Below are 230,686 nucleotides of genomic sequence, written 5' to 3'. Positions count from 1 at the left end.
TGCTTGCGACGCGCCGCAATTTCTGATCTCAACCCTGACCTCAATCTCCCAAAAAACCGTAAAAAGTGAACTAATTAAATGTTTCAATTAATCCCAATCACATGGATTCTCCAATTAAAAATGTTAACGATCTTCTTCAGCAGTTCACCGAAACTGCATGCTACTCAACATCCTCTATTGGGATACCGGTACACCGAAGGGGGTACAATATCTGGCACAAAACTACAAATGCTACTGGCTGCTGACGACAATTGCCTTGCACAGTCAGCTGGCAATTAAAAAGCTCGATAAAAGTTTTCAGGTTTGGAAGCTACGTCGTGTTGATCATCCGGAACACCAATTCGTATTAACTTATGAAGACAATTCCAAGCCTTTCTATGTGCTAATATGATAAGGCTAGCTAAAGTCCTAGTTATAATCTTCGTCCTATGAGTGTAAAAGAAGTATGCTAGTTGTCTTTAGTCGGATTTCAACTGATCATTGCTAAACAATTAGTCTAAGCCACAAAAGCAAATGTTATTTATCGTAATCTCTAAGATTAAATGTTCTTGACTCCGATGGGGAATCCGATGTATTCATTTTATCAATGAGTTCTTAAAATCTATGGTCTGCGTAATAATATCTCAAGATTTTATTGGCCTGGCCTCTATCTATTCCTACTTCAGAGAATTTATGCTCTAAGTCATAGAACCCTTTGAAATTTGCCATTTTCGATTCGTCTAAAAAAAACCTCGTCTAATATTTTTCCAACATTATTAAGTTCGTCTTGTGAGACAAATCCAATCATTTCTAATTCATGATCAATAGCGTCTTCAAAACCATTTAATAAGCCATATCTTTGTCCAAATGACGCAGAAAATGCCATTTCAGATGTATTTTTTTGCAGTCTATAGATTTCACCAAGTAGCTTTCCTAAAAGAATTTTGTTGTCTTTTTCCATTTTAGAAAAAAAACTTATTTAATTCATGTGGCCAATCAAAAAGACAGATTTATTAGTAGGTGTTGCTTACTTCAAAGGGCAATCATTTTGGTTTAAATAGGATACGTAATGTTACTTATTTGTTACTCGGACGTTCTAATGTATTGATAATTAGTCAATCATTCTATTCCGGACATTTGGCAAAGGTAACTGCAATTCGGAATTGTTTTATCGTATTTTCGTAAGATGAAGAAAAGTGTTTTTGCTTTTGCGTGTTTATTGCTGTGTCTGATGTCTGTTTTAACGCTGAACGCGCAGTCTAAATTAAAGATCGTGATTATCCGCCACGGTGAGAAGCTGGATAAGTATGAAAATCTGGACTGCAGGGGGCTCAACCGCTCGCTCAAACTGGTAGATGTACTGTATAAAAAAATAGGCATTCCGGATCAAATCTATATACCCTCAGTAGGCAATGGTAACAAAACAACCCATGCAAGAATGTTCCAGACCATCAGCCCTTTCGCTTCTGCCCACAATCTGAGCATAAACAGTAAGTACAGCGGTACCAATTTCGATGGTATCCTTAAAGACCTGGACAAAAAACAAGGCACCGTACTTTTTGTATGGGACCATGAGAATATCGCGGCCCTTGCAAATGCACTGGGCGTAAAGGGAAAATTAAACTGGAGCGATGCCGACTTTGATTCGATCTGGATCATTACCGGCAAGAAGAAGAACAGGGTACTGCAAAAAGATAAAGAAGGAATTGTTCCTGCCGGGAACTGCGGGCCATGGTAAACCATTTTACCCTGAAGATGATAATGTAAATAATAATATCATAAATTTGCAGCAAAGCAATCCTATCAGTGTTATCAGTTCCAGGTATAAAAACTCTTCTTGTCACCATTCTTCTGTTTTTTGGACTGGGATTTAATCAGGCTGAGGCGCAGAATGTCACTGTTGCGGGAGATTCTGCTGTAACACAAAAATTTTACAAACCGCGTGTACCAAGGGATTCTGCATTTCTGGCCAGGCAGAAGTTTGTTACGGACTCTATCATGACACATACCTGGATCCTGCCAGATTCACTGATCAACCGGCACATACTAATAGATAGTATTGTAAAAGCCAATGTTTTTGAGAAGCTGGATATAGAAGCCTGGTTTAAGAAATACGGGAAATTTAAAAAACTGAATAAATTCAGGACCGGCAACCCGCTTCCGAAGGGAAAGACCTGGGTGCTGGGCTTTATCTGTTTATTACTTGTCGTTTTTGCGGTTTTAAGGATCTCTTTTGCCAAGCAGCTGCAGAATATCATACAGTCGTTTTACAGCAACAGGGGCTTAAATAATCTCAACAAAGAAGATAACGTGTTTAGCTCCTGGCCTTTTCTTTTCCTGTTTATTCAGTTTGGCTTTACCATCGGGATGTTTTTCTACCTGGTAGCCCAGTATTACCAGCTGGCCTATGTCCACCAGGGCTTCCGCTTTTTTGCGGGCGTATCCGTGCTGATCGTGGTGCTGTATGCGCTTAAAATTGTGCTGCTCCGTTTACTGGGGCACCTGTTTAACATTCAGAAAGCCGTCAGCGAATACATATCTATATTATATTTAAGTTATTTTAACATCTCATTAATTTTCATCCCGCTGGTGGTGGCTTTTGCCTTGTCGCCATTGAAATATGGTATCTATTACATAGTTATCTCTTTCGTATTGCTGGCGGTGATATTCACGTTTCAATTGATAAGGGCGGGAGTAAACATTTTATCTCATTATCGTTTTTCAAAGTTCTATTTATTTATGTACTTTTGTGCCCTCGAAATATGCCCTATTTTGATATTAATCAAGGCAATAGGTTTACAGCTGTAAAAGTTAAAATGCAAGAAATGACAGAAGATAGGTTGCGTAAAGTAAAAAGTATACTGATAACTTTGCCAAAACCCGAAACAGAAAAATCGCCTTATTTTGATTTGGCAAAGAAATACAACTTAAGAGTTGATTTCAGATCCTTTATTCACGTAGAAGGCATTCCTGCACGGGATTTCAGAAAAGATAAGATCACGCTGAGTGAATATACTGCTGTAGTTTTTACCAGCAGAAATGCCGTGGACCATTTTTTCAGGATTTGCGAGGAAATGCGGTATGAAGTACCTGCAGATTTGAAATACTTTTGTATTTCAGAATCTACGGCACTTTATCTTCAGAAGTACATTCAGTACCGGAAGCGCAAGATCTTCTTTGGCAAGCAGACCGCTGCGGATCTGGCAGAAGTACTGAAGAAACATTCCGGTGAAAAATTCCTGTACCCATGTTCTGATGTGGCTACAGAAGACACCATGAACTTCCTGATGAAGAACGGATATGATCTCACCCCGGCAGTATTGTTCAAAACTGTAGTGAGCGATCTGTCTGATCTGGCAGATGTGACTTATGATGTGATCGCCTTCTTTAGCCCTTCCAGCATTCAGTCGCTTTATACAAATTTCCCTGATTTCCAACAGAATAACACCAGGCTTGCTGCATTTGGGGTAAATACACACAAGGCTGTAAGGGACAAGGATCTGATCGTTGATATCGCCGCACCCTCACCTGAATCCCCTTCTATGATTATGGCCATAGAGAATTATATTAAAAAGTCTAATAAATAAGGCGCAGTTGTTGCCTCAATTCCCCAGAGTGGGGAATGTAAAATATTTGCATTTTCTTGAATAATCATCATAGGCAAGTTGTTAACAAATAGGTAACGGCTTGCCTATTTTGCGTTTAAGAGAGATTTTTATGTTGAAATAGTTGTTTATGTCAATCATAATCTATAAAATTGTGTAAAATTGCTCAACGGCTTATGAGGAAAATTTACACGCTAGGTTTTATAATGATTGCAATTCTTGCTTCCAGTTGCGGAAAAGGTGGGCAGGGAGAGCTTGTGGGCGTATATAACCGGAAATTCAACAATAAAAAAATGCCCCGCGGAATGGTTTACATTCCTCAGGGTAAAACGCTGATCGGGATGTCTGACGAGGATATTAACAATTCTCAGACTGCCCCAAGCAAAATGACCTCTTTTAGTGCATTCTACATGGATGAAACTGAGATCACTAACGCCGAATACAGGCAGTTTGTGAACTGGGTCAGAGATTCTGTAGCACTGACCACATTAGGCCCCGGCGCAGCAGCGGCATATTTCAACAATGCAAAAACTACCCCGGGTGGCGCAAGTCTCTCCTCACAAAAAAATATCAACTGGAAAAAGGTAGGCAATGGCTCCAGCTTATGGAGCAATAAAAGCGGTGGCCTGAACGCAAAGCTGCAGGATATGTATTACAGCGGCGATGATGCTCTGCCCGGACGTCCTGAACTGGATGTAAGGAAATTCAGATATTCTTACAGCTTCGTGAATCTTGACCTTGCAGAAAAAGGCAGAAAAGACCCTACAAAAAAACGTAAGGATTTTATCGAAAGCTATGTAGACTCTCCTGATCCGAATAACCCTAACCAGTTTCCATCGGTAAGTGTTTATCCTGACACAATGGTTTGGAAAATCGATTATTCTTATTCACAGAATGATCCGATGGTAAAATCATATTTCAATCACCCCTCATATGATAATTACCCTGTAGTGGGCGTTTCATGGGAACAGGCAAATGCTTTCTGTGTTTGGCGTACCCGTTTGTATGAGCCGGTTGCTGCACAAAGAAAACTTCCGATCAGTTCGCGCCCTGAATACAGGCTGCCTACTGAAGCTGAATTTGAATATGCGGCCAGAGGAGGTAACTCAAAAACGAAATATCCATGGGGCGGCCCATATATCAGAAATACCAAGGGGTGTATGCAGGCCAACTTTAAAGTGGGAAGAGGAAACTATGCCGACGACGGTGGTTTGTACACTGTAAATGTAAGGTCGTATTTCCCGAATGACTACGGACTGTACAATATGGCCGGTAATGTTTCAGAATGGACAGTTACTGCTTACAATAACTCTGCTTCACCATTATTGCTCGATTTCAACCCAAACTTCACCTATGTGGCAAAGGGATCTGACAGCAAATACATGAAACGCAAGGTTGTTCGCGGAGGTTCATGGAAAGACATCGGTTTCTTCCTTCAGAATTCTGTAGGTACTTACGAGTACCAGGACCAGGCCAGATCTTACATCGGTTTCAGATGTGTTTCTTCATTCGCCGGTACAGATATCAATTTCAAAAACTAAACGTTAAAAATTCTCGTAAAAACTAATACATCAACATTTATCTTATCTAAAACATGGCAACAAAAAAGAAGTTTGATTGGTTACACGTAGCCATATCATGGGGTGCAAGTATCGTTATTATCGGAGCATTATTCAAAATCCTTCACCTTGGTGGAATCTGGGGAAACTATATGATCGGTATCGGTTTGGGAGTAGAAGCATTTCTATTCTTCTTAACAGGATTTTTCCCGCCTGCACCAGAACCAGCATGGGACAGGGTATATCCTGAACTGAGCGATGATTTCAGTGGTGAATTACCTAAAGTTTCTGCAAGACCGGTAGCCGTTGCGCAAACAGGTTTCTCTTCAACTGCAGCACTGGATAAGATGCTTGGAGATGCTAAAATAGGCCCTGAACTGATCGAAAGCTTAGGCACTGGCCTGCGTACTTTTGGCGACAAAGTTGCGGCGATCACTTCTGTTGCGGATGCCTCAACGGCAACTACAGAATATACCGGCAAAATTAAACTTGCTTCGGCAAGCTTTGATACACTGAATGGTGCTTTCACAAAAGCTACTGCCCATTTAGCTGAACTGGGCGAAACCAGTACAGATGCCAAGGCATACCATGAGCAGGTAACTAACCTCGCAAAGAACCTTTCTTCTTTAAATGCTGTATATGAACTGGAATTGCAGGATTCAAGTGCACATTTAAAATCAATGAATAAATTTTATCAGAACTTGTCCCTTACCATGAACAACTTTAATGAATCTATGGAAGATTCTAAACAGTTCAAGGAAGAGGTTGGTAAACTGGCTAAAAACCTGTCATCACTTAATGCGATTTACGGCAATATGCTGACAGCGATGAACTCGCCGCGTACCTAGTCAGATAATTAATTATTTACTTAACCAGAGAGAGCTAATATAATGGCCGGAGGAAAAGAATCAGCAAGGCAGAAGATGATCAATATCATGTATTTGGTATTGTTAGCTATGCTTGCGCTAAACGTATCTGATACAATATTGAATGCATTTAAGAATATCAATGATAGTCTTGAATCATCAAGGACAAATGTGAATACCAGCATTGACCAGCTCTTTACCGCTTTTCAAAATACAAAGCTGAAAGAAGAGCCGGCAAGGGCACAGCCTATTTGGGATAAAGCCAACCAGGCAAAAAAATATGCTGATGAGCTGAATGCGTACGTACAGCAGTTAAAACAACAGTTTAATACCGCCGGTGGCGGATTGAGCGAAGAAACAGGCGACCTTGTTGAAAGAGGGAACCTTGATATCGCCCAGGGGATCATGATCAACCAGAAAGAAGGCGAAAAGCTGAAAGCCAAGATCAACGATACCAGGGAAAAGCTGATTGCCTTGCTTGAGCCGCAGGACCGCAAAAGTGTTTCCTTTTCACTGGAAGCAAAAGACGCGGATAAAAACGTTTCTGGCAAAAAATTATGGGAAGACATTAACTTTGGTGAAGGAACTCCTTTAACGGCTGCAAATACGGTGCTGACCAAGATCCAGGCGGATACTAAAAATGCTGAAGCTGAGATCGTAAAGAAATTGTTCGGAAATATGGATAAATCACTGGTGAACCTGGATCAGTTTGCTGCGGTAGCAGTAGCACCAAGTTCGTATGTGATACAGGGACAGCCTTATGCTGCTCAGGTATTCCTTACCGCGAGTGATTCAAAATCAAGCCCTGAAATTACAGTTAACGGCAGCAGGCTGAATACCAAAGACGGTAAAGGTACATATACCGGTGGTACAGGATCTGTTGGGGTCTTCAAATGGTCCGGCGTGATCCGTGTAAAACAAACTGACGGCCAGGTAAAAGAATACAGGACACCGGAACAGACTTACCAGGTGGCCAAGCCATCGGCTACGGTTTCTCCTGATAAGATGAACGTAATTTATGCAGGTATACCAAACCCATTCTCAGTATCTGCTGCAGGTTTTCCACTGGAAAGCGTAAGAGCGAGCATGCCGGGCGGATCTATTACAGGTTCAAATGGTAAGTTCTCGGTGAAAGTTGGTGCAGATCAGGTTGGTAAAACACTTAACATTTCCGTTTCTGCAAGCAATGCAGGCAAAACACTTAATTTAGGTTCCCAGGCATTCAGGGTAAAAGCCCTGCCTACACCTAAAGCCTTTATTAAAGGTAAATCAGGAGGTAACGTAGATCTGGAATGGCTGTCGAGAGCCAACATGATCGAAACACAGCTTGATGATTTCGTATTTGATATTACTTATAAAGTGATCAGGTTTAATACTACATTCATTAATCCAAGATCAGATGCTGTTACGATGGCAAACCCTGGTGGTTCTTTTGGCGGACAGGTGAAAGGTGCGCTGAACTCTATCAAACCGGGTGCTACTGTTATCTTTAAAGATATCGTTGTGGAAGGTCCTGATGGCAGACAAAAAAGCCTGGATGCAATAACATTTATAGCTAAATAGATTCAAGATGAAAAAAGTTCTATATACTATTATCCTGCTGTTATTTGGAACAGCATCTTTTGCGCAAACACCGGCTGCTCCGGTAAGTGGCCCTGTTCTTAAAAAAACCAAGATCAAGACTCCACCTAAAGACGGTTTCTATGCCAGAAAAGATGTGGATAGTAGTGTTATGGTGCCTTTTGCAGACGTAAGGGAGGAGGATGTTTTCTATTCTAAACGTGTTTGGCGCGAAATCGACCTGCGTGATACCATCAACTCGGTATTGAAATCAGAAAGTTCCAAACTGATTGAGATCCTGATGGATGCTGTTGCAAATGAAGAATTAACAGTTTATTCTCCAAAGGATACTACTTCAGGTAAATTACTGGAAGACAACGACTCTTTTAAGATTGCGTTAACTGCCAATGAGGCCCTGACAAGCGCCAGGGGAACTTCAGAAGGAGATCCTGATGCTAATGGCAAAGTAGGTGCCCCAATCATGAAAAGACTGAGGCCGGACGAGTTCCTGAAATACAGGATCAAGGAAGACTGGATCCTGGATGTGAAAAGATCTGTTTTTGAGCCGCGCATCATCGGTATCGCACCAATGAAGATGGTTGAAGGTAACTGGCAGCCGGTATTCTGGATCTACTATGACGAGGCAAGGCCGTTGTTAAGTAAATCAAAACTGGTAAATCCGGCCAACGACGCCTCTGTGCTCACTTATGATGATTTCTTCGTCAGACGTTTATTCTCCAGTAACATCGTGAAAGAGACTAACCCTGCAAATAAAACGATTATCGAGATCCTCAACCAGACAGATCCGAAAGATCCGAGAAAGTTATATGAATCTGACCGTATCAAAAAAGGAATGTCAGACTACGAACAGAGTCTCTGGGAGTACTAATCCAGACTGCTGGACCCTGCATTCCACATGATAAACAAAACCCCGGTGCTGATAGTACCGGGGTTTTTTGCTTCAATACTTTTCCAAAGGCTTTTAAATCCCCGATGATGCTGTCTGGCCGCTATATATTTTTGGCTGCAAAAAAGGCCAGCAGTGTTGTGACCTGCGACTTATTCAGTACCTTTTCCAGCTCTGCGATCGGCGCTTCTTTGATCTTCTTTACCGATTTAAACTGGCGCAGCAACTTGTCTGCCGTCGTTTTTCCAATCCCCGGAATAGATTCCAGTTCGGTCTTCAGTGTGCCCTGGTCGCGTTTCTTCCTGTGGAAAGTGATACCAAAACGGTGGGCCTCATCCCGAAGCTGCTGGATCACCTTCAACGTTTCCGATTTCTTGTCCAGGTGCAGCGGATAGCTGTCACCGGGATAATACAATTCTTCCAGGCGCTTGGCAATACCAATCACAGTAACCTTCTTATCAATACCCAGCTTCTTCAGGCTGCTTACCGCAGAGGATAGCTGCCCTTTACCACCGTCAATAATGATCAGCTGGGGCAAACTCTCTTCTTCCTCCAGCATGCGTTTATATCGCCTGTATACGGCTTCTTCCATGGTGGCAAAATCGTTTGGCCCTTCCACGGTCTTCACATTAAAATGCCTGTAATCCTTTTTTGAAGGTTTCGCATCTTTAAAAACTACAATAGCCGACACCGGGTAGGCACCCTGGAAGTTGGAGTTATCAAAACATTCAATATGCACAGGCAGCTGCGTAAGCATCAGGTCCTTCTGCATCTGTGTTAAAATGCGCTCGGAACGCAGGTCGGGATTCAGTTTTTCATACTGGTTGAGCTTTTCGCGTCTGAAGAACAACACGTTTTTATGAGAAAGTTCCAGCAGGTTCTTCTTTTCTCCAAGCTTTGGAACCGTGAATTTCAGGTTCTCGTCAGACAGGGTGATGTCAAAAGGGACAATCACTTCCTTGGAAGTACTGTTAAACTTTGTCCTGAATTCGGTAATCGCGATTGTCAGCAATTCCTCGTCAGACTCGTCCAGGCGTTTTTTGATCTCTATGGTCTGGGTCTGGATGATGCTGCCGTTCATGATCTTCAGGTAGTTCACAAAAGCATACCTTTCATCAGAAGCAATGTTTACAACATCCACATTGGTGATCGAGCTGTTCACCACGGTAGATTTGCTCTGGTATTTTTCCAGTACCAGCAGTTTTTTCTGGTACTGATGGGCATATTCAAAGTTAAGGTCGGCCACCGCATTTTTGATAATCTGCTTTACCTCCCTGATCACATTGCTGATCTTCCCGTTTAATATCTCTTTAATTTCTTCAATATTCTGATCATAGTCAATGTGCGACTGGTACGCCTGGCAGGGGCCTTTGCAGTTACCGATCTGATATTCAAGGCATACCTTAAACTTGCCGCTGTCGATATTCTCATCTGTCAGGGGCAGGTTGCAGGTACGCAAAGGATAGGTCTCCTTGATCAGGTCAAGGATCGTATGCATCATCCCTACTGAGGCATATGGGCCAAAATAAGTTGATCCGTCCTTGATCTTATTTCTCGTCCAGTAAATACGCGGGAAAGCTTCCTTTTTGATGATAATCCATGGATAGGTCTTATCATCCTTCAGCATGATATTGTACCTGGGCTGATGCTTTTTGATCAGGCTGTTCTCCAGCAGCCAGGCATCGATTTCACTGTCTACAATCGTAAAGGTGATCTTCCTGATCTTGGAAACCAGTACCCTGGTCTTGCCATTCATCTGGGTATCCTGATTAAAATAAGAGCCCACCCGGTTTCTCAGGTCTTTGGCCTTACCGATATAGATCAGGGTATCCTCCTGGTCCCAGTACTGATAAACACCAGGATTATGCGGAATATCGGCTAATGCCTTTTTGTAATCAAAACTGCTCATTTAAAACCCTAACTTCTGATCCAGTGCTGTAGTGTCTGTCTGCTGCTGCTGATACTGGTTGCAATCATAAGTGATAGATACACCGTTTTTCGGCATTTCAAAATCACCCTTGCTGATCTTTAATTTTGAATTTGCGTACACCTTTTTGAAGAAGCCTCCAAAAACAGGCATTGCCGTTTTCGCACCTTCACCCTGGTTTGTATTGATAAAGTGGAAAGCACGGTCTTCGCAGCCCGTCCAAACCCCGGCAACCAGGTCCGGCGTGATACCAACAAACCACCCGTCAGAGTTGTTTTGTGTAGTACCCGTTTTTCCGCCAACCGGAGTGGTAATTCCATATTTACTGATCAGCGGGTAGCCAAAGCCGGTTTTAACTACGCCGATCAGCATACGCGTCATCACATAGGCTACCTCTTCGTTCATCGCCGGATGTTTCTGAGGTGTCTGCGAGAACAGTACCACACCGTTCTTATCTTCAATCCTTAAAATATAGGTAGGCTGTGTCCATACCCCTTTATTGGCAAATACGCTGTAGGCACCCACCATATCAAAAACTGAAGCATCAAAAGTACCCAGTGCTATCGAAGGATAGGCAGGTACGTTTGAGGTGATCCCCATTTTCTTTGCCAGTGTGGCTACGGCTGTAGGGCCAACCTGTTTCATCAGGTAAGCAGCAATAAAGTTCTGAGAATAGGCCAGTGCTTTCTGCAGCGTCAGGTAACCCGGGAGTGTACCTCCGGATTTTGGTGTCCAGGGCGCACTGCCCGGCACTTCTATCGTCACCGGCTCATTCAACACCTGGTAACATGGCGAATAACCATTCTCGATGGCTACAGAATATGTAAAAGGTTTGGCTGTAGAGCCTACCTGCCTGGTTCCCATTTTCACCTGGTCATATTTAAAATGCTGATAGTTGATACCGCCTACCCAGGCTTTTACATAACCTGTTTTAGGGTCCATCGCCATCATGGCATTTCTCAGCAATAATTTATAATATTTTACCGAATCGATCGGTTTCATCAGTGTATCAATATCGCCCTTCCAGGTAAAGATGCTCATCTCCGCAGGAGTATTAAAATCAGATTTGATCTCTTCATCAGATTTCCCTTCCAGCTGCAAAGCCTTGTAGCGGTCTGACCTTTTCATGCCCTGTTCAATCTGCAGTTCCTTGTCCTTAAAAGGATCTTTGCCCTTCCAGCTTTTCAGAAATTGTGCCTGCAGCAGTTTCATCGCATCTCTCTGCGCATCTTCGGCATACACCTGCATGTCATAGTTGATCGTTGTGATCACACGGAGGCCGTCCCTGTCCAGGTCGTATGGTGATCCATCTGCCTTAACGATCGAACGTTCCTGGAAAATCCTTCTGATATCGTTTTTCAGCACGGCCCTGAAATAGGGAGCAATGCCGTCATTTACCGTAGCTGCACTGAAGTGTAAAGCCAGGGGCTTCTCTTTTTCTGCATCAAATTCCTGCTGGGTAAGCATTTCTTCCTTTACCATGTTGGCCATTACCGTATTACGGCGGGCTAAAGAGCGTTCCGGGTTGCGGGTAGGAGAGTACCGCGTAATCCCTTTCTGCAGCCCTACCAGCGTAGCGGCCTGTGGTACGGTAAGCTGATCAGGAGTAGTATTAAAATATACCCTGGCGGCCGACTTAATCCCGTATGCCTGGTTACCAAAATCTACGGTATTCAGGTACATCGTGATGATTTCTTCTTTGGTATAGTTACGTTCCAGTTTAACCGCTACAATCCATTCCTGGAATTTCTGCATCAGCCTTTTAAAGAAATTGCGCTGGCGGCCTTCTTCTGAGAAAAGGTTAAGGGCAAGCTGCTGGGTAATCGTACTGGCACCCTGCTTCTTGCCGATCATATTATAAAAGATGATCGTGAAAGTACGTTTAAAGTCGATTCCCGAGTGTTCCTTAAAACGGGTATCCTCAGTTGAGATCAGCGCGTTGATCACATTGGGAGAGATCTGCGAGTAATTTACATTGGATCGGTTCTGCACAAAGTAAGTGCCCAGAACCCTTTTATCCTCTGTAAGAATTTCTGTGGCCTGGTTACTTTTTGGGTGTTCAATATCCCTGAACGAGGGCAGCGCGCCAAATAATCCGAATCCAATGGCAACGATGAATAAAGAAAATATAACAAGTGCTCCGATTAAAAACTTCCAGAGGGTAAGGTTGTATGATTTTATCTCTGCAGCTGATATATTTTTGGTCATTTTTGATAGGTGTTTTTGTAGAACTCTAAGTATTTAGTTACAAGATCCTTACTCTGGAGTTTCTCGAAGTTTTCCTTACTAATAATAAAGCTGGAATATATTCCGGCCGGAACTTTCATGATCTGACTCAACTGGGGAGTTATTCCATCAGCGTAACTTTTTGCTTCTGCAAAACTACTAAAGTTCCCAACATATATCAGTTGGTCATTGTCAAATTCTGTTAATTGATGCCTAAGGCCCGCTCCGGCGTAATTGCCCCGGTTAAACTGGCCGATACCGAAGCGGGAAGAGCTAAGGCGAATGCTGGCGTCTTCCACGTCAATAACAAAGTAATATAATGTTGATACAGCGGTGCTAAAGATCTGGCTTGCAGGAACCAGTGGTACTGGTGGTACAGCTTCTTTTGGTATTTCTTTCACAGGCACTTCTGCGGTTTTAACCTCCGGTTTCGGTGCTTCGGCGGTCTGCACGGCCTGTTGCGGCAACGGCTGCGATGGCAATGGCTCTGATGCGAAGAAACGCGGCTCATTGGTGTCAAAATCAGGTAATGCTACCTTCCTTTTGCTGAATTCATCTTTATGCGCAGCAATATAGGCCAGGTGGTTTTTTACCAGCGGCACGATTATTTTATCCAGCGGATAATCGGTCGTGATCAGGGTAAAAGCAGCTACCAGGCTGTCAATTGGCTGTGTCCTGCCGATGGCGATGGCCTTTAGGTAACTCAGCTGCGGATTTACCATACTGTTTGGATATTGCGCAATCGTAGCATTAGCTGAAGTGATCACCTGCGGAAAAGCTTTTCTTTCATACTGGTCGAACACCTGATTATACACAGCCAGTACTTTGGCTTCCAGTTCTGACTGTTTCACGGAATACTGCGGATCGAGTATTGTTTTCGCGTAAACGCTTGCAGGGAACTGATCAAGCACAAGTTTCCTGTATTTACTTGCCAGGGCTGCGTTGGTCTCCTTATAGCCCAGGTATAAACTGTAATAAATCGAAGACAGCCTGTTGTTTTCCGGAAAACGGCTCAGGATCAGTTGGTAGATGCGCAGTGCCTCTGCCTGATCTCCAAGCTCCTGCTGATAGAAGTTAGCCATTTCATAATAAGCATCGATAATCTGCTGGTTTGATGCTGCCAGCTGCGGCGCCGTCAGCGGGATGGCAGAGATATACCTGCCGGCGGACGTATCAGCAGCGCTGCCAGTCCCATCCATTTTTACGGTTGGCTTGCCACCATTCTCCACTTTGGCAATACTTTCCGTAGTTGCCTGTGATGATGATTTCAGGCTCTGGCGCCAGTCGTCCTCCAGCTTCCTGTTGCCCCATCTCGTCGTAAAATCAGAACTGCCCCTGCTCATCGCCGCGGTATTGCTGAAATAAAAGGTAGAAGCGCTGTTCAGGGCAGTGCTGCCAATGGCAGTTGCTGGCTGGTTGGCCCCTGCAAAAGGATCTTCTTTGAAAGTGCCGTTATCAGCCGCAGCCTTACTTGCCTGCTGCGTAATCTGTTTGATCCTGCTCAGGCGTTCTGCCTCCGGCAATTTTGCCAGCAGCTGCAGGGTATCCTGAAAAGCAATGATCTCATAGCGCCTACTGATGTATTCCAGGTTGTCACTTTTTTTAAGGATCTGTTCGTAACCCGGATAATTTTTTGGCAGGGTAGTGACAGTGCTGTCATAATAATCCTTTGCCTTCAGGAAATTCCTGAACTCCTTAAAGTTCAGATCGGCCAGCCGCAGATAGGAAATGCCTTTCTGATAGCTGTTTTTGCTGCTGTTGCGTACAGACAGCTTATAATATTTTTCGGCACCGCTAAAGTCGCTCTCATCTGCATAGCTTTCTGCAATCTGATAATAGATCTGATCAATATAGTCCAGGTTTTTATCGTCCCTCAGCAAGGCTGTTAACTGTTTTTTGCGGTTGATGCGCTCTCCGTTCAGCAGGCCTGTCAGCCTGATCCTGTTCAGGTTTGCATTAAAGTAGAGCTCAAAGGCTGCATTGCTTTTCTGCACGCGGAGGTAATGCGCCAGCGCTTCCTTATAATCCTTTTGCTGTTCATAGAGCTGGGCAAGAATATAGGTCCAGCGGATGCGGTTACGTTTTAGCGGCGTTGCTTTTACAGCATTGTTCAGCAGTAATATCGCATCACTGTACCGGCCCTGGTAAATATACATTTGTGCGATGGTGGCCAGGGGCTCGGCTTTATGACCTTTAATATCCGGCAGGTCACGGTATACTGTATCCAGGATCAGTGCGGCATCCTTCAGGTTATCCAGCTGCATCAGGCTCCTGGCTTTCCAGTTGAGCGCACTCAGCCTGATATTGGGATTTGCAATGTATGTTTTTGCGGTGTAATCGAAATATTCTTCAGAAACAAAGTAATTGGTCTTGTAGTACTGTGCCCTTCCCAGCAGGATGTAGGCGTCATCAATGTAATTGCTGAATGATTTATCGGCAATGATGGCCTGTGCCTTGGTAATGATCTTATCCAGGTCGCGCTCATTTACCGGAACATTGGCCACGGTACTGAAACTGAATTTCTCCGGCACGGTATATACCGGCAGGATCTCATTGTAATTGTCCTTATAAGTTTCGTACAGCTGTTCCTCATAGTTATCCAGGATCAGGTTGGAGTTGTAGATATAGTTATATCTTGCAGTGAGGTTTTGCATGCCCCTGCTCATCGCGGTATCTTTGGGAGTACCACATGCTGCCAGAAGACACAGCCCTATAAGAGAAGACATTAATCTGATGTTGCTATACGCTGTATTCTTCAAAAGATAGAATTGGTTCAGTACAAATGTAACAGAATATGACAAAAGTATTTTATTCACCACTATTTTCTAAGTAAATTAATTTAAATTTTATGTTTGCATAATCTATGGATAATAAACGCAAAGGAAAAAACACCACAAATTTTGTAAGGTATACCGGCATGGGCTTCCAGATGCTGGCTGTAATTGGTTTGTTTGCCTTTGCAGGATATAAAATAGATACGTACCGGCATAGCGATAAGTTTATTTTTATGGCGATTTTAGGATTAACCGGTGTGATTATCTCACTTTACCAGGTTGTGAGACAACTGAATAGTAAAGAATAAGAGATGGATTCATCCGCTAATTTTATACTTTTGTAAAAAAAAGAGATTTGAGTTTAGCCAAATTTACCCTGTATTATGTGATCTATGCGCTGGTTCTTGCCGGAATCGCCTATGCACTGCCCCTCGTATTTCCCGGGACCCCACTGCTCGTTAAAAAGTTCTGGCTGGTATTCTGTTTTCTCGGTGTGCTCACCTACATCGCTTACCTGACTGCTTTTTTCGGGATGAAAATTGATCCGCAGGCCGGTGTAATGGCCATTATGGGCTCTATTGTTTTGAAAATGATCTTTTCTCTGGCTTTCGTGCTGATTTACAGCCTGAATAGCTCAGAAAAGGGGATAGTTTTCGCGCTCAACTTTTTTTCTTTATATTTATTGTTCAGCTTCTTTGAAATATACTCCCTGTTATGTAACTTGCGCCACCAAAATAAATAGTAAAAATCTGCCAGTAAATGGATTGTAGCCACGTTTTTGATTTTAAAGTTAGTAGGTTAATTGTTGTTTTCACGCTTTTTTTAGCGTTTTTCTTTGTAACACCCCTGTTATATGCACAGGAAGACACATTGAAGACAACTGAAGCCGCTCATGCCGAACCAGAGGCAGAGAAGAAGTTTAATCTGGGTAAGTTTGCTTTGCATCATGTTGCTGATTCGCACAGCTGGCATGTATTCGGTGACTATACAATTGGTCTGCCGGTTATCCTTTATACCCCTGCAGGATTAGTAACATTTAACGCCAGTGATTTTCATGGTGATGATGACGCTAAGGTTGTAGTTGAAAGGGCCGGTCAGCGTTTTGTAAGTGTGCACGATAAAATCTATTATGCATCAGCACAGGCAAACGAACATGGCGCTTATGCAGAACATGATGCTGCAGGCAAAGTGAAAAACGCCCGCCCATTGGATTTCTCTATCACCAAGAATGTTTGTACCCTGTTGCTTTCTGTAGTGCTGCTGCTTGCAGTGTTCCTTAAAGTTGCCAACGGATATAAAGTAAGAAAAGGCAAATCCCCACGCGGAATACAGTCCTGGTTTGAGCCCCTGATCATGTTTGTACGTGATGATATTGCTATTCCTAACCTGGGTCATAAGTATGAGCGTTTCATGCCGTACCTGCTTACCGTGTTTTTCTTTATCTGGTTTAACAATATGCTGGGGCTGATCCCTTTCCTTCCGGGAGGAGCCAACCTGACAGGAAATATCTCTATTACCGTAGTTCTGGCAACGATCACCTTCCTGCTGGTAAACTTCAACGGTAACAAATACTACTGGAAACACATCTTTACTCCTGATGTGCCATGGTGGTTATACATCGTACTGGTACCGGTAGAGATCATTGGTATATTTACCAAGCCAATCGCACTGGCCATTCGTTTATTTGCCAACATCACTGCAGGCCACATCCTGGTACTTGCACTGATCGGGCTGATCTTCGTTTTCAACTCTGTTTTTGTTTCGTTTGTATCTGTTCCCTTCGCTCTATTCATTTACGGAATTGAGCTGCTGGTAGCATTTATACAGGCTTTTATATTTACCATTTTATCTGCACTGTTCATTGGAATGGCCGTAGAAGATCACCACTAATTAGAATTTTTAACAACAATTAATATATAGAATCATGATTACAGGAAGTATTGCTGCAATTGGTGCTGGATTAGCTGCTATCGGCGCTGGTATGGGTATCGGAAAAATCGGTAGTTCAGCTATGGAAGGTATTGCCCGTCAACCGGAAGCAGCCTCTAAAATTCAAACTGCGATGTTGATCGCTGCTGCATTCGTTGAAGCAGTTGCTCTTTTCGCGGTAGTAGTTGCATTAGTGTAACTAAAAATGGTATTGTACTTTGTAGGATTGCTACAAAGTACAATCTATTGTTTAAGAAAGAAGATTTACATATATATACTTAGATGGAATTATTATTACCGGAAATTGGTTTAGTTGTTTTTCAGACAATAGCATTTCTATTGTTGATGTTTGTTTTGGCGAAATTTGCCTGGAAGCCTATTTTAGCTTCGATCAAAGAACGTGAACATACCATTGATGAGGCCTTAAACCAGGCTGAACTGGCTAAACAGGAAATGGTACGTCTGGCTGCCCAGAATGAGGAAACGATGAAACAGGCACGTGCCGAAAGAGATCTGATCCTGAAGGAAGCAAAAACATTAAAAGATTCTATCGTTAATGAGGCAAAACAACAGGCTCATGCTGAAGGCGCCAAATTAATCGAAAAAGCAAGGATAGAAATCGAAAACCAAAAGAAAGCTGCTTTGGCTGAATTGAAAAATCAGGTTTCAACATTATCAATTGATATCGCTGAGCGCGTATTGCGTGGTCAGTTAGCTGATAAAGCTAAGCAACAGGAATTGGTTGCCGGTCTGTTGAAAGATGTTGAATTGAATTAATTCCAGCTCACTAATAAAATATAACATGTCAGAAAATAAAGCAGCATCAAGATACGCCAAGTCTTTAATCGACCTTTCAACAGAGCAGAACTCTTTTGAGGAAATGAAAAATGATATGGCCCTTATTGAGCAGGTCATCGGCCAAAACAATGAGCTTGAGGCAATTCTTCAGAACCCTGTTATCCCTCTGGACAAAAAGTATTCAATTCTTGATGGGATCTTCGGTAAAAGTATTTCTGCGATTACCAAAGCATATCTGAAACTGATTGTCAGTAAAGGCCGTTCTGCTATTTTATTTGATACTACCAAAGCATTCATCAGACAATACAATGTGATCAAGGGAATTGTAACCGCTGAGGTTACTTCTGCAGTTGCATTAACTGATGCCAATAAAGAAGAGATCGTTGCGGTAGTTAGAAAGGAAATTGGGGCAAAAGAAGTCATCATCAAAGAAAAAGTAAACGAAAAGCTGATTGGCGGTTTTATTCTTAAGGTTGGTGATAAACAATTTGATGCCAGTATTGCTGGTAGCTTAAATAAACTAAAAAAGGAACTTTCCCACGGCGTGGTTTAGGTCCCGGAATCATTTATAGAATTACAAAAGAAATAATATAAAATTATGGTAGAGGTAAGACCAGACGAAGTATCGGCAATTATCAGACAACAATTGTCGGGCTTTAAATCAGAAGCCGAACTTGAAGAAGTTGGTACCGTATTACAAGTGGGTGATGGTATTGCCCGTGTTTATGGTTTAACTAAAGTTCAATCAGGTGAGCTCGTTGAATTTGAAAATGGCCTGCAAGGTATTGTTTTGAACCTTGAAGAAGATAACGTTGGTGTGGTTTTATTAGGCCCCTCAGCTGAGATCAAAGAAGGTGACACAATTAAACGTACCAAGAAAATTGCCTCTATCCAGGTTGGTGAAGGTATGTTGGGCCGTGTTGTAAACACACTTGGCGAACCTATCGATGGTAAAGGCCCGATCATCGGCCAGACATATGAGATGCCGATCGAGCGTAAAGCTCCGGGTGTAATCTATCGTCAGCCGGTTGCTGAGCCACTTCAGACAGGTATCAAAGCGATTGACGCGATGATCCCGATTGGCCGTGGTCAGCGTGAGCTTGTTATTGGTGACCGTCAGACAGGTAAAAGTGCCGTTTGTATCGATACCATTATCAATCAAAAAGAATTTTATGAAGCAGGTAACCCTGTTTTATGTATATATGTTGCCTGTGGTCAGAAAGCAAGTACTGTAGCAAACGTTGTCCGTACTTTAGAAGAGAACGGTGCAATGGCTTACACAGTTGTTGTTTCGGCTTCTGCAGCAGATCCTGCTCCATTGCAGTTTTACGCGCCTTTCTCTGGTGCTGCAATTGGTGAGTACTTCCGTGATACAGGTCGCCCTGCACTGATCGTTTATGATGATTTGTCTAAACAGGCTGTGGCTTACCGTGAGGTTTCACTGTTGTTGCGTCGCCCACCGGGCCGTGAGGCTTATCCTGGTGACGTGTTTTACCTGCACAGCCGTTTACTGGAGCGTGCGGCAAAGATCAACGCCAACGACGAGATCGCAAGACAAATGAACGATCTTCCTGAGTCTATCAAAGGTATCGTTAAAGGTGGTGGTTCATTAACTGCCCTTCCGATTATCGAAACTCAGGCAGGTGACGTTTCTGCATATATCCCTACCAACGTAATTTCAATTACTGACGGACAGATTTTCCTGGAATCAAACCTGTTCAACGCAGGTGTACGTCCGGCTATTAACGTAGGTATCTCGGTATCACGTGTAGGTGGTAACGCACAGATCAAATCAATGAAAAAAGTTGCTGGTACATTGAAACTGGATCAGGCACAGTACCGTGAGCTGGAGGCGTTCTCTAAATTCGGATCTGACCTTGATGCGGCTACAAAATCTGTACTGGACAAAGGTTCAAGGAACGTTGAGATCTTAAAACAAGGTCAGTTCTCTCCAATGTCTGTAGAAAAACAGGTTGCTATCATTTATATCGGTACCAAAAACCTGATGCGTTCAGTTCCTGTAAACAAAATCAGGGCATTTGAAGCTGAATATTTACAACAACTGGAATTGCGTTACCCACAAACACTGGCTGCTTTAAAAGCTGGTAAACTGGATGATGAGATTACTTCAGTGTTAGAAACTGTAGCTAAAGAACTTTCAGCGAACTACTAATTATACAGGAAGAAGATTAAAAAAGAATGGCAAATTTAAAAGAAGTAAGAATTCGTATATCATCGGTGCAATCTACGCAGCAGATTACCAAAGCCATGAAAATGGTTTCGGCAGCAAAGCTGAAGCGCGCAACGAATGCTATTATACAGTTACGTCCGTATGCTACGAAGCTTAAAGAGATCTTAGGGAATCTTTCTGCCAACCTGGAAGGATCTTCATCGCCTTTTATTGAAGAACGTGAGCCAAACAAAGTTTTAATTGTAGTGGTATCTTCTAACCGTGGTCTTGCTGGTGCTTTTAACATGAACGTGATTAAAGCAACGAACAACCTCATCGCAGATAAATACAGTACGCAATATAAAAATGGTAATGTAAGTATCGTATCGATCGGTAAAAAGTCGCAGGACTTTTACGAGAAGAGAGACTACAAGGTGATCGGAAACAATAACGATGTATATACCGCATTAACCTTTGAGAACGTAACCAAAATTACAGAGGCGATCATGACCGGCTTTAAAGCAGGTGAGTTTGATAAAGTAGAACTGGTATACAATCAGTTCAAAAACGCAGCTGTACAGATTGTGACTACAGAGCAACTGCTTCCTTTGCCAAAAACAGAAGCCAAGCCATCAGAAAAGTCAAATAAACAACAGATAGATTATATCCTTGAGCCTTCACAGGAGGAGATCGTAAAAGAATTAATTCCCAAATCGATCAAAATTCAATTGTATAAAGCTGTTCTGGATTCACATGCATCAGAACACGGTGCAAGGATGACTTCGATGGATAAAGCAACTGAAAACGCGGGCGACCTGCTGAAAGCGCTTAAACTTTCTTACAACCAGGCACGTCAGGCAGCAATTACTACTGAGCTGACTGAGATCGTAAGCGGTGCAGCAGCATTGAATGGTTAGTACATCTCAAATAAATTAATTTAAGAGGCTGTCTTGCAAAAGATGGCCTCTTTTTGTTTAAAGCTTAACATATGATGATCATGAACAAAATCATTTTCCCGGTCTTACTGACGTTTTTATTTCCGGCTGTTTTATTCGCGCAGATGAGTCCGGGCGCATTGGCTCAAAAAGATTATGCCGTTGCTGTGGCATGGGAGCAGCAGTCCGGAGAGTACAGGGCATTGTCTTTCCAGGCCTACAACTTTGCCAGGCTCTCGCTCAATGAAAGGTTAAAAGATACCGCCGCTGCTAAACCCAACTGCGTGATCGTTGATATCGACGAAACACTGCTTGATAACTCGCCTTTTTCTGCCATGCAGGTACAGAAAGGTGTGGCTTACAATCCCAAAGACTGGTCGGCATGGACAAGCCTTGCCGCAGCAGATACCGTACCCGGAGCGCTGAGCTTTCTTAAATATGCGGCATCGCGTCAGGTAGAAACTTTCTATGTCTCCAACAGGATAGCACCGGATTTTAAAGCCACGCTGGCCAACCTGCAGCGGCTGGGATTTCCATTCGCTGATGAGCAGCACCTGATGTTGTCTGCAGGATCGTCTGACAAGGAAGCCCGCCGGCAAAAAGTATTGGAACAGCATAATGTTCTTTTATTATGTGGTGATAACCTCAGTGATTTCTCCAATGTGTTTTACAGACAGGGAAAAAATACGAAAGAAGAAGTTGACCGCGCACAGGCAGAATTCGGTACGCACTTTATTGTATTGCCTAATCCAATGTATGGCGACTGGGAGAAAGTACTGTACAAAGGTGTAAATCCCAACGAAACAGAAAAATCAAGACAGCGGATTAATGGGTTAAAAGGATTCTAAACAAATAATTCTCAGGCTATCATGCTTTATTTGTTGAAATAATATTAATTTTGTGCAGGATTTTAAAAATAAACAAATGGATCAAAGGCCGCTACGTAACACAAAAAGTATACAAAACGCAAACGAATCAGCAATATATAAATTATTGGTTGTTGGTGTTGTGATCAGCATAATTGGAGTTTTTCTGCGTTTTGCAGGTGATTCTATGACATTGTCAATCGTATCATGGGCGATATTATTCGCAGGAGCATTTGTATGCTGTAAAGCAGTATTCAAAATACTGGGCGCTTAAAATAAAGATATTTAAAGAAAAGCCTTCACAGCAGATGCTGATGAAGGCTTTTTTTATTTAACCCTTTTCTGGTTGTCTTTCACAAAGGTATCCCATCCTGAGTAGGACTTTCCGGTACCGCTTGCAGATACCCGCTGAAAGGAGTGGCATACAGCCACCGCCAGCCCGTCCGTGGCATCCAGGAACTCTGGCGTTTCCTTAAAGTTCAGCAGGCGCTGCAGCATCGCCGCTACCTGCTCTTTTCCCGCACTTCCATTACCTGTAATCGATTGTTTGATCTTTCTTGGCGCATATTCTGTAATCGGAATATCCCTTGATAAGGCTGCTGCCATGGCAATTCCCTGTGCCCGGCCCAGTTTAAGCATCACCTGTATGTTTTTTCCGTAAAATGGTGCTTCAAGCGCCACCACATCAGGTTTGTATTCATCTACCAGCGCTACAGTTTTTGCAAAGATCCGCTGTAGTTTTAAAAAGTGGTCATCCAGGTGGTCCATCTTCACTACGCCCATGGCAATCAGTTCTATTTTACTGCCCTTCTCCAGGATCACACCATAGCCCATTATCGCTGTGCCCGGGTCTATGCCCATGATCACCCTTTCCTTTTTTCCAACCAACATAGAACAATATTAAGCATATTTGCATGAAATAAAAGAAACGATAAATTGATATCCAAATATAAAGGTATATTTTCCAATGTTCTCAAAGTGGCCATCGTTGCCTTTACGTTCTGGTTTATCTACCATAAGCTCTCTGCAAATACGAACCTGAAAGATTTTACAAGCCTTTTATCGGGTATCCCGGTACCAGAGATCACGGCCGTTCTTTCGCTGGTGCTGCTGCTGATGTTTATCAACTGGGGGCTCGAAGCCGTAAAATGGAAAAGGTTACTGCGGCAAATAGAGATCATTACATTGTGGCGCGCGGTGGAGTCTGTATTCTGCGGGCTCACCTGGGCAGTGTTCACGCCCAACCGAATCGGCGAGTATGGCGGCAGGGTATTTTTTTTATCACCCAAGCGCAGGATCATCGGGGTAGTGGCCATGGCCGTAGGTAACATCGGCCAGATGGTGCTCACGAACATCTTTGGTGCCATAGCGGTCTGCCTCTTCATCTATCGTTTTGCGGGTCTTGATTACAGGCTTACCTACGCCCTGATGGCAGTGTCTGTCATGTTCTGTGCTTTCTTCCTGGTTTTCTTTTTTAATATCCGCTGGCTCAACGGCATCCTGCTGTCTATGCGTTTTACCAGGAAATACAAGAAATTTTACAGCATCCTGGGCAGGTACCACAAGAAGGAACTGCTGAGAATTCTCTCCCTTTGTCTGGCCAGGTATGTGGTCTTCAGTACGCAGTACTTTATTATGTTTTACTGGCTCATCCCTGAGATACATTACCTGGATATTATGATGATGGTGTGTATTTTATTTTTTGTACAATCCACCCTTCCATCTCTGGATTTGTTTGATATCGGCGTAAGAAGCGTCACTGCATCCTATTTTTTTAGCTTCGTTACCAAACAGGACGTGGCAGTTATTGCATGTACTGCAAGTATATGGCTGATAAATATTATTATTCCTGCTATATTAGGCTCATATTTCGTTTTTAAATTAAATTTTTTTGGAAGTCTTAACCGCCGTTAGTTACCTGTCATCATTTTTAACCCTCATCTACCTGCTCGTTGTTTTTGGATTTATACGCGGCTGGCACCAGCTTGTGCCCTTTCAGTATAAGGAAACAAAGGGCTTTACCAGTGTTTCCATCATTATTGCAGCACGCAATGAAGCTGAGAGTATTCACCGCACCATTGAGGCATTGCTGGCGCAGGACTATGACAGGGACCTTACGGAGATCATCTTTATTGACGACCACTCCACAGACAATACTGCTGAGATTGTCCGTTCGTACCCGGGCGTAAAACTCATTTCCCTAAAAGAAGACCGTGCACTCAACTCCTATAAGAAAAAAGCCATTCAGACCGCGATAGGTGAAGCCAAAGGCAGCCTGATCATCACCACTGATGCAGATTGCCGTATGGGTACCAGATGGCTTAAAACGATTGTAGCGTATTACGAAGAAAAAGGTTTCAAAATGATCTCTTCCCCGGTGGCGTACGACGAAGAAAAGAGCTTTTTTGAAAGGTCGCAGTCGCTGGAATTTCTGTACCTGATCGGGCTCGGGGCATCCACCATCGGCAACAATAAACCTTCTACCTGCAACGGTGCCAACCTGGCCTATGAGCGCGAAGCCTTTTATGAAGTAGGCGGCTTTCAGGGTATAGACGACCTTGCCTCGGGTGATGATGAACTGTTGCTGCATAAAATAGCTGCCAGATATGAAAACAAGATCGGCTTTCTCAGGAACCAGGATGCCATTGTGTATACACATGCCAAGCCCAACCTGAACGAGTTCCTGCAGCAGCGCAAGCGATGGGCATCAAAAAGTACCCGGTATAAGAATAAGTCGATCATCGTCCTGGGCGTATTTATATGGTTCTTTAACCTCAGTATTTTGCTTAATCTCCTTGCCGGGGTGTTTTATATTGATTTCCTTAAAATTGCAGCCATACAGCTGGCACTGAAGATTGCTATAGAGTTCCTGTTCCTTACAGGGGTGACAAAATTTGCCAGGAGAACAAGTTTACTGGTATTATTACCTGTCCTGAATATTTTCCATGTCCTGTATATTATTTATATTGGTGTGTCCGGAAACTCAGGCAAATACAACTGGAAAGGCAGAATGGTCAAATAATGGAGAAAAGCAATAGTCCTGCGAGAAAGATATGGCTGCGGTTTAAAAGAAATAAACCCGCACTGGGCGGACTGATCTTTATCATACTGCTGCTGATGATGGGCATTCTGGGCTATGTGCTGACGCCCGATCAAACGCCGATGGCCAATTCAATGCACCTGCAGCTCAGCAATAAAAAACCGGGGCGCAGCTTCCAGTTCCTGGTAGTAAGTACCAAGGATAGTGTTGCGCAGGTTGGTCTTTTTGAAAAGATGCTCTACGGGCAGGAATCCGGGATAAAGAGTATTCCAATTACCGGGTACAGGATAGCCGGCAACAGGATCTATGTGAAAGAATATATTGGTGACGATGAAGAATCTGCGGAAAGCAGTTATCAGATAAAAGGCAGTACCGAAGAATTTATCCGTCGGCATATCTACCGGCAGACCTTTCTGCTGGGAACCGATGGCTACGGCAGGGACCTGCTCAGCAGGCTCATCCTGGGTGTCCGGGTTTCACTGTCGGTAGGTTTGATCGCGGTAATCATTTCTATGAGTATCGGTGTAAGCCTTGGCGCACTGGCCGGCTATTTTGGCGGCTTTACAGATACCGCGATCAGCTGGCTGATGAACGTGATCTGGTCGCTGCCCTCCCTGCTGCTGGTGATTGCGATTTCATTTGCCCTCGGAAAGGGTTTCTGGCAGATATTTATTGCGGTAGGCTTGTCTACCTGGGTAGATGTTGCCCGACTGGTACGCGGACAGGTGATGGCGATTAAAGAGGCTGAATTTGTAGAGGCTGCCAGGGCACTGGGATTTCCCACGCAGCGCATTTTACTCAAACATATCCTTCCCAATATTGCAGGCCCTGTGCTCGTGATCGCCTCGGCAAATTTTGCTTCGGCCATCCTGCTTGAAACAGGCTTAAGCTTTCTTGGCTTTGGCGCACAGCCGCCCATGCCCAGCTGGGGAAGTATGATCCAGGAGAATTATGGCTATATCGTCATGGATGCCGCTTATCTGGCTATTCTGCCCGGAATGGCCATTATGCTGACTGTTTACGCCTTCAACCTGATGGCAATCGGGCTCCGCGATGCCTTTGATATCAAAGCCCAGAATATTACGGTTTAGTTTTTTTTCCTAAATTAGTGCCATGTTATTGAACTGTTTTCAACTGGAACATATAGAGGCCGGCTGTGATGAAGCGGGCAGGGGCTGCCTTGCAGGACCGGTATACGCTGCCGCAGTAATCCTGCCACCTGATTTTGCAGCAGGAGAGCTGAACGACTCCAAAAAGCTGACACACAACCAGCGCGCAGCATTGAGGCTGATCATAGAGCGCGAAGCCATTGCCTGGTCGGTAGCCTCAGTAGACAATCACGAGATCGATGAGATCAATATCCTGAACGCCTCCTTCCTGGCGATGCACAGGGCGATAGAAAAACTGAGCGTTCAGCCCCGGTATTTAAGTATCGACGGCAACCGTTTTAAAGCTTATCCTGATATTCCGCATAGCTGCATTATTAAAGGCGACGGCAAATATCTCAATATCGCTGCCGCTTCCATCCTGGCGAAAACACACCGCGACGAATTTATGGACAACCTGGCTGATGAATACCCGCATTACGAATGGAAGACGAATAAAGGATATCCAACAAAAGTGCACCGCTCTGCAGCAATATTGCACGGGCTTTCACCATATCACCGTAAAACTTTTAGCATCAGTGATCCTGATCTTCTTTTCGTTGCAGATAATGAGCTATAATTTGTATTTTCACCTTATTGAAAACGTTAATACTCAGTAACCGTGTTCCATTTCCGCCCAACAGCGGCTACCCGATTGTAGTGTACAACACTATTAAGGGCCTGCTCAATGTGGGCGTGGATATCACTTTGTTCAGTATTAACACCAATAAACACAGGGTAGATGTAGATGATATCTATGACCCCGTATTTGAAAAGATCAAATTCCACTCCTGGGACCTGGATACCGAGGTCAATCTCTGGGGCGCATTTTTCAATATCTTTTCCAACGAGTCTTACAATGTATCACGCTTCTTTGATGAAGATGCTGCCAAGCTTCTGGAAAATATCCTGCGCGAAACAGAGTTTGATATCATCCAGTTTGAAGGACTGTTTGTAGTGCCTTACCTCGATGTGGTGAAGAACAACAGCAAGGCCAAGCTGATCTACCGTGCGCACAATATTGTTTTTGACGTTTGGGAGCGACTGGCCAATTCCGAGCGCTTTACCCCCAGGCGCAAATACCTGCAGTTCCTGGCCCGCCGGCTCAGGGAATATGAAACCGAGCAGATCAACCGCTTTCACCAGATCTTTGCGATCAGTGAGCCCGACCGCCAGGCGATCCTGCATTTTGGCTGCGAAACCTGCCTCGATGTTTTTCCGGTGGCGCTGGACTTTGAAAAATATGTGGTAGACCCAAAAAAAACAAGCTTTCCTACGCTGTTCCATCTCGGTGCAATGGATTACCGGCCAAATAAAGAGGGGCTGGAGTGGTTTATCGAAGAGATCTGGCCGGATATAGAGAAGCTCAACAGTGAGCTGCGCTTTTATATTGCGGGCAAGAGCATGCAGCAGCATTTCTATGATTATGATTCCGACAACCTTGTGGTAGAAGGAGAAATATTTGATGCCGTAGAATTCATGAACTCCAAAGCCATTATGATTGTGCCCCTGCTTTCCGGCAGCGGGATGCGGGTAAAGATCATCGAAGGAATGGCCATGAAAAAATGTGTGATCGCTACTACCTATGCGGCAGAAGGACTGAATTGCGAAAACGGAAAGGACATCCTGATTGCAAATACGCCAGATGAATTTTACCGCTGTATCCTGCAGTGCATTACCCACCCCAACAGGTGGCGCGAGATCGGCGAGAATGCGCGTAAAACAGTGGAGCGCGATCATAACCTGATCACGGTTTCTGAAAGGATGCTCAATGTATACGAGCGGTTAGTAAATGGATAAAAAATATGTACTTTTGCCCAAAATCTAACCACTAGCGCATGAATAATACCGCATTAACAGACAAACACATTTCTTTGGGTGCCAAGATGGTACCATTTGCAGGATACAATATGCCAGTTCAGTATGAAGGCATTAATGCAGAACATGCTACAGTAAGAAAAGCTGTAGGTGTTTTTGATGTAAGCCATATGGGCGAATTCATCCTTAAAGGTGAAAATGCCCTTGACCTGATCCAGCGCGTAATTAGTAATGATGCTTCGAAATTATATGACGGTAAAGTTCAGTACGCTTATCTTCCAAACGAAGAGGGCGGGATTGTAGACGACCTGCTCGTTTACAGGATAGATGAGAAAACATATATGCTGGTCGTGAATGCTTCCAATATCGAGAAAGACTGGAACTGGATCAGTAAATTTAATACCAAAGGAGTAGAGATGCACAATATCTCTGATCAGACTTCACTGTTAGCCGTTCAGGGGCCAAAGGCTGCCGAAGCGCTGCAAAGCCTGACGGATATCGACCTTGCTTCGATGGAATATTATACTTTCACCAAAGGTGTTTTTGCCGGTGTGGAAAATGTGGTGGTTTCTGCTACAGGATATACAGGTGCGGGCGGATTTGAGATCTACTGCGACAATGCGCATGCAGAAACGATCTGGAATGCTGTTTTCGAAGCAGGTGCTGCGTTTAACATTAAACCAATAGGTTTAGGTGCCCGTGATACCCTGCGCCTTGAAATGGGCTTCTGCCTGTATGGCAACGATATCGACGATACCACTTCTCCCATTGAAGCCGGTTTGGGATGGGTCACCAAATTCACCAAACCATTTACAAATTCTGAAGCCTTACTGGCAGAAAAGGAAGCCGGTGTAAAACGCAGGCTGATTGGTTTCGAGATGATCGACCGCGGTATCCCGCGCCATGATTATGAGATCGTGGATGCAGAAGGAAATGTAATCGGAAAAGTAACATCCGGTACTCAGTCGCCTTCCCTGCAGAAAGCCATAGGAATGGGTTATGTAAGCAAAGAAAATGCAAAAGAAGGAGCTGAAATCTATATCAGCATCCGTAACAATAATATTAAAGCCAAAGTAGTAAAATTCCCTTTTTTTAAATAAACCAACGTAGTTTCCGATCCCCGCCTGATATGCCCAGAAAAATAGAAGTTTGCCTTACCCCCGCTCTCATAGATTTATACGCGATAGAAGAAAGTATTGTTGTCGTTATTGATATCCTGAGAGCAACCTCATCCATCGTATATGGAATAGACAACGGGGCAGAGGCTATTATTCCGGTGGCGCAGGTAGAGGATTGCCTGAATTATGCAGACAGGGGATATTTACTGGCGGCAGAACGAAATGGGGAAGTAGTTGAAGGCTATAACTTTGGCAATTCCCCATTTTCTTATACAGCTGATAAAGTGGCAGGTAAAACCGTGGTGTTAACCACTACAAATGGTACCAAAGCGCTGCACCTGGCAAGAAAAGCAAGTCAGGTGGTGATTGGTTCCTTTCTAAACCTTCAGGCTTTGTGCAACTGGCTAAAAACCCAGGATAAGGATGTATTGCTGCTTTGTGCGGGCTGGAAAGACCAGTTTAATCTGGAGGATACGATCTTTGCCGGAGCTGTGGTACATGAACTGCGCCCGCTGTTCACAGATTTTGATGATGCCGGTGTGGCCGCAGAAGATCTGTACTCCATGGCTAAAGATAACCTGCGGGCCTATGTAGGTAAATCTGCTCATAGCCACCGTATGATGGCGCTGAATATCGAGGAGGATATCAAGTTCTGTCTTCAGCTCAACATCTGTGAAGCCATTCCTGTACTTGAAGGTGATAACCTGGTTGCGCTGAAAGGTATTTAAGACGCATTCTCTTTTAGCAGTTCCTGGAACTGCGTATGATTTTTGATCGTTTTCAGTGTTTCCTCATAAGCCAGCCAGTAAATGGTTTCAGCTTTTTTCATATCAAAAGTGCTGATTTCTCCCATACCTTTAGGTTCTATCAGAAGATTGCAGAAAGCCGATTTCTGCTCCATGTCTTTATTAACCGTCATCAGTCCTGCCCTTGACATCAGTGTGGAGATATTTGTGATGCTGCTTACCGGTCTCAGGTGATTGCAGGATGAACCAATGATAAAATCACAGTTGTTCAGCAAAGGTTCCACGGGAAAGTTATTGAGGATCCCGCCATCAACATACATTTGGTTGTCGATCATGATCGGCCTGAATATCCCGGGCAGGCAGCATGAAGCCTGGATGGCCCTGATCAGCGGCCCTTTTGAAAAATAAACCAGATTCCCCTCGCTAAAATTTGTCGCCGCTATCGTGAGCGGGATTTTGAGCTTTTCTATCTTATCCTCAGGAAAAAAGGTTTTCAGCAGATTGGAGGTATGCTCTATTCCGATCAGGCCCAGGGAACCCACTGCCGGCCTGATAAAGCGCAGCAGTTTTGTTTTCATAAAGATCTCCAGCCCTTCCTCCGGATCTATTCCGGCAGCATAAAAAGCGCCCACAATAGAGCCTGCACTGGTGCCGCTGATATGGCTGAAGGTGATACCTGCATTGATCAGTGCTTTCAATACGCCCAAGTGTGCAATGCCTCTTATTCCTCCTCCTGAGAGGACAATTCCTACTTTCTTCATTTAGATTAATTTGAGAGCTGAAGACCTACTATTGAGAACTGACGTTATCTAAGGCTCCATTTTTGGTTTATACTTTGCACCATTCAATATTTTTTGTGCATCCTGATCTGCCATCAGCTGCTGTAAGGTAACTTTAGGATTTTCGGCCATGTACTTCCTCACCATCTGCCAGCCAATCCAGATCCCCAGTTTGGGAGCGGATTCATTGTTTTCGCCTAAGCCCGGCGTAAATGGCGCTTCGCTCAGGTACATTTGTATTTTCTGGAAATCTGTTTCAAAAAGCAGGTTATTCTGCATAAAATATGCCCAGATATCTCCTTCATAAGCCTTACACCATTCCAATTGTTTGGCGGTATAGCCTATTTTAACCGAATCCGGAATCTGATCGTCCATTACCTGGTCCATAAAATACAGGATCTTGCCATTCTCTACCATCTTAGCCAGTAAAGAACGGTTTTCATCTCTTGCCGGGAACAGCTCTTCGCGTGCAAAGGTTTCCGTTATCCGCGGAACAACATACTCGGGGCTAAACCTCCGGGAGATATATAAAGGAACGCTTTTTACGATAGCCTTGTAAAACCTGCTGTTTTTACCCAGGAACATGTCCAGCCCGATACCCATGTAGTCGTCACCAATAGGTGTCTGCACAGCAAAGCCCGAAACAAAGGCAATGATTTTGGGAACCTTTACCTGGGGATAGTAGTATCTGATGTATTTAAAAGTTTCGGTAAGTCCCTGTTCCTGGGCTTCCATGTTTTTGAATACGCTGTCGGCATCCTTGCTTAAATCTGTGTAGGCCTGGTCTTTATAGAGTGTGGCCAAAACCGCGGCACCAGTATATGTAGGGTCGCCCACCATCCGGTGCACATAATCATCATAAAATCCGCCATATCTTTTCTGCAGGAAAATATCAGTCTGCGCAATGTCTTTCTGCTTTCCGGTAAACAGGTCCCTGTCAAATCTTTCAATTTTAATATCGAGGTCTATGTCGCTCACATCGGGCTTATTTCCCTGTTTACAGGAAAAAAATGAGGCTACACACAGAAAAATTAGATAAATTTGGAGATGCTTTACGTTATCATTCATTGATAACAAATATAAACAGATCAGGGATGAAACCATCATCAGCATTCGACTATAAATATTACAAATGCTGATGATAGCTTCATGGCTATTAAACACAATAGAAACTAATGAAAAACTTACTAACCGGAATTCTATTTTTAATGATCACAGGCAGCGCTGTTGCACAAAACGGGCCTGAGCCTTATTATGGTTTCAGGCTTGGCCTTGCAGCATATCCAACGATCGGCTGGGCAAAGCCGGAAACAGGGACCAGCAATGGTGTGAACCTGGGTTTTGCCTATGGCTTGCTGGCCGACTTCGATTTTGCTGAGAACTACAGCTTTTCTACCGGCTTAACGATCACCAGTATCAATGGCAAAACCACTGAGATTAACCCACGACCGTATTATGATGCGGTGAAATATCCAAACCCTACGGCATATGAACTGAAATATATGCTGCAGTACGTAGAAATTCCGCTAACCCTGAAACTGAAGACTGACAAAATCGGACTGGTACGCTGGTACGGGCAGTTTGGTTTGTCCAATGACTTTAATATTGGTGCAAAACAAAACGTATCAGTAAACAATACCAGGATCGTAGACGGGGAGCATATCAAAAAAGATATCAATTTTTACCGTGCCGGTCTGATCATTGGCGGGGGAATTGAATATGATATCGCAGGGCATACCAGCGTAACCACCGGGCTTACTTTCAATAACGGATTTACTGATATCTCTGATGATAAAAGCAGAAGTGTAAAAAACCACTTTGTAGGTATAAATTTTGGAGTTTTCTTTTAGCAGATCATGAAGATAGCATTAGCGCAGCTCAATTACCACATCGGTAATTTCGAATACAACACGAAAAAAATCATCGATCATATTGCCCTGGCAAAAGCTGGTGGTGCCGACCTGGTCGTGTTTGCAGAACTGGCAGTTTGCGGATATCCGCCGCGCGATTTCCTGGAGTTTGAGGAGTTCATTGCCTTATGCGAAGATGCAGCGAAGGAAATTGCATCGCACTGTAAAGGCATCGCCTGTATTATCGGCCTGCCCGTAAAAAATGAGGCTGTTGCCGGTAAAGACCTGTATAATGCCGCTTACTTTATTGAAGAGGGCGAGGTTAAAGCAACAGTGAAAAAAGCGCTGCTGCCCAATTATGATATTTTTGATGAGTACCGTTATTTTGAGCCTGCTACAGCTTTTGAATGTATCGATTTTAAAGGGACCAGGATTGCCCTAACGATCTGTGAGGACCTCTGGAACATTAATAATAACCCTCTGTATATTTCCAATCCGATGGATGTGCTGATTACGCAAAATCCGGATGTGATGATCAATATTGCAGCCTCGCCATTTTCTTATGAACATGATGATGCGCGAATGGTGGTTTTGTCAGATAATGCAAAAAAGTATAAATTGCCATTGCTTTATGTAAACCAGGTAGGGGCACAAACAGAAATTATATTTGACGGGGGCTCTCTGGCTTATAACAATGAAGGGCAGCTGCTGGATGAAATGCCTTATTTTAAAGAGCATTTAAAGACGTATACGCTTGCTAATGGTACATTTGAAGGTTATGCCCCGGTTGCACATGCAGAGTCATCTGATATCGCACAGATCCATGATGCGCTGGTGCTTGGCATAAAAGATTATTTTGGCAAGTCTGGCTTTTCAAAAGCGGTCCTGGGCCTTTCCGGTGGTATCGATTCTGCAATTGTTTGTGCACTGGCCTGCCGGGCCCTTGGGCCTGAAAATGTGATGGCGGTACTGATGCCCTCCAAATACTCGTCAGACCATTCGATCAGGGATGCGCTGGACCTGGTAGAAAACTTTGGCTGCAAACACGAGATCATCGCCATCAAGGAAGCGGCAGATGCGTTTGACAGCATGCTTGCCCATGCTTTTGAAGGACTTTCCTTTAATCTGACCGAAGAGAATATCCAGGCGCGGAGCAGAGGCATTGTGGTGATGGCGATGTCCAATAAGTTTGGCTATATCCTGCTGAATACTTCAAATAAAAGTGAGTGTGCCGTAGGTTACGGTACGCTGTATGGAGATATGTGCGGTGCGATAGGGGTAATTGGTGACGTCTACAAAACACAGATTTACCAGCTTGCCCATTATATCAATAAAGACTGCGAGGTGATTCCCGAGAATACCATCGTTAAACCACCATCTGCCGAACTCAGGCCGGGACAGAAGGATTCTGATTCTCTTCCTGACTATGACACCTTGGATGCGATCCTGTACCAGTTTATCGAGCTGAAGAAAAGTTCTGCTGCAATCATTGCGCAGGGCTATGACGAAGCGATAGTCAAAAGAATTTTGAAACTGGTGAACGGGGCGGAGTTTAAAAGATACCAGACACCGCCTATCCTGCGGGTTTCACCAAAAGCTTTTGGAATGGGCCGCAGGATGCCGATTGTAGGAAAATACCTGGCTTAAGCTTTACGGGACTTCTTCCTGAAGAAAGTCCCGTAAGGTATAAACAAAGCCAGGATCAGGCCCATTACGCTTAAGATCTTAGCAATGATATCTCCGCTTTTTACATATGGCGTCAGCTGATCATTCAGATTGATATCCATTTTGAGGGCATCACGTGTCCACCATTTCGACTGTTTCACCACATCCCCGCGCTGATTGATAAAACCGGAAATTCCTGTATTGGCAGATCTTACCACCCAGCGGCGGTTTTCGATCGCCCGTAATTTGGCATACAGAAAATGCTGGTCTTTACCATAGGTATTTCCCCACCAGCCATCGTTGGTAATGATGGCGATAAACTGCGCACCGTTTTTAACAGACTCGCTGATCCATCCGCCCCAGAGGGATTCGTAGCAGATCACCGGCGCCACACCGACACCACTTTGGGAGTAAAATACACCGGGCGCGTCCTGCCATCCCCATCCGGATACGGTTCCGCCCAGGCCAGAAAAAACAGGGGCAAGGAAAGCCAGTGTTTCCGGGAAAGGCATTTTTTCTACACCCGGCACCAGTTTGGATTTATGATAAAATTGGACGTTGTTAGAATTCTCTACCTGCATTGCCGTATTAAAGTTATCAAAGTACAGACGGCTGTTGGCATCAAACTTGGCCGACAGGGTTTTTTGTTCATTGTATATTTTGATACTTTCAATACCGGTAAGCAATGAGCCATTCTTGTACTTGCTTAAAAAGCGCTGCGCATCCTCATACTCCCTGTTGCTGCGGATCCTGTCTTCATCAGCAAAATTCGGGATTGCTGTTTCCGGCCAGATAAAATATTCTGTATTTACCTGTGCAACTGAGTCTGATAGTTTACTTAAAGTCTTTAGCTGATCGCCCACAGATATACCACCCGATTTCTCATAAGGATCAATATTTGGCTGCACCGTCACCACATTAATAGGTACGTTCTTCTCTTTATAGGTGTAATAGCGGGTCAGGGATATCGCAGCCGGAACGATCAGGAAGATCAGCCAGGCAATGGCAGGCCTGAACCTCAGATAACCAGTTTGATTTTTATAACTTTTATAAGCTTCAAAGGCAAGGATATTGCTCAGTAAAATCCAAACGGATCCGCCATATACGCCAGTAGACTCATACCATTGTGCCAGCTGGTGCAGTCCTGCAAATCCATTACCCAGGGTCATCCAGGGAAAGGCCAGGTCCCATGTGGCATGCAAATATTCCATACCGATCCAGAAACAAAGTAAAGCCAGATAGGCAATGCTCTTTTTGCTCACTACTTTCAGAAACCTGTAATACAACCAGAAAGCAAAAGTCATCAGTAAAGCGCCCAATCCGTAGGGGATGATGCAGATCAGCAGGGATACTACAGGACTATTGTAGGCACTGATGGCATTGTACACCCAGTAAATACATGCGGTATTCCAGATCAGGAAGGTTAATCCGGCAGTAAGGAACACTTTTTTGCCGGTTTTCTTCTCATTTTTTGAGATGATCTGATCCAGGGCAATCAATAGCGGAACGAAACCAACCAGTAATAAAGGAGCGGCAAAAGTATGTGGAGGCCAGGCCAGCCATAATAAGAATGCGCTTAAAAGGGCAAGCAACAGCGGGTGTTTTGGTTTCATTGAGGGATAATGGATACTAATAGTAGAATAATCAGGTTTGCAGGGGATTAAAAACTGTCTAATATATCGGCTTTTTTCGCTTCGTATTCTTCCTGGGTTATCAGCTGTTTATCGTACAATGTTTTCAGCTTGCGCAATTTCAGGGTAGTTTCATCTTCCGGTTCTTCAATCGGTGCCGGAGGAACTGCTGCCACGGAAGGGATTTCCGTAACAAAAGAAACCGCATCTTTTGCCGGGCTGTCTGAAGGCGTAATATCTATGAAGGGGATGTCTTCGGTACCTGCCTGAAGATTGCTTACCGTACCCTGCTGCTGTGCTCTCCTGTCGGCCTGTTCAGCCAGCTGCTGCTGTTCCCTAAAACTTTCCAGCTGCTCATAAGCTGCCTGATATAACTTACGTGCCTGCACTTTTGGAATATATTCAGTGATGATATTCTCGCCATGCTGCGGTACACAGATAAACTTGGAGCCAAAAAGTTCCTCTTTAAAGGATACTTCCTTAATGGTTTTCCAGGAGATATCTTTAAAATTCATGGTAATGCCAAAGTTGGCCGGCTCACAATAGAAGATGCGTTTGTTACTTACTGCAATACAATCCGGCAGCAGGTTTACGGCTGGTTTTTTCTGAACAGCCAGGTAGATGAGCTCTTCATTCGTTGTCAGCATATCGTTCAGCTTACCTAAAACTTTTTCTACAGCTTTAGGGTCCTGTTCATCGCTCAAAAATCTATCTATTAAAATCATGTTTTTTTATTTAAGGTGTTTACCGCAAGTTGCGGGCCTAAACGCTAATCTTTCTCATAAGAACGTTTTTCCTTTTTCGTTTCTTCTTTACCGGCAACACAAATTACGAATTCGCCTTTTAATATATTGTTTTCGAAATGTGATTTTATTTCTGTCAGTGTGCCCCTGACGGTTTCCTCGTACATTTTAGTCAGCTCGCGACTTACCGAGGCCTGTCTTTCCTCACCAAAAAACTGCGCAAACTCTTCCAGGGTCTTCAGCAGGCGGTGCGGGCTTTCATACAGTACGATCGTTCTTTCTTCGTCGGCCAGTTTCTTTAAACGCGTTTGCCTTCCTTTTTTTACGGGAAGAAAGCCTTCAAATACAAAGGCGTCTGTGGGCAGTCCGGAGTTTACCAGCGCAGGCACAAAAGCTGTAGCGCCGGGCAAACACTCTACAGGCAGGTCATTTTTCAGTACTTCGCGCACCAGGAAGAAGCCCGGATCAGAGATGGCCGGTGTGCCGGCGTCAGAGATCAGCGCCACGTTTTTACCTTCGTTCAGAAACCTGATGATCTCTGAGGTAGCCTTATGCTCATTATGCTGATGGTGTGAATATGCTTTTTTATCGATACCAAAATGCTTCAGCAGAGGGGCACTTGTACGCGTATCTTCAGCCAGGATAATATCGGCTTCCTTCAATATGCGAACAGCCCTGAAGGTCATGTCTTCGAGGTTTCCGATAGGTGTAGGCACCAGAAATAGTTTACCGCCCATATTATTCTCCAAACTCTTGTTATATTTGTTAAAAAAATTAAATAATGCTGCAAGTTAACTATATCCGTGAAAATAGAGAGAAAGTTTTAGAACGCTTAAGTGTCCGTAACTTCAAACAGCCAGAACTGGTTGATGAGATTATCAAATTTGATGAAGAACGCAGACAAACTCAAACTTCGCTGGATAATTTATCTGCCATTGCCAATGCCAGTGCCAAACAGGTAGGTGAGCTGATGCGCAATGGTAAAAAAGAAGAAGCCGAAGTGCTTAAAGCACAAACAGTAAATAATAAAGAGCAAAGCAAACTATTGTCAGATCAGCTGGCTTTGGTAGAGCAGCATTTGTACCAGGCGCTGGTGCAGTTGCCCAACCTGCCGGGAGAGCAGGTGCCTGCAGGCGCTACACCAGAGGACAATGAAGTCACGTACCTGCACGGTACGCCGGCAGAACTGCATGCCAATGCCTTGCCGCACTGGGAGCTAACCGCCAAATATGATATTATAGATTTTGAACTGGGTACCAAGATTACCGGTGCAGGATTTCCTGTATATAAAGGCAAGGGTGCCCGTTTACAGCGTGCGCTGATCAACTTCTTCCTTGACCGTGCTACCGCAGCAGGATACCGCGAAATGCAGGTGCCGCTGATGGTCAACGAAGCTTCAGGGTTTGGCACAGGACAGCTGCCGGATAAGGAAGGACAGATGTACCATTCTACAGTGGATAACCTGTACCTGATTCCTACGGCTGAAGTCCCGGTAACCAATCTTTACCGTGATGTAATCCTTAAAGAGGAAGAACTACCGATAAAAAATACGGCATACACGCCATGTTTCCGCCGCGAGGCAGGTTCATATGGTGCGCATGTGCGCGGATTGAACAGGCTCCACCAATTTGATAAAGTGGAACTGGTACAGATAGCTCATCCGGATAAATCATATGAGATACTGGAAGAGATGAGCAGTTATGTTCAGTCACTGCTGCAAGATCTTGGCCTGCATTACCGTGTGCTGCGTTTATGTGGTGGCGATATGGGATTTACTTCTGCGATGACGTATGATATGGAAGTATGGAGTGCCGCGCAGCAGCGCTGGCTGGAAGTTTCTTCAGTATCTAACTTTGAGGCTTATCAAACGAACAGGTTGAAGTTAAGATTTAAAGGTGCGACAGGTAAAACACAGTTAGCACATACGCTGAACGGCAGTGCTTTGGCATTACCACGTATCGTAGCAGCTATCCTGGAAAATTACCAGACAGCAGATGGTGTGGTTATTCCAGAGGTACTGAGATCCTATACCGGTTTCGACCGTATCGATTAAATTTTCCTCAGCGGCGCAATTTCCTGAGCCGGCGCAACATTCATTCCGGCGCAAATTTACTGCCGGGGATACCAAATAAAAAAAGCTCCATCTTTTACAGATGGAGCTTTTTTTATTTCGATGGTCCTTAGATTACAGGATCAGGATTAATAATAAGATAATGATAATAATTGCACCTACTGAAAGATAGATACCTCCACCCATTGCACGGGCTTCTTTTTTCATTGATTTTAATTCGTTACGCAATTCTTTTCTCTCAGCTCTTGACATGTGAGATTTATCCATTGCTTTAATTTCTTCAACACGGTTAGTGATTTTTTCCAATTGAGCTTTTTGCTCTACTGTCATTTCCACTTTGTCTTTAGTTGTTGCTGCAGATACTGTGTTCATGCCAAGACCTAACATGAAGATTAAGGCGAAAGAGTAAATTAATTTTTTCATAACGTTTTGATTTAGTTTTAAAGTGTTCGTGTTATTTATCCAAATAACAAAAAACCTACCAAAAGTTCTGGTAGGTCTCTTTTCCCCTAAAATAGCCTATTTGGGGTAAAATGGGGTGTTTTTTATCTGTAATGATAAATTGTGTCGTTTAAAACTGTCTACTGTACTGGTCGTTATTTGATTTCGAACACGGTATTCATCACGTAACTCAGCTTTATCTTTTTAAAATCGATATCCGGTGCGGGTGCTGCATCAGCCAGGGAACTGTTCCCGCGTAACATCACCCTGCTTGTGCTGTACATCGGCTGAGGAAAGGTTTCGTTATTTAATTCCTGAATGTCGATCACACTGCCCAGCTGGTTGCCCAGTGCTTCTACCAGGTAAGTAGCTTTAGCTTTTGCGGCCTGCAGCGCTTTGATCTTCAGTTCCTTTTTTAAGATCTCGATTTTAGAATAGTCATAGCTGTCGATATTGGTATAGGCAACCCCTTTAGGATCAACATCGCCAATGATCGCGTTCCATTTATTGAGGTCGTTAACTTTCAGCCTGTACTGTTTGCTCACCAGGAAATCCGGGTTTTTCTTTTTCTCAGCAGCTGTGTTGTATCCCGACAGGTTACTGATCATTAGGTTATCTCTCGAAATGCCTGCACTCTGGATCGCATTGTACAGTTGTGTTTCCAGTTCGGTAATCTCTACCTTTTTCTTGCTGTTGCCATCTTTCAGGTATTCCTTTAGTGAAATGCTGATATAAATAATATCAGGGGTAACTTCTGTTTCTGCTGTTCCGCTAACGCTGATTTTTTTTCGCAGGTCTACTTGCTGGGCCATCGCGCTCATACTAAACAAGGCAATAAAGGCAAAGGTGAATAAGTGTTTCATAATGATTCTGTTTGTGTGTATACAGGTTAGATGTAAAAATCATACCGATTCCATATTCTAAATAAAGAAATTTTATTCATTCAATAGTAACCTTGTTTTTTTATTTGGTTATTTTGTTGATTTTGAGTTCCTAAGCAGGTTATGCCGGCTAATCCGGGGCAAAAAAAAAGCGCCTGCATTTTTGCCGGCGCTTCCTGTATATATTCTTTTTAGTCTTCTACCATTTCATTATTGGGGCCGATCTCCTCTTTCACATCTTCTTTAAAGTAGCTTTTCTGGAAGATCAGAATGGCAATCACACCTACAGATATGGCAGCATCTGCAACGTTAAATACCGGTCTGAAAAATACGTAATCCTGTCCGCCCCATATCGGTACCCAGGTTGGGAAAATCCCTTCCAGGATCGGGAAGTAAAACATATCAACCACTTTGCCATGGAAGAGGGGGGCATATCCATAGATATTGCCATAACTCACCGAATCAATGATATTTCCGAGTGCTCCCGAAAAGATCAGTGCAACATTCAATATCAGTCCCCTGTGGTATTTATGTTTGATCAGGTAGACCAGGCCATAGCCAATTCCGGCAACGGCACCAATTCTGAACAGCGACAAGGCAAGCTTTCCAAATTCACCGCCAAACTCCATCCCGAAAGCCATTCCATTATTTTCAGTGAAATGTATAATGAACCAGTTGCCAATGACCTTAAATTCCTGGCCAACATACATATTGGTTTTGATCCATGTTTTTACGGCCTGATCTACAAGCAAAACAAGGAATATCACCAGCAATGGTTTAGTATAACCTTTCATTATGCCTGCTTCAGTTTAGCTTCCATACTTAATGTAGCGTGAGGTACTGCACGCAGACGTTCTTTCTGAATCAGTTTACCTGTTTCACGGCAGATACCATAAGTTTTATTCTCAATGCGCACCAATGCCGCTTCTAAGTTATCTATGAATTTTTTCTGACGGGCAGCAAGCTGGTTTAACTGTTCTTTCTCCATCGTTGCAGATCCGTCTTCCAGTGTTTTATAAGTTCCTGAAGTATCTTCAGTACCATTAGAATTTGGACTGCTTAATGAATTCGTTAAATCAAGAAATTCCTCTCTGGCCATACGAAGCTTGTCCTGTATCAGCACTTTAAATTCTTGAAGCTCGTTATCTGAGTAACGCGTTTTTGTAGGGTTTTCCATAATTTATTTATTGTTTTGCAATCAAAATTTGTAGTTCAACATCATCAATTACTATTTTGTTTCCTAAATCGAAATCATCGATCAGCGTAAGGTCATCTGCCAAAATTTCTGCGCAAATGTATGCTTTATTATTCTCTACTGCTGCCCTGATCAGGTTATCGTTTTGTAAATTAACCGCTATACGGTCAGTTACCTCAAAATTTAATTCTTTTCTCAGGTTCTGGATCCTGTTGATCAGTTCCCTTGAAAGTCCTTCTTCCTTCAGCTCCCCGGTAATGGTTACATCCAGGGCAACTGTAAGGCTGCCCAGGTTGGTCACCTGCCACCCTGGAATATCTTCTGCGATAATCTCAACATCCGCTAAAAGGATCTCGTAATCTGTGCCCGGGACCTTGTAAAGGCCTTCGGCTTCAAACTTGCCCAGCTCTTCCTGGCTCATATTACTGATCAGTTCTGCCACGGATTTCATGTCCTTGCCTACCTTCGGCCCAAGGGCTTTAAAGTTGGGTTTTATCTTTTTGGTGATGAAGCCTGCAGTGTCTGTAATATACTCAATATTCTTGATGTTAGTTTCCGACAGAATAATTTCTTTAACCAATTCTACCCTGCTTTTGAAGGCCTGGTCCAGCACCGGGATCAGGATCTTGGCCAATGGCTGACGAACATTGATACCGGATTTTTTTCTCAGTGAGAGTACCATCGAAGAGATGTCCTGCGCCAGGTGCATACGCTCGTTCAGTTCTGTGTCGATCAGTGAAGTATCACCTTCTTTCCAGAGTGTTAAGTGTATAGACTGTTCTGCTTTAGCAGGTTTGTTTACAGTCAGGTTCTGGTACAGCCAGTCGGCAAAAAATGGTGCGATGGGCGACATCAGTTGTGATACCGTCAGCAGACAAGTGTACAGGGTTTCATATGCGGCCTGTTTATCGGCAGTCATCTCGCCTTTCCAGAAGCGGCGGCGCGATAAACGGATATACCAGTTGCTCAGGTGCTCGTCTACAAAGGATTGTATTGCCCTCGCTGCTTTCGTTGGCTCATAGGTATTATAATTTTCATCTACCTCATTGATCAGGTTCTGCAGCAATGATAAAATCCAGCGGTCCAGTTCCGTGCGGTCCTGTACAGAGATCTCGTTGTTCTCATCGATTTCGAACTTATCAATATTGGCATACAGTGCAAAGAAGGCATACGTATTATACAGTGTGCCAAAGAACTTGCGCCTTACCTCGTCCAGTCCTTCCATATTGAACTTCAGGTTGTCCCATGGCGAAGCATTGCTGATCATATACCATCTTGTGGCATCGGCACTGTACGTATCAATCGTATGGAAAGGATCGACACCGTTTCCTAAACGTTTAGACATTTTGTTGCCGTTCTTATCCAGGACAAGACCGTTTGATACCACATTTTTATACGCAATACCTTTATTGCCTACACGTTCATTGATGGCTTTGATCTCATCGCTGGTTTCGCTCAGCATCACTGCGATTGCATGCAGCGTAAAGAACCATCCGCGTGTTTGGTCTACACCTTCTGCGATAAAATCTGCAGGGTAGGCATTTTCAAATTCTTCCTTATTTTCAAAAGGGAAGTGCCATTGTGCATATGGCATTGCGCCGCTGTCAAACCATACATCGATCATATCAGCTTCACGGATCATTTTTTCTCCTGTAGAAGAAGTGAGGATCACATCGTCCACGTAAGGGCGGTGCATATCTTTCAGCTCAAAGGAAGCTTCCATGAAACCTGCATCAACAGATTTTTTGATCTCTGCATTCAGTTCAGCGATAGAGCCGATACATTTTTCTTCCGTACCGTCTGCTGTTCTCCAGATCGGCAGGGGAGTGCCCCAGTAACGGGAGCGCGAGAGGTTCCAGTCTACCAGGTTTTCCAGCCAGTTTCCAAAACGGCCGGTTCCTGTAGCTTCAGGTTTCCAGTTGATCGTTTTGTTCAGCTCTACCATTTTCTCTTTTACAGAGGTGGTTTTGATAAACCAGCTGTCGAGCGGATAGTACAATATAGGTTTGTCAGTTCTCCAGCAGTGCGGATAACTGTGTTCATATTTCTTTACATCAAAGGCTTTATTGTCTTCCTTCAGCTTAATCGCGATCAGCACGTCAGTAGCTTTAAAATCTGCTGCTTTGCGTTCCTCATCGCTGTAGTACTCTTCCTTTACATAATATCCGGCAAAGTCGGTCACCTCATCTACAAATTTCCCCTGTTTGTTTACCAAAGGAAGATCATTGCCCTGCTCGTCTTTGATCATCACCGAAGGGATGCCGCTTTCTTTGGATACCCGGAAATCGTCTGCACCAAAAACCGCTGCAATATGAACGATACCTGTTCCGTCTTCAGTGGTTACATAGTCGGCCGGGATCACGCGGAAAGCTTTTTCTTCCAATTCTGCATTGGTCACATAGTTCATCAACTGATGATAACGCAAACCAACAAGGTCTTTACCGGTAAATTCTGCCGCTATTGTCCATGGAATCAGTTTATCCGTGTCTTTAAAATCTTCAAAAGAAAGATTTTCAGCGTCTTTTTTAAAGTGCTTTCCTACCAGGTCTTTCGCCAGTATAACGCTAACCGGCAGGAAAGTATAGGGGTTAAAGGTCTTCACTTTCACATAGCTGATTTTCTCACCTACCGCCAGTGCGCCGTTTGATGGCAAAGTCCATGGTGTGGTTGTCCAGGCGATGATTGCCGTATCTTCGGTTTCGCTGTCAAAAAGTACCGGCATCAGAGGATGCTGCTGATCCTTTTTCAGGAAAAACTGTGCAGTGATGGAAGTATCTTTCAGCATTTTATACGTACCAGGCTGGTTCAGCTCATGCGAACTCAATCCTGTACCGGCAGCAGGGGAATAAGGCTGTACCGTATATCCCTTGTATAAAAGGCCTTTATTGTAGAATGTTTTTAAGATCCACCACAGGGATTCAATATATTCGTTTTCATAGGTGATATAGGGCTTTTCAAGATCTACCCAATAGCCCATTTTTTCTGTCAGGTCGTTCCAGATATCGGTATAGCGCATCACTTCCTCGCGGCAGGCTGCATTATAGTCTTCAACAGAAATTTTTACACCTATATCTATTTTAGTGATGCCCAGTTTTTTCTCTACGGCAAGTTCAATCGGAAGTCCGTGGGTATCCCAGCCGCCTTTACGCTTCACCTGGAAACCTTTGAGCGTTTTGTACCGGCAGAAAATATCTTTTATGGCACGGGCCATTACATGGTGAATACCAGGCATACCATTAGCAGAAGGCGGGCCTTCGTAAAAAGTAAATGGGTTAGATTTTGGCCTCGTAGAGATGCTTTTTTCAAAGATATTCTCTGCTTTCCAAAACTCCAGTATCTCTTTACCTATTTTAGGTAGTTCTAATTGTTTAAATTCCCTATACATCAATCCAGTATCTTAAAAAAATAAGGATGCAAAGTTACAGATTTAGAATGAAAAATGGTAGTTGTTACAGGAAATACATTGATCTTCAAAATCTTAAATTGGTTTGGTTTTTGTTCAGTATCTTTATCAACCGATAAATAAAGTAAAGATCATGATAAAAGCAATGAAACTCCAGAAAGCAGTGATCGCCATTATCCTTGGCGTGCTTGCGTTAGTTGCCTATTTGATCATGGATGCGAATGAAATCAGCTGGAGCAAATATGTTCTTGAAGCTTCGGGATTGTTCCTGATGCTGGGCGCATTTTTATTCCTGTACCCGATTTTGTTTGCCAGACAGGACAAAGAGGGCTGTGTTGAACTGGATCCTGAAGCGCCACTGTCCAAAGCACCGGAAACTGCAGAAGAATAGCAGATCAGCCATAATAATTTACAGGGATAAGCTGAAAGCTTATCCCTTTTTTCATTTTATGCCTCTGCATATACTGACTGAAGATGCCTGGGCTGCGGTTTTGGAGATCGCTGGGTGTTTAAATCTATCACCGGGAAATGCCCCAGGAGTTATAAGGAGCAGTATTAAACCATCTGTTTTGTTTTTTCGGGTATTCACTTAATGTAAAATAATAATTATTTTATTACTAAGTACTTGTGTGTCATTGTTATTATAGGGAAAATATGTTAACTTGTATAGGTGATATACATCATATATACATTTATTTACCTAAAATAATAACTATGAAAACAACCCTGAAATTATCTGTAAAAAGCAAAATCCTGGCTGCGGCCTGTTTAATGCTGGCGCTTGCCTCCTGTAAAAAAGAAACAAAATTACCTCCTGAAAGCCTGTCTTCTGCCACTGCACTCAAAACCAATGCAATTGGTACCAACGGACCTAAAGGCGTCTGTTATGTAGAGGTCAACAGTAACGATTTAAGAAATGTAGCGAAGTATACGCTAACAAATGGCAGCCCTTTATTTGATATCGGGATTATCTTTGCGGCCAATATCAATTTCAATACAAGCAGCCGCACAGCAGAACTCTTTTTCAATCCGCAGGTCACAAATGTGCTGAGCAACAGGGACACGTATGTGAAGCCACTGCAGGACAAAGGCATCAAAGTCCTGCTTTCTATCCTGGGCAACCATCAGGGGGCGGGGATGACCAATTTTACCAGCATGGCTTCTGCACAGGCTTTCGCACAGCAGCTGAGCAACGCAGTTAGCACCTATGGACTGGATGGGATAGATTTTGACGATGAATATTCTGATTATGGCAATAATGGAACTACGCAGCCAAATGACAGTTCTTTCGTATTTCTGGTGACTGCTCTTCGGGAGTTGATGCCGTCCAAGATTATTTCATTTTATTTCTACGGGCCTGCAGCGTCGAGATTGTCTTATCAAGGAGTAACTGTAGGTTCAAAGGTTAACTACAGTTGGAATGCGATATATGGTACTTACAGTACGCCGGCAGTGCCTGGTCTGGCCAAAAGCAATCTTGGCCCGGCAGCAATTGACATTACCGCCACCAGTGCGGGTACTGCTGCCTCGCTTGCTACCAGGACAGTGAGTGACGGTTATGGTATTTATCTGTACTACAACCTGCCGAATGCAGATTCGCATACTTATCTTTCAAACATATCAAATGCACTTTATGGTTTTGGTACGGTGTACAATTAAAACGACCGATATAAAAAGAGAGCGCTTTCCGGGCGCTCTCTTTCTATTAAAAAGGTTTTGGTTACCAGAACTTCACATATAATGCGGTGATGATCAAAAGAGTTAAAATGATCAGCGCCAGCGTAGAGGGTTTCACATTAAACATACTTTTATCCAGCTCAAAAGCTTTAGGGTTAACCTTTGGCCCAGCATAACTCATGGCAATCATAATCACCATTGTAAAGGCAAAAGACAGTCCCATACAGATATGAAAGGGGATCTCCCATCCGCCTGCTCCATTTGGATAGGCCGTGTAAAGAATCGTGTCATGTCCCATCAGCGAAGGCGCCAGCTCATTAAAGAAAACCGAAAATAAGAAACCCGCCAGTACCCCTGCAATTGCAGCAGCACCTGTAGTCCTTTTCCAGAACATCCCGAGGAAGAACATCGCGAATACACCTGGACTGATAAAACCTGTGTATTTCTGGATATAGGTGAAACCACCCACTCCGCCAATACCCAGTAAGTCGTTCCAGGTAAACAGAACTGCCAGGATCAGGCCGATCACTACTGTAGCACGGCCTACAAATACCAGGTTTTTCTGGTCCGAATCTTTTTTGAAATATTTTGAATACACATCCAGCGTGAAAATCGTAGAGATACTATTCACTTTACCTGCAAGGGAGGCAACAATCGCTGCGGTCAGTGCCGCAACAGACAGGCCTTTTAATCCTGTAGGCAGGAAGGTGAGCACCGCAGAATAAGCACCATCTTTGCCGCCGATCAGCTGTGGAAGATACCCGCCCCTGTACAATACATAGGCAGCGATACCAGGCAGCATCACGATCAGTGGCATCATTAACTTTAACAAGCCGGCAAACAGGATACCCGTTCTTGCCGTATGCAGATCGGCGCCCAAAGCACGCTGTGTGATGTACTGGTTACATCCCCAGTAGTTCAGGTTGATGATCCAGATTCCGGCAAGGTAAGAAGCCAGTCCGGGGAAAGTGAGGTATTTGCTGATCTCATTCTGCGTAGAGGTAGCGGTAGGTCTCGGGATAATCATTTTGAAATGCTCCGGCGCCTGATCCATCAGCACCTTAAACCCTGCAATGGCATTGCTGCCCACGCCAAATTTCTCGCCAACAACCGTCAGTGCGATATAGGTAGTTACCAGTCCTCCAAAGATCAGTACTGCCACCTGTATCACATCCGTATAAGCCACAACCTTCATCCCGCCCAGCGAAATGAACAGCGCAAATACCGCAAGGCCGATCATGATCACATGCAGGTATTCCCCTCCGGTAAGCCCATTGATGGCTACCGCGCCCAGGTATAGGATTGAGGTCAGGTTTACAAATACATACAGGAACAGCCAGAAAATGGCCATAATCAGGGCCACCGATTCATTATACCTTGTTTTAAGGAACTGAGGCATGGTATAGATCTTGTTTTTGAGGTAGACCGGTATAAACCAGACTGCCACAATGATCAGGGCGATGGCTGCGATCCATTCATAGGCAGCTACGGCGACCCCGAGGAAGAAACCTTCCCCGCTCATCCCGATAAACTGTTCAGCAGAAATATTGGATGCGATGAGTGAGGCACCGATGGCCCACCATGTTAAAGTACCTTCCGCGAGGAAGAACGCTTTCGCATCATGTTCATTTCTCTGCCTTTTGTGATAAATAGAGTATCCATACAGGGAAACAACCAGGAAGTAAATAATAAAAACTACATAGTCGGTAGTTGCTAAGCTATTGGTCATAATTTAATTTGGTTAGAATTTTTCATCATTTTTAATGTTTATTTAACTGATAATATACCTCGTTCCACTTTAACTCGTTGCGTAATTGATTTATAGTAGTTTGATTATCGATGCCAACATACTCAATCCCTGCGATATCTGCAAAATCTGTGAGATGTTCTGCTGTTAAATTTTGACTATAACATGTATGATGCGCTCCGCCGGCATAAATCCATGCCGCGCAACCTGTTTTCATATCGGGTTGTGGCTTCCACAATACACGTGCTACCGGTAGTTTAGGTAGTTCATGTTGTTCATCAACGCCATCAACTACGTTTACCAGCATACGGAACCTGTTGCCCATATCAATGATCGACGCATTTAAGGCCGGGCCGTTTGCTGCATCAAAAATCAACCGTACAGGATCGGCTTTGCCGCCAATTCCCAGCGGGTGTATTTCACATTTTACCGGTCCTTTCGCTAAAGCAGCATCCACTTCCAGCATATGTGAGCCTAAAACAAAAGAATTTTTTGGTTCAAAATGATACGTATAATCTTCCATAAAAGCATTGGCGCCTTCCAGTCCGCTGCCCATCACCTTCATTGTGCGTACCAGTACAGCCGTTTTCCAGTCGCCCTCACCTGCAAAACCGTACCCATCGCTCATTAAGCGCTGTACTGCAATACCCGGAAGCTGGCTCATACCATGCAGATCTTCAAATGTATCCGAGAAACCTTTGAAATTGCCCTGTTCAAGGAAGGTGCGCAACCCTATTTCTATTTTCGCAGCTTCTCTCAGTGAAGCGTGCTGGGCACCACCTTTGATCAGGCTTTGTGCCATCACATAGCTGTCTGCATATTCCTTTACCAGCTGATCAATATCGGCATCCGAAGTCTGATTGATCACAGCCACCAGGTCGCCGACCCCATAGGTATTCACGGAGAAACCGAATTTTATTTCTGCTTCAACTTTATCTCCTTCAGTTACCGCAACGTTGCGCATGTTATCGCCAAAGCGGGCGTATTTTGCACCCTGCATATCAAACCATCCCGCGGCAGCGCGCAGCCAGGTATTTACGCTTTCGCGCACTTCGGGGTCTTCCCAGTGCCCGGCAACCACTTTACGGTTGATGCGCATTCTCGAAACAATAAATCCGAACTCACGGTCGCCATGCGCACTCTGGTTCAGGTTCATGAAATCCATGTCCATTGTGCTCCATGGAATATCGCGGTTAAACTGTGTATGTAAATGGAGTAAGGGTTTCTGTAATATTTTTAGTCCGCCGATCCACATTTTTGCGGGAGAAAAAGTGTGCATCCAGGCAATGATGCCGATGCAGTTCTCTGCGTTATTGGCTTCCTGGCATACGGCATAAATCTCATCTGCTGTTTTAACTGTTGGCTTGAAAACGATTTTTACGGGGATCTGAGGAGAATCATTCAGCGCTCCTGCGATTTGCTGAGAATGTTCTGCTACTTGTCTCAGTGTTTCTTCTCCGTATAAATGCTGGCTTCCGGTGATGAACCAGGCTTCTAATTGTTTGAGGTTGGTTGTCATAGTTTTTGTTTATTGACCGTAATAGGAATCCACACCGTGTTTCCTCTCGTAATGTTTCTGAATTAAAGCATCTTTCATGGGGCGGACATCGTTTCTGATCTGTTCGGTAAGGAATGCCATTTTTGCCAGTTCTTCCACGACTGCGCTGTTGTAAACCGCTTTGTCTGCTGTTTTTCCCCAGGTAAAGGGGGCATGGTTGCCCACAAGGATCATTTCCACATCTGTGTAACTTAAGCCCTGTTCTGTAAGGTGATCGATAATCTGGAACCCTGTTTCGTACTCATAGTTTCCTTTGATCTTTTCGTCGCTCATAGGTGGGGCGCAGGGAACAGCTGCGGTAGTATGATCGGCATGGGTGGTTCCGTATACCGGGATCGGCTTCAGCGATTGCGCCCAGGCGGTTCCGTAAGTAGAATGCGTATGTACGATGCCGCCGATATCTTCCCAGTGTTTATAAAGTACAGCATGTGTTTTGGTGTCGGACGAAGGCCTGAGGTTGCCTTCAACGGTATTGCCGTCAAAATCCACGATCACCATATTTTCTGCTGAAAGGTCCTCATAAGGAACCCCGCTTGGTTTGATTGCAAACACTTTTTTCTCTCTGTCGGCAGCACTTGCATTTCCAAAAGTGAAAAGCACAAGGCCCAGTTTAGGAAGCTGCATATTTGCTGCATATGCTTTTTCCCGGATCTCCTGATATTCGTTCATTTTTTTTATAATTTAATAATGTCCGGGGACAATCGTATTGCTGATCAGCAGAGCTGATTAACCATGATCTGTATTTTGTTCAATATACGCACCGAGCGACTGGTACCGCGGGTAGCGGCTGGCGTAATAGGCTACGTTCTTCTCCTCAGGGAAATACTCCGAATCAAATCCGCTGCCCATTCCTTTCATCGCTTCTTCTACTGTCGGATATACGCCGCCAACTACGGCTGCAAACATCGCTGCACCCAGGGCACAGGTATGTTCAAACTGGTGGATACGGATGGGCATGTTCAGTACATCTGCCATCATCTGCATGATATACGGTGATTTCTTGGCTACGCCACCTATGCCGATGATCCCTTTTACAGGGATTCCTTCAGAAATGAAACGGTCTACGATGTTTTTAGCACCAAAGCAGGTGGCTTCTGCCAGTGCCCTGAACAGGCGCGGCGCATCTGTACCCAGATCAAGATTGCTGAGGGCACCTTTGAGTTCCTGGTTGGCATCTGGTGTTCTTCTGCCGTTAAACCAGTCGATACCCAGTTCATCGTCGTCATTTTTTGGCAGTACAGCGGCCTGTTTGCTGAGTTCCGGGATGATCTTGTCCAGCATTTCTTCCATCAATGCGTTCGCTGTAGCTTTCTCAATCAGCACTGATTGATGCAGCAGCGTTTTAAGCGGCCAGCTCAGTATATTTTTAAACCAGGCATAGGTATCGCCAAAGGCCGATTGACCAGCTTCGAGCCCCATCATACCGGGAATCACCGATCCGTTTACCTGACCGCAGATACCTTTGATCAGTTTGCCCTCGATATCGGCCGCAGGTGCCACGAGGATATCACAGGTAGAAGTTCCCATGACCTTGCTCAGGTGGTAAGGCTCAATCTGTCCGCCCACAGCACCCATGTGTGCGTCAAAGGCGCCGACACCCACAACAACTGATGTGCTCAATCCCAATCTGGTTGCCCATTCTTCACTTAAGAAGCCGGCGGGTTCATCAGAAGTGTAAGTTTCTTTAAACAGGCGTTCTGTATAACCATCCAGTAAAGGGTCGAGGTCTCTAAAAAACTGATTAGGGGGGAGGCCACCAAATTCTTCGGCCCAGAGGGCCTTGTGACCGGCGGCGCAGCGGCTGCGTTTCATTTCTTTGATGTCCTTTCCGCCTGTTAACAGGAAAGGGATCCAGTCGCAATGCTCTACCCAGGAGTAACATGCGGTCCTTACCTTTTCGTCTGTTCTCAGTGTGCGAAGCAGTTTTGCCCAAAACCATTCTGAAGAATAGATGCCACCTTCGTAATCGAGGTAGTTGATATCATATTTAAGGGCATGCTCGTTGATCTGTGCAGCTTCTTTGACGGCGGTGTGGTCTTTCCAAAGCACGAACATTGCGTGCGGGTTTTCTTCAAATCCGGGGGTCAGGGACAGTGGTGTTCCTGCTTTGTTGACAGCCACAGGGGTAGAGCCTGTGGTATCTATGGCTATTGCTTTAACGGCATCGGCAGCAGCCTGTCCGCCAGCTTTCTCCAGGCAGGCTTTAATTGTATGTTCCAGTCCTTCGGTATAATCGAGGGGGTGCTGTCTGAACTGATTTGCTGCAGGATCACAAAATAACCCTTTTTGCCATCTCGGATAGTTAAAAACTGAGGAAGCGATCTCTTCACCATTTTCGGCATTTACAAGTACGGAACGGACAGAGTCTGAACCATAATCTACTCCAATAACGTATATATTTGGTTTCATAAAATAATTAAATGTCTAATTAACGTTTATTTATTTACTAAACGAAATTTTTTATGAAATTTAACATTGGAGTAGATGATCGAGCAAAGTCATATGGCATTTTACACCTTGATTTTAATAATTTTGGCGTGATATAGAATTTATACTTCGCCAAAACGCCTAAAAAACATGCTGTTTTGGCGTAGTATAAATTCTATATTACGCCAAATTCTATTAACTTTCATTATATTTGTCTTGTAAACAGTAAGATATGGAAACTGTAATAGGGAGAAAAGAAGAAATGCAATTTCAGGACAAATAGAAAAATCCGGCGAAGCAGAACTGATTGCAGTTTACGGGCGAAGAAGGGTGGGCAAAACATTTCTAATTCGTAACGGATTCAGCAAAGCAATTTCTTTTGAGTTTTCTGGAATACATCATGCAACTTTAGATCAACAGCTCGAAAACTTCAGCCTTGCACTATCTGCAGGTTCTACCGGTTTGCCTGTGGCAAAAGCGGCCAGCTGGTTAAAAGCATTCGAAATGCTCAGGCAGTATCTGTCTCCTGTGTTAAAAATAGAACGTACCATTATTTTTATTGATGAATTTCCATGGATTGACACCCCGAGATCGGGATTTCTCCCGGCATTTGAAAGCTTCTGGAATAGCTGGGCTTCACGGGAAAAAAATCTGATTGTTGTAATTTGCGGATCGGCTGCGGCTTGGATGATTAAGAAGGTTGTTAACAACCGTGGAGGCTTACACAACAGGGTGACCAGGAGAATCAGGCTGCTCCCGTTTACAGTTGGAGAGATGACAGCCTTTCTGAAACACAGAAAAGTAAATCTGGATTATTATCAAACCTTGCAGCTTTATATGGCAATGGGAGGAATTCCACAATACCTGAAAGAGATCCGGCCGGGCGACAGTGCCACGCAGAATATCGATAGGCTCTGTTTTACCAAAGAAGGTCTCCTGCAAGACGAATTCAAAAACCTTTACCATTCCCTGTTCGACACTGCTCAAAGCCATATTGACATTGTTAGGGCACTTGCTAAAAAAGGAATGGGCATGTCCCGTACTGAACTTATCGCCGCGTGTAAGCTAACAAGTGGCGGATATGCGACCCAGGTACTGGATGAACTCACCGAGTCCGGATTTATAACTCCCTATATTCCATTCGGAAAGACAAAAACTTATTTGTTATATAAACTCACAGATGAGTATTCGTTATTCTATCTTAAGTTTATTGAGGGAAGCAAAGCTGTTGGAAGCGGAACCTGGATTACATTTATTTCGGGAAATTCCTGGACAAGCTGGAGCGGAAATGCATTCGAGAGTATCTGTATGAAACACATCCCGCAGCTAAAAAAAGCGATTGGGATTGAGGCTGTATACGCAGAGGTATCCGTATGGAGGCATCAACCAGTTACCAAAGCGGACAGGGGAACGCAGATTGACCTGGTGATTGACAGAGGTGATTCATGCATCAATATCTGCGAAATGAAATTTTCCGACCGGCCATTTGAAATCAGCAAAGCTTACGCAAAGGAACTGGAAAACAAGCTGGCCGTATTCCGAGACCAGACAAAAACCAGAAAGACGTTGTTCCTGACTATGGTTACAACTTATGGGCTAAGAAATGGCACAAGTTTTTCCGGGCTGGTACAAAAGGAAATCGGCATGGACATGCTCTTTGATCGTTAGATCTCCGTTGCTTCAGACAATAGCTCTCCAATATACTCGCTGTTCGAAACATGCCTGCCATCCGGCGAAAGAAAGAACATCCAGATATGAGAATTGCCCAACCTGAGTGCGAGCGGCAGATCTATCCTGACTGCAAGATCTGATCTGATTGCTGTTTTGAAGGACTGCACTTTCTCTGCTCTGTCGTTATAAATCAAAACTATAGCCCGGTCGTTTCCTATGATCCTCATTTTGGCTGCTTCAGTAACTTCCCAGGTGATTGAAATCTGATCTTCCTGTACTGTAATCAAGTTCCCTGACCAGACAGGCTCCCTGTCGCCCCGGCTCAGGATGATTTTACTGTAATCGATTACAAAATTTGGAGCTTTGCCTTTAACCGCCCTGTGCCAGTTGTAATGCATAGCACGGTTAAAGGGGCTGTCTTTGTTCTTTTTGTGATAGAAACCAATTCTTATAAAGGGCTTGAAGGGGCCGAGGAACCTTGACAAAACATCGAGCCTGAAGTTCTGCGGTAGCAGTTTGTCTTTCTCAATTGTTTTGGTAGACCGGCTTTTGAGCACATCAAGGTTCCGCCATGTAGTGCCAACGCCCGGGCCCAGTTTACCTTTAAAACCGCCCAGGAAGCCCTTTCTGAAAACCGCCATTATTTCGATGGTTTTTTCCAGGTCAGCCGGCCTGTGTAAACACTGTTTGATACATCAGTTCTGTCATCCGTAATGAAGGAGATATATGTCTCTATCACTGTTTTTTCATTAAAGGAGGGGAGTTTAAGCTTTTCCGTGCCCGCAGTTCGTCTGGCGCCACTGGTAATAAATACCGCTTTTAGAGTTTGAGGGAAGTAGGCAACAAGCATCACCTGATCAAGAAGATCTGCACCGCCGGCATCCAGATCAGGTTCCCAGCTAAATTCGAGGATGTTGTCATTCAGGATTACCTTCGGGTTTTTGGGCGAAGGAACGGAACCCAAGGAAAGGATCACCTTTTTGTAGTTGATCTCCAGATTAGGGTAGATCCCTTTAATTGCTCCGGGCTTATTTACCGAGGTAGCAACACTATAGAAATCCCAGTCCTGTGGTTTTGGGGTATTTCTGAACCCTACACGTATAAAATCTTTAAGAGGTGTAAGAAAGGGAGAGATCAACTGTGTCCTCATCCGTACTTCTTCCTGTTTTTCTGAATAGGTTTCTACTATTCCGATTGTGCGGCCTACAATCTTTCCGTTGAGTTTATAGAAGACCATATTGCCAATTCTTCCTGTGAAATCGCCGAAGGCGCCATCTAAAAGTCCCATATAATTAAATATTTGGTTAATAATTGACAGCAAGTTAGTCAGGGTTTTTAAAAATGGCAATAGGTTAAACACCTGTTCTTTAGTGTGTTATGTGCTTATTTTTTGTGTTCCGGAGCCGAAGATTTACAGGTCGCAAAGTTTTTTCACGGTGCTTGTCAAGTATAAACACGTATTAAACAGATAGATAACTTAATAAGAACCCGCTGTATTTCTGGGCTTGCTGTGGGGTTGCCTTGTGGTTATTCTGGGCCACTACAAATCAACCCCAAATCGACCGTACATCAACCCCACAGCAACCGCGGAAAATCAATAAGTTTTATACGAGTTCAGTATAAGTTAAATACGGGTTATTTCATAACAAGCCTGGAACAGCCCCCTGCATTTGCCTTGCTGAGCTAAAAAGAAAGAATATCAGAAAATAATGCCGGTATACAGGCTCTTAGTTTTAACTGATCAGGTTTTCGGGATTTGGAATAAAATTGAGAAACGCCTGGAACTTGGCCTTGTACTTTTTCTTGTCCAGCTTAAAATAAAAGGCTCCCTTCTTGGAATTTGACTTATCTTTTTCTTCAAGCTTGATCAGTAAGCCCGTAGAAGTCAGCTTCCTGATAAAATTCCTATTGTCGATTTTGGTGTTGTAAACGCCTTCGTACAAACTTTGCAGTTGCGGTATCGTAAATTTTCTTGGCAGCAGCTCAAACAGGAGGGGGTGCAATGCGGCCTTATACCTGATCTTTTGCTTCGCAATTTCTACCATCTGCCCGTGATCAAATACAAGCGTGGGCATCTCATTCACCAAAAACCACTCTGCATGGTACCTGTCGCTCAGCTGTGTTTCGTATTTATGAATGTCTATCAGTGCAAAATAAGCAACGGAAACGATCCGCTCATCAGGGTCCCTTGATGGATTTCCAAAGGCATAAAGTTGTTCAAGATAAACACCTTCAAGGCCCGTCAGCTGAAGCAGGATCTTGTTTGCCGCTTCATCCAGGCTTTCTCCGGTTTTAATAAAACCGCCCATCAGGCTCCATTTATCTTTCTCCGGCTCAAAGCCTCTTTTAATCAGCAGGATCTTTAAGTTTTCTCCATCAAAACCAAAAATAATGCAGTCTACTGCAAGCAGCATTTTTGTTTCTGTTGTATTATTCGTCATTAAGGTATTTTAAGATAACCGCGCTAATATTAGTCAAAAGATTTACATCTGCAAAGTTAAGAAGAATTATGTTAATCGTTGTTTTGACGGTTAATATAATTTTCTCTATTTTGGCGTTGACTATATATAAACCATTAAAGAAATTATGAAAACGAACCAAAGTTTATTTTTTGCTTTGCTCCTGGTTTCGGGAGCAATGGCAAGTTGCAATTCTAATTCATCAAAAAAAACGGGCAGTACAGACGCTGTTCAAACCACTGCTGAGAAAGCTGCAATTCCTGATTCTGCTGCCTTTGAAGGCACAGTAGACAACAAGAAAGTTCATTTATACACGCTTAAGAATAAAAGTGGCGACGAGGTGGCAATCACTAACTTTGGCGCCAGGCTGGTTTCGCTGCTGGTGAAAGATAACAAAGACCAGCTGGTTGACGTAATTCTTGGCCATGACAGCTTATCGCCTTATCAAAGCAAAGAAGAAAATTTCTTTGGTGCTGTAGTAGGCCGTTACGGAAACAGGATTGCAAAGGGCAAGTTTTCCCTCGACGGTAAATCGTATCAGCTGGATATTAACAATGGCCAGAATACCCTGCATGGCGGAGCCAACGGGTTTTACAAAAAAGTATGGGACGCCAAAAAAACTGACGATCATACACTTGAACTCAGTTATGTTTCCAAAGATGGCGAAGGCGGATACCCGGGTAACCTTAGCGTAAAAGTAACCTATACTTTAGATGATGACCATTCTTTAAAAATCGCCTATAATGCTACCACAGACAAGGCAACGGTAGTGAACCTGACCAATCACGCCTATTTTAACCTGAACGGTGCGGGCGATCAAACAATAACTGACCATACACTGCAGCTTGAAGCGGATGAGTATACCCCTGTAGATACTACTTTGATCCCAACAGGTAAACTGGAAAAAGTTGCGGGTACGCCGTTCGACTTTACCAAAGCTAAACTGATCGGTGTGAATATCAACGACAGTAACCCTCAGTTGAAAAACGGAAAAGGTTACGACCATAACTGGGTACTGAGAAAAGGTACAGGCCTGCGCAAAGCTGCTACCGTGAGCAGTCAGAAAACAGGTATTGTGATGGAAGTGCTGACCGAAGAGCCGGGAATACAATTTTATAGCGGTAACTTCCTGACCGATAAAATTAACAATGGCAAAGGAAAGGCTACATACGGATACCGCTCTGCATTATGCCTTGAAACACAACATTTCCCTGATTCTCCTAACCAGCCATCATTTCCGTCAACTGTGCTGAAACCGGGATCTGCATACAACACAATTACCGTTTATAAATTCTCTGTCAAAAAATAAGGTTTAGCAAACAAATCCGGCTTCCTGACATTAATTAAATATCATAAAATATTTTTAAAATGGATTCAACTCATCAACTTGAAGAATTAGCAATAAACACGGTAAGGACCTTATCAATTGACGCGGTACAAAAAGCCAATTCCGGTCACCCTGGTATGCCGATGGGCGCCGCCCCAATGGGTCACGTGCTGTATTCTCATTATATGAAATTTAACCCTAAAAACCCGGATTGGGCCAACAGGGACAGGTTTATATTATCTGCCGGACATGGATGTATGCTGCAGTACAGCTTATTGCATTTAACGGGTTTTAATGTTACGATAGACGATTTAAAAAACTTCCGCCAACTGAACAGTAAAACTGCTGGTCACCCTGAATACGGACTAATCGACGGCGTAGATGTCACAACCGGCCCCCTCGGACAGGGATTTGCCAACGGTGTAGGTTTTGCCATTGCACAAAAACATTTGGCAGCAAGATATAACAGGCCCGGATTTGATCTGTTTGATTACAAGATTTATGCGATCTGCAGTGATGGTGATATGATGGAGGGCGTAACCTCCGAAGCCGCATCGCTTGCCGGCCACCTGGAACTGGGCAATATGATTTATCTCTATGATGATAACCATATTTCAATCGAAGGTGCTACAGACATTGCCTTCAATGAAGATGTAGCGAAACGTTTTGAAGCCTATAACTGGCATGTGCAGGTGGTGAATGACGGGAACGACCTTGATGCGCTGATCATTGCAGTACGTAATGCAAAGGCAGAAACACAGAGGCCATCCCTGATTAAAGTGCGTACACAGATTGCCTATGGCAGTCCGAATAAAGTAAATACAGCAGGATCACATGGTTCTCCGCTGGGAGCTGATGAGATCAAACTGGTGAAAGAATTTTTTGGATTTGATCCGGAGAAATCATTCTACGTTCCTGAAGAAGTGGATGAGTTTTACCAGGCTGCAGGTAAAAAAGGAACAGATGCCAATGAGAAGTGGAATGAATTGTATGCAAAGTACAAAGAGAAATTCCCTGAGCTGGCGGCAGAATATGAGCAGGCACAAAGTGGTGAGCTGCCGGAAAACTGGAAAGATTCACTGCCTGTTTTTGCAGCTTCAAAAGATAAAATGGCTACCCGCCAGGCATCCGGAAAAGTGTTGAATGCGATCGCGGCCAGTGTCCCGGGATTAATTGGCGGTGCGGCGGATCTGGCTCCTTCTACAGAAACTAATCTTAAGGAGTACGATTCCTTTACCTCTGAAAAAAGAGACGGACGTAATTTCCACTTCGGTATCCGTGAGCATGCGATGGGTTCTGCCCTGGTAGGAATGGCGCTGACCAAAGGGGTGATCCCTTTTGGTGCAACCTTCCTGATGTTCTCTGAATATATGCGCCCGCCAATCCGTTTGGCGGCGATTATGAAGATCCGTCCGATTTTTGTGTATACACATGACAGTATCGGATTAGGTGAAGACGGAACTACGCACCAGCCGGTGGAGCAGTTGATTTCACTGCGGTCAATTCCTAATATCACGGTGATCCGTCCTGCGGATGCGAATGAAACTGCGCATGCATGGCGTGTTGCGCTGGAGCATAAAGACGGGCCTGTTGTACTGGTATTCACCAGACAGGGACTGCCGGTGCTTGACCAGGATAAATATGGCAAAGCCGAAGGATTGGAAAAAGGTGCCTATGTATTGTCGGACAGTGAAGGTACGCCTGACCTGATCCTGATTGCTACAGGTTCTGAAGTGGCGCTGATCATGGATGCACAGGCTAAGCTGAAAGAAGAAGGAATTGCTGCAAGGGTAGTGAGTATGCCTTCATGGGAACTTTTCGAAAAACAGGATGCTGCATACAAGGAGGAAGTATTCCCTAAAGCAGTGAGAAAACGCCTGGCTGTAGAAACGGGTTCTCCTCTTGGATGGCATAAATATGTGACCGATGAGGGCGATATTATCGCCATGACTACTTTTGGGGAGTCTGCACCAGCAGAGGAACTGTACAAAGTATTCGGATTTACGATTGACAATGTTGTAGGTAAAGCAAAAGCTTTACTGGGCAAATAGTATAGCAACAAAAAGCGCCCCTTCGGTATATCCGGAGGGGCGCTTTTTTATTTTGGGCTAAAACTTAATTTACATCAAACCAGAGTTTGGTTGTCAGCGCATCCGCGCCCTGATGTGCCACCGCTGCTTTGTATCCGTTAGGATTAAGCGACTGTTCTGTTCCCGGGTAGATATACCTTACCGGAATCGCACCATTCAAAGCACCTGCAACTGCCGGGCTAAGCTGTGGATAATCCAATCTTCTCCATTCTGTCCAGGCCTCTAATCCCTGTCCGTAAAGGGCAATCCATTTCTGATCGCCAATAGATTTCTTGTAGTTTGCAGAATTGTACTGAACGGCAGCACTTGCTTTGTAAGCTGTAATGTCTGCTGTGGAAACACCATACTGAGTTAAGGAAGCCTCTACTGCCTGACTGTATAAGGTAGCTGCATTTTCTCCGCTAAGTCCGCGGGCAGCAGCTTCTGCACGGTCGAACAATACTTCAGCATAGCTGATGATGACTGCCGGAGCGGTAGGTGCAATAAAATACGTGCCCAGTTTGGAAACCTGGTCTTTGCCCGGAAGGTTTGCACTCAGGCCGTTTGCTGCACCTGTATATGTTTGTGTTGCCACCGCTTTCTGTGCGTAGATGGCCAGGCGCGGATCATTTAGTGCAGTTAGCTGATCGATCAGCGTTTTACTTACGCGGTATTCATCAGGTCTCGTGTCAAACAGATTGCTGATCGGGTTCTGGTTGGGCGAAGCTTTATAAGCCAGTTGTGCTGTTTCGCTGTTTGCACTGATATAGCCTGTGCCTTCAGCGGCTACCGCTGCAATGGTCTGCCTTGCCAGTTCAGGCTCACGGTCTGCAATGCGCAGGGCAACGCGAAGGCGAAGGGAATTTGCAAACTTCTTCCATGAAGCGATAGAATTTGCGTAAATAATATCTCCTGCAATAGCTTTCCCGCTTGGATCAAGGGCATCCTGTGCAGTCTTCAGGTCGGCCAGTATACCCAGATATACATCCCTCTGGGCATCGTATTTTGGCAGCAGGTACTCATCGATATTGCCCGCCTGTGTGTAGGGGATATCGCCATACTGATCGGTCAGTGTAGTGAAGATCCAGGAGCGTAAAACAAGCGCTACACCCTTGTAGTTTGGGTTTGATGCAGCATCAGCAAGTTTGATGATCTGGTTCAGGTTAATGATCCCTTTGGCATAACCTACAGACCACAGATCTGAAAAACTGGCGTTGGTAAAAATATACCTGTCCGGATCTGTGTACTGGATCTTCGCGATGTGCTGTACAAAAAGCAGGCTGGCGCCCAGATTATTTGCAGTGCCCCAGTAGGTATCTGCATTAGCTTTGATCGCTGCTGTTAACAGGTAATCCGGCTGGGCATTTTCCGAAGCATTGGGGTTAATGTTGCTCTCATCGAGCGATTTTTTGCAGGATACCGCAGTAGATAATAGTGCTGCTGATATCAATAGGTATATATATCTGATCTTCATGATAATTAGAATTTAAGGTTGATGTTGAACCCAATGTTGCGTACTCCGGGAAGGGTTAAATCTTCCAGTCCCTGTCCGTTGCCTGTATTAAATGCAGTTTCGGGATCGATGTTGGGCACTTCTTTATGGATAATCAGCAGGTTACGGCCCACTACAGAAACTGTGGCACTTTGCAGTCCAACCGACTTGATCCACTGCTGCGGCAGGGTATATCCTAATTTGATCTCCCTTAATTTTACATAGGTAGCACTGTAGACCGTGCTTTCATCTGCATTGGTGGTAGACTTATAATACTGCGAAGCGGAGATAATCCTGCTGTTTGCAGTGCCGTCTGCCAGCACGCCATTGAAAACCATACCGTCGTCATAAACTTTTGCCCCGCCTGGTGCTGCGCTGCCGGCAGCAATCTGTACGGCTCTGGCTGTGTTGTCATTTCCAGGGAAATAGTAGCTCAGTCCCCCGTTTTCAGTACCGCGGCCCGGAAGGGTAGAGGCAAGTACGCCGGTGTAGATTCCTGTATTGTTGGTACCTGAATAGATCTTGCCGCCTACATGTGCATCTACCAGTACACTCAGGTTGATCCTTTTATAGGTAAAGCTATTGGTGATACCGCCCAGCCAGTTTGGTGTGTATTTACCCAGGACCTTTTTGGAGGCACTGATCACCGGTGTTCCGTCTGCATCTACCAGGATCTGGCCTGAGGCATTCCTCTCGTAGGCAGTTCCGAAGATGGTTCCATACGGCTGTCCTACTGCGGCAAGGATCTGTACTGTTCCGTCTGAACCCAGCACATAGCTCTGGATATCTCCGTACAGTGATTTTACCCTGCTCTTGTTGGAAGAGAAGTTGGTATTGATATCCCAGGTAAAGTTTGTGGTTTTAATTGGTGTGATACCTAACTGGAGTTCCACACCTTTGTTATTGATTGTTCCGCCATTTACCAGTTTACTGCTGTATCCTGTGGTAGGGCTTACATCAAGGCTCAGGATCTGGTTGATACTGTTGGTATTGTAAACACTGGCATCAAACCTCAGCCTGTTTTTAAAGAATCCCAGTTCAAAACCCGCTTCCGTAGATTTGGTAGTTTCCGGCTTGAGGTTAGCATTAAGATCTACCGGGTTGGCATATTGCTGCGGATTACCGTCAAATGGCGCAATAAAACCATAAGTGTTCATCAGCTGGTATGGTGTGGCATCCTTACCTACCTTAGACCATCCTCCGCGAAGTTTCGCGAAAGTAAGCGCGTCACTTTTAATATCAAATGCTTCGGTAAGGATTAGACTTCCGTTAACCGAAGGATAGAAGTAAGAGCGGTTTTCTACCGGAAGGGTAGATGACCAGTCGTTTCTGGCGGTAAGGTTTAGGTAGGCATAATTTCTGAAAGACAATTGTGCGGAACTGAAAGCACTGTATACTTTCTGTTTGGTATAGTAGTTATAGGAAATCAGCGGGTCTCTTGAATTGCTAAGGGTATACAAACCAGCTACTGCAAGTTTGGATGCCAGCTGGTCGTTGTTCTCCAGTGTTGAGGTACGCATGTTTCCGCCCAGCAATACATCGAGGCTAAAATCCTTGTTCAGTTTTTTGGTATAATCAAGCCTTGCTTCGGTATTGTTTTCATTAAAGGTATAGGCATCTTCTTCGTAAGAACCAAAAGGTGTTCCGTTGGTGCCGTAGGCAATTTTTGTTTTTCTGCGGTCGGTATAGTTATCATTACCGGTCCTGAAATTTGCAGACAGCCCGTCAATAATTTTATAGTTTAATTCTGCGCTACCGATCAGACGGTTACGTACCTGGCCAACGGTATTTTCGTAGGCAACAAAATAAGGATTGCTATAGTAGCTATTGTTCCAATTGATATTTTGTCCGTTTTCGTATAGGGATTTCAGCTGGGTAACATCTACCTGTCTACCGAACCAGGTAAACTGAAGCATGGTGCTGGTAGATCTTTTTCCTCCTGAACCCGGGATATTATCAGCACTGCTGTTGACATAGTTTGCATAGGTATTCAAGGTCAGTTTTGGCGTGATCTTATAACTGGAATTGAAGAGGAAGGAATTTTTGGACTGTGAAGAGTTGGGAATTACGCCCTTCTGATCCATGTTGTTGTATGAAAGACGGTAGTCGAACTTTTCATTGGAACCTGAAAATGCAATTCCATTATTGAGTGTACGGCCGGTGTTAAAGTAACTTTTCACATTATCGGGATGCGCCACGAAAGGAACTGCTACTCCGTTTGAATTAAATTGAGGAATCAGCCTTCCATCGAGGCGGGGTCCCCAGCTTTCGTCCACACCGTCATTTAAGCCGCCGCCTGCACCATCCTTATAGCTGAACTCGCCATTGGCGCCCTGGCCGTATGAGTTCTGGTAATCCGGAAGGATCAGCAGGCTTGAGAAGGTGGTGTTTGACGTCACGCTGATCCCTAATCCCTGTGAGCCTTTTCCTTTTTTTGTAGTGATGAGCACCACACCTGCTGCGGCACGCGATCCATACAAGGCCGCTGCATTGGGCCCTTTCAGTACGCTCATCGATTCGATATCGTCGGGATTGATATCAGAAATCGGATTGGCATAATCTCTCGATGCCGAGGTAGCAGATATAGCCGAGTTTCCAAGGGTTTGTGTATTATCAACCGGTACGCCATCAATGATAAACAAAGGCTGGTTGTTTCCGGATATCGAGGTTTCTCCGCGGATGATGATCCGTGATGAACCCATATCCCCCTGGCTGTTGGTCACCTGTACACCGGCAATCTTTCCGGCAAGGGCATTCACCAGGTTTACCTCCCGGGCTTCTGCAATATCCTTTGATTTGAGTTCCTGTACGGCATAGCCCAGTGATTTCTTTTCTTTGGGGATGTTCAGGGCGGTTACCACCACCTCACTGAGCGCGTTCTGCGATTCTTCGAGGATAATATTTAATGTCGTATTTCCACTGGTAATTTTAATTTCCTGTGCATTATAGCCTATAGAGAAGATTCTTAAGATATCATTCTCGTTTGCACTGAGGCTGAATTTACCATCGGCATTGGTTTGAGTGCCGTTGCTGCCGCCTTTGACGGAAACACTCACGCCCGGAATGGCCTGGCCGGTAGCCTTTTCGGTGATCACACCGGATATTTTAACAGATTGTGCAGCTGCGATCTGTATTGTGAAAAAGGATAAAGCGATCCCTAGTACAAGCTTGTAGAGTTTGAACATATGACTAAATTAATGGTTGTGTTCTTTTCTGATCCGCAACTGGCTTCCAAATGGATTTGAGCCGTATAGCGATGCAAAATCTGAACCTGGTAATGATGAATTTTAAATTTTACTGGGTTTGCGGAGAATTGCTGTTAGGAACAGGACATGAGATGGCAACAACAGCGATGTGAGTGGTTGTGGACCAGAATGGAAGAATTGCTCGTTCTTGATTTGGTAATTTTTGTTTTCATTTTAATGATGAGTTGTAAAGTATTAACCTTAGACCTGGTCTTTCTAAATACGTAAAAAATAAATGAGGAGGTTAATTATTGTGCAAATATAATAATAATCTACTAATCCTATAGTGTTTATTGATTTCCTTGCTTTTTGATGATGATTGTAGCCAGCATTAATTTTTCAACTATTTTATGTACTAGATTGAAATTTATCAAAAAAAATGGCCTGTATTATTGAATTTATCTGTTGATTTTCCCTAAAGAATGAGTATTAAGAAAAATAACGAATGAAATAGCTGATTTGTGCAAATAGTTAATTTAGATAATCAGGAAAGCCGATTTTTTAGTTGTTTTATTCTCTATAATTTTGTCTCAGATGAAACAAAGTGCAGCTATATGTAGAAAAAATTAGCCATTATATTCTAAAAAATATATATTGCGAGACTATTAATTATTTATTAAACCTAAATCAATGACAAAACAACTACTAATTTGTTTTGTCTTCCTGCTTTTTGCCATAGGAGCAAATGCACAAGACAAAACTGTCACGGGTAAAGTGACTTCAAAAGCCGACGGACAACCACTTCCCGGCGTTACCATTCGTGTTAAAGGCTTAAAACAGGGTGCAATGTCTAACGCCAGCGGAGAATTTTCGCTTACAGTGCCACAGACTGCCACTACAATCGACGTATCTTTTATCGGTTATCTGATGCAGAGCGTTGCTATTCCTGCTTCAAACAGGATCAATGTTTCTCTGGCTGAAGATTCACAGCAACTGGAACAGGTTGTTGTAACGGCTCTGGGAATCTCCCGGAAAAAGAATGAGCTGCCATTTGCTGCCCAGGAATTAAAAGCCGAAGAGATCACCAGGACCAGGGATATAAACCTTGTTAACTCACTGGGCGGTAAAGTTGCCGGTTTGGATATCAAAAGAAGCAACGCCATGGGCGGATCAACAAACGTTGTTATCCGTGGTTCAAAATCCATTACCCAGGGCAACCAGGCATTGTTTGTAATTGATGGGGTTCCTGTGAGCAACGCAACGGCAAACACAGAAAACCAAAGTACAGGTCGTGCGGGTTATGATTATGGTAATGCGGCATCAGATATCAATCCTGACGATGTGGCGTCAATGACTGTCCTTAAAGGTGCAGCAGCAACAGCATTGTATGGGTCAAGAGCTGCCAATGGTGTGATCATCATCACGACCAAGAAAGGAAGTAAAAATTCTACAAACATCACCGTAAATACTGGTGTAACCTTTGGCAAAATCGATAAATCTACTTTCCCTACTTACCAGAAAGAATACGGACAGGGTTATAACTCTCCGGCAACAGATGGTACAGGCAATCCGGTTCCAACTGCCGGTTTCTGGTACAGGGACGTTTTTGGTACTGGAAAAGTGATGACTCCGCAGTTCAGCTCGGATGCTTCATACGGGCCAAAATTTGATCCGAACCTGCTGGTTTACCAATGGTCAGCTTTGGATCCTTTCTCTCCAAATTATCAGAAAGCGACTCCCTGGGTTGCGGCGGCCAATGGCCCGGATACCTTCTATGAAACTGCGGTAACATCTAATCAAAGTGTGAGCATTGATGGCGGAGGTGAAAAAGGTACATTTAAAGTGGGATATACCCGGAATGATGAGAAAGGTGTTTTACCAAACAGTAAAATCACGAAGAACCTTTTCAATTTTGGCGGATCGTATGAAATGGCCAAAAACTTAACGGTGTCTGCTTCAGCAAACTATTCTAAAATTGACGGTTTGGGCCGTTATGGAACAGGTTACAGCGGACTGAACCCTAACCAGGGCTTCCGTCAGTGGTGGAACGTTGGTGCTGATATCAAAGAGCTTGAAGAGGCGTATAACAGAAACAGTAAAAATGTGAGCTGGAACTGGGGCGATGCTACAGGTACTAAACCAATTTATGCGGACAACCCTTATTTTAACCGTTACCAGAACGTAGCAAATGATACGAGGGACCATTTCTTTGGTAATACTGCTTTAAACTATAAAGTAAACGACTGGTTTGACGTGATCGGACGTGTATCTTACGATGGTACTTCGGATCTTCAGGAAGAACATATCGCTGTAGGATCTACTGCACTTCCTGCTTATGCACGTACCAACGGGACATTTGCAGAAACCAACTTTGACCTGTTGTTGAATTTCAACAAGAACATTACCAAAGATATCTCTTTCAAAGGATTGCTGGGTGCCAACCTGCGCCGCAGCAGGTTAACCAATATCTATGCGAAAACTAATGGCGGACTTACCGTTCCGGGATTATATTCATTATCAAACTCTGTAAGCCCGATTGAGGCTCCGGTAGAGAGATATGAAAGGAAAGCGGTTGATGGTTATTTTGCCAGCACAACATTCGGTTACAAAGACCTGGTATTTGTTGATGCAACAGTGAGAAGGGATCAGTCTACAACTCTTCCTACAAACAACAACGTTTTCTGGTATCCTTCAGTTGCTGGAAGTTTTGTATTCTCCAATGTATTGAAAGATTTGAAATGGTTATCTTATGGTAAAGTAAGGTTAAACTACGCAGAGGTTGGTAATGATGCACCAAACCTGAGTATATATGATACGTATACCAAACCAACTGCATTTGGATCTATTCCAATGTTCTCTGTTTCGGATACAAAAAACAATGGTGCACTTAAACCTGAGCGTACAAAAAGTATTGAGGGTGGTATCGAAACGGCATTCCTGAACAGCCGTTTTGGTTTCGACGTAACCTTATACAAAACCAATACTGTAGATCAGATTACTCCGGTATCCGTGACTACGGCTACAGGTTTCCTGAAATTATATGTAAATGCGGGTGAAGTTCAAAACAAAGGTATAGAGCTTTCGGCTTTCCTTATTCCTGTTAAAACCAGGGATTTTGCCTGGACATTGAACCTGAACTGGTCTAAAAATAAGAGCAAGGTTCTTTCATTGTATGCAGATGTACAGAATATCGAGCTGAATACACTGTCTCTGTCAGGAGCAGTTACCTATAACGCTGCAATAGGTCAGCCTTATGGTGTGATCAAAGGAACAAATTACGTTTATAACAATGGCCAGAAGGTAGTTAATGCCAATGGTTATTATGCAGCAACAGCAAGTTCTGCAGAAGTTATCGGTGATCCGAATGCCGACTGGATGGGCGGTATCGGAAATACATTCAAGTACAAAAACCTTTCACTGAACTTCCTTGTCGATATCCGTAAAGGTGGTGACCTGTGGTCTCTTGACCAATGGTATGGTCAGGGAACTGGTTTATATCCAAATACTGCGGGTACAAACGACCTGGGCAATCCTGTAAGAAATTCACTGGCTACGGGCGGTGGTATCATCTTACCGGGCGTACTTGCTGATGGCTCAGCGAATACGAAACGTATTGATGTTTCAAATTCAACAAATTCTGCGTACGGATATCCAAACAATCCTCCGCGTGCCTCAACGATCTATGATGCAGGTTATGTGAAACTGAGAGAGGTGGCTCTGGGTTATTCCCTGCCACAGAAACTGGTGAGCAAACTGCGTGCATTTAAAGGAATTGATGTTTCCCTGGTTGGACGTAACCTTTGGATCATCCACAAAAATGTACCATTCGCAGATCCTGAAGACGGACTGGGTTCTGGTAACGTTCAGGGATACCAGAGCGGATCTTATCCTGCTGTAAGAACTGTAGGGTTCAATGTTAAATTTAGATTATAAACACACACCATGAGAAAAATATATAGCGTTTTAGTCGCAGCAGTGCTTTTAAGCTCTTGTGCGAAAAACCTGGATGAATATAATATTGACCAGAAGAAGGCAACTGTTGTGCCTGCTGCCACGCTGTTTACAGCCGCACAAAAAAGTTTTGCAGACGTACTGACGAGCCCGAGTGTAAATACAAATGTTTTCCGTTTTTACGTCCAGCAGTGGACAACTACAGAGTACCTTGATGAACCGAGATACAATTTAACAGCACGAACATTGCCTCAGGCCTTTTGGTCGGCCATTTACAAAGACGTCCTGAGCGATCTTCAGGAGGCTAAGAAAGTCGCTAATGCTGATCCCTTACTAAATGCAGATGTAAAAGCTAATCAGCTTGCACAGATTGGCGTAATGGAAGTACTGGCATGGTCTACTTTGGTAAACACCTTCGGTAACATCCCTTACTCAGAATCGTTGAATATCGCCAATGTGCAGCCAAAGTATGATGATGCAGCTACGATCTATGCCGACCTTCTTGTGCGCCTGGATGCAGCGCTTGCAGGATTCAAACCGGCAGCAGCAGGTTTCGGTACAGCAGATTTGTTGTATAGCGCTAAAGCAGCGCCTATTGCCAGCTGGATTAAGTTTGGGAATGCCTTAAAACTGAGGTTAGGTTTAATCATTGCTGACAAAGATCCTGCGAAAGCTAAAACGGTTATCGAAGCAGCAGCAACGAATGTTTTTGCAGATGCTACAGATAATGCACGTTTCCCTTACACGCTGTCTACACCAAACAATAACCCGATCTCTACAAATGCCAACAAAGCATTGACTACCAGAACGGATTATATTGCTGCACAGGCGCTTGTTGATAAGATGAATGCATTGGCAGATCCACGCCGCCCGGGCTTCTTTACTACGGTTGGCGGAGCATATATTGGTGGTTTTTATGGGTTTACTAACTCTTATTCTAACTTCTCCACCATGTCGGCCAAAATTTCGGCATATGATTTCGAAGCTTTGCTGATGGATTATCCTGAAACGGAATTCGGACTGGCAGAAGCAGGCAGAAGAGGATTTACAGTGCCGGGAACACCAGAGCAGCATTACAATAATGCAGTTACTGCATCTATTGTTTACTGGGGCGGTACAGCAGCACAGGCTGCGGTTTACCTTGCACGTCCTGATGTGGCTTTTACCACAGCATCTGCGAATTACAAAGAATCAATTGGTATCCAGAAATGGATTGCCTTATACAACCGCGGTTATGAAAGCTGGACTGAATGGAGACGCTTGGACTTCCCTAAACTTTTACCTCCAACTGCAGCAACAGCGCCTCCGGGACAAAGTGTACCAGCTGGTTTATCTATCCCGGTACGTCTGATCTATCCTATTAATGAGCAAACGTTGAATGGCAGCAAAAGAGCAGAAGCTGCTGCAGCAATCGGTGGCGACCTTGTGACAACCAAGCTTTTCTGGGATGTGAATTAACACCCTGTAAATTTCTGAATCCCCTGTTTGCATAAACTGGGATATTCATCATAAATCCCGGAGAATTTGTTCTCCGGGATTTTTTATTTTCCACCCCAGGGGCAACCATTTACTGCTTTTATTCGTGATGATATTGTAATTCCGGTTATGATCATTGTAATCCAAGCAAGCGATGAAATTAAGAGTAGCACTATTAGGCACCCGTGGTATCCCAAATTACTATGGACGGTCTGAACATATCTCAGAGTACGTATCTGCCGGTTTAGTGAAGAGGGGGCATGAAGTCACTGTATATAATACGCACAGTCATCCCTATACGGCGGGTAGCTGGAATGGTGTAGAAATCAGGTGCTGTTATGAACCCGGATACCTGCCGGGTATCTTTGGCCAGTTTATTTATGAACTCAATTGCCTTCTGGATGCCCGAAAAAGAAACTATGATGTGATCATGCTGATGGATTACTCCAGGAATTCTCTGTGGGGCAGACTATACCCTCCAAAAAGTGCTATCATCACGCATATGGGCGGACTGGAATGGAAAAGGGAGAAATACACGCGGCCTGTTATGGCCTTTATGCGGTATGCAGAAAAAATGGCGGTGAAACACAGTCAGTATTATGTAGTCAATTCGATGCTGCGGCAGACCTGCTTACAGGATAAATATCATATTGAAAGTAAATATATTCCCTATGGTGCCGATCTGTTTTTTGAAATGGGCTGGCGGGAACAGTTCGACCGCTCTGAAGTATTCAGGGACGATTACTTTTTACTGATGCCGGGAACTGCGCCTCAGCACAAGCCCTTTCATAAATCTGTGATAGATACTGATGCGTTTTATCCTTCCAGTGCCAGTGAAGTACGATATCTTGTGGAAACGATGCAGCGCATGGAAATTGAAAAAAGGATGGTGAATAACGATCTGAAGAAGCTGAAAGACCAGTTTAACTGGGAAACGATTGTAGACCGGTATGAAGAGTTTCTGCTGGACTGTTACTATAACTACAACTTGGACAGGGCTATTTATTATTAATGGTATAATGTATGCTATCTATAATAGTGCATGCAGATAGTCTCCCTTTCTGATCATTACACCTTTCCACTCTTCAAAAATTTTCTCACTCCATTTGGGTGTGTAAAGTTCACCCGATCCCTTATTTCCTGATGCTGCGGGTGGCAAGTATGCTGAGAAGCAAAAAATCCGCTTCTCTATAAGAAAAGCGGATTTTGTAGTGGGAGATACTGGGTTCGAACCAGTGACCCCCTGCTTGTAAGGCAGGTGCTCTGAACCAGCTGAGCTAATCTCCCCTTGGTTCTGTCATTTTTCTGTTCAGCATGACTGCTGTTTTTCAAATAAAAACCCCTCAAATGGATCTGAAGGGCTATTTGGTGGGAGATACTGGGTTCGAACCAGTGACCCCCTGCTTGTAAGGCAGGTGCTCTGAACCAGCTGAGCTAATCTCCCCTTGGTTCTGCTCTTTCGCCATCCGGCCAGCTGAGCAAGCTGTTCCCCGTTGTTGGGAGTGCAAATATACACGTCTAATTTAAAAACGCAAAACTTTTCTCATATTTTTATGATAACACATCTTCGAGCACCTGATGGGATTTTATTTCACCAAAGGAGGCGGTGTGTAAGGTGTAGTAAACCAGTATCTTATCCAGGATGAGTCTCCGTGTACTGTTATCTATTTTTATTTCAGATAATTTTTCAAATGGGGTATTGAACAGGGAAATAAATAATACTGCGGGCGTTTTTTCTATAAAGTAAGGATGTATCGGTGGAAGGGATTTAAATTCGCCCTCCTGCAGGTCGAAATAACTCTGGTCGCTTTTGGTTTGGGTACTGGGGGCAAATCCCAGAAAGCGCGAAAGCTTTAACAGGAATGCAAGGTGAAAGTTGGCGCCGGCATTTTCGGTTTCGTCAAACCAGGATATGGCATTAAAAATATAATCGAATATATTTTCATCTGCATTTTGCTGACGGATACTTTTGTAAAGTACCTCATTTAAAAACATCACGATCGTGCTTTTGATAATGTCGTACGGGATTGTACGGAAAACCGGTGAAGGGCGAAGTTCCGAAATGCGCTGGATGCTGGTGTTGGCCTTGTGGTAAACCACCATATCCACCAGGTGCAGGGGCTGCAGCATGTTCATCCTGATCTTTGCCTTTGGCCTTTTTACCCCGTTGATGAGGTAAGACTGTATTCCAAATTTTGCCGTAAAGATTTGCACCACCACACTGCTTTCACTGTATAATGTAGTTTTCAATACGATACCGCGGGTTTTGTGCAGCATGGTCAGATCAGCTTTGGAATAAAAATGATTGCCCCAACCACTACAGAAATACCTGCTGCCACCAGCACGGCGCCGGCGGCAATATCTTTCACTTTGCCCGCCTGCGCATTAAAACCCGGAGATACCAGGTCCACCAGCAGCTCTACTGCTGTGTTTAACAGTTCTGCCACCAGTACCAGTCCGATTGCCATGATAATGGAGGCCCACTCTGCCGCCGACAGTTTAACATAATATCCGGTAAGCCCTACCGCAAGAATGGCGCTAAGGTGAATCTTAAAGTTCATTTGTGTTTTTGCAGTATATATAATCCCTGATACCGCATATCCAAAACTTTTTATTAATCTTCGCATATCATTTTATGTTGCCTCAAACGTATAAATTATAACTATTATTTGATGTATTGCCCCGTATTACTACTTTTTTACCTTATCAACACAATTATTCGTTGAGTAAACAGTTTATTTGTGTACTCGATACACTTAGTATTTTGTCAAACCAGATACATAATATAAACCAGCACATTAATTAAAACATGGAAATCAGTACTCCCGTTAAAAAAACCAGTTCTATTATCCCCCTTATTACAATGACACTTCTTTTCTTCATGTGGGGCTTTATTACCTGCATGAACGATATTCTAATCCCGCATCTGAAAGAGATGTTCCGCTTAACTTTCCTGCAGTCAATGCTTGTTCAGTTTGCCTTTTTCGGAGCTTATTTTATCGGCTCACTGATTTATTTCATGATATCCTATTATAAAGGCGATCCCATCAACAAAGTTGGTTATAAAAAAGGAATAATCTCGGGCGTAATATTATCTGCCGTAGGCTGCTGCCTGTTTTATCCGGCTGCAAGTTTAGAGGTTTACGGCGTATTCCTTGCGGCGCTCTTTGTTTTAGGATTGGGTTTCACTATCCTGCAGATCACTGCAAATGCGTACGTGACCTTATTAGGGCCTGAAGAAAGCGCTTCGAGCCGTTTAAACCTTACACAGGCCTTCAATTCATTTGGAACAACCATTGCCCCTGTACTTGGCGGACATTTAATTTATACCTTATTCCTCGTAGACGGAAAAGTAACGGCAGATTCAACCCGTATCCCTTACCTGATCTTTGCCGGTATCCTGATCGCCCTCGCGATCATTATCAGCCAGGTGAAGCTTCCTTCTTTCAGTTCTGAAGAGTCTGAAGAAAGAGGGCTTGGTGCATTGAAGTTCCCGCAGTTAAAAATGGGCATCTTCGGGATCTTCTGCTATGTTGGCGCAGAGGTAGGTATCGGCAGTTTGCTGATCAGCTTTATGGCCCAGGAAGATATCATGAACCTGCCCGAAGTTGTAAGTAAAAATTATCTTGCCCTTTACTGGGGCGGTGCAATGATCGGAAGGTTCCTTGGGGCAATCTCCCTGAGCAGCCTGGCGCAGGGGAAAAAACTGATCTATATGATCCTTGCTGCTGCGGCAGTTTACGGGGTGGTATTCAGTATCGTTGACCTTACTTTTGCACAAACGAGTTTCTTTATCATATTTATTATCTTAAATATTATCGCCTTTGTGATTGGTAAATCTGCACCGGCACGTACGCTCGTGTTATTTGCAGGAGTAAACATTGCCTTGCTGCTGCTGTCTGTATTTAGCAAGGGAAGCATGGCGCTGTATCCGATCCTGGGTATCGGATTGTTTAACTCGATCATGTTCTCCAACATTTACACCCTGGCTATTTCCGGACTGGGCAAATATGTGAGCCAGGGTTCTTCACTGCTGGTAATGGCAATTTTGGGCGGTGCATTGGTGCCCTTGATCCAGGGCGGCCTGGCAGATGCTATCGGTATACAAAATTCATTCTTCCTGCCGGCTGCATGTTATGGCTATATCCTGTTCTTTGGATTATACTGCATGAAGCGGATACAGGTATCGGTTGATAAACCGGTAAGAGTTAACCATTAAATTGTGTTACAACTCAAATTTCTGATGTTTCAACAAACATATTCTAAGCGCTTCATGTTATATAGATGTTTTAACACATTAAATATAACATGAAAAGTTTAGATCATAAAGTAGCTATAGTTACAGGTGCAAGTTCAGGCATAGGTGAAGCGATCGCAATTACCTTTGCGGCCGAAGGAGCCAAAGTTGTTGTATCGGATATCAATGAAGAGGGTGGAAATAAAGTAGTAGAAAAGATAAAAAGCAATGGTGGCGAAGCTGTTTTTATTAAAGCAGATACTTCAAAGCCCGAAGACAATGAAAGACTGGTAGCTGAAACTGTAAAGCAGTTTGGCAAACTGGACATCGCGGTGAACAATGCCGGTATCGGCGGGCCGGCGGCAATCGCTGCTGAGTACAAGATTGAAGACTGGGACAAAGTGATTGCCATCAATCTTTCGGGCGTGTTTTACGGGCTGCATTACCAGATCCCTGCACTACTGGCTAACGGTGGTGGCAGCATCATCAATATGGCTTCTGTACTGGGGCAGGTAGGAACGCCGCTTTCGCCGGCTTATGTAGCTGCCAAACATGGTGTGGTAGGTTTAACAAAATCTGCTGCATTGGGATATGCCGACCAGAAGATCAGGATCAACTCGGTTGGCCCTGGTTATATCAGGACTCCTTTACTGGAGAAGAACACCAGTGAAGAGCAGATGGAAGCACTGATCAAACAGCATCCGATTGGCCGTTTGGGAGAGTCGCAGGAAATTGCAGAACTGGTACTCTGGCTGGCATCTGACAAAGCATCCTTTGTTACAGGAACATATTACGCCGCTGACGGGGGCTTACTTGCACAGTAATCCGCATCAATTGCGGTATCGCCGCTAAAATATATCAATTAACGCTTACCTTTGTGGTAAGCGTTACATTATGTCTGTTGAAAAACGAGAACTCCATCCCCGGAATCTGCACCGTTCCCGGTATGATTTCCCTGCATTAATTCAAAGCTATCCCCAATTAGAGCGGTTTGTTTTTACAAACCCATATGGAGACCTGTCTGTAGATTTTGCCAATCCTGAAGCGGTAAAAACGCTGAATGCAGCCTTGTTAAAGCATTTTTATGCCATAGTCCACTGGGATATCCCCGAAAACTATCTTTGTCCGCCAATACCCGGCAGGGCCGATTATATCCATTACCTGGCCGATCTGCTGGCAGTTACAAACAACAATGTGATCCCTACAGGCAAGACAGTAAAAGTGCTTGATATTGGTGTGGGTGCCAACTGCATCTATCCGGTTATCGGCCACCAGGTTTATGGCTGGCAGTTTGTTGGCTCTGACGTGGATAAACGGGCGGTCAGTTCAGCAGAAAATATTGCGGCGATTAACCCCTCATTAAAAAACGATTTGTCCTTCCGGCTGCAGCATTCCTCTTCAAATATATTTAAGGGCATTGTAAAGCCCGGGGAGCTGTTTGATCTTACGATGTGCAATCCGCCTTTCCATGGTTCGGCAGAGGAGGCCAGGGAGGGATCGCAGCGGAAGGTAAGAAATCTGGGCAGGCAAAAAGGTAAAGAAGTAGTATTAAATTTCGGGGGGCAGCATGCTGAGCTCTGGTGTAAAGGTGGGGAAGTAGCATTCATCAGGAAAATGGTTCTGGAGAGCGCGGATATAGGCAGTCAATGCCGCTGGTTTACCACTCTGGTTTCAAAAAGCGCACATTTACCGATGGTATATGACGCAATTGACAGAGCCGGTGCCACTGCTGTAAAAACGGTAGAAATGGCGCAGGGGCAGAAGCTAAGCCGTTTTGTGGCATGGAGTTTTTTAGTAACTTTAAGCCATGATCTATAAACCTACGTACCAGGCGGCGCATACTATTGCTACAAAAGTTGAAGCTATTTTTGCAGGTCATCTTGAAACTGCCAGGGACAGCGGGGAGGAAGATCTTGCGCCTTTGCCTTCCGCGTGTATCGTAGAATCCATTATTGATGCAGCCTTCTGGGCGAGCATCCGTAAAGAGGAGGGGCACTCCCCAAAAATTTCACTCGCCTTTCTGCCGCCGGTACAGGCCGGGAACCCTCTGCTTTTCAGGCAGCGGTTACCACTGAACCCTACTACACTGGTGAAAATCGCACCCGGGATAGAACGTGCTGGTATCCACCTGGGCATCTGGCAGGAAGACGATGGTTTATATATCTGGGGCACTACAACGAGTATTCCCAATTTCTGTTTTGTAGTTGATGTTTCTGAGCCTGCTTTGCTGGTAATCAAACACAGGCGTATTTATGGCTTTGGGAAATTCACCAATATTGCAGTACTCAAGGGCGATCAGATCAAAATTGTGGATGGCGACAGTACAAAACTTCCGGACTGCCCGCCGATACTGCTTTCCCTTTTAGACCTCACTGCGCCTTCGTACTGGAACGATACGGTCAATGTGATGATCCAGCTGGCCGTGTCAATGCGCTCGCACCAGCGTGGCGGAACACTGCTTGTAGTACCCAATGGTTCCGGCAATTGGTTGCAGTCTATTATTAAACCCATACAATACGGTATACAGCCCGCATTTGTGGGACTGTCTAACCTGCTGCGCCAGGAACGTAAAGAAGCCAGCCAGATCTTTTGGCAGACGGCGCTGAGGAGAGAAGTAGAACACCTTGCGGGGCTTACTGCTGTTGATGGGGCTACGGTGATCACTGATGAATTTGAACTGCTGGCTTTCGGTGCTAAAATTGGCCGCGCCAAGGGTAAAGACCTGATTGAGGATATTTCCTTTGTAGAGCCTATTGCAGGCGGGGGAGCGGTGACAATGCATGCTGCAAAGGTGGGCGGCACACGACATTTGTCTGCCGCGCAGTTTGTGCATGATCAGAACGATGCGATCGCGATGGTTGCTTCGCAGGACGGGCATTTTACGATCTATTCCTGGGCACCTTCACAACAGCGCGTTCAGGCGCACCGTATCGATACGCTATTGCTGTAACTTTCGCCGGCATAATGGGGAACGCCCCTGTCAAAAGGACATAAAAAAAGCACCCGGAATACCGGGTGCCAAAAATTAATATATTATTTAAGGTCTTGTTCTGTTTATGAGAAGATAATTGCGCCTGCAATTACGCCGACGAATAATAAAGCCATTACTATTCTATCTACACTCACCCATTGTTTGCGGGTTAATGGTTGTTGTTGTTTTGTCACACGCTCTTGCCTTGCAAAAGCCGGGAAAAGAAGATTCATTTTAGCTAGCATAGATAGATGTTTTAGTAGGTACAAGGTTTATTACAAACCTTGCGCCAAAAAAACTGCCCTTGTTAAAATGTTAGGAATTCTTTCTTTGTGTTGACAATGGATTTTTTATTTTCTTAATATAATTGATATTTAGTGCGTTACAACATGAATTTGTTCAGCTCAGTGTACTATTTTTCGAACGATTTCCGGAGTACACTGTTCTTTTTTCCGTAACAAAAATAGATCACCAGTCCGATGCCCAGCCATACAATCAGGCGCAGCCAGGTTTCCCATGGCATGAATACCATCATGCCTAAACAGGTGAGAATACCGAGGATAGGGATCAGCGGAACAAAAGGAACTTTGAAGGGGCGCTCTGCTGCAGGATCTGTTTTTCTCAGGATCAGTATGCCAACACATACCATCAGGAAGGCCAGCAAAGTTCCGATGCTCGTCATTTCGCCCACAACTGTAATGGGTACAAATGCCGCAAATAAAGCGATAAATCCGCAAAGGAGGATGTTTGATTTGTAGGGTGTCTTATATTTTGGATGCACTTCTGAGAATACTTTCGGCAGCAAGCCGTCACGGCTGATGGAATAAAACATGCGCGACTGCGCCATCAGGTCGATCAGGATTACTGAGGTATATCCGATCAGGATGGCCAGGATGATGGCCTGGCTCAACCATGCAAAAGGTGTTTTTTCAATTGCAATTGCTACCGGTGCGCCGCTGTTGGCAAAGTCTTTATAATTTGCCAGACCGGTCATCACGTGGCCAAATAATCCAAAAAGAACGGTACATACGAGCAGAGACCCGAGTATGCCAATCGGCAGGTCGCGGGATGGCTTTTTGGTTTCCTGGGCTGAGGCAGCTACGGCATCAAAACCAATAAACACAAAGAAGACCAGTGCTGCACCGCGCAGTACGCCGCTCCATCCAAAATGCCCGAACTCTCCGGTATTCTGCGGGATATAGGGTTTGTAGTTTGCAGGATCAATATACTGCCAGCCAAGCGCGATAAATACCAGTACTACGCCTACTTTGAGAAAAACAATGACACCGTTAACGATGGCAGAACCTTTAGTCCCGCGGATCACGATCAGGGTCATGAGCACCACGATCAGTGCACCGGGGACATTGATCCAGCCATGAACAATGGTGCCGTCGCTCAGTTTTGCCGTCTCGAAGGGAGACAGTGTGAGCTGGGCAGGCAGGTAGATATGGAAGGAGGATAAAAATCGCGTTAAATATTGCGACCAGCTGATGGCTACTGTGGCGCAGCCAACAGAATATTCCAATACAAGGTCCCAACCGATAATCCAGGCAAAAAATTCGCCCATGGTAGCGTATGAATAGGTGTAGGCACTGCCTGCTACGGGGATCATGGAGGCAAACTCTGCATAGCACAGTGCGGCAAATCCACAGCCCAGTGCGGCAATGATAAACGACAGCGTAACCGCCGGTCCGGCATAGTTTGCCGCAGCCAGTCCCGTAATGGAGAAGAGCCCTGCACCAAGTGTAAGCCCTACGCCAATCAGCACCAGGTTTAAGGGGCCTAAAGTTCTTTTTAAGGAATGGTCTGAGTTCTCGGCGGCTTCGAGTTTAATCAGGTCGATAGATTTTTTGAGCATCAAATCTTGGGTTTTTCTAAGCTGCAAAAGTAGAATATTGTTTTTAAGATACAGTAATTCCAATGTAGTAGTAACATAATAAAAAATATATACTCTGATAATCAATGTGTTATTAAATATTTCATTTCTATACAGTACTATGTATTGCATATTACTATACAAAACACATAACTTTGTTTTATGATAGCAGAAAATACACAGACACAAATGCGGAAAGGCATACTCGAATATTGTGTGCTCCTGATTATATCGAGAGGGGAGATTTATGCCTCTGATATTATCGGCGAGTTAAAGGCGGCCAAACTACTTGTTGTAGAGGGTACTTTGTATCCGCTGCTCACCAGGTTAAAAAACAACGGACTGCTGAGTTACAACTGGGTTGAATCTACCTCCGGCCCTCCGCGTAAATATTACACCCTGACACGCGAGGGGACTTTAATGCTTTCCCAGCTGGATGGAACCTGGCAGGAGCTGTCATTTGCCATTGCACAATCCAAAGAATCAAAGAAAAATTAACCTGTAGCAGCACCGGCTGGTGCAGCGCTCTTAACCGCTCAAAAAAAAAGACAATGAAGAAGACACTTAACATAAATATCGGCAATTCCATTATTCATATTGAAGAGGATGCCTGCGACCTGCTCAACACCTATCTGATAGAAGTTAAACAGCATTTTGGCAAAAGTGCAGACGACTTTGAAATTGTAAGCGATATCGAAAACCGGATTGCAGAGATGTTTACCGAAATGCTGCATACACAACAGAAGCAGGTGATTGAACTGGCAGACGTTCAGATGGTGATCGAACTGATGGGTTCTGTGAAGGACTTTGAAAATGATTCTGAGGAAGCATCGTCTGAAACCTATAGCAATCCTAATTTCTCCGCTTTCGGTGAAAAAAAATTATACAGGGATACCGACGAGGCCATGGTTGCAGGTGTTTGTGCCGGCTTAAGTCACTACCTGAGAATGGACGTAAGCATACTGAGGGTCATTGCAGTGATGACTGTTTTCCTTGGCGGATCTGGTTTGCTTGCCTACCTGATTTTATGGGTGTCGATACCCAAAGCAAATACACGCTCAGAGAAAATGGCGATGAAAGGTGAGGCCGTTAACCTGCAGGGTTTTAAAAGAAACTTTGAAGAGGAACTGTCCAACCTGAGGGATAACTTAAGGACTGCGGGCGACCATATGGGACCGTTGGTGAAACAGTCGCGAAGCTTTGTCGCAGAATTTGCAGAGGTGCTGGGTGCTTTCATGCAAGGCGCGGGCAAGACAATCCTGAAGTTTATTGCGGTGATCATTATGATCAGCGGATCATTGGCCCTGATCGCTGCTGTGATCAGTGTTGCGGCCTTGCTTGGATTTTGGGATGCTTCCACTACTATTTTTCCCTTGAACATTGTTGATAAAGGATATTTTACGCCCTTTGTGATCGCAGTGCTCATTGTGGTGGTAGTTCCGCTGCTCTCACTGATCCTGCTCTCTATACGTGTTGCTTTTAACGGCCGCAGCATCAACAGAATGTTTTCTTATACTTTGTTACTGGTGTGGCTTTGCGCCCTTTCAACGGGGATTTTTTATGTTGCCAAAATTGGTTCGGAGTTTAAGGAAGATGCTGAGTTTACACAGAACATACCTGTTAAATCTTATCCTGCCTATAATTTATCTATTGACAGATCACGCTTTTTCAGTAAGGAAGACAGCCTCCATTACCAGTTGAATTCTTCGTACTATACGGGCAGGATTATCCAGGATGATGAAAGGGTAAACTTCAATGCGCCAAGGAATGTAACGATCAGAATTGAGAAGAGCGAAAATGATGTACCCTCCCTGACTGAAAGCTACAGTTCTCAGGGAGTAAATTTTGAGACTGCCTTATATCATGCAAAGAATATCCATTATGACTTTGTGCAAAAGGATTCTGTACTCAAATTCAGCCCTGAACTGCACCTGTTGAAAAACACAAACTGGCGTAACCAGGAGGTAGAACTGGTTTTAAAAGTTCCTGTAGGGACCAGGCTGAATATAGACAGGGACCTGGACCGTTACCTGCAGGGCTATTCTTTATGGGATTGCGGTGATGATGAGAGACGTGATGAACCGTACTATGGTGTGATGACCGTAGATGGACTAAAGTGTAAGTTTGATCAATAAGCAAAAAAGGGAACCAGATTTAATCCGGTTCCCTTTTTTGCTAAAGCTTTGCAGCGTTATTTCACTATATAGCGGTATACAAAACGGCCAACATTTCCGTTGACATCTACGCCTTCGATTACAGCCCTGTAAGTTCCCCTGCCATCTGCATTGTAGAACTCAACAGCAGTGTCGCCGGTGGCATTGGTAATCACCTTCGGGTTCCAGTAAATTGTTGTTCTCAAATCATTTCCTGTATAAGAACTGGTTTGTGTTACATATTTTGGAGAATAGAAATCCTTGGCCCTTGTATAACCTTTTGGTGTAAATTTAAGGATATTATTTTGCGGCATTAATTTCTTAAGATCTGCAAGGCTCATATTTGATTTTTCTACCTTTTTGGTATTGATTACAATGACACCATTACACTGGTACTGTTTGAAAACGATTCCCAGCTGATCCTGTGTAAATATCTCTACTGATTCTACATCCTTTGGCATCACGCTGCTGACAGAGATCGCATCTACAGCATTTCCGTTGATGAAAATCTGTACCGGCGTTCTGTCACCCTGGTTATAGCTGCGGCTGACGTAGAATTTGTCGACATCAAAAGTCATTCCCACGGCCATAGTCTTCAGGCACATCATCAGGTCGTTACAATCTGCAAACCGCTCACCGGCGATCATATGGTCGGGCATCATGCTGAGTCCTGTAAGCGCTATATAATCTGTGTGACTTGGTTTTTTAACCGTAGCGCCGGTAATTTTTACCTCCTTTAAGGTACGCAGGTTACTGTATTGTTTTTTACTGTTATCAAGGTAAGAAGACAGCGTACTGTCAATGTTTGCTACTTCGGTAGCTTCGGCAGGATTTTTTGTGATATCAGGGACAAAAGGCGCATCCAGCATAATCATATTATTGTTTCCTGCACCATAGTTGGCATTGATCACCAGTTCGGCCCCATCTTCAAAAACCAGGTTAGGGAAGGTAAAGACACCCATATTGGAGGTTAAAGCCTGGGATGAAAGCGTTCTGCCGGGGCTGGTAAGGCGCAGTCCTGCCTTTTTCAAAGGCATTCCGGTACGGTCTCTCAGCGTACCTGTAAAAGTAATGCCCTGTTCTGGCATAAAGGTAGTTACCGGGAACCTGTTTGCCAGGATCTCTTTGTAAGAGAAACGACGGTATCCCTGTGTAAGCATCAGGACATCCAGTTCCTGGCGTTTTTTCTCGTCGGTTTTAACAAAATAGTAATTCGGGCGCTCTACAAAGCCTTTCAGGTCTGAGGTTAAAAGCAGGGAGCTCAGGATCGTAGTTTCTGTATTTTCATCAACAGGCACCTTTTGCAGATCCGTAACGCTCAGCGAGAAATCACCTACCAGGTGCGTGGTAGAATCTTTGGCAGAGATGGTCATCCTTACTTTTTGTCGCGGTTTATATGCCGGCAGATCCGATTTCAGTGTCAGGTTCATTGCATTTTTATGCAGTACAAAAAACATCCTTTCACTGATCGGCTGGCCATCCGAGCCGAAAAGTGTCATTTGTATAATGCCCGAAGGGAATTTACTGGTTGGGATTTTTGCTGCGGTCACCTGGGTCTGCAGTTTTGACTGTGCCGCATAGTACACCCTTCCTCCGTTCTGTGCAACAATGGATATGCTTTTGCCCTGGTTCTGCTGGAAGTAGCCGTCATTGGCCACAATTTTGAAATTCACCAGTTCAGGATTAGTAGTGTTTACCTGTACCGAGATGCCGGATTCTACCGCCTTTGGCAGATCAAAGCTCTTTTTTGAACCATCCTTAAAAGTAATGTTCGCTTTATAGGTTTTGGTGCCTTCCGCATTGAGGTAAAAAGAACCCATTCCCAGATGTGATGAGGTAAAGGTGGTGATCTGGTTGCCATCATTATCCGTCAGTGTTCCTGTAAGGTCAATACCAAGGCCTTTCTGATTAATTGCCTTAAATGCAATCTGGGTAGGAACACCCTTTACAAGTTCGCCGCCTTCAGGAAAAAACTGAACATCATCGTTGCCAACAACAGGCTTTAATACAAAGGAAGTGCTTACAGGAGGTTCCTGTGGAACCATATTCAGTTCGGTCAGCAGGTTTCCGGTAGTGATAAATTCTTTACCGCGCGGGCTGATACTTAATTTCAAGACACCATTTGCATCCGTGACACCTTTGCCCCGGCTCACCACCTCATAGTTTGAGGTGACGCTCCAGTTGACGGTTTTCCCTGCCTGGGGTATTTTATCGAGGTTTTTAAACTGGATTCGTGCATCTATGACCTGGCTTTTGTCGGTCTGTGCAGTGTTATAGCTGATATGGGTAATGAGTTTTTTATCGATAGCCTCACCAATCGGGATGCTTTTGGTGAAGAAATACTCCGGACCTGCATTGAACATCCATACGGTATAGGCCCTGACATGATAATTGCCCTGTTTAAAGTTGATCATATCCAGGTCAAGGCTTCCATAAGCTACGCTGTTTGTGACCGGCAGTTTGAGTGTTTTAACGATAGAATCCTGGCTATTGATCAGGTCTACGTATACCACTTTGCTCAGCGGTGAGGGCACATTCTGTTCAAATGTAAGGTATGCTTTAAAATACATTGTATCAGCTACGCTATAATAAGGCTTATCAAAATGGAGATATACCTTCTCGGCAGGATAGCGGTCGGCAATAATCTTGGATTTATTAAGAATGTTGCTTAAAATAGCTGTGTCCTGTTGGGCTGATGCACTTATACTTATAGTAAAACAAAGTATAAAAAATGCAAATGATAATTTTAAGTAGTTCATGAATATCTGATAATGCGGGATTAATGTGCTAATATATTGATTTAACCAAGAGCTTGCCTACGTTCCCGGAGTCTTTAACATATTTTGACATTTACAACCAGCCTGGATACAGGGCTGCACATAAAAAAAGGGGAGCCAGATTGCGCTGGTTCCCCCTTTTGATGGTATTGTAAATTCTTAGTTAAACTCGATCAGGAACTGAGCAGAAGGAGTACGTACCTTTTTCAGGTTTACCAGCCAGTCACCCGCTGCATCCCTGTGGCCCAGGGCCAGAATGGTTACACTGCGCAATCCTCTTTCTGTAAGACCCAACAGTTCATCCAGCTGTGCATTGTTAAAACCTTCCATTGGGGTAGCATCAACCTCTAATAATGCAGCTTCGGCAATGGCCATACCAAATCCGATGTAGGCTTGTCTTGCTGTATGCGCAAAGTTTTCTTCGGCTGTTTTAGCCAGCAAGCCTCCTGTTAGCTGTACTTCGTAATCTGAAGGTGAATCATCAGGCAGGCCGCGTTCGTGGTTGGCATTAGAGAAAACAGATCTGATTCTTTCTTCAGTATATTTATCCCATGAGGCAAAGATCAGGAGGTGTGACGCATCCGTGATCTGTGCCTGGCCATAAGCAATAGGTTTGATCTTTTCTTTCAGTTCGGGATTGGTCACTACGATAATCCTGAAAGGCTGAAGACCCGAAGAAGTAGGCGCCAGGCGCGCTGCCTCAATAATCTGATCTACTTTTTCCTGCGGAACTACTGTTCCGTTCATTTTTTTTGTTGCGTATCGCCATTTCAGCGCATCGATTAGGCTCATAATTTCAATTTCAAGATTAGGTAAACTGTTCAAACAATAGCTTTTAGAACACTGTTACAAAGTTATAGTTGTTGTAACGTTAATCATGGAATGAAAGGCGTTTTTACTTTTAAATTACAGATCAGTTTTATTTTGATCGCCGAGATGAAATTTTGTGTCAAAAAATATCAGGCTTTTTTTTGGCGATCATCTTTTTATTTGTTAAACTTGTTATGCTTGCATAGAATTTGATGCGGCATTGCCGTGGCATGTAATTTTGTTGCGTTACTGTGCTGAATATTAGTTATTTAAATTATTGCGGGTAATGATAAATTACAACTAACCAAATATTATGAAAAAGAAATTACTAATTTTTTTACTGGGCTTGCCCTTTCTGGGCTACTCCCAATCCTTCCAGGTAAATCTTCAGGGACAAAAACAAATTGCTATGGGCGGCGCGGGAACTGGTGCGGCACTGGATGAGGCAGCAGTGTTTTTCAATCCCGGGGCCGTATCCTTTCTTAAACAGAATGGTGTACAGGCTGGTATTAGCCCGATTTTTTTAAAAACATCTTTCAGGGAGGCAGGTTCAAATATTACTGAACACAATAAGGATAAGATTGCAACTCCTGTAATGGGATACGCAGTGTTTGGTTCGCCGGCCGGCAGGTTAAGGTTTGGACTGGGAATATATACTCCTTTTGGCGGTGCAATGCACTGGGATGAAAACTGGACGGGAAAATATACTGTAACTTCACTTGACCTGCGGGCAATATTTGTGCAGCCTACCGTAAGCTACAAAATTACGGATCATCTTGGTATTGGCGCGGGGCTGGTTTATTCCAACGGACATGTAGACCTGAGGAGGGCTGTGCCGCTAACCTTAAATAACGGGCAATCCGGTACCGGCAAGCTGGAAGGCAGCACAAATGATTTTGGATGGAATGCCGGTATTTATGTGGAGACGATCTCTGGTGTTTCCATAGGCGTTACACACCGTTCATCGGTAAATGCAAGGGTGAAAAGCGGGACGGCTACATTTGATGTGCCTGATGCACTGATCAGCTCATTCCCGACAAAGTTTACTGCTACACTGCCATTGCCGGCAACTTCAACGATAGGTTTCGGATTTTATCCTTCAGAAAAAACAACCATTGTTTTTGATGTAAACTGGGTACGCTGGAGCAAGTACAAAGATCTTTCTTTTGATTATGATAATAACGCAAGGATCCCTGATACCAAATCGCCGCGGAATTACCATGATGCTGCGGCCCTGCGTCTAGGAATTCAAAACCAGACTACTGCAAAACTGGTATTACGGGCTGGGGTAGGTTACGCATTTACCCCGGTTGGGGAAGGATATGTGACACCGGAGGTTCCGGATGCCGACCGTCTGTTGCTGAGTGCAGGGCTTGGATATAAGGCTTCGAAAAATTTTAGTGTAGATCTTTCATTCCTGTATGAGAATGTAAAAGCGAGAACTGAAACCAATATTGAAACCAATCTGAACGGATCATTCAAAAGCCTTGTTTACATCCCCGGGATTGCACTAACCTACAAATGGTAATCTTAAAGAAACTATTATGAAAAGTAAATTTATCATCAGAAATATTCTTGCTGTTGCCGTTGTTGCGATGGCATCCTGCAAACCTGAATTTAAGGAGGTGACCCCAAATAAGGGAACGGCAGATTTTACACGCTATATCGCTGTAGGGAATTCACTTACCGCGGGATATGCAGATGGCGGACTGTATCTTGAAGGGCAGCAGAATTCGTATCCTGAAATGATTTCGGGACAGATGAAAACTGTTGGGGGCGGCGCGTTCTACTCTTCTTTTTTTAATACCAACCAGGCCGATGGATCGGGCTACCTGAGGATCAAAAGTTTGAGCGCTAGCGGGCTGCCAGTGACGGAAACTGTTACAGGTAACCTGGCTGTAAGGGGGCAGATTACCCTGCCTCAGGTTGGTGCAGTAACGTTGTACACTAAATTTTCGGGCGATCTGAATAACTACGGTGTGCCGGGAATCAGGCTTACCGATATTGATAATCCCGCTTACGGTAATGCCAACGGTTTCTTTGAACGTTTGCTGCCTGCGGCATCCCCGGGAAATACGACTTCATACCTGTCGTTTATTACGGCCAAACCATGGACATTCTTTAGCCTGTGGCTGGGAAATAATGATGCGCTGGGTTATGCCACCAGCGGTGGAGTAGGCGGTGTGCTGACAGATAAAGCGCGTTTCTCATCGGTTTATAATACTGTTGCCGCCGCGCTGACGGGTACCGGAGCAAAAGGTATTGTTGCAACGATCCCTGATGTGCTTGCCACTCCCTATTTCAATACGGTTACGCTGGCCAGCCTGCTTGCTGCAGTGAGAGTTTCTGCACCTACGGTACAGGCCTTGTATATCCAGACTGCTACGGGCACGCGGGCAGCAACTGCGCAGGATTATTTTGTGCTTACGCTGGGCTCTGCAAATGTAATTGGTGTGCCCAACGGAGCGGGACTTCCCTATGGTTTACATCCTTTAAACCCGATTGAAAGCAAATATGTTCTTGACCAGGCAGAGGCTGCCCAGGTAACAGACTATGTGAATACATATAATGCAACCATCAAATCGGTTGCTGCTGCCAAAGGGCTGGCGCTTATGGATGCTTACGCATTGTTAAAAGAATACGGAGCCGGAAAAACTGTAAACGGGGCAACAGTAAGCGCCGCATATATTACGGGTAATTTGTTCTCGCTCGATGGTATCCACCTTACGCCCCTGGGATACGCCATTGTAGCCAATGCCTTTATCAAATCTATCAATACACAATATGGTGCAAGTATCCCTATTGTGGATGTGACCAAATACAGGGGAGTGAAGTTCCCTTAATAAAGATAAATTGCTATAAAACAGCGGGCCCCGGGATTCAGTTATGATCCGGGGCCCGCTGTTTTGCGTCAGCCTGTTTTTTAGAAAATATTGGAATTAGCGCACAGTTCCCTGAATGTTGCCGGCGTTACTTTCTTTTCTTGCGATCATTCCGCTTTCCTGCGGCTGTCTGGTGGTCTGCGCGATAAAGTTCCTGGTTTTTAGTTCTGAATCTCCGTAAGTTTGCGATATATGTTCGCGCGTGGCCCCTTTAAGTTCCAGTTTGGAATGACCGTCTGTAACGGTATATAAACTTTGCGTTTCTGCTTTAATCAGTGCCGTGGCCTGATCATCCAGGAATATCTGAAGGTTGTCCAGGTGCAGTGTTCCATTTGATATTAATGATGATGAGTTTGAAGCATCAACACGGAAGATGTTTTTGAAATATACGGTGACTACACCGTGGGTCTTTTCGTCTGATGTAATAGATAGCGTATTTCCAAGTTGTTTGACTGAGATGTCGTTTGCATTTCCTTCATCGATTGTTACCTCTTCCTGCTGACTTTGGACAAGGTAAACAATCAGGTTTCCTGTTACTTTGATTTTTTTAATTTCCTGAGTTTTGTGAATTGATTGAGCTTTTAAGCTTTCTTTTGCGTTACCTGCTACTGTTAGCATGGCCGATAAAATAATTGCTGTTACTAATGCTTTCATGATGATTAAGTTTTACCTGATTGACTCGTTTATACAATCGGTTGTGTAATTTTAATGAGACAAAGGACGGGCTTCAATATTAAGTTATGCTTCACTTCGTATTAATTCTTGAAACATAAAAGATGTTATACCTGAAACTATTTTAATGTAATTCATCTTTTCTTTTCCTTTATCAGATCAAAGGAACAGCTTTTTGATGAAGCAGGAAATCCCCTAATAGGGTGCTTATATCAGCAAAAGTTCCCCATATATGGGGACTTCACAATCATTCATGCCTTGCGAACAGGCTGGGGATTAAATTCTTTCGAGGAAAAAGTAAAAATAATTGCCATTCTCATCGAGGGCAGCTTTGCCGTCTCTGATACCGATCAGTGTATTGGCATCTACTTTCCGGAAGTGGACCACTGTTGGCACGCCATCGTAAACCAGGGAGGTAGAGACCTTGCCTCTAAATTCTACCGGCCAGATGGTGGCTTCTCCGTTCATGGATTCTGTATCTGAGAATAAGATCCCCTCTGTATCCATGCAAACCAGGGGTTTTACATTTACGCGGGAAATGAAGGTTTTGCCATACCATCCGATTCCCCTGAGGGCGGCGGCAAAGGGGTGTCCTGTCTTTAGCTGTCCGCCTTTCCATTTACCCAGAATCTCTTCTAAAGTAACTGGTTCAAGGATCGCAAAAAAAATATCGAGGTCTTTCGGATTTAAAATAGAGGCAGAGTTTTTTAGCTGTTCAAATTTTTCTTTACTACTCATTTGGGGAGATTATCGTGATGGACCACCTGAATGCCGCAGTATAACCGGTTGACTGGTGACCATCACAAAGGACAAAAAAAATGACCGGACAGGAAATCCCCTATTGGGGGGATAAGAAGGATCAGCTAAAGGCGGCGCATGGCCGGGGGGAACAAAACGACAAAGGGCATCCTGTGTGAGGATGCCCTAATCATTTATGTGTATTCATTCTGGTAACTAAGGTTTAAGCTTAGCCTTGAAGATTTTCTCCAGTTTATCCATTTTGGGAAGGATCACCAGTCGGCAATAAGGCTGATTGGAGTTTTTTGCAAAATAATCCTGGTGGTAGCTTTCGGCCACATAAAATGGCTGTGCCTTTGTGATTTCTGTAACTGCCGGTTTTCCGTAAGCATTGGTTTTATTGATCTCGGCTTTATACTTCTCTGCAGCTGCTTTTTGCTCAGGTGTATGGTAAAATATAACTGAACGGTACTGGGTGCCAACATCCGCTCCCTGGCGGTTCAGGGTAGTAGGGTCATGGCTCTTCCAGAACACTTCCAGCAATTCATCGTACGATATTTTGGCCGGATCATAGGTTACTTCGATCACTTCTGCATGGCCTGTGGTGCCTGTGCACACATCTTCATAAGAAGGGTTGGCAATCTGGCCGCCTTCATAACCCGATTTTACAGATTTAACACCTGCTAAACGGTCGAACAATGCTTCTGAACACCAGAAACATCCCATCCCAAAAGTGGCTTTTTGCAGTTTCTGCTGCTGTGCGTCGGCACTGTGAACGGATAAAAGGACTAAAATCATGATTGACAGATATTTCATTTGTTATGTTGTTAAGATAAAGAATGGACTTTTGTTCTCCTGAAAGGTTTAGTTGTCTAAACAAATTTACAGGATGCTGATGATAATTAACGCAGTTGAAGAGTGTATGGATGTAGTTTCCCAGGGTTCTGAACGAAGATTACAGTAGACTGATAAACACAATTACAGCTGTTAGAATGTTAATAATTTAAATTATTGTAAATTAGTACAATGGCCTTTGGTAAAAATCGAAAGATGGCTTTATTAACAATTGTTTTATAATTTCGATCATATACACTTTAAGTTATTACCTATGTCTACACCCTATATTCCAACCCTGGATCTTGGTTCTTACATTGATGGAACTGAACAGCAACGTAAAAAGTTCTCTGATGAACTGGGAAGAGCTTTTAATGATTCAGGTTTTGTAACCATTACCAACCATGGTTTAAGCCAGGATCTGATTGACAAATTATATCAGAATATACAGGCTGTATTTGGTTTGCCTGCAGACCAGAAGGCTCAGTATGAGAAACCTGAGCTTGCCGGCCAGCGCGGATATACCAGCCCGGGAAAAGAAACAGCCAAAGGTGCAAAAACTGCCGATCTGAAAGAATTCTGGCAGATCGGACAAACAGTTACTGATGGCGACCCGATTAAATTCCAGTATCCTGACAATGAATTCCTGGAAGAGATCCCTGAATTTAATGAGGTCACCAATGAGGTGTACCAGAAACTGGAGAGCAATGGCAAGCACCTGTTGAGAGCGATCGCTACATACCTTGAACTGCCGGTGGATTATTTTGATGAACATGTACATAACGGAAATTCTATATTAAGGGGCATACATTATTTCCCTATTGAAGATCCGGATGCCCTTCCTGATGATGCTGTACGTGCAGGAGCACATGAGGATATTAACCTGATCACGCTGCTGATCGGCGCCAGTGCCGACGGACTGGAGGTGCTGACCAGGAATGATGAGTGGCTGCCTATCAAAGCGCACCATTCTGATATTGTAGTGAATGTAGGCGACATGCTGCAGCGTTTAACCAACAATAAGCTGCGTTCTACTACGCACAGGGTGGTTAATCCGCCAAGGGAACTGATGAAGACCTCACGTTTCTCTGTGCCTTTCTTTCTGCACCCGCGTTCTGATATGGACCTGACCAGCCTTGACTCCTGTATTGACGAAGAACACCCGAAACTGTACAGCGATATGACTGCCGGGGAGTATCTTGATGAAAGATTAAGGGAAATTGGATTGAAAAAATAGGCCTGCCTGCTTTCCGGGGGCCGCATTTGCATCGCCGTAAAATACCTTTAAAAGCAAAAATCCGCCAGTATCAAATGATGCTGAGCGGATTTTCTGTTTATTTACCTGAGCCTTCTATCGGGATCGAACCAATGACCTACTGATTACAAGTCAGTTGCTCTACCAGCTGAGCTAAGAAGGCTTTAAAACCGGTTAATTCCTTAACCGGCTGCAATGATAAAAGAATTGATCCTGAATACAAAATGTTTTTTAATATTCCTGGCCGCTGCAGTGATATCCCCCTGTGGGAGAGCTACAAAAATTACAAGCCTTTGTCGATCGCGCTGTTGATCACCTCCTGTATGCGGGAGCGGATACCCATCTTTACCAGCTTGTCTGTTACGCCCGGATTAACGCGGTTAGACAAAAACACATAGACCAATCCCCTTGAAGGGTCTACCCAAACGGCTGTGCCGGTATAACCGGTATGTCCAAAAGTTTGAGGTGAAGCGGTTGCAGATGGATATTTCTTTGCCAGATCAGGGTCCCAGCGGTCGAAACCCAATCCTCTTCTGCTCACATTGGACTGTTTGGAGGTGAAGGTGGTCACTGTTTCGGGTTTAAAATACTGCTGCCCGCCATAAGTACCTTTGTTCAGCAACATCTGATACATGATGGCCATGTCATTAGAGCTGGCAAACAGACCGGCATGTCCTGAAACTCCGCCGGCGAGTGCCGCACCCTGGTCATGCACATATCCTACCAGCAGGGTTTTCCTGAAATACGTGTCCTGTTCTGTTGGGATAATCTGGTCGCGGCTAAACCTGTTCCTTGGTAAAAACCCGGCAGTCTGCATTCCCAGTGGGTCGTAAAAGTTTTCCTGCGTATATTCATTGAGCTTTTCGCCGCTCACATGTTCTACAATTTCACGCATCACATACATGCTGATATCGCTGTAAACATACTGGCCGCGGGTGCGGATAGGTGCATTCAGCATTCGCGGCCACATGACATCCCTGAAATAATCTTTTCTGATAAAATATCCGTCGGCCACCTTTGTAGGGTATGCTGCAGATGAATCTGAGCTGTGATCGGTAGGTTTTACGCTGTCATGAAAAGGGATGTAAGGGATAAAACCTGCCTGGTGCAGCATCACCTCCCGTACCGGGATATTGTTCATTGCCGTAGTTCTGGCCAGGGCGATATAAGCACCGATGTTGGTGTCCAGTTTAAGTTTGTTCTCTTCTACCAGGCGCATCACCATTGGGGTAGTGGCCGTAATCTTGGTTACCGAAGCCAGATCAAATATATCCGTAATCTTATCCGCCGGGCCGCCATAGGTATGGCTGCCATAGGCTTTGTTAAAAATCACTTTACCGTCTTTGGCTACCAGTACCACCATTCCCGGCGCTGCATGGGCATTGATGGCTTCTGCAGTAATGTTATCGATCTCGCGGAGGTTGTCCGAATTTACACCTGCATCTTCGGGCAGGGTATATTTCAAGCGGGTGGCTAAAGTGCTGAACCCGGAACCTATGGTATATTTTCCTGAAACGGCAGTAGTGAGCTTATTGCCGGCAGCTATTCCACCGAAAATGACCTGCGGAATCAGTGCCGCTGCTTCGGGGCTGTATTGCTGCGACCATACCAGTGGAGCATTAATGGCATCAAAAGCTGCCAGTGATTTTTGTTCGCCATACAGGGCGATCACTACCTGTTTGTTTTTGGAAAGGGAATTGATGAAATTGATGTACTTCGCATTTGTGGCCTCCTGGCCGGCAATAGAAATGATTACCGTATTAAACAATTTCAGGTCATCTTCCAGTTTATACAGGTCTGCCGAAGGCTCATAACCTGCCGAACTGAAGGAGGTGATTTTGCTGTATTTATTGAGCAGGCTGTCTGATATGGCCTGAAAGCCGAAATCCAGGCTTACCGAGGCAATGGTTTTCTCATTGAGCCCGGTAAAAGGAACCAGTGCCGACTGGTTATTTAGCAGTACGGTGCGCTGAATAATGGTGGTATTGAGCTTTAACAGATCTTCATTTTTCTGGTGTTCCTGGGCGCAGGCGCCGAGGCTGAAAATGGCAGTGAGGCAAATGATGAAGCTTTGCACAAGGTTGTTTTTTAACATAAAATAGGTTAGATCATTCAAAACGTTAAAGATATAAAAAGCTTATGCCGCCTTCGTCACGAAATGGTATTTATAATCAAAAGATTTATGTATAAGGCTTATTTTCGTTAAATTAGCAACCTTTACGAAGGAGATAAATGTCAGATATAATACAACTTTTACCCGAGAATGTTGCCAATCAAATAGCTGCCGGAGAGGTAGTTCAGCGGCCGGCATCGGCAGTAAAAGAGTTAATGGAGAATGCGATAGATGCGGGGGCAAATAAGATCCAGCTGATCCTGAAAGATGCGGGAAAGGCATTGATCCAGGTAATAGATAACGGATGTGGAATGAGCGTAACCGATGCACGCATGTGTTTTGAGCGCCATGCTACTTCGAAGGTGCGCAAAGCAGAAGATCTGTTTGCCATCCGTACGATGGGTTTCCGTGGTGAGGCTATGGCTTCTATTGCGGCAATTGCACAGGTTGAAATGAAAACGCGCAGGCATGAAGATGAACTGGGAACTTTGATTGAGATTGAAGGTGCTACGGTAACCAGACAGGAGCCTGTGGCTACGCCTGAAGGCACGAGTATCTGTATCAAAAACCTGTTTTTTAACACTCCTGCACGACGTAATTTCCTGAAGAGCAATCCGGCAGAAATGCGCCATGTAATTGATGAGTTTCAGCGGGTATCGCTGGCTAATCCGGCTATTGCCTTTAGCCTGCACCATGATGGGCTGGAGATTTTCAGGTTGCCTTCGTCGGCATTAAAACAGCGTATCATCCATTTATTTGGCAATAATTATAACGAGCGCCTGATCCCTGTAGAGGAAGAAACGACGATCATTAACCTGAAAGGGTTTATCGGCAAGCCCCAGTTTGCCAAAAAGACGCGGGGGGAGCAGTTCTTTTTTGTAAATAACCGCTTTATCAAAGATGCTTATCTGAACCATGCGGTGAATAAAGCTTATGACGAGCTGCTTGGTGAGGATAACTTTCCTTTGTACGTGCTTTTTATCGATATCGATCCGGCAAAGATTGATGTGAACGTACATCCTACAAAAACGGAAATCAAATACCTGGATGAAAAGTCTATCTATGCGATTATCCACTCTGCGGTAAAACGGTCGCTGGGAAGGTTCAACATCAGCCCGACGATTGATTTTGACCAGGAGACGGCTTTCAGCGGCATGATCAGTCCTAAGTCGCTGGACGAGATTGTACCGCCGAGCATCAGTTTCAACCCCGATTTTAATCCTTTTAGTGAGGAGAAAGCACCGGAGCGCTCTGAGCGTGGCTTTACGGCTTACCGCTCTAACGAGAACAGGGAACAAAGTACCAAAAACTGGGGATCACTGTACGAGATTGCCAACCACCAGCCGGTAGAACAGGTGGCCATGGAATTGCCGGGCAACGGGCCTGATGATAAATACGCACCGGTACAGAAACAATTGATGCAGCTGCATAATAAATATATCATTTCGCAGATTAAATCTGGCCTGATGTTAATTGACCAGCAGGCGGCACACGAAAGGATCCTGTATGAGCGTTTTAGTCTGCATTTGGAGGATAGGAAGGGCGCGTCGCAGCAAAGCCTTTTTCCGCAGACCGTAACGCTGAGCCCTAATGATTATGAGCTGGCAAAAAGCTTGCTGGAGGATATCAAGAGCCTGGGATTTGAAGTAAGGGAGTTTGGTAAGCATACGCTGGTCATTGAAGGTATCCCTGTAGACCTGGGCAGTAACCAGATCAACGAAACACAGCTTTTTGAACACCTGATCGAAGGGTTTAAAAATTCGCAGCAGGAGCTGAAGCTGGATAAAAGGGATGCACTGGCCAGAAGTATGGCCAGGAACAGTTCCATCAAGAGCGGTGTGGTACTGGGGCAGGAAGAAATGAATATGCTGATTGAACAGTTGTTTGCCTGTAAGGCACCAAACTTTAGCATCAGCGGTAAACCGGTGATCCAAACCATGTCACTGACAGAACTGGACAAAAAATTTGATAAATAAAGAAAATGAATAATATCCACATACCTCCTGTTGTTAAAAACCTGCTCATTATCAATGTGCTGTTCTTTGCGGCAAAATATGTTTTTGAATCGAAGGGAATAGAGCTGGGTTTTTATCTGGGGGCTTTTTACTTTGATTCTCCGCTTTTTAAAATCTGGCAGCCGATTACCTATATGTTTATGCATGGCGGTTTCACGCATATCTTATTTAATATGTTTGCGCTTTATACCTTTGGCTCCGTGCTTGAAGCGCACTGGGGGGCAAAACGTTTTATTAATTTTTACCTGATCACCGGTCTTGGCGCACTGGCGCTGCAATGGGGCGTACAGGCATTTGAGGTTTACCAGATCACGGGATCTGCGATCAACCCGGATGCGGTGACGATAGATCTGTACAAAGGCATGTCGTCGCTGAACCTCACAGGTATCAGCCCGGAACAGGGGCAGACGCTGCTGGGGATTTATTCGGGGCCTATGATTGGTGCCTCGGGTGCGATATTCGGCCTGCTGGTTGCTTTTGGTATGCTTTACCCTAACGCGGAACTGTATATCATGTTTATCCCGGTACCGGTAAAAGCCAAGTACATCATTCCGGTGTATATCTTAATTGAGTTGAGTTTGGGCGTGGCCAGTGTTGCGGGCGACTCGGTAGCGCATTATGCGCATCTCGGAGGGGCGCTGCTGGGCTTCATTTTAGTGAAAATTTGGAAGGACAAAAATACATTTTACGACTATTATGACTAAGAATAATCTTTTAGCAGATCTTAAATACAAAGTCTTCCGCTCCGGGAACCCTGTGTTTTTTTATATCGGGATCAATACCATTGTTTTTGTAGCCGTAGCACTTTTTGGGGTCACGTATTTTCTGGCAGGGAATACGAACATCCGTTTCCTTGACTATGCAAAGGAGTATTTTGCCTTTCCGGCGGCATTGCCAAAACTGCCTTTCCGTTTTTATACGGTGCTGACGTACCAGTTCCTGCACGAAGATATCTTCCATATCCTGTTTAACATGTTATGGCTGTTCTGGATGGGGAACATCTTCATTGATTTTTTAAAACCCCGGCAGTTCCACTTTGTATACCTTACCGGGGGTATCATGGGTGCCTTGTTCTTTGCACTTGCATTTAACACCTTTCCGCCCTTTGTGCCAATGGCATTTGCTGCAACGGTTATCGGCTCTTCTGCCTCGGTGATGGCTATAGCGGTAGCGGTAACTACACTGCTGCCTGATTACACCATCAGCCTGATGTTTATCGGCACGGTAAAACTGAGGTATGTTGTACTGGTATACCTCCTGATTGATCTGATCGGAATAGGTTATGCCAATCCCGGCGGAAGTTTTGCGCATCTGGGTGGTGCATTTATGGGCTTTATCTATATTAAAATGCTGCAAAGCGGGCACGACTGGAGTGCTGTTTTTAAGGCAAAGCCAAAGTTAAAGGTGGTTAAAAATCCGGCAGCAAAAGCCGGGGCGAAAAATAACAGCGCCAAGGTAAACGAGAAAGAAATTGATATGATCCTGGATAAGATTTCCAAGTCGGGCTATGATAAGCTGAGTAAAGAAGAGAAGGAAACCCTTTTTAAGGCGAGCAAAAATTAATGAAGAAACGCAGAATCACATTTTTCACTAAGATATACCTGCTCCTGGGAATTGTACTGGCCTTTGCGCTGGTACTTGGCATGATTGCGGGTAAATTTGATCCGCGTGAACATGCTTTGATTGCATTTTTTGGGTTGGCCTATCCTTTTTTGCTGCTGCTGAATGGGCTGATGGTGATCTTCTGGCTGATGCGCCGCAGGATTATTTTTGCGCTGATCACCGTCGCGGTGATTGCTTCGGGCTGGCATGCGCTGATTGCTACCGTAGGTTTTATCGGTGAAGCCGGCAAAGGCCCAAAAACCAGTCCTGATCTGGTACGGATGATGACGTACAATGTGCATAGCTTTAAACCCTATGGCGAAGACAACAATGAGTCGGTAAAGCAGCAGATGCTGGCCGTGGTAAAAAATGAAGACCCGGATATTATCTGTTTCCAGGAATATTACTCGCGCCGGAAAGGCCCTTTTGATATTACAGACAGCCTTAAACATATGTTAAAGACCCCCAACTATTATTTTATTCCTACTTCAGAGAATAACTATGAAGCGATGGGGCTGGCTATTTTTTCGAGATATCCGATTGTAGACCAGGGTACAATCTCTTTCAGTACCAACCACGGGGGCAATGCGAGCATCTTTGTGGATATTATGGTGAAGGGCAGAAAGGTTAGGGTTTATAATGTCCACCTGCAGTCGATATCATTTGATAAACAGGATTATGACTACCTGGACCAGGTAAAAAAGGATATGGAGGCAAAGCTTACACCTGCAAAACGTATTCTTAGGATGCTCAAAGCCGCTTTTGCAAAGCGCAGTGCTCAGGTTGACATTATGAAAGCGCATATGAAAACCTGCAAAACGCCGTTTTTGATTGCCGGCGATTTTAATGATACTCCCGCTTCGTACGCCGTGACGCAGCTGACCAAATCATTGAATAATTCTTTTGTTGAAGAGGGCACAGGGCTTGGCCGTACATATAATGGGAAATTTCCTAATTTCCAGATCGATTATATCTCTGCTACCAAACCCATAAAGATTGTAAACCACAGGATTATCCAGGCCCGGTTATCAGACCATTTCCCGGTAAGAAGTGACATTAGGATCAATTAATATATTGGTAAATCTTTACCTTTGCCAGTCGGGATCTGAGGATTGTCCCGCGAAAATTGTAACGTTGCCGGATATACCCGGGCGAAACGACATATAAATTACGAAATAATATAAATACCGATGGAAAACGGCTTACAGCTATACAATACCCTTACCCGCAAAAAAGAAAACTTTGAGCCCCTGCATGGCGACCATGTGGGAATGTATGTTTGCGGGCCTACTGTTTACAGTGATGTGCATTTGGGTAACTGCCGTACTTTCATCTCTTTTGACCTGATCTTCAGATATCTGAAATATTTAGGTTATAAGGTACGTTATGTGCGCAATATTACAGATGCAGGTCATCTTGAGGGCGACCGTGACGAGGGTGATGATAAGTTTGCAAAACGCGCAAAACTGGAGCAGCTGGAGCCAATGGAAATTGTTCAGAAGTATACGCTTGGTTTCCACGATGTACTGCGGATGTTCAATACCCTGCCGCCAAGTATAGAGCCAACCGCTACGGGCCATATCATTGAGCAAATTGAAATGATTACCGATATCATCAAAAATGGCTATGCCTATGAGGTTAACGGGACGGTATATTTTGATGTGGAGAAATATAACAAGACTTATAATTATACGGTACTGACCAACCGTAACCTGGATGATATGATGGCGAACACGAGGGAGCTTACCGGTCAGGACGAGAAACGCGGGAGGCTGGATTTTGCGCTGTGGATCAAAGCCAAGCCGGAAACGCTGATGCGCTGGCCTTCGCCCTGGGGAGTGGGTTTCCCGGGCTGGCATATTGAATGCTCTGCCATGAGTGCCAAATATCTGGGTGCAGAATTTGATATCCACGGGGGCGGAATGGACCTTGCGGCAACGCACCATACCAACGAAATAGCACAGTCTGAGGCTTGTTACCATAAACACCCTGCCAAGTACTGGATGCATACCAATATGCTTACGGTAAATGGATCAAGGATGTCTAAGACTGCGGGTAATGGCTTTATGCCTTTACAGTTGTTCAGCGGCGAGCATCCTTTGCTTAAAAAAGGATACAGCCCGATGACGGTTAAGTTTTTCATGCTGCAGGCACATTACCGCAGTACGCTGGATTTCTCCAATGATGCACTGGATGCTTCTGAAAAAGGGTTCAGGCGCCTGATGAATTCGCTGAGCTTACTGGATAAACTGACGCCAACTTCAGATGTAAGTGAGTTTAACATTGCAGTGATCAGAGACAACTGTATCAAAGCCATGAATGACGACTTTAACAGTCCGGTAGTGATTGCAGAGTTGTTTGAAGCCGCAAGAATTATCAATACGGTTTATGACGGTAAAGGCAAAATATCAGAGCGGGAACTGGATAACTTAAAGCACCTGATGCAGGAGTTTGTATATGATATCTTTGGCCTGAAGGACGAAGATTCTTCCAATACCGAACTGAACGATGTGCTGAACATGGTGATCGATATCCGCAAAAGCGCGAAAGAGAATAAGGACTATGCTACCTCTGATAAGATCCGCATCGGGCTTCAGGATATTGGTATCCAGTTAAAAGACAGCAAGGAAGGCACTACCTGGAATAAAATATAATTTAATATTACCTATCTAAAATGATCAATAAAATAATCTGCACCCTGTTGGCTGCAACAATCACGCTTGGGGCATATGCACAGCGTACTGACGGTACTACCAAATCGTTATTAAAAGCAGAACAGGAATTTGCCGAAGCAGTGGCAAAAAATGGTGAAAGATCTGCCTTTAACTCTTTTAGTGCCAATAATGCATTGGTGTTCAGGCCAAATCCGGTAAATGCAAAAACTTATTTTGCAAACGAGCCGGGCACTAAGGATTTAAGCTGGACTCCTGACTACGCAAGGGTATCGCGCAGTGGCGACTGGGGCGTAACCAGCGGGGCATATGTGGTTGAGGGTGCTTCTAAAGCTTACGGAGAATATTTGTCTGTATGGAAAGCAATCAATGGAAAATGGGAGCTGGTTATTGATATCGGTGCTTCCCATAACAAACCGCTGCATCCGGTTGTGAACAGTTTTGTAGAAGCTAAGGATTATTTTAAACCTCAGTTTCTGGGGCCTAAACAAATCGCTGCAGGTAAGGAGATTATCCTGACCACAGAAAAAACGCTGAGCGCAATGATTAAATCTCATGGCATCGGTGCATTTGGCGGCTTTTTGAATCCGGATTCGAGGGTGATTTTCCCGGGATATGAACCGATCATCGGTAAAGACAAAATCGTAGCATTTTATAACAGCGTGATGGAAAGGGTAACCTATAAAACTACGGATGCTGATAAGGCAACAGGCGGGGATTTGGCTTATACCTATGGCGTGGCTACGGTAGATTACAGGACTGATCTGAAAGAGACTTTCAATTATGTGTTTATCTATGAGCGCCAGCCCGACCGTAACTGGAATCTGATTGAGCAGATTTATACACCTACGGCGAAATAACACTGACATGTTCTCCGCTGAAAACGACCAGGTTGTTCAGGGCCTCCCGGGATGGGCAGCCTTGTAGCAGCCTGGTTTTTTTTCAAGATAAAGATGTGGGATGGTACTTCTATAATTAACCTATTTGAATGATGATGAGAACAAAGATATTACTCGTGCTGGCTATTGCCTTTACCTTTCAGCGTGTGAATGCACAGACCTTCGACAAGCAGGGGAACAGGGGAGCCCGCGGCTTAATGCCGGAGAATACAATTGCGGGAATGCTGAGGGCTCTTGACCTTGGTGTAACTACTTTGGGAATGAACGTGGTGATCTCTAAAGACAATCAGGTGGTGCTGTCGCATGAGCCTTATTTCAATAACGAAATCAGTTTAACTCCTGCAGGGAAAGCGATAGCACTGAAAGATGAACGGAGCTATAATATGTATCATATGGACTATGCAGAAATCAGGAAGTTTGATGTAGGCAGCAAACTGCATACACGCTTCCCGGGACAGCAAAAGTTTAAAGCCTATAAGCCCTTGCTTTCTGACGTGATTGATTCTGTTGAAGCCTATGTAAAGCTGCATAAACTGCCTAAGCCAAATTATGGGATTGAGATCAAAACTGTACGTAAGGGCGATTTGGAATTTCATCCGGAACCGGCAGAATTTTCACAGCTGGTGATGGATGTGGTGAATGCGAAGAAGATCAGTAAGCGCACGATCATCCAGGCCTTTGATATCAGGAGCCTTCAATATGTGCATGAAAAATATCCCAAAATTAGGACTGCGCTGATGATTGATGAAAAGGAGGATTTTGAGAACAATATCAAAGACCTTGGATTTAGCCCTACGGTTTACAGCCCATATTCAGTGCTGGTGGGCAAAGGACTTGTAGACCGCTGCCACGCTGCGGGGATCAGGATCATCCCCTGGACGGTAAACAGCCCAAAGGAGATGCAGTACATGGTGGGCTTGGGCGTGGACGGTATCATTACAGATTATCCCAATCTCTTTTCGCGGGTTGATCTTCCTGTGAAGAAGTAAATTACGGACGCTTACAGCGTAAACTTATTATGCGTTAGTTTAAAGCCAAGGCTTTCGTAAACTTTGATGTTCTCTGCTCTTTTTTTGTTTGAGGTCACTTCAATGCTTTTTACGTTCTGGCTTTGCGCAGAATTTATCACATAATTCATCAGGAGCCTGCCCACTCCTTTGCCTCTGGATTTTTTGCTGGTATAAAACTCCTGTATTTCGGCAACCAGTCCGTTATGATGTAAAAGTTTGTGCGTATGCAGGCTTATAAATCCAATTCCTTCTGTTTCATCTTCTGCAAGAACATACAGCCAGTTTGGATTGTGGAGATTTTCTTCGAAAATTTGCTGAAACTGTTTGTAATCAAGCACTTCATCTTCGAGTTCACAGATGAACCTGTAGATTGCGGGTAAGTCGGACATGTTTGCTTTTCTAACTTTTATATTGTTTTCTATCATCCTGCTGTTTTTTTCTTCTGATTTAACGCGCTTACTGCGGTTAAGTTATAAATATGCTAAAAGTATGCTATAAAAGCGTGACAAATGTCAACGTGAGATTGTACGATATGACTTCGTTTGTGCTGCACGTTTGTAGCCACTTTTGTTTAGGCACTGGGTTAGTCAGCGGCACAGTCTTAAACTCATATTTTAAAGAAGATGAAAACTCAAAACAGTCAGCCAGATGTTATTTACTATCAGGATGCCAGCAGCCTGGCACAAATGATCCGTAAACGCGAAATTTCTCCGGTAGAAGTAGTACAGGCACACCTTGATCGTATAACAGCCCTTAACCCGGAAATCAACGCTATCGTTACTGTAGCGGGGAATGCACTTGAAGCTGCCCGTGCTGCTGAGGCGGCAGTACTTAGAGGCGATGAGCTGGGGCCTTTTCACGGGGTGCCCTTTACTGTAAAAGATTCTATTGACACTGCCAATATTTTAACTCAGCGCGGCTCTCCGATCTTCAGGGGGCGTAATCCTGAAGATGATGCCACCAGTGTAGCGCGTATGAAACAGGCCGGTGGTATTTTGTTAGCTAAAACTAATCTTCCTGAATTTTCCTACTGGATTGAGAGCGACAATTTACTCAGCGGCAGGTCTAACAATCCCTGGGACCTTAGCCGTACCCCTGGCGGATCGAGCGGTGGTGAATCCGCTGCCATTGCTGCGGGCATGTCGCCAATAGGATTGGGTACAGACCTTGCCATATCCGTGCGCGGGCCGGCCGCTCAAACAGGTATTGTTTCCCTTAAGGCTACACATGGGCGGGTACCAATGACAGGTGTATGGCCGAGGGTACCACGACGTTTCTGGCATGTAGGGCCAATGGCGCGCAGCATCCGTGATCTTTCACTTGCCTTCTCCGTACTTGCAGGCCCTGATGGCCTTGATGGATATGCTTACAGTACCGCACAATTTGATGCGGGAACAGGCAGCGCTCCCAATCGTCAGCTGAGAATTGGCTGGCTGGTAGAACCGGGTTTCGGACCTGTTGATCCTGAGGTGGCCGCTACAGTTGTTGCTGCTGCCGAAGCACTAAAAAGTATGGGTCTTGTTGTAGAGCCGGTACGCATTCCGGCACTGGAGCGTGACTTTGCCCTGGACGTATTTAACAGGCTGCATGTGATGGAAATGAAAGAGGCTTTCAAAGAAGCTACTGCCGGCCGGAGTGAACACGAGATTTACAGGATGGCAAAAACGATGCTTTCGCTGCCGGATACCTCTATGGCAGACTTTATTGATGCTGAGCAGGGAGCAGAGCGGCTGCGTGATGGCTTTGCCGCATATTTCCAGAAATATGATGTACTGCTAACTCCGGTATTGCCTGTTCCCGCACATAAACATGGTGTGGAGGAGTTCATTATTAATGGGCAGAAAGTGGATGCTACTTATTTGCAGGGGGCAACTGTGCCATTAAATGTTACTGGTTTGCCGGGGATTTCTATGCGGTTTGGCACCAGTACTGAGGGCTTGCCGATCAGCGTGCAGGTGGTGGGCAGCTGGCTGGCAGAGTCTACTATTTTACATGTAGCGTCGCTACTGGAAAGTGTAAGCGAAGTACGCGGTCTTCATCCCAATATATAATCACATTTATTACTAGCAATTCCTGATGATGAATTAACCCCGGGATCCTCCATATTTACTACCTTTGCGTAGCATGTTTGAAGTATTCGAAAAATATTTACGTGAGTGGGTTGATATTTCTGATCAGGAATTGCAGGTGATGAAGACGGCGGGCAGGGAAAAAACATTACGGAAATGGCAGTCGATCCTCCATGATGGCGAAGTGTTAAAGTTTAATTGTTTTATCACCAGCGGTGTTTTCAGGCTTTACCGGTTTGATCAGGGCGGAACCGATCATACCGTTAGATTTGCGATTAAGAACTGGTGGATTACTGATCAGGAAAGTTATAATCTTGGCAAGCCCTCAGCGTACAATATCGAAGCACTCGCGGCAAGCACTGTTCTCATTTGGACGAAAGAAAGCTGGGAAGAATTAATGGCTGGAATTCCGGCATTAAGGTTATTCAATGAAAAACTGCTGGCCAGGGCCTATGAAGCAAGTCAGCGGCGCATTTTTTCTTTAATCAGCAGCTCTGCAGAAGAAAAATATATTGAATTTCAAAAAACATATCCCGAAGTATTTGATCAGGTGCCGCTGCATATGGTAGCTTCTTATTTAGGGATATCAAGGGAAACTTTGAGCCGGATCAGGAAAGAATATACAAAACCTAATTTACCTCCGGTGAAATAAAGTCCCTGCTAACGTTAGGCTCTGCCATTCTTACCAAGGGTACCCCGCTAAGTTTATTCATCAGATTTGGGATGCTTCTTCGAAAGTAAGCCGGCTAAGAGGCAAACCTGGGAGCCTGTTATACCAGCTTTGGAGTCAAAATAAGGACCATTTGCATCATCAGTTATAGCTTGCCCTGAATTCCAGGGGAGAAAGGTTTGTTTTTGATTTGAATAATTTACTGAAGGACTGCGGATGCTCAAATCCCAGTTGAAAGGCAATCTCGCCTACGGTGAGGTTGCTTATCGTTAACACTTCCTTGGCTTTTTTTTCGATCAGTCTGATGTGAATATGCTGTTGCGTATTGTGCCCGGTCAGCGATCGCAGCATATCGCCTAAGTATTTTGGGGATATGTTTAACTGGTCAGAAAGGAACTGCACTGTTGGCAAACCGTTCATCAATGCCGTTTTGTCGTTAAAATAATTGTCCAGTATGGTGTCCAGTTTCTCCAGCAGGGCGTTATTCAATGGCTTGCGGGTGATAAACTGCCGCTTGTAGTAGCGCTGACTATAATTGAGCAGCAATTCAATCTGTGAGATCAGTACATCCTGGGTAATATCGTCTATAGAGGTTTGCAGTTCTTCATCAATATTTTTGCCGATGGTGCTGATGATTTTATTTTCTTTACCCGCCAAATGCAGGGATTCATTTACCGAATAAGAGAAAAATGCATACCGTTTGATTTTGGTATCCAATGCGTAATTCCGTAAGAAGTCCGGATGGATCAGCAGGGTAAAACCTAAACTTGATTCGGCCGATTCAATAGCCAGCAAGGGTTGGCCGGGTGAAGTAAAAAACATACCTCCCTCTGCAAAGTCGTAGGTGGTTTGTCCGTATCTCATCCTGCAGCCCGCTGATTCATTGTAGGTAATGTTGTAAAAGTCCATCACAAAGGGATGCGCCAGCATCTGAGGCGTTATTTGTGTTTTACTGTAGTCCAGCATGCTGATCAGGGGATGGAGAGGCTGGGGCAATGCAAAAATGCGGTGCATTTCTGATATAGAATGAAAGACGCGTATTTTATTCGGCTGTTCCATATTCAATTCCTTGCGGGTTAATGCAGGTAAATATCGCGAACAATATCTACCTGCAATGTAATTTTTATCAATCCGTTACAATGAAAGCATTTGCACCAGTCCTGCTCTGAAAGCTTCATCGCCTCCGGCAAGACGCTGTGCATACAAGGCCTTTGCATCTTCTCCGCATACGTATCTCAGTTGATTTGTTCCGTCAGTTGCGGCACCATACACCACCTCTGCGATATGTTCCGGTTTTGAGAAATTTTCATTTGGTGCAATGGCGGTCATAAATTTGCCCATCAATGATGCGTAAGCGGGATGTTGTGCAATTACCATACGTTCTCCGCCGCTGGTAGCAACCAAGCCGGGTTCAATCGTTTTAATGCCAATGCCAACTTCACGCAGTTCAAACGAAAGGCTTTCACTCCAGCCTTCCAGTGCCCATTTGCTGGCATCATACATTGAACTTACAGGAAATCCCATCAGGCCTGCAGAAGAACCTGTGGTGATGAAAAGTCCTGAACCTTTTTCCCTGAAGTAGGGAATGAAGGCCTGGGTAACGCGAACCACGCCAAAGAAGTTGGTTTCCATCAGATCAACAATTTGTTCATCCGTAGTGCTTTCCAGTATTCCCAGCAAGGCGTATCCTGCATTATTAAATACAACATCTATATCGCCCAGTGCCAGGGCTTTTTCTGCTGTTTCTTTGATCTGTGCCGGGTTAGTTACATCTAAGGGAAGTAAAGTCACATTGCTTAGCAGATTGAGTTCTTTTTCGTTTTCAGGTGTACGCATAGTTGCGATCACGTTCCAGCCTTTTTCTGAGAAGAATTTTGCTGTTGCCTTGCCTATGCCTGCCGATGCTCCGGTAATAAATATTGTCTTTGCCATTTGTTAGTTTTATGTTCAAACAAATGTCAGTTCTTCGCGCAGATTGGTTGTAGTGAAACCGGAGTATGTTGTAGCCAAAATGATAAGGCGACTGAAAATGAAAAAAAACTATTTTGATATTAAAAGCGCTGTGATTTTTTTGATGTCCCCACTGGTAACTCCAACTTTGGCCAATTCATTAAAATCTTCCAGAAACTCATCTTTAAAGGTAAAATCCGGGCCTTCAAAAGGCTGGTCTTTAAATTTGATGTAGAGCGCCCGGGCCTGGCGGTAATGGCCCTTTAATAGAAGCAGAAGGGGCAAATTGGCGAGAGGATATTTGTACTGAGGATCATATTTCAGGCTTTGGTCAAGGTAATGTTCAACGCCATTAAGCTGATTGCTGACGATGCTGTACCAGGCCAGGCTATTGTAATGATGGGACATCTGCAGTTTGACCAGACTGTCTGGCGCGACTTTATAATATGCAGAATCCAGGGCAACAAGATTGTAGTAATGGGCGCGTTTCTCTACGTTTGACTCCAGTAATGAAATTTTAAATTTTGAGAAATACCTCTGGTATTCTTTGAGTTTTTCGGAATTTCCGGATTTTGATATTTCACGAACCAGAGAATCAGCTCTCAGCTGATCTTTTTCCTGCAGGTAAAACTGGTAAAACGTGGATATATCCCGGGGGCTGTTTCCTTTGATCAGAGCAGCGATGTGGTGCTTTTTTGCGTTGAATTGGTCTTTCAGGGTGTCTGTTTCAAATTTACCGGCTGTATCAAATTTTATAGTTGCATGTGCACCGGATTTCGGAGTACTGAGAATTAGTATCACAAATAGTAGTAACAATCTGATTTTCATAATGCAATTAACTAATTAATTCATGCTTACGATAGCATTGATTCAAAACGCATAGATCTTCGGATTTCTACAGCAAATTCTTAATGATTTTCTCTATGGAAAGCCCTTCAGCTTCTGCGCGGTAATTCCTAACGATCCTGTGACGTAGGATCGCTTCCGCTACTGCCTGCACGTCCTCAATATCCGGTGAATACTTTCCTGATATCGCCGCATGGCATTTAGCTCCAAGGATCAGGAACTGAGAAGCCCTTGGGCCTGCACCCCAATTTACGTACTGATTGATTTCTGCTGTTGCCAGCGGACTTCCCGGACGGGTTTTACCAGTAAGCTTCACCGCGTATTCCAAAACATTATCCGTTACAGGAATCGTCCTGATCAGTTGCTGAAAGTACTGGATCTGCTCGGCATTGATAAGTTTGCGCAAGCTGACAGTATCGCCGCCGGTAGAATTCCTGACAATGGTCATTTCATCGGCAAAACTGGGATAAGTGAGCTGGATATTGAACATAAAGCGGTCTAGCTGTGCTTCGGGAAGAGGGTAGGTGCCTTCCTGTTCAATAGGGTTTTGGGTGGCTAATACAAAGAATGGTTTTGGAAGGATATGTTTAAATCCTGCAGCAGTAACTGCCTTTTCCTGCATGGCTTCGAGCAAAGCGGCCTGCGTTTTCGGCGGAGTCCTGTTGATCTCGTCTGCCAGTACGATATTAGAAAAGACAGGGCCTTTAATAAATTTAAAGTTCCTGTCTTCTCCTAAGATCTCTGCGCCGATAATATCACCGGGCATGAGGTCTGGTGTAAACTGTATGCGGTTAAAATTAAGGTCCAGCACATCTGCAACGGTTTGTACCAGGAGCGTTTTCGCTAATCCCGGAACGCCCACCAGTAAACAGTGGCCATTGCTGAAGATGGAGATGAGCACAGCTTTCACTGCTTCATCCTGACCGATAACGACTTTACTGATCTCATTTTTTATATCAACATAAGATTGGTGCAGGGCATCAACTGCCGCGATGTCGTTATGGTATGCTGTCATCTATTTTGTTTCTGTGGTAGTTTCAGGCTTGGTCCAGATTTTTAGTTCACTGCAATCCTGGTAATCGCTATCGATCCTAATGTAAGTGTTCTTTCTTCTTTTTTCAAACCATTCGCTCATTACGCGGTCACTTTTTTGTTGCTGTGCTTTGTCTTTGAACTTGGCATAATCCTGGTCCAGGTTTCCTTTGTGGGCCGGAACGCTCGCTTTGAGGAATACGATCTTAAAGCCTTCTTTTCCGTCCTGTCCTGTAAAAGGTACCGGTTTAGAGATCTCGCCAACTTTCATGGTATCAATCACCTGATAGATCTTAGGGTCTAACTTATCTGCAGGGATAAAAGTTGTTCTTGCAGTGACGTTATCCGAGAACAGGATCATACCGCCGTTATACTTGGATTCTTTATCGGCAGAATACAATGAAGCAGCAGTAGAGAAACTCAGTTTTTTACCCAGGATGTTAGTGTAAATACTATCTGCATGCAGTTTTGCACGATCTAAACTTTGCGGCGTACTTTGCGGGCGTACCAGGATATGGCGTGCATGCACCTGCTCACCTCTTCTCTCCACAACCTGCAGGATGTGAAAACCGAAGTCGGTTTCGAATACAGGTGAAAGTTCACCCGGTTTAAGTTTAAATGCCCAGGCAGTAAATTCTTTAGCCATCTGGGTACGGTCAAAGAAACCCAGGTCGCCACCTTCTGCGGCAGATCCCGGATCTTCAGAATATGTTTTTGCGAGGAAACCAAAGTCTTCACCGCTTTTTACACGGAGCCTGATGGCATCCAGTTTATCCATGTACCTTTGTTTTTCAACTTTAGTGAGTTCCGGGTTAAGTGTGATTTCTCCTACTTCATATTCTGCAGGGATGTCCGGTAAACTGTCTTTTTTATAAGACTCGAAATATTTTTTTACTTCTGATGGCGTAACGCTCACTTTTTCGGTGATCGTACCCTGCATCTTGTTGGCCTGAAGCTGGTCTTTTACATCCGGTCTCAGCTCATCCTTATACTGCAATACAGATTTGTTAAGGAATTCTTCCAGTTTGTCCTGTCCGCCGGCACGCTGGATCTGGTAACGCATCCTTCTGTCCAGCTCATCATCTACCTGTTTATCATCTACCATCACAGAGTCGATGTCGGCCTGTTGTTTCAGCAGGTGCTGTACAAGCATTTGCTGCATGATGTAACACTTTACTTTCTCATCTACAGGATTACCAGAGTTCAGGTACATCACGTATTGCTGATTGAGTTCAGATAATAAGATCACGTCACTTCCAAGTACCGCTATTACCTTATCTACGCTTTTGGTCTGAGCCTGTACATTCATTATAAACAAGAAGAGCAACCCGCTTGCCATCAATAAAACTTTCTTCATTATACTTTCTTCAATTATTTATTTGCAAATTTACTATTATTCAACCATTTGTAAAGCGTATCATTTCGCCAGCCTGTTCAGCAGGTTCTGATCCATGGTTATTTTATATTTGTTCCTGAGCGATGTCACCCAGTCGCACTCAATTTTCTTCTGATAATCTGCCGCTACTTCAGTTTGTACCTCGTCATATGGTTTCGATAAATACTGTTGCCTGTGGGCATTATAATATTCATGAACGGCATCTTCATCCTCGCCAACCCTGTCCCAAATTTTTACCTGTGAAATATTGAACAGCAGCAGGGCTTCCTTATACTCATTGATCACCAGCGAGTAATCTGCTTTTTGCGCTTCGGGCGGCATAGACGACAGCAGGGCGGATTCATAGTTTTTTGTATCCGAGAGATAAGTGCTGTCCTGGTCCATTCCGGCGGCGCGTGCATCCTCAACCTTAAGTTTAAAATCAATATAGATATTCAAAAATGAGATCAGCTCTGTGAGCGTAGGCTTGGTAGTGCCGGGACGGTGTTTTTTATAAACCCAGACGAATTCTTTCTGACTGATGGGATTGCTGTTTACAACAGCAACACTTTGTGCAACAGTACTGAAATAGAAAAAACAGAGAATAATAATACAGCAGGTTTTTCTCACAAAAGATGTACTAGGGTATTTTTAAGGTATAAAAGTAATAAATAAAGGCGCTATAATAGGATATTTAACTAATTTTAACACAAAAAATATTCGCAAATAATGCATCATTCATGGCTGAACAATTAACTACAAGCGCTGAAGCTCTCCGTTTATTTTTTACCGATGATATTTATCTGGTTAAAAGTGACAGCATTGCTGATGTAGATTTACCGGCAGTTTCTGCAGCTGCAGTTGCGCCGGTGCCCAGGGAAAGCGAACAGGCCAGCGCTTCAGTGCCTGCACAGGCTTCTGCACCTGCTCCGGAAACAGTATTCAAATATCTTGGGAAAAACCAGAAGAATGTGCTCATCCTGGTGCATGACAGCGAAAATGAAGTAAGCTCTGAGAGCGGAAGAGCGTTGCTCAGGAATCTTGTAAAAGCGATGCAGCTGACTGCAAATGACTTTGCATTATTAAATTACTTCAATTATACCCACGTAAAATTTGAAGAACTGAGTAAATTTTTTAACAGCACACTTGTACTTGGATTTGGCGTTAGCCCGGTACAGCTTGGACTTACCGACCAGCCACAGCATACAATTGGTACGCATGGGACAATAAAGCTTGTATTTACCGGCAGGCTTGATGAACTGGCTGATGATCAGGATGGAAAGAAAAAATTATGGAGCAGCCTTAAAAAATTTACATTTTAGATGAGACAATTAGTATTTGCCACCAATAACCAGAATAAAACCAAAGAGGTAAGAAACCTGCTTGCGGGACAGTATGAAGTGCTCAACCTGGCTGATATCGGCTGCACGACAGATATTCCTGAAACTGCAGACACTTTTGCAGGTAATGCAGAGCTGAAGAGCAGCTTTGTTGCCGAAAATTTTAAGCTGGACTGTTTTGCCGATGACAGCGGACTGGAAGTGGAGGCCTTGAATAATGAACCGGGGATATATTCTGCGCGTTATGCCGGAGAAAGGGGCGACGAGGCAAATCTGAGATTAGTGCTGCAAAAGATGGAAGGTGCAGAAAACAGGAAAGCGCGGTTCAGAACAGTAGTTTCCCTGATCCAGGGTGCTGAAAGATTCCTTTTTGAAGGAACCATTGAAGGGACGATACGTGAAACACCAACCGGTGGTAATGGATTTGGATATGATCCTATTTTCCAGCCGGATGGTTTTGATGTTACTTTTGCAGAGATGGATATGGCTACGAAGAACCAGATCAGTCACAGGGCCATCGCCATGCGCAAACTTATTGCTTTTTTAAAGGAACAGGCAGTTTAGACAGCGAGTCGGCCTTTTTGATTAATCCCGGCAAGGCCTTTTTTGTGGTATCGATCAGTTTAGCCGGTATTGAATCCTTCAGTTTTAATGAATCTGCAGCTTTTCCAAGTTGTTTGATCGTTCCGATCTGCTTACTGATGGCCGAAGGGCTGATTGCTGAAGGATTGCTGCCCAGCTGCTTCATTGCTTCTTTGGCCGCAAGCTTTTTAAGGTCGCCGATTTTGGAATTGCCCGATGCTTCTTTGAGCAGGCCTTTGGCCTGGGCTACGCCCTTTGCCGGCGCTTTTACAACCACTGGCTTTTTCGGTTTGGCGACAATCCTTGGATTGGTCACGTCTCTTTTTGAACGCGGCCGCAGCTCGGGTTTCCATATAAACCCTGTAAGGATTACATCCTGTTTAAGATCAACTACGGGAGTGGTGGCGCCCTCTACATTTTTGATCGGTACCACATCACCAATCTCACTGTTCCTGAAAACGATCTTGATCCTGCTGCTGACGGTCTGGTTCATTTTTTCATACTTCTTTCCGTCATCTGTTTTTGTGAAATAAACACTTTCTGCATTTCCATCCACATACATGCTGCTCAGTTTACCGTCCTTGAAAAATCCGGTGATCATTTTACCTTTGATCTGATTGAACTTTGTGGTATCGATAGGGTCTACGTTTACCGCAAAAGCGCTTTGGATCACCTGCACAGAGTTGATTTTCTTGTTTCTCAGCTGCAGATAAATGGTGTCACCTGTTTGTTGTGAACCCTGCGACCAGATAATAGGGTTCCTGTACCAGCGCAGGGTAGAATCTGCACTTGTATAAAAAAGTGAATCGGCCTTGGCCTGCATATTGGACTTAAAAACATTTACATGCCGGTAAGCCTTGATGATCCGGGTACGTACGGTATCCAGCGGATTAAGTGGCAGACTGTCTTTTACAACAGGAGTTTTTACTCCCAGCTGCAGCTTAGCTGTTGGCTTGGTTTCAGCTCTTTTCATACCCGGAGGTAATTTGAGACTATCCGCTTTAAGAGAATCTTTTTTTAGCCCGGATACTTTTAGTGCTGAGGAATCCTTTTTGCTCAGCGGCGCCCTGACCTTTGAAGCAGAATCAGTATTTTTGATCAGCGCATTACCTGCCTTGGCCAGCGAATCTGCTTTCCTGGGCGGCGCTTTAATTTTGGCCAGACTGTCCGTCTTTAAACTATCTTTTGCAACATCGGGCGGTTTAATACCTGCCGGCGGTTTTTTCTTGTCATCTGGCTTTTGTTCGCCCGGTTTTTGTCCCCCTGGCTTATTGCCTGCGGGGGCTGGAGCCCCAGTTTTTTTTGTCGGAGCAGCCGATTTTTTGGTAACGCCATTCATCTTGCTTTCCCGGTCTTCCTCCCCCAGTTCATTGTCTTTTTTGATCGCAGGTCCCTTAATCAGCTTTAACGACTTTTGCAGCACCATCTGTGTTTCGAGCGTATCGGCACCAAGCCACAAACTGTCAGGCTGTTTTACTTCCTTCTGTTTTGCATTCTTTACCATTACAGAATCGTTTGTTCCCATTCCTGCATACGCATTTTTGGTAACAACCGTCCGCTGGTCGGCCTTGTAATAATACCCAAGCTGGCCCCGCATCAGCATTTTATCCACTGTATCCCTGAAGGTGATATTTCTAACCGCCCTGCCATAGCCCGCCAAACCATCATAATACAAACTGTCTCCCTTCATCGATCTGCTGCCGGAAGTATAAAGGTTGTTTTTTCCGAAATAGGCATACCTTGTTTTTGTGTTATACGCACCATTTTCTGTATACAGGTTACCGCCATCCTTTTCTTTGATATTTGTAGGGCCATAAAAATAGGCCCAGTTGCTAAAGGTATTGTAGCGCAGGGTATCCGATTTTATGGTACTCTGTTCGGTAACTACCAGTACATTATAGCGGAAATAGGCATCTCTGGTGTTTGCAAAGTAAAAGCCGTTTTTACTGGTGATGGTAGCATCTTTGTTCACAATCTTGCCGCCATCTACATAGGTACCTACTTTGGGCACCATGCTGTAATCAAGGACATTGGTTGTTAATACAGAGCTTTTATCCACAAGCCGTACGTTACTGGTTAAATGCGCAAGTTTTGCATTTCCGTCGTAGGTAAGGAAATCAGAATAGATATTAATCGTATCAGCCTGGTTGATATGTACATTATTGTACGCTTCGAAGTAATTTTTTGCAGTGTAAAAGACGGCACTGTCGCAGGTAAGGATTGCATTATCCTGTTTAAATACGGGTTTCCGCAGATAGGTGATGTCTGTTTTGGTAATGATCCTGCTTCTCTCTGAGCTTTGCAGGATGATCTTGGTTTTCTGCTGGGCAGGAAGGCACAGGGGGAGTAAAAAAAACAGGAAGAATCCTGCAAGTATTTTCCCTGATGTGGCAGATAGTAAATTCATGAAAGCGCCATGAATGTTAAAGGCGTGGTTTTTTTGCACTTTACAAAGTTAGTTTTTTGATCAGCAATATTCATATAGTTAATTATTGTTTTTTCGGTAGCTTTGAAGATGTTACCCCTGCAAAACTTTACCGGATACATCCATCAAAATGCACTGTTTAGCCCCGGTGATCAGATCCTGCTTGCCGTAAGCGGCGGAAAAGATTCTGTTCTGATGGCCCATTTCTTTAAGCAGGCAGGATTAAATTTTGGGATTGCACACTGTAATTTTGGATTGAGAAGCGGCGAGTCGCAAAGGGATGAGCATTTTGTCCGCAGGCTTGCTGCTGTTATGGATGTTCCTATATATGTAACGCATTTTGAAACCAAAGCTTATGCTGCCGGACATAAGATATCTACGCAGATGGCGGCCAGGGATTTGCGCTATCAGTGGTTTGAAGAACTGAGAATAACGCATCAGTACGACTGTATTGCCCTGGCACATCATCAGGACGATGCTATTGAGACGGTGTTGCTGAACCTTGTGCGTGGTACAGGCATCGCCGGTTTACATGGTATTCTTCCAAAACGGGATCATCTGATCAGGCCATTGCTTTTTCTTTCCCGCAAGGATATTGATGAACTGATCCGCGCAGCTTCTATTGATTACGTTGAGGACAGTTCTAACCTGAGCGCCGATTATGCCAGAAATAAGCTGAGGCTGGAGGTAATTCCAAGGCTTAAGGAAATCAATCCCAGCCTGGAGGAGACCTTTGCACATAATATTGAGCGCTTTGCGGATACCGAACTGGTATTGCAGCAACGTATTGCAGCGCTGCAGGACGATATTTGTGAACGGAGGGCGGACGGGATTTACCTGTCGATAGAAAAGATCAGTACGCTGCATCCAAAGCGGCTGCTGATGTATGAGCTCTTAAAGCCTTATGGTTTTTCTGAACCTGTGTCTGAAGAACTGCTGGACTCTCTTGCTAAACAAAGCGGTACTTCGTTTTACAGCGCTTCGCACCGCCTTACGATAAACAGGCAGGAGCTGATCATCACCAGGATTAATGAAGAACATGACCGGCAAATGATTCAGCGCGCAGACCGCACTGCTGAGTTTGGGCAACGGAGGATCGAAATCAGGTATACTGAACAGGCTGGCTTTGAGAATAATATCAATAAGGCTTTTGTAGACCTTGACAAACTGATTTTTCCGCTGGTGCTGAGAACCTGGCAGGAGGGCGACCGGTTTATGCCGCTGGGAATGAAGAATTATAAAAAGATGAGCGACTTTTTTATCGATAAGAAAGTGCCGCTGCCCGAAAAGGAGCATATTCCTATTCTGGTAAACGGCAATGGCGAGATCGTATGGGTAGCCGGTTTAAGGCAGGACAACAGATATAAAGTGACGTCAACCACAAAAAAAGTCGCTATATTCGAACAGAAATTTATTTAAATGAGCAATAAGTACGCTTTTCTTGAAAAACAATACATAGGCAGGGATTATATCCGGATCTGTATCCGTTTATTAATGGCCGCTTTCTGTTTTGGTGCCTATGTATATGAAAGGGACCGTGATAATACTCAGGACCTTTTCCTTGTGGTGGGGTTCGGGATCATTGGTATCTCTATCATTCTTTTATTTATGATCCAGTATAAGATCATTATTCATAACAAGAGCATCATTATTGACGGATTGTGGACGGCAAAGAAGGTTAAGATTGATCTGAACAGCATTGTAAGCGTAAGAAAGGATACCTACAGCAGTTACCTATTTAATAATCCTGTGTATAACCTGCACCGTAAGGGCAGTATCAGGTTCTATTCTTCGGGCAAGGATGCGATTGTATTAACCGACAGGGATGGGCTAATGTATTATATTGGTACACAACGTCCTAATGAGATGCTGCTGGTGATACAGGCTGAAATGGGACGATAATTTTGTTACGAACGAAATAATTGCATTTGTTTAACATAAAGCTCATGTTTAGTACTGTAATTTGCAACCGCAAAACAAAATAGATTATGACTGCCTTATACAGGTACCATAACCATAAATAAATTTCTCTGATGAAAATAGGTATTGTTTGTTACCCCACATTTGGCGGTAGCGGTGTTGTTGCTACAGAATTAGGGAAGGCACTGGCCGATGAAGGGCATCAGGTACATTTTATCACCTACAGCCAGCCAGCCAGGCTAGACTTTTTCTCTGCAAACCTTTATTACCACGAAGTCTCTGTAAGAGATTATCCCCTGTTTGACTATGCTCCTTATGAATCTGCCCTGGCCAGCAAACTGGTTGATGTGGTAAGATTTGAAAAGCTTGATATCCTGCATGTCCATTATGCCATTCCACATGCTTCGGCTGCTTTTATGGCAAAACAGATCCTGGAGACCTATGGTATCTATATCCCTTTTGTGACTACGCTGCATGGTACTGATATTACCCTTGTTGGGAAAGATCCAACATATAAGCCTGTGGTTACCTTCTCGATCAATAAATCTGACGGGGTGACTACTGTATCGGCAGACCTGAAAGAGGACACCAAGAAACACTTTGATATTACCAATGAGATTGAGGTAATTCCTAATTTTATTGATTTTACAAGGTTTAGCCTGAAGGCAAAAGACCATTTTAAAAAGGCGATTGCCCCGAATAATGAGCGGATATTAATCCATACGTCTAACTTCCGTAAGGTAAAGAGAACGGCTGATGTGATCAAAATGTTTAAACTGATCCACGACCAGATCCCGTCCAGGTTACTGATGGTAGGAGATGGGCCAGACCGGGCAAATAACGAGCAGTTATGCCGTGACCTGGGTATTGGTGATCAGGTGCGCTTTTTAGGTAAACAGGATGCGATTGAAGAGATCCTTTCTGTTTCGGACCTGTTCCTGATGCCTTCTGAGACGGAAAGTTTTGGATTGGCCGCACTGGAGGCTATGGCCTGCAAGGTGCCAATTATTACTTCTAACGCTGGTGGTTTGCCTGAACTGAATGTAGATGGATTCTGCGGGTATATGAGCAATGTAGGTGATGTGGAAGATATGGCGGCGAAAGCTATCTCTATCCTGAAGGACGATGAGGTGCTTAATCGTTTTAAAGAAAACGCATTTACGAGGGCGCAGGATTTTGATCTGAAGAAGATACTGCCTTATTATATTGAGATGTACAATAAAATTATTGCGAAGAACCCGGCACATGTAATGGCGCCGCAGATAGATATGTAAGATCTTTTTTAACAGTAAAGCCCTTATCTCGATATTGCCGGCAGGCATCGAAATAAGGGCTTTATTGTTGAAGGACTATGTGTCTATTTCTTTGGAACAAATACGAAACAAACGGGAGCACCGATTTCAATCTTCTTACCCGTATTGCTGAGTTCGCCTGTCAGCTTGTTGCGCTTAAAGATCACGATGTTATTGGTTTTCTGATGACCTACAAGTAACCAGTTTCCGCTGGGATCAATTGTAAATGCACGGGGGCCATCGCCACCAGTGCTTACCTGTCCTTTTCTGTTTAACTTTCCATCCTTGCCTATCGCAAAAGTAGTGATCGTATTTGCAGTACCGCGGTTGGCGGTGTACAGAAATTTTCCGTCTGCAGAAAGCTGGATGTCTGAACCACCGTTCTCGCCTTTAAAATCACTGGCAACCATATTGGTTTCCTGGATTTTTTTTAGCGTACCATCGTGATAACTAAAAGCAGTAACATCGCCATGCATCTCCTGGATCAGATAAGCATATTTGCCATCCTTAGCAAAGATGATATGTCGCGGGCCGCTGCCTGGTTTTACACTGATGCTGTCTTTCAGCGTAAGCACGTTTTCTGCAGCGTCTTTGTCGTAAGCATAAATCGTTACTTTATCTTCTCCAAGGTCGTTGCAAACTACATATTTATGATCTGGTGTAAAACGCACCATGTGAACATGGGCGCTTTCCTGGCGTGCTTTGTCTATACCCGACCCCGTATGCTGTATCAGCTGTTTGAGCGGTGTTAAGGCCCCGCTTTGATCTCTTCCATATACAGAGATGCTGCCACCACTGTAATTTGCCGTAATAACATGCTGATCGTCGGCAATCAGGTAGCAGGGATCGGCACCATCAACCTTTTGTTTATTCAGAAAACCTAATTTACCTGCAGCCTCGTCATAACTAAAAGCACTCACCGTGCTTTTATCGGCATCTTCATTTACGGCATAAATAAACTTTTTATCTGCCGTGAGGGCCAGGAAACTTGGGTTAATGACATTCTTCTCTACACTCAGCTGTTTAAGCTCAGCAGTAGCAGTATTGAAGTCATAAACATAAATCCCTTCGCTCTTACCGGGTGCCGTATAGGTTCCGATGACGAGATTATAGTTTGCTTTTTGTGCGTTTGCAGTAAAGGAACTAATGACCACAGCTAACAGATAAAATAATTTCTTCATTGAATTGTGTTTATTGGATCAGATGTTTGATCTGGATCAGCTCATGCTCCTCTAAATAACGCCATCTTCCGCGGGGAAGATCTTTCTTGGTCAGGTTGCCATAAACTACACGGTCCAGTTTCACTACTTCGTAACCCAGGTGTTCAAATATTCTCCGTACGATCCTGTTTTTTCCGCTGTGGATCTGGATGCCTACTTCGCGTTTAGAACCGCCTGCAACATATGATACTGAATCAGGCTTGATGATACCATCTTCGAGTTCAAGTCCGAACTGGATCTTGTTCAGGTCGCCCTGGCTTAAGCTTTTGCTCAGCTCAACATGGTAGATCTTAGTGATGCCGTTTTTTGGGTGCGACAGTTTATCTGCCAGGTCGCCGTCGTTGGTCATCAATAATAAACCTGTAGTGTTACGGTCTAAACGGCCAACAGGATAAATACGTTCCCTGCTTGCTTTTTCTACCAGCGACATTACTGTACGGCGTTCCTGAGGATCATCCGTTGTAGTGATATAGTCTTTAGGTTTGTTCAGCAATACGTAGATTCTTTTTTCGCGTTTCAGCAGTTCGCCATTGTAGCGTACTTCGTCTTTTGCCGGGTCTACCTTGTGGCCCAGCTCAGAAACAGGAATACCATTTACCGAAACTACACCTGCGGCGATCAGTTCATCGGCCTTGCGGCGTGAACAGATACCAGAATTGGCGATGTAGCGGTTTAAACGGATCTTTCCATCATCAACGCTGTTGCTTTCTTTTCTGCTGCGCATCACCGGCGCTGCTGCCGGACGGTCTTTAGAAAATGGTTTTCCGCCTGATAACAGGGGGCCGCCTTCTTCTCTTTTCCTGAATGGCCTGCTGTCTGTACTTCTTGAAGTGCTGGATTTTTTATCGAATGTTCTGAATGGTCTTTCGCCATCAGTACTGAAATTGTCTTTCTTTACATAACTGCGGCTTTCATTTCTTGGGATTTCTTTAGAACTGCCTTCTTTGAATGCGCGGGGTTTGAATGTTGAAGGTCCGCCGGAACTTCTCGGGCTTTTTGGTCTGAAGCTGCCTTCACCATCTTTGCCTTCTCTTGGTTTGTAACTGCTTCTTTCGCCGTCACGTGCTGGCCTGCCTTTAAAATCTTTGGCATCGCCATCGCGTCCTGGTCTCGGTCTGAAGCTACCGCTGTCTCCTTCTCTAGATTTAAAGCTGCTTCTTTCACCATCTCTTGGTGGCCTGCTGTTAAAATCTTTGTTATCTCCGTCTCTTCCTGCGCCCGGTCTGAAACTACCACTGTTGCCTTCTCTTGATTTAAAACTGCTTCTTTCACCATCTCTTGGTGGTCTGCTTTTGAAATCATCACCATCTTTAGCAGCTCTTGGTCTGTAATTGTCCTTGCCTGCTCCAGATTTACTCTTATCGTTCCCGTCTTTTCCCTCAAACTTGCTTTTGCCTTTGTAAGAACTATCTGTTCCACTCTGGCTTCTACCTGTTGTGCTTCGGTTTCCCGGTTTGGACTTGTCATCCCGACTGTTCCTGTTGTTATTTTTTATCATGATACGCTGTTAACCACATACTTAATGCGGGGTGCAAATTTAATAAAAATAGCGGAAACCACCTCCTATATTTTCCATCCAATTGTTAAATTTAAAATCGTGCCCTACAGGCATTTAAACCGGCCTTTTGACCCTAAATTATGTAATGTCTTGATAATTAGCTTTATATATCGTATGTTTGCAGGCGTTTTATAATTGTTAACCAAAAAAAGGAGGAAAATGATAAAGAAACACATAATAACATGTTCAGTAATTTTAGGGTTACTGGTTATGGCAAAAGTGTTTGCTTACTACATGCCCCAAGCAGCAAAAAGTCAAAAAAAAGAAGTCAATACCACTGTTAAAAACACACTAATACCCACAATACCTACAATAAAAAAAAAGCCGGCAACTCTGATGGCTCAGTTAAATTTCGCAGAAGAGTCCCTGCCTCTCGGAGACAGGAAAGTAGAGCGGAAAATGAAGAAAGTTCTCGCTGCACATAATTATAGCAGTCTTCAAACCAATCGTTTACATCATTTAGCAGCAGAATGGTTCCCGATTATCGAACCGATCCTGGCAGCTTATGGTATTCCGGACGATTTTAAATATGTTCCCCTGGTTGAATCGGGTATTCAGGGAGGAATGTCACCAAAAGGAGCGAACGGGTTCTGGCAGTTCATGCCTGGCACTGCCAGAAGTTACGGACTGAAAGTAAATTCGAAAGTTGATGAACGCAAAAATCTGCGTAAATCTACCATTGCCGCCTGCAAATACATCAAAGAACTTTACGGGATCTTCGATAGCTGGACTTTAGTGGCTGCAGCCTACAACGTAGGTGATAACCACATGAAAAAACAGATCAACAGGCAAAGTCAGGATAACTATTTCAAAATGAAGCTTAACCGTGAAACAGGCGGCTATGTGTATAAACTCATTTCAATGAAACAGATCCTGAAAGATCCTTCGCGGTATGGTTACCATGCACCTAAGCGTGTACTGGCAATGAATACCGGCAGGGAATAATAATATTGACATGCAATTGGGGAAGCCGGCAATGATGCCGGCTTTTTGCATTTAGGCCCATTTCGTTCCTGAACATGCAGCACTGCCTGCGTTTTGATGCCTTATTGTCAAAACCCTCTAAACCCTTTTTTGATGATAAAATTTTTAGCATTTTTGTGGCTGCAAATTTGCTGTCTTAATTTCAAAGATTTCAATAGCGTTTATAAATATATATGAGCAAAAATACCATCGACCTGGGCGAGCAAAAAGATGTTGAAGTATATGGTGCCAGGGTCCACAATCTTAAAAATATAGATATTTCCTTTCCGCGCAACCAACTGGTGGTAATCACTGGATTGAGCGGAAGCGGCAAGTCGTCACTGGCTTTTGATACCATATACGCCGAAGGGCAGCGCCGGTATATGGAAACGTTCAGTGCCTATTCACGTCAGTTTATGGGCGGTATGGAAAGGCCTGACGTAGATAAGGTATCCGGCCTCAGCCCGGTAATTGCAATTGAACAAAAAACCACCAGCAAAAATCCAAGGTCTACTGTAGGAACAATCACAGAAATCTATGATTTTATGCGTTTGCTCTATGCCCGTACAGCAGATGCTTTCTCTTACAATACAGGAGAAAAGATGGAACGCATGAGCGAAGACCAGATCCTGAACACGATCTATAACAAATATGACGGACTGGCAGTAAATATTCTTGCACCTGTGGTAAAAGGACGTAAAGGACATTACCGCGAGTTATTTGAACAGATTCGCAAACAGGGCTATGTTAAAGTTCGTATTGATGGCGAAATCCAGGATATGACTGCAAAGATGCAGGTAGACAGGTACAAGATCCATGACATCGAAATTGTGGTCGACCGCCTGCTGATAGACCGGAAAGACCACAAGCGCCTGGTTGATTCTGTACAAACGGCTATGCGTTTGGGAAAGGGAATCATTAAGATCAGCGATAAGGAAAATAACGTGTCTCACTTTAGCCGCTTTCTGATGTGCCCAACTACGGGCATCTCTTATGATGAGCCGCAGCCAAACAGCTTTTCTTTCAACTCACCTTATGGTGCGTGTGAACGCTGCGACGGACTGGGCTATATCTTTGTGGTAGACAGGGAGTCGGTTATGCCAAACCCGAAACTGAGCATTATCAACGGCGGACTTGCGCCGCTTGGTGAATACCGGGATATCTGGTTGTTCCAGGTGATCAAGGCACTGGCAAAAAAATATAATTTCTCACTCTCTACACCAATTGAAAAGTTAACTGAAGAAAATATTAATATGATCCTGAACGGTACTCCGGAGCTGCTTTCTGTAGCTGTGGAATACAATAAATGGAACGTACAGAACTACCAGATTTCTTTTGATGGTATTATTAAACTGCTCGAAGAACAGAATGAGAAGAAAGGCGAAGGGGCGGTTGACGATATGGAAACCTTCCGCAAGCTCAAAACCTGTCCGGTTTGTGAAGGGGCGCGACTGAAAAAGGAAAGCCTGCACTTTAAGATAGACGGCAAGAATATCTTTGAACTGGCAGAAATGGATATCAACAGTATCAAAACCTGGTTTGTTGATGTAGAGGACCGTTTAACTGAACGTCAGAATACAATCGCCAAAGAGATCCTGAAAGAGATCCGCATCCGTTTGGGATTCCTGTCTGATGTAGGATTGAATTATCTGTCGCTTGACCGCACTGCAAGGACACTTTCCGGCGGAGAAGCACAGCGTATACGTTTGGCAACACAGATCGGCTCGCAGCTGATGAATGTGATGTATATCCTTGATGAGCCCAGTATCGGGCTGCACCAGAGAGATAATGAAAGACTGATCGGTGCCTTAAAGAACCTGCGCGACCTGGGCAATACCGTTCTGGTGGTAGAGCATGATAAGGATATGATCCTGGAGGCCGACTGGGTGATTGACGTAGGGCCTGCTGCTGGTTTACACGGCGGACAGATTGTAGCGCAGGGAACTCCTGCACAGATCCTGAAATCAAAAACATTAACCGCGGCCTATCTGAACGGAGAAAAGGAAATTGTAGTTCCAAAGAAAAGAAGAAAAGGTAACGGACATAAATTACAGATACTTAAAGCCAGCGGGCACAACCTGAAAAATGTTTCGGTTGACTTTCCGCTCGGTAAGTTTATTGCTGTAACGGGGGTTTCGGGCAGTGGTAAATCCAGCCTGATTACAGAAACTTTGTACCCGATCTTAAACCACCACTTTTTCAGGGCAAAAAAACATCCCCTTCCATACGAGAAGATCAACGGGCTGAAGGAAATTGATAAGGTAATTGAAATTGACCAGGCACCGATAGGAAGGACGCCACGGTCAAACCCATCTACCTATACCGGGGTTTTCTCTGATATCAGGAATTTATATGTACAGCTTCCCGAAGCAAAAATCAGGGGCTACAAACCTGGCCGTTTCTCGTTTAACGTGAAAGGCGGCAGGTGTGAAACCTGTCAGGGTGCCGGGATGAAGGTAATTGAAATGAACTTTCTTCCGGATGTGCATGTGCCCTGTGAAGAATGTGGCGGCAGAAGGTATAACCGCGAAACACTTGAAGTCCGCTACCGCGGAAAATCAATCAGCGATGTGCTGGACATGAGTATCGAAGATGCCTGTACTTTTTTTGAAAATATGCCTGTAATTTACAGGAAGATAAAAACGCTGAAAGATGTAGGACTGGGATATATCACTCTTGGACAATCCTCTACTACCTTGTCTGGCGGCGAAGCTCAAAGGGTTAAACTAGCTACGGAACTCTCTAAAAAAGATACCGGCAGAACATTTTATATCCTGGACGAACCTACTACGGGACTACATTTTGAAGATATCAATGTTTTGCTGGGCGTACTCAATGAACTGGTTGATAAAGGGAATACTGTACTTGTAATTGAACATAATCTTGATGTAGTGAAGGTGGCCGACTGGGTAATTGACCTGGGTGAAGAGGGTGGCGCCGGCGGCGGAAGGATTATTTTTGAAGGTACGCCTGAAGGCCTTACGCAGAATCCGATTAGCCTGACAGGGAAATTTCTTAAGAAAGAAATGAATATGTAGTCTTGACATTTACATTGCCGGGATGGGCATGATTTCTGTGTGCATGTCATAGCGGCATAACCGTTAGAAATTATTTATCTATGAAGAACTTGTTAACCTCCGAACAGATGCGTGCTGCAGACGCATTTACGATCAAAAACAAGGAAATAACCTCTATTGACCTAATGGAATCTGCCTCAATGGCATTTGTAAAGGCGTTTGCAGAAGAAGTGCCGGATCATGAAACATCAATTGCTGTATTATGTGGCAAAGGCAACAATGGGGGTGACGGACTTGCGGTTGCAAGATTACTGAAGGATAAAGGCTACACCAATGTATTTGTGTACCTGATTGCTTTTTCCAGTAAGGTGACTGAGGATTATACGGCTAATCTGAAACGCCTGGAAGATTTATGGTTTCCGCTTGTGACCGTAAGCAAAGCTGAAGACCTGCCCGAGCTGAAGGAAGAGCTGATCATAGACGCTGTTTTGGGATCGGGCCTGAATACTGAGCTGGACGGAGAATATAAACTCCTGGCACAGCGGGTGAATGCACTGAACCGTCGGGTCATCGCCATCGATGTGCCTACAGGTTTCCCTGCGGAGGGAGAATTGAGAAAAGACAGTGTATACCTGAAGGCTGATCTTGTGATCTGTTTTGAGCGCCCTAAAATTAACTTTTTCTTTCCTGAGTCTGCACAGGCCATGAAACACTTCAGGGTAGTTTCCATTGGCCTTGACGAAGATTTTATACAAAAAACCAGCTCATCCTATCAGCTTGCAGAAGCCTTGGATATCAGAGGGCTCGTGAAGCCGAGAGAATCCTTTACACATAAGGGAACATATGGCCACGCGCTGATTATTGCCGGTCAGCAAAAGACCATGGGAGCGGCCCTGTTAGCAGCCCGGGCATGTTTACATGCTGGTGCCGGCCTAACTACGGTATCAGTTCCTGAGAGTGGCTTAACTGCAATCAATACCGCTCTGCCAGAAGTAATGTACCTGGACAGGGCCGATTTACAACCGGATACGCTTGAAAAATTCAAAGCCATAGCTATTGGCCCTGGCCTGGGAACGGGAAAGGAGACCGCTGATATTCTGAAAACGATATTTCAGCTGAAAGTTCCGCTTGTGATTGATGCCGATGCCCTTAATGTTCTGGGGAATAGCCCTGACCTGCTGGAACAATTGCCCTCAGGCTCGCTGTTAACCCCGCACATGAAAGAATTTGACCATTTGTTTGGTGCTCATCAATCCTGGTGGGACAGACTGGAAACTGCCAGAAAGAAGGCCCGGGAATTACAATCTGTCATCATACTAAAAAACCAGTATACTTTTATTATTGATCAGACCGGGGATGTAACGATTAACCCAACAGGCAATCCGGGTATGGCGCAGGGCGGAATGGGCGATGTGCTTACAGGATTATGTGCCTCGTTCAGGGCCCAGGGATATAGTGCTAAAGAAGCTGCGGTGATTGCCTGTTACCTGCACGGAAAGGCAGGCGATGAGCTGGCAGAAACAGAAATTAGTGTTGCAGCGTCTGAGCTTGCAGGCAAGGTATCGGGAACGCTAAAAGGATTAATTAAATAGACACGGCACCAACCACAACCATTTTTTCCATAGTAGGGGTTACGCTTCCACCACGCTTTTCAAGCGTAACGGCAAAAGCCTGTGCGTTCCCTACTTCTTTCATCGGAAGAAGTAATTTCTTAGGTTGTGTCTGCGCATCAAATACACCAAGATCAACTGGTTTTCCATTTACCATCGCCCATAACTGGTACTGGTGGGTATTGTCATTTTCCGGCAGCGCCATTTTGGTATTGTCTACCATTACATGCTGGCCTTTTTTATGCCAGTAGACCATCATGGTGGCTTGCGGCGAAATCTTGGTTCCGGCAAGCTTTACTGAAGACCAGGTAGGATCAGCAGCAATAGCAGCTATTTCCTGCAGATCTTTGTTCTCGTCTTTGATATAACTTACAGTTGCGGCAAATTTTTCCCTGTCTGTACTGAGCGAAGCGATCTGCTGATTTGCAAGGTTAAGCTTGTCATGTGCCGAATATAAGGCTACGCTGCTAACAACAAGCAAAGCAACACAGGCAACAAGCGCAAATTTTAATGTTTTGATAGTTGAGGCAGATCGATCATCATATAAAGGCACTATTTTGCCTGTATTTTCAGCTGCTGCCGGCGCTGATGGCTGAGTAGTCTCAGGTGCCGCAATTCTTTCAAATATTTCTTTTTCTAAACCGAGGGTAGGTTGTATGGCATGGCTTACAGCATATTCTTCCATGGCAATCTCGATGGCGTTGATTTCTGCTTTGATGTCAGGAACCCTCAGTGCCATAGCTTCAACCTCATGTTGTTCCTGAGCGTTTAACTGCCCCAGAACATAAAGTTCAAGTATGCCTGTTTCGATGTATGCCTTTGATTCTTCCACTTAATTAAAATGCTTTCTTAATTCCATAATAGCCATCCTGATCCTGGTTTTCACCGTACCCAATGGTAAATTCAGTTCCTCTGCGGCCTCAACGTGCGTATACCCTTTAAAATATACCATGTTTAATACATCATTGAATTCTGGTTTAAGTGCAGTAACCATATCTCTTAAACCAAGTGTATCAGCATTGAAAGTGATCTTTTTTTGCGAGTCAATGAAATCTACGTTATTTTCTATGTCTTGGTTTTTATGAGAATTTCTGAAGTCTTTTGAACGGAGTTTATCGATAGCGATATTGCGCGCAACATTGATCATCCAGGTAAATAACCGCCCTTTGCTGCTGTCATAACTGTCAGCAGAGTTCCATATTTTAATGAAGGTTTCCTGTAAAAGATCCTCGGCGATCTCTGATTGTTGTACAATCCTAAGGATTACGCCTAACAGGGCACCTGAATACATGTCGTATAGTGCCTGTATTGCAATAGTCTCATGACCTCTGAGTGCACGCACCAGGTCATCTTCTGTGAGGGATATTTTTTTAGTCGCTGCCAATGTTGCTAATATACAGAAAGTCTAACAAGTTCAAACATATTTTGTTTGAAGCCAAAGCCCTTTTAAAAATCAAAAAGATGTTTCTCAGCATGATATGACGACCTCACTAACGGACCGCTTTCCACATATCTTAACCCCTTTGCCAGGCCAATTTCCTTATACTTGGCAAACTGGTCAGGATGGATCCAGTCCAGCACAGGGTGGTGGTTACGTGTAGGCTGTAAGTACTGTCCTAAAGTAAGGATATGTACGCCATTTGCTACCAGGTCGTCCATAGCTTCAAATACATCATCTTCAGTTTCTCCGAGGCCAAGCATGATACCTGTCTTGGTTCTCAGTCCAAAGTCGGAAATTCTTTTCAAACATTCAAGACTTCTGTCATATTTTGCCTGTACACGCACCTGTTTGGTTAACCTGCGTACGGTCTCAATATTATGTGACATCACTTCAGGACGTTCTTCGAGCACACGGTAGAGGTTATCCCATACTCCCCTGAAATCAGGGATCAGGGTTTCCAGCGTAGTTTCAGGGCTTTCGCGCCTGATGGCCTGTAAAGTTTCTGCCCAGATAATGGAACCGCCATCTTTAAGGTCGTCACGGTCTACCGATGTGATTACGCAGTGTTTTACCTGCATCAGTTTTACTGAATTCGCTACGCGGTTTGGCTCATCAAGATCTACTGCTTTTGGCCTGCCTGTTGCTACTGCGCAAAATGAACAGGAGCGGGTACAGATATTGCCCAGGATCATGAAGGTTGCTGTGCCTGCGCCCCAGCATTCGCCCATGTTAGGGCAATTGCCGCTTTCACAAATTGTATGTAATTTATGTGTGTCTACAAGGCTGCGCACCTGCGCATATTCTTTACCTACCGGAAGCTTAACCCTAAGCCAATCTGGTTTACGTTGTACTGTGTTTGCTGGAACAACCGGAAGTGCGATCATGCAACAAAGTTAAGCAATAGGTTTGAAATCTTATAAAGTTGAAATGTCATTTAATTATTGATCACCTCTGCAATCTCATCGGCCGAGATGTCACTGTGCGAGGCATCAAGTACGCAATTGCCATCCTTGATCAGAAGGATCTGAGGTGATTCATGGTGTACCTGAAATGTTTCTGCAATTTGTGCAGAAATTGCCCTGTGGCTGATCAGGTCAAGAAAATACAGAGTTGTATCATCAGGAATAACTTCCCAGTCCAGCTCGAAACGTTTTTTTACCATCATGCTCACCGAACAGCGGGTACTGTGCTTAAAGATTAAACTAAATCCCGTTGTTGCTTTGATATCGCTGATCTGGTTCAGATCAGTAATGTTTTTCCACTCCATCTTGTCTTTGATAATTGTACGCGCTATTTTCTGCGGCTGCCTTTTGGATACGAAGAGTATGCAGGGCAGATGCGTGATCCGCAGGACTCTAAAACTGTTATTGCAAAAAATACGCCAAGCAATACGATCGCTACTTTTTTCATAAGTATATATTATTATTCAGTGACATGAAGCTATCTTATATTACGACGTTTTCACTCTACCGGATTAAATTTTCAGTTAAAGATCACAAATTGTATTGCTTTTTGAGAGCGAAATATCAATGTTGCCTACTTATAATGTTTTTTTCTTTTGCTAAGCTACGTTATTTAGGAAAAAAAACAAACCTGATATTAGATAGTTGCCAGTAAATGAGCCATTTTTATCGCAGTTATGGCTGCTTCATCACCTTTGTTACCATGTTTGCCGCCCGACCTGTCCAGTGCCTGCTGTAAATCGTTGGTGGTGAGTACTCCGAATATAACCGGTTTACTGTATTTAATCCCAACCTGTGTTACACCGTTAGCAACGGCATCACAGATAAAATCAAAGTGTTTGGTATCCCCCTGGATCACACAGCCTAAACAAATCACGGCATCAAGCTCGGGATGTTTGTTAAGGAGGATCTCGGCAGCGCCGGTTAATTCAAAACTTCCCGGAACGGGTACAGACAGAATGTTTTCTTCTTTAACACCATGTTTAAGCAGGGTATCAAACGCTCCTTTGTATAAACTCCCGGTAACATCGGCATTCCATTCCGCAACAGCGATAGCTATTTTATAAGCGCCGCCATCCGGAACTGTTGTATGTGAAAAATCAGATAGGTTCTTTAAATTTGTTGCCATACTGCAAATGTAAGTATTAGACACAAAAAAAGGCCTGCATAAAATGCAGGCCTTTGTCAAAATATTTTATTTTACTTACCCTGTGCTGCAGTGACGCGGGCAATGTATTCATCGATCATCGTAGCTTCCTGGCTTGCAGGGAATTCTGATTTGATTTTTGTATAAGCTTTTTCAGCATTTTCATAATCTTTTTGCGTTTCATAAACCAGGCCCAGTTTTTTAAGGAACATAGGAGATGTAAATTTATTGCTCGATTTATCAGCAGCTTTTTTATAGTAGGTAATCGCCTGGCTGTAATCTTTCAGCTCGCTGTATGCATCGCCCAGCATACCCAATGCCAGAGGATCTGCCACAGGACTGCCTGTTTCTGCATATTTGCCCAAAACATCTGCCGCTTTTTTGTACTCCCCTTTACGTAAATAAATTCCGCCAAGATAAAGGTTGGCTAAGTTTGCAGATTTTGTATTGTTATATTCGTCAGCAATTTTTTCAAATCCAGGGTATCCGGAATCTCCGTTGATGGCTTTGTTAGCCAGTGAGTCTACACCAACATACTGTTCTGCCTTGTACATTTTTGCAGTCGCTTCTTCAGCCCTGCCTTTTAAATAGACATTCTGATACCAAAAGTATATGATCACCAATAAGACTACCGCACCGGCAATGAATAAAAGGCTTTTAGAGTTTTCTTCTAAAAATGAACCTTTTCTAACATTATGATTTACTTCTTTTTCTGTTGTGGACATTTTATTTAAAAAAATTAAGGACTGCAAAAATACATTTTTAGGTCAAAGTATCAACCTCTTTTTTTAGTATTTACAGAAATTTTTAACAGAGCACCGGCTTTAGAACATCCTGAATGTGATAGGGATAGCTTCGCGGCGGAAACAAATATCCACATCACGTTATTTTAACAAAGCTAAACGGTAACTTTGAAGCTCATACATATGTGGTTAAAAAATATTACTCTGCTCAATTTTAAGAACTATTCTGATGCTGATTTACGGTTTTCAAAGACTGTGAATGCATTTGTGGGTAATAATGGTGCAGGCAAAACCAATCTGCTGGATGCCATCCACTACCTGTGCCTATGCAAAAGCTATTTTAATCCTATTGACAGCCAGCAGATCAAAACATCAGAAGACCTTTTTTTAATCCAGGGGGATTTTGACCGGCAGGAAAAAAATGAGAAGATCACCTGTGGGGTAAAGAAAAATCAGAAAAAGCAGTTTAAGCGTAATAAAAAGGAATATGATAAGCTTGCGAGTCATATCGGCCTTTTTCCTCTGGTGATGATTTCTCCCTATGATGTGACGATCATTATGGACGGCAGCGAAGAACGTCGCCGGTTTATGGACAATGTGATCTCACAGACCGACGCTCAGTACCTTGACGAGCTGATTATTTACAACAGGCACCTTTTGAACAGAAACGCATTGTTGAAACAGATTGCGCTTACAAGACGTTATGATCCGGCATTACTGGAGATATTTGATGAGCAGCTGGTGAGCTCTGGCCAGAAGATTTTTGAGAAGAGAAAACAGTTTATGCTTGATTATATCCTGTTATTCAATAAATATTATCAGTATCTTACTACAGATGCAGAGCAGGTTAGCCTGGTTTATCAATCGCAATTAAATGATACTCCATTTGATACCTTGCTGCAGCAATCGGTAGAGAAAGACAAGGTGCTCGAAAGAACGACCACGGGTATACATAAAGACGACCTTATTTTCAGCATCGCCGATATGCCGCTGAAAAAATTCGGGTCACAGGGCCAGCAGAAATCCTTTCTGATTGCGCTGAAACTGGCGCAGTATGCTTATGTGGAAAAATACAAGGGCTTTAAGCCGCTGCTGCTGCTGGACGATATCTTTGATAAACTGGACGACCACCGGATGCATAAGCTGATGGAGATGGTATCGCATCACGATTTTGGCCAGATCTTTATCACAGATACCGGGAAAGAAAGAGTTTCAAATATTTTTAATCAGATCAAAGTTCCTGTAACTTTGTTTGAGGTTGTAAACGGATCTATATACCATGCGTAAACCCAATGACATGACCCTGAAGGACGCCATCACCAAGATGTTGTCTGTCTACAGGTTAAGAGGAAAGTTTGATGAAACAGGGGTAGTGGCCATGTGGCCCGAGATTATGGGCACTGCTATAGGGAACAGGACTACCCAGATTTATATTGCGCACAAAAAGCTTTTTGTACGTATCGAATCTTCAGTCATTAAAAATGAACTGCTGATGGTAAGAACCGGCATCATCCAGAAACTGAATGAACGTGCCGGTTCTGAGGTCATTAATGAGATTATATTTTTGTAGTACTAGCTTCTACCGCCGCCAAAAATTTTGCTGATTACCCAGATGATCAGGGCAAGCACTACCACTACTACAATTATACCAGACCATACGCCTGCTTTAAAAATACCTTCTATAGCTGAACAGCTTGATAGCGTTGTAACCAATAAAGCAACGAGTGCGAGGGGGAAATATTTCTTAATGTTCATGATAGTTTGATTTAATTTATGGGGTTACAACAAACTATTTCTGGAATGGTTTGGGACAAACGTTACTTACCATTCACTTTAAGCAGTTCAATCTCGAAAATCAGGGTGCTGTAGGGTGGGATATCCTGGCCTGCACCGCGTTCGCCATAAGCTAAATTGTAAGGGATAAAAAATTTGTATTTAGCGCCTTTTGACATTAACTGCATGCCTTCTGTCCATCCTGGTATTACCCTGTCTAATGTTAAGGTAATCGGCTCTCCGCGGTCATATGAGCTGTCAAACTGCTTTCCGTTCAGCAATGTACCTTTATAATGTACCAGTACAGAATCTGTTTCCTTTGGTTTGATGCCATCCCCTGCTGTGAGCACCAGGTACTGCAGCCCGCTTGCTGTGGTTTGTACGCCAGGGGTCTTTTTGTTGTTCTCCAGGAATTTTTTTCCTACTGTAATGTTGGAAGAGAATTTGGCCTGGCTCACCGTTTTAAATGTATTGCCGATCGCTTTTTGGGCTGATTCCTGGCTGAGCAGGGTTTTCTCGCCGGCAAATTCGGCTTTGAGGCCTTTCATCAGCAGCTCGTAGTTCAGTGATTTTAATCCGCCGCTTTTAAGGCTGGCTGCCATTGACATTCCAAAGGCATAACTTGCAGAGTCAAGTGTGCTCGCAAACTTTACCGGTGCCACCGCAGTTATTGTGGTTTTCTTTACTACCGTCTTCTTTGTTTGTGCATCCACCGCCATCGCGCAGCAAGGGATCAACAGCGTAATCAATAATTTCTTCATGAATGTAATTTGGTTGGTATAGGTTTATAAAAGAATAAGCACCTTTTTAGGGGTGCTTATATATCTTATCTTTAAATCATCAGCAGGAACTAGAAACGTTCAGCAGCAGTAAAGAAGAAATCTCCTTCGATTGCAGCATTTTCATCTGAATCAGATCCGTGAACAGCATTGGCTTCAATAGACTGTGCATATTTTTTACGGATAGTGCCATCTTCTGCCTGTGCAGGGTTGGTAGCACCGATCAGTTTCCTGAAATCTTCAATTGCATTGTCTTTTTCAAGAATTGCAGCTACGATTGGTCCTGAAGACATAAAAGTAACTAAATCGCCATAGAAAGGACGGTCTTTATGCACTTCATAAAATTTACCGGCAGTTTCTTCTGTTAGTTTTGTGTATTTTAAAGCAATGATTTTGAAACCTGCAGCAGTAATGTCATTGATAATTGCACCGATATGTCCGTTTGCTACTGCATCCGGCTTAATCATTGTAAATGTTCTGTTTGTACTCATCTTAGTTTTATTTGTTCTGCAAAACTACATTTTCTGCTGTTAATATTAAACATCAAATATAAAGGAATCATTTAATCATTAAATTCTTAGCTTTGCAGCGAATATGCTATCCCTTTCTGAACTTAAATCATTGCTGGCAACGCCGCAGAAAATTGTAATTACAACGCATCACAAACCTGATGGGGATGCGATGGGCTCATCTTTGGGCCTGTATGCTTACCTGATCCAGGGCGGGCACCACGTAAAAGTGATTACCCCTACAGACTATCCCTATTTTTTGCACTGGCTCCCAAATAATTCAGATGTAATTATATATACCGAAGAGAAGGAGAAATCTGAACAGCATGTTGCCGAGGCGGCAATTGTTTTTTGTCTGGATTTTAATACGCTGACCAGGATCAATGAACTGGGAGAAGTGATCCGCAGTTCTGCTGCATACAAAGTGATGATCGACCATCATCTGGAGCCTGAGGATTTTGATGATTACAGGCACTGGAGTATCAATGCCTGCGCTGCTGCGCAACTGGTATATGATTTTATCGTTAACGTTCTGGAAGACGGTGTGATGATGAACAAAGACATCGCTACCTGTCTGTATACTGGTATTATGACCGATTCGGGCTCTTTCAGATTTGCTTCTGCAACTTCAGAAGTATACCGTATCGGGGCAGACCTGATTGACGCGGGTGCCGAACACTGGAGAATTCATCAGCTGGTATACGATAATGCCACGGAGAACCGTTTACGTTTCCTGGGGAACTGCCTGACCAATAAACTGGAAATTATCAGGGAGCTGAATACTGCAATTATATCCGTGACTGCGGAGGAATTAAAACGCTTTGAAATTGTAACTGGTGATACTGAGGGTATTGTAAATTATGCCCTGTCTATCAACGGAATTAAACTGGCAGCCTTTATTATTGAAAGAACTGATAAAGTTAAATTATCTTTGCGCTCCACCGGAGATTTCCCGGCAAATGAAATCTGCAAGAAATATTTCAATGGTGGGGGCCACAGAAATGCTGCAGGAGGTTATTCGGATAAAAATCTGGAAGATACCATCAGTTATTTTAAGTCTATATTGCCAGAATATAAAACGCAACTATTACAATAAAATATACAACCAAACAATGAAACCTGCAAGGCATTAGCCCCAGTAAGCTTCATTACAAATGAAAAACAATCAAATAAGACAATGAAACCTGCAAGGCAATAGCCGCGCAAGCTTCATTACAAATGAAAAAACAATTAAATCAAACAATGAAACCTGCAAGGCACTAGCCGAAGCAAGCTTCATTACAAATGAAAAAGCAATCAACAAAAAAATGAAACCTGCAAGGCAATAGCCGCGCAAGGTTCATTACAAATGAAAAAACAATTAAATCAAACAATGAAACCTGCAAGGCACTAGCCGAAGCAAGCTTCATTACAATGAAAAAGCAATCAACAAAAAAATGAAACCTGCAAGGCAATAGCCGCGCAAGCTTCATTACAAATGAAAAAACAATTAAATCAAACAATGAAACCTGCAAGGCACTAGCCGAAGCAAGCTTCATTACAAATGAAAAAGCAATCAACAAAAAAATGAAAAAAACATTAGTAATTCTTTTTGCAGCTACACTTGGTTTAGCAGCTTGTAACAACTTCAAAAAAGGTCCGGGTGGTTTAATGTACCAGATTCACAAAACTGAAGGAAAAGATAAGATCGTTGAAGGTGATATTATCAAGATCAATGCAATTCAAAAAACTGAAAAAGATTCAGTAACGAGCAGTACTTATGATATCCAGCAGCCAGCTGTATTCCCTGTATCTAAGAAACAATGGGCAGGAGATATCTCTGATGCCCTGATGTTATTGGCTGAAGGTGATAGTGCTACTTTCAAAATTGACCTGGATTCAATGGCTAAATATTCTAACCAGCCAAAACCAGCTACTCAAAAAGATAAATACATGATTTTTACCGTGAAAATCGAAAAAGTAATGCACAAAGCTGCAGGCGAAGCTGATTCAACTTTCCAGAAAAAAGCTACTGAATTCTTCCAGGCTGATTTCAAAGCTACTGTTGCAAAACATAAAGCTGCTGAAGCAGGAAAAATCAAAAACTTTATTGAAGACAAAAAACTGAAAGTGCAAACTACAGCTTCTGGCTTGCAATATGTGATTGACGCTCCGGGTGATGCGCAGAGAGCAACTCCTACGGATACTTTAATGGTAAACTACACTGGTAAATTACTGACTAAAAAGTCTGACGGTAAAGAAAATATTTTCGATACAAGCGTTGAGAAAGTTGCAAAAGAAAACGGTAAATTCACACCAATGGCTCAGTATGGCCCACGTCCTTTTACTTTAGGAAGAGCTATCCCGGGATTTGACGAAGGTCTTAAACTGATTGGTAAAGGTGGAAAAATCACTTTGATCATTCCTTCCGCACTTGGATACGGTGAAGGTGGTATGCCACAAGGTGGTATCACTCCTTTCTCTCCATTATGTTTTGAAGTAGAAATTACTGACATTAAAAAAGCAACAGGTGCACCAGTAGCGGCAGCTCCAACGATGTCTGCTCCTGCAACAAGATAGTCCTTACTAAACATATTCATGAAACCCTGTCCGGACCCGGACAGGGTTTTTTTATTAACTTTGTTTTATGCTTTTAACAGATACCCACACGCATTTGTACTACGAAACGGATGAAGAAAAACAGGCAGCGCTCTTTCAGCGTTGTTTTGATCACCAGATCAACCGTTTGTTCCTGCCTAACGTTGATATTTCTTCTATCGCCAAAATAGACGATGTAGTAAAAAAATATCCGGATAACTGTTTCCGTATGCTGGGCCTGCATCCCTGTGATGTAAAGGAAGGTTATGAAACTGTACTGGAAGAGATCTACGATAGTATTGAAGGAAGAAAAATCTATGCCATAGGAGAAATCGGCATTGATCTTTACTGGGATAAAACTACACTGGATATCCAGCAGCAAGCATTCAGGGAGCAGATCAGATGGGCAAAAGAAAAACAGCTCCCGATTGTGATCCACTGCCGTGAAGCTTTTGATGAAGTTTTTGAGGTGCTGGAGAGTGAAAAAGGAGAAGACCTGCGGGGCATTATGCACTGCTTTACCGGTAACATTGAACAGGCCGAGAGAACGATCGCACTGGGCTTTTATCTGGGTATCGGCGGGGTGGTTACTTACAAAAAAGCCGGTTTAGATGCCGTACTGATGAATGTGCCGCTTGAACATATTGTGCTGGAAACAGATTCTCCCTACCTTGCACCGGTACCTTACAGGGGCAAGCCCAATGAAAGCAGCTATCTCATCCATATTGCACAGCGAGTGGCTGATATCTATAATATTTCTATAGAAGAAGTGGCAGAGGTGACGACGGCCAGTTCCATCAAAATATTTAACGTCTGATCTCAATGACTAAAATCCTTATTATCTATACAGGGGGTACCATTGGTATGGTAAATGATCCGCTGAATGGTTCGCTGATTCCGTTCGACTTTAAACAGATCCAGCAGAATGTGCCCGAACTGGCGCGCCTCAATTATCAGCTCGACGTGCAGTCTTTTGATCCGATACTGGATTCATCCAACATGGATCCTGTAATCTGGGCAGAACTGGCGGCTATTATCGAGCGTACTTACCATGATTATGACGGCTTTGTGGTGCTCCACGGCTCGGATACGATGGCTTATACGGCCTCGGCCCTGAGTTTTATGCTAAAAAACCTGAGCAAACCCGTAGTATTGACGGGCTCACAATTGCCGATTGGCGAGATCAGGACGGATGCCAAGGAAAACCTGATCACGGCGCTTGAAATCGTAGCCACCAAAAACAAAGGGCTGGCGATGGTGCCCGAGGTGTGCATCTATTTTGATTACCAGCTCTTCAGGGGCAACCGTGCCATCAAGTACAACTCAGAAAAATTTGAAGCTTTCCAGTCGCCCAACTATCATATCCTGGCAGAAGCAGGCGTAAACCTGTCCTTCTATTCCAATTATATTACTCCACAGCCGCAGGAAGAACTTCGGGTGCAGTCAAATTTCAATGCCAATATCGGTGTGCTGAAAATGTATCCGGGAATCACCGTACAGGCAGTGCAGGCCATCACCCGTTCGTCCCTTGATGCCATTGTTCTTGAGACCTTCGGTTCCGGAAATACCACTACCGCTCAGTGGTTTATTGACAGTCTGCAGGAAGCCCTTGATCAGGGCAAACTGATTGTTGATATCTCACAATGTCAGGGAGGCTCGGTAGAGCTGGGTAAATATGAGACCAGTAAAAAATTACAGCAGATGGGGATTATCAGCGGGTTCGACATGACCTTCGAGGCCACAGTAACCAAACTGATGTATTTAATGGGCCAGGATCTTACACAGAGCCAGATTGCCTTTCTGATGGAACAATCGCTGCGCGGTGAGTTAACCGCATAAAGTAAAACTTGTGTAAGAAGGAAATTTTAGAAGATCAATCAAAGGATATTAAACTTATTTTTGAATATCATGAAGATAGAGCAAATATATACGGGTTGCCTGGCCGAAGCGGCTTATTACATAGAAAGTAACGGTGAGGCTGCTATCATAGATCCGCTGCGTGAAGTTCAGCCCTATTTAAAAAAGGCAGAACAGGCAGGTGCGGTAATCAAATATATTTTTGAGACGCATTTTCATGCCGATTTCGTTTCCGGCCACGTAGATCTTGCCCGTCATTCAGGCGCAAAGATTATCTACGGGCCAACGGCGGTCACCAACTTTGATTCACATATCGCTGCAGACGCTGAGGTCTTTCAGCTGGGTGAAGTCAGCATTAAGGTATTACATACGCCTGGGCATACGCCGGAATCTACAACTTATCTGCTGAGCGATAAGGAGGGCAGGCCCTACTGTATCTTTACCGGCGATACCCTGTTTATTGGTGATGTAGGCAGGCCAGACCTGGTACAGAAAGGAACGCAGACGATGGAGGAGATGGCAGGTGTGCTGTACGACTCGCTCCATACTAAAATCCTTACTTTACCAGACGATATTCTGGTTTATCCCGCTCATGGGGCAGGCTCGTCATGCGGTAAGAATATGAGCAAGGAAACCTTCGATACGCTGGGCAACCAGAAAGAGGTCAATTATGCTTTAAAGGCAGCCAGCAGGGAAGATTTCATCGCGGAGGTAACAGAAGGTATATTGCCGCCGCCCCAATATTTTGCAAAGAATGCAGCCATGAACAAGTTTGGATATGCCAGCTTTGCGGATGTACAGAAAAAAGGGATGGTTCCTTTTTCGCCGGAGGATTTCGAAGTTACCGCAAACCATACAGGTGCCTTGCTGCTGGATACCAGAGACCCGCAGCAATTTGCCGCAGGATTTATTCCCCGTTCTATTAACATTGGTCTCGGCGGCCAGTTTGCACCCTGGGTTGGTGCCCTTATTACCGATCTGAAACAACCGCTGCTGCTGATTGTAGAAGAAGGCAAAGCCGAAGAGGCGATCACACGTTTGGCAAGGGTAGGTTATGATTATACCATAGGTTACCTTGAAGGTGGTATTACAGCCTGGAAGGAAGCCGGCAAGGAACTGGATACAATTGCTTCAGTATCCGTTAAAGATTTTGAAACAGCGCTCAGTGCGCATCCGGACCTGTCCGTAATGGACGTGCGCAAACCTGGTGAGTACGAAACCGGTCATCTGGAGACTGCAGCCAGCCGCCCGCTGGATTATATCAACGACTGGACGAATGAGATTAACCCATCAGGCAGCTATTACCTGCATTGTGCAGGAGGTTACAGGTCTATGATCGCAGCCTCCATTCTCAAAGCCAGGGGCGTAGAAAATGTAATTGATATTGCCGGTGGCTATGCTGCTATAAAAGCGACAGATCTGAAAAGAACAGATGCTATAGCCTCAACACAAGATATAAGGAGCTGATTTACCCTATGGAAGAATATGATGTATTGATTGTAGGGGCAGGCCCGATAGGACTGGCCTGTGGCATAGAGGCGGTAAAAGCCGGCCTGAGTTACGTGATCGTAGATAAAGGGGCGCTTGTAAACAGTTTATATAACTATCCGGTGTTTATGACTTTCTTTTCCACTTCACAGAAACTGGAAATAGGAGGCGTACCTTTTGTAAGCATCAACCCCAAGCCAAACCGCAATGAAGCGGTAGAATATTATCGCCGGGTGGCAGAAAAGTTTGACCTTAACCTGCATCTTTTTGAGGAGGTAAAAACGGTTGAAAAAACAGCATCTGACGATTTCGAAGTGCTTACTTCAAAACGCAGCTATAAAGTGAAAAAGGTAGTGATCTCTACAGGCTTCTATGATGTGCCCGTGCTGATGCACATTCCGGGCGAGGAGCTGCCCAAAGTTGCCCATTATTATAAAGACCCACATTTGTATGCTTTTCAGAATGTGGTAGTGGTTGGCGCAAATAACTCTGCCATTGATGCCGCGCTGGAAACTTACCGTAAGGGAGCAAAGGTAACGCTGGTGATCCGCGGTACGGAACTTGGCCCTCATCTGAAATACTGGGTACGCCCTGATATTGAGAACAGGATTAAGGAAGGTTCCATCACGGCCTTGTTTGGTTCTGAACTGACAGGCATTGAAGAACATACGGTTACCGTAAAAACCCCTGACGGGGACCTTAGGCTGGAGAACGACTTTGTGATTGCAATGACCGGGTATAAACCGAATTTTGAGATGCTGCAAAAGTTGGGGGTAGCATCTGCTGAGGTTTCCAATCTTCCTTTTTATAATCCTGAAACTATGGAAACCAACCAGCCCGGACTGTACCTGGCCGGTGTAGTATGTGGCGGGATGGATACCCACAAATGGTTTATCGAGAATTCAAGGGTGCATGCAGAACAGATATTTGAACATATCAGCTCCAAAAAATAACATCATTTTTAAATAAAGCATTCGTTTAGCTGAATTTAATTAAGTTTGCACAAATTTTAAACCTGAATGCCAGGAATAGATCAGATTAAGAAACCCATAGCCGCAGATATAGCAGTCTTTGAAGAAAAGTTCAAAGCCTCGATGCATAGTGATGCGCCCTTATTGGACCGTATCACTCACTACATTGTAAAAAGAAAAGGCAAACAGATCAGACCGATGTTTGTTTTTTTTGCCGCCAAGCTTTGCGGAGGTATTATCGAATCTACACACCGTGGCGCCGCTCTGGTAGAATTGCTGCATACCGCTACGCTGGTACACGACGACGTGGTTGACAATGCTTATGAGCGCAGGGGTTTCTTCTCCATTAATGCCCTCTGGAAGAATAAAATTGCCGTACTGGTGGGCGATTACCTGCTGGCCAAAGGTTTGCTGCTCTCAGTAAACAACAATGAGTTCCGTTTGCTGCAGATCGTTTCTGAAGCAGTGAAACAAATGAGCGAGGGCGAATTGCTGCAGATCGAAAAGGTAAGGAGAATGGACATTGGCGAAGAGCTGTACTTCGATGTGATTCGCCAGAAAACAGCCTCCCTGATTGCATCGTGCTGCGCCTGTGGTGCGGCATCGGCAGGTGCCGATGAAGAAACGATCGAAAAAATGCGCTTGTTCGGTGAAAAGGTAGGCATAGCCTTCCAGATTAAGGACGATACTTTTGATTTTGGTACAGATGACGTGGGTAAACCGCTTGGAATAGATATCAAGGAGAAAAAAGTAACACTCCCGTTAATCTATGCGCTGAACCGTACCAGCAAAACAGAAAAGAAAAGGATCATCAACCTGGTGAAAAACCACAATGATGAACCCGCCAAAATACAGCAGATCATCGATTTTGTAAATGAGAATGAGGGTGTGCATTACGCTGAACAGAAAATGGCGCAGTATCAGCAGGAGGCATTTGATATCTTATATACTTTCGAAGAAAGTGATGCAAGGACCGGACTTGAACAGCTGGTGCGTTATACAACTGAACGCAAGAAGTAACCTTTTTGTTCCTCTTGGTTTTTTATCGTAAATTAATTTCGCTGGCTTTGTTATTAAGCTTAATTTCAGCAAAAATTAATATTCATGAAGCTTTCACTCTCCCTCCTGATTACGGGGCTGGCTTTCTCGGCCTATGCCCAGGATAACCTTTCTGCAGATTTCCAAAAGATCAATGCTGAAGTACAGTCGCACTCCGCTGCCTATGGCAACCTGAAATCAGCAACAGAAACTATCGGACACCGTTTAACAGGATCTTCCAATGGAACTAAAGCAGAAGAATATGCATATAAGTTACTCAAATCCTATGGCTATGAAGTGCGCTACCAGCCTTTTCAGGTAGAAAGCTGGAGCAGGCTGACCAATGAAACCAAAATAGGGGACGCGCCCTCAGCCCTGAGCACCCTGAAATCTGTCACCCTTGCCCATTCTCCGGTTAAGGCTTCGGTTACCGGCGCAATTGCAGATATGGGGAATGGCCTCGAAGAAGATTACCAGAAAGATAAAGACAAAGTGAAAGGTAAGATCGCGCTGATTTACCTGAGCGTGCTGCCCGGATCTCCGGCGGGGACACCCACATTGCACAGGTCTGAAAAAACAGCGATTGCTACAAAGTACGGAGCAATAGGTGTAATCATCATCAATGGTGTAAAAGGCGGAGTGTTGCTTACAGGAACTGCTTCTGTAACAGGTAAGCTGATTCCTGTACCTGCGGTATGCATCGGCCTTGAAGATGGAATGCAGCTGCGTGAACAACTTAAATTGAAGCCGCAGTACGCCAGCCTGAACATGACCAATTTCTCCGGCATGATCAAAGCCAGGAATGTGGTGGCCACACTCAAAGGCAGCAGCCTGCCCAAAGAAAAGATTGTAGTTGGCGGTCACCTGGACAGCTGGGACCTGGCCACCGGAGCTATAGATAATGGTATCGGCTCTTTTGCCGTTATAGATATGGCCAGGACATTTAAAGTTCTTAATTTAAAACCTAAGCGTACGATAGAATTTGTGATGTTTATGGGCGAAGAGCAGGGCTTGCTTGGTTCCAGGGCATACATTAAAGACGCAGAGGAAAAACATGAGCTCGGCCAGTTGAAATTTATGCTCAATTATGATATGACCAATGATCCGAAAGGATTTGCAACAAGTCGCGAAGAAATGAAAACGCTGTTTACGGATTGGGGCAGCCAGATTACAAAGATAGATACAGGTTTTAAAAATGTGTTCCGTGCCGGTGCAGGACTGCACAGCGATCATCAGCCCTTTATGCTGGAGGGAATCCCTACAGGAGGTGGCGCAGGGGGCGAGCTGCCAAATCACTCGGGACAGTTTTACCATTCTGATGGCGACTCGTTTGGCCTGGTGGATGAGCAGCAACTCAAAAACACAGTGCGCTACAGTGCCATGCTGATCGACGGCCTTGCAAATACGCCCGTAATTCCTGTAGAAAGACAAACGGAAGATAAACTCAAAGCTTTCCTGATTGCCAATAAACTCGAACTGCCGTTAAGGATAGCGGGAGAATGGCGCTGGAAAGATTAATCATATATTTGCTGAGATGCGTAATATCAATATAAAGGAACTGGCAAAAGTGCTCAACTTATCTACCTCGACCGTGTCACGGGCGTTCAGGGATAATAGTGACATCAGCAAGGAAACCAAGGACAAAATACTGGCAGCAGCAAAAGAACACAACTATCAGCCAAATCATTACGCCAGCAACCTGCGCGAACAGCGCAGCAAGACCATTGCCGTCATCGTTCCCGAACTGGGAAATAACTTTTTTTCACAGGCCATTCATGGTATAGAACGAATTGCCAGGGGCAAGGGTTATCATATCCTCATCTATGCGACAGATGATGATTACGAAAAGGAGGTTTCTTTTATCAGGCATTTACACAACGGGCGCGCCGATGGGATCATTATGTCGGTATCAGGCGAAGCCAATGACCATACCTACCTGAATGAACTGAGCCAGCAGCGCCTGCCGCTGGTATTTTTCGACCGGGTTTATGAAGATATCATTACCCCGCGGGTAATCACAAATGATTATGACAGCAGTTTTTCTGCTACCCGTCACCTGATTAAACAGGGTTGTAAACGCATTGCCTATCTGGTGATCAACAAAAACCTGTCTATTGGAAAAACCAGGATGCAGGGCTACCTTGATGCACTGGAGAAATACGGGATCCCGTTTGATGACAATTTGATTGTTGACTGTACGAACAGCTATAAGCGGAATAATGTGATCCTGAAAGATATGTTTACCAGGCTTAAACCTGACGGCGTATTTACTTCCGTAGAGCGTTTGGCATTTGCTACGTATTATGCCTGCTATGATATGAATATCTCCATACCGCAGGAAGTTAAAGTGGTGGGCTTTTCCAGCCTGCAGATTGCTCCCCTGCTTAACCCTTCGCTCACAACAGTAACACAACCGTCTACACAAATCGGTATAGAGGCTGCATCTCTTTTATTCAAAATGCTGGAGTCGCCGGAACTGGTAAACAGCAGCGAAACTGTTGTGCTGGATTCCAAACTGATCAAGCGAAACTCCACCGCGAAACTCTAAAATAATTTCATTTGTCCTGCTGCTTTTTACAGCAGAATTTGCAGCAGTTTTGAGGCTGCTTTTCCGGGCTGTTTTTGTGAAAAAAAACTGTGGACTGAAGCAAAATACGCAGAATCCAAGGTTTTAAATCTGACTTATATAATCAGATAGTCAGTAATACCGGGAACGTTCCCGGTATCGTTCCCGTAAAATAGCCCAAAATTCACTTAGTGTATAAAAAACACTTTAAATTGTCTTAAAAAAGTCATATGTATTTGTAATACAATTTGTTATGTCGTACTTTTTTAGAATTGTGTAAAAAGTTGTGAAGAATTTGTTGACTGAAAATCTCTTTTTAAGAGTATAAAATACTGCGTTAAATATTATTTTGATATAAAATTTGGAAATATTGATGCCGGATGTAAATTTACACAGAGCGTTATGCACGTTCAGATAACACCCAAATATATAACCCAAAAAGAGCAATAAATATGAAAGTATTTTACGTGATGAGGCGAGTTTTGCTGCTGGTTTTAACCTTCGCAGCACTTGCCGTACAGGCACAAACCGGTACCATAACTGGTAAAGTAGTTGACGAAACAGGACTGGGGCTTCCCGGTGTTTCGGTACAGGTAAAAGGTCAGACAAAAGTTTCAAGCACAGACGCGAGAGGTAATTACCGGCTGACTGGTGTGGCCAGTGGTTCTGTTACTTTAACAGCAACTTATATTGGCTACCGGTCCATTGATATGGATGTAACGGTACAGGCAAATACGGTTGCCAACTTTTCCCTCAAACCTGATGCACAAAATCTAAATGAAGTGGTAGTAATCGGTTACGGTACTGCACAAAAGAAGGATCTGACAGGATCAATTACTACAGTAGGTGCAAAAGAATTCCAGCAGGGTAATATCACCTCGCCGGAGCAGCTGATCTCCGGTAAAGTTGCCGGTGTATCTATCACTTCAAACGGTGGTGCACCTGGTTCAGGAAGTACAATCCGTGTAAGGGGAGGGGCTTCACTGAATGCCAGTAATGATCCGCTGATCGTTGTTGATGGGGTGCCTTTCAGCAGTAACCTGTTACCAGGGGCAACTAGTAGTAACGTGATCGCCGGTGTAGGTAACCCGCTGAGCCTGATCAACCCAAACGATATTGAGACCTTTACGATCCTGAAAGATGCAAATGCGACAGCCATTTATGGTTCAAGAGCTTCTAACGGGGTAATCCTGATCACCACCAAAAAAGGCAGATCGGGTGCACCTGTGATCAACTTCAGTAGTGTAAATTCCTACTTAACAGTTGCCAAAAAAGTAGATGTATTATCTGCGGACCAGATTCGTACCTACGTAAACGCCAATGGTACTGCTGATCAGAAAGCTTTGCTGGGAACGGCAAATACCGACTGGCAGGATGTCATCTATAAAAATGTATTCAGTACAGACAACAACCTGAGCATTGCCGGAACATTTAAAAAAGTTCCTTACCGTTTCTCTGGTGGCTACCTGGATCAGAAAGGTTCACTGCTTACGGATAACCTGACGCGTGCTTCTGCTGCACTGACATTAAACCCAACTTTCTTTGATAACCACCTGAAAGTAGACCTGAACTTAAAAGGAACCCTGAGCGAATCCCGCTTTGCCAACCAGGATGCGGTGAAGGCTGCCATTCAGTTTGACCCTACCCAGCCTGTTTATGCGAATAATCCGTATGGCAATTACTTTGAATGGGTAGGTTCTACAGGACAGTTAAATCCGAATGCACCAAGGAACCCTCTCGGACTGATTGAAGAGAAAACTGACCTTGGTAAAGCCGACAGAAGCTTTGGTAACTTAAGACTGGATTACTCTTTCCATTTTCTGCCGGAATTACATTTGAATGCCAATGGAGGTTATGATGTGTCTAAAGGATATGGAACAACCAACATCCCTGCTTATGCAGCGCAGAGTTTTGCTACCAATGGTTCAGCAACACAATATAACTCTGTAAGACATAATAAATTGGCAGAGGTCTATTTCAATTATGCAAAGGACCTGAAAGGGATCAACAGTAACATCAACGCTACGGCCGGATATGGTTACTATGATAACGCCACTACTACCTACAATTTCAACAGCTACAATGCAATAGGCGGATTATTAAGCACTCCGGTATTTCCTTTTGATGTACAGAGAAACAGGTTGCTCTCTTATTATGGACGTGTGGTATACACACTGGCCGATAAATATATCCTTTCTGGTACAATGCGTGCTGATGGATCTTCCAAGTTCAGTGAAGACCAGAGATGGGGCTATTTCCCGTCGGCAGGTTTTACCTGGAAAGCCATCAATGAAGATTTCCTGAAAGAAAGCAAAGTGTTTTCTGATCTGAAACTGCGTTTAAGTTATGGTATTACCGGTCAGCAGGATGGTATTGCCAACCTGAGCTACCTGCCAAACTATTACAACAGTGTAAATGAGCAGCAGTACTATATCGGTGGTCAGTACTACCACTTCTATACCCCGCTTGCATACGATGCAAACCTGAAATGGGAAACCTCTACCACCTATAATGCAGGTATCGATTACGGTTTGTTCAAAGGACGCGTTTTTGGTAGTGTAGATGTGTACTACAAAAAAACCAAAGACCTGCTGAGCACTGTACCTATCCCGGTAGGAACCAACTTCAGCAACTTATTGCTGACAAATGTTGGTAACATGGAAAACAAAGGTATCGAAGCCAGCATCAATGTGGCTATTGTAAAAAGCGATGACATCAACTGGGACATGGGCTTCAACGTTACCTACAACAAAAACAAAGTAACCAATCTGTCTTTAAATCCGGATCCTAATTATAAAATCGGTGCGGGCGACATTACCGGCGCAACCGGTACTACACTGAAATGGAATGCTGCAGGTTACAATCCTGGTGCCTTCCTGGTATACAAACAGGTTTATAATGCACAGGGCGCGCCTATCGAAGGTGTCTACCAGGATCTGAACAATGATGGCGTGGTGAACGACCAGGACAGGTACTTCTACAAATCTCCGCAGGCCAAAGTGATCCTGGGTTTCACTACTTCGTTCAACTACAAGAAATGGACACTGAGCACCGTACTTCGCGGAAACCTGGGCAACTATATGTATGACAACGTTTCTTCTAACCTGGGTGTAAGCAGAAATGTGCTGAGCCCAAGCGGACTGATCAACAATGCAGGCAGCAATTTACTGGAGACTAATTTTACAGCCAACCAGTTCCTGAGCGATTACTATGTCCGCAATGCTTCATTCCTGAAAATGGATAACGCAGGCCTGGCCTATAACTTCGGAAGGATCTCTCCAAACAGAAGCACTACACTGCGCTTCACTGCAAATGTTCAGAACGTATTTGTAATCTCTGACTACAAAGGTATTGATCCTGAAAATAGTACAGGAATTGATTATAACCTGTACCCGAGACCAAGAACATATAGTCTGGGTGTCAATGTTGGTTTTTAATAAATAATAGATAAGAAGATGAAACTATATAAAATATTTACGGCTGCAGCCATTTTAATGGCTACCCTCTCGTCTTGTAAAAAAGACCTGAACTTAACGCCTACAAATGACCTTACTTCTGATGTGGTTTACGCTACACCAGCGGGATATAAACAAGTACTGGCAAAAGTGTATGCAAGTTTTGCAACTACCAGTGGCTCCGGATCCGGCAACAGCGACCTGGGCGGTATCGATGCAGGTACGTCCGACTTTATCCGTCTGTACTGGAATGCACAGGAACTGACTTCTGACGAAGGTTTGTGCGTATGGAACGATGCGGGAGTGTACGACCTGAATTACATGACCTTCAGTGCGGATAACATCATCCTGCGCGGATTATATACCAGAAGCCTGTACCAAATCACGGTAGCAAACGAATTCCTTCGCGAGAGTACAGATGAGAAACTGGCTTCCCGTAATATCACGGGAGCTGATGCAACCAATATCGCTGGCTACAGGGCAGAAGCCAGATTCCTGCGCGCTTACCAGTACTGGGTGCTGATGGACCTTTTTGGCAATCCGCCAATTCTTACCGAAGAAAATACCATCGGTATCGTTTCACCAAAACAGATCAAACGTGCCGACCTTTTCAAATATGTAGAATCGGAACTGCTGGCAGTTGAACCTTTGCTGATGACAACACCTGAATACGGTCGCGCTTCCAAAGGTGCTGCAGATATGTTATTGTCACGTTTGTACCTTAATGCTGCAGTATATACCGGAACAGCGAAATATACTGAAGCAATTACTTATGCCAGTAAAGTCATCGCAGGAAACTACAGACTGCAACCGGCCTACAAAAACCTGTTCCTCTCTGATAACGATCAGAACAACCTGGAAACAATCCTGGCAATCAATTACGATGGAAACTTTACGCAAAACTATGGGGGTACAACTTTCATCATCAATGCATCGATCAATGGTGATATGAACCCTGCCTCTTTCGGTGTGCCGAATGGGGGATGGGGCGGTATCCATGCCAGCTCAACATTGCCGGCATTATTTGGTAATGCCTCGGCCACAGATCAGCGCTACCTGTTTTTTGGTACCAAAGCTGCCAATGATGATATCGGGGTGTTTACTGACGGCCTGCGGGTAACGAAATTTAAGAACATTAACCAGGCAGGTGTTCCAGCTACTTCCAACAACGGTACATTCTCCTCGGTTGATTTTCCATTGTTCCGTTTGCCAGAAGCTTACCTTAATTATGCAGAAGCTGTGCTGCGTGGTGGTACAGGTGGTACAACCGCTACTGCGCTGACTTATGTAAACCTTTTACGCAGCCGTGCCTACGGGAATGATTCAGGAAACGTATCCTCACTCACACTGGACAATATATTAACAGAAAGAGCAAAAGAGTTTTACTGGGAAGGTTACAGACGTACCGACCTTGTACGCTACGGTAGATTTACAGACGGTTCATACGTATGGCCATGGAAAGGTGGTGTAAGAGCCGGACGTGCAGTTGATGCAACACGTAATATCTTTCCTTTGCCTACAGCTGATGTAATTGCAAATACGAACTTAACACAAAATCCAGGCTATTAATAGAATAGAGATTAACCATTGAGGATAAATGTATCAGCACAAAAAGCTATAGTATTTAACCCTCAATGGCTATATCTGACAGATGTAATCATAAAAATATGAAATCATTATTTACAAAATTTATGGCCTTTAGTATGTTTATACTATTGTTCATGTCCTGCAAAAAAGACGAAACTAAAGTGGTTGCCGGAAATGGCACCGCAGCGGCTGTAACCTCTTCTGCGCTGACAACACAGGTATTAAAAGAAGAAAATGCCGCAGTTAACTTCGGCGTTTTCAACTGGACTGCATCAACCTTTGGGTTTGAAGGCAGTGTGGTATCTTACACTGTCCAGGTAGATATCTCGGGAAATAACTTTAAAGCGCCCAAGGAAATATCAGCCGGATCATTGCTTACAAAAACCATTACCGTTGCAGATATCAACAGCATTACCAATCAGCTGAAGCTGACAAATGGTGTAGCCGGAAAAATCGATCTGAGGGTCAAAGCGACCATCAGTGATAAACATCCTGCCGCCTATTCAAACACGCTGACTTTTACCGTAACTCCTTACCAGATCATCATTGATTATCCCTCGCTTTATGTGCCAGGTGCATATCAGGGATGGGCGCCAGCCACAGCATCAAAAATATCATCTGTAGAGGATAACAAAATGTATGAAGGATATATTTATTTCCCGGACCCAGTGAATGAGTTCAAAATCACTTCTGCGCCTAATTGGGACAATATCATTTACGGAACTTCTGCTGCGGGCAAGATTGTAGCAGGCGCAGGCGATAACCTGAAGATCAATGGAGCGGGATATTACCAGCTTAAAGCAAACACTACTGCACTGACGTACTCTGCAGTAAAAACTACATGGGCGGTGATGGGCTCGGGAACAGGAAATGTTGAAGCACCAATGACCTATGACAACACTACCAAAGTATGGACAGTAACCAAAGCGCTGTCTGCCGGAACAATCAAGTTCAGGGCTAACGGAACGGACGACATCAACTTTGGAAGCAACGCTACTGCAGACGGTACGCTGGTAGCAGGCGGCACGGCTATCCCTGTAACAGCAGGCACTTACAAGATTACATTTAACGTGAGTATCCCTGGAAACTACGTTTATTCGATACTATTACAATAAAAACACACCACCGGTGCCCTGATTACGGTCGGGGCATTTTTTTTATTCTCCAATTTATCTTTCCGTTCAGTTTTAGAAAACAAGCAAAAAAATGAAGAAGTTATGCGTTATTTTCCTGGTGCTGCTATCCGCAAATACCTGGGCACAGTCTAAACTGGATCATGTGGATCCCCTGTTCTGGTTTACAGGAATGAAAAATCCTAAACTGCAGCTGCTGGTGCATGGTAAAAATATCAAAGGCTATACAGCAAAGCTGGATTATCCCGGTGTGAAACTGGTAGAAGTACACCAGGTTGAAAACCCTAACTATCTCTTCATCGACCTGGAGATATCCGCCGCTGCGAAAGCAGGCAAATTCCCGATCTCCTTTATGGAAAACGGCAAAAAGAAATTCGATTACAGCTATGAGCTGAAAAACAGAGATGCCTCTCCATCCCGCATCCAGGGCGTAACCAATAAAGACCTGATCTATCTGCTGATGCCAGACCGCTTTGCAAACGGCGATCCATCTAACGATAAAGTGAAAGGACTGGCAGAACAAACGCTCAACCGCGACTCGATGTATTACCGCCATGGCGGAGATATACAGGGTGTGATGAACCACCTGGATTATTTCAAAGACCTGGGCGTAACTACGCTGTGGATGACACCGGAGGTAGAAAATGATATGCCAAAGGCTTCTTATCACGGCTATGCTGTAACGGATCATTATCAGATTGATCCGCGTTACGGAACCAATGCCTTATTTAAAGCTTACGTAGAAAAAGCACACGCAAATGGCTTAAAAATCATCAAAGATATCGTGCATAACCACATCGGCACAGGTCACTGGATCTTTAAAGACCTGCCAATGAAAGACTGGGTGAACCAATGGCCGGTATACACACAAAGCAGCTATCGCGATGAGCCTGTAATGGACCCTCATGCTGCGGAAGGCGACAGGAAGAAAATGCTGGACGGCTGGTTTGTACCTACCATGCCAGACCTGAATGAAAGAAACCCCTATGTGCAGAATTACCTGACACAAAACCATATCTGGTGGATCGAATATGCCGGTATCGACGGACTGAGACTGGATACTTATCCTTACAATGAACCGGCTTATATGGCCGACTGGGCTACAAAGCTGAAAGCTGAGTTTCCACATCTGTCTATCTTTGGCGAAACACTGGTAAACTCTGTAGCCTCACAGGCTTATTTTACACAGGGTAATACCGTAAGCAGGGGACTTGATACACAGCTTCCAGGCGTGACAGACAACATGCTCAAAAATACGTTTTATGAAGCACTGAATGGTAAATCCGGCTGGACAGACGGTATTTTCAGGTTGTATACTGTTCTATCTCAGGATTTCCTTTACCAGGATGCCAACCGCAACGCGATCTTTTTGGATAACCATGATATGAGCCGTTTTTACTCCCTGATCAAAGAGGATATCAATAAATACAAATCGGGTATAGCCTTACTGCTGACGATGCGCGGTGTACCGCAGCTGTATTACGGTACAGAGATTTTAATGAAAAACTTTTCTGATCCTGACGGATTGGTAAGGTCTGATTTCCCCGGCGGATGGGCAGGAGATAAAATGAGTAAATTTACTGCCGCAGGCCGTACCCCACAGGAAAATGAAGCCTTCAATTATGTAAGCAAACTGGCGCATTTCCGCCAGCAAAGCCCTGCCCTGCAGTCCGGCAAACTGATCCAGTATGTACCGGAAGACGGTATATATGTGTATTTCAGAACAACGGATGCAGGAACTAAAAGCGTAATGGTAATTTTGAACGCAGAGGATAAAGCAAAAACGCTGAAAACTGCCAGGTTTGCTGGTCAAATGAAAAATACAACCTCACTGAGCAATGTGATCAGCGGAGAGAAACTGAAAACAAATACAGAGATTGCTGTGCCGGCACAAACAACGCTGGTACTGGAACTGAACTAAAAATATAGATACTGATGGAAGATACGACGATAGCATGCATTTTTGACCTGGATGGGGTATTGGTAGATACAGCTGTGTATCACTACCAGGCCTGGAAAAAACTGGCCAATTCCCTGGGTTTTGACTTTAGCCATGAGCAAAATGAACAGCTCAAAGGGGTAAACCGTATGCGCTCCCTGGACAAAATATTAGACTGGGGCGGTGTACAAAAAAACAATGAAGAGAAAGAAGAACTCGCCACATTAAAAAATACATGGTATGTGGATATGATCAGTAAGATGTCTGCTGCTGAAGTACTGCCGGGCTCACTGGAATTGCTGCAGGCTTTACACGCAAAGGGAATTAAGATTGCCCTGGGCTCTGCAAGCAAAAACTCCGGGCTGATCCTTGAACGCACAAATCTTACGCATTTTTTTGATGCGATCGTGGATGGTAATGCGGTAACTACCTCAAAACCTGATCCTGAAGTATTTGTAAAAGGTGCAGAGCTTTTAAAAGCAGCTGCAGAAAATTGCATCGTTTTTGAAGATGCCTCTGCAGGTGTAGAAGCTGCTATTGCGGCAAAAATGACTGTGGTTGGCGTAGGCGAGGAAAAGAACCTGCCGGGCGCAGATATATGGGTAAAAGATTTGTCGGCCGTATCTGTACAGCAGCTGATTGATCTGGTAGTGCAAAAGAATAAAAACTAATTGCTGATGAAGAATTACATACAAGCAGAAGAGTGGAATATTATAGAGGAAGGTTTTGATCCTCATCTAAATAAAATATCAGAAAGCCTGTTTAGCCTGGGCAACGGGCGCATGGGACAGCGCGCAAACTTTGAAGAAAGTTATTCTGGCGATACCCTGCAGGGAAATTATGTTGCAGGTGTTTACTATCCTGATAAAACCAGGGTAGGCTGGTGGAAAAACGGCTATCCCGAGTACTTTGCGAAAGTGCTTAACGCAGCAAACTGGATGGGCCTTGGCATTCGCCTTGATGGCGAAGAGCTGGACCTGAACTTGTGCAAGGTGACAGGTTTTAAGCGTATCCTGAATATGAAAGAAGGTTACCTGGAACGTAGTTTTAATGCAGAACTGGCATCAGGCAAACAGATCAGTGTAACTGCTAAAAGATTTTTCAGCATTGCGAATGATGAGATTGCAGCGCTGCACTACCAGCTTACTGCACTTAACTTCTCCGGGAAACTAGAACTTACATCTTTCATTGACGGGGATGTGAAAAACCAGGACTCCAACTATGACGAAAAATTCTGGGATGAAGTTGGCAGGACGCAGAATGACAGCGGCTCGTACCTGACTATGCGTACGAAAAAAACTGATTTTGATGTAGTTACCGGAGTTAAAACTTTGGTTTTTACCAAAGCGGGCCAGTCGCAGCTTAGTGCAGACACTGCTGTAAAGGATAAATATCTGGCCGAGCTGACAGCTGTTGACTTAACTGCCGGCGAAGCTGTTGATATCTATAAGATAGCCACTAACCTTTCTTCACAGAACTATGATTCTGCGGAATTAACAACCAGCGCAACCGCTGTGCTGGAGGCTGCTGTACTAAAAGGTTTTACAGCATTGCTTGAAGAACAGGCTGCTGCATGGGCTACCAAATGGGAGGAAGGTGATATTATCATTGAAGGTGATGTGGCTGCACAGCAGGCCATACGCTTTAATATCTTCCAGCTAAACCAGACTTATACAGGTAAGGATGCCCGTTTAAATATTGGCCCCAAAGGATTTACCGGCGAAAAGTACGGGGGTTCTACGTATTGGGATACGGAAGCTTATTGTATTCCTTTTTATCTGTCTACAGCCCCGCAGGAAGTTTCAAAGAACCTGCTTGTCTACAGATATAAACACCTGGAAAAAGCCATTGAGAATGCGCAGAAACTGGGATTTGATAAAGGTGCGGCATTGTACCCTATGGTAACTATGAACGGCGAAGAGTGCCACAATGAATGGGAGATCACATTTGAGGAGATCCACCGTAACGGGGCAATTGCTTTTGCGATTTTTAATTATATCCGGTACACGGGAGACCAGAGCTACCTTAAAGAATACGGACTGGAAGTACTCATCGGCATTGCCAGGTTCTGGAAACAAAGGGTAAACTGGAGCGAAGCCAGACAGCAGTATGTCATGCTCGGCGTAACCGGGCCAAATGAATATGAGAACAACGTAAACAATAACTGGTATACCAGCACACTCGCAGCATGGTGTTTAAAATATGCGGTAGAAGCAACGGAGATTGTGAAAGCAGAAGATCCTGCAAGATACCAGGAGATCGCGGGGAAAGTAAACTTAGAGGAAGCACAGGAGTTTGCCGACTGGAAAGCGGTATCTGAAAATATCTATCTTCCGTATGATGAGGAAAAGGGAATTTTTCTGCAGCAGGACGGTTTCCTGGATAAGGAACAAACACTGGTAAGCGAGCTGCCTGCATCACAGCGCCCGATCAATCAGAAATGGAGCTGGGACAGGATACTGCGTTCGTGCTTTATCAAACAGGCAGATGTTTTACAGGGCATGTATTTCTTTGAAGACGACTATGACATGGAGTCGCTGCGCAGGAATTTTGATTTCTATGAATCCCGCACGGTACACGAAAGCTCTTTATCACCCTGTGTGCACAGTATTCTGGCAGCAAAGCTGAACGATGGTGAAAAAGCGTATGAGTTTTACCTGCGTACCTCACGTTTAGACCTGGATGATTATAACAATGATACTGAAGACGGGCTGCACATCACTTCCATGGCGGGTACATGGATGAGTATTGTTGAAGGATTTGCAGGAATGCGCGTGCGCAATAACCAGCTTTCATTCAGCCCTTTTCTGCCGGAGCAGTGGAATTCGTTCTCTTTTAACATCGGTTTCCGCGGTGTACAACTCAAAATAAAAGTGACGCGCGATGACATTACTATCGTGAATCCTGCGAAAACAATGATGGACATTAATATCTTTAACCAATTGCACAGTGTGCCGGCAGGTGAAACGGTAATTGCCTGGAAAGGGATGGCCGTATGAAGGTCCCTTGCCGCACAGCTGTCTTAATTATAGTACTGGTTACAGGAATTATGGATGCAGGTATGGCACAGGAAAAGAATAATAAACTAATGATCTACCAGCTTCTGCCAAGGTTATTTGGCAATAAGCAATAAAATAATGTTCCTTACGGAACAATTGAACAGAACGGCAGCGGTAAGTTTGAGGATATCAGCGACCGTGCGCTGGAGGGCATTAAGGAACTGGGAACTACGCATGTGTGGTTTACCGGGGTAATCTCGCACGGAACCCTGACAGACTATAGTGACGCCGGGCTTCCGGCAAATAATGCCAATGTGGTTAAAGGCAGGGCCGGATCGCCCTACGCAGTAAGGGATTATTATGATATAGACCCGGACCTGGCTACCGATGTAAAAAACAGGATGGCAGAATTTGAGGCGCTGATCAAAAGGACGCATGCAAAAGGCCTTAAGGTGATTATCGACTTTGTGCCTAACCATGTGGCCCGTGAATATCAATCGCGCATGAAGCCTGCCGGTGTTAAAGACTTTGGCGAAGGCGATGATGTGCATCTGGCCTTTAGCGCCGGGAATGATTATTACTATGTTCCCGGAAAGGATTTTGTTGTCCCGGGACCAAGATCAGGCCACCAAACACCATTGATCGCTTTGCAGCAACATCACTATGTTGAATCACCGGCAAAGGCCACAGGGAATAATGTTTTTTCGGAACACCCTTCTGTGGACGACTGGTATGAAACCGTGAAGCTGAATTATGGTATAGATTATCTCGATCAGGAGAAAGAACATTTTGATCCTATACCGGGAGTATGGACAAAAATGCGTGATATCTTATCCTTCTGGACGCGAAAAGGTGTGGATGGTTTCCGCTGTGATATGGCAGAAATGGTTCCCTTAGCCTTCTGGGGCTGGGTGATCCCGGAAGTAAAAAAAATCAATCCTGAGCTGGTCTTTATCGGCGAGGCCTATGATCCCTCAAAATACAACTCCTTTCTTACTGCAGGCAAGTTTGATTACCTGTATGACAAGGTAGGTTTATATGACGGGCTCAAAAGACTGATCAGGAGCGAAGACAATGCCGACGTCAATGATATCCGCCGCGTTTGGCAGCATGAAAGTGCGGGCTTTGGCGATCATATGCTGCGTTTCCTGGAAAACCATGATGAAGAGCGTATTGCCTCCGGCGGTTTTGCCGGAAGGGCAGAACTGGCATTGCCTGCGATGGTAGTTTCGGCAACTTTATCCGGCGGACCGGTAATGACCTATTCTGGTCAGGAAGTGGGCGAGCCTGCACGCGGAGCTGAAGGATTTGGCGGCGAGGACAACCGTACGTCGATCTTTGACTACTGGGGCGTCCCGGAACATCAGAAATGGATGAACAGGGGGGCCTTTGATGGTGCCGGCCTTGGTACGGAACAAAAAGCGCTGCGGGATTACTACGTAAAACTTTTACGGCTGGCAGGTTCTTCAGAAGCTGTTGCCAAAGGCAAGCTGTGGGAGATCCCGGTTGCCGGAAATATGAATAAGAGAATGTATGGCTATATACGCTATACAGCTAACCAGCGCTTGCTGATCCTGGTCAATTTTGACCGCCATTACAGAATGGAATGCCAGCTGCATGTTCCTGCTGATGTTTTGCAGGGCAAGCCGGTACATGCGGTTCATGATGAGCTGTCGGATTTAAAAATAAACGATATTCAAGATAATACCATACCTGTATGGGTATTGCCAATGACTGCACAGATCTTAGTTTTCTAAGTGCTGGTGCCTAAAACCAATAAAACCTGATATGCAAGAAAATAAAGTGATTGCCGCCAAACCAAAATTATCCAGCCTGCAGATCTTTAACATGAGTGCCGGATTTTTTGGTATACAGTTTGGTTTTGCCCTGCAAAATGGCAATGCTTCGAGGATCCTGCAAACCTTTGGTGCCGATGTGGAACATCTTTCCCTGTTCTGGCTGGCAGCACCGCTGACGGGAATGATTGTACAGCCAATCATCGGCTATTACAGTGACCGTACCTGGAACCGCTTTGGCAGAAGGCGCCCCTATTTTCTTGTGGGGGCAATCCTGACAGCAATTGCGCTGATCCTGATGCCCAATGCCGGTGCAATGGCCAGTTTTCTTCCCCCGATTATTATTGGTGCAGGGATGCTGATGATCATGGATGCTTCGATCAACGTAGCGATGGAACCCTTCAGGGCACTGGTGGGGGACAAACTGCCGGAAGAGCAAAGGAGCTTTGGGTTCTCTATGCAGACTTTCCTGATTGGTGCAGGTGCAATCTCGGGATCATGGCTGCCATACATCTTTTCTGAGTACCTTGGTGCTTCCAAAGTAGCGGCAGCAGGGCAGGTGCCTCATAATGTAATTTACTCTTTTTATGCCGGTGCGGCAATTTTACTGCTTACGATTTTGTGGACAGTATTGAATACCAAAGAATATCCGCCGGAAGAAATGGCCTTATACCATGCCGCGGAGCCGGAAACTGAAGAACAAAAGGGCGTGCTTTCCATCCTTACGGATTTCTCCAATATGCCTTTAACCATGAAGCAGCTGGGACTGGTACAGTTTTTCTCCTGGTTTGCCCTGTTCTCGATGTGGGTGTTTACTACGCCTGCCATTGCACAGCATATTTATAAAGTGCTTCCGGGAGATACTTCTTCTGTGAAATTTGCGGATGCAGGTAACTGGGTGGCATTTTTGTTTGGTATCTATAATGGGGTTTCGGCACTGTATGCACTGATCCTGCCAGCTATAGCCAGGGCAACGAGCAAGAAGATTGCACATGCTTTTTCGCTGATCGCAGGGGGAGCGGGGCTGTTATCTATTTACTTTATCTCTAATCCTGACCATCTGATTTTTTCGATGATTGGTATTGGCCTGGCCTGGGGCAGTATCCTCTCTATGCCTTATGCGATCTTATCCGGAGCTATTCCTGCCCGCAAAATGGGTGTGTATATGGGGATTTTTAACTTCTTTATCACAATGCCGCAGATCGTAAATGGTTTGTTCGGCGGGCTGATCGTGAAGGAATTTTATCATGGCGAGGCGATCTATGCGATTGTCCTGGCCGGAATATTCATGATCCTGGGCGCTGTATCTGTTCTTTACATACAAAACGGACAGGACAAATAAAATAACCAAATTAGACGAATTTGTGATTTTTTACCTATTTTTACCGCCCACTTATGGAACAGATAAAAACGTCATTTGATTTTGAAAAACCTATTGCTGAACTGATGCAGCAAATTGAAAAGGTTAAACAGGTTGCTGATAAAACAAAAGTAGATATGTCTGCTACACTAATAGAGCTGGAGGATAAATTATCCAAAACTCAGAACGCATTATACACCAATCTGACCGGCTGGCAGGAAGTTCAGTTGTCGCGCCACCCTGAGCGGCCGCAAACACTGGATTATATCAGCATGATCTGTGATGATTTTATTGAACTGCACGGCGACCGTACCGTAGGAGATGATAAAGCTATCATTGGTGGCTTTGCTACCATCGGCGGCCAGTCTGTAATGATCATCGGCCATCAGAAAGGTAAAAATACAAAGGAACGCCAGTATCGCAATTTTGGAATGGCTAATCCCGAAGGTTACCGTAAGGCGCTGCGCCTGATGCGCCTGGCTGAAAAGTTCAATAAGCCGGTCATCTCTTTTATTGATACCATGGGTGCTTACCCGGGTATTGAAGCAGAAGAACGCGGACAGGGCGAAGCTATCGCGAGAAACCTGCTGGAAATGTCGGTCTTAAAGGTGCCTATCGTTTGTTTCATCGTAGGTGAAGGTGCATCTGGTGGTGCATTGGGTATCGGTATCGGTGATAAGGTATATATGCTTGAGCATACCTGGTATTCAGTGATCTCACCTGAGTCCTGCTCGTCTATCCTTTGGCGCAGCTGGGATTACAAGGAGAGAGCAGCAGAGTGCTTAAAGCTGACTTCAACTGATATGTACAAAAATCAGCTGATTGACGGTATCATCAAAGAACCACTTGGAGGTGCACATCAGAATCCTGCTGCAATGGGCGAAACCTTAAAAGCGCAGATCCTGCAGGATCTGAAGGAGCTTGGTAAAGAGAAAACAGATAAAATGATTGCTACACGGATTGAGAAATTCTGCTCAATGGGTGTGGTGAATGAATAAAAGTGATGTTGATTTCAATGCTGCCTGCTGCTGAAACGCAGCAGAAGGCATTGAAATCAGCATCACTTTTATTCTGGAAGGGGTGATCCGGGGGATATTCTAAACTGGGAGTATATAGCAGGATGCTTTATTAATGCACATCGCATACTGAAACAACACCCTTTACTAAATCAACATTCCCTACTCAAGCAACATAAGGCATAAAAAAACGGCCTGCAAATCAAATTGCAGGCCGCTTTTTTATGCCCTATGTTTTCTCCAGCCTACTGTTGTGGCTGCTGAGAGAAGTATGGTGAGAACCGGGCTTCCAGACCCTGGAATTGTTGCGATAGCTGCTGTGCCAGTTTGGTTTGTTTCTGCTCGGTGGCAGTTTTTACCATCTGGTTCAGGAACTGCAGTCCGAGCTGTACGTTCTGTCCGCCGATAAACCTGTTCCTGCTTTGGGATACATCTGCCAGGTACGTCAGCTCTTTCTGGATGTACTCAGCTGATTTTGACATCAGGCTGTTTGCACGCTGGGTATCTCCCAGGGTATACAGGTTTTCTGCAAGGAAGTATGTGCCCATCATGGAGCGCATTCCATAGAATTTATCAGGCATCACCTCAAAATAGCGGGTAACTACCTTTTTGGCATCAGCGATTTTTCCTTCTTTAATCAGTCCGCTGATGGTTGTATTGAATACATTGTTGAAGATCGAGATATCATCTGAAGACTGAGGGTCAAGATATTTTGACTCCTTTACATTTCCCCATTTGAATTTGTTGTACATATTGCGGTACAGGATATCTGTATTTACCAGCTCATTTCTTCCGGCTGCAGTATCGATTTTAAGGGGCAGCAGGCGCATGGCCAGTCCTTCTGTATAAAGATAGTTGTCCAAACCGTTGAATTGATCTGAAGGTACTGTACTTGCAAAATAAATAGGTCTCTTCCAGTTGTTGTTGGCCAGGATGTCCAGCATCGCCAGGGTACCTTTGGTTACGTAGTTCTTGTTGAAGGTCCACTGCATAACCGGAGTGATCTTTGCAGAATCTGCCGCAGTTACTGTTCCTGTCTTTACCACGTCCAGCGGATTGATGGTCATCTTAAAGTTCTTGGTAGGAATAAAGTTTTCCTTGGTGCCATTTTGCAACGGGATTTTGTCGGCATCATCATCAGAAAGCAGCACATCAAGGATGTTTTTCAGCTCTACAGCACCGGCAATTTTATAATCCTGGTAATACATCACATCCCTTACGCCCTGTACATACTGCGAAGGTTTCATGCTGATCGGAAGCGGTTCGGATTCATTCTGCTTGCGCTTCATACCATCAATGTACCAGTCGGTGTCAAATAAGCTCAGGTTAACCAGACGTACGTCAGGTCTTACGTTTTCCACTTCCTGGATGTACCAAAGGGGATAGGTATCATTGTCACCATAAGTAAAGAGGATCGCATTTGGAGCACATGACTCCAGGTAATCCACAGCAATATCGTGCGCTACCAGTTTAGAAGAACGGTCGTGGTCATCCCAGCCCTGTGCGCCCATAATTACCGGAGCGCCCAGTAAACAGATTACTGTGGCCGCAACCGCAGCATTCTGGCCGGTGATCTTTTTGAATACCCAGTCTTTTATCGCAAAAACACCAAAGCCGATCCATATCGCAAAGGCATAGAACGAACCTGCATAGGCATAATCCCTCTCCCTTGGTTCAAGCGGTTTCTGGTTCAGGTAAAGCACAATGGCCAAACCTGTAAAGAAGAACAGCAAACCAACGATTCCGGCATCTTTCTGGTTGCGTTTAAAGTGCCATATTGCGCCAAGTAACCCAATGATCAAAGGAAGAAAGAAGAAGCGGTTATATGCGCTGCTTTCAACGATAGATGGAGGAAGGTGCGACTGGTCGCCCAGCATCATGGCATCGATCGGCTTTACACCGCTCAGGAACTGGCCCTGGTATATACCTGCGCCCTGATCATCATTCTGGCGGCCAACAAAATTCCACATGAAGTAACGCATGTACATATTGCCGATCTGGTACTTGAACAGGTAATTGATATTGTCGAACAAGCCCGGGAAATGACTGTCGTCAAAGCCCATCAGGGTTTTGTACTCTTCTACGTGCCTTGGCTCATCACTGTACATCCTTGGGAAAGGTGTAGTCCTGTCATATTCGTAATCGGTTTTTTTACCGGCAACTTCATATTTGGTATCACCTTTTCTGTAGATGTTTTTTCCTTCCGTAAGGCTTACTTTTTCAGAGTTGTAATTCGGGCCAAATAACAATGGCCTGTCTCCGTATTGTTCCCTGTTCAGGTAACTGAGGAATGAGAAAGCATTGTCAGGATTACTGTTGTTCAGGTTTGGATTGGCTTTAGCCCTGATGATGATCATGGCGAAAGAACAATAGCCGAAAACGATCAGCACCGTAGACAGCAGTGCCAGGTTTAAAATCTTTTTCTGCGTTTTGATTGAATAACGGATACCCCAGGTAAAACCGGCAATCAGCAGGATGGCGAAAAACACCACTCCTGTTCCAAAGCCCATTCCTAAAGTGTTCACAAAGAACAAATCGAAATATGCACCAAAGGATACTACATACTGGATAATACCATACTGCACAAAGGCAAGGATCAGGATACCTACGGCAAAGGTTTTGAAGATGCCTACGTTTGTAGGGTTTTTTTCTTTTTTGAAATAGTATACAAAAGCAATTGCCGGAATTGTCAGTAAGTTCAGTAAGTGGATACCGATGGATAATCCCATGATATAGGCAATAAACAACAGCCACCTGTCGGCACGCGGCTCATCGGCATGTGATTCCCATTTCAATATGCCCCAGAATACAATAGCGGTAAACAGGGAAGAAAGGGCATACACCTCAGACTCTACTGCAGAGAACCAGAAACTGTCAGAGTAGGTGTAGGCCAGTGCGCCGACTACACCTGCGCCCATGATCGTGATCGTGTCGCCCATCGTTAAATCTTCATTGCGTTTTGGGATCATCTTCTTGGCGAGTGCCGTGATGGTCCAGAACAGGAATAATATTGTGGCCGCACTTGCCAGGGCAGAGCCCACATTCATGAAGTAGGCAATCTTATGTATATCACCAAAGGCGAAAATCGAGAAAAAGCGTTGTATCATTAAGAACAAAGGAGCACCAGGCTGGTGCACTACCTGCATTTTAAAGGCAGAGGCTATAAACTCGCCGCAATCCCAGAAACTAACTGAGGGCTCTAAAGTGAGTATATAGGTAAAGCTGGCAATGATGAAACACAGCCATCCCGTAATGTTATTAATTTTTGAGTAGTTCATTTGAATTTGTTGTCTAATTTTTTGCTATAAAAATGCAGCCGAAAATAATCATTAAGATTGACATAAATACACACATTATTTTAGTTTAACAAAAAATAACGCGTTAGATAGCCTTGAAAGGCGTTTTTACAATTATTTTCAATTTTTTTGCATGAGGATTTGCAAATATGAAAAATCTGCGTAGATTTGCATTCCATTTCAAAGCAACCCTTTGTTGATTTGTTGGAAGATTGCCCGATAGTATAAAGGTAGTACAACGGTTTTTGGTACCGTTTGTCTAGGTTCGAATCCTGGTCGGGCAACTAAACATATTCGGATTGTGAGGTAAAATACGCAATCCGATTTTTTTTAACCCAGCATTGATACCCGTCTAATCATGCCACTGCAATTTAATCCCGTTAAACTTTTTGCCGGAACCGGTACAAAAGCATTAGCCCTCAAGATCGCCGAAAGCTACGGCAGGCCTCTTGGTAGTGTTTCTATAAACAGGTTTAGTGATGGTGAATTTCAGCCGGCCTATGATGAATCTGTAAGAGGATGTGACGTTTTCCTCATTCAGTCTACTTACCAGCCTTCAGACAATCTGATGGAATTGCTCCTGATGATTGATGCCGCAAAAAGAGCTTCAGCCCATTATATTACTGCTATTGTTCCTTATTACGGTTTGGCGAGACAAGACAGGAAAGACAGGCCCCGCCAGGCGATTGGTGCAAAACTGGTAGCCAACCTGCTTAAATCTGCCGGTATCCACCGCATTATGACGATGGACCTGCATGCAGCCCAGATACAGGGATTTTTTGATATCCCGGTAGACCACCTTGATGGCTCAATCATTTTTGTTCCGTATATCAAGAGCCTGAAGCTGGAAAACCTGACCATTGCATCTCCGGATATGGGCGGTTCATACAGGGCACGTACTTTTGCAAAGTTCTTTAATGCAGAGGTGGTGATCTGTGATAAACGCCGTAAACGTGCCAATGAGATCGAATCAATGTCGATCATTGGTGATGTTACAGGAATGGACATTGTGCTGATCGATGATATCTGCGATACTGCAGGTACTTTGGCTAAAGCAGCAGCACTGATCATGGAAAAGGGAGCAAAGAGTGTGAGAGCGGTTTGTACGCACCCTGTATTATCAGGTAAAGCGTATGAAACGGTTGAAAATTCTGTGCTGACGGAACTGATCGTAACCGATTCAATTCCATTGAAACAGGAAAGTTCAAAAATCAGGGTACTCAGTACTGCCGAACTGTTTGCAAAGGCGATTGCCAATGTAAATGAGCACGGATCAATTAGTGACCTGTTTAAAATAGATTAATAACAATAAATAAATAAAATGAAGCCGCCATGCGCATGCAGCTTGAAAAAAGCAAATTAAACATGGCAGATTCATCATAATTAAAACAAATAGAAAAATGAAAACAATCGCAATTAGCGGTTCTCCAAGAGAGAACGTAGGGAAACGCGATGCTAAAGAGCTTCGCTATGAAGGTAAAGTTCCTGCAGTATTGTATGGTGGTAAAGAACAAGCACATTTTGCTGTAGTAATTACTGATTTAAAGGATGCTATTTACACTCCTGAAGCCAACTTTTTAGAAATTGATATCAATGGTACAAAAACCAAAGCAATCATAAAAGAGTTACAATTTCACCCATTAACTGACGTGTTGATGCACGTAGATTTTCTTCAGTTGTTTGACGACAAAGAAATCGTTATGGAGATCCCTATTAAATTAGCTGGTACTTCTCCAGGTGTTAAAATGGGTGGTAAACTGGTTCAGAAATTACGTAAACTGCGTGTAAAATCTTTCCCGAAAGATATGCCGCAGGTAGTTGAAGTGAGCATTTCTAAACTTGAAGTAGGTAACCTGTTCCGCGTACGTGACCTTGCAAAAGGTGACTACACTGTAACTAACACTCCTGAAGATACAATCGTTTCTGTAGGAATGTCAAGAGCATTGAAACAAGCTGAACAACAAGCTGGTAAAAAATAAGCTGACCCCTGTCAGTAAATTAAGAGCGGCACTGAATTCAGTGCCGCTTTTTTTATGTCAAACTATTATCTTTGGGGATGAAATATATAATCGTTGGTCTGGGAAATATCGGGCCTGAATATGCCAATACAAGACATAATATAGGTTTCAATATCGCCGATGAACTGGTAAAACAATTGGATGGTTCATACGCTAACCTTCGGCTGGCGTATTACTCAGAAGTTTCTTTTAAAGGCAGAAAGCTGCATGTGATTAAACCCACCACGTTTATGAACCTAAGCGGCAAGGCGGTGAACTACTGGATGCATGACCTGAATATCCCGCTGGAGAACGTGCTCGTGATTGTAGATGATCTTGCACTTCCGCTGGGCAAGCTGAGGCTGAAGCTGCAGGGGAGCAGCGCCGGGCATAACGGACTGAAAAGCATTGAGGCCATCTGTGGTGGCCAGGCTTATCCGCGCCTGCGCTTTGGCATCAGCGATAATTTTGCAAAAGGCCGCCAGGCCGATTATGTACTAGGGCCTTTTGATAAAGACGAACAGCCGGAACTTCCTGCCCTTATTGACAGGAGCGTGGAACTGATCAAAAGCTTTGTGACCGTTGGGCCGGCACAAACGATGACGGCCTTCAATAAATAAACGTTACTTCTTTTCTGTATAATGAACGATTTTCTGGTGTAATATGGCCAGTTCAAATGGCTTGCTCAGGACATCATCAGCACCTGCATCGATAGCGGCTTTTTTATCATTCTCCATTACGGCCGCAGAGAAAGTAATCACAGGAATATCTTTTTTGCCTTCAACATATCCTTCCCTGATTAGTTTGGTTGCTTCCAGCCCGTTCATTACAGGCATAAAGGTATCCATCAGGATCAGGTCATAATCATTCTCCGCCAGTTTATCCAGGGCCTCTTTACCATTTTCTACCACATCAGCGATGATATTCCAGCCCTTCAGAACTTTCACAATTAAAAACTTATTGATAGGATTGTCTTCGGCTACGAGAATCCTGACGTTGTCAAAGGCAGAAAGTTTTTCAGGTGCCCTGCGCACATTTTCCGGCTGGGTTTCCAGTACTTCATACCAGTTGATAAAGGAGAAGGTACTGCCCTTATTTTCTTCGCTGGTTACGGTAAGCTCGCCGCCTTTTAGCTGTGCCAGGTTTCTTACGATGGACAAGCCCAAGCCGGTACCACCAAAGTTGAGGGTAGTATTGTCGTCTGCCTGTTCAAAGGTTTCAAATATTTTATCAATTTTATTCGCGGGGATACCAATTCCTGTGTCTTTCACCGAGAATTTCAATCTTACATTATTTCCTTTTCTGTCGGCAATCTCTACCTTTAAGGTTACGCTGCCAGAGTTCGTAAATTTAATGGCATTCCCGATCAGGTTCATCAGGATCTGGTTCATGCGCAGCGAGTCTGCCAGGATATTCCTGGGCAGGTCGTCGTCAAAAAGCGTAATCAGCTCCAGGTTCTTTTCCTTTGCCCTGATACGGAGCAGGTTCACTACCGCATGACAGATCATTACGACGTCTGTAGATGCCCTGTTGATCTTGAACTTTCCTGCCTCGATTTTGGACAGGTCCAGGATGTCATTGATCACGCCGAGCAGTGAATTGGAGGAGATCTCCAGCAGTTCAATCATTTCCCGCTGTTCTGCGTCCAGTTCTGTCTTTTCAAGGAAGTTGGTGATACCGATAATCCCGTTGATCGGGGTACGGATCTCGTGGCTCATATTGGCCAGAAAGTTCTCCTTGATTTTTTTGCCTTGTTCTGCAAGATCTTTAGCCTTGATCAGTTCTTTCTGATAAGACTCCAGTTCTTTGTTCTTTTTTACAATATCCCGCTGTGTACGCACAAACTGGATAAAGGAATCTACCTTCGCAGAAGTAACATAAGGGTTGAGTGGTTTATAGAGATAATCGACTGCCCCGGTATTCAGGCCTTTTACGGCATATTTTGCATCCGTAGAAATGGCGGTCACAAAGATCACCAGGATATCTTTTGTCCTTGGATTGCTTTTTAAGATTTCAACCAGCTCAAAACCGTCCATTTCCGGCATCTGGACATCAACGAGCGCAATAGCAATGTCCATTTCCCATGCCATCCGTAAAGCCTCATTGGGTAATGTAGTGGAGATTAGGTTTACGTCATCTCTTTCCAGTAAAGCCTCCAGGGCGATAATATTTTCCGGTCTGTCATCTACAATAAGGATATTAATCTTTTCCATAGTTCCTGTGTGGCTTCCAAGTCAGGGAAGGTTAAGCTATTTTTTGGTATATATTATTTTTTTGATCGATAATCTTGAAGCGGCCGATCTCGGCACTTCTGAGCGTTTCTTTAGAACCCAGGCAAAGGAACCCGAAATTGGCCAGGCTATGATAAAACAGGTCGATGACCCTCTCCTGCAGGGCAGTATTAAAGTAAATCAGCACGTTGCGGCAGGAAATCAGCTGGAACTCGTTGAAAACGCCGTCTGAAGCCAGATTGTGTGCAGAAAACAGAACGTTCTTTTTCAGGGAATGATTCATTGTTGCGGCTTCGTATCGTGCCGTATAATAATCAGACAAGGTATGCAGTGCCCCTGTTTTCTGGTAGTTTTCGGAATATTGTTTCATCTTCTGCAAATCGTAAATCCCATTTTTGGCGAATTCCAAAACATCTGCATTGATGTCTGTACCATAAAAAAAACTCCTGTCATATAATTTCTGCTCCGCAAATAAAATGGCGAAAGAGTACAGTTCCTCGCCTGTAGAGCATCCTGCATTCCAGACCTTTATCCGTTGATAAGACTGGAGATAGGGGATCACATTTGTCGCTAAAGACTTGTAAAAAAGAGGATCTCTGAACATCTCGGTCACATTTACTGTCACCTCAATCAGAAAAGATTCAAAGTAATCCAGGTCGTTTGTCAGCAATGTACGTAAATCGAAAAGACTTAGTTTTTGCAATTGCATAATCCTCGTCACTCTTCTTTTGAGCGAAGCAGCAGAATAATCACCGAAATCGAATCCATGGATGTTCCTGATGAATACTGTTAAATCTTTCAGTTGATCAAAACTGATCAGTTCCTGCGTATTATGATCGGGTATCTTTGTCATATCAGCTCAGCCACACCCTTAACATAGACAGTAGCTGGTCAATATCCACCGGTTTGGCGATATAGTCATTCGCCCCTGCCTCAATACATTTCTCACGGTCGTTTTTCATTGCTTTTGCTGTTAAAGCGATGATTGGTAATTTATTATATTTCTTTATCCCGCGGATACGTGTCATGGCCTCATAACCGTCCATTTCGGGCATCATGATATCCATCAACACCAGGTCGATCTCATTTTCTTCTTCCAGTTTCTCCAGGGCCTGCCTGCCGTTATTGGCAATCACAATTTTGATGTCGTAAACCTGCAGGGCACTGGAGAGGGCAAAGATATTCCGCATGTCATCATCCGTGATCAGGATAGTTTTATCTTTCAATGCTTTTTCAATCGTGGATACGGTTTTGGATTTTGGATTTCCACCTGCAGCAGGCCTGGATTCTCCCTGTTTATTGAGCTTATTCATAAACAGGCTTACTTCATCGATCAGCCTGTCGTTCGACTTATTCGATTTCAGCACCATGGCTTCTGAGTACTTCATGATATGGGCAATCTTATCCTGGTCGAGCTCCATTGCCGTATTGATGATGACCGGGACGTGTGCGAATTTTTCCTGGGTCTTGATTTTATCCAGCAGGTCAAATCCGGAAATATCCGGCAGGTTCAAATCGAGGATAATGCAGTCAAATGCACGCTCAGCCAATATATCCAGTGCATCCTGGCCCGTAAATGCCTGAGCTACTTCGATGCCCTTTCCTGCAAGCTGCTCTTTCACCACCAGGCTCTGCAGTTCATGATCCTCAATCACCAGAACGGTCTTAAAATCGTAGGCAATATTGCCCCGGTTGATCACAGCAAAGGCATTGTCCAGTTCATCCTTTTCAATTGGTTTTTTCAGGAAGCCGATTGCACCTTCTCTCAGTGCGCGCTCTCCCTTTACTTCGCCGGCCGACATCATATGTACCGGTATATGTTTTGTTAATGCGTTTGATTTAAGCCGCTTCAAAATACCCCATCCATCCATCACTGGCAGCATAATGTCCAGAATAATTGCATCAGGAAGTTCATCAATCGCCATTTGTAATCCGGTATCACCGCTATGGGCAAGAATCGGGTCAAACCCTTTTTCCTTCGCGTAGTCTTTGAGCACATCAGCAAATACAAGATCGTCTTCCACGATCAGCAATGTCTGTTTGCGGTTTTTATTCACCGGTACCAGCACAGGCTCAGGTATCAGTGGTTTTACCACCGGTCCGGGATGTAAATTTGCTTCCTGTTCTTCGTTTAAATTGCCCTGCGCATGTGATACTGGAAGATAAAGTGTAAAACAGCTGCCTTGTTCCGGCTCGCTTTCTACCTGGATCTCTCCGCCAAGTATATTGGCAAGTTCTTTACTGATGGATAATCCAAGGCCTGTTCCGCCGTATTTTCTGCTTGTCGTTCCGTCAGCCTGTTTAAAAGCCTCAAATATGAGTTTCTGCTTGTCTTCAGGTATCCCTATTCCTGAGTCGCGTACGCTAAATGACAGGATTTGCTGTGTGCTAGTCTTTAACTGTTCAGAATAATAGGAAATGTCTTCTGCAGCAGTGCTGATTTTCAGTGTAATCTCTCCCTGTTCAGGGGTAAACTTAAAAGCATTTGACAAGAGGTTTTTTACAATCTGTTCTACCTTTGAGAGGTCGGTGGTCATTCTTTCTGCCACACCATCATCCAGCAGGCTTTTAAAAGTGATCTTCTTACTTTTAGCAACTTCTGTAAACAACGATTCCATATTCTGCCGGATCTCCTGTGGCCTTATCAACTCAATGTCCAGCTCCACTTTTCCTGATTCTATTTTCGACAGATCCAGGATATCATTGATCAGCGTGAGCAGGTCATTACCGGCATTGTGTATCACCCCGGCATATTTCAGTTGTTCTTCGTTCAGGTTCTCAGGTCTGTTTTCCTTTAAGATCCTTGCCAGGATCAGGATACTGTTGAGCGGAGTGCGCAGCTCATGGCTCATATTGGCCAGAAACTCCGATTTATATTTGCTGGATACTTCCAGTTCTGCGGCTTTGAGGCTCATGGCCTCACGCGCTTCATTTACCAGGGCATTGCGTTCTTCAAGCTGACTGGCTTTTTCCTCCAGTTCGGCATTGGTCTCGCGCAGTTCCTCCTGCTGTACCCGCAGTTCTTCTTCTGATGCCTGCAGTTCTTCAGATTTATGGAGCAGTTCTTCGTTGGTGGTGCGCAGTTCTTCCTGCTGGCTTTCCAGTTCTTCTGCCTGCTGCTGTGTTTGCAGGAACAGGTCGCGCAGTTTTTCCCTTGCCTGTGTACGGTTGATGGCAACGCCGATATTTGTTGTAATTCTTTCAAAGAAATTCACCTGCAGCGGGGTAGGCGCTACACTGAGTGCCATTTCTATTACTGCGATCATCTCATCTTCAAACTGAACAGGCATAACGATAAGTGATTGGGGTGTTGTACTGCCAAGGCCCGAGGTTACTTTGATATAGTCTTTTGGCAGGTCGTGCATCTGTCTGATCCGTTTTTCAACTGCTACCTGTCCTACAATTCCTTCACCCAGCGCAATTTCCGTATTGACACCTTTTTTAATTTCAAAAGCATAGGTCCCGGTAAGCTCCAGCTTTTCTGTTTTAGGATTAAACAGGTACATAGCGCCCACAGGTGCTTTCACATAGTTACACATATCGGTAATGACATGTGTACATAGTTGATCCAGTTCCTGTTCGCCACGGAGTGATTCGTTCACCACTGAAGCGCCAGACAGCATCCAGTTTTTCTGTTCGTTTTCAAAGGAAACTTTTGCCAGTTCCTCGTTGTTTTCACGAATTTTTATTTCTGTGAGCTTTTGTTCATTGAAAGTACGCTTGATAAAACTAGATAGATAAAGCACAAGGCCCAGGATGATCACAGAACTCAGTAAGACGACGATCGTGGACCGCTCTCCGCTGGCAACTCTTTTTGCTTTCCTGATCGTCAAAAGTTTCGTCTCTGCCTGGATCACCTCGTTGTTGATCTTGAGCATCTGGTCTTTATACAGTTTGCCTTTATCGGTCAGCACTTTTTGTATAGCGCCTTCTCGTCCGAGGGAAGCATTAGCCCTGAGGATCTCCTGCATATCCCGGAGTTTCTGACCTGAATAAATTTCCAGGGAGTCCAGTCGCGCCTGCTGCTCCACATTATCCACAGTTAGGTGCTGTAATTCTTTCACGAGCGGGAAAATTTTATTTGCATTCTCGTTGTAGGGATTGAGGTACTGGGTACGCTGTGTTAAAATAAAACCCCTTAAGCCTGTTTCGGCATTCAGTATCCTCACTTCCAGATTCTGGGCGTGGTCAATCACATCATAAGTGTGGCTTTCCCAGGACGAGTCATCGTTCATCGATTTGATGCTGATGTAGGAAGTGATTGCAGAAATGAGAACAAATAGAAGTGATAGCGTAAAGCCGAATACCACCTGTTGTCTAAACGTGAATTTGAACATATAATAGGTTAAAATTGCCTGGTAAAAAAAACCATTCGTGTTCTAAGATGATTAAAACATGTGACAATAATACTGATAAAAAGTTCTCCTACACATATCAGTGGGTAATTTTTCAAATTCGATGTGTCTTTTGCGTCTGATTCTATTCAGGAAGCCTTAAATTTTTTTCCCTGAATAAAGCATCGATATTAAAATTCCTGTAAACATTGTGCATAGGTAGAGCCTACGGGAATAATCTTGTCCCCGATCCGGATCTGGTTTTTGTCGAACCGGGTAACGGCGTTTTTCGCCACGATAAATGCGCGGTGTGTCCTCACAAACCTCCGGACAGGAAGTAAAAGCTGCATATCGCCGATCGGCATCCGGGTGCTCAGCGAGGAATTGTTGTTCAGATGAATGAGTGTGTAATTTCCGGCTGCTTCGATATACAGGATATGATCTACGATAACCTTCACCTGTTCATAACCGTCCTTAATAAAAAAGTGTTCTGGAGCTGAGACAATTCCGCCCGACTTTTTTCGGAGACTGTATAGTTCTTCCGCCTTATTGCAGGCCTTCAGAAATCTTGACAGGGAGAAAGGTTTCAGCAGATAGTCGAGCGCATTCAGTTCGAAACCTTTTACAGCATGCTCTGCATAGGCCGTAGTAAAAATCACCAGTGGGGGATTGCTCAGGCTGCCGAGGAAATCAATTCCGCTGATGTCAGGCATCTTGATATCAAGAAATATGAGGTCTACCTGATGCTGCTGCAGATGGGCTATCGCTTCAAAGGCATTGGTGAAAACCGCCTCCAGTGTGATAAAGGGGACTTTGGAGGCATGGGATTTTACAATATCCAGGGCAATGGGTTCATCATCTATAGCGATAGCAATCATTTTTTAAGCTAAATTCAGCGTTAAATGTACGAAAAACTCTTTTGCACTTTCCCTGATGATCAATTCATGTTTTTTAGGATATAAAAGCTCCAGCCGCTGTTTCACATTTGGCAGTCCGATGCCGCTCTGCAGTTTCTCGGGATCACCATCGGCTTTGAGATGAATACTGTTGTTGACATCAAAGTACAGGGTGTGGCCTTTGGTCTGGAGCGTAACTTTGATATGTGAGGGCGACTGCAGGCTGATGCCGTGTTTGAAAGCGTTTTCCACAAACGGAATCAGCAGCATAGGTGCAATCTGGAGGGATGAAAAGTCTTCCTCAATCTCCGTACTGATGATGATATCTACAGAGAGGGATGTTCTCAGTTTTTGCAGGGCAATATAGTTATTCAGGTAGTCAATATCCCTGCTGAGGGATATTTTATCCTGCATGTTCTCCTGCAACATAAACCGCATCATATCCCCCAGTTTCTGGATACCCTCGCCGGTGCGCTCAGCATTTTCCTGCAGCGCTGTACCGTATAGGGTATTCAGGGCATTAAACAGGAAATGTGGGTTGATCTGGGATTTAAGGAAGCCCAATGAGGCATCAGACTTGCCCAGTTCTTTTTTGAGGGTGAAGATCTCCTGTTCGGTTGCATTTCTGTTCCTGTAAATATACCAGGCCAGGGGAGCGCTGATGGCCAGTTGCGCCGGGATATGGAAAAGGTTAATGATGATAAACAATTCACCTCTGCTGCCAATCAGCGCACCAACCAAGCCCACAGGAATGCCAGTTAGGAATGCAATGATGGTGATCTTTCCGTAAAAAGTGCGGGAGGGGTTAACCACTGAACTGACAGTTGGAATAATATAGTATATAGAATAGATTGTCGTGAATATCCCGGCGATCACCACCATTGTCCAGCAGATGATCACATCAAAACCGACCCCCGCGGCCAGCCAGAGCAATACTCCTACAAACCAGAAGGCCATTCCAAAGACAATCTCCAGTTTCATCCGGTGCTGTGTGCTGTCTTCCTTATTATCGGTGAAATAGATCAGCAGTTTTTTTAGCGCAACATAGATACAGATCAGCAGTACCAGCCAGGCGGAGTAGGTAAAGCCTTTAAAAAAGATCTGGGTATAGGCATCATCAATATCAGGATACTGAGATAAGAGATAAGTCTGAGTATAGGTTCGTGTAATACTGATCACGAGACCGGAGATCAGATAGGTTGCTAATAATATTGCGGTATTGAAACCGATGTCTACTTTTCTGTATAGCGGCGGCAGGCAGCAGAAATTGAGCATCAGGAAACTAAAATAGAGGATAGAGTAGCGGAAAAGTTCCGGAAGGAAGTAATTTGACAGATAGCTATATTCTATGTAAGCATCCTTAAATTCTTTGGGTACCTCGGTATATGCACTGGAGCCATTGGAAATGAGCATCAGCACGGCGCAGCCATAGATAAAACTTGCTGCCCAGAATTCTATTTTGTTTAAATCTTTTATGTTCATCGGTACAATACTACGCTGGATTTTGATTCATTCTGATAAAATGTGATGAATGGCTAAAAAAATGTGACGAATAAGGAAATATACCTAGCTTTAGGCCTTTATTCTAATATATGACAGTTTACGGAATACCCAATTGTAATACGGTAAAAAAGGCAAGAACATGGCTGAGTGACCATGGTTTTGAATATGAGTTCCATGATTTTAAAAAGCAGGGTATCACAGCAGAAAAACTGCAGGAGTGGTGTGCGGCTTTTGGCTGGGAGAAGGTGCTGAATAAAAAGGGCACCACCTGGAAAAAGCTGTCAGAAGCACAGCAAAACAGTGTAAAGGATGAAGCCTCAGCTATTGCAGTGCTGCTTGAAAACAACAGTGCTATTAAGCGCCCGGTAGTTGAACGTGACGGGAAAGCGGTCCTGATTAGCTTTGATGAAATACAATACAGCGATTTGTTGAAATAAAGAAACTATTACCTGTTAATATTTGTTAAAATAGAACACAGACTAAGAAACTGAATTATATTTGGATGCTGCATGTTCATGCAGCGTTCATTACCTGAAAAAGAGAATATACTAAAATGGAGATGCTTAAGAGGTTATTTATCGTAATGCTGCTTACGATACCACTATACACGATTGCCCAGACCGGGATCAGCGGTGGGGTTTTTGACTATGAAAACAAAAGTTTCCCTTTGCAAAAGGTAACAGTAAGAAACCTGAACAACCAGAAGGTTGTGTTAACCGGTGCTGCCGGACAGTTCACCATCACGGCAAACAAGGGCGACCTGCTGGAGTTTTCGTTGCCGGGTTATCATACCGATACGCTTTACCTGACCAATATGCAGGCAAAAACGATCTATTTGCCATCACAGTCTACCAACCTGAAACAGGTGGATGTAAAAGGGGCCAGGTTGTCTAACGACCTGCAGCTGAAAGATCCGAATGCACCCGGTTTTAGCCGTGTGTCTGGTATTGCGCCAACAAAAAACATTCAGCGTGCCGGTGGCGTGGGACTGGCTTTTGGTTCAGGAAAGGACAAGCGTGAGCGTGCAAAAGTAAAACGCCTGGAGGAAGCCTCTTTTTATGAGACAGAAATCAACCAGTATTTTAATGAGGAACATGTGAGCGGACTGATCAAGCTGCAGGGGCAGGAACTAAAAGATTTTATCAATTTATACAGGCCTTCTGTTGCCCGGGTAAAAAGTGAGCGTCCTTTTAACTATGATTTCTATATTGCACAGGCTTATCAAACCTGGTTGAAATTACCACCCGAAGGCAGAAAATTATCTCCGGTACCTACCGGAAAGAATTAGTATGGCCGGAGAAAAGCCCCGGCAATACGAACTGGCGTTCCGGAACACATCACCCGACATTATTCAAATAATTATTAAGCAGGCAGACAATAATTGTTTGGATCTTCAAAGCTCCATCTAAACTAAAAACAAAACATAATCAGATGAACCCTAAATTAATGAATAACCTCTTTATTCAGAGAGCACTCCTTTTGGCAGTGTTTTTTGCATTTGGTATCAGCGCCCGCGCACAGCAGGCCCCGGCGGCAACTGCCGGAAATTACGATCCTCATGCGGCTTTCAGTCCGCTGTTTTACACTCAAAATGGCAATGAATTCCGTTCCGCCAGCGGATATCCCGGATCTAAATACTGGCAGAACCGTGCCGATTACACGATCGCAGCCAACCTGGATGACCAGACCAATACCGTTAGCGGTACAGTAACTATTACTTATAAGAACAACAGCCCTGACCAGTTGCCTTACATCTGGCTGCAGCTGGACCAGAATCTTTTTGATAAGAATTCAAGAGGTAATTCCCTGATCAAACTGGGAAGCCGTTATGGCGCCCGCGGAGAAAAAGTAAATGGCGGTTATAAAATCAGCGGCCTTACGGTTTCTAAAAAAGCCGTTCCGGTTAAATTTACTTCGATCACAGAAGATACCCGTATGCAGATCCGTTTAGATCAGCCTCTGGGTGCTTCAGGTGATGTGATTACGATTAAAATGGACTTCTCTTTTGTGATCCCGATCAATGGATCAGACCGTATGGGGCATTTGACAACAAAAAATGGCGAGATCTATACGATTGCACAATGGTTCCCGAGGTTATGTGTATATGATGATGTGCTGGGCTGGAATACCCTTCCTTACTGGGGTGCTGCTGAGTTCTACTGTGAATATGGCGACGTTAACTACAGTGTGACTACCCCTGCAAACCACATCCTGATGGGATCCGGAGAATTATTAAACCCGCAGGAGGTATTTACTGCCGAGCAGCTGAAACGCTGGAACGCAGCAAAGCTGAGCGACAAAACGGTTAGCATCCGCTCTGCGGAAGAAGTGCTTGATCCTAAATCGCGCCCGGCAAAAGATAAGCTTACCTGGAAATTCAGGATGAGCAACACCAGGGATATCGCCTGGTCTTCTTCCAAAGCGTTTGTGCTGGATGCCGCAAGGATTAACCTGCCAAGCGGCAAGAAATCTCTGGCCGTATCTGCGCAGCCGGTAGAAAGTAATGATGCCGACAGCTACGGCAGGGGAGTAGAATATGTAAAGGGCGCTATTGAGCATTATTCAGGTAAATGGTTTGAATACCCTTATCCTATGGCTGTAAACATCGCTGCCAATATCAGCGGTATGGAATATCCGGGAATTGTTTTCTGCGGATGGAAAGCTAAAAAAGGACAGGCTTGGGGCGTAATTGACCATGAGTTTGGACACAGCTGGTTCCCGATGATTGTGGGCAGCAACGAGCGCAAGTATGGCTGGATGGATGAAGGATTTAATACTTTTATCAATGGCCTGTCTTCTGCAGCATTTAACAATGGCGAATACAAGGACGGTGCTGACGACCTGCATAAGGCTGCCAAGTATATGGCGCAGCCAGACAGGGAATATATCATGCTTACTCCTGATGCTATGGTTGAGAAAAACATTGGTGTAAACCTGTATAGTAAACCGGCCTGGGGTTTAAATATCCTGCGTAATTATGTACTGGGCACAGACCGCTTTGACTACGCCTTTAAGAATTATATCAAGCAGTGGTCGTTTAAACATCCTACGCCATTTGATTTCTTCCGCTCTATGGAAAACGGTGGCGGTGAAGACCTTGCCTGGTTCTGGAGAGGCTGGTTTATGGAAAACTGGAAAACTGATCAGGCTGTTACTTCTGTAACCGCGTCGAAAAAAGACGGAAAAACGGAGGGATACGATATCGTGATCACTAATCTGGAGAAAATGCCGATGCCGGTAATCCTGCAGGTGAAAACTGAAAGCGGTAAAACCGATATCGTCAAAATACCGGTAGACGTTTGGATGAGAAACAAAAGCTGGACAGTGAACTATGCTACTACTGAAGAAGTGGTGTCTGTGGTATTAGACCCGGAGCATGTACTTCCTGATTCAGATGAGAGCAATAATACCTGGAAGAAATAAATCCAGGATTAAGGCTTTGAGTGATATTAAGAGAAATTCCGGCTTACTGGAATTTCTCTTTTAGTTTCTGCATATCCAGAACAGGCGCGGGCTCATCCAGTCTGATCAGCCATCCTTTCTGTTTCAGCAATACGATTTCTACTTTAGCTACAGAAAGGTCTTTACCTTTAATGTTTTCACTGTATACCAGCGGAGCCGGCGGTTCAACGTTTGCAGCAGTAGAAAACAATACTTCGATGTTAAACTTTGGCCACAACTGAATATCGCCCATGTTGGCAGAATAAATCTTTTTGGTAGTGTTTGCCGGAATCAGTGCAGCAAACTCACCTTTGTAGGTTCCTCCCTTTTCAGTGGTCATGCTGGCCAGCAGCTGGAACGATGTTTCGTTGATCAGGTGAAAATGGGCTACCACAGCGCTGTGCTGATCAGCTACCAGGCCTAAGTAAACGCCTTCTTTTTTAAATTCTGCTACCGGAGCGGCAACTGCCTGTCTGTTGCTCACTACTGTATTGTCGTCCGGAATATCCCCGTGTACCAGTGTTACCTTTGAAGCAAGCACAGGGATCTCAAAATCATTGGCATCAGTAACACCTATAGTGTCTTTATCAATGATACGGGTAATTGTACCTTCTATATTTTCGTCTACAAAACGAACAAAATCACCTAAATTCAAGTTCATAACTATATGTTTTAGCAGAGTATATTTTCTGTGTAATACAAACCTAGTGAATAATCGATAGATATCAGGGGCATATTCGTGCTTTGTTCGTATACTGGTCGTACCAGTACCGTTATTTCAACGTTTCCGATCCGTATCAGTTCCGTACCATGTATACCCCATGGATACTGCAACCATACTGCAACAATACCGCAACTATACCCCCTGAGTATAGTTGCGGTATTGTTGCAGTAATGAAGGGGTATAGATGGTACGGAACTAAAACGGAACGAAAACGGCCGGAGACCGTAGCGTTCCAAACCAGTGTACGAACAGCGTATAAACAAAGACACAATAAATCTCCTGTTCTTCTTATCTTTGCGGCAGCAAAAACACTATGACAGAAGAAAAGCAAGCCAACAACCCCTTACATGGCAAAACCCTGGAGTTTATTCTGAAACAACTGGTTTGGCATTATGGCTGGCCTGAACTGGGCAAACTGATCAGGATTGCCTGTTTCAATAATGATCCCAGTTTAAAGTCGAGCCTTACCTTTTTAAGGAAAACAGACTGGGCCAGGAAAAAGGTAGAGAAGCTTTATTTGAATACTTTTCATTAAATCTCTGTTAACCACTTGATTTATAAAATGTATTGTCTTACCTTTGCAGTCCCTTATTGAGGGGTAAAGTTTTAAATAACAACAATAAAAACAAATAGCAATGCCAACCATTCAACAATTAGTTAGAAAAGGTAGAGTAGCACTGGAGTTCAAGAGTAAGTCTCCGGCGTTGGACAGTTGTCCACAGCGAAGAGGTGTATGTACACGTGTATATACCACTACCCCTAAAAAACCAAACTCAGCAATGCGTAAAGTAGCGCGTGTACGTTTGACCAATGGAAAAGAAGTTAACGCTTATATTCCTGGAGAAGGTCACAACTTACAGGAGCACTCTATCGTATTGATCCGTGGTGGTCGTGTTAAAGATTTACCAGGAGTACGTTATCACATCATCCGTGGAGCTTTAGATACTTCAGGTGTTGCTGGTCGTAACCAACGTCGTTCAAAATATGGTACTAAACGTCCAAAACCAGGTCAGGTAGCTGCCGCACCAACAAAAGGTAAAAAGAAATAATTAGGAGGAACAGAAAATGAGAAAGTCAAAACCAAAAAAGAGAATTATCCTTCCTGATCCGAAATTTAACGATGTTCAGGTGACGAGGTTTGTAAACAATATGATGTACGATGGAAAAAAATCCATTGCTTACTCTATTTTTTATGATGCAGTAGAATTAGCTGAGAAAAAAGCTGGTGAGAACGGTTTAGAAGTATGGAAACGTGCTTTAACAAATGTAATGCCTGCAGTGGAGGTTAAATCACGCCGTGTTGGTGGTGCTAACTTCCAGGTTCCTACAGAAGTTCGTCCGGACCGTAAGATTGCTTTAGGCATGAAATGGTTAATTTCATTTGCACGCAGACGTGGTGAAAAAACCATGAAAGAAAAATTGGCAGGAGAAATCGTTTCAGCTGCTAAAGGTGAAGGTGCTGCTGTTAAAAAGAAAGAAGATACGCACAAAATGGCTGAAGCCAACAAAGCGTTCTCACATTTCCGTTTTTAATTATTGAAATCATAAGATGTCAAGAGACTTAAGATATACAAGAAACATCGGTATTGCTGCGCACATTGATGCTGGTAAGACTACTACAACAGAGCGTATCCTTTATTATGCTGGTGTAAGTCACAAAATCGGAGAAGTGCACGAAGGTGCAGCTACGATGGACTGGATGGCACAGGAGCAGGAACGTGGTATTACCATTACTTCTGCTGCTACAACAGTAGGCTGGAAATACAGAGGACAAGATTACCATATTAACATCATTGATACACCGGGTCACGTGGATTTTACCGTAGAGGTAAACCGTTCACTGCGTGTACTTGATGGTTTGGTGTTCTTATTTTCTGCAGTTGATGGTGTTGAGCCTCAGTCAGAAACTAACTGGCGTCTGGCTAACAACTATAACGTTGCCCGTATCGGCTTCGTAAATAAAATGGACCGTTCTGGTGCAGATTTCTTAAAAGTTGTTGGACAGGTTAAAAGCATGTTAGGCAGTAACGCTGTTCCATTGCAGTTACCAATCGGTGCTGAAGATAACTTTACTGGTGTTGTTGATTTAATTAACAACCGTGGTATCGTTTGGAATGAGCATGATAAAGGTATGACCTTTACTGAAGTGCCAATTCCTGACGATATGATCGATGAGGTTGCTGAGTGGAGAGAGAAATTACTGGAATCTGTTGCTGATTATGATGAGTCTTTGATGGAGAAATTCTTTGAAGATCCAAACTCAATCACTGAGCGTGAAATTCTTGATGCATTGCGTAAAGCAGTATTGGACGCTACAATCGTACCAATGGTTTGTGGTTCATCTTTCAAAAACAAAGGTGTACAGACCATGCTTGACTATGTGATGGAATTATTGCCTTCACCAATGGACTCAGAAGGTATCGTAGGTACCAACCCTGATACAGGCGAAGAAGTATTGCGTAAACCAAGTGAAAAAGAGCCTTTTGCAGCTTTAGCATTTAAAATTGCAACGGATCCTTTCGTAGGCCGTCTTTGCTTTATCCGTGTTTACTCGGGTAACTTAGAAGCAGGTTCATACATTTACAATGCACGTTCTGAAAACAAAGAGCGTATCTCCCGTATCTTCCAGATGCATGCTAACAAGCAAAACCCTATTCCAAATGTTGGAGCTGGTGATATTGCTGCGGTAGTAGGTTTCAAGGATATCAAAACAGGTGATACACTTTGCGAAGAGAAAAACCCGATTGTTCTGGAGTCAATGAACTTCCCTGAGCCGGTTATTGGTTTAGCTATTGAGCCTAAAACTCAGGCTGATATCGATAAGTTAGGTATGGGATTATCTAAACTTGCTGAAGAAGATCCTACATTCAGGGTTCAAACTGACGAGGAAACTGGTCAGACTGTAATCTCTGGTATGGGTGAGCTTCACCTGGATATCCTGATCGACCGTTTAAAACGTGAGTTTAAAGTTGAAGTAAATCAGGGTGCTCCGCAGGTAGCTTATAAAGAAGCAATCAACGGAACAGTACAACACCGTGAGACTTATAAAAAACAATCAGGTGGTCGTGGTAAATTTGCAGACATCCAGGTTGTGATTTCTCCAATTGATGCTGACTGGGAAAAAGGTGGTTTACAGTTTGTAAACGAAATCACAGGTGGATCTATTCCACGTGAGTTTATCCCTTCAGTTGAAAAAGGATTCGCAGCATCTATGTCTAACGGCGTATTAGCTGGTTACCCGCTTCCTGACATGAAAGTTCGCTTAATTGATGGTTCATTCCACGCAGTCGATTCAGATGCTTTGTCATTCGAATTAGCAGCTAAAATGGCTTACCGTGAAGCGTTGCCTAAATGTAACCCGGTATTGATGGAGCCAATCATGAAAATCGAAATCCTTACTCCTGAAGAAAACATGGGTGATGTAATCGGTGACATGAACCGTCGTCGTGGTCAGCTTTTAGGAATGGATACACGTAACGGATCACAAGTGATCAAAGCTACTGTGCCTCTTTCTGAAATGTTTGGTTATGTTACGCAACTGCGTACGATCACTTCAGGCCGTGCGACTTCTACAATGGAATTTGATCACTATGATCCGGCTCCAAGAAACGTACAGGATGAAGTTATTGCCAAATCAAAAGGCAGAATCAAATCTATCGACTAGTAGTATAAAATTAAACCGGCCGCCTGTTATTAATAGCTCTAACAGGCAGCCTTAACACAAATATCATGAGCCAAAGAATCAGAATTAAGTTAAAATCTTACGATTACAACTTGGTAGATAAATCTGCTGAGAAAATCGTTAAGACTGTTAAACCTACAGGTGCAGTGGTTAGCGGACCAATTCCGTTGCCAACAGAAAAGAAAATCTTCACAGTTTTGCGTTCACCACACGTGAACAAAAAAGCACGTGAGCAATTTCAATTATGTGCTTACAAACGTTTGTTAGATATTTATAGCTCTAACTCTAAAACTGTTGATGCGCTGATGAAACTTGAATTACCTAGCGGTGTTGAAGTAGAAATCAAAGTATAATTAGTTTTTTACGTTAAACAGAAAAGGCCTCCGGATTTCCGGAGGCCTTTTCTGTTTAACTATGATATTGTATTAGATACCCTTATTCTTGTATTCTTCGAGTTTGTTCCGCTCATCCTGCAGTTCCCTGGCCAGTTTCTTTTCTTTCTCGTTAGACTTGGTCTTGTAAGTTTGGTATTCTTTTGAAATCTCTTCATAAAGTTCAGACCTGTATCTGGCCTCATGTATGTTTTTTGCAGATCTGCTGATGACGAATATCAGGCCCAGCGCCAGTACAGTGATGATTGACCAGACAATAGTGTTATAAGTTGATTTGCTGAATGATATGCCTAAAAAGGTGATGTCGTCTGATTTTGAGTTAGATGACTCCAGGGCGTCTTCTTTAGCTTTGATCTGGCCATTCAGTGTGTCAATAGTTTTAGCCTGGGCATTTATCTTACTCTGGGCCGTTCTGCTGCCTGCACGCTCTTTTCTGATCGAATCGGCGACACTATTATAAAAAGCGGTAAGCCGGCCCGGAACAATCAGTTTTGCGCCGTAATAGCTCTTTGAGCGGTAAAGGAGAGACTGGTACTGGCCTTTCAGGCTGTTGTCAATGATCTGGACTTTAGGTGTGCCAACCGCTGTTGCTGCTGTGTCTGGCACTGCAACTTGTCCGGCAACCGCGAAGCTGATCATCAGGAAGCTGAGAAGAGATAAGATAAGTTTGTTCATAAATGATTGTTTGTACGAATTTAGCAATGATATTTTAAATATACTACACTAAGTTCAGTCCGCACATCATCATGTAGTTTCCTCCTGATTACCAGTCGTGCAAAAAAAAATAGATCGCTTTGATTCACAAGCATGTACGTTAAAACTGGCTTTAACTGCATTTTCTGCAAATTGTTAAAAAATAATAGCATTTATTTGAAAAAATAATACGCTAACTATTTGAAAATTAAGATTTCTTTCCTATTTTTGCCCTCCCTTAACGGGAAAGTGTATCCACCTTGAACGAAGCCCTACTGCTACGATGGGTGTTAAATTAAAAAAAGAAAATGTCAGGTATTATTGGAAAAAAAGTAGGAATGACCAGCATTTTCGACGCCGATGGAAAAAACATTCCATGTACGGTGATCGAAGCTGGGCCTTGTGTAGTTACACAGGTTAAGACCGAAGAGAAAGACGGTTACGTTTCAGTACAGTTAGGCTTCGATGAAGCTAAAGCGAAGAACACAACCCAGCCTCTTAAAGGCCACTTTGCGAAAGCAAACACAACTCCAAAACGTAAATTGGTAGAATTTGAGCCGTTTGAAGAATCACTTAGTTTAGGTGATACTGTAACGGTAAACATTTTTGCTGAAGGCGATTTTATTGATGTTGTAGGTACTTCAAAAGGTAAAGGTTTCCAGGGTGTTGTGAAACGCCACGGATTTGGTGGTGTTGGTGGTCAAACTCACGGACAGCATAACAGAATGCGTGCTCCGGGTTCATTGGGTGCTGCTTCGTATCCTGCACGTGTATTCAAAGGAATGCGTATGGCAGGAAGAATGGGTGGAGACAGAGTAAAGATTCAGAACTTACAGGTTTTGAAAGTTTATGCTGATCAAAATCTTGTTGTAGTTAGTGGTTCCATTCCAGGAGCTAAAGGTTCTTACGTAATCTTAGACAAGTAAGCAGATGGAAGTTAATGTAGTAAACATTTCAGGAAAAGAGACAGGTGCCAAGGTGCAACTTCCTGAGTCGGTATTTGGTGTAACACCTAGCGATCACGCAATTTATTTAGATGTTAAACAGTATTTGGCTAACCAACGTCAGGGTACTCACAAATCTAAGCAACGTAACGAAATCGCGGGTTCAACACGTAAGTTGTACAAACAAAAAGGAACTGGTGGTGCCCGTGCGGGTAGTATCAAATCTCCATTGTTTAATGGTGGTGGTCGTGTATTCGGTCCTCAACCACGTGATTACAGTTTCAAACTGAATAAAAAATTAAAATCACTGGCACGTAAATCTGCGTTGTCATACAAAGCTCAGGACAACAATATCCTTGTTTTGGAAGATTTTACTTTTGACACGGTTAAAACTAAAAATTACTTGAACCTTGTTAACGCTTTAAGCTTAACTGGTCAAAAAACTTTGTTGGTTTTACCTGTTCAAGATAACAATATCTATTTATCAAGCAGAAACATTCAGAAAGTGAAAGTGATTACCGCTGATCAGTTGAATACATATGATGTATTAAACTGTGGTAAACTTTTGTTGACTGCAAATACTGTTAAAACAATTGAGGAGGCATTTGCCAAGTAATATGGAATTTTTAAAGAAACCAATACTAACAGAAAAAGCTTCTGCTCTTACAGAGAAGTCCAGCCGCTTCACTTTTAAAGTAGAGCACAAAGCAAACAAGCTGCAGATTAAACAAGCTATCGAAAAAATGTATGGTGTTAATGTTCTTGCGATCAACACAATGGTTGTGAACGGAAAATTAAAATCAAGAAATACAAAAGGTGGTTTGGTAACGGGACGTAGCCCGAAATATAAAAAGGCGATTGTAACCCTGGCAGCAGGCGAAACAATTGATTATTACGCGAATATTTAATAAGAATTGAATTATTTATAACTATGGGCTTAAGAAAATTTAAACCAGTCACTCCGGGAACCCGCTTTAGAGTTGGGGCTGATTTCTCGGAGATTACAGCAACCAAGCCCGAAAAATCATTGGTTGTTTCTTCTAAGAAATCCGGTGGACGTAACAATACAGGAAAAATGACTATGCGCTACATGGGTGGTGGTCACAAGAAATCTTACCGTTTGATTGATTTCAAACGTGATAAGTTTGATATTCCTGCAACAGTAGCTACTGTTGAATACGATCCAAACCGTACAGCACGCATCGCATTATTACATTATGCAGATGGTGAGAAGCGTTATATCATTGCACCGGAAGGATTGCAAGTAGGGCAAAAAGTAGTATCGGGAGATACAGCAACTCCAGAAGTTGGAAATACTTTAAAATTAGCTAACATTCCGTTAGGTTCAATTGTACACAACATTGAAATTCAACCAGGACGTGGAGCACAACTGGCACGTAGTGCAGGTGCTTATGCTCAATTAGCAGCACGTGATGGTAAATATGCAACTGTGAAAATGCCTTCAGGTGAGGTTAGATCAATTTTAACTACCTGTTTAGCAACAATAGGAGCAGTTTCCAATTCGGATCACGCAAATGAAGTATTAGGTAAAGCAGGTCGTAAACGTTGGTTAGGACGTCGTCCTAGAACCCGTCCGGTAGCGATGAACCCAGTCGATCACCCAATGGGTGGTGGTGAGGGTCGCTCATCAGGAGGTCAGCCACGCTCAAGGAATGGTTTATATTCTAAAGGCTTTAAGACCCGTTCGCTTAAAAAATACTCAAATCGTTTCATCATAGAGAAAAGGAAGAAATAATGGCACGTTCGATTAAAAAAGGACCTTACATCGACCATAACGTAGAGAAGAAAGTAGTCTCTATGAATGAATCAGGCAAAAAGTCTGTCATTAAAACTTGGTCTCGCAGATCAATGATTTCACCAGATTTCGTGAATCATACATTTGCAGTTCATAACGGTAACAAATTTATACCGGTATACGTAACAGAAAACATGGTTGGTCACAAGCTGGGAGAGTTTGCTCCAACCAGAACATTTAGGGGTCACTCTGAAAAGAAAAAATAATTAAGAGATGGAAGCAGTAGCGAAATTAAACAATTGTCCAACCTCACCACGTAAGATGCGTTTGGTTGTAGATCTTATCAGAGGTGAGCGTGTTGAGAAAGCATTACATATTTTAAAATTCACCAATAAAGATGCGGCAATCAGAGTTGAGAAACTTTTGTTGTCAGCCATCAAAAACTGGGAAACTAAAAATGAAGGTTCTCGCCCTGAAGAAAACCAGTTATACGTGAAAACTATAATGGTTGGTGGCGGCCGTCAGTTGAAAAGACTGAGACCAGCACCTCAAGGCCGTGGATACAGAATACGTAAACGTAGTAACCACGTAACTTTGGTAGTAGATAGTAAAAACGTTGAAACTCAAACTAATTAGTAGAAATGGGACAAAAAGCAAATCCAATAGGAGCAAGGTTGGGAATCATCAGAGGTTGGGATTCTAACTGGTTCGGTGGCAACAACTATGCTGACAAATTAGTTGAGGACGAAAAAATAAGAAAATACCTTTCTGTGCGTATCGCAAAAGGAGGAGTAGCTAAAGTAGTTATCGAGCGTACGTTAAAACGTATCACTGTAACTATCCACACTGCCCGTCCGGGAATCGTTATCGGAAAAGCAGGAGCTGAGGTTGACAAGATCAAAGAAGAATTGAAACAACTTACAAAAAAGGAGATTCAAATCAACATTTTTGAGATCAAACGTCCTGAGCTTGATGCACAACTGGTAGCAGAAGGTGTAGCAAAACAATTAGAGGCAAGGATCTCTTTCCGTAGAGCCATGAAGTCGACAATCGCATCAACAATGCGTATGGGAGCTGAAGGTATCAAGATAATGACTTCAGGTCGTTTAGGCGGAGCAGAGATGGCTCGTAACGAGCAGTATAAAGAAGGAAGAATTCCTTTGCATACTTTCCGTGCTGATATTGACTATGCATTAGCTGAGGCATTGACTACTTACGGTAAGATCGGTGTTAAAGTATGGATCTGTAAAGGTGAGGTTTACGGTAAACGTGATCTTTCTCCAAACATTGGTGCAACAAGCAATGCTCCTGGTAAAGGTGGCAGACCTGAAGGTAACTTTGGTGCAGGTGGCGGCAGAGACAGAGACAACCGTGGCGGTGGCGACAGAAGAAACGACAATAAAGGCGGTGCCGGTCGTGGCGGAAGAGGTCCAGGTCAGGGTGGTCCGGGTCAGGGCGGTCCAGGTAGAGATAACAGAGGCGGAAATCCTGCAAACAGAGGTCCTCGTAAATAATTAGTCAACAGATCGTTTAACGATAATATTAAAATAAGATGTTACAGCCAAAAAGAACGAAGTTCAGAAAGATGCAAAAGGGCAGAATGAAAGGTTTAGCAACACGTGGTGCTGAACTGTCATTCGGGTCTTTCGGGATTAAATCTTTAGAGGCGACATGGATTACCAGTCGTCAGATAGAGGCAGCCCGTATTGCGGTAACTCGTTTCATGAAACGTGAAGGCCAGGTGTGGATTAGAATATTCCCGGACAAACCGGTAACTAAGAAACCAGCCGAAGTACGTATGGGTAAAGGTAAAGGTGCTCCTGAATACTGGGTTGCAGTTGTAAGACCGGGACGTATCATTTTTGAAGCTGAAGGCGTATCTTTAGAAATCGCTAAAGAAGCAATGCGTTTAGCAGCTCAGAAATTACCTATCCAAACAAAATTTGTAGTACGTAGAGATTACGTAGAGGCATAAAGAAGTTTTGGGGTCAATGTTGTAAGTAACTTGTTATTATAACCGCTAGACCCAGAACATAAAAATTAATAAAATGAAGAACTCAGAAATCACAGGGCTTTCACAAGAAGAACTAGTAGTCAGGATTGCAGAAGAAAAAGAAAACTTGGTTAAGTTGAAATTTGCGCATACAATATCGGCTATAGAGAATCCTACCCGTATCACTAAGGTAAGAAAAGACATCGCCCGATTAAATACTGAAATGACAAAGCGTAAAGCGGCGTCAGCTAGTGAAACTAAATAACTTTAGAGTCGAAATGGAAAGACAATTAAGAAAAACAAGAACCGGGTTGGTGGTAAGCAATAAAATGGATAAATCTGTTGTTGTTGCTGTAGAGCGTAAAGTGAAACACCCGATCTATGGTAAGTTTGTTAAGAAAACTACCAAATTTATGGCTCATGACGAGAAAAACGATTGCGGTATTGGTGATACAGTACTGATCATGGAGACTCGTCCGCTGAGTAAGAACAAGAACTGGAGATTAGTGGAAATTTTAGAGAGGGCTAAATAACATGGTACAACAGGAATCAAGACTAAACGTAGCCGACAATAGCGGCGCAAAACAGGTACTCGTAATTCGTGTACTTGGTGGAACCGGAAAACGGTACGCGTCAATTGGTGACAAAATCGTTGTTACCGTTAAAAGCGCACTTCCTTCAGGAAACATTAAAAAAGGAACAGTTTCGAAAGCAGTTGTGGTAAGGACAAAGAAAGAGATCAGACGTAAAGATGGTTCTTACATTCGTTTCGACGATAACGCAGCAGTATTATTGAATGCACAAGATGAGCCGCGTGGTACACGTATTTTTGGCCCGGTAGCGAGAGAACTGCGTGAAAAACAATTCATGAAAATTGTATCATTAGCACCGGAGGTATTATAATATGAAAAATAAAGTAACTGTTCAACCAAAGATAAAAATCCGTAAAGGAGATTTAGTAAAGGTTATCGCTGGTGATTCAAAAGGCCAGGAAGGTAAAGTACTTTCAGTATTGATTACTAAAAGTAGAATTCTGGTAGAAGGTGTGAACCTTGTATCTAAACATACAAAACCAAATGCTGCTACTCCAAACGGTGGTATCATTAAAAAAGAGGCTGCTCTTCATATTTCTAACGTTGCGTTAATTGATCCAAAAACTGGAAAAACTACGCGTGTTGGCAGAAAGCTTAATGCTGATGGGAAATTAGTTAGGGTATCTAAAAAATCAGGAGAGGAGATCAAATAATGACTTACATACCAAGATTAAAGACTAAATACAAAGAGGAAGTTGTTCCTGCCCTGAAAAGCAAGTTCAATTACAAAAGCGTAATGCAGGTTCCTAAATTAGAGAAAATTGCAATCAACCAGGGTGTTGGACGTTTCTCTGTAACTGACAAAAAGATCATGGACAGCTCTATTTTAGAGATGAGCACGATTTCTGGTCAGCAGGCAGTAGGTGCAAAATCTAAAAAAGATATCTCAAACTTCAAATTACGTAAAGGTATGCCGGTAGGTGTACGTGTAACTTTACGCGATAACAACATGTTTGAGTTTTTAGATCGTTTAATTTCCGTAGCTTTGCCGCGTATCCGTGACTTCAAAGGTATTAACGATAAAGGATTTGATGGAAAAGGTAACTACACATTGGGTATTACTGAGCAAATCATCTTCCCTGAGATCAACATTGATAAAATCTCTAAGATTTTAGGAATGGATATTACCTTTGTAACTTCTGCTACAACTGATGTTGAGGCATTGGAATTGTTAAAACAATTCGGGTTACCATTTAAAAATCAAACACCTAATACAGAGCAATAATGGCAAAAGAAGGAGTAAAAGCTCGCGAAGTTAAGCGCCAGAAATTGGTTGCTAAATATGCAGACAAACGTGCAGAACTTAAAGCTGCAGGTGATTTCGAAGGACTGGACAAGTTACCAAAAAACTCGTCACCGGTGCGTTTACACAACCGTTGTAAATTAACTGGCCGTCCACGCGGTTACATGCGTACTTTTGGTATCTCAAGGGTTACATTCCGTGAGATGGCTTTAGCAGGAAAAATTCCTGGAGTTACCAAAGCAAGCTGGTAAGAAAAATCGTTTTACGTTAGTTGCTGCGCCGGAGAGGCGCATGCTGCTAACGTTATACGTTTAACAAGAAAATTAACCGATGGAAGGTCGCTCCGAATGGTTCGGAAAGGAAACCACTATCACAAATCAATAAAAATGAATACAGATCCAATAGCAGATTATCTTACAAGAGTAAGAAATGCCATCAAGGCAAATCACAGAATTGTAGAAATTCCTGCATCAAATCTTAAAAAGGAAATTACTAAAGTACTTTTTGACAAAGGTTACATTGCCAACTACAAGTTTGAGGAAAACACAGTACAGGGAACGATTAAAATCGCTTTAAAGTACAACCCTATAACTAAGATCCCTGCGATCCGCACATTGGCGCGTATCAGCAAACCAGGTTTAAGGCAGTATGCAGGCGTTGATAATATGCCAAGAGTATTGAACGGTTTAGGTATTGCTATCTTGTCTACTTCAAAAGGAGTAATGACTGATAAAGAAGCAGCCAGACTAAACATTGGTGGCGAAGTTTTGTGTCACGTTTATTAATTAAAGGAGGATAACAAAATGTCAAGAATAGGAAAAGCCCCAATTAGTATCCCTGCAGGTGTAACCATTACAGTAGATGAAGCAAATCTAGTTACTGTAAAAGGTCCTAAAGGTCAATTGCAACAAGCAGTAGATTCAGAAATCACTGTTAGTCAGGAAGACGGTATCTTAAACGTACAACGTCCTACTGAACAAAAAAGACACAAAGCATTGCACGGTTTATACCGTTCATTGATTAACAATATGGTTATTGGTGTTACAGAAGGTTACAAAATTCAACAGGAGTTGGTTGGTGTGGGTTACCGCGCAACAAACACAGGAAATACCCTGGATCTTGTTTTAGGATATTCCCACCATTATGTATTCCAGTTGCCAGTAGAGATTACAGTAACTACTCTTTCAGAGAAAGGTCAGACTCCTAAAATCATTTTAGAGAGTATCGACAAACAACTGATCGGTCAGGTTGCAGCGAAAATCCGCTCGTTACGTGCACCGGAACCATACAAAGGTAAAGGTATCAAGTTTGTAGGAGAAGTGTTAAGAAGAAAAGCAGGTAAATCAGCTTCTAAAAAATAATCATCATGGCAGGGAAAAAATTATCTCGTAGAGATCGTATAAAAAAAGGAATCAGAAAAAGATTGACCGGTTCTGAAAGCCGTCCACGTTTATCAGTTTATAGAAGCAATAAAGGAATTTATGCGCAGATCATTAACGACGTAACTGGAAGCACATTGGTATCAGCGTCATCATTATCAAAAGATTTTTCTGGTAATGGCAATAAATCAGAGCAATCTGTAGCTGTAGGTAAATTAGTAGCTGAAAAAGCAATCGCAGCTGGCATTAAAGAAGTTGTTTTCGATAGAAATGGCTATTTGTACCACGGACGCGTAAAGTCGTTGGCAGAAGGTGCCCGCGAAGCTGGTTTAGTATTTTAATCTGAAAATAGGAGAAGAATGTCAACTATCAATATAAAAAGAGTTAAGACTAGCGAGGTCGAATTAAAAGACCGTTTAGTTAGTATACAACGTGTTGCTAAAGTGACCAAAGGTGGTCGTACTTTCAGCTTCTCAGCTATCGTAGTTGTTGGAGATGAAAACGGAATCGTGGGTTACGGATTAGGTAAAGCGAAAGAGGTTACTGAAGCAATTGCAAAAGGTATCGATGACGCTAAAAAGAACCTTGTAAAGGTTCCTTTGTTAAACGGTACTGTTCCTCACGAACAAATCGGTAAATTCTCAGGTGGTTTTGTATTGATCAAACCAGCTGCAGTAGGTACCGGAGTTATCGCTGGTGGTGCAATGCGCGCTGTATTAGAGAGTGCTGGTGTACACAACGTATTAGCAAAATCAAAAGGTTCATCAAATCCTCACAACGTGGTAAAGGCAACTGTTGATGCTTTAACAAAAATGCGTGATGCTTATACAGTAGCACAACAACGTGGTGTTGATTTAAACAAAGTTTTTAACGGATAAGAACATGGCTAAGATCAGAATAACCCAGGTAAAAAGTATCATTGACAGAAGCGAACGTCAGAAAAGAACAATGCAGGCATTAGGTTTAAAAAAAATGAACCAGTCTGTAGAAGTTGAGGCTAACGCTGCTATCATTGGCATGGTAAGAAAAGTGAATCACTTAGTTGCCATCGAAAGTATATAATTCGCAGAGGTTGTAAGTGTAATATATTATATTACATTTGCAACCTTTGTATATGTTTAACCGTTGTCCCTGATTAGTGAAAGCGAAGGGCAGCACAATAAGTTTCAAAAATGAACTTAAGTAATTTAAAACCTGCATCAGGTTCTACTAAAAACAGTAAAAGAATTGGTCGTGGTACTGGTTCTGGTCGTGGTGGTACTTCCACCCGTGGTCATAAAGGTGCCGGATCACGTTCTGGTCACAAAACCAAAATTGGTTTTGAAGGTGGTCAGATGCCATTGCAACGCCGTGTACCTAAGGTAGGTTTCAAACCAATTAACCGTGTTGAATATGTAGGTGTAAACTTAGATGTTTTACAAGGATTAGCTGAGAAATTCAGCTTGACTTCAATTGATTTTGCTACATTGCAGGAGCACGGTTTAGCACACAAAAACGACCTGGTTAAAATCCTTGGACGTGGTGAAGTTAAATCTAAAGTTGAAGTTAAAGCTCATGCTTTCTCTGCAACTGCACAAAAAGCAATTGAAGCTGCTGGAGGCTCAATCGAAAAATTGTAATTAATGAAGAAGCTGTTTACTACTTTAAGTAATATTTGGAAAATTCAGGAATTAAGAGAGCGTATCGTATTTACGCTCGTAATTCTTTTGGTCTATAGGTTCGTTTCTCACGTTGTTTTACCAGGCGTTGATGCAACAGCCCTAGGCGATAATCAGAAATCTGGAATCTTAGGTCTGCTGGATATGTTTGCCGGGGGATCATTTTCCCGTGTATCGATCCTTGCACTGGGGGTTATGCCATATATTTCTGCATCAATTGTAGTTCAGTTATTAGGTATCGCTGTACCTTCCTTCCAGAAAATGCAGAAAGAAGGAGAGAGCGGCAGGAATAAACTCAATCAGATCACAAGATACCTTACGGTAGTAATTACAGCTGTTCAGGCTGTAGGTTATGTGAAAACACAGGTTCCTAAGGAAGCTATTCTGATTGATCCTACTTTATTCTTCGTTCTTTCAACATTCGTTTTGTCGGCAGGTACATTATTTGTAATGTGGCTGGGTGAGAAAATTACCGATAAAGGTATTGGAAATGGTGTGTCACTGATCATTATGGTTGGTATCATCGCACGTCTTCCGATGGCGCTTTATCAGGAGATCACTTCAAGGGTTATCGTAGACGGGGGCTTGATTGCACTTGTGCTGGAGATCGTTGCTTTGTTCGCCGTGGTAATGTTTACGATCCTGATCGTTCAGGGTGTCCGCAAGGTCCCTGTACAATATGCGAAACGTATCGTTGGTAACAGACAGTTTGGTGGGGTGAGACAATACATTCCATTAAAAGTGAATGCTGCTGGTGTAATGCCTATCATCTTTGCCCAGGCACTGATGTTCATTCCAACAACGCTTACACAGTTCTTCCCTACCTTACAAAATACATGGTTAATCCAGTTCAGTGATCCAACATCACTGGCTTACAGTTTAACCTTTGCATTTTTAATCATTGCATTTACATTCTTCTATACTGCGATTACGGTTAATCCCGTACAGATGTCTGATGATATGAAGAAAAATGGTGGTTTCATTCCCGGTCTTAAGCCTGGTCTGGATACCTCATCTTTTATTGACGATGTAATTTCTAAGATCACCTTTCCAGGTTCTGTATTCTTAGCGATCATTGCCATCCTTCCGTCACTGGCCGTTAAATTCGGTATTAAATCAGAGTTTGCCCATTTTTATGGAGGTACATCCCTGCTGATTCTGGTAGGTGTTGTATTGGATACTTTACAACAGGTTGAAAGTTATCTGTTAATGCGTCATTATGACGGGTTAATGAAAACCGGAAGAGTTACAGGTCGTACTGGTGTTCCCGCTGCAAATGCAAGCGGCAGCAGTGCGGTAATTTAATATGAATGTCTAAGATCTATTATAAGTCTCCGGAGGAGGTTGAGCTCATTAGAATTAGTTCCATGCTGGTATCTGAAACACTTGCAGAAGTGGCGAAGATCATTGGCCCCGGAGTTACCACGATGCAGCTGAACAAACTTGCGGAGACTTACATAAAAGATCACGGAGCGATACCGGCATTTCTAAACTACAATGGTTTTCCTTATTCACTTTGTATATCGCCCAATGAGCAGGTTGTTCATGGCTTTCCTGGTGAGTATGTGATACAGGAAGGAGATCTGATCTCTGTAGATTGTGGTGTGATCAAAAACAATTTCTTTGGTGATTCGGCGTATACGTTCTCTATCGGAGAAATCAGCCCTGACCGCCAGAAATTGGTAGATGTTACCCAGGAGTGTCTGAAGCGCGCTATTGATAAAGCTGTAGTTGGTTCACGTCTCGGTGATGTGGGTTATGCAGTGCAGTCTCTGGCAGAGCAGAATGGTTTCGGTGTGGTGAGAGAGCTTGTTGGTCATGGTGTGGGCGTACAGCTCCACGAGAAGCCAGAGGTTCCAAACTACGGTAGACGGGGTACAGGTATGAAGTTAGAGGAGGGTATGGTAATAGCCATAGAGCCAATGATTAATGCCGGTACAGCTAATATAGAGTTTTGGTCTGATGGCTGGACAGTAACAAGCAGGGACAGTCGGCCTTCGGCACATTTTGAACACACTGTTGCAATAAAAAAGGGCAAGGCAGATGTTTTATCGACCTTTTCTCTGATTGAAGAAGTTTTAAAAGAAAAAAGGTAAATAATTAAATATTTTTCTTAAATTTGCAACCCTGTTTAATAGCAGCTAATTAAGTAAAAATCAAGATTATATGGCTAAACAAGCCTCGATTGAACAAGACGGTGTAATAAGAGAAGCATTATCCAATGCCATGTTCAGAGTTGAACTGGAGAACGGACATGAAATTATCGCTCATATCTCAGGTAAAATGAGGATGCATTACATTAAGATATTACCTGGGGACAAAGTTAAATTAGAGATGTCGCCTTACGATTTATCAAAGGGCAGGATTACTTATAGATATAAATAAAATGAAAGTTAGGTCATCAATTAAAAAACGCAGTGCTGATTGCAAGATTATTCGTCGTAAGGGCAAACTTTACGTAATTAACAAGAAAAATCCGAAGTTCAAGCAGCGTCAGGGATAATAAATTATTGAAGTATGATTAGATTGAATGTACAGGTTACCTCAATCTGTCGTCAAATAATCAACATTTAGTACAAATATGGCAAGGATATCAGGTATTGATTTACCAAGAAACAAAAGAGGCGAAATCGGACTAACCTACATCTTCGGAGTAGGCAGATCAACTGCTCAGCGTATATTAACTGAGGCAGGTATCGATTTTAGCAAAAAAGTACAGGATTGGTCTGATGATGAGTTATCAGCTATTCGTACCATCATTAACGACGGCGTTAAAGTAGAAGGTGCTTTACGTTCTGAGGTTCAGTTAAACATCAAACGTTTAATGGATATCGGTTGTTACCGTGGATTACGTCACAGAAAAGGTTTACCAGTTCGTGGACAACGTACTAAGAACAATTCTCGTACACGTAAAGGCAAGAGAAAAACAGTTGCTAACAAGAAAAAAGCTACTAAATAAAATTAGTAACGAATAATAATTATGGCTAAGAGTAAAAAAGTAACCAAAAAGCGTATTGTTGTTATTGAACCGGTTGGTCAGGCACATATCAATGCGACTTTTAATAATATCATTGTTACCTTAACAAACAACAATGGTCAAACTATTTCATGGTCTTCAGCAGGTAAAATGGGATTTAAGGGTTCTAAAAAGAACACTCCATATGCTGCAGGTCAGGCTGCAAGTGATTGTGGTAAAGTAGCATTTGACTTAGGTCTGCGTAAAGTAGAAGTTTTTGTTAAAGGTCCTGGATCAGGTCGTGAGTCTGCTATCAGAACATTACAGATCTCAGGAATCGAAGTTACTTCGATCAAAGATATTACGCCGCTTCCGCACAACGGATGTCGTCCTCCTAAGAAGAGAAGAGTTTAATTTATTAATTTTTAAAGCTAAGAGTCTGCAGCTTCAGGTTGCATGATACTTTAAAACAAAAAGCAATGGCAAGATATACAGGACCAAAGTCCAAAATCGCGCGTAAGTTCAGAGAGCCAATTTTCGGCCCTGATAAAGTACTAGACAGAAAAAATTATCCCCCAGGACAGCACGGTGCGTCTAAAAGAAGAGGTAAACAATCTGAGTATTCAGTACAGTTAATGGAAAAACAAAAAGTGAAATACACTTATGGTGTATTAGAGCGCCAGTTCCGTAACTTGTTTACAAAAGCGTCTTCCCGTCAGGGTATTACAGGTGATAACTTATTACAGTTATTAGAAGCCCGTTTAGATAACACAGTTTATAGATTAGGTATTGCGACTACACGTTCAGCTGCACGCCAGTTAGTTAGCCATAAACACGTAACAGTGAACGGTGAAGTAGTAAACATTCCTTCTTACCAATTAAAAGCAGGAGATGTTGTTGCAGTACGTGAGAAATCTAAAACTTTAGAGAGCATCACAAATTCAGTAGCAGGCAGGGTAATCAACAAATTCAACTGGTTAGACTGGAACGCATCTGAACTGACAGGAAAGTTTTTAGCTTATCCTAATCGTGACGAGATTCCGGAAAACATCAAAGAAAACTTGATTATCGAGCTTTACTCGAAGTAATAATATATTTAATTAGCTGCCTTTGCGGGCAGCTAAATTTTTTGCGTTACAAAATATTAATAACGATCTAAAAACATTATAAATGGCAATTTTAGCATTTCAGAAACCCGATAAGGTCATCATGCAGAAATCAACTGATTTCGATGGTATATTTGAATTTCGTCCCTTAGAACCCGGTTTCGGTGTAACAATTGGTAATGCCTTAAGAAGAATTCTTCTTTCTTCCCTGGAAGGTTATGCCATTACAAGTATTCGTTTTTCTGGTGTATCACATGAGTTTTCTACAATGAAAGGTGTTGTAGAAGATTTGACTGAAATTATCCTGAACCTGAAACAAGTTCGTTTCAAAAAAGCTGGTGATTCAGGTGAATCTGAAAAAGTTTTTATTGTGGTTAATGGCCAGGATCAATTTCTTGCAGGTGACATAACAAAATTCTCTAATAATTTCGAAGTCCTTAATCCTGACTTCGTGATCTGTAACATGGAGAAATCAGTGACTTTGGAGGTAGAATTAACTATCAACAAAGGACGTGGTTATGTTCCGGCTGAAGAAAATAAAATCAATGATGCTGTTGTTGGTGTAATTGCTATCGATTCGATCTTTACCCCAATGAAAAATGTAAAATACACGATTGAAAACTATCGTGTTGAACAAAAAACAGATTATGAAAAATTAATTTTGGAAATCGCTACAGATGGTTCAATCCATCCTGAAGAAGCTTTGAAAGAAGCGGCCAAAATTTTGATTCAACATTTCATGTTATTCTCTGACGAGAACCTGGTTCTTGAATCTCAGGCTAAAGAAGAAACCAAAGAAGTTGATGAGGAAATCCTGCATATGCGCAAGATCCTTAAAACTGAACTGGTTGACCTTGATCTTTCAGTACGTGCATTAAACTGCTTAAAAGCAGCTGATATCCGCACATTGGCTGATCTTGTTTCTTATGATGTAGCTGATATGTTAAAATTCAGAAACTTCGGTAAAAAATCACTTACTGAAATCCAGGAACTTGTAAAATCTAAACAATTGTCTTTCGGCATGAACTTAGGTAAATACAAACTGGAAGAAGAGTAAGCCTAACAAATAACAAATTGTTAATAGTGCATAATTCCCTCTTTAATTCAGAAGAGACGGTATGCACTCAATAAAATAAAAATGAGACACGGTAAAAAAAACAACCACTTAGGCAGAACTGACTCCCATCGTAAAGCGATGTTGGCTAACATGGCCTCATCACTGATCAAACACAAAAGGATCTCTACTACATTAGCTAAAGCAAAATCTTTACGTATGTATGTTGAGCCCCTGATCACTAAATCTAAATTAGATACTACACATTCACGTCGTATCGTATTTAGTTACTTACAGGATAAAGATTCAGTTACTGAATTGTTCCGTGACGTAGCTGCTAAAGTAGCTAACCGTCCGGGTGGTTATACCAGGATTATCAAATTAAACAACCGTTTAGGTGATAACGCTGAGATGGCATTAATTGAACTGGTTGATTACAACGAAGTTTATGGTGTAGATACTGAAGCTGCTGAGAAGAAAACTACCCGTCGTGGCAGAACTAAAGCTAAGAAATCTGACGCACCTGCAGCGAAGGCTGAAACTGCTGCTGAGGAAGCACCAGTTGCTGAAGAAGCTCCTGCTGCAGAAGAGGCAACTCCTGAAGCACCAGCTGCTGAAGAAGCAAAAGAAGATAAAGGAGAATAATTTTAAATTCTCTAACATAAAGATGCCTTTCTGTAATACGGAAAGGCATTTTTTTATGCATTAATTGTTAAGCTTAATTTGGAGATAATGGCAGATCCGGAAAAATTAGAAAGGTTTAAGGTACTGGTTAGCGATAGTGTTGCCGATGGCAGCTTTGTTAAATTAACGCTTGGGAATTACCAGGGGACTGAGGCAGGGCTAAAGAATATATATGTTCGTAAGGTGCTGATCAAGAGGGAAGGCCGGCTGGCTTTTACCTACAGGTACCAGACAAAAGATATCGTAAAGAATTATGTGTATGAGGAAGGTCTCCGTTTGCTGTCTTCTTACCTGGAGTCGGGCTTCCTCAACTGTACCTGTTTTACGGTTGCAAATGATATCGTATTGCTGAACCGTCCGCTGAAGGGTTACTCCCTGAATCTGAATAAGCCAAGTATGGCAACGCCGCTGCCGCTGAGCCATGATAAAGAAAAAGCAAGGCTGATTGCTGCTGTTGAAAAGCCTTACCTGACGGCGCTGCGTATTACCGATAAAGACGGTGTGGTTTTCAAAAATGCACAGGACAAGTATAAACAGATTAATCAGTATGTGGCCTTACTTGATCCGCTGATCAGGGAGCTTCCTGAAGCACAGATCAGGAAGGTTGCTGATATGGGCTCGGGAAAGGGATACCTTACTTTTGCGCTATATGATTATCTGGTGAATGTGCTGAAACGGGAGGCAACTGTTACCGGCGTAGAATACCGCCAGGACCTGGTAGATCTCTGTAACAGGATAGCCGTCGATTCTGGCTTTGGCGGACTGAGTTTTGTACAGGGAACTATAGAAGATTATCCTGCTGAGGGAACAGACCTGCTGATCGCGCTGCATGCCTGTGATACGGCTACTGATGATGCCATTGCAAAAGGTATCAATGCGGGTGCTGAACTAATTGTGGTTGCCCCCTGCTGCCACAAACAGATCCGCAGGGAGATAGAAAAGGGCAAGGCTGACAACGCGCTTGATTTCATCACCAGATACGGCATCTTTCTGGAACGTCAGGCGGTTATGGTGACGGATGGTATCCGTGCAATGATCCTTGAATATTTTGGTTATAAAACAAAAGTTTTTGAATTTATCTCTGAGGCCAACACCCCGAAGAACGTGCTGATTGTAGGATCCAAATTGAGGGGAGCCGGAGCAAAACAGTCTGCTATAACAGACAAAATAAAAAAAACCAAAGATTACTTTGGCATTGGTTATCACCACCTTGAAAAGCTGCTGGGTCTTTAACAGGTTTGTTGACAAAGCGTAAGTGTAATTCTGACAACCTGTCAGAATTGTAAATCGTTTTTATTACATTTTAACATAATTTTTAAAATACCCGCCTGTTTACCTGCCAAATGCCAATTGGCACATTGCTTGTTAAACAGAATTAGAAAAATAGAATTCATCACATAAACAAGATAAATAGCATGTCAAAAATTATTGGTATAGACTTAGGAACAACAAACTCTTGCGTAGCCGTAATGGAAGGTAACGAACCTGTAGTTATAGCCAACAGTGAGGGTAAACGTACAACGCCATCCATTGTTGCATTTGCAGAAAATGGTGAGCGTAAAGTAGGTGATTCTGCAAAACGCCAGGCAATCACTAACCCAACAAAAACAATTTATTCAATTAAGCGCTTTATGGGCAGCAGCTTTGCTGAGGTTTCTAAAGAAGCTGGCCGTGTTCCTTATAACGTAGTTAAAGGAGATAACAACACGCCAAGAGTTGAAATCGATGACCGTAAATACACTCCACAGGAAATTTCTGCAATGATCTTGCAAAAAATGAAAAAAACTGCGGAAGACTTTTTAGGTCATGAGGTTACTGAAGCAGTTATTACTGTTCCTGCATACTTCAACGATGCTCAGCGTCAGGCGACCAAAGAAGCTGGTGAAATCGCTGGTTTAACCGTTAAACGTATTATCAACGAGCCTACTGCAGCTGCATTAGCTTACGGCCTTGATAAAGCACATAAAGACATGAAAATTGTTGTGTTTGACTGCGGTGGTGGTACACATGATGTTTCTGTACTTGAATTAGGTGATGGCGTATTTGAAGTGAAATCTACTGACGGTGATACTCACTTAGGTGGTGACGACTTTGACCACATCATTATTGACTGGTTGGCAGAAGAATTCAAAAACGAAAATGGTATGGACCTTGCACAGGACCCAATGGCATTGCAACGTTTGAAAGAAGCTGCTGAGAAAGCTAAAATTGAATTATCAAGCACAACTTCAACTGAAGTTAACTTACCATATATTACTGCTGATGCGAGCGGCCCTAAACACTTGGTTAGAACTTTAAGCCGTGCTAAATTTGAGCAACTGGCTGCTGATTTGATCAAACGTACAATTGAGCCTTGTAAATCTGCATTGAAAAATGCTGGTTTAAAAACATCTGATATTGATGAGATCATCTTAGTTGGTGGTTCTACACGTATCCCTGCGATCCAGGATGCTGTTAAAGCATTCTTTGGTAAAGAACCTTCTAAAGGTGTAAATCCTGATGAGGTAGTAGCTATTGGTGCTGCAATCCAGGGTGGTGTATTAACTGGTGAGGTTAAAGACGTATTGTTATTAGATGTTACTCCTCTTTCATTAGGTATTGAGACTATGGGTGGTGTAATGACTAAATTAATCGAATCTAACACAACTATTCCATCTAAAAAAGCTGAGACTTTCTCTACAGCTGCTGATAACCAGCCTTCAGTAGAGATCCACATTTTACAGGGAGAGCGTCCAATGGCTGCTCAGAACCGTACAATTGGCCGTTTCATCCTGGATGGTATTCCACCGGCGCCACGTGGTGTTCCACAGGTAGAGGTTGCATTTGATATTGATGCAAACGGTATCCTGCATGTAAGTGCTAAAGATAAAGCTACTGGTAAAGAGCAAAAAATTCGTATTGAGGCTTCATCTGGCTTAACTGATGAAGAAATCAAAAGAATGAAAGAAGAAGCTGAAGCTAACGCTGATGCAGATAAAATTGCTAAAGAAGAAGCTGATAAAATCAACAGTGCTGATGCATTGATCTTCTCTACTGAGAAACAATTGAAAGAGTTTGGTGAGAAGATCTCTGCTGATAAAAAAGCACCGATTGAAGCAGGACTTGCAAAATTACAGGCTGCTCATGCAGCAAGAAACTTTGCTGATATTGATGCTGCTCAGGAAGAGCTTCAGGCTGCATGGAATGCTGCATCTGAAGAAATGTACAAAGCAGGTCAGGACGGTGCTCCTGAGGGAGCTGCAGGTCAGCCAGCTGGCGAATCTGCTCCACAAGGTGGCGATAACGTTACTGATGTAGATTTTGAAGAAGTAAAGGACGAAACTAAATAAGTTTCTTTTAAACTTTATACTGAAAAAGGGGCCTGCTTAGCATGCCCCTTTTTCATTTAGGGGAATAATAATTTGCCATGCAAACTATTATTCCCCTTTTTTATGATTCATCTGAAACGTCATATCATATGGTAGAACTATCTGTTCCGGACCCACTTGAATTTAGTGCTGACGCAGTGACTCGCTGATAACTATTTACAACTATAAAATTAAAGTGCATGCATCATGTGAGTATCAAATAAAGATATTTTTCAGTTATGCATATCGTAATTATTAAATTCAGGACAGTTCAGGATAGTGTAAATAGTATTTCTATTATCTATACTGTTATCTGATTTAGATAAATTACATCTTATAATACCTTTATATATTCTGATTATGATAATCATATTTTATTGCCCTTAGATTGTCTGAAATATGTCATAAAATAAATATTGGACACATGATTATTAAAGTGATGTCTAATTAATATTAAATTGGGATCAACTATTAATTATTCCTAAACCAATTTTATGAAAAAACTTTTACAGAGTTTGTTCGTAATGCTGCTATGTGCGAATTTTGCATTGGCACAAGATCGAACAATTACAGGTACGGTGCTGTCAGGAGATGATAATCTACCTATCCCAGGCACAACAGTTCGCTTAAAGGGAACAAAAATTGCCACCACAACAGATGCAAGCGGTAAGTATTCGATCAGAGTTTCTGCAGATGTAAAAGATCTTGAGTTCTCTTCGCTGGGCTATGTGTCACAAACTTTACAGGTTGGAAGGTTGCGCGTGATTAATGTTACGTTGAAAGCAGATGCAGAAACGTTAAGTGATGTCGTGGTAGTAGGTTATGGTACACAGAAACGTGGAGAAACCACAGGAAGTACCGCTTCAGTAAATGGCGCAGCTATTGCTGATAAACCCATTCAGAGTTTAGAGTCAGGTTTGGCGGGACGTGCATCAGGTGTACAGGTATCCACTGCAACCGGATTATTAAACAGCCCGCCAGTTTTCAGGATTCGCGGAACGAATTCTATCTCCTTAAGTTCACAGCCTTTGTTTGTGATCGACGGAATTGTGGCAGTTACGGGTGACCAGGGTTTGACTGCATCTGCAGCTAACCCATTATCAAGTATCAATCCGAATGACATTGAAAGCATAGACATTGCCAAAGATGCCGCTTCTACAGCAATTTATGGAAGCCGTGCTTCAAATGGTGTGGTTTTCGTAACTACTAAGAGAGGGAAAACTGGTATTCCTAAGGTAAGCTATAACACCTGGCTAGGCTGGTCGGAAGCCTACCGTTTACCCGAATTGCTGGATGCCTTTGAGTACACAGCTTATAAGAATGAAGCCATCGCAAACGCTGAGTCAATTCGTCCCGGGAGTATGAATGTCACTGCAAATGGCGTTACACAAACACAGAAGTTTGTCCTCACCAACGGACCAGACGGGCAGCCGATCAATACCAACTGGTATGATTATGCTTACCGTACCGGCTTTTCTCAAAACCATAATGTGAATGTTTCCGGAGGTACAGAAAATACGAAGTATTATATGGGAGCTGGCTATTCCAATCAGAAAGGTGTATATCAGAAAAATGATTTTAAAAGGATGAATGCTTTATTCAACATCGATAGTAAAATCAACAGGTTTATTACTATAGGTGGAAAACTATCTTATTCGAATGAAAAGAATTTAGCTGCAATTTCTTCAGGATCATTGAATGGTGAAGCCTACGGGACTTCTGGTATTGCCAGAACGGCATTGGTAAATTCACCAAACGTTTCTCCTTACAATAATGATGGCAGTTATAACCTCGGGGCTACCTTTGTAGGGCCAATGAATAATATCGTAACCGGTAATCAGGTTGGGTTTTACAACTTTGTACAGGTGCTTTCCCAAAACAGGGAAAACAATGAAATTGACCACCTCCAATCAAATGCTTATTTACAGGTTACTCCGCTGAAATGGCTGAACCTGAAATCAATTTATGGAATTGACTATATCAACAGTGATAACGATGAGTTTTATAATCCTACACATGGTCCGGGACAAGGTGTATTAGGTGAAGCGATTGCCGCTTTCAGAAAAAGAAAAAGCTGGACCTGGACAAATACGGCCGATGCAAAGTATGCTTTTGATGAGAATAACTTTAGCTTATTGCTGGGACAGGAACAGCAGAGAATTACTGTAACCGGTTATGGTATCGATCGCCAGGGCTTAACCGATCCGGCCTATGATGTTGTACAGGCAGGTTTCACCCTAAACAATGCGACAGGCAATATTTACGGAGAAAATTACCTCTTATCTTATTTTAGCCGTTTAAATTATAATTATGCTGGTAAATATTTCCTGAGCGGTAATGTCAGACAGGATGAATACTCTGCGCTGGGTAAGAAAAAAGGAACATTCTGGGGTGCATCTGCAGGATGGGAAATCACGAAAGAGGATTTCTGGAATAATGCGGGACTGAATACTGTTTTCAGCAACTTTAAGTTAAAAGGCAGTTATGGAAAAGTAGGTAACATCTCCGGAATTGCGGATTATGCTACTTTCTCAACTTTTAACTCTGCTTTATACGGGGGTGTATCCTCCTCTTTGTTTAATGCTTCCGGTAACAAAAACCTCACTTGGGAAACCAGCAAGAAAACAGACCTGGGCTTAAGTTTTGGCGTGTTGAAGAACAGATTAAATTTTGACATTGACTACTATAAAAATAATATTGATGGTCTGATCCTGAATGTTCCACAGGCACCCTCAACAGGTGTGCCCTCAACTGTGGCTACAAACGTTGGTAAAATGTATAACAAAGGGGTAGAATTCTCCATAGATGCCACTCCTGTTCAGTCGGGACAGTTTACCTGGACAAGTAATTTTAATATTGCCTATAATAAAAACGAGGTGACTGCGCTGGCTGATGGATTAACCGAGATCATTACAGCGACAGGAACAACCACGACTGGAGAAAATGTAAACAGGACCGCACCTGGCTATTCCGTGGGTTACCTGTACGTGGTAAGAACAGCGGGTGTTGATCCGGCAACAGGAAGAAGAATATTTTTAAATGGAGCTGGAAGAGCTGTAACGTATCAGCACATTGTGGCAACGGGACAATCCAACTGGACTTATCTCGATAATGGTGCGACCGCTCCTGCAATTACGCAGAGTGCAGATGCTAAAATGTACAAAAATACAACTCCGAAATTCTATGGTGGATTTGATAATACTTTCCGGTACAAAGGATTTGATCTGAATGTTATGTTAACCTATCAGTTGGGTTTCTATGTATCCTATGGCACAAACGCCGGTTTACATGACCAGCGTTACTGGAATAATGCTGTCGACGTTTTAAAGCGCTGGCAACAGCCAGGTGATGTTACCGATTTCCCAAGGGCTATTTATACGGATAACGTTTCTTATGGTAATACTATTCCATTGGATATCAACGTTTTAAAAGGCGACTTTCTCAAATTAAGGAATGTAGGTTTGGGTTATACAATCCCTCAGTCTGTGCTTGGCAAGGTGAATATCAGTAACCTGAGAATATATGCTGCGGCACAAAACCTGGCCATGATTACCAAATATCCGGGCCCTGACCCGGAGGTATCTTCTAATGGCACAAGTTCTTCAGGTCAGGGCTCAGACAGGAATACTGGCCCGAATGCAAGAACATATACCGTAGGTATTAGTGTAGGATTTTAAGATGAACAGAAAAACAGAAATCATGAATAAAAGAAATATATATATCACTGCTTTATGTGTTGCGCTTACATTTTCAAGTTCGTGCAAACGGGAATATCTCGATCCCGCACTAAAAACTTCAGTCGCTGAAGAAAATGCATTCGACACGCCTTTCCGGATTGAAAGTCAGGCTAATTCCCTGTATGCATCATTAAAAAACGGTTCATTTTATGGTGGCCGTTATGTGGTCTATGGAAGTATCCGGGGAGAGGATTTTATCAATGAAACAGGAAATCTCGTTACTGCTTCTGATGTATGGAGCATGAACCTGGCCAATAGTTCCACTGCTGTAAAAGGCTTATGGCTACAGGGCTATCTGACAATTAACAGGTGTAATGTTTTTTTAGACGGAATGGCTGCTAAAGGGATTAGTATAGTTGGGGATGTTGCAGGGCAGAAGTATATTGCAGAGGCACGACTGATCAGGGCTTTGTCTTATTACAGCCTTCTCCAGTTATATGCACGTCCCTATGCTGATGGAAACGGAAGCAAGCCAGGCTTGCCACTCAGGCTGACAGGTATTACAGGCCCTGGATCTTCAGACCTGCCAAGAAGTACCGTTGACCAGGTTTACACACAAATCCTGGCAGATTTGAATTTCGCTGAAACCAATCTTCCGGCGACAAATGGTACTGCCATATTAAATACAACAAGGGCACATAAAAATACCGCCATTGCCCTGAAAACAAGGGTGTATCTAAGTATGGGGAAATATGCTGAGGTGATTACAGAGGCAAACAAAATAGTTCCCGCAGTTGCACCATTCAAAGCAAGTGCCAACGTTGCTAATGATCTTGTAGCAGATATTGCATCCGTGTTCAAAACTCCATACACAACTGCTGAATCTGTTTTTTCTTTACCGATGACCTCCTCTGCAAGTCCGCTGGATTATCCGGGAACACAAAATTCTCTGGCTACTTATTTCTATTTTACGGGCAGTGTTCCTGGTACTACAGAATTTTCGCTCAACCCAACAGGGATTATTGCCAATCCGGGCTGGACTGCTACCGACAAGAGAAGAGCATTGATCTTTACGTCGGCTGCAAAAAAACAGTTCGTGGCCAAGTTCACAACGGCAAGTCCTTATACAGACTATGTGCCGGTCATCAGATGGGCTGAAGTATTACTGAATCTTGCTGAAGCACGTGTCCGCAGCACCAATACAATTGATCCACAGGCTTTATTGTTAATCAATGCAGTACGTCAGCGTTCTGATGCAGCAACAGTTATTGCACCCGCCAGTGTAGCTGCGTTCACGGATGCTTTACTGACAGAGAGAAGAATAGAATTCCTGGGTGAAGGTTTACGTGGTCCGGATCTGACCCGTTTATTGCTAACCATACCAGCCAAAGGATCTGCTCCGCAAAAAGCACCGACAGAAACAGGTTATATCTGGCCGATCTCCTCAGATGAACTGTCTTTGAATAAACTGATGACGGATAATTAAGGTTCAGGCATCTGAATGCCTGAACAGAGTGTTGTTTACAAACAAAAACGGCCGTATCACATGTGATACAGCCGTTTTTGTTTGTAATCGTTTGCTAAATACAATCGTATCCGATCGTAATTATTTTTATCTCCGGGAGATTACCATCCCGGATTCTGTGTAAGCTTTTTATTGTTATTGATTTCTCTGCTTGGGATTGCAAACAATAAATACTTATCAGTTAGCACTGGTCCTGTAGGAAAGGCATGTCCTGTGAAATTATCAAACTGTCCGCTGACAGGGTTGTACACTTTTCTGGTACGCACCATGTCAAACCATACTTTATTCTCATAAGCCAGTTCATGATATTTTTCTCTCCAGATGGCTTCGCGGAAAGTGCCCTGTGCCAAACCGCTAAGGTTAGGCAATTGCGCCCGGGTCCTGATCAGGTTGACTGCATTGTAAGCAGCCTGTGTAGGTCCGCCCAGTTCATTTGAAGCTTCAGCGTAGATCAGCAGTACTTCGGGATAACGGATAAACGTCCAGTTCAGATCACTCTGGGCAGTAGAAGCTGCTTCGGTATCAAAGAACTTGAAGATATACTGACTGCCGAAACTAACGGTTTGTCCGGTAAGCACACTCACATAACTTGAAAAGTAGAACTGCTGCTCCTTGGCGCGAAGATCGCCCGCTTCATAAGAATTATAGAACTCAGGAGCTGGAGTTACTGCACCTACTTCATCAGAAAATTTAGTGATCTTTCTTGATCTTGGCAGAAAGGCCTGGTCTACACCGCTGGTGTTGATCCCTACCTGGTACTGATTTTGAAAGATAAATTCTCCCAGGTTTTTGTTTGCCTTGTTACGCAGGTCTGCATAAGTGGTGAACAGGCGGTATGCACCTGAAGTGATCACCTCATTGGCTTTATCGGCAGCTTTCTGATAGTTCTCCGTTTTCTGCAGGGGATAACCTGCCATGGTAAGGTAAACACTGGCCAGAAGTGATTTTACAGCACCGATGTTTAATTTCCCGCTTACATCAGCAGTAGGTAAGCCTGACGCTTCGGCCGTTGTGAGGTCGCTCACAATGGCATCATAAACACTTGCCTGTGGTGCTCTTTCGGGATACAATTCAGGAGAACTTGCGTTAACTGATTTCAACAGCAGCGGTACATCCCCGTATATCCTTACCAGGTGGAAATAATAGAAAGCCCTGAAAAATGCAGCTTCCCCGAGCATTCTTTTTTTAAGCGTGGCATCCATATTAATTGCAGGGATACGCTCGATGGCCAGGTTGGCATTGGCTATTGCATTGTAAGAATTTGCCCACCATACGTAAAAGTAGTTGTTATCTGCATTGGCAGATAACGTGCGCAGCGTATTGTTATACTGGCTTTGTCCTACTTCGGTATTGGCAAGTCCTGTTGGGAATTCCAGCATCATATACGGGCTTTCGCCATAGGTGCCTGTGCCGTCGGTAATTGTGCGGAGGCTGGCATACAGGTTGTTGATGGCGGCCTGTGCCTGGTCTGAGGTCTGGAAGTAATTTTCCTGTGTATAATTGGAACGGTTATCCTCATCGAGGTATTTTTTACATCCCGTAAATGTTCCTGTAAGAACCAGGAGGATGAATAGGAATGGTATAGAATGTTTAGATGTATTTGTCATGTCTGTAAGATTTTAAGGAATAAATTATAAGGTTACATTAACGCCTAATAAAAACACCCTTGGTTTTGGATAATCGAAAAAGGTAATACCCTGTGAAAAGTTGTTCGCATAAGTTGTTACCTCAGGATCATAGCCGGTGTATTTGGTGATCAGAAAGAAATTCTGCACGGAAGCGTATAACCTCAGGTTATTTACCTTTAGTTTTTTGGTCACTGCATTAGAGAAATTGTATCCCAGTAATAAGTTTCTTCCACGGATGTAGGAACCGTCTTCAACCATGTGGCTGTCTACGGTAGTTGTATATCCCGCTAATGACGGCCTGTTCTCAGCAATCATTGTGTTTTGGTTTTCAGGTGTCCAGCCGTTTAGTACGGTGGCGTAACTGTTGGCCTGTCCTGTACGGTCTTCACCGGAGTGGCGCGACAGGTTCAGTACGTCATTGCCATAGGCATATTGAATGTCGACTGTAAGATCAAGGTTCTTATACTTAAATGTATTGGAGAAGGTGCCATAACCTGTTGGCGTTCCCTTGCCCAGCACTACGCGGTCGGCATCGTTGATTTGTCCGTCACCATTCACATCCTTGTGTTTGATATCACCTGGTTTGGCATTGAAGGTTGCTGCCTGTGCGGCTTCTGCAGTGCCCCATGTACCTTCACGGATCAGCCCGTAGAAAGATCCTACCGGCTCGCCAACACGGATGATATTGGTATTCGAGAGGAAGTATGGGTCTGGGAAGATATCATCGTTGGCATCACCCAGTGCCAGTACATTGCTTTTGTTGATCGCAATATTGAAGGTTGTGCTCCAGTTAAAATCGCGGGTTTTAATATTGGCGGAAGTGATAGAGAACTCAATTCCTTTGTTTGATAAACTACCTATGTTTTTATAGATGCTGGTATATCCGCTTGACGTAGGTACAGGCGCATTCAGCAGCATGTTTGTTGTTTTCTTATAATAGACATCACTCTCGATAGAGATGCGGTTCTGGAACAGTCCCAGTTCAAATCCAAGGTCAAACTGACCTGTTTTTTCCCATTTAAGGTCTGGGTTGGCCAGGCTGTTGATGCCTACACCGGAAGCCCGTGTTCCGCCAAAGATAGCGGTACTGTTTTTAAGGCTGGAAAGCGAGCGGTATTGCCCGATTTCTGAGTTACCCGTTAAGCCGTAACTGGTACGTAATTTCAGGTTGGAGATCACCCTGCTGTCTTTCAGGAAATCCTCTTCTGATACACGCCATGCAAAAGCACCTGAAGGGAAATTACCATATTTGAAACCACTTCCAAATCGTGATGATCCATCATAACGATCGGTTACAGTAAACATATATCTGTCTTTGATTGTATAGTTTACACGGCCGAAATATGAGTTAAAAGTATATTTTTCGTAGCCTGATGACGGGGCCAGCGGTACGGCTCCAACGCCAAGATTGTTGTACTGGTAAAAATCGTCAGTAAAGCCCTGCGCACCGGATTTATTGGTATTCCGGTCACTGTGCTGCCAGCTGATACCTACTACCGCGTCCAGGCGATGGTTGTCATTGATCTTTTTGTTGTAGGTGAAATAGTTTTCCGACTGCCAGTAATTGGTACGTGTATCGGTGATATCTGCTTCACCCTGTACATCTGCCGTTTGTTGTCTGAGGAACCTTCCTGAATAAAAATTCTCGGTCTGATCCACTACGTTGATACCGAGTGTACTTTTAAACTGCAGATCTTTCAGTAGTTTGATATCGGCGTAAACGTTACCGATTGTGCTCTGGGTTTTGTAAACGTCCTGACGGTTAAGTTCAAGATTAACCGGGTTTTCTCCGCCTTCCATATCAGGGTACGCCGCATTGGTACCAAAACTGCCATCGGGATATCTTAATGGCACAATAGGCAGGGTTTCTACGAGCATCCTGGTTACATTGAGTCCGCCCTGTCCGTTGTCTACACGGTTTTCTTCAACATTGTTGAAGGTGAGTGATCCACCAACTTTCATCCATGGTTTTATCTGGCTGTCGAACACAAAGCGGCCGGAGTATCTTTTGAGGTAGGACTGTCTTAATATACCTTCTTCGTTGGCGTAGTTCATAAAAACGCCATAGGTGGTTTCCGTATTTCCTCCGGTAAATGATAAGTTCTGGTTCTGACTAAAGGCGTGTTGTGTAGCTTCTTTCTGCCAGTCGGTATCATAGATCGGTTTCCCGTTGGCATCATATAAACCTGGCAGGTTTTTCCTGGTAACTGCGGGATCTTTATATTTTCCGCTGGCGAACCCTACAGGATCGTACTTTGCAGCATTGCGGTATGAAGCATCCTCTACGGCATCAAACTCCGCAGAGTTCAGTACATCGAGTTTACGGGCCATTGTACTGATGCTGACATAGCTGTTGTAATTGATCTGTCCGCCAGACTGTCCGCGTTTGGTAGTGATCAGGATTACCCCATTGGCACCACGCGCACCATAGATGGCCGTTGCAGAAGCATCTTTCAGTACGTTCATGGATTCGATATCATTCGGGTTCAGGTAACTGATCGGACTCACATCGGTAACCCCGTTACTTAAGACCACCCCATCCACAACATATAAAGGATTGTTACTGGAATTAATGGAGTTGGCACCACGGATCACAATATTGGTATTTCCGCCTGGCCTGCCCGAGTTTGTGGAAACATTCACACCAGACACCTTACCAGACAGCTGCTGCTCTACGTTGGTAGCGGGGCGCTGTGCGAGGGCTTCGGCTTTTACAGCTACTACCGATCCGGTCAGATCTGATTTGCGCGTAGAGCCATAACCTACAACAACAACCGAGCTGAGCGTTTTGGATTCTGATTTTAAACCAATGGTCAGTGTACTTTTACCTGCCAGGGGAACTTCCTGTGGGGTAAAACCGATACTGCTGAACACCAGTGTAATGTTCAGGTCTGGCACAGCCAGCGCAAATTTACCTGAGCCGTCTGTAGTTGTTCCGCCCTGGGCATTTTTGATCTTGATGCTTACGCCCGGCAGAGGTTTTCCTTCCTCATCATTTACCTGTCCTTTTACCTGCTGCTGCTGAACAGCTTTCAGCGGTTTTGCCTCATCTTTTCTAATCACTATCGTATTATTGAAGATTTTGTAGGAAAGAGGCTGGTTTTTGAAACACTGATCCAGGGCTTGTTCTACTGTTCCGTCATTGATATCGACTGAAACACTGCCGATTTTTGCGATATCCAGTTTATCATAAAGCAGGTGATAGCTGGTTTGCTTTTCGATCAGCCTGAATATAGTTTCGACCGATGTATTTTTCTCGTGTAGCGTCATCTGCTGCAGGCGGGACTTGGCCTGCACCTGCATGAGCACGGTAGCTATCAATAGGAGATTCAGGCCTGCGACTCTCCGTATTTTTGAGCCTCTGAAGCATTTCATCTGAATGCTGTGGTAGCGATCATTCATAATTAATAATTTAAGTAAATGGTTTTAGTGATTTATATTGGTAGTTATTAGTCGTTTTTAATGTTTGTTTATGGCTGTACTAAAATCTGCTTGTCCCGGACGCTGAACTTTACTCCGGTGTAACTGAGCATCGCAAGAATTTCATTGATCGGCTCCTGCCGGGAAATGGTTCCTGTGAATTGCCGGAGCGGGAGCGGTTTTTTGGTAATGACGATATCAGCATCATACCAGCGTGAGATTTGATGCATCACTTCTTCAATGGTGGCGTTATTGAACTGAAATAATCCCTTCTTCCAGGCGATACTTTGCTGTACATCGGCCTCCATGACCCTGGTGCTGCCCTGAGTGCTGATTGCTTCGAAACCCGGTAACAGAGATGTGGTCTTTCCGCCGGAGGATATATCTACCCTTCCTTGCAGCAGGGAGGTTTTTACCAGGGTTTCGTCACTGTATGCTTTGATATTGAAATGTGTGCCCAGTACCCTGACCTCCTGGCCGGAAGTATGTACAATAAATGGCGCGGCGGGATTTTTGTGCACTTCGAAATAGGCTTCGCCCTTCAGTTCTACCCTGCGTTCATTACCGGTAAACTGTGCGGGATATTTGAGTACAGAGGCTGCATTCAGCCAAACTTTTGTACCATCGGCTAATACCAGCTGGTACTGGCCGCCACGCGGGGTGCTGATCATATTCATTTCCACAGGAACAATGGCTGACTTGCCTTCAGCAGTAGTGTGTGGTTGATAGACGAGTATTCCATCTCCGCTTTTGGTTACCTGCGCACCGGATTGTGTGGTCAGGATGCCTTTTTTTGCATCGGTTAATATAATTCTGGACCCGTTGGCCAATGTAAGCAGCGCTTTATTGCCGCCAGGTTGAATTTGTGCCGGGGCAGGCTTTATTTTTGTCTGTTTAACCAGGCTGACTGATTTGGGCAGCGGATTACTTACCCATACTGCTGTAGAGCCAAGAATTATGACTGCGGCGGCTTTAAGCCAGATATGGTTATTGTTTTTTTTTAAGGGGACATCAGGATTTCGGCTTTGCCGGAGTTTCTCCCAGATACGGTGATATACTTGGGCCTGGCTGCCGTCACCCTCATCCCACTGACCGTCTGATAACTTCAGTTCATCGGTATAGGATTTCAAAAGGTCTCTTTCAGCCTCAGAACATAATCCTGACAGGCATTTTTCGTAAAGATCGAGAAATTCTTCCCTGGTTATCATGAAGGTTTATATTATGGTTATATAACTTAAGTGTAAATCGTGGCGCCGCACACACATACATTATGAAAATATTTTATTTTCTTCAGCATGCTTAAAATGAGCATAGTACCGTTAATTAGGGTATATGAGTTTCCTTAGAGATAAAATTCTGCATGGCCATGAAACTATTGGTGATTTTAAACGTTTATAAGGATACTATTAACCAAATATGTTTCAAACTCAGATCAGTGATGTGCAGTTATGGGCCTCTATCCGTCAGGATGATGAATCAGCCTTTAACGAGCTTTTTAAGAGATATTGGATACGATTATATAAAACGGCCTATCAATATCTTAAGGACAAGGAGAGCAGTGAAGAAGTTGTGCATGATGTGTTCCTGAATATCTGGGACAGGCGCAGTGAACTTGAAATCCTTACTTTTTCAAGTTATATGCTTACTGCCATCCGTTACCAGATTTATAACAGGATGCGCGCCGCAAAATCACCGTTAATCTATGGTGATGAAAGTATAGAAATTCAGAACGTTTCAGATTACAATACCGGTGAAAATAAGATAGAAGAGCAGGAGCTGCGCAGGGAGGTTTATAATTATCTGCAGAGCTTACCAAAAAGATGTCAGGAAATATTTTGCATGAGCAGAATTGAACAGCTGACCAATCAGGAGATTGCAGGTAGGCTGGGAATTTCGAAAAGAACAGTAGAGAATCAGATTACTGTTGCGCTTAAACATTTGAGAGGTTGCTTAAAGCATTTAGCTTCGATAGCAATCCTGTTTTTTTAAAAGCTGAACATTCTGACTGTTTCCAAATCTGAAGACAATCAGAATGTTCAGGCGGTGATTATTAGATTTAACTCCAGAGATTTGCCGGATAAATACCTTCTGTGATCAGTTCATCTATACTGGCCTGTACTACCGGTTTGTCTTCTTTATAGGTTACCCCAAACCATTTACTGTCGGTAGGCACTACTTTGAAATCCGCTTTTTCTGAGTTTAGCAGCGTTTCTACAATAATTGGGATAAAGAATTCTGATTTAGGGTCATCCTGATGTGACAAGGCGAATTCTTTAAAAAGTTCTTCGGCCAGTTTAAATACTTCGGGTGTAAAGCCCCAGAAGTTCATAGAAACCCGTGTGTCTAAAGCTAAAGGATATTGTTTGCCTTCTTCTTCGTATACCACCGCTTCGCCGTCGCGCAGCACTTTTGTTCTTTCAATGATTTCTTCAAGGTAACCATCATGGCTCACTTTGCAGACCCCGCGGGATACCGAGCCGAAATCTGACAGCGTTTTGGCGATCTCATATCCGATCATGGAGTAGTTACTGCCGGTAACTTCTTCTGTAAGGAAGTTTACCATTTTCTCAAAAGAATCCAGTCCGTAAAAATCATCTGCATTGATTACACAAAAAGGTTCTTTAATGGCATGTCTTGCTGCGAGGATCGCATGTCCTGTTCCCCATGGCTTTGCCCTTTCTATCTCTATACTGATACCGTATTGTTTGAGATCAAAATTCTGGAACACATAATCTGTCTCAATTTTGCCCTTTAATTTGGGTTCAAAAATAGCTTTGAAGTTATCTACGAACTCCTCCTTAATAATAAAGACTACTTTTCCGAAGCCAGCTTTGATGGCATCATAAATGGAATAGTCAATTATCGTTTCCTGGTTAGGTCCGAAGCCATCTATTTGTTTCATACTGCCATAGCGACTTGCCATACCAGCTGCGAGAATTAATAAAGTAGGTTTCATTTTTTATTTGGTTAATCTAAGGCTGTGCCGTGTTAATAAAAACAACATAAAAAAGCGTGCCTGAAATGACAAGCACGCTTTTTTCTTCTGCGAAGATAAGATGTTATTTGTTGTATTTAAAATCGTGGTCTTTTTTTATGTTCAGCAATGAGTGGTAAATCAGGCTGATTACATTGTCTACATCCTCCTTGTGAATCATTTCTACCGTAGTATGCATATAGCGCAGGGGCAGGGAGATCAGTGCGGATGGTACACCGCCATTAGAATACGCGAAAGCATCGGTATCCGTTCCGGTAGACCGCGATGAAGCCTGGCGCTGGAAAGGGATGTTGTTTTTCTGTGCAGTTTCGATCAGCAGTTTATTCAGGTTGGTTTGTACAGCAGGTGCATAAGACACTACAGGGCCGCGGCCGCATGCCAGATCTCCCTGGGTAATCTTGTTGATCATCGGGGTAGAAGTGTCGTGTGTAACGTCTGTAATAATTGCCACATCAGGTTTAATCCTGTGGGCGATCATTTCTGCACCTCTTAAACCAATTTCTTCCTGTACCGAGTTTACGATGTACAATCCAAATGGTAATTTTTGCTTGTTTTCTTTTAATAAACGTGCAACTTCGGCAATCATGAAGCCTCCGGCACGGTTATCCAGTGCGCGGCCAACATAATAGCGGTCGTTTAAAACCATAAATTCATCTTCATAGGTAATTACGCAACCTACGTGTACGCCCAGTGCTTCTACTTCGTCTTTGCTCGTACAGCCGCAATCCAGGAAGATGTTCTTTAATGCAGGTGCCTCTTCTTTCTCTCCGGCACCGCGGGTGTGGATAGCCGGCCATCCGAAAACAGCTTTTACCAATCCATTATCGGTATGGATGTTTACTCTTTTGGAAGGTGCGATCTGGTGATCTGAACCGCCGTTACGGATCACATAGATCAAACCATCGCTGGTGATATAGTTAACAAACCAGGAGATCTCATCGGCATGCGCCTCTATCACTACTTTGTATTCTGCTTTGGGATTGATAACGCCAACTGCAGTTCCGTAGTTGTCGATAAAGCTTTCATCGATATATGGTTTCAGGTAATCCAGCCAAAGTTTCTGGCCCGGGTATTCAAATCCTGTTGGGGAAGGGTTATTGATATATTCTTCAAAAAATTGCAGTGATTCTTTATTTACGACAGATACGTGTTTCTGCTGATCGTCTTTCTTTTTAGCCATCTTTATATATTTATGATAAACAAATATATAAAGATGACACCAAGCATCACAACATGTTTGCTTTATTTACAATGGAATGTTCCCGTGTTTTTTCCTCGGGTTATTCAGTACCTTATTCTCAAGCATCTTAAACGCTTTGATCAGTTTGGTGCGTGTTGCAGCGGGCTCAATGACCTCATCTACAAATCCACGTTCTGCTGCCCGGTACGGATTGGCGAAAATGCCGGCATACATTTGTTCTTTTTCAAGCAGTTTTTGTTCCGGGTCTGCAGCAGAGCTGATCTCCCTTTTGAAGATGATCTCTGCGGCACCCTTGGCACCCATCACTGCGATTTCTGCGCTTGGCCAGGCATAATTCATATCTGCACCAATATGTTTGGAGTTCATCACATCATAAGCGCCGCCATAAGCTTTCCTGATGATCACGGTAATTCTGGGAACAGTGGCTTCGCTAAAGGCATACAATAGTTTTGCGCCATTGGTGATGATGGCATTCCATTCCTGGTCTGTTCCGGGCAGGAAACCGGGAACATCTTCGAGCACCAGCAGGGGGATGTTAAAACAATCACAGAACCTCACAAAGCGGGCAGCTTTAACGGAAGCATTGTTATCCAGCACACCGGCAAGATAAGCCGGCTGGTTGGCCACAATACCAATGCTGCGCCCGGCGAGGCGCGCAAAGCCCACAACAATGTTCTCTGCAAAATCTTTGTGTACTTCAAGGAAGCTGTCCTCATCTGTCAATTGTTCGATAATGCTTCTCACATCATAGGGCTGGTTGGCGTTTTCGGGGATCACCTGATTGAGCGCGGGCCTGCTTTCATTCTGATTTACATCGTAAGGAAGCGGTGCAGGCCTGTCTTCACAGTTTTGCGGCATATAGCTCAATAACCTTTTCAGGTGGTTGATCGCCTCCAGTTCATTTGCACAGGCAAAATGTGTGACGCCTGATTTTGTGGCATGTGTAAACGCCCCGCCAAGTTCTTCGGAGGTTACTTCTTCGTGGGTGACGGTTTTAACTACGCTGGGGCCGGTGACGAACATATAGGAAGTATGCTCTACCATCAGGATAAAATCAGTAATTGCCGGAGAGTAAACTGCACCACCTGCACAGGGGCCCATGATGGCAGAGAGCTGCGGGATCACCCCGGAGGCCTGAACGTTTCTGTAAAAGATATCTGCATAACCGCCTAAGGAGACTACCCCTTCCTGGATCCGTGCACCGCCGCTATCGTTTAACCCGATCAGCGGAGCGCCGTTCTGCAGGGCAAGCTCCATAATTTTACAGATCTTTTCTGCGTGGGTCTCAGAAAGCGAGCCGCCAAAAACTGTAAAATCCTGCGAAAAGACATAGGTTAAACGTCCATTGATATTTCCGTAGCCTGTTACTACACCATCACCGGGATATTTTTCCGTTTCCATACCAAAATCGGTACTTCTATGTGTTACAAACATGCCTATTTCTTCGAAGGAGCCTTCGTCCAGCAGAAAATGTATTCTTTCACGGGCGGTTAATTTGCCTTTCTGGTGCTGGCTTTCTATTCTTTTTGCACCGCCGCCCATTTGGGCTTCCTTTATTTTGTCCTGTAAAAATGTGATTTTATTATCCATGGGAATAATTTGTATAAATGTATTAATTACCAGCGATATTGTAAACGCAATGTAAATACATCATCCCTGATATCATTCCTGTAATTATCCAGTTGTGCCGGCGCATTGATTACCCGTTCGTTATATGCTGTAAGTTTCACCCGGGGATTAACCAGATATGTTAAACCATATCCCAGCGTGCTGAATTTGATATCGCCGGCACTGGTATTGGCAGCTACACCGATCTGACTTTCTTTCACCTTATTATTGGGGTCATACACATCATATCCTACCAGTGCATTGAATTTGGTCTTTGCAACCTGCTGTGTAAACAGCAGGTAATAGCCGGTAAAATTCCGCAGATACAGGTCTGTGGCCGGCTGAGTAGTAAAACTCTGGCTGGCAACCGGGCCGGTAATGGAGGGAGAGGCGGCCACGCCAGGCTGGGTGCCCGATACAAACTCTGCCTTTAAGGTAGTGGCTCCCCAATGCCTGCTGTTGTATTGTATCTGTATGTTACCGCCAAAATAATTTCTTTTCAGATTAGCCCCAGCATTGAGCGGACTGGTGTTTTTGATAAAGCCGCTGCCATCTGATGTGTAAAAGCTTTCGGTATCATTGCGCACCGATCCTTTATAAAATGATGCGCCAAAGCCAAGCTGTAATTTGCGGTTAGCCAGGCTGTCAAATTTAAAAGTAAGGCTGCCGATGATGTCTTTTTTTGAATCATAGTCCCTTGCATACAATCCACTTCCATTCACAACGGCAAGGTCTGCCGTCAGGAACTTCAGCGGCTGATAGCTTAGCATTGCGCCAATATCGCGCTCCCGGGGCATAATGGTTTGAAACACCCTTGCGCGTTCAGGAAAATCCCGGTAACCTGAGGAGTAAACAATGGAATAACCAAATGGCCGGTTAAAAAGTCCTGCAGTTAACCGGAGTTCGTTATGGTCTGGTTGCTGCAGCTGGATAAAGGCATCCATCAGGTTGATGCCATTTTGGGTAGCGTCGATCTGGAATACGATGCTGGAATATTTATCAACCCGGTCTATCTTTAACCTCCCCCTGCGGATGATAAATCTGTTGTCAGAATTTTCGGCGAAATCACCGCCTGAAAAAGAGGAGATACCGGAAGATTGCGCCTGCTGAAACTGGGTCTGCAGGTAACCGGTTATTTTAATATCATGCGGATCATATGATGAGGGAGCATTGTTACTTTGACTAAAAGAAATTGCCGGAATGAATAAGATAAGGAGAAAGTACGCTTTTTTCATTGCTTTGTTTAGATTGCGAAAATACGTTTAATGTCAATTTAATGTTACGTAATTGTGAAGTATTGTTTTTCTTAGGGTGATATTTAAGTCAGAAAAGACATGTTTGTAATTTTTTTTAATAATTTTTCACAATTAAAGAATTATTGATGCTACATTTGAATTATCAATAGCCGAAAGCCATAAAAATGCAGTTGTATAAGTATCGTCTGAGCATCTTCATCTTTTTTATAAGCATTTTCGCGCTGAAAATGCTGGTCTCTGCTTTGCCTGTTGATATGAACACTGATAAATACAGCGTAAAATCTGCAGTATTGGATCTGGAGCAGGAGGATAGTCAGGAAGGAGAGTCAAAAGATCTCCTGAAGTATACCGACTATAAATGCGGTGATTTTTACCACAGCTACATCTACACTCCACTGTTACAGCAACCCCGTATCAAAAACTGCTTTATCGACCATTCCAAACGTTACGTTGATCCTTACCACCCCTCTGTTCCCACTCCGCCGCCCAATACTCCTGCCATGCAGGCAAGCCTGAGCTGATCCCCGGGGATTGAAGTATATTATTGGTTTTAGAGTAATTCATCATGTTATGGAGAATGGAAACTCAGTCTTTTATAGATTGGATATCAGAAAGTATATCCTGAAAAAGAATTTGAAACGCGACTTGCCTTCAAGTTTAGTTGTGTTTTTTGTTGCACTCCCTCTGTGCCTTGGCATTGCCCTGGCCTCGGGCGCGCCGCTTTTTGCCGGGGTGCTTACCGGCGTTATCGGTGGGATTGTAGTGGCAACAGTAAGTGGTTCCCAGCTTAGCGTAAGTGGTCCGGCTGCGGGTTTAACTGTGATTGTGCTGGGAGCCATCACGCACCTTGGCCGTTACCCTGTATTTTTGCTGGCCGTAGTACTGGCCGGCGGGATCCAGATTATTTTGGGAATGATCAAAGCGGGAACTATCGGCAATTACTTTCCATCAAGCGTAATTGACGGCATGCTGGCTGCGATCGGATTAATATTGATCCTGAAGCAGCTTCCGCACGCATTAGGGATAGATCTGGATTTCCTTGATGAAAGCGTATTCAGAAACGATCATGAGGGAGCCTATGCTGCAATTGGCAATGCGCTTATGCAGTTTAATCCCGCTGCCCTGATTATCACTGCGCTCTCGATCGCTACGCTGATCTATGGCACAAAGGACAGAATTCCAAAAGGAATACCTGCGCCGCTGATCGTAGTGGTAATGGGAGTGGCCCTCGGCCTGGCATTTAACCAGACGGCGTATGCACTGCGGCCGGAGCAGATGGTAAAGATCCCTGTTGTGCAGGGCTGGGAAGGGTTTAAAGCGCTGTTCGTTCATCCGGATTTCAGTGCCATCGGCAGCCGGGAAGTCTGGACTGTTGCGCTAACCATTGCTATTGTGGCGAGTCTGGAGACGCTGCTGAGCCTGGAAGCTATTGATAAAATTGACCCAATAAAAAGAGTTTCGCCTACCAACAGGGAACTGGTGGCACAGGGCATGGGCAATATTTGCAGCGGAATGCTCGGCGGCTTACCGCTCACTTCCGTAATCGTACGCAGTTCTGCAAACGTGAATTCCGGAGCAAGAACAAAGATGTCGGCCATTTTACACGGATGCTGGTTGCTGCTGGCGCTGCTCGCTATCCCGGGGCTCATCAATATGATTCCCCTGGCCTGCCTTGCCTCTATACTGCTGGTTACGGGCTACAAGCTGACGAGGATAAGTTTATTTAAGGAGATGTATGCCAGGGGCTGGGACCAGTTTGTTCCGTTTGTCGTTACCCTTATTGCCATATTGCTGACCGACCTTTTAAAAGGCGTAGCAGTAGGTATGGTTTTATCCATCTTTTATTTATTGAGGATAAACATGCGTAATCCATTCTTCTACAGGATACAGGAGGAAGGAGATCAAAAGAACCTGAGGCTGAAACTGGCAGAGGAAGTTTCATTTCTCAATAAGGCTGCGATACAGGTGGTGCTCAATCATATTCCTAAAGAAACCAATGTAATTATTGATGGCAATAACTCCAGGTATATCGATCCGGACGTGCTTGAGACGATCTTTAATTTCCAGCATCACGCCTACACCAAAGGCATTGTGGTTACACTGGAAAATATCAGGAAACACTATAGTGTGCCGAAGCTGACAGATCAAATTATTCAGGATATCAATAGAAAATAAATTCTATTTCAATGAAAAAGGACGCCCTTTTGGAGCGTCCTTTTATCAGATATGTTATCCTAAAAACGGGTAACGGTAATCTTTTGGCGGGTCAAATGATTCTTTGATCGTGCGCGGGGATACCCAGCGCATCAGATTGATCATTGAGCCTGCTTTATCATTTGTACCAGAACCGCGGGCACCGCCAAAAGGCTGCTGACCAACAACGGCACCTGTACATTTATCATTGATATAGAAGTTTCCTGCCGCATTGCGCAGGGCGATGGTAGCCTGTTCTATCGCATACCTGTCCTGTGCAATTACGGCACCGGTTAAGGCATAAACAGAAGTGGTATCAATTACTTCCAGGATCTGTTCGAAATCATTGTCGTCATAAACAAATACTGTTAAGACCGGGCCGAACAGCTCCTCACACATCGTGGTATACTTTGCATCCTGTACTACCAGCACCGTAGGTTCTATAAACCAGCCTTTGGATTTATCATAGTTTCCGCCGGCGATGATCTCTACACCTTCATCGGCTTTTGCCTGATCAATATATTTTGATAATTTATCAAAAGAACGCTCATCAATTACGGCATTGATAAAATTACCAAAGTCTTCTGTTCCGCCCATCTTAAAGGTTGCCAGGTCACGCAGCATCAGTTTTTTGATTTCCGGCCAGAGGCTTTTGGCAATGTATACCCTTGATGCAGCAGAGCATTTCTGGCCCTGGTATTCAAATGCACCGCGAATAATCGCTGTGCTTGATACTTCTGCATCTGCCGAGCCATGGATCAGGATAAAATCCTTACCGCCGGTTTCGCCAACAATACGCGGATAGGTTTTGTACTTATGGATATTGGTACCGATTGTCTTCCAGATGTTCTGGAATACGGCAGTAGAACCTGTAAAATGTATGCCGGCGAAATCAGGGCTGTTGAAGATTACTTCTCCAGCCTCGGGCCCGTCTGCATAGATCAGGTTGATTACCCCCTGAGGTAATCCGGCTTCTATGAAGATCTCCATCAGCAGATTAGCTGCATAGATTTGCGTATCCGCAGGTTTCCATACCACAACATTTCCCATCAGGGCTGCTGAAGTCGGCAGGTTTGCCGCAATGGCAGTAAAATTAAATGGTGTCAGGGCAAATACAAATCCTTCAAGCGGGCGTTGTTCAACTCTGTTCCATACACCTTTTGGTGAAACAGGGGGCTGCTGCTGATAGATCTGAGCCATATAGTCTACGTTGAAACGTAAAAAATCTGCCAGTTCACAAATGGCATCAATTTCCGACTGATAGGCATTTTTTGATTGTCCAAGCATCGTTGCTGCATTCAGCTTGTAACGGTATGGTCCGGAGATCAGATCTGCAATCTTGAGGAAGATTGAAGCGCGCTGTTCCCAGGCCAGGTTTTCCCATTGTGCTTTTGCTGCAAGTGCGGCATCAATTGCCTGCTGTACGTGTGTTTTGTTACCTATACTGTAATGTGCTAGAATATGCTGGTGATCGTGCGGTGGGGTAACTTTTCCTTTTGTATCCGTATGAACTGGCTTTCCTCCGATGTACATCGGGATATCACCTTGTTTTGAACGCGCTTCAGCTAAGGCCGCTGCAAGCAATTCACGTTCTTTACTGCCGGGAGCATAACCAAAGATTGGTTCGTTCACCGGTATTGGTACATTAAAAAATCCTTTGAGCATGGTATAAAATTATATTTTTTTGCAAAGATAGTTTTTCAGAAGAATAAAATTGTTTTTTACCAGTCATGAAGCTTGCCTGGGTAATATCTGCTTATTAATGGCTAATTTAAGCATGGTAGCCCTGTCACCTTAAAATAATTCCTATTTTTGAGGCTAAAGCATGATAAAATATCTCCGGTTACTTCTTTTGCCTTTTTCACTGGTATACGGTATAGTGGTTATACTGAGGAACATGCTCTATGACAAAGGTGTTTTACCATCCAGACGGTTTGAAATACCTGTTATCTGCGTAGGCAATCTTGTGGTTGGGGGCTCGGGGAAAAGCCCTGTTACCGAATACCTGGTAGATCTGCTGGCGGGGTATAGGATAGCCATCCTTAGCCGGGGATATGGCCGTGAAACAAAAGGGTTTTTATATGCGGATGGAACTGCTACTGCCAGGTCAATAGGGGATGAGCCACTGCAGTTTTATCATAAATTTCCCGGGATTACGGTGGCAGTTTGCGAAGACCGTGTTTACGGCATTGAGCAGCTGAAGGATAAACATGACCTGATTATCCTGGACGACGCTTTTCAGCACCGGCGCGTAACACCGGGGTTCAGTATCCTGCTGTTTGAATATCAAAAACTACTGGAGCCGCAGTTTATTCTGCCTGCTGGCAATATGAGAGAGCCCTTTTGGGGATACCGGCGGGCAAACCTGCTGCTGGTAACCAAGGCTCCCCTCGTTTTGAGTGAAGAGCAAAAAGCTGAATGTGCGCGCAGGTTTGATCCTTCAGCAGATCTTTTCTTTTCTGCGATAAAATATGCTGAGCTTAACGGACTGTACACTCAGGAAAAATGTAGCCTGGAATCCCTGAGGGATAAGACTGTTTTTTTACTGACGGGGATTGCCAATCCTGCGCCCCTGCTCCGGGAATTAAAAAGCTATACCCCGCATATTGATCATCATGATTATCCTGACCATCATTCCTTTAGCAGGCAAAATCTAAGCAGGCTGGCTGATGCTTTTTCACAGCATCCTGCAAAAGAAAAGATCATTCTCACAACAGAAAAGGATGCCCAACGTTTATTTGATGTTACATTCAAAGAATTACTGTTAAATTTGCCCGTATTTTACTTGCCTATCAAAGTAAATATTGATGAAGATCGTACTCAGGCTTTTAATCAAAAGATATTAAAATATGTTTCAGATACTGCGCGAAACCGTTGATTATATAAAGAAAAGGAGCAATGATTTCCAGCCGGAAATTGGCATCGTACTTGGAACGGGATTGGGTGGCCTGGTAAATGAAATTGAGCTGGAGTTTAGCCTGATGTATTCCAATATCCCTAATTTTCCAATTTCAACGCTTGAGTTTCATTCCGGAAAGCTGATCTTTGGAAAGCTGAAAGGTAAAAGGGTGGTAGCCATGCAGGGCAGGCTGCATTATTATGAAGGTTATTCCCTGCAGCAAATCACATTTCCCATCCGGGTAATGAAGGCATTGGGTATACAGTACCTGTTTGTGTCTAACGCGGCAGGCTCTTTGAACTCAGACTTTAAAAAAGGAGACCTGATGGTGATCAATGACCACATTAACCTCCAGCCTGAAAGCCCGCTGCGGGGTATCAACGATCCTGATCTGGGCCCAAGGTTTCCTGATATGAGCGAGCCTTATCATAAAGAACTGATCGGTAAAGCCCTTGCCATTGCTGCGGAAGAAGGTATCCGCTGTCACCAGGGAGTGTATGTTGCTGTTACCGGCCCTAACCTGGAAACTAAAGCAGAGTATAAATATTTACGCATCATTGGCGGCGATGCCGTAGGCACGAGCACAGTGCCGGAAGTGATCGTTGCCAGGCATATGGGAATTCCGGTTTTTGCGATTTCGGTATTAACTGATGAGGGATTCCCGGAAGTGTTGTCGCCCGTAAGTTTGGAAGAAATACTGGCAACAGCCAGAATTGCTGAACCAAAAATGACAAAAATTTTAAGCCAGTTAATTGCTCAACTATAATGTATAAAACAATTGTTTTATTTTTCTTCGTCTGCTTCATATTCGGAGTACAGCACGTTATTGCTCAGGACCTGAAGACCACAGTGAATGAAAATAAGGAATTGGACTCTTTGAGGAATAAACTGGAGAACGGTAAGGACTCTGTGGTGTTCACCTCCAGGTTTGTCCGCTATACCACCCTTAAATTAACCAAAGACAGTATCCAGACTTTACCGCTTGACACCAGTTTGCGGGGTTTCCAGAATTTTAGCCCTATTGTACAGCCCAGAAGACCAACTATCAACACAGGAAACATTGGCCTGGCGGCACAGGCTTTGTTTTATGAACCCTCTAAAAGAATCGGCTTTGACCCGGGATTCCATTCGCTGGACTGGTATGCCAAAGGCCATGATGACATTGTCTATTACCAGGCCCGTACCCCATTTACCAACCTGTATTACGCCGGGCAGTACAGCGGAGATGTTGAACAGATTTTCCACGTCCTCCACTCACAGAATATTAAAAAGAACTGGAATGTTGGTGCCAGTTACAACAGGATCGGTGCAAACGGTGCCTATACACGCCAGCGTGGTGATGTACTTAACGGTACCCTTTTTAACTGGTATACCTCGCCCAGCAAACGATATACGTTATTTGCCAATGCCATATGGAACACCATGAAAGCTTATGAAAACGGATCAATCACCAATGACACCATTTTTAATGGCAGTGCCTCTATAGACAGGGCTGCACAGGGGATCAGATTAAGTGCTGCCAGGCAGATCTACAGGAAAAACACCTTCCTGATTAAACAATCTTATTTTGTAGGCCGCATAGACACGCTTGATCAGGAGATTACAAAAAAAGTCCTGCCAACGAATAAGGTAACCTACAGCCTGAGGTATGATAAGGATTCCTATGCTTTTCAGAAAACGGCAGCGGACGACCATACGGTACTGCCCGCGGGCGAGAACGATCTGGTATTTACCAATGACAGTACCTCGGTGCAGCATATACAAAATGAATTTGTTTATAGTTTCTTCCTCCGGGGGAAGTCGGCATCACTGATCAAGAATGAGCTGAAGATCGATGCCGGTATCCGGCACGATTATTATAATTACGCCCAGGTGGTGGGGCGTTCTGATAAAACCAATTTTTATGAGCACACCAAGGCTTTTCAGAATGTTACGCTGCTGGGATCTGCGGGATACAGGTTTAGCGATCGTGTAGATTTAAACTTTGATGTCCAGCAGCTGTTTCAGGGCGAGCAGGCAGGAGATTTTCTTTATGAAGCAAAAAGTAATGTCCTGGTGAGCAAAAATGTAGGGCGCATAGCACTGGGTGCCTACATTCAGAATCAGTCCCCTGCAGAGATATATGATAGTTATTATGGCAACCACTATCACTGGACAAACAGCTTTGACCGTACAAAAACGGTAAACTTCTCTTTTAAATATATCAATGATAAGCTGAGACTGGATGCCGGGGCAGAGTATACCCGCATTACCGGATACCTGTACTTTAAACAGGTTAATCCTGATGTTGATTCTACCTCAATCACGCCAATGCAGGAGAATGGTTCAATCAATCTGCTGAAAGTTACGATAGGTAAGAAACTAACCTACGGTAAGTTCAATCTGGATAGTTATATCGTTTATCAGAAGACCAGTAACCAGTCTGTTATGCCTACACCTGAGTTTTATACTTTTAATAGCTTCTATGTAGACCAAACCATATTTAAAGTACTGAAAACGAATATCGGGGTGGATGTGCGCTACAATACCAAATATGCGAACTACGCATATAATCCGGCGGTAAGCCAGTTTTATATTGGCAGGGAAGTAAAATTCCAGACCGTGCCGGTAGTAGATTTCTGGATCAGGGCCAGCTTAAGAAAAGCAAATATCTTTTTAAAGTATGAATATGCCAACCAGGGGCTGGGATCACAGGGATATTATACCGTATACAAATACCCTATGCCAGACAAAATATTTAAGATTGGGGTGAACTGGAATTTCTACGATTAGGTTTTTTGCGGCTTTTTCTTTGCTGCGGGAAACAGGACATTGTTTAAGATGAGGCGGTATCCGGCAGAATTAGGATGCAGGTTCAGGTCTGTAGGCGGATCTCCAACGGCATGCTGATAATCTTCAGGATCGTGGCCCCCGTAAAATGTGAACTGTCCCTTGCCAATCTCGCCATGCAGATAGCGAACTTCCAGGGCTCCCTTGTTTTCGCCGAGCACAGTGATGCTGGGTTTTAGCAGGCGTTTCCTGAAAGCAGTTGTCTGGCCCATAAAACCTTTGATCACGCGCGTATGGTTTTGAGTGAGCATGGTAGGCACAAGGTCAGACTTGGCAGAGAATTCAAAAAGCGTAAAGTAATCATTTTGCTGTGTCAGGATTCTGGTTTGAGTAACGTCGATATCAGAGAATTCATAACTGCCCGGGTTCTGGTCCAGCCTGAAATCCTTGAAGGCAAAAGTTTTGTCGAAATTTAACTTCGACTGTGCATTGGGGTCCTCTGCGTCTCCGTCGTACATGTTTGCACAGATATCTACGCCCTCGGCACTTAAGGCAATATCAAAGCTGTCAGTGGCAGAGCACATGGCAAACAGAAAGCCACCGCCAACACAAAACTCCTTCATTCTTTTTGCTACGGCGAGCTTCATCTCCGAAACTTTGGCAAATCCGTTTCTTTTTGCAGTTGCTTCCTGTGCCCTTACATCATCCCTGTACCAGGAGGCATTTCTAAAGTTGCTCCAGAAGCGCCCATACTGACCGGTAAAGTCTTCATGATGCAGGTGGAGCCAGTCGTAACCGCTCAGTTTATCTTTTAAAACCTCATCGTCATAAACGATATCATAAGGGATTTCTGCATACGTGAGCACCATGGTGACCGCATCGTCCCAGGGCAGTTTGCTTTTTGGAGAGTATACGGCAATCTTCGGGGCCTTCTCCAGTTTTACGATTTCCATATTTACCTCGGGATCGCTGATCTCATTGAGGATGGCTGTAACCTTTCCGTCGGCCAGAACGGTGTATGACACGCCGCGGGCTTTGCACTCATCCTCAACCGCCTTGTTATAGCTGATCAGGAAACTGCCGCCCCTGTAGTTGAGCAGCCAGCTGACCTCCGCATTTTGTTTGATGCTCCAGTAGGCGATGCCATAGGCTTTAAGATGGTTTTTTTGATCTTCATCCATGTTGATCAGGATGGAAGAGGCTTTTACTGCCAGGGTAAATACTAACAATATGAGGATAAGGAAGCTTCTTTTCATTTATTTTTCAAATGACAATGGGTAAGGCAGGAAATGACAATAGGCATTCAATTACGAATTTAGTTCATCTAGTCGTTACAATTTACTAAATTTGTCAGTTAGAAAAAAAAGAACATGAGTAAAGCAATAATAAAAACTGAAAAAGGCGACATGACTGTCGAGTTTTATGACAATGATGCACCTAATACTGTTGCAAATTTTAAAAAATTAGCTGGTGAAGGATTCTATGATGGCATCTCTTTTCACCGTGTGATCCCGAATTTCATGATCCAGGGCGGATGTCCAAATTCTAAGGATCCTGCTAAAGCACATTTGGCAGGTACAGGTGGCCCGGGTTACAAAATTGATTGCGAGCTGTCTGGCGAGAACCAGTACCATGACCGTGGTGTATTATCTATGGCTCACGCTGGCAGAAACACCGGGGGATCACAATTCTTTATTTGCCACAGCAGGGCGAACACTGCACATTTGGATAGAAATCACACTGTCTTCGGTAAAGTGGTTGAAAATGTTGACATTGTTGATGATATCAAACAAGGCGACAGAATTTTAAGTATTGAAGTGTTAGCAGATTAATTATATGAATTTAAGAGGAATTGTAGCCGTATCCGGCAGACCAGGTTTATTTAAGCTTGTAGGACAAAATAAGGCAGGTTATGTACTGGAGAGCTTAGATGCTCAGAAAGTTAAAATCGTAACCAGTATTTCTAACACCAAGCTGGCTTCTCTGGAAGATATTACCATTTATGGTGAGGATGAAGACCTGAAACTTGTAGATGTTTTAGCAAATCTTGCTGCTGTTAAAGGTGACGTTCCTGATGCTAAGGCTGATCCCGCTGTATTGAAAAAATTATTCCTTGAGGTTGCCCCTTCACATGATCAGGAAAAAGTTTATGCTTCAGATATGAAGAAAATCGTTACCTGGTTCCATTTGTTAAAGGAGCTTCCTTTGTTTACTGAAGAAACCCCGGGAGCAGAAGTTGCTGCCGATGGTGCCAAAGTAGAGGAAAAAGCAGAAAAGAAAGTAAAGGCTACGCCTAAACCTTCTAATGCCAAAGCACCGAGCAAAACTGCTCAGCCAGCTAAAAAGGCAAGTATGACAAGTAAAAAAGGCGTATAGCCCGTAATTTGCTGAGAAAGCCGGATGATGATTCATCCGGCTTTTTTGTGCGCGGTGGTTCTACATATAAAACCAGATGAGTAAAAATGCGACGATGGAAATAATAATGGCTATGGTAAAGCTCCACTTTTCCCCTGGCCGTTTACTCCTGAATTTATAAGCCCGTTTTTTTAAACCTGGTGTTTCCATATTTGTTCCTTTCTGATCATATGATGCATAAAATAAAATATTCCATAATCATGGAATATTACTGATGGTGGTATGGCTCGCCTTTTAAGATACTAAAGGCACGGTAAAGCTGCTCCACAAAAAACAACCTGACCATCTGGTGCGAAAAGGTCATGTCTGATAAAGATATGCTTCCGTTTGCTCTCTTATAAACGCTTTCATCAAAGCCGTACGGCCCGCCAATCACAAACGTCAGTTGCTGAACACTTCCGATCATCTGTTTGTTTAGATAGTCAGAAAATTGAACTGAAGTATATTTCTTTCCTTTTTCGTCCATTAAGATCACCATATCCAGATTGCTGATCTGCTTTAAAATCAGTTCTGCTTCTTTGGATTTCTGCTGCGCTTCTGTCAGGTTCTTAGTGTTTTTCACATCAGGGATCACCAGCAGGTTAAAACCAATATAGTGTTTGAGCCTGCCGAGATACTTCTCAATGCCTTCTATCAGGTATTTATCTTCAGTCTTCCCGACTACAAGTAAGGTAATTTTCATTGGTTATTAATTTTCGATAGTTCCTCTTTCCACTTTGTGCCCTGTTTTCCCCGCGGTAGTTTCATTTGTATATATTTGCTTATAGCTCCGGTAGCATTGCAGGGAAATACCTGCAACAAAATTTTTATGAGAACATTTTCAAAGATATGGTAAAATCGAAAGATAGTATTTTAAAGGACTATCAAAATAACGTAGAAATTCAAACTTCGGCCGTTGCCGCTCTAAAGAAAACGCTTAACAATATATCTTATGCCCGTTTGGGTATGTTCCTGGCAGAAATCCTTCTCGTGATCATTGTAATCAATTTTGGCTATCACTGGCTTGTTGGTGTATTGGCGGTATTTCCGCTGGTTGGGTTTCTGGCCCTGTTAAAACGGCAGGAGAAAGTGCAGGATGAATTGAACTACACTGAAAAATTGCTTTTTGTTTTTCAGAACGAAGTGGATTTGATCACTACCGGAAAACAGAAGTATGAAAATGGCAGTGCCTTCGCAAACGAATCTCATCCTTATGGCTCAGACCTGGATATTTATGGCCCCGGGTCACTGTATTCGGTGGTTAACCGCTCCAATACCATCGAGGGTATGCAGATGCTGGCTGCCAGTCTTGGTGGGCCGGTACACACAGGCAACATGCTGCGGCGCCAGGAAGCTATAGCGGAACTCAAAGAAAGTATCATGAAGACCTTCCATTTCAGGGCAGGCCTGCAAAACCACAAACCTCATCAGCTGGAGGTAATAAAAAATAGAATGAGCCAGGATATGGCTGAGGACGTAAAATTTACGCAAAGCGCTGCGCTCCGGACTTATACTGCGGCGGTACCTTTTATTTCTGTTGCTTTTTTAGCTGCCGGATCAGTTTTTGGTGGTGTAGCATGGTCTTTCATCAGCGTTTATCTCTTGTTCAACTGGTGCCTTACAGCATATTATGGGAAAAAACTGGCAGTGCTGAGCGGAGCGTTCAGCGGGGGCTCCACCCTGCTCAGTGCAATATCCGGCACGGTGAAATGGACAGAAGAAGTGCAGTGGAAAAGTAGTTATATCCAGCAATTTTTTGCCGGTGATGCCCATACGCTGCAACTGAGCAAACAAATCAAAGCACTCTCCGGCATTGTCAATGCTTCTGATGCCGGCAGCAGCATGATCCTTGGCCCTGTGCTCAATGGTTTGCTGTTATGGAACCTGAGGCAGTCTATCGCAATGGCAAAGTGGTACGCGCAATGCGGTAACAGGATGATTGCTGCCCTCCATACGATCAGCCTGCTGGAAGAACTGATTTCTTTTGCTACACTTGCACATAATGAACCAGGCTGGCAGAACCCGGTTTTTTCAGATACTTTTCATTTTGAAGCCATCGCCCTGGGCCACCCGCTGATCAGGGAACATAAGAGGGTTGTAAATAGTTACCAGTTTGACGGGCTGCCCACAACAGATATTGTTACCGGTTCCAATATGGCGGGCAAGAGTACTTTTCTGCGTACGGTGGGGATCAATATGGTACTTGCATTTGCAGGAGCTCCCGTATGTGCCGCCTCAATGAAGACCTCTGTTTTTGACATCCTCACCTATATGCGTATCAAAGACTCGCTGAACGACCAGACTTCTACCTTTAAGGCAGAGCTGAACAGGCTAAAGATGATCCTTGAAGGGGCAAAGGTGCTGCAGCATCCGCTGGTACTGATTGACGAGATGCTGCGGGGAACAAACAGCAAAGACAAATATCTGGGATCAAAAGTTTTCATACAGCAGATGATGACAGGCAAAACACCCACACTGTTTGCCACACATGACCTTCAGCTGTCGGAAATGATTGACAGTTATCCCGGGCAGCTGAGAAATTACCATTTTGATATACAGCTGGCAGAGGGCGAGATGAATTTTGATTATCAGCTTAAATATGGTGCCTGCAAAACATTTAATGCAGCTTTGTTATTAAAGGAAATAGGATTGAGTTTTAATCCCGAAGAATTGATTTAAGTTATCCCTCATCGTTAACAGGGAGTTAACACTAAATCCTCATATTGGCATCTACATCATGAACATATGATCAAAGCATCGGATTTCGGTAATGATTTTTCCTGGGGAGTAGCCACGGCTGCCGCACAGATAGAAGGAGCCTCAGATATGTATGGCAAGGGGCCGTCCATATGGGATACTTTTTCCAAACGTTCAGGAAAGATCAAAAAGGGGCATCACCTGGCAATGGCCTGCGACTTCTACCACCGCTATAACGAAGATATTGCACTGGTAAAGCTACTGGGATTCTCAGTATTCAGATTTTCGATCTCCTGGCCCCGTATTTTGCCGGATGGAGATGGGCTTGTGAACGA

General features: G+C 43.8%; 206 protein-coding genes and 4 tRNA genes (1 of these 210 running past the window's edge). 136 read left to right on the top strand and 74 right to left on the bottom strand.

Going from position 1 to position 230,686, the window contains the following annotated elements; translation table 11 throughout:
* Positions 1-157 precede the first annotated feature (157 nt).
* Complete coding sequence (locus FN831_RS28410) at positions 158-391, top strand: DUF6876 family protein (protein ID WP_394348302.1); 234 nt, start codon at positions 158-160, stop codon at positions 389-391.
* A 291-nt stretch (positions 392-682) separates the two neighbouring features.
* Here FN831_RS28410 and FN831_RS12335 read toward each other — a convergent pair whose 3' ends face one another.
* Positions 683-940 carry a hypothetical protein gene (locus tag FN831_RS12335; RefSeq protein WP_142528507.1) on the bottom strand — a complete coding sequence of 86 codons (258 nt, stop codon included), beginning with the start codon at positions 938-940 and terminating at the stop codon, positions 683-685.
* A 270-nt stretch (positions 941-1,210) separates the two neighbouring features.
* On the opposite strand from FN831_RS12335, the gene FN831_RS12330 reads away from it, so the two are divergent.
* The 7 genes from FN831_RS12330 (at position 1,211) to porN (ending at position 8,458) form a co-directional block, all read left to right on the top strand.
* Positions 1,211-1,717 (top strand): histidine phosphatase family protein, encoded by a 507-nt coding sequence (locus tag FN831_RS12330; RefSeq protein WP_142528506.1) that lies wholly within the window; start codon positions 1,211-1,213, stop codon positions 1,715-1,717.
* A 68-nt stretch (positions 1,718-1,785) separates the two neighbouring features.
* On the top strand, positions 1,786-2,787 hold the full coding sequence (locus FN831_RS12325; protein ID WP_246101493.1) for a DUF4271 domain-containing protein: 1,002 nt from the start codon (positions 1,786-1,788) through the stop codon (positions 2,785-2,787).
* Between the two features lie 8 nt (positions 2,788-2,795).
* A complete protein-coding gene (locus tag FN831_RS12320) occupies positions 2,796-3,566 on the top strand; it encodes a uroporphyrinogen-III synthase (RefSeq protein ID WP_142528505.1) in 771 nt (256 codons plus the stop codon).
* Positions 3,567-3,760: 194 nt separating this feature from the next.
* Positions 3,761-5,125 carry a T9SS ring complex lipoprotein PorK/GldK gene (porK, locus tag FN831_RS12315; RefSeq protein ID WP_142528504.1) on the top strand — a complete coding sequence of 455 codons (1,365 nt, stop codon included), beginning with the start codon at positions 3,761-3,763 and terminating at the stop codon, positions 5,123-5,125.
* A gap of 53 nt (positions 5,126-5,178) precedes the next feature.
* Positions 5,179-5,991, top strand: a complete 813-nt coding sequence (gene porL / locus FN831_RS12310) for a type IX secretion system motor protein PorL/GldL (RefSeq protein ID WP_142528503.1) — start codon at positions 5,179-5,181, stop codon at positions 5,989-5,991.
* A 42-nt stretch (positions 5,992-6,033) separates the two neighbouring features.
* On the top strand, positions 6,034-7,572 hold the full coding sequence (gene porM / locus FN831_RS12305) for a type IX secretion system motor protein PorM/GldM (protein WP_142528502.1): 1,539 nt from the start codon (positions 6,034-6,036) through the stop codon (positions 7,570-7,572).
* Positions 7,573-7,579: 7 nt separating this feature from the next.
* Positions 7,580-8,458 carry a type IX secretion system ring subunit PorN/GldN gene (gene porN / locus FN831_RS12300; RefSeq protein ID WP_142528501.1) on the top strand — a complete coding sequence of 293 codons (879 nt, stop codon included), beginning with the start codon at positions 7,580-7,582 and terminating at the stop codon, positions 8,456-8,458.
* A gap of 121 nt (positions 8,459-8,579) precedes the next feature.
* On the opposite strand, the gene uvrC is transcribed toward porN, so the two are convergent.
* Genes uvrC through porW form a run of 3 tightly spaced genes read right to left on the bottom strand, consistent with a single transcriptional unit; the run spans position 8,580 to position 15,355 of the window.
* A complete protein-coding gene (gene uvrC / locus FN831_RS12295) occupies positions 8,580-10,385 on the bottom strand; it encodes an excinuclease ABC subunit UvrC (RefSeq protein WP_142528500.1) in 1,806 nt (601 codons plus the stop codon).
* On the bottom strand, positions 10,386-12,611 hold the full coding sequence (locus FN831_RS12290; protein ID WP_142528499.1) for a transglycosylase domain-containing protein: 2,226 nt from the start codon (positions 12,609-12,611) through the stop codon (positions 10,386-10,388).
* The gene (gene porW / locus FN831_RS12285; protein ID WP_142528498.1) at positions 12,608-15,355 is read right to left on the bottom strand and encodes a type IX secretion system periplasmic lipoprotein PorW/SprE; all 2,748 of its coding nucleotides are present in this window, start codon (positions 15,353-15,355) and stop codon (positions 12,608-12,610) included. The genes FN831_RS12290 and porW overlap by 4 nt, the downstream gene beginning before the upstream one ends.
* A gap of 137 nt (positions 15,356-15,492) precedes the next feature.
* Between porW and FN831_RS12280 the strand changes: the two genes are divergently transcribed.
* The 9 genes from FN831_RS12280 (at position 15,493) to FN831_RS12240 (ending at position 22,083) form a co-directional block, all read left to right on the top strand.
* The gene (locus FN831_RS12280; protein WP_142528497.1) at positions 15,493-15,711 is read left to right on the top strand and encodes an AtpZ/AtpI family protein; all 219 of its coding nucleotides are present in this window, start codon (positions 15,493-15,495) and stop codon (positions 15,709-15,711) included.
* Between the two features lie 47 nt (positions 15,712-15,758).
* Complete coding sequence (locus FN831_RS12275) at positions 15,759-16,145, top strand: hypothetical protein (RefSeq protein ID WP_142528496.1); 387 nt, start codon at positions 15,759-15,761, stop codon at positions 16,143-16,145.
* A 17-nt stretch (positions 16,146-16,162) separates the two neighbouring features.
* Positions 16,163-17,293, top strand: a complete 1,131-nt coding sequence (gene atpB / locus FN831_RS12270) for a F0F1 ATP synthase subunit A (RefSeq protein WP_142528495.1) — start codon at positions 16,163-16,165, stop codon at positions 17,291-17,293.
* A 37-nt stretch (positions 17,294-17,330) separates the two neighbouring features.
* Entirely contained in the window at positions 17,331-17,531 is a 201-nt protein-coding gene (atpE, locus tag FN831_RS12265; RefSeq protein WP_090555667.1) for an ATP synthase F0 subunit C, read from the top strand.
* 83 nt (positions 17,532-17,614) lie between these two features.
* Positions 17,615-18,109, top strand: coding sequence for a F0F1 ATP synthase subunit B (gene atpF, locus FN831_RS12260; RefSeq protein ID WP_142528494.1), 495 nt, complete (start codon positions 17,615-17,617; stop codon positions 18,107-18,109).
* 25 nt (positions 18,110-18,134) lie between these two features.
* Positions 18,135-18,683: an ATP synthase F1 subunit delta gene (atpH, locus tag FN831_RS12255; RefSeq protein WP_142528493.1), complete on the top strand. Its 549-nt coding sequence runs from the start codon at positions 18,135-18,137 to the stop codon at positions 18,681-18,683.
* Between the two features lie 45 nt (positions 18,684-18,728).
* A complete protein-coding gene (gene atpA / locus FN831_RS12250; RefSeq protein WP_142528492.1) occupies positions 18,729-20,303 on the top strand; it encodes a F0F1 ATP synthase subunit alpha in 1,575 nt (524 codons plus the stop codon).
* A gap of 26 nt (positions 20,304-20,329) precedes the next feature.
* Entirely contained in the window at positions 20,330-21,217 is an 888-nt protein-coding gene (atpG, locus tag FN831_RS12245; RefSeq protein WP_142528491.1) for an ATP synthase F1 subunit gamma, read from the top strand.
* Positions 21,218-21,297: 80 nt separating this feature from the next.
* Complete coding sequence (locus FN831_RS12240; protein ID WP_246101491.1) at positions 21,298-22,083, top strand: 5'-nucleotidase, lipoprotein e(P4) family; 786 nt, start codon at positions 21,298-21,300, stop codon at positions 22,081-22,083.
* Positions 22,084-22,428: 345 nt separating this feature from the next.
* Here FN831_RS12240 and ruvC read toward each other — a convergent pair whose 3' ends face one another.
* Positions 22,429-22,992 carry a crossover junction endodeoxyribonuclease RuvC gene (gene ruvC, locus FN831_RS12230; RefSeq protein WP_142528490.1) on the bottom strand — a complete coding sequence of 188 codons (564 nt, stop codon included), beginning with the start codon at positions 22,990-22,992 and terminating at the stop codon, positions 22,429-22,431.
* A gap of 45 nt (positions 22,993-23,037) precedes the next feature.
* Between ruvC and FN831_RS12225 the strand changes: the two genes are divergently transcribed.
* Genes FN831_RS12225 through FN831_RS12195 form a run of 7 tightly spaced genes read left to right on the top strand, consistent with a single transcriptional unit; the run spans position 23,038 to position 29,950 of the window.
* Entirely contained in the window at positions 23,038-24,015 is a 978-nt protein-coding gene (locus FN831_RS12225) for a lysylphosphatidylglycerol synthase domain-containing protein (protein ID WP_142528489.1), read from the top strand.
* Entirely contained in the window at positions 23,993-25,123 is a 1,131-nt protein-coding gene (locus FN831_RS12220; RefSeq protein ID WP_142528488.1) for a glycosyltransferase family 2 protein, read from the top strand. Before FN831_RS12225 ends, FN831_RS12220 begins: the two co-directional genes overlap by 23 nt.
* Complete coding sequence (locus FN831_RS12215; RefSeq protein WP_142528487.1) at positions 25,123-26,232, top strand: ABC transporter permease; 1,110 nt, start codon at positions 25,123-25,125, stop codon at positions 26,230-26,232. The genes FN831_RS12220 and FN831_RS12215 overlap by 1 nt, the downstream gene beginning before the upstream one ends.
* A gap of 22 nt (positions 26,233-26,254) precedes the next feature.
* Positions 26,255-26,866 carry a ribonuclease HII gene (locus tag FN831_RS12210; RefSeq protein ID WP_142528486.1) on the top strand — a complete coding sequence of 204 codons (612 nt, stop codon included), beginning with the start codon at positions 26,255-26,257 and terminating at the stop codon, positions 26,864-26,866.
* A 17-nt stretch (positions 26,867-26,883) separates the two neighbouring features.
* Positions 26,884-28,086: a glycosyltransferase family 4 protein gene (locus tag FN831_RS12205; RefSeq protein WP_142528485.1), complete on the top strand. Its 1,203-nt coding sequence runs from the start codon at positions 26,884-26,886 to the stop codon at positions 28,084-28,086.
* Positions 28,087-28,124: 38 nt separating this feature from the next.
* Positions 28,125-29,204 carry a glycine cleavage system aminomethyltransferase GcvT gene (gene gcvT, locus FN831_RS12200; protein ID WP_142528484.1) on the top strand — a complete coding sequence of 360 codons (1,080 nt, stop codon included), beginning with the start codon at positions 28,125-28,127 and terminating at the stop codon, positions 29,202-29,204.
* Positions 29,205-29,233: 29 nt separating this feature from the next.
* Positions 29,234-29,950 (top strand): 2-phosphosulfolactate phosphatase, encoded by a 717-nt coding sequence (locus FN831_RS12195; RefSeq protein ID WP_142528483.1) that lies wholly within the window; start codon positions 29,234-29,236, stop codon positions 29,948-29,950.
* Here the strand turns inward: FN831_RS12195 and FN831_RS12190 are convergent.
* Positions 29,947-30,729 carry a patatin-like phospholipase family protein gene (locus FN831_RS12190; RefSeq protein ID WP_142528482.1) on the bottom strand — a complete coding sequence of 261 codons (783 nt, stop codon included), beginning with the start codon at positions 30,727-30,729 and terminating at the stop codon, positions 29,947-29,949. The two genes, FN831_RS12195 and FN831_RS12190, sit on opposite strands and share 4 nt — an antisense overlap.
* A gap of 48 nt (positions 30,730-30,777) precedes the next feature.
* The gene (gene gldB, locus FN831_RS12185) at positions 30,778-31,815 is read right to left on the bottom strand and encodes a gliding motility lipoprotein GldB (protein WP_142528481.1); all 1,038 of its coding nucleotides are present in this window, start codon (positions 31,813-31,815) and stop codon (positions 30,778-30,780) included.
* A gap of 107 nt (positions 31,816-31,922) precedes the next feature.
* Between gldB and FN831_RS12180 the strand changes: the two genes are divergently transcribed.
* Both FN831_RS12180 and FN831_RS12175 read left to right on the top strand, forming a co-directional pair.
* A complete protein-coding gene (locus tag FN831_RS12180; protein WP_142528480.1) occupies positions 31,923-32,597 on the top strand; it encodes a porin family protein in 675 nt (224 codons plus the stop codon).
* A 6-nt stretch (positions 32,598-32,603) separates the two neighbouring features.
* The gene (locus tag FN831_RS12175) at positions 32,604-34,244 is read left to right on the top strand and encodes an NAD+ synthase (RefSeq protein ID WP_142528479.1); all 1,641 of its coding nucleotides are present in this window, start codon (positions 32,604-32,606) and stop codon (positions 34,242-34,244) included.
* Here the strand turns inward: FN831_RS12175 and lnt are convergent.
* Genes lnt through rsmI form a run of 3 tightly spaced genes read right to left on the bottom strand, consistent with a single transcriptional unit; the run spans position 34,241 to position 37,373 of the window.
* Positions 34,241-35,875 carry an apolipoprotein N-acyltransferase gene (gene lnt, locus FN831_RS12170; RefSeq protein ID WP_142528478.1) on the bottom strand — a complete coding sequence of 545 codons (1,635 nt, stop codon included), beginning with the start codon at positions 35,873-35,875 and terminating at the stop codon, positions 34,241-34,243. The genes FN831_RS12175 and lnt overlap by 4 nt on opposite strands.
* A 47-nt stretch (positions 35,876-35,922) precedes the next feature.
* Positions 35,923-36,618, bottom strand: coding sequence for a PH domain-containing protein (locus tag FN831_RS12165; protein WP_142528477.1), 696 nt, complete (start codon positions 36,616-36,618; stop codon positions 35,923-35,925).
* 44 nt (positions 36,619-36,662) lie between these two features.
* Positions 36,663-37,373 (bottom strand): 16S rRNA (cytidine(1402)-2'-O)-methyltransferase, encoded by a 711-nt coding sequence (gene rsmI / locus FN831_RS12160; RefSeq protein WP_142528523.1) that lies wholly within the window; start codon positions 37,371-37,373, stop codon positions 36,663-36,665.
* Positions 37,374-37,417: 44 nt separating this feature from the next.
* Between rsmI and serS the strand changes: the two genes are divergently transcribed.
* Complete coding sequence (serS, locus tag FN831_RS12155; protein ID WP_142528476.1) at positions 37,418-38,689, top strand: serine--tRNA ligase; 1,272 nt, start codon at positions 37,418-37,420, stop codon at positions 38,687-38,689.
* Positions 38,690-38,821: 132 nt separating this feature from the next.
* Here serS and FN831_RS12150 read toward each other — a convergent pair whose 3' ends face one another.
* From FN831_RS12150 to ileS, 5 genes are all read right to left on the bottom strand, one after another.
* The gene (locus tag FN831_RS12150) at positions 38,822-39,130 is read right to left on the bottom strand and encodes a hypothetical protein (RefSeq protein ID WP_142528475.1); all 309 of its coding nucleotides are present in this window, start codon (positions 39,128-39,130) and stop codon (positions 38,822-38,824) included.
* A 173-nt stretch (positions 39,131-39,303) separates the two neighbouring features.
* On the bottom strand, positions 39,304-40,011 hold the full coding sequence (locus FN831_RS12145; RefSeq protein WP_142528474.1) for an SIMPL domain-containing protein: 708 nt from the start codon (positions 40,009-40,011) through the stop codon (positions 39,304-39,306).
* A gap of 209 nt (positions 40,012-40,220) precedes the next feature.
* Entirely contained in the window at positions 40,221-40,823 is a 603-nt protein-coding gene (locus FN831_RS12140; protein WP_142528473.1) for a lipoprotein signal peptidase, read from the bottom strand.
* Complete coding sequence (locus FN831_RS12135; protein ID WP_175470477.1) at positions 40,823-41,206, bottom strand: TraR/DksA family transcriptional regulator; 384 nt, start codon at positions 41,204-41,206, stop codon at positions 40,823-40,825. Before FN831_RS12135 ends, FN831_RS12140 begins: the two co-directional genes overlap by 1 nt.
* A gap of 7 nt (positions 41,207-41,213) precedes the next feature.
* Positions 41,214-44,609 carry an isoleucine--tRNA ligase gene (gene ileS / locus FN831_RS12130; RefSeq protein ID WP_142528472.1) on the bottom strand — a complete coding sequence of 1,132 codons (3,396 nt, stop codon included), beginning with the start codon at positions 44,607-44,609 and terminating at the stop codon, positions 41,214-41,216.
* A gap of 163 nt (positions 44,610-44,772) precedes the next feature.
* Here ileS and FN831_RS12125 point away from each other — a divergent pair, with 163 nt between their 5' ends.
* Positions 44,773-45,018: an isoleucyl-tRNA synthetase gene (locus FN831_RS12125; RefSeq protein ID WP_246101489.1), complete on the top strand. Its 246-nt coding sequence runs from the start codon at positions 44,773-44,775 to the stop codon at positions 45,016-45,018.
* Between the two features lie 323 nt (positions 45,019-45,341).
* Positions 45,342-46,286, top strand: coding sequence for an endo-beta-N-acetylglucosaminidase H (locus FN831_RS12120; RefSeq protein ID WP_142528470.1), 945 nt, complete (start codon positions 45,342-45,344; stop codon positions 46,284-46,286).
* 61 nt (positions 46,287-46,347) lie between these two features.
* On the opposite strand, the gene FN831_RS12115 is transcribed toward FN831_RS12120, so the two are convergent.
* The 4 genes from FN831_RS12115 to FN831_RS12100 are packed head-to-tail and all read right to left on the bottom strand — an operon-like array spanning position 46,348 to position 52,018.
* The gene (locus FN831_RS12115; protein ID WP_142528469.1) at positions 46,348-48,033 is read right to left on the bottom strand and encodes a sodium:solute symporter family transporter; all 1,686 of its coding nucleotides are present in this window, start codon (positions 48,031-48,033) and stop codon (positions 46,348-46,350) included.
* 31 nt (positions 48,034-48,064) lie between these two features.
* The gene (gene araA, locus FN831_RS12110; RefSeq protein ID WP_142528468.1) at positions 48,065-49,570 is read right to left on the bottom strand and encodes an L-arabinose isomerase; all 1,506 of its coding nucleotides are present in this window, start codon (positions 49,568-49,570) and stop codon (positions 48,065-48,067) included.
* Positions 49,571-49,579: 9 nt separating this feature from the next.
* The gene (locus FN831_RS12105) at positions 49,580-50,278 is read right to left on the bottom strand and encodes an L-ribulose-5-phosphate 4-epimerase (protein ID WP_142528467.1); all 699 of its coding nucleotides are present in this window, start codon (positions 50,276-50,278) and stop codon (positions 49,580-49,582) included.
* Positions 50,279-50,335: 57 nt separating this feature from the next.
* The gene (locus FN831_RS12100; protein WP_142528466.1) at positions 50,336-52,018 is read right to left on the bottom strand and encodes a ribulokinase; all 1,683 of its coding nucleotides are present in this window, start codon (positions 52,016-52,018) and stop codon (positions 50,336-50,338) included.
* Between the two features lie 285 nt (positions 52,019-52,303).
* On the opposite strand from FN831_RS12100, the gene FN831_RS12095 reads away from it, so the two are divergent.
* Positions 52,304-53,704: an AAA family ATPase gene (locus tag FN831_RS12095; RefSeq protein ID WP_221931335.1), complete on the top strand. Its 1,401-nt coding sequence runs from the start codon at positions 52,304-52,306 to the stop codon at positions 53,702-53,704.
* Here FN831_RS12095 and FN831_RS12090 read toward each other — a convergent pair.
* The 3 genes from FN831_RS12090 to FN831_RS12080 form a co-directional block, all read right to left on the bottom strand.
* Positions 53,701-54,348: a DUF6266 family protein gene (locus tag FN831_RS12090; RefSeq protein ID WP_142528465.1), complete on the bottom strand. Its 648-nt coding sequence runs from the start codon at positions 54,346-54,348 to the stop codon at positions 53,701-53,703. The genes FN831_RS12095 and FN831_RS12090 overlap by 4 nt on opposite strands.
* Positions 54,348-54,995, bottom strand: a complete 648-nt coding sequence (locus FN831_RS12085) for a DUF6266 family protein (RefSeq protein WP_142528464.1) — start codon at positions 54,993-54,995, stop codon at positions 54,348-54,350. The genes FN831_RS12090 and FN831_RS12085 overlap by 1 nt, the downstream gene beginning before the upstream one ends.
* 445 nt (positions 54,996-55,440) lie before the next feature.
* Positions 55,441-56,148 carry an NUDIX hydrolase gene (locus tag FN831_RS12080; protein WP_142528463.1) on the bottom strand — a complete coding sequence of 236 codons (708 nt, stop codon included), beginning with the start codon at positions 56,146-56,148 and terminating at the stop codon, positions 55,441-55,443.
* A 145-nt stretch (positions 56,149-56,293) separates the two neighbouring features.
* On the opposite strand from FN831_RS12080, the gene FN831_RS12075 reads away from it, so the two are divergent.
* Both FN831_RS12075 and tkt read left to right on the top strand, forming a co-directional pair.
* Positions 56,294-57,475: an aldose epimerase family protein gene (locus tag FN831_RS12075; RefSeq protein WP_142528462.1), complete on the top strand. Its 1,182-nt coding sequence runs from the start codon at positions 56,294-56,296 to the stop codon at positions 57,473-57,475.
* A 59-nt stretch (positions 57,476-57,534) separates the two neighbouring features.
* On the top strand, positions 57,535-59,544 hold the full coding sequence (tkt, locus tag FN831_RS12070; RefSeq protein WP_142528461.1) for a transketolase: 2,010 nt from the start codon (positions 57,535-57,537) through the stop codon (positions 59,542-59,544).
* 64 nt (positions 59,545-59,608) lie between these two features.
* On the opposite strand, the gene FN831_RS12065 is transcribed toward tkt, so the two are convergent.
* Together FN831_RS12065 and FN831_RS12060 are read right to left on the bottom strand one after the other, a co-directional pair.
* Positions 59,609-61,036: a SusD/RagB family nutrient-binding outer membrane lipoprotein gene (locus tag FN831_RS12065; RefSeq protein ID WP_142528460.1), complete on the bottom strand. Its 1,428-nt coding sequence runs from the start codon at positions 61,034-61,036 to the stop codon at positions 59,609-59,611.
* A 5-nt stretch (positions 61,037-61,041) separates the two neighbouring features.
* Positions 61,042-64,239 carry a SusC/RagA family TonB-linked outer membrane protein gene (locus FN831_RS12060; protein ID WP_142528459.1) on the bottom strand — a complete coding sequence of 1,066 codons (3,198 nt, stop codon included), beginning with the start codon at positions 64,237-64,239 and terminating at the stop codon, positions 61,042-61,044.
* 690 nt (positions 64,240-64,929) lie between these two features.
* Between FN831_RS12060 and FN831_RS12055 the strand changes: the two genes are divergently transcribed.
* From FN831_RS12055 to FN831_RS12045, 3 genes are all read left to right on the top strand, one after another.
* The gene (locus FN831_RS12055; RefSeq protein ID WP_142528458.1) at positions 64,930-68,172 is read left to right on the top strand and encodes a SusC/RagA family TonB-linked outer membrane protein; all 3,243 of its coding nucleotides are present in this window, start codon (positions 64,930-64,932) and stop codon (positions 68,170-68,172) included.
* Between the two features lie 9 nt (positions 68,173-68,181).
* The gene (locus FN831_RS12050; RefSeq protein ID WP_142528457.1) at positions 68,182-69,648 is read left to right on the top strand and encodes a SusD/RagB family nutrient-binding outer membrane lipoprotein; all 1,467 of its coding nucleotides are present in this window, start codon (positions 68,182-68,184) and stop codon (positions 69,646-69,648) included.
* Positions 69,649-69,820: 172 nt separating this feature from the next.
* Entirely contained in the window at positions 69,821-70,678 is an 858-nt protein-coding gene (locus FN831_RS12045; protein ID WP_142528456.1) for a DUF1972 domain-containing protein, read from the top strand.
* Positions 70,679-70,878: 200 nt separating this feature from the next.
* On the opposite strand, the gene FN831_RS12040 is transcribed toward FN831_RS12045, so the two are convergent.
* The 4 genes from FN831_RS12040 to FN831_RS12025 form a co-directional block, all read right to left on the bottom strand.
* Positions 70,879-70,953: transfer RNA gene (locus FN831_RS12040), tRNA-Val, on the bottom strand.
* A 79-nt stretch (positions 70,954-71,032) separates the two neighbouring features.
* Positions 71,033-71,110: transfer RNA gene (locus FN831_RS12035), tRNA-Val, on the bottom strand.
* Positions 71,111-71,217: 107 nt separating this feature from the next.
* Positions 71,218-71,943 carry a DNA repair protein RecO gene (recO, locus tag FN831_RS12030; protein WP_142528455.1) on the bottom strand — a complete coding sequence of 242 codons (726 nt, stop codon included), beginning with the start codon at positions 71,941-71,943 and terminating at the stop codon, positions 71,218-71,220.
* Positions 71,944-71,945: 2 nt separating this feature from the next.
* Positions 71,946-72,293, bottom strand: coding sequence for a diacylglycerol kinase family protein (locus FN831_RS12025; protein WP_142528454.1), 348 nt, complete (start codon positions 72,291-72,293; stop codon positions 71,946-71,948).
* A 182-nt stretch (positions 72,294-72,475) separates the two neighbouring features.
* Between FN831_RS12025 and FN831_RS12020 the strand changes: the two genes are divergently transcribed.
* The 4 genes from FN831_RS12020 to FN831_RS12005 all read left to right on the top strand — a co-directional run bounded on the left by FN831_RS12020 (position 72,476) and on the right by FN831_RS12005 (position 76,853).
* Complete coding sequence (locus tag FN831_RS12020; RefSeq protein WP_142528453.1) at positions 72,476-73,885, top strand: sugar MFS transporter; 1,410 nt, start codon at positions 72,476-72,478, stop codon at positions 73,883-73,885.
* A gap of 89 nt (positions 73,886-73,974) precedes the next feature.
* Positions 73,975-74,727 (top strand): SDR family NAD(P)-dependent oxidoreductase, encoded by a 753-nt coding sequence (locus FN831_RS12015; protein ID WP_142528452.1) that lies wholly within the window; start codon positions 73,975-73,977, stop codon positions 74,725-74,727.
* A 70-nt stretch (positions 74,728-74,797) separates the two neighbouring features.
* Positions 74,798-75,721, top strand: coding sequence for a 23S rRNA (adenine(1618)-N(6))-methyltransferase RlmF (rlmF, locus tag FN831_RS12010; protein WP_142528451.1), 924 nt, complete (start codon positions 74,798-74,800; stop codon positions 75,719-75,721).
* Positions 75,711-76,853, top strand: coding sequence for a putative sensor domain DACNV-containing protein (locus FN831_RS12005; protein WP_142528450.1), 1,143 nt, complete (start codon positions 75,711-75,713; stop codon positions 76,851-76,853). The genes rlmF and FN831_RS12005 overlap by 11 nt, the downstream gene beginning before the upstream one ends.
* 104 nt (positions 76,854-76,957) lie before the next feature.
* Here FN831_RS12005 and FN831_RS27690 read toward each other — a convergent pair whose 3' ends face one another.
* Together FN831_RS27690 and FN831_RS12000 are read right to left on the bottom strand one after the other, a co-directional pair.
* Positions 76,958-77,119 carry a hypothetical protein gene (locus tag FN831_RS27690; protein WP_185960457.1) on the bottom strand — a complete coding sequence of 54 codons (162 nt, stop codon included), beginning with the start codon at positions 77,117-77,119 and terminating at the stop codon, positions 76,958-76,960.
* Between the two features lie 167 nt (positions 77,120-77,286).
* Positions 77,287-78,732, bottom strand: a complete 1,446-nt coding sequence (locus FN831_RS12000) for an amino acid permease (protein ID WP_142528449.1) — start codon at positions 78,730-78,732, stop codon at positions 77,287-77,289.
* Positions 78,733-78,912: 180 nt separating this feature from the next.
* On the opposite strand from FN831_RS12000, the gene FN831_RS11995 reads away from it, so the two are divergent.
* Both FN831_RS11995 and FN831_RS11990 read left to right on the top strand, forming a co-directional pair.
* Entirely contained in the window at positions 78,913-79,248 is a 336-nt protein-coding gene (locus tag FN831_RS11995) for a PadR family transcriptional regulator (protein WP_142528448.1), read from the top strand.
* 53 nt (positions 79,249-79,301) lie between these two features.
* The gene (locus FN831_RS11990) at positions 79,302-80,885 is read left to right on the top strand and encodes a PspC domain-containing protein (protein ID WP_142528447.1); all 1,584 of its coding nucleotides are present in this window, start codon (positions 79,302-79,304) and stop codon (positions 80,883-80,885) included.
* A gap of 56 nt (positions 80,886-80,941) precedes the next feature.
* On the opposite strand, the gene FN831_RS11985 is transcribed toward FN831_RS11990, so the two are convergent.
* Both FN831_RS11985 and FN831_RS11980 read right to left on the bottom strand, forming a co-directional pair.
* Positions 80,942-83,662, bottom strand: a complete 2,721-nt coding sequence (locus FN831_RS11985) for a carboxypeptidase regulatory-like domain-containing protein (protein WP_142528446.1) — start codon at positions 83,660-83,662, stop codon at positions 80,942-80,944.
* A gap of 177 nt (positions 83,663-83,839) precedes the next feature.
* Positions 83,840-84,472, bottom strand: a complete 633-nt coding sequence (locus tag FN831_RS11980) for an NAD(P)H-dependent oxidoreductase (RefSeq protein WP_142528445.1) — start codon at positions 84,470-84,472, stop codon at positions 83,840-83,842.
* A 331-nt stretch (positions 84,473-84,803) separates the two neighbouring features.
* Here FN831_RS11980 and FN831_RS11975 point away from each other — a divergent pair, with 331 nt between their 5' ends.
* Entirely contained in the window at positions 84,804-86,018 is a 1,215-nt protein-coding gene (locus tag FN831_RS11975) for an OmpP1/FadL family transporter (RefSeq protein WP_142528444.1), read from the top strand.
* Positions 86,019-86,034: 16 nt separating this feature from the next.
* Positions 86,035-87,333 carry an SGNH/GDSL hydrolase family protein gene (locus FN831_RS11970; protein WP_142528443.1) on the top strand — a complete coding sequence of 433 codons (1,299 nt, stop codon included), beginning with the start codon at positions 86,035-86,037 and terminating at the stop codon, positions 87,331-87,333.
* A gap of 96 nt (positions 87,334-87,429) precedes the next feature.
* On the opposite strand, the gene FN831_RS11965 is transcribed toward FN831_RS11970, so the two are convergent.
* From FN831_RS11965 to msrA, 3 genes are all read right to left on the bottom strand, one after another.
* Positions 87,430-88,026, bottom strand: a complete 597-nt coding sequence (locus tag FN831_RS11965) for a GIN domain-containing protein (protein ID WP_142528442.1) — start codon at positions 88,024-88,026, stop codon at positions 87,430-87,432.
* Positions 88,027-88,320: 294 nt separating this feature from the next.
* Positions 88,321-88,782: a DUF4334 domain-containing protein gene (locus FN831_RS11960; RefSeq protein WP_142528441.1), complete on the bottom strand. Its 462-nt coding sequence runs from the start codon at positions 88,780-88,782 to the stop codon at positions 88,321-88,323.
* Between the two features lie 216 nt (positions 88,783-88,998).
* Entirely contained in the window at positions 88,999-89,598 is a 600-nt protein-coding gene (gene msrA, locus FN831_RS11955; RefSeq protein ID WP_142528440.1) for a peptide-methionine (S)-S-oxide reductase MsrA, read from the bottom strand.
* Positions 89,599-89,890: 292 nt separating this feature from the next.
* Between msrA and FN831_RS11950 the strand changes: the two genes are divergently transcribed.
* Entirely contained in the window at positions 89,891-90,853 is a 963-nt protein-coding gene (locus FN831_RS11950) for an isopenicillin N synthase family dioxygenase (RefSeq protein WP_142528439.1), read from the top strand.
* 108 nt (positions 90,854-90,961) lie between these two features.
* Here FN831_RS11950 and FN831_RS11945 read toward each other — a convergent pair.
* Positions 90,962-91,034: transfer RNA gene (locus FN831_RS11945), tRNA-Thr, on the bottom strand.
* Positions 91,035-91,154: 120 nt separating this feature from the next.
* A complete protein-coding gene (locus FN831_RS11940; protein ID WP_142528438.1) occupies positions 91,155-92,966 on the bottom strand; it encodes a serine hydrolase domain-containing protein in 1,812 nt (603 codons plus the stop codon).
* A 137-nt stretch (positions 92,967-93,103) separates the two neighbouring features.
* On the opposite strand from FN831_RS11940, the gene mutL reads away from it, so the two are divergent.
* From mutL to FN831_RS11905, 7 genes are all read left to right on the top strand, one after another.
* Positions 93,104-94,960, top strand: a complete 1,857-nt coding sequence (gene mutL / locus FN831_RS11935; RefSeq protein WP_142528437.1) for a DNA mismatch repair endonuclease MutL — start codon at positions 93,104-93,106, stop codon at positions 94,958-94,960.
* A gap of 5 nt (positions 94,961-94,965) precedes the next feature.
* Positions 94,966-95,703, top strand: a complete 738-nt coding sequence (locus FN831_RS11930) for a rhomboid family intramembrane serine protease (RefSeq protein WP_142528436.1) — start codon at positions 94,966-94,968, stop codon at positions 95,701-95,703.
* Positions 95,696-96,562 carry a rhomboid family intramembrane serine protease gene (locus FN831_RS11925; RefSeq protein ID WP_142528435.1) on the top strand — a complete coding sequence of 289 codons (867 nt, stop codon included), beginning with the start codon at positions 95,696-95,698 and terminating at the stop codon, positions 96,560-96,562. The genes FN831_RS11930 and FN831_RS11925 overlap by 8 nt, the downstream gene beginning before the upstream one ends.
* Complete coding sequence (locus FN831_RS11920; protein ID WP_142528434.1) at positions 96,562-97,671, top strand: endonuclease/exonuclease/phosphatase family protein; 1,110 nt, start codon at positions 96,562-96,564, stop codon at positions 97,669-97,671. Before FN831_RS11925 ends, FN831_RS11920 begins: the two co-directional genes overlap by 1 nt.
* A 120-nt stretch (positions 97,672-97,791) precedes the next feature.
* Complete coding sequence (gene cysS, locus FN831_RS11915) at positions 97,792-99,255, top strand: cysteine--tRNA ligase (RefSeq protein WP_142528433.1); 1,464 nt, start codon at positions 97,792-97,794, stop codon at positions 99,253-99,255.
* A 20-nt stretch (positions 99,256-99,275) separates the two neighbouring features.
* A complete protein-coding gene (locus FN831_RS11910) occupies positions 99,276-100,133 on the top strand; it encodes a nuclear transport factor 2 family protein (protein WP_142528432.1) in 858 nt (285 codons plus the stop codon).
* 128 nt (positions 100,134-100,261) lie between these two features.
* The gene (locus tag FN831_RS11905) at positions 100,262-101,161 is read left to right on the top strand and encodes a glycerophosphodiester phosphodiesterase family protein (protein ID WP_142528431.1); all 900 of its coding nucleotides are present in this window, start codon (positions 100,262-100,264) and stop codon (positions 101,159-101,161) included.
* Positions 101,162-101,172: 11 nt separating this feature from the next.
* Here FN831_RS11905 and FN831_RS11900 read toward each other — a convergent pair whose 3' ends face one another.
* A complete protein-coding gene (locus FN831_RS11900; protein ID WP_142528430.1) occupies positions 101,173-101,607 on the bottom strand; it encodes a GNAT family N-acetyltransferase in 435 nt (144 codons plus the stop codon).
* Positions 101,608-101,805: 198 nt separating this feature from the next.
* Between FN831_RS11900 and FN831_RS11895 the strand changes: the two genes are divergently transcribed.
* On the top strand, positions 101,806-103,233 hold the full coding sequence (locus FN831_RS11895; RefSeq protein ID WP_142528429.1) for an amidase: 1,428 nt from the start codon (positions 101,806-101,808) through the stop codon (positions 103,231-103,233).
* Between the two features lie 73 nt (positions 103,234-103,306).
* The gene (locus FN831_RS11890) at positions 103,307-103,903 is read left to right on the top strand and encodes a Crp/Fnr family transcriptional regulator (protein ID WP_142528428.1); all 597 of its coding nucleotides are present in this window, start codon (positions 103,307-103,309) and stop codon (positions 103,901-103,903) included.
* A gap of 159 nt (positions 103,904-104,062) precedes the next feature.
* Here the strand turns inward: FN831_RS11890 and FN831_RS11885 are convergent, their stop codons facing one another.
* The 6 genes from FN831_RS11885 to FN831_RS11860 all read right to left on the bottom strand — a co-directional run bounded on the left by FN831_RS11885 (position 104,063) and on the right by FN831_RS11860 (position 109,754).
* Complete coding sequence (locus tag FN831_RS11885; protein ID WP_142528427.1) at positions 104,063-104,980, bottom strand: helix-turn-helix domain-containing protein; 918 nt, start codon at positions 104,978-104,980, stop codon at positions 104,063-104,065.
* 75 nt (positions 104,981-105,055) lie between these two features.
* Positions 105,056-105,853, bottom strand: a complete 798-nt coding sequence (locus tag FN831_RS11880) for an SDR family oxidoreductase (RefSeq protein ID WP_142528426.1) — start codon at positions 105,851-105,853, stop codon at positions 105,056-105,058.
* A 108-nt stretch (positions 105,854-105,961) separates the two neighbouring features.
* On the bottom strand, positions 105,962-106,699 hold the full coding sequence (locus FN831_RS11875) for a hypothetical protein (RefSeq protein ID WP_142528425.1): 738 nt from the start codon (positions 106,697-106,699) through the stop codon (positions 105,962-105,964).
* A 67-nt stretch (positions 106,700-106,766) separates the two neighbouring features.
* Complete coding sequence (locus FN831_RS11870; RefSeq protein WP_142528424.1) at positions 106,767-107,732, bottom strand: AAA family ATPase; 966 nt, start codon at positions 107,730-107,732, stop codon at positions 106,767-106,769.
* A complete protein-coding gene (locus FN831_RS11865) occupies positions 107,733-109,106 on the bottom strand; it encodes a peptidylprolyl isomerase (protein ID WP_142528423.1) in 1,374 nt (457 codons plus the stop codon). It abuts the gene before it with no gap.
* 60 nt (positions 109,107-109,166) lie between these two features.
* Positions 109,167-109,754, bottom strand: a complete 588-nt coding sequence (locus tag FN831_RS11860; RefSeq protein ID WP_142528422.1) for a hypothetical protein — start codon at positions 109,752-109,754, stop codon at positions 109,167-109,169.
* 110 nt (positions 109,755-109,864) lie between these two features.
* Between FN831_RS11860 and FN831_RS11855 the strand changes: the two genes are divergently transcribed.
* Both FN831_RS11855 and FN831_RS11850 read left to right on the top strand, forming a co-directional pair.
* On the top strand, positions 109,865-110,446 hold the full coding sequence (locus FN831_RS11855) for a hypothetical protein (protein ID WP_142528421.1): 582 nt from the start codon (positions 109,865-109,867) through the stop codon (positions 110,444-110,446).
* Positions 110,447-111,028, top strand: coding sequence for a non-canonical purine NTP diphosphatase (locus FN831_RS11850; protein ID WP_142528420.1), 582 nt, complete (start codon positions 110,447-110,449; stop codon positions 111,026-111,028).
* Here FN831_RS11850 and FN831_RS11845 read toward each other — a convergent pair.
* Positions 110,997-113,453, bottom strand: a complete 2,457-nt coding sequence (locus FN831_RS11845; RefSeq protein WP_142528419.1) for an OstA-like protein — start codon at positions 113,451-113,453, stop codon at positions 110,997-110,999. The genes FN831_RS11850 and FN831_RS11845 overlap by 32 nt on opposite strands.
* A gap of 108 nt (positions 113,454-113,561) precedes the next feature.
* Between FN831_RS11845 and tilS the strand changes: the two genes are divergently transcribed.
* The 3 genes from tilS to bshA all read left to right on the top strand — a co-directional run bounded on the left by tilS (position 113,562) and on the right by bshA (position 116,665).
* Positions 113,562-114,890 (top strand): tRNA lysidine(34) synthetase TilS, encoded by a 1,329-nt coding sequence (gene tilS, locus FN831_RS11840; protein ID WP_142528522.1) that lies wholly within the window; start codon positions 113,562-113,564, stop codon positions 114,888-114,890.
* Positions 114,891-115,373, top strand: coding sequence for a hypothetical protein (locus FN831_RS11835; RefSeq protein ID WP_142528418.1), 483 nt, complete (start codon positions 114,891-114,893; stop codon positions 115,371-115,373).
* Between the two features lie 131 nt (positions 115,374-115,504).
* Positions 115,505-116,665 carry an N-acetyl-alpha-D-glucosaminyl L-malate synthase BshA gene (gene bshA, locus FN831_RS11830; protein WP_142528417.1) on the top strand — a complete coding sequence of 387 codons (1,161 nt, stop codon included), beginning with the start codon at positions 115,505-115,507 and terminating at the stop codon, positions 116,663-116,665.
* An 83-nt stretch (positions 116,666-116,748) separates the two neighbouring features.
* Here bshA and FN831_RS11825 read toward each other — a convergent pair whose 3' ends face one another.
* Together FN831_RS11825 and FN831_RS11820 are read right to left on the bottom strand one after the other, a co-directional pair.
* The gene (locus tag FN831_RS11825) at positions 116,749-117,864 is read right to left on the bottom strand and encodes a lactonase family protein (RefSeq protein ID WP_142528416.1); all 1,116 of its coding nucleotides are present in this window, start codon (positions 117,862-117,864) and stop codon (positions 116,749-116,751) included.
* A 10-nt stretch (positions 117,865-117,874) separates the two neighbouring features.
* On the bottom strand, positions 117,875-119,401 hold the full coding sequence (locus tag FN831_RS11820) for a pseudouridine synthase (RefSeq protein WP_142528415.1): 1,527 nt from the start codon (positions 119,399-119,401) through the stop codon (positions 117,875-117,877).
* Positions 119,402-119,797: 396 nt separating this feature from the next.
* On the opposite strand from FN831_RS11820, the gene FN831_RS11815 reads away from it, so the two are divergent.
* The 3 genes from FN831_RS11815 (at position 119,798) to FN831_RS11805 (ending at position 125,033) form a co-directional block, all read left to right on the top strand.
* Positions 119,798-120,406 carry a lytic transglycosylase domain-containing protein gene (locus FN831_RS11815; protein ID WP_246101485.1) on the top strand — a complete coding sequence of 203 codons (609 nt, stop codon included), beginning with the start codon at positions 119,798-119,800 and terminating at the stop codon, positions 120,404-120,406.
* 212 nt (positions 120,407-120,618) lie between these two features.
* Complete coding sequence (uvrA, locus tag FN831_RS11810; RefSeq protein WP_142528414.1) at positions 120,619-123,462, top strand: excinuclease ABC subunit UvrA; 2,844 nt, start codon at positions 120,619-120,621, stop codon at positions 123,460-123,462.
* Between the two features lie 80 nt (positions 123,463-123,542).
* Positions 123,543-125,033 (top strand): NAD(P)H-hydrate dehydratase, encoded by a 1,491-nt coding sequence (locus FN831_RS11805; protein WP_246101483.1) that lies wholly within the window; start codon positions 123,543-123,545, stop codon positions 125,031-125,033.
* Here FN831_RS11805 and FN831_RS11800 read toward each other — a convergent pair.
* The 6 genes from FN831_RS11800 to FN831_RS11775 form a co-directional block, all read right to left on the bottom strand.
* Positions 125,026-125,883 (bottom strand): anti-sigma factor, encoded by an 858-nt coding sequence (locus FN831_RS11800; protein WP_142528413.1) that lies wholly within the window; start codon positions 125,881-125,883, stop codon positions 125,026-125,028. The two genes, FN831_RS11805 and FN831_RS11800, sit on opposite strands and share 8 nt — an antisense overlap.
* Positions 125,884-126,435, bottom strand: coding sequence for an RNA polymerase sigma factor (locus FN831_RS11795; protein WP_142528412.1), 552 nt, complete (start codon positions 126,433-126,435; stop codon positions 125,884-125,886). It abuts the gene before it with no gap.
* Positions 126,436-126,497: 62 nt separating this feature from the next.
* Positions 126,498-127,376: a lipoyl synthase gene (gene lipA / locus FN831_RS11790; protein ID WP_142528411.1), complete on the bottom strand. Its 879-nt coding sequence runs from the start codon at positions 127,374-127,376 to the stop codon at positions 126,498-126,500.
* A gap of 50 nt (positions 127,377-127,426) precedes the next feature.
* The gene (gene ytxJ / locus FN831_RS11785) at positions 127,427-127,759 is read right to left on the bottom strand and encodes a bacillithiol system redox-active protein YtxJ (protein ID WP_142528410.1); all 333 of its coding nucleotides are present in this window, start codon (positions 127,757-127,759) and stop codon (positions 127,427-127,429) included.
* Between the two features lie 332 nt (positions 127,760-128,091).
* Positions 128,092-128,583: a 6,7-dimethyl-8-ribityllumazine synthase gene (ribH, locus tag FN831_RS11780; RefSeq protein WP_142528409.1), complete on the bottom strand. Its 492-nt coding sequence runs from the start codon at positions 128,581-128,583 to the stop codon at positions 128,092-128,094.
* Between the two features lie 71 nt (positions 128,584-128,654).
* Positions 128,655-129,326, bottom strand: a complete 672-nt coding sequence (locus tag FN831_RS11775; protein ID WP_142528408.1) for a tetratricopeptide repeat protein — start codon at positions 129,324-129,326, stop codon at positions 128,655-128,657.
* A gap of 201 nt (positions 129,327-129,527) precedes the next feature.
* Between FN831_RS11775 and recF the strand changes: the two genes are divergently transcribed.
* Positions 129,528-130,631: a DNA replication/repair protein RecF gene (recF, locus tag FN831_RS11770; protein WP_142528520.1), complete on the top strand. Its 1,104-nt coding sequence runs from the start codon at positions 129,528-129,530 to the stop codon at positions 130,629-130,631.
* Complete coding sequence (locus FN831_RS11765; protein WP_142528407.1) at positions 130,624-130,914, top strand: DUF721 domain-containing protein; 291 nt, start codon at positions 130,624-130,626, stop codon at positions 130,912-130,914. The genes recF and FN831_RS11765 overlap by 8 nt, the downstream gene beginning before the upstream one ends.
* 2 nt (positions 130,915-130,916) lie before the next feature.
* On the opposite strand, the gene FN831_RS11760 is transcribed toward FN831_RS11765, so the two are convergent.
* The 3 genes from FN831_RS11760 to FN831_RS11750 form a co-directional block, all read right to left on the bottom strand.
* Positions 130,917-131,099 (bottom strand): hypothetical protein, encoded by a 183-nt coding sequence (locus tag FN831_RS11760; RefSeq protein WP_142528406.1) that lies wholly within the window; start codon positions 131,097-131,099, stop codon positions 130,917-130,919.
* Between the two features lie 62 nt (positions 131,100-131,161).
* Positions 131,162-131,878, bottom strand: a complete 717-nt coding sequence (locus FN831_RS11755; protein ID WP_142528405.1) for an FKBP-type peptidyl-prolyl cis-trans isomerase — start codon at positions 131,876-131,878, stop codon at positions 131,162-131,164.
* Between the two features lie 89 nt (positions 131,879-131,967).
* Positions 131,968-132,387, bottom strand: a complete 420-nt coding sequence (locus FN831_RS11750) for a nucleoside-diphosphate kinase (RefSeq protein ID WP_142528404.1) — start codon at positions 132,385-132,387, stop codon at positions 131,968-131,970.
* 103 nt (positions 132,388-132,490) lie between these two features.
* On the opposite strand from FN831_RS11750, the gene FN831_RS11745 reads away from it, so the two are divergent.
* The 18 genes from FN831_RS11745 (at position 132,491) to FN831_RS11660 (ending at position 158,169) form a co-directional block, all read left to right on the top strand.
* The gene (locus FN831_RS11745) at positions 132,491-133,501 is read left to right on the top strand and encodes a DHH family phosphoesterase (protein WP_142528403.1); all 1,011 of its coding nucleotides are present in this window, start codon (positions 132,491-132,493) and stop codon (positions 133,499-133,501) included.
* A gap of 470 nt (positions 133,502-133,971) precedes the next feature.
* Positions 133,972-134,964 carry an FKBP-type peptidyl-prolyl cis-trans isomerase gene (locus FN831_RS11740; protein ID WP_142528402.1) on the top strand — a complete coding sequence of 331 codons (993 nt, stop codon included), beginning with the start codon at positions 133,972-133,974 and terminating at the stop codon, positions 134,962-134,964.
* A 67-nt stretch (positions 134,965-135,031) separates the two neighbouring features.
* On the top strand, positions 135,032-135,799 hold the full coding sequence (locus FN831_RS11735; RefSeq protein WP_142528401.1) for a TatD family hydrolase: 768 nt from the start codon (positions 135,032-135,034) through the stop codon (positions 135,797-135,799).
* A gap of 5 nt (positions 135,800-135,804) precedes the next feature.
* Complete coding sequence (locus tag FN831_RS11730; RefSeq protein ID WP_142528400.1) at positions 135,805-136,821, top strand: asparaginase; 1,017 nt, start codon at positions 135,805-135,807, stop codon at positions 136,819-136,821.
* A 69-nt stretch (positions 136,822-136,890) separates the two neighbouring features.
* A complete protein-coding gene (locus FN831_RS11725) occupies positions 136,891-138,306 on the top strand; it encodes an MBL fold metallo-hydrolase (protein WP_142528399.1) in 1,416 nt (471 codons plus the stop codon).
* Between the two features lie 8 nt (positions 138,307-138,314).
* On the top strand, positions 138,315-139,280 hold the full coding sequence (locus tag FN831_RS11720; RefSeq protein ID WP_142528398.1) for a YpdA family putative bacillithiol disulfide reductase: 966 nt from the start codon (positions 138,315-138,317) through the stop codon (positions 139,278-139,280).
* A gap of 66 nt (positions 139,281-139,346) precedes the next feature.
* The gene (locus FN831_RS11715; RefSeq protein WP_142528397.1) at positions 139,347-140,318 is read left to right on the top strand and encodes a polyprenyl synthetase family protein; all 972 of its coding nucleotides are present in this window, start codon (positions 139,347-139,349) and stop codon (positions 140,316-140,318) included.
* An 84-nt stretch (positions 140,319-140,402) separates the two neighbouring features.
* Positions 140,403-141,854 (top strand): M28 family peptidase, encoded by a 1,452-nt coding sequence (locus FN831_RS11710; RefSeq protein ID WP_142528396.1) that lies wholly within the window; start codon positions 140,403-140,405, stop codon positions 141,852-141,854.
* Between the two features lie 16 nt (positions 141,855-141,870).
* Positions 141,871-142,884 carry a LacI family DNA-binding transcriptional regulator gene (locus FN831_RS11705; protein ID WP_142528395.1) on the top strand — a complete coding sequence of 338 codons (1,014 nt, stop codon included), beginning with the start codon at positions 141,871-141,873 and terminating at the stop codon, positions 142,882-142,884.
* A 470-nt stretch (positions 142,885-143,354) separates the two neighbouring features.
* Positions 143,355-146,339, top strand: coding sequence for a SusC/RagA family TonB-linked outer membrane protein (locus tag FN831_RS11700; RefSeq protein ID WP_142528394.1), 2,985 nt, complete (start codon positions 143,355-143,357; stop codon positions 146,337-146,339).
* An 18-nt stretch (positions 146,340-146,357) separates the two neighbouring features.
* Entirely contained in the window at positions 146,358-147,926 is a 1,569-nt protein-coding gene (locus tag FN831_RS11695) for a RagB/SusD family nutrient uptake outer membrane protein (protein ID WP_142528393.1), read from the top strand.
* A gap of 98 nt (positions 147,927-148,024) precedes the next feature.
* Complete coding sequence (locus FN831_RS11690) at positions 148,025-149,059, top strand: SusE domain-containing protein (RefSeq protein WP_185960455.1); 1,035 nt, start codon at positions 148,025-148,027, stop codon at positions 149,057-149,059.
* 91 nt (positions 149,060-149,150) lie between these two features.
* A complete protein-coding gene (locus FN831_RS11685; RefSeq protein ID WP_142528391.1) occupies positions 149,151-150,998 on the top strand; it encodes a glycoside hydrolase family 13 protein in 1,848 nt (615 codons plus the stop codon).
* Positions 150,999-151,012: 14 nt separating this feature from the next.
* Positions 151,013-151,687: a beta-phosphoglucomutase gene (gene pgmB, locus FN831_RS11680; RefSeq protein ID WP_142528390.1), complete on the top strand. Its 675-nt coding sequence runs from the start codon at positions 151,013-151,015 to the stop codon at positions 151,685-151,687.
* 6 nt (positions 151,688-151,693) lie between these two features.
* The gene (locus tag FN831_RS11675; protein WP_142528389.1) at positions 151,694-154,015 is read left to right on the top strand and encodes a glycoside hydrolase family 65 protein; all 2,322 of its coding nucleotides are present in this window, start codon (positions 151,694-151,696) and stop codon (positions 154,013-154,015) included.
* A 155-nt stretch (positions 154,016-154,170) separates the two neighbouring features.
* Positions 154,171-155,772, top strand: a complete 1,602-nt coding sequence (locus FN831_RS11670; RefSeq protein WP_317132083.1) for an alpha-amylase family protein — start codon at positions 154,171-154,173, stop codon at positions 155,770-155,772.
* A 31-nt stretch (positions 155,773-155,803) separates the two neighbouring features.
* Positions 155,804-157,153: an MFS transporter gene (locus FN831_RS11665; protein WP_142528388.1), complete on the top strand. Its 1,350-nt coding sequence runs from the start codon at positions 155,804-155,806 to the stop codon at positions 157,151-157,153.
* Between the two features lie 53 nt (positions 157,154-157,206).
* Positions 157,207-158,169, top strand: a complete 963-nt coding sequence (locus FN831_RS11660; RefSeq protein ID WP_142528387.1) for an acetyl-CoA carboxylase carboxyltransferase subunit alpha — start codon at positions 157,207-157,209, stop codon at positions 158,167-158,169.
* Positions 158,170-158,432: 263 nt separating this feature from the next.
* Here FN831_RS11660 and FN831_RS11655 read toward each other — a convergent pair whose 3' ends face one another.
* Positions 158,433-161,465: a glycosyltransferase family 117 protein gene (locus tag FN831_RS11655; RefSeq protein ID WP_142528386.1), complete on the bottom strand. Its 3,033-nt coding sequence runs from the start codon at positions 161,463-161,465 to the stop codon at positions 158,433-158,435.
* Between the two features lie 231 nt (positions 161,466-161,696).
* On the opposite strand from FN831_RS11655, the gene FN831_RS11650 reads away from it, so the two are divergent.
* From FN831_RS11650 to pth, 4 genes are all read left to right on the top strand, one after another.
* A tRNA-Gln gene (locus FN831_RS11650) sits at positions 161,697-161,767 on the top strand.
* Positions 161,768-161,841: 74 nt separating this feature from the next.
* The gene (locus FN831_RS11645) at positions 161,842-162,786 is read left to right on the top strand and encodes a ribose-phosphate pyrophosphokinase (protein ID WP_142528385.1); all 945 of its coding nucleotides are present in this window, start codon (positions 161,842-161,844) and stop codon (positions 162,784-162,786) included.
* A 97-nt stretch (positions 162,787-162,883) separates the two neighbouring features.
* Positions 162,884-163,462 (top strand): 50S ribosomal protein L25/general stress protein Ctc, encoded by a 579-nt coding sequence (locus FN831_RS11640; RefSeq protein ID WP_142528384.1) that lies wholly within the window; start codon positions 162,884-162,886, stop codon positions 163,460-163,462.
* Positions 163,463-163,539: 77 nt separating this feature from the next.
* Positions 163,540-164,100, top strand: coding sequence for an aminoacyl-tRNA hydrolase (gene pth / locus FN831_RS11635; RefSeq protein ID WP_142528383.1), 561 nt, complete (start codon positions 163,540-163,542; stop codon positions 164,098-164,100).
* Positions 164,101-164,103: 3 nt separating this feature from the next.
* Here the strand turns inward: pth and FN831_RS11630 are convergent, their stop codons facing one another.
* From FN831_RS11630 to FN831_RS11610, 5 genes are all read right to left on the bottom strand, one after another.
* On the bottom strand, positions 164,104-165,693 hold the full coding sequence (locus FN831_RS11630; RefSeq protein ID WP_142528382.1) for a response regulator: 1,590 nt from the start codon (positions 165,691-165,693) through the stop codon (positions 164,104-164,106).
* 31 nt (positions 165,694-165,724) lie between these two features.
* On the bottom strand, positions 165,725-166,564 hold the full coding sequence (locus tag FN831_RS11625) for a CheR family methyltransferase (RefSeq protein ID WP_185960454.1): 840 nt from the start codon (positions 166,562-166,564) through the stop codon (positions 165,725-165,727).
* A gap of 1 nt (position 166,565) precedes the next feature.
* Positions 166,566-170,048, bottom strand: coding sequence for a response regulator (locus FN831_RS11620; protein ID WP_142528381.1), 3,483 nt, complete (start codon positions 170,046-170,048; stop codon positions 166,566-166,568).
* A 188-nt stretch (positions 170,049-170,236) separates the two neighbouring features.
* Entirely contained in the window at positions 170,237-170,923 is a 687-nt protein-coding gene (locus tag FN831_RS11615; protein WP_142528380.1) for a LytR/AlgR family response regulator transcription factor, read from the bottom strand.
* 3 nt (positions 170,924-170,926) lie between these two features.
* A complete protein-coding gene (locus tag FN831_RS11610; RefSeq protein ID WP_221931332.1) occupies positions 170,927-172,423 on the bottom strand; it encodes a sensor histidine kinase in 1,497 nt (498 codons plus the stop codon).
* A gap of 110 nt (positions 172,424-172,533) precedes the next feature.
* Between FN831_RS11610 and FN831_RS11605 the strand changes: the two genes are divergently transcribed.
* The 3 genes from FN831_RS11605 (at position 172,534) to FN831_RS11595 (ending at position 175,867) form a co-directional block, all read left to right on the top strand.
* Positions 172,534-172,881 carry an ArsC family reductase gene (locus FN831_RS11605; protein WP_142528379.1) on the top strand — a complete coding sequence of 116 codons (348 nt, stop codon included), beginning with the start codon at positions 172,534-172,536 and terminating at the stop codon, positions 172,879-172,881.
* Between the two features lie 122 nt (positions 172,882-173,003).
* Positions 173,004-173,732 (top strand): hypothetical protein, encoded by a 729-nt coding sequence (locus tag FN831_RS11600; protein WP_142528378.1) that lies wholly within the window; start codon positions 173,004-173,006, stop codon positions 173,730-173,732.
* Between the two features lie 143 nt (positions 173,733-173,875).
* A complete protein-coding gene (locus FN831_RS11595) occupies positions 173,876-175,867 on the top strand; it encodes a M1 family metallopeptidase (protein WP_246101479.1) in 1,992 nt (663 codons plus the stop codon).
* A 43-nt stretch (positions 175,868-175,910) separates the two neighbouring features.
* Here the strand turns inward: FN831_RS11595 and FN831_RS11590 are convergent, their stop codons facing one another.
* Entirely contained in the window at positions 175,911-176,546 is a 636-nt protein-coding gene (locus FN831_RS11590; protein WP_142528377.1) for a hypothetical protein, read from the bottom strand.
* Between the two features lie 376 nt (positions 176,547-176,922).
* Between FN831_RS11590 and FN831_RS11585 the strand changes: the two genes are divergently transcribed.
* The 5 genes from FN831_RS11585 (at position 176,923) to rpsJ (ending at position 180,644) form a co-directional block, all read left to right on the top strand.
* Complete coding sequence (locus FN831_RS11585; RefSeq protein WP_142528376.1) at positions 176,923-177,144, top strand: VF530 family protein; 222 nt, start codon at positions 176,923-176,925, stop codon at positions 177,142-177,144.
* Positions 177,145-177,244: 100 nt separating this feature from the next.
* On the top strand, positions 177,245-177,658 hold the full coding sequence (gene rpsL / locus FN831_RS11580; RefSeq protein WP_008244597.1) for a 30S ribosomal protein S12: 414 nt from the start codon (positions 177,245-177,247) through the stop codon (positions 177,656-177,658).
* A 16-nt stretch (positions 177,659-177,674) separates the two neighbouring features.
* Positions 177,675-178,142, top strand: a complete 468-nt coding sequence (rpsG, locus tag FN831_RS11575) for a 30S ribosomal protein S7 (protein ID WP_142528375.1) — start codon at positions 177,675-177,677, stop codon at positions 178,140-178,142.
* 16 nt (positions 178,143-178,158) lie between these two features.
* Positions 178,159-180,273 carry an elongation factor G gene (fusA, locus tag FN831_RS11570; RefSeq protein ID WP_142528374.1) on the top strand — a complete coding sequence of 705 codons (2,115 nt, stop codon included), beginning with the start codon at positions 178,159-178,161 and terminating at the stop codon, positions 180,271-180,273.
* 65 nt (positions 180,274-180,338) lie between these two features.
* Positions 180,339-180,644 (top strand): 30S ribosomal protein S10, encoded by a 306-nt coding sequence (gene rpsJ / locus FN831_RS11565; RefSeq protein ID WP_008244591.1) that lies wholly within the window; start codon positions 180,339-180,341, stop codon positions 180,642-180,644.
* A 72-nt stretch (positions 180,645-180,716) separates the two neighbouring features.
* Here the strand turns inward: rpsJ and FN831_RS11560 are convergent, their stop codons facing one another.
* Positions 180,717-181,358 (bottom strand): hypothetical protein, encoded by a 642-nt coding sequence (locus tag FN831_RS11560; RefSeq protein ID WP_142528373.1) that lies wholly within the window; start codon positions 181,356-181,358, stop codon positions 180,717-180,719.
* 326 nt (positions 181,359-181,684) lie between these two features.
* On the opposite strand from FN831_RS11560, the gene rplC reads away from it, so the two are divergent.
* The 33 genes from rplC (at position 181,685) to FN831_RS11395 (ending at position 205,252) form a co-directional block, all read left to right on the top strand.
* Positions 181,685-182,302, top strand: coding sequence for a 50S ribosomal protein L3 (rplC, locus tag FN831_RS11555; RefSeq protein WP_142528372.1), 618 nt, complete (start codon positions 181,685-181,687; stop codon positions 182,300-182,302).
* Positions 182,303-182,306: 4 nt separating this feature from the next.
* On the top strand, positions 182,307-182,936 hold the full coding sequence (gene rplD, locus FN831_RS11550; RefSeq protein WP_142528371.1) for a 50S ribosomal protein L4: 630 nt from the start codon (positions 182,307-182,309) through the stop codon (positions 182,934-182,936).
* Between the two features lies 1 nt (position 182,937).
* A complete protein-coding gene (gene rplW / locus FN831_RS11545) occupies positions 182,938-183,228 on the top strand; it encodes a 50S ribosomal protein L23 (protein ID WP_142528370.1) in 291 nt (96 codons plus the stop codon).
* Between the two features lie 23 nt (positions 183,229-183,251).
* The gene (rplB, locus tag FN831_RS11540; protein WP_142528369.1) at positions 183,252-184,076 is read left to right on the top strand and encodes a 50S ribosomal protein L2; all 825 of its coding nucleotides are present in this window, start codon (positions 183,252-183,254) and stop codon (positions 184,074-184,076) included.
* Positions 184,076-184,342 (top strand): 30S ribosomal protein S19, encoded by a 267-nt coding sequence (gene rpsS, locus FN831_RS11535; protein ID WP_142528368.1) that lies wholly within the window; start codon positions 184,076-184,078, stop codon positions 184,340-184,342. The genes rplB and rpsS overlap by 1 nt, the downstream gene beginning before the upstream one ends.
* A gap of 7 nt (positions 184,343-184,349) precedes the next feature.
* Positions 184,350-184,712, top strand: coding sequence for a 50S ribosomal protein L22 (rplV, locus tag FN831_RS11530; protein WP_055130479.1), 363 nt, complete (start codon positions 184,350-184,352; stop codon positions 184,710-184,712).
* A 5-nt stretch (positions 184,713-184,717) separates the two neighbouring features.
* The gene (gene rpsC / locus FN831_RS11525) at positions 184,718-185,590 is read left to right on the top strand and encodes a 30S ribosomal protein S3 (protein WP_142528367.1); all 873 of its coding nucleotides are present in this window, start codon (positions 184,718-184,720) and stop codon (positions 185,588-185,590) included.
* A 38-nt stretch (positions 185,591-185,628) separates the two neighbouring features.
* Positions 185,629-186,051: a 50S ribosomal protein L16 gene (gene rplP / locus FN831_RS11520; protein WP_037442599.1), complete on the top strand. Its 423-nt coding sequence runs from the start codon at positions 185,629-185,631 to the stop codon at positions 186,049-186,051.
* Between the two features lie 73 nt (positions 186,052-186,124).
* Positions 186,125-186,334: a 50S ribosomal protein L29 gene (gene rpmC, locus FN831_RS11515; RefSeq protein ID WP_142528366.1), complete on the top strand. Its 210-nt coding sequence runs from the start codon at positions 186,125-186,127 to the stop codon at positions 186,332-186,334.
* Between the two features lie 13 nt (positions 186,335-186,347).
* Positions 186,348-186,602, top strand: coding sequence for a 30S ribosomal protein S17 (rpsQ, locus tag FN831_RS11510; protein WP_037442595.1), 255 nt, complete (start codon positions 186,348-186,350; stop codon positions 186,600-186,602).
* Position 186,603: 1 nt separating this feature from the next.
* Positions 186,604-186,972 carry a 50S ribosomal protein L14 gene (gene rplN / locus FN831_RS11505; RefSeq protein ID WP_041878524.1) on the top strand — a complete coding sequence of 123 codons (369 nt, stop codon included), beginning with the start codon at positions 186,604-186,606 and terminating at the stop codon, positions 186,970-186,972.
* A gap of 1 nt (position 186,973) precedes the next feature.
* Positions 186,974-187,315, top strand: coding sequence for a 50S ribosomal protein L24 (rplX, locus tag FN831_RS11500; RefSeq protein WP_090555287.1), 342 nt, complete (start codon positions 186,974-186,976; stop codon positions 187,313-187,315).
* Entirely contained in the window at positions 187,315-187,887 is a 573-nt protein-coding gene (gene rplE, locus FN831_RS11495) for a 50S ribosomal protein L5 (protein ID WP_142528365.1), read from the top strand. The genes rplX and rplE overlap by 1 nt, the downstream gene beginning before the upstream one ends.
* The gene (gene rpsN, locus FN831_RS11490) at positions 187,887-188,156 is read left to right on the top strand and encodes a 30S ribosomal protein S14 (RefSeq protein WP_142528364.1); all 270 of its coding nucleotides are present in this window, start codon (positions 187,887-187,889) and stop codon (positions 188,154-188,156) included. Before rplE ends, rpsN begins: the two co-directional genes overlap by 1 nt.
* Positions 188,157-188,291: 135 nt before the next feature.
* Positions 188,292-188,690: a 30S ribosomal protein S8 gene (gene rpsH, locus FN831_RS11485; RefSeq protein WP_142528363.1), complete on the top strand. Its 399-nt coding sequence runs from the start codon at positions 188,292-188,294 to the stop codon at positions 188,688-188,690.
* 18 nt (positions 188,691-188,708) lie between these two features.
* On the top strand, positions 188,709-189,266 hold the full coding sequence (gene rplF, locus FN831_RS11480; protein ID WP_142528362.1) for a 50S ribosomal protein L6: 558 nt from the start codon (positions 188,709-188,711) through the stop codon (positions 189,264-189,266).
* 5 nt (positions 189,267-189,271) lie between these two features.
* A complete protein-coding gene (gene rplR / locus FN831_RS11475) occupies positions 189,272-189,625 on the top strand; it encodes a 50S ribosomal protein L18 (protein ID WP_090555283.1) in 354 nt (117 codons plus the stop codon).
* An 18-nt stretch (positions 189,626-189,643) separates the two neighbouring features.
* Entirely contained in the window at positions 189,644-190,162 is a 519-nt protein-coding gene (rpsE, locus tag FN831_RS11470) for a 30S ribosomal protein S5 (protein ID WP_090555282.1), read from the top strand.
* A gap of 4 nt (positions 190,163-190,166) precedes the next feature.
* Complete coding sequence (rpmD, locus tag FN831_RS11465; protein WP_090555281.1) at positions 190,167-190,346, top strand: 50S ribosomal protein L30; 180 nt, start codon at positions 190,167-190,169, stop codon at positions 190,344-190,346.
* A 110-nt stretch (positions 190,347-190,456) separates the two neighbouring features.
* Positions 190,457-190,903, top strand: a complete 447-nt coding sequence (gene rplO, locus FN831_RS11460; protein ID WP_142528361.1) for a 50S ribosomal protein L15 — start codon at positions 190,457-190,459, stop codon at positions 190,901-190,903.
* A 3-nt stretch (positions 190,904-190,906) separates the two neighbouring features.
* Positions 190,907-192,247: a preprotein translocase subunit SecY gene (gene secY, locus FN831_RS11455; RefSeq protein ID WP_142528360.1), complete on the top strand. Its 1,341-nt coding sequence runs from the start codon at positions 190,907-190,909 to the stop codon at positions 192,245-192,247.
* A 5-nt stretch (positions 192,248-192,252) separates the two neighbouring features.
* Positions 192,253-193,038: a type I methionyl aminopeptidase gene (map, locus tag FN831_RS11450; RefSeq protein ID WP_142528359.1), complete on the top strand. Its 786-nt coding sequence runs from the start codon at positions 192,253-192,255 to the stop codon at positions 193,036-193,038.
* A 70-nt stretch (positions 193,039-193,108) separates the two neighbouring features.
* Entirely contained in the window at positions 193,109-193,327 is a 219-nt protein-coding gene (infA, locus tag FN831_RS11445; protein WP_008244555.1) for a translation initiation factor IF-1, read from the top strand.
* A gap of 1 nt (position 193,328) precedes the next feature.
* Complete coding sequence (gene ykgO, locus FN831_RS11440) at positions 193,329-193,445, top strand: type B 50S ribosomal protein L36 (RefSeq protein ID WP_082434884.1); 117 nt, start codon at positions 193,329-193,331, stop codon at positions 193,443-193,445.
* Positions 193,446-193,523: 78 nt separating this feature from the next.
* Entirely contained in the window at positions 193,524-193,901 is a 378-nt protein-coding gene (rpsM, locus tag FN831_RS11435) for a 30S ribosomal protein S13 (RefSeq protein WP_090555277.1), read from the top strand.
* 21 nt (positions 193,902-193,922) lie between these two features.
* Positions 193,923-194,312 (top strand): 30S ribosomal protein S11, encoded by a 390-nt coding sequence (rpsK, locus tag FN831_RS11430; protein ID WP_041878538.1) that lies wholly within the window; start codon positions 193,923-193,925, stop codon positions 194,310-194,312.
* 65 nt (positions 194,313-194,377) lie between these two features.
* Entirely contained in the window at positions 194,378-194,986 is a 609-nt protein-coding gene (gene rpsD / locus FN831_RS11425) for a 30S ribosomal protein S4 (protein WP_090555651.1), read from the top strand.
* Positions 194,987-195,068: 82 nt separating this feature from the next.
* Positions 195,069-196,061 carry a DNA-directed RNA polymerase subunit alpha gene (locus FN831_RS11420; protein ID WP_142528358.1) on the top strand — a complete coding sequence of 331 codons (993 nt, stop codon included), beginning with the start codon at positions 195,069-195,071 and terminating at the stop codon, positions 196,059-196,061.
* Positions 196,062-196,142: 81 nt separating this feature from the next.
* Positions 196,143-196,703 (top strand): 50S ribosomal protein L17, encoded by a 561-nt coding sequence (rplQ, locus tag FN831_RS11415; RefSeq protein WP_142528357.1) that lies wholly within the window; start codon positions 196,143-196,145, stop codon positions 196,701-196,703.
* Between the two features lie 87 nt (positions 196,704-196,790).
* Positions 196,791-197,975 (top strand): class I SAM-dependent methyltransferase, encoded by a 1,185-nt coding sequence (locus FN831_RS11410; RefSeq protein WP_142528356.1) that lies wholly within the window; start codon positions 196,791-196,793, stop codon positions 197,973-197,975.
* Positions 197,976-198,157: 182 nt separating this feature from the next.
* Positions 198,158-200,071, top strand: coding sequence for a molecular chaperone DnaK (dnaK, locus tag FN831_RS11405; RefSeq protein WP_142528355.1), 1,914 nt, complete (start codon positions 198,158-198,160; stop codon positions 200,069-200,071).
* Between the two features lie 512 nt (positions 200,072-200,583).
* Positions 200,584-203,766 carry a SusC/RagA family TonB-linked outer membrane protein gene (locus FN831_RS11400; RefSeq protein WP_142528354.1) on the top strand — a complete coding sequence of 1,061 codons (3,183 nt, stop codon included), beginning with the start codon at positions 200,584-200,586 and terminating at the stop codon, positions 203,764-203,766.
* A 22-nt stretch (positions 203,767-203,788) separates the two neighbouring features.
* Positions 203,789-205,252 carry a RagB/SusD family nutrient uptake outer membrane protein gene (locus FN831_RS11395; protein WP_142528353.1) on the top strand — a complete coding sequence of 488 codons (1,464 nt, stop codon included), beginning with the start codon at positions 203,789-203,791 and terminating at the stop codon, positions 205,250-205,252.
* A gap of 140 nt (positions 205,253-205,392) precedes the next feature.
* Here FN831_RS11395 and FN831_RS11390 read toward each other — a convergent pair whose 3' ends face one another.
* From FN831_RS11390 to FN831_RS11380, 3 genes are all read right to left on the bottom strand, one after another.
* A complete protein-coding gene (locus tag FN831_RS11390; protein ID WP_142528352.1) occupies positions 205,393-206,898 on the bottom strand; it encodes a RagB/SusD family nutrient uptake outer membrane protein in 1,506 nt (501 codons plus the stop codon).
* Positions 206,899-206,922: 24 nt separating this feature from the next.
* Entirely contained in the window at positions 206,923-210,321 is a 3,399-nt protein-coding gene (locus FN831_RS11385) for a TonB-dependent receptor (protein ID WP_142528351.1), read from the bottom strand.
* Positions 210,322-210,389: 68 nt separating this feature from the next.
* Positions 210,390-211,547 carry a FecR family protein gene (locus tag FN831_RS11380; protein ID WP_142528350.1) on the bottom strand — a complete coding sequence of 386 codons (1,158 nt, stop codon included), beginning with the start codon at positions 211,545-211,547 and terminating at the stop codon, positions 210,390-210,392.
* 208 nt (positions 211,548-211,755) lie between these two features.
* Here FN831_RS11380 and FN831_RS11375 point away from each other — a divergent pair, with 208 nt between their 5' ends.
* Positions 211,756-212,328 (top strand): RNA polymerase sigma-70 factor, encoded by a 573-nt coding sequence (locus tag FN831_RS11375; protein WP_142528349.1) that lies wholly within the window; start codon positions 211,756-211,758, stop codon positions 212,326-212,328.
* Positions 212,329-212,395: 67 nt separating this feature from the next.
* On the opposite strand, the gene FN831_RS11370 is transcribed toward FN831_RS11375, so the two are convergent.
* From FN831_RS11370 to FN831_RS11355, 4 genes are all read right to left on the bottom strand, one after another.
* Positions 212,396-213,295, bottom strand: a complete 900-nt coding sequence (locus FN831_RS11370; protein ID WP_142528348.1) for a nucleotidyltransferase family protein — start codon at positions 213,293-213,295, stop codon at positions 212,396-212,398.
* A gap of 103 nt (positions 213,296-213,398) precedes the next feature.
* Entirely contained in the window at positions 213,399-214,514 is a 1,116-nt protein-coding gene (locus FN831_RS11365) for a M42 family metallopeptidase (protein WP_142528347.1), read from the bottom strand.
* A 66-nt stretch (positions 214,515-214,580) separates the two neighbouring features.
* The gene (locus FN831_RS11360) at positions 214,581-216,125 is read right to left on the bottom strand and encodes an acyl-CoA carboxylase subunit beta (protein ID WP_142528346.1); all 1,545 of its coding nucleotides are present in this window, start codon (positions 216,123-216,125) and stop codon (positions 214,581-214,583) included.
* A gap of 26 nt (positions 216,126-216,151) precedes the next feature.
* On the bottom strand, positions 216,152-217,378 hold the full coding sequence (locus FN831_RS11355) for a porin (RefSeq protein ID WP_142528345.1): 1,227 nt from the start codon (positions 217,376-217,378) through the stop codon (positions 216,152-216,154).
* A 275-nt stretch (positions 217,379-217,653) separates the two neighbouring features.
* Here FN831_RS11355 and FN831_RS11350 point away from each other — a divergent pair, with 275 nt between their 5' ends.
* Positions 217,654-217,920, top strand: a complete 267-nt coding sequence (locus tag FN831_RS11350) for a hypothetical protein (RefSeq protein ID WP_142528344.1) — start codon at positions 217,654-217,656, stop codon at positions 217,918-217,920.
* A 49-nt stretch (positions 217,921-217,969) separates the two neighbouring features.
* Positions 217,970-219,574: a SulP family inorganic anion transporter gene (locus FN831_RS11345; protein ID WP_142528343.1), complete on the top strand. Its 1,605-nt coding sequence runs from the start codon at positions 217,970-217,972 to the stop codon at positions 219,572-219,574.
* Positions 219,575-219,628: 54 nt separating this feature from the next.
* On the opposite strand, the gene pruA is transcribed toward FN831_RS11345, so the two are convergent.
* Positions 219,629-221,257: an L-glutamate gamma-semialdehyde dehydrogenase gene (gene pruA, locus FN831_RS11340; RefSeq protein WP_142528342.1), complete on the bottom strand. Its 1,629-nt coding sequence runs from the start codon at positions 221,255-221,257 to the stop codon at positions 219,629-219,631.
* 160 nt (positions 221,258-221,417) lie between these two features.
* On the opposite strand from pruA, the gene lpxK reads away from it, so the two are divergent.
* The 3 genes from lpxK to FN831_RS11325 are packed head-to-tail and all read left to right on the top strand — an operon-like array spanning position 221,418 to position 225,263.
* Entirely contained in the window at positions 221,418-222,470 is a 1,053-nt protein-coding gene (gene lpxK, locus FN831_RS11335) for a tetraacyldisaccharide 4'-kinase (protein WP_142528341.1), read from the top strand.
* Positions 222,442-223,257 carry a purine-nucleoside phosphorylase gene (locus tag FN831_RS11330; RefSeq protein WP_142528340.1) on the top strand — a complete coding sequence of 272 codons (816 nt, stop codon included), beginning with the start codon at positions 222,442-222,444 and terminating at the stop codon, positions 223,255-223,257. The genes lpxK and FN831_RS11330 overlap by 29 nt, the downstream gene beginning before the upstream one ends.
* On the top strand, positions 223,257-225,263 hold the full coding sequence (locus FN831_RS11325; protein WP_142528339.1) for a putative porin: 2,007 nt from the start codon (positions 223,257-223,259) through the stop codon (positions 225,261-225,263). The genes FN831_RS11330 and FN831_RS11325 overlap by 1 nt, the downstream gene beginning before the upstream one ends.
* On the opposite strand, the gene FN831_RS11320 is transcribed toward FN831_RS11325, so the two are convergent.
* Positions 225,260-226,516, bottom strand: a complete 1,257-nt coding sequence (locus FN831_RS11320; RefSeq protein WP_142528338.1) for an asparagine synthetase B — start codon at positions 226,514-226,516, stop codon at positions 225,260-225,262. The genes FN831_RS11325 and FN831_RS11320 overlap by 4 nt on opposite strands.
* Before the next feature lie 114 nt (positions 226,517-226,630).
* Here FN831_RS11320 and FN831_RS11315 point away from each other — a divergent pair, with 114 nt between their 5' ends.
* The gene (locus FN831_RS11315; RefSeq protein ID WP_142528337.1) at positions 226,631-227,092 is read left to right on the top strand and encodes a peptidylprolyl isomerase; all 462 of its coding nucleotides are present in this window, start codon (positions 226,631-226,633) and stop codon (positions 227,090-227,092) included.
* A gap of 4 nt (positions 227,093-227,096) precedes the next feature.
* Entirely contained in the window at positions 227,097-227,636 is a 540-nt protein-coding gene (locus FN831_RS11310) for a DUF5606 family protein (RefSeq protein WP_142528336.1), read from the top strand.
* Between the two features lie 247 nt (positions 227,637-227,883).
* On the opposite strand, the gene rlmH is transcribed toward FN831_RS11310, so the two are convergent.
* Positions 227,884-228,357: a 23S rRNA (pseudouridine(1915)-N(3))-methyltransferase RlmH gene (gene rlmH, locus FN831_RS11305; protein ID WP_142528335.1), complete on the bottom strand. Its 474-nt coding sequence runs from the start codon at positions 228,355-228,357 to the stop codon at positions 227,884-227,886.
* Positions 228,358-228,503: 146 nt separating this feature from the next.
* On the opposite strand from rlmH, the gene FN831_RS11300 reads away from it, so the two are divergent.
* Together FN831_RS11300 and FN831_RS11295 are read left to right on the top strand one after the other, a co-directional pair.
* Positions 228,504-230,333: a MutS-related protein gene (locus tag FN831_RS11300; RefSeq protein ID WP_142528334.1), complete on the top strand. Its 1,830-nt coding sequence runs from the start codon at positions 228,504-228,506 to the stop codon at positions 230,331-230,333.
* 66 nt (positions 230,334-230,399) lie between these two features.
* Positions 230,400-230,686: the 5' end (the start) of a GH1 family beta-glucosidase gene (locus FN831_RS11295; RefSeq protein WP_142528333.1), read on the top strand. Its footprint extends 1,057 nt past the window's final position; 287 of the gene's 1,344 nt are visible here — the first part of the coding sequence; its start codon is at positions 230,400-230,402; its stop codon lies off the right edge, out of view.

The organism is Pedobacter westerhofensis, assembly GCF_900182595.1.
GTDB classification, from domain to species: Bacteria; Bacteroidota; Bacteroidia; order Sphingobacteriales; family Sphingobacteriaceae; genus Pedobacter; species Pedobacter westerhofensis.
This window is presented reverse-complemented; position numbering and strand designations above follow the sequence as displayed.

Excerpts from the sequence above, each read along its gene's own strand:
- FN831_RS28410 (WP_394348302.1), top strand. The coding sequence starts at position 158 with ATGCTACTCAACATCCTCTATTGGGATACCGGTACACCGAAGGGGGTA.
- FN831_RS12335 (WP_142528507.1), bottom strand. The coding sequence starts at position 940 with ATGGAAAAAGACAACAAAATTCTTTTAGGAAAGCTACTTGGTGAAATC.
- FN831_RS12330 (WP_142528506.1), top strand. The coding sequence starts at position 1,211 with ATGTCTGTTTTAACGCTGAACGCGCAGTCTAAATTAAAGATCGTGATT.
- FN831_RS12320 (WP_142528505.1), top strand. The coding sequence starts at position 2,796 with ATGCAAGAAATGACAGAAGATAGGTTGCGTAAAGTAAAAAGTATACTG.
- porK (WP_142528504.1), top strand. The coding sequence starts at position 3,761 with ATGAGGAAAATTTACACGCTAGGTTTTATAATGATTGCAATTCTTGCT.
- porL (WP_142528503.1), top strand. The coding sequence starts at position 5,179 with ATGGCAACAAAAAAGAAGTTTGATTGGTTACACGTAGCCATATCATGG.
- porM (WP_142528502.1), top strand. The coding sequence starts at position 6,034 with ATGGCCGGAGGAAAAGAATCAGCAAGGCAGAAGATGATCAATATCATG.
- porN (WP_142528501.1), top strand. The coding sequence starts at position 7,580 with ATGAAAAAAGTTCTATATACTATTATCCTGCTGTTATTTGGAACAGCA.
- uvrC (WP_142528500.1), bottom strand. The coding sequence starts at position 10,385 with ATGAGCAGTTTTGATTACAAAAAGGCATTAGCCGATATTCCGCATAAT.
- FN831_RS12290 (WP_142528499.1), bottom strand. The coding sequence starts at position 12,611 with ATGACCAAAAATATATCAGCTGCAGAGATAAAATCATACAACCTTACC.
- porW (WP_142528498.1), bottom strand. The coding sequence starts at position 15,355 with ATGTCTTCTCTTATAGGGCTGTGTCTTCTGGCAGCATGTGGTACTCCC.
- FN831_RS12280 (WP_142528497.1), top strand. The coding sequence starts at position 15,493 with ATGGATAATAAACGCAAAGGAAAAAACACCACAAATTTTGTAAGGTAT.
- atpB (WP_142528495.1), top strand. The coding sequence starts at position 16,163 with ATGGATTGTAGCCACGTTTTTGATTTTAAAGTTAGTAGGTTAATTGTT.
- atpF (WP_142528494.1), top strand. The coding sequence starts at position 17,615 with ATGGAATTATTATTACCGGAAATTGGTTTAGTTGTTTTTCAGACAATA.
- atpH (WP_142528493.1), top strand. The coding sequence starts at position 18,135 with ATGTCAGAAAATAAAGCAGCATCAAGATACGCCAAGTCTTTAATCGAC.
- atpA (WP_142528492.1), top strand. The coding sequence starts at position 18,729 with ATGGTAGAGGTAAGACCAGACGAAGTATCGGCAATTATCAGACAACAA.
- atpG (WP_142528491.1), top strand. The coding sequence starts at position 20,330 with ATGGCAAATTTAAAAGAAGTAAGAATTCGTATATCATCGGTGCAATCT.
- FN831_RS12240 (WP_246101491.1), top strand. The coding sequence starts at position 21,298 with ATGAACAAAATCATTTTCCCGGTCTTACTGACGTTTTTATTTCCGGCT.
- ruvC (WP_142528490.1), bottom strand. The coding sequence starts at position 22,992 with ATGTTGGTTGGAAAAAAGGAAAGGGTGATCATGGGCATAGACCCGGGC.
- FN831_RS12215 (WP_142528487.1), top strand. The coding sequence starts at position 25,123 with ATGGAGAAAAGCAATAGTCCTGCGAGAAAGATATGGCTGCGGTTTAAA.
- FN831_RS12210 (WP_142528486.1), top strand. The coding sequence starts at position 26,255 with ATGTTATTGAACTGTTTTCAACTGGAACATATAGAGGCCGGCTGTGAT.
- gcvT (WP_142528484.1), top strand. The coding sequence starts at position 28,125 with ATGAATAATACCGCATTAACAGACAAACACATTTCTTTGGGTGCCAAG.
- FN831_RS12195 (WP_142528483.1), top strand. The coding sequence starts at position 29,234 with ATGCCCAGAAAAATAGAAGTTTGCCTTACCCCCGCTCTCATAGATTTA.
- FN831_RS12190 (WP_142528482.1), bottom strand. The coding sequence starts at position 30,729 with ATGAAGAAAGTAGGAATTGTCCTCTCAGGAGGAGGAATAAGAGGCATT.
- gldB (WP_142528481.1), bottom strand. The coding sequence starts at position 31,815 with ATGAATGATAACGTAAAGCATCTCCAAATTTATCTAATTTTTCTGTGT.
- FN831_RS12180 (WP_142528480.1), top strand. The coding sequence starts at position 31,923 with ATGAAAAACTTACTAACCGGAATTCTATTTTTAATGATCACAGGCAGC.
- FN831_RS12175 (WP_142528479.1), top strand. The coding sequence starts at position 32,604 with ATGAAGATAGCATTAGCGCAGCTCAATTACCACATCGGTAATTTCGAA.
- lnt (WP_142528478.1), bottom strand. The coding sequence starts at position 35,875 with ATGAAACCAAAACACCCGCTGTTGCTTGCCCTTTTAAGCGCATTCTTA.
- FN831_RS12165 (WP_142528477.1), bottom strand. The coding sequence starts at position 36,618 with ATGATTTTAATAGATAGATTTTTGAGCGATGAACAGGACCCTAAAGCT.
- rsmI (WP_142528523.1), bottom strand. The coding sequence starts at position 37,373 with ATGGGCGGTAAACTATTTCTGGTGCCTACACCTATCGGAAACCTCGAA.
- serS (WP_142528476.1), top strand. The coding sequence starts at position 37,418 with ATGCTGCAAGTTAACTATATCCGTGAAAATAGAGAGAAAGTTTTAGAA.
- FN831_RS12150 (WP_142528475.1), bottom strand. The coding sequence starts at position 39,130 with ATGAAAAAATTAATTTACTCTTTCGCCTTAATCTTCATGTTAGGTCTT.
- FN831_RS12145 (WP_142528474.1), bottom strand. The coding sequence starts at position 40,011 with ATGAAACACTTATTCACCTTTGCCTTTATTGCCTTGTTTAGTATGAGC.
- FN831_RS12140 (WP_142528473.1), bottom strand. The coding sequence starts at position 40,823 with ATGAAAGGTTATACTAAACCATTGCTGGTGATATTCCTTGTTTTGCTT.
- FN831_RS12135 (WP_175470477.1), bottom strand. The coding sequence starts at position 41,206 with ATGGAAAACCCTACAAAAACGCGTTACTCAGATAACGAGCTTCAAGAA.
- ileS (WP_142528472.1), bottom strand. The coding sequence starts at position 44,609 with ATGTATAGGGAATTTAAACAATTAGAACTACCTAAAATAGGTAAAGAG.
- FN831_RS12125 (WP_246101489.1), top strand. The coding sequence starts at position 44,773 with ATGAAACTCCAGAAAGCAGTGATCGCCATTATCCTTGGCGTGCTTGCG.
- FN831_RS12120 (WP_142528470.1), top strand. The coding sequence starts at position 45,342 with ATGAAAACAACCCTGAAATTATCTGTAAAAAGCAAAATCCTGGCTGCG.
- FN831_RS12115 (WP_142528469.1), bottom strand. The coding sequence starts at position 48,033 with ATGACCAATAGCTTAGCAACTACCGACTATGTAGTTTTTATTATTTAC.
- araA (WP_142528468.1), bottom strand. The coding sequence starts at position 49,570 with ATGACAACCAACCTCAAACAATTAGAAGCCTGGTTCATCACCGGAAGC.
- FN831_RS12105 (WP_142528467.1), bottom strand. The coding sequence starts at position 50,278 with ATGAACGAATATCAGGAGATCCGGGAAAAAGCATATGCAGCAAATATG.
- FN831_RS12100 (WP_142528466.1), bottom strand. The coding sequence starts at position 52,018 with ATGAAACCAAATATATACGTTATTGGAGTAGATTATGGTTCAGACTCT.
- FN831_RS12090 (WP_142528465.1), bottom strand. The coding sequence starts at position 54,348 with ATGGCGGTTTTCAGAAAGGGCTTCCTGGGCGGTTTTAAAGGTAAACTG.
- FN831_RS12085 (WP_142528464.1), bottom strand. The coding sequence starts at position 54,995 with ATGGGACTTTTAGATGGCGCCTTCGGCGATTTCACAGGAAGAATTGGC.
- FN831_RS12080 (WP_142528463.1), bottom strand. The coding sequence starts at position 56,148 with ATGACGAATAATACAACAGAAACAAAAATGCTGCTTGCAGTAGACTGC.
- FN831_RS12075 (WP_142528462.1), top strand. The coding sequence starts at position 56,294 with ATGAAAACGAACCAAAGTTTATTTTTTGCTTTGCTCCTGGTTTCGGGA.
- tkt (WP_142528461.1), top strand. The coding sequence starts at position 57,535 with ATGGATTCAACTCATCAACTTGAAGAATTAGCAATAAACACGGTAAGG.
- FN831_RS12065 (WP_142528460.1), bottom strand. The coding sequence starts at position 61,036 with ATGAAGATCAGATATATATACCTATTGATATCAGCAGCACTATTATCT.
- FN831_RS12060 (WP_142528459.1), bottom strand. The coding sequence starts at position 64,239 with ATGTTCAAACTCTACAAGCTTGTACTAGGGATCGCTTTATCCTTTTTC.
- FN831_RS12055 (WP_142528458.1), top strand. The coding sequence starts at position 64,930 with ATGACAAAACAACTACTAATTTGTTTTGTCTTCCTGCTTTTTGCCATA.
- FN831_RS12050 (WP_142528457.1), top strand. The coding sequence starts at position 68,182 with ATGAGAAAAATATATAGCGTTTTAGTCGCAGCAGTGCTTTTAAGCTCT.
- FN831_RS12045 (WP_142528456.1), top strand. The coding sequence starts at position 69,821 with ATGAAATTAAGAGTAGCACTATTAGGCACCCGTGGTATCCCAAATTAC.
- recO (WP_142528455.1), bottom strand. The coding sequence starts at position 71,943 with ATGCTGCACAAAACCCGCGGTATCGTATTGAAAACTACATTATACAGT.
- FN831_RS12025 (WP_142528454.1), bottom strand. The coding sequence starts at position 72,293 with ATGCGAAGATTAATAAAAAGTTTTGGATATGCGGTATCAGGGATTATA.
- FN831_RS12020 (WP_142528453.1), top strand. The coding sequence starts at position 72,476 with ATGGAAATCAGTACTCCCGTTAAAAAAACCAGTTCTATTATCCCCCTT.
- FN831_RS12015 (WP_142528452.1), top strand. The coding sequence starts at position 73,975 with ATGAAAAGTTTAGATCATAAAGTAGCTATAGTTACAGGTGCAAGTTCA.
- rlmF (WP_142528451.1), top strand. The coding sequence starts at position 74,798 with ATGTCTGTTGAAAAACGAGAACTCCATCCCCGGAATCTGCACCGTTCC.
- FN831_RS12005 (WP_142528450.1), top strand. The coding sequence starts at position 75,711 with ATGATCTATAAACCTACGTACCAGGCGGCGCATACTATTGCTACAAAA.
- FN831_RS27690 (WP_185960457.1), bottom strand. The coding sequence starts at position 77,119 with ATGCTAGCTAAAATGAATCTTCTTTTCCCGGCTTTTGCAAGGCAAGAG.
- FN831_RS12000 (WP_142528449.1), bottom strand. The coding sequence starts at position 78,732 with ATGCTCAAAAAATCTATCGACCTGATTAAACTCGAAGCCGCCGAGAAC.
- FN831_RS11995 (WP_142528448.1), top strand. The coding sequence starts at position 78,913 with ATGATAGCAGAAAATACACAGACACAAATGCGGAAAGGCATACTCGAA.
- FN831_RS11990 (WP_142528447.1), top strand. The coding sequence starts at position 79,302 with ATGAAGAAGACACTTAACATAAATATCGGCAATTCCATTATTCATATT.
- FN831_RS11985 (WP_142528446.1), bottom strand. The coding sequence starts at position 83,662 with ATGAACTACTTAAAATTATCATTTGCATTTTTTATACTTTGTTTTACT.
- FN831_RS11980 (WP_142528445.1), bottom strand. The coding sequence starts at position 84,472 with ATGAGCCTAATCGATGCGCTGAAATGGCGATACGCAACAAAAAAAATG.
- FN831_RS11975 (WP_142528444.1), top strand. The coding sequence starts at position 84,804 with ATGAAAAAGAAATTACTAATTTTTTTACTGGGCTTGCCCTTTCTGGGC.
- FN831_RS11970 (WP_142528443.1), top strand. The coding sequence starts at position 86,035 with ATGAAAAGTAAATTTATCATCAGAAATATTCTTGCTGTTGCCGTTGTT.
- FN831_RS11965 (WP_142528442.1), bottom strand. The coding sequence starts at position 88,026 with ATGAAAGCATTAGTAACAGCAATTATTTTATCGGCCATGCTAACAGTA.
- FN831_RS11960 (WP_142528441.1), bottom strand. The coding sequence starts at position 88,782 with ATGAGTAGTAAAGAAAAATTTGAACAGCTAAAAAACTCTGCCTCTATT.
- msrA (WP_142528440.1), bottom strand. The coding sequence starts at position 89,598 with ATGAAATATCTGTCAATCATGATTTTAGTCCTTTTATCCGTTCACAGT.
- FN831_RS11950 (WP_142528439.1), top strand. The coding sequence starts at position 89,891 with ATGTCTACACCCTATATTCCAACCCTGGATCTTGGTTCTTACATTGAT.
- FN831_RS11940 (WP_142528438.1), bottom strand. The coding sequence starts at position 92,966 with ATGTTAAAAAACAACCTTGTGCAAAGCTTCATCATTTGCCTCACTGCC.
- mutL (WP_142528437.1), top strand. The coding sequence starts at position 93,104 with ATGTCAGATATAATACAACTTTTACCCGAGAATGTTGCCAATCAAATA.
- FN831_RS11930 (WP_142528436.1), top strand. The coding sequence starts at position 94,966 with ATGAATAATATCCACATACCTCCTGTTGTTAAAAACCTGCTCATTATC.
- FN831_RS11925 (WP_142528435.1), top strand. The coding sequence starts at position 95,696 with ATGACTAAGAATAATCTTTTAGCAGATCTTAAATACAAAGTCTTCCGC.
- FN831_RS11920 (WP_142528434.1), top strand. The coding sequence starts at position 96,562 with ATGAAGAAACGCAGAATCACATTTTTCACTAAGATATACCTGCTCCTG.
- cysS (WP_142528433.1), top strand. The coding sequence starts at position 97,792 with ATGGAAAACGGCTTACAGCTATACAATACCCTTACCCGCAAAAAAGAA.
- FN831_RS11910 (WP_142528432.1), top strand. The coding sequence starts at position 99,276 with ATGATCAATAAAATAATCTGCACCCTGTTGGCTGCAACAATCACGCTT.
- FN831_RS11905 (WP_142528431.1), top strand. The coding sequence starts at position 100,262 with ATGATGATGAGAACAAAGATATTACTCGTGCTGGCTATTGCCTTTACC.
- FN831_RS11900 (WP_142528430.1), bottom strand. The coding sequence starts at position 101,607 with ATGATAGAAAACAATATAAAAGTTAGAAAAGCAAACATGTCCGACTTA.
- FN831_RS11895 (WP_142528429.1), top strand. The coding sequence starts at position 101,806 with ATGAAAACTCAAAACAGTCAGCCAGATGTTATTTACTATCAGGATGCC.
- FN831_RS11890 (WP_142528428.1), top strand. The coding sequence starts at position 103,307 with ATGTTTGAAGTATTCGAAAAATATTTACGTGAGTGGGTTGATATTTCT.
- FN831_RS11885 (WP_142528427.1), bottom strand. The coding sequence starts at position 104,980 with ATGGAACAGCCGAATAAAATACGCGTCTTTCATTCTATATCAGAAATG.
- FN831_RS11880 (WP_142528426.1), bottom strand. The coding sequence starts at position 105,853 with ATGGCAAAGACAATATTTATTACCGGAGCATCGGCAGGCATAGGCAAG.
- FN831_RS11875 (WP_142528425.1), bottom strand. The coding sequence starts at position 106,699 with ATGAAAATCAGATTGTTACTACTATTTGTGATACTAATTCTCAGTACT.
- FN831_RS11870 (WP_142528424.1), bottom strand. The coding sequence starts at position 107,732 with ATGACAGCATACCATAACGACATCGCGGCAGTTGATGCCCTGCACCAA.
- FN831_RS11865 (WP_142528423.1), bottom strand. The coding sequence starts at position 109,106 with ATGAAGAAAGTTTTATTGATGGCAAGCGGGTTGCTCTTCTTGTTTATA.
- FN831_RS11855 (WP_142528421.1), top strand. The coding sequence starts at position 109,865 with ATGGCTGAACAATTAACTACAAGCGCTGAAGCTCTCCGTTTATTTTTT.
- FN831_RS11850 (WP_142528420.1), top strand. The coding sequence starts at position 110,447 with ATGAGACAATTAGTATTTGCCACCAATAACCAGAATAAAACCAAAGAG.
- FN831_RS11845 (WP_142528419.1), bottom strand. The coding sequence starts at position 113,453 with ATGAATTTACTATCTGCCACATCAGGGAAAATACTTGCAGGATTCTTC.
- tilS (WP_142528522.1), top strand. The coding sequence starts at position 113,562 with ATGTTACCCCTGCAAAACTTTACCGGATACATCCATCAAAATGCACTG.
- FN831_RS11835 (WP_142528418.1), top strand. The coding sequence starts at position 114,891 with ATGAGCAATAAGTACGCTTTTCTTGAAAAACAATACATAGGCAGGGAT.
- bshA (WP_142528417.1), top strand. The coding sequence starts at position 115,505 with ATGAAAATAGGTATTGTTTGTTACCCCACATTTGGCGGTAGCGGTGTT.
- FN831_RS11825 (WP_142528416.1), bottom strand. The coding sequence starts at position 117,864 with ATGAAGAAATTATTTTATCTGTTAGCTGTGGTCATTAGTTCCTTTACT.
- FN831_RS11820 (WP_142528415.1), bottom strand. The coding sequence starts at position 119,401 with ATGATAAAAAATAACAACAGGAACAGTCGGGATGACAAGTCCAAACCG.
- FN831_RS11815 (WP_246101485.1), top strand. The coding sequence starts at position 119,798 with ATGGCTCAGTTAAATTTCGCAGAAGAGTCCCTGCCTCTCGGAGACAGG.
- uvrA (WP_142528414.1), top strand. The coding sequence starts at position 120,619 with ATGAGCAAAAATACCATCGACCTGGGCGAGCAAAAAGATGTTGAAGTA.
- FN831_RS11805 (WP_246101483.1), top strand. The coding sequence starts at position 123,543 with ATGAAGAACTTGTTAACCTCCGAACAGATGCGTGCTGCAGACGCATTT.
- lipA (WP_142528411.1), bottom strand. The coding sequence starts at position 127,376 with ATGATCGCACTTCCGGTTGTTCCAGCAAACACAGTACAACGTAAACCA.
- ytxJ (WP_142528410.1), bottom strand. The coding sequence starts at position 127,759 with ATGGAGTGGAAAAACATTACTGATCTGAACCAGATCAGCGATATCAAA.
- ribH (WP_142528409.1), bottom strand. The coding sequence starts at position 128,583 with ATGGCAACAAATTTAAAGAACCTATCTGATTTTTCACATACAACAGTT.
- FN831_RS11775 (WP_142528408.1), bottom strand. The coding sequence starts at position 129,326 with ATGTCCACAACAGAAAAAGAAGTAAATCATAATGTTAGAAAAGGTTCA.
- recF (WP_142528520.1), top strand. The coding sequence starts at position 129,528 with ATGTGGTTAAAAAATATTACTCTGCTCAATTTTAAGAACTATTCTGAT.
- FN831_RS11765 (WP_142528407.1), top strand. The coding sequence starts at position 130,624 with ATGCGTAAACCCAATGACATGACCCTGAAGGACGCCATCACCAAGATG.
- FN831_RS11760 (WP_142528406.1), bottom strand. The coding sequence starts at position 131,099 with ATGAACATTAAGAAATATTTCCCCCTCGCACTCGTTGCTTTATTGGTT.
- FN831_RS11755 (WP_142528405.1), bottom strand. The coding sequence starts at position 131,878 with ATGAAGAAATTATTGATTACGCTGTTGATCCCTTGCTGCGCGATGGCG.
- FN831_RS11750 (WP_142528404.1), bottom strand. The coding sequence starts at position 132,387 with ATGAGTACAAACAGAACATTTACAATGATTAAGCCGGATGCAGTAGCA.
- FN831_RS11745 (WP_142528403.1), top strand. The coding sequence starts at position 132,491 with ATGCTATCCCTTTCTGAACTTAAATCATTGCTGGCAACGCCGCAGAAA.
- FN831_RS11740 (WP_142528402.1), top strand. The coding sequence starts at position 133,972 with ATGAAAAAAACATTAGTAATTCTTTTTGCAGCTACACTTGGTTTAGCA.
- FN831_RS11735 (WP_142528401.1), top strand. The coding sequence starts at position 135,032 with ATGCTTTTAACAGATACCCACACGCATTTGTACTACGAAACGGATGAA.
- FN831_RS11730 (WP_142528400.1), top strand. The coding sequence starts at position 135,805 with ATGACTAAAATCCTTATTATCTATACAGGGGGTACCATTGGTATGGTA.
- FN831_RS11725 (WP_142528399.1), top strand. The coding sequence starts at position 136,891 with ATGAAGATAGAGCAAATATATACGGGTTGCCTGGCCGAAGCGGCTTAT.
- FN831_RS11720 (WP_142528398.1), top strand. The coding sequence starts at position 138,315 with ATGGAAGAATATGATGTATTGATTGTAGGGGCAGGCCCGATAGGACTG.
- FN831_RS11715 (WP_142528397.1), top strand. The coding sequence starts at position 139,347 with ATGCCAGGAATAGATCAGATTAAGAAACCCATAGCCGCAGATATAGCA.
- FN831_RS11710 (WP_142528396.1), top strand. The coding sequence starts at position 140,403 with ATGAAGCTTTCACTCTCCCTCCTGATTACGGGGCTGGCTTTCTCGGCC.
- FN831_RS11705 (WP_142528395.1), top strand. The coding sequence starts at position 141,871 with ATGCGTAATATCAATATAAAGGAACTGGCAAAAGTGCTCAACTTATCT.
- FN831_RS11700 (WP_142528394.1), top strand. The coding sequence starts at position 143,355 with ATGAAAGTATTTTACGTGATGAGGCGAGTTTTGCTGCTGGTTTTAACC.
- FN831_RS11695 (WP_142528393.1), top strand. The coding sequence starts at position 146,358 with ATGAAACTATATAAAATATTTACGGCTGCAGCCATTTTAATGGCTACC.
- FN831_RS11690 (WP_185960455.1), top strand. The coding sequence starts at position 148,025 with ATGAAATCATTATTTACAAAATTTATGGCCTTTAGTATGTTTATACTA.
- FN831_RS11685 (WP_142528391.1), top strand. The coding sequence starts at position 149,151 with ATGAAGAAGTTATGCGTTATTTTCCTGGTGCTGCTATCCGCAAATACC.
- pgmB (WP_142528390.1), top strand. The coding sequence starts at position 151,013 with ATGGAAGATACGACGATAGCATGCATTTTTGACCTGGATGGGGTATTG.
- FN831_RS11675 (WP_142528389.1), top strand. The coding sequence starts at position 151,694 with ATGAAGAATTACATACAAGCAGAAGAGTGGAATATTATAGAGGAAGGT.
- FN831_RS11665 (WP_142528388.1), top strand. The coding sequence starts at position 155,804 with ATGCAAGAAAATAAAGTGATTGCCGCCAAACCAAAATTATCCAGCCTG.
- FN831_RS11660 (WP_142528387.1), top strand. The coding sequence starts at position 157,207 with ATGGAACAGATAAAAACGTCATTTGATTTTGAAAAACCTATTGCTGAA.
- FN831_RS11655 (WP_142528386.1), bottom strand. The coding sequence starts at position 161,465 with ATGAACTACTCAAAAATTAATAACATTACGGGATGGCTGTGTTTCATC.
- FN831_RS11645 (WP_142528385.1), top strand. The coding sequence starts at position 161,842 with ATGCCACTGCAATTTAATCCCGTTAAACTTTTTGCCGGAACCGGTACA.
- FN831_RS11640 (WP_142528384.1), top strand. The coding sequence starts at position 162,884 with ATGAAAACAATCGCAATTAGCGGTTCTCCAAGAGAGAACGTAGGGAAA.
- pth (WP_142528383.1), top strand. The coding sequence starts at position 163,540 with ATGAAATATATAATCGTTGGTCTGGGAAATATCGGGCCTGAATATGCC.
- FN831_RS11630 (WP_142528382.1), bottom strand. The coding sequence starts at position 165,693 with ATGGAAAAGATTAATATCCTTATTGTAGATGACAGACCGGAAAATATT.
- FN831_RS11625 (WP_185960454.1), bottom strand. The coding sequence starts at position 166,564 with ATGACAAAGATACCCGATCATAATACGCAGGAACTGATCAGTTTTGAT.
- FN831_RS11620 (WP_142528381.1), bottom strand. The coding sequence starts at position 170,048 with ATGTTCAAATTCACGTTTAGACAACAGGTGGTATTCGGCTTTACGCTA.
- FN831_RS11615 (WP_142528380.1), bottom strand. The coding sequence starts at position 170,923 with ATGATTGCTATCGCTATAGATGATGAACCCATTGCCCTGGATATTGTA.
- FN831_RS11610 (WP_221931332.1), bottom strand. The coding sequence starts at position 172,423 with ATGAACATAAAAGATTTAAACAAAATAGAATTCTGGGCAGCAAGTTTT.
- FN831_RS11605 (WP_142528379.1), top strand. The coding sequence starts at position 172,534 with ATGACAGTTTACGGAATACCCAATTGTAATACGGTAAAAAAGGCAAGA.
- FN831_RS11600 (WP_142528378.1), top strand. The coding sequence starts at position 173,004 with ATGCTTAAGAGGTTATTTATCGTAATGCTGCTTACGATACCACTATAC.
- FN831_RS11595 (WP_246101479.1), top strand. The coding sequence starts at position 173,876 with ATGAACCCTAAATTAATGAATAACCTCTTTATTCAGAGAGCACTCCTT.
- FN831_RS11590 (WP_142528377.1), bottom strand. The coding sequence starts at position 176,546 with ATGAACTTGAATTTAGGTGATTTTGTTCGTTTTGTAGACGAAAATATA.
- FN831_RS11585 (WP_142528376.1), top strand. The coding sequence starts at position 176,923 with ATGACAGAAGAAAAGCAAGCCAACAACCCCTTACATGGCAAAACCCTG.
- rpsL (WP_008244597.1), top strand. The coding sequence starts at position 177,245 with ATGCCAACCATTCAACAATTAGTTAGAAAAGGTAGAGTAGCACTGGAG.
- rpsG (WP_142528375.1), top strand. The coding sequence starts at position 177,675 with ATGAGAAAGTCAAAACCAAAAAAGAGAATTATCCTTCCTGATCCGAAA.
- fusA (WP_142528374.1), top strand. The coding sequence starts at position 178,159 with ATGTCAAGAGACTTAAGATATACAAGAAACATCGGTATTGCTGCGCAC.
- rpsJ (WP_008244591.1), top strand. The coding sequence starts at position 180,339 with ATGAGCCAAAGAATCAGAATTAAGTTAAAATCTTACGATTACAACTTG.
- FN831_RS11560 (WP_142528373.1), bottom strand. The coding sequence starts at position 181,358 with ATGAACAAACTTATCTTATCTCTTCTCAGCTTCCTGATGATCAGCTTC.
- rplC (WP_142528372.1), top strand. The coding sequence starts at position 181,685 with ATGTCAGGTATTATTGGAAAAAAAGTAGGAATGACCAGCATTTTCGAC.
- rplD (WP_142528371.1), top strand. The coding sequence starts at position 182,307 with ATGGAAGTTAATGTAGTAAACATTTCAGGAAAAGAGACAGGTGCCAAG.
- rplW (WP_142528370.1), top strand. The coding sequence starts at position 182,938 with ATGGAATTTTTAAAGAAACCAATACTAACAGAAAAAGCTTCTGCTCTT.
- rplB (WP_142528369.1), top strand. The coding sequence starts at position 183,252 with ATGGGCTTAAGAAAATTTAAACCAGTCACTCCGGGAACCCGCTTTAGA.
- rpsS (WP_142528368.1), top strand. The coding sequence starts at position 184,076 with ATGGCACGTTCGATTAAAAAAGGACCTTACATCGACCATAACGTAGAG.
- rplV (WP_055130479.1), top strand. The coding sequence starts at position 184,350 with ATGGAAGCAGTAGCGAAATTAAACAATTGTCCAACCTCACCACGTAAG.
- rpsC (WP_142528367.1), top strand. The coding sequence starts at position 184,718 with ATGGGACAAAAAGCAAATCCAATAGGAGCAAGGTTGGGAATCATCAGA.
- rplP (WP_037442599.1), top strand. The coding sequence starts at position 185,629 with ATGTTACAGCCAAAAAGAACGAAGTTCAGAAAGATGCAAAAGGGCAGA.
- rpmC (WP_142528366.1), top strand. The coding sequence starts at position 186,125 with ATGAAGAACTCAGAAATCACAGGGCTTTCACAAGAAGAACTAGTAGTC.
- rpsQ (WP_037442595.1), top strand. The coding sequence starts at position 186,348 with ATGGAAAGACAATTAAGAAAAACAAGAACCGGGTTGGTGGTAAGCAAT.
- rplN (WP_041878524.1), top strand. The coding sequence starts at position 186,604 with ATGGTACAACAGGAATCAAGACTAAACGTAGCCGACAATAGCGGCGCA.
- rplX (WP_090555287.1), top strand. The coding sequence starts at position 186,974 with ATGAAAAATAAAGTAACTGTTCAACCAAAGATAAAAATCCGTAAAGGA.
- rplE (WP_142528365.1), top strand. The coding sequence starts at position 187,315 with ATGACTTACATACCAAGATTAAAGACTAAATACAAAGAGGAAGTTGTT.
- rpsN (WP_142528364.1), top strand. The coding sequence starts at position 187,887 with ATGGCAAAAGAAGGAGTAAAAGCTCGCGAAGTTAAGCGCCAGAAATTG.
- rpsH (WP_142528363.1), top strand. The coding sequence starts at position 188,292 with ATGAATACAGATCCAATAGCAGATTATCTTACAAGAGTAAGAAATGCC.
- rplF (WP_142528362.1), top strand. The coding sequence starts at position 188,709 with ATGTCAAGAATAGGAAAAGCCCCAATTAGTATCCCTGCAGGTGTAACC.
- rplR (WP_090555283.1), top strand. The coding sequence starts at position 189,272 with ATGGCAGGGAAAAAATTATCTCGTAGAGATCGTATAAAAAAAGGAATC.
- rpsE (WP_090555282.1), top strand. The coding sequence starts at position 189,644 with ATGTCAACTATCAATATAAAAAGAGTTAAGACTAGCGAGGTCGAATTA.
- rpmD (WP_090555281.1), top strand. The coding sequence starts at position 190,167 with ATGGCTAAGATCAGAATAACCCAGGTAAAAAGTATCATTGACAGAAGC.
- rplO (WP_142528361.1), top strand. The coding sequence starts at position 190,457 with ATGAACTTAAGTAATTTAAAACCTGCATCAGGTTCTACTAAAAACAGT.
- secY (WP_142528360.1), top strand. The coding sequence starts at position 190,907 with ATGAAGAAGCTGTTTACTACTTTAAGTAATATTTGGAAAATTCAGGAA.
- map (WP_142528359.1), top strand. The coding sequence starts at position 192,253 with ATGTCTAAGATCTATTATAAGTCTCCGGAGGAGGTTGAGCTCATTAGA.
- infA (WP_008244555.1), top strand. The coding sequence starts at position 193,109 with ATGGCTAAACAAGCCTCGATTGAACAAGACGGTGTAATAAGAGAAGCA.
- ykgO (WP_082434884.1), top strand. The coding sequence starts at position 193,329 with ATGAAAGTTAGGTCATCAATTAAAAAACGCAGTGCTGATTGCAAGATT.
- rpsM (WP_090555277.1), top strand. The coding sequence starts at position 193,524 with ATGGCAAGGATATCAGGTATTGATTTACCAAGAAACAAAAGAGGCGAA.
- rpsK (WP_041878538.1), top strand. The coding sequence starts at position 193,923 with ATGGCTAAGAGTAAAAAAGTAACCAAAAAGCGTATTGTTGTTATTGAA.
- rpsD (WP_090555651.1), top strand. The coding sequence starts at position 194,378 with ATGGCAAGATATACAGGACCAAAGTCCAAAATCGCGCGTAAGTTCAGA.
- FN831_RS11420 (WP_142528358.1), top strand. The coding sequence starts at position 195,069 with ATGGCAATTTTAGCATTTCAGAAACCCGATAAGGTCATCATGCAGAAA.
- rplQ (WP_142528357.1), top strand. The coding sequence starts at position 196,143 with ATGAGACACGGTAAAAAAAACAACCACTTAGGCAGAACTGACTCCCAT.
- FN831_RS11410 (WP_142528356.1), top strand. The coding sequence starts at position 196,791 with ATGGCAGATCCGGAAAAATTAGAAAGGTTTAAGGTACTGGTTAGCGAT.
- dnaK (WP_142528355.1), top strand. The coding sequence starts at position 198,158 with ATGTCAAAAATTATTGGTATAGACTTAGGAACAACAAACTCTTGCGTA.
- FN831_RS11400 (WP_142528354.1), top strand. The coding sequence starts at position 200,584 with ATGAAAAAACTTTTACAGAGTTTGTTCGTAATGCTGCTATGTGCGAAT.
- FN831_RS11395 (WP_142528353.1), top strand. The coding sequence starts at position 203,789 with ATGAATAAAAGAAATATATATATCACTGCTTTATGTGTTGCGCTTACA.
- FN831_RS11390 (WP_142528352.1), bottom strand. The coding sequence starts at position 206,898 with ATGACAAATACATCTAAACATTCTATACCATTCCTATTCATCCTCCTG.
- FN831_RS11385 (WP_142528351.1), bottom strand. The coding sequence starts at position 210,321 with ATGAATGATCGCTACCACAGCATTCAGATGAAATGCTTCAGAGGCTCA.
- FN831_RS11380 (WP_142528350.1), bottom strand. The coding sequence starts at position 211,547 with ATGATAACCAGGGAAGAATTTCTCGATCTTTACGAAAAATGCCTGTCA.
- FN831_RS11375 (WP_142528349.1), top strand. The coding sequence starts at position 211,756 with ATGTTTCAAACTCAGATCAGTGATGTGCAGTTATGGGCCTCTATCCGT.
- FN831_RS11370 (WP_142528348.1), bottom strand. The coding sequence starts at position 213,295 with ATGAAACCTACTTTATTAATTCTCGCAGCTGGTATGGCAAGTCGCTAT.
- FN831_RS11365 (WP_142528347.1), bottom strand. The coding sequence starts at position 214,514 with ATGGCTAAAAAGAAAGACGATCAGCAGAAACACGTATCTGTCGTAAAT.
- FN831_RS11360 (WP_142528346.1), bottom strand. The coding sequence starts at position 216,125 with ATGGATAATAAAATCACATTTTTACAGGACAAAATAAAGGAAGCCCAA.
- FN831_RS11355 (WP_142528345.1), bottom strand. The coding sequence starts at position 217,378 with ATGAAAAAAGCGTACTTTCTCCTTATCTTATTCATTCCGGCAATTTCT.
- FN831_RS11350 (WP_142528344.1), top strand. The coding sequence starts at position 217,654 with ATGAACACTGATAAATACAGCGTAAAATCTGCAGTATTGGATCTGGAG.
- FN831_RS11345 (WP_142528343.1), top strand. The coding sequence starts at position 217,970 with ATGGAGAATGGAAACTCAGTCTTTTATAGATTGGATATCAGAAAGTAT.
- pruA (WP_142528342.1), bottom strand. The coding sequence starts at position 221,257 with ATGCTCAAAGGATTTTTTAATGTACCAATACCGGTGAACGAACCAATC.
- lpxK (WP_142528341.1), top strand. The coding sequence starts at position 221,418 with ATGATAAAATATCTCCGGTTACTTCTTTTGCCTTTTTCACTGGTATAC.
- FN831_RS11330 (WP_142528340.1), top strand. The coding sequence starts at position 222,442 with ATGTTTCAGATACTGCGCGAAACCGTTGATTATATAAAGAAAAGGAGC.
- FN831_RS11325 (WP_142528339.1), top strand. The coding sequence starts at position 223,257 with ATGTATAAAACAATTGTTTTATTTTTCTTCGTCTGCTTCATATTCGGA.
- FN831_RS11320 (WP_142528338.1), bottom strand. The coding sequence starts at position 226,516 with ATGAAAAGAAGCTTCCTTATCCTCATATTGTTAGTATTTACCCTGGCA.
- FN831_RS11315 (WP_142528337.1), top strand. The coding sequence starts at position 226,631 with ATGAGTAAAGCAATAATAAAAACTGAAAAAGGCGACATGACTGTCGAG.
- FN831_RS11310 (WP_142528336.1), top strand. The coding sequence starts at position 227,097 with ATGAATTTAAGAGGAATTGTAGCCGTATCCGGCAGACCAGGTTTATTT.
- rlmH (WP_142528335.1), bottom strand. The coding sequence starts at position 228,357 with ATGAAAATTACCTTACTTGTAGTCGGGAAGACTGAAGATAAATACCTG.
- FN831_RS11300 (WP_142528334.1), top strand. The coding sequence starts at position 228,504 with ATGGTAAAATCGAAAGATAGTATTTTAAAGGACTATCAAAATAACGTA.